Source organism: Pedobacter jaeyakensis, assembly GCF_054461315.1.
The window spans coordinates 2,651,049-2,881,734 of record NZ_CM136921.1; the positions used below are offsets into that span (position 1 = coordinate 2,651,049).

207 protein-coding genes, 4 tRNA genes, 1 other RNA gene, 1 pseudogene and 2 riboswitches (2 of these 215 only partly in view) are annotated in these 230,686 nt (G+C 39.0%); of the genes and pseudogenes, 119 read left to right on the forward strand and 94 right to left on the reverse strand.

Translation table 11 applies throughout. From position 1 onward, the window contains the following. Together purB and ACXZ1K_RS11845 are read right to left on the reverse strand one after the other, a co-directional pair. Positions 1-1,026, reverse strand: partial view of an adenylosuccinate lyase gene (gene purB / locus ACXZ1K_RS11840; RefSeq protein WP_458969877.1) — the 5' portion only. 321 nt of this gene lie to the left of the window's left edge; the window shows 1,026 of its 1,347 coding nt (coding positions 1-1,026); it begins with the start codon at positions 1,024-1,026; its stop codon lies off the left edge, out of view. A 690-nt stretch (positions 1,027-1,716) separates the two neighbouring features. Further along, a complete protein-coding gene (locus ACXZ1K_RS11845; protein ID WP_458969878.1) occupies positions 1,717-1,923 on the reverse strand; it encodes a hypothetical protein in 207 nt (68 codons plus the stop codon). Positions 1,924-2,122: 199 nt separating this feature from the next. On the opposite strand from ACXZ1K_RS11845, the gene ACXZ1K_RS11850 reads away from it, so the two are divergent. The 4 genes from ACXZ1K_RS11850 (at position 2,123) to ACXZ1K_RS11865 (ending at position 5,521) form a co-directional block, all read left to right on the forward strand. Further along, the gene (locus ACXZ1K_RS11850) at positions 2,123-2,689 is read left to right on the forward strand and encodes an RNA polymerase sigma factor (RefSeq protein ID WP_458969879.1); all 567 of its coding nucleotides are present in this window, start codon (positions 2,123-2,125) and stop codon (positions 2,687-2,689) included. Between the two features lie 4 nt (positions 2,690-2,693). Then, a complete protein-coding gene (locus ACXZ1K_RS11855; protein WP_458969880.1) occupies positions 2,694-3,785 on the forward strand; it encodes a S1C family serine protease in 1,092 nt (363 codons plus the stop codon). 86 nt (positions 3,786-3,871) lie between these two features. Further along, entirely contained in the window at positions 3,872-4,813 is a 942-nt protein-coding gene (locus ACXZ1K_RS11860; protein ID WP_458969881.1) for a DUF72 domain-containing protein, read from the forward strand. Positions 4,814-4,885: 72 nt separating this feature from the next. Further along, a complete protein-coding gene (locus ACXZ1K_RS11865) occupies positions 4,886-5,521 on the forward strand; it encodes a peroxiredoxin (RefSeq protein WP_458969882.1) in 636 nt (211 codons plus the stop codon). Between the two features lie 48 nt (positions 5,522-5,569). Here the strand turns inward: ACXZ1K_RS11865 and ACXZ1K_RS11870 are convergent, their stop codons facing one another. The 6 genes from ACXZ1K_RS11870 to ACXZ1K_RS11895 form a co-directional block, all read right to left on the reverse strand. Continuing rightward, positions 5,570-8,569 (reverse strand): glycosyltransferase family 117 protein, encoded by a 3,000-nt coding sequence (locus tag ACXZ1K_RS11870; RefSeq protein ID WP_458969883.1) that lies wholly within the window; start codon positions 8,567-8,569, stop codon positions 5,570-5,572. A gap of 96 nt (positions 8,570-8,665) precedes the next feature. Further along, positions 8,666-9,844, reverse strand: coding sequence for a hypothetical protein (locus tag ACXZ1K_RS11875; protein ID WP_458969884.1), 1,179 nt, complete (start codon positions 9,842-9,844; stop codon positions 8,666-8,668). Then, positions 9,841-11,109 carry an aspartate kinase gene (locus tag ACXZ1K_RS11880; protein WP_458969885.1) on the reverse strand — a complete coding sequence of 423 codons (1,269 nt, stop codon included), beginning with the start codon at positions 11,107-11,109 and terminating at the stop codon, positions 9,841-9,843. Before ACXZ1K_RS11880 ends, ACXZ1K_RS11875 begins: the two co-directional genes overlap by 4 nt. Beyond that, positions 11,109-11,930 carry an RsiV family protein gene (locus tag ACXZ1K_RS11885; RefSeq protein ID WP_458969886.1) on the reverse strand — a complete coding sequence of 274 codons (822 nt, stop codon included), beginning with the start codon at positions 11,928-11,930 and terminating at the stop codon, positions 11,109-11,111. The genes ACXZ1K_RS11880 and ACXZ1K_RS11885 overlap by 1 nt, the downstream gene beginning before the upstream one ends. Beyond that, the gene (locus ACXZ1K_RS11890; RefSeq protein ID WP_458969887.1) at positions 11,927-12,397 is read right to left on the reverse strand and encodes a GNAT family N-acetyltransferase; all 471 of its coding nucleotides are present in this window, start codon (positions 12,395-12,397) and stop codon (positions 11,927-11,929) included. The genes ACXZ1K_RS11885 and ACXZ1K_RS11890 overlap by 4 nt, the downstream gene beginning before the upstream one ends. Then, positions 12,394-13,083 carry a YggS family pyridoxal phosphate-dependent enzyme gene (locus ACXZ1K_RS11895; protein ID WP_458969888.1) on the reverse strand — a complete coding sequence of 230 codons (690 nt, stop codon included), beginning with the start codon at positions 13,081-13,083 and terminating at the stop codon, positions 12,394-12,396. The genes ACXZ1K_RS11890 and ACXZ1K_RS11895 overlap by 4 nt, the downstream gene beginning before the upstream one ends. A 71-nt stretch (positions 13,084-13,154) precedes the next feature. Between ACXZ1K_RS11895 and ACXZ1K_RS11900 the strand changes: the two genes are divergently transcribed. The 4 genes and pseudogenes from ACXZ1K_RS11900 (at position 13,155) to ACXZ1K_RS11915 (ending at position 17,521) form a co-directional block, all read left to right on the forward strand. Further along, positions 13,155-13,727, forward strand: coding sequence for a DUF4296 domain-containing protein (locus tag ACXZ1K_RS11900; RefSeq protein ID WP_458969889.1), 573 nt, complete (start codon positions 13,155-13,157; stop codon positions 13,725-13,727). A gap of 1 nt (position 13,728) precedes the next feature. Next, positions 13,729-16,097, forward strand: a pseudogene (locus ACXZ1K_RS11905) (endonuclease MutS2). Positions 16,098-16,152: 55 nt separating this feature from the next. Then, complete coding sequence (locus tag ACXZ1K_RS11910) at positions 16,153-16,854, forward strand: CoA transferase subunit A (protein WP_458969890.1); 702 nt, start codon at positions 16,153-16,155, stop codon at positions 16,852-16,854. Between the two features lie 7 nt (positions 16,855-16,861). Then, a complete protein-coding gene (locus ACXZ1K_RS11915; RefSeq protein WP_458969891.1) occupies positions 16,862-17,521 on the forward strand; it encodes a 3-oxoacid CoA-transferase subunit B in 660 nt (219 codons plus the stop codon). On the opposite strand, the gene ACXZ1K_RS11920 is transcribed toward ACXZ1K_RS11915, so the two are convergent. Together ACXZ1K_RS11920 and ACXZ1K_RS11925 are read right to left on the reverse strand one after the other, a co-directional pair. After that, positions 17,522-18,169: a uridine kinase family protein gene (locus ACXZ1K_RS11920; protein ID WP_458969892.1), complete on the reverse strand. Its 648-nt coding sequence runs from the start codon at positions 18,167-18,169 to the stop codon at positions 17,522-17,524. Next, positions 18,156-19,307 carry a LysM peptidoglycan-binding domain-containing protein gene (locus ACXZ1K_RS11925; protein ID WP_458969893.1) on the reverse strand — a complete coding sequence of 384 codons (1,152 nt, stop codon included), beginning with the start codon at positions 19,305-19,307 and terminating at the stop codon, positions 18,156-18,158. Before ACXZ1K_RS11925 ends, ACXZ1K_RS11920 begins: the two co-directional genes overlap by 14 nt. A gap of 209 nt (positions 19,308-19,516) precedes the next feature. Here ACXZ1K_RS11925 and ACXZ1K_RS11930 point away from each other — a divergent pair, with 209 nt between their 5' ends. Together ACXZ1K_RS11930 and ACXZ1K_RS11935 are read left to right on the forward strand one after the other, a co-directional pair. After that, on the forward strand, positions 19,517-19,996 hold the full coding sequence (locus ACXZ1K_RS11930) for a Dps family protein (protein WP_458969894.1): 480 nt from the start codon (positions 19,517-19,519) through the stop codon (positions 19,994-19,996). A 200-nt stretch (positions 19,997-20,196) separates the two neighbouring features. Then, a complete protein-coding gene (locus ACXZ1K_RS11935; protein ID WP_458969895.1) occupies positions 20,197-22,017 on the forward strand; it encodes a UbiD family decarboxylase in 1,821 nt (606 codons plus the stop codon). Between the two features lie 31 nt (positions 22,018-22,048). On the opposite strand, the gene ACXZ1K_RS11940 is transcribed toward ACXZ1K_RS11935, so the two are convergent. Both ACXZ1K_RS11940 and ACXZ1K_RS11945 read right to left on the reverse strand, forming a co-directional pair. Beyond that, positions 22,049-23,572, reverse strand: a complete 1,524-nt coding sequence (locus ACXZ1K_RS11940; RefSeq protein ID WP_458969896.1) for an OmpP1/FadL family transporter — start codon at positions 23,570-23,572, stop codon at positions 22,049-22,051. A 21-nt stretch (positions 23,573-23,593) separates the two neighbouring features. After that, the gene (locus ACXZ1K_RS11945; RefSeq protein ID WP_458969897.1) at positions 23,594-24,502 is read right to left on the reverse strand and encodes a hypothetical protein; all 909 of its coding nucleotides are present in this window, start codon (positions 24,500-24,502) and stop codon (positions 23,594-23,596) included. Between the two features lie 103 nt (positions 24,503-24,605). On the opposite strand from ACXZ1K_RS11945, the gene proS reads away from it, so the two are divergent. The 4 genes from proS to ACXZ1K_RS11965 all read left to right on the forward strand — a co-directional run bounded on the left by proS (position 24,606) and on the right by ACXZ1K_RS11965 (position 28,586). Further along, the gene (proS, locus tag ACXZ1K_RS11950) at positions 24,606-26,078 is read left to right on the forward strand and encodes a proline--tRNA ligase (RefSeq protein ID WP_458969898.1); all 1,473 of its coding nucleotides are present in this window, start codon (positions 24,606-24,608) and stop codon (positions 26,076-26,078) included. Between the two features lie 70 nt (positions 26,079-26,148). Continuing rightward, the gene (locus tag ACXZ1K_RS11955) at positions 26,149-27,288 is read left to right on the forward strand and encodes a cystathionine gamma-synthase (RefSeq protein ID WP_458969899.1); all 1,140 of its coding nucleotides are present in this window, start codon (positions 26,149-26,151) and stop codon (positions 27,286-27,288) included. Positions 27,289-27,293: 5 nt separating this feature from the next. Next, positions 27,294-28,061 carry a TIGR02757 family protein gene (locus tag ACXZ1K_RS11960; protein ID WP_458969900.1) on the forward strand — a complete coding sequence of 256 codons (768 nt, stop codon included), beginning with the start codon at positions 27,294-27,296 and terminating at the stop codon, positions 28,059-28,061. 12 nt (positions 28,062-28,073) lie between these two features. Further along, positions 28,074-28,586, forward strand: coding sequence for a YdeI/OmpD-associated family protein (locus ACXZ1K_RS11965; protein ID WP_458969901.1), 513 nt, complete (start codon positions 28,074-28,076; stop codon positions 28,584-28,586). On the opposite strand, the gene ACXZ1K_RS11970 is transcribed toward ACXZ1K_RS11965, so the two are convergent. From ACXZ1K_RS11970 to ACXZ1K_RS12000, 7 genes are all read right to left on the reverse strand, one after another. Next, positions 28,576-29,322 (reverse strand): polyprenol monophosphomannose synthase, encoded by a 747-nt coding sequence (locus ACXZ1K_RS11970; RefSeq protein ID WP_458969902.1) that lies wholly within the window; start codon positions 29,320-29,322, stop codon positions 28,576-28,578. The two genes, ACXZ1K_RS11965 and ACXZ1K_RS11970, sit on opposite strands and share 11 nt — an antisense overlap. A 31-nt stretch (positions 29,323-29,353) precedes the next feature. Continuing rightward, complete coding sequence (locus tag ACXZ1K_RS11975) at positions 29,354-30,907, reverse strand: peptide MFS transporter (RefSeq protein ID WP_458969903.1); 1,554 nt, start codon at positions 30,905-30,907, stop codon at positions 29,354-29,356. Between the two features lie 8 nt (positions 30,908-30,915). Continuing rightward, positions 30,916-32,484 carry a peptide MFS transporter gene (locus ACXZ1K_RS11980; RefSeq protein ID WP_458969904.1) on the reverse strand — a complete coding sequence of 523 codons (1,569 nt, stop codon included), beginning with the start codon at positions 32,482-32,484 and terminating at the stop codon, positions 30,916-30,918. 76 nt (positions 32,485-32,560) lie between these two features. Further along, a complete protein-coding gene (locus tag ACXZ1K_RS11985; RefSeq protein WP_458969905.1) occupies positions 32,561-33,481 on the reverse strand; it encodes a hypothetical protein in 921 nt (306 codons plus the stop codon). Then, positions 33,482-34,660, reverse strand: a complete 1,179-nt coding sequence (locus tag ACXZ1K_RS11990) for an acetyl-CoA C-acyltransferase (RefSeq protein ID WP_458969906.1) — start codon at positions 34,658-34,660, stop codon at positions 33,482-33,484. Between the two features lie 161 nt (positions 34,661-34,821). Beyond that, a complete protein-coding gene (locus ACXZ1K_RS11995) occupies positions 34,822-34,998 on the reverse strand; it encodes a type II toxin-antitoxin system antitoxin (RefSeq protein ID WP_458969907.1) in 177 nt (58 codons plus the stop codon). Positions 34,999-35,017: 19 nt separating this feature from the next. Then, on the reverse strand, positions 35,018-35,875 hold the full coding sequence (locus ACXZ1K_RS12000; RefSeq protein WP_458969908.1) for an SPFH domain-containing protein: 858 nt from the start codon (positions 35,873-35,875) through the stop codon (positions 35,018-35,020). Positions 35,876-36,165: 290 nt separating this feature from the next. Between ACXZ1K_RS12000 and ACXZ1K_RS12005 the strand changes: the two genes are divergently transcribed. From ACXZ1K_RS12005 to ACXZ1K_RS12020, 4 genes are all read left to right on the forward strand, one after another. Then, the gene (locus tag ACXZ1K_RS12005) at positions 36,166-38,244 is read left to right on the forward strand and encodes an HD family phosphohydrolase (RefSeq protein WP_458969909.1); all 2,079 of its coding nucleotides are present in this window, start codon (positions 36,166-36,168) and stop codon (positions 38,242-38,244) included. Positions 38,245-38,307: 63 nt separating this feature from the next. Then, positions 38,308-38,394: transfer RNA gene (locus ACXZ1K_RS12010), tRNA-Ser, on the forward strand. A 117-nt stretch (positions 38,395-38,511) separates the two neighbouring features. After that, positions 38,512-38,585, forward strand: a tRNA-Pro gene (locus tag ACXZ1K_RS12015). 56 nt (positions 38,586-38,641) lie between these two features. Then, positions 38,642-38,715: transfer RNA gene (locus ACXZ1K_RS12020), tRNA-Pro, on the forward strand. A 138-nt stretch (positions 38,716-38,853) separates the two neighbouring features. Here ACXZ1K_RS12020 and ACXZ1K_RS12025 read toward each other — a convergent pair. From ACXZ1K_RS12025 to ACXZ1K_RS12035, 3 genes are all read right to left on the reverse strand, one after another. Beyond that, positions 38,854-40,095, reverse strand: a complete 1,242-nt coding sequence (locus ACXZ1K_RS12025; protein ID WP_458969910.1) for a DUF2264 domain-containing protein — start codon at positions 40,093-40,095, stop codon at positions 38,854-38,856. 73 nt (positions 40,096-40,168) lie between these two features. Beyond that, positions 40,169-42,289 carry a cation:proton antiporter gene (locus ACXZ1K_RS12030; RefSeq protein WP_458969911.1) on the reverse strand — a complete coding sequence of 707 codons (2,121 nt, stop codon included), beginning with the start codon at positions 42,287-42,289 and terminating at the stop codon, positions 40,169-40,171. Between the two features lie 4 nt (positions 42,290-42,293). Beyond that, positions 42,294-42,881 carry a hypothetical protein gene (locus ACXZ1K_RS12035; protein WP_458969912.1) on the reverse strand — a complete coding sequence of 196 codons (588 nt, stop codon included), beginning with the start codon at positions 42,879-42,881 and terminating at the stop codon, positions 42,294-42,296. A 124-nt stretch (positions 42,882-43,005) separates the two neighbouring features. On the opposite strand from ACXZ1K_RS12035, the gene ACXZ1K_RS12040 reads away from it, so the two are divergent. Both ACXZ1K_RS12040 and ACXZ1K_RS12045 read left to right on the forward strand, forming a co-directional pair. Then, complete coding sequence (locus ACXZ1K_RS12040) at positions 43,006-43,737, forward strand: AcvB/VirJ family lysyl-phosphatidylglycerol hydrolase (protein ID WP_458969913.1); 732 nt, start codon at positions 43,006-43,008, stop codon at positions 43,735-43,737. Between the two features lie 269 nt (positions 43,738-44,006). Beyond that, positions 44,007-44,387, forward strand: coding sequence for a PH domain-containing protein (locus tag ACXZ1K_RS12045; protein ID WP_458969914.1), 381 nt, complete (start codon positions 44,007-44,009; stop codon positions 44,385-44,387). A gap of 298 nt (positions 44,388-44,685) precedes the next feature. On the opposite strand, the gene ACXZ1K_RS12050 is transcribed toward ACXZ1K_RS12045, so the two are convergent. Further along, positions 44,686-45,117: a DoxX family protein gene (locus ACXZ1K_RS12050; RefSeq protein ID WP_458969915.1), complete on the reverse strand. Its 432-nt coding sequence runs from the start codon at positions 45,115-45,117 to the stop codon at positions 44,686-44,688. A 56-nt stretch (positions 45,118-45,173) separates the two neighbouring features. Beyond that, positions 45,174-45,326, reverse strand: coding sequence for a hypothetical protein (locus ACXZ1K_RS12055; RefSeq protein ID WP_458969916.1), 153 nt, complete (start codon positions 45,324-45,326; stop codon positions 45,174-45,176). Between the two features lie 318 nt (positions 45,327-45,644). Here ACXZ1K_RS12055 and ACXZ1K_RS12060 point away from each other — a divergent pair, with 318 nt between their 5' ends. From ACXZ1K_RS12060 to ACXZ1K_RS12105, 10 genes are all read left to right on the forward strand, one after another. Beyond that, on the forward strand, positions 45,645-47,705 hold the full coding sequence (locus ACXZ1K_RS12060) for a six-hairpin glycosidase-like protein (protein ID WP_458969917.1): 2,061 nt from the start codon (positions 45,645-45,647) through the stop codon (positions 47,703-47,705). A 37-nt stretch (positions 47,706-47,742) separates the two neighbouring features. Then, positions 47,743-48,150 carry a putative signal transducing protein gene (locus ACXZ1K_RS12065; RefSeq protein WP_458969918.1) on the forward strand — a complete coding sequence of 136 codons (408 nt, stop codon included), beginning with the start codon at positions 47,743-47,745 and terminating at the stop codon, positions 48,148-48,150. Between the two features lie 144 nt (positions 48,151-48,294). Further along, a complete protein-coding gene (locus ACXZ1K_RS12070; RefSeq protein ID WP_458969919.1) occupies positions 48,295-49,338 on the forward strand; it encodes an NAD(P)-dependent alcohol dehydrogenase in 1,044 nt (347 codons plus the stop codon). A 324-nt stretch (positions 49,339-49,662) separates the two neighbouring features. Next, a riboswitch (SAM riboswitch) is annotated at positions 49,663-49,765 on the forward strand. Between the two features lie 52 nt (positions 49,766-49,817). Continuing rightward, entirely contained in the window at positions 49,818-50,975 is a 1,158-nt protein-coding gene (locus tag ACXZ1K_RS12075; protein WP_458969920.1) for a cysteine desulfurase family protein, read from the forward strand. Next, the gene (locus ACXZ1K_RS12080) at positions 50,969-52,192 is read left to right on the forward strand and encodes a sterol desaturase family protein (protein WP_458969921.1); all 1,224 of its coding nucleotides are present in this window, start codon (positions 50,969-50,971) and stop codon (positions 52,190-52,192) included. The genes ACXZ1K_RS12075 and ACXZ1K_RS12080 overlap by 7 nt, the downstream gene beginning before the upstream one ends. A gap of 176 nt (positions 52,193-52,368) precedes the next feature. Further along, positions 52,369-53,271, forward strand: a complete 903-nt coding sequence (locus ACXZ1K_RS12085; protein ID WP_458969922.1) for a prohibitin family protein — start codon at positions 52,369-52,371, stop codon at positions 53,269-53,271. A 16-nt stretch (positions 53,272-53,287) separates the two neighbouring features. After that, complete coding sequence (locus ACXZ1K_RS12090; RefSeq protein WP_458969923.1) at positions 53,288-53,848, forward strand: hypothetical protein; 561 nt, start codon at positions 53,288-53,290, stop codon at positions 53,846-53,848. An 84-nt stretch (positions 53,849-53,932) separates the two neighbouring features. After that, positions 53,933-54,391 (forward strand): MaoC family dehydratase, encoded by a 459-nt coding sequence (locus tag ACXZ1K_RS12095; RefSeq protein ID WP_458969924.1) that lies wholly within the window; start codon positions 53,933-53,935, stop codon positions 54,389-54,391. A gap of 138 nt (positions 54,392-54,529) precedes the next feature. Continuing rightward, the gene (locus ACXZ1K_RS12100; RefSeq protein ID WP_458969925.1) at positions 54,530-55,123 is read left to right on the forward strand and encodes a DUF1543 domain-containing protein; all 594 of its coding nucleotides are present in this window, start codon (positions 54,530-54,532) and stop codon (positions 55,121-55,123) included. Positions 55,124-55,200: 77 nt separating this feature from the next. After that, positions 55,201-56,370 carry an aldose epimerase family protein gene (locus tag ACXZ1K_RS12105; protein WP_458969926.1) on the forward strand — a complete coding sequence of 390 codons (1,170 nt, stop codon included), beginning with the start codon at positions 55,201-55,203 and terminating at the stop codon, positions 56,368-56,370. A 52-nt stretch (positions 56,371-56,422) separates the two neighbouring features. On the opposite strand, the gene ACXZ1K_RS12110 is transcribed toward ACXZ1K_RS12105, so the two are convergent. From ACXZ1K_RS12110 to ACXZ1K_RS12120, 3 genes are all read right to left on the reverse strand, one after another. After that, positions 56,423-56,710 (reverse strand): chaperone modulator CbpM, encoded by a 288-nt coding sequence (locus tag ACXZ1K_RS12110; RefSeq protein WP_458969927.1) that lies wholly within the window; start codon positions 56,708-56,710, stop codon positions 56,423-56,425. A gap of 5 nt (positions 56,711-56,715) precedes the next feature. Then, entirely contained in the window at positions 56,716-57,645 is a 930-nt protein-coding gene (locus ACXZ1K_RS12115; protein WP_458969928.1) for a DnaJ C-terminal domain-containing protein, read from the reverse strand. Between the two features lie 67 nt (positions 57,646-57,712). Next, positions 57,713-58,852 (reverse strand): ROK family protein, encoded by a 1,140-nt coding sequence (locus ACXZ1K_RS12120; protein ID WP_458969929.1) that lies wholly within the window; start codon positions 58,850-58,852, stop codon positions 57,713-57,715. Between the two features lie 317 nt (positions 58,853-59,169). On the opposite strand from ACXZ1K_RS12120, the gene ACXZ1K_RS12125 reads away from it, so the two are divergent. From ACXZ1K_RS12125 to ACXZ1K_RS12150, 6 genes are all read left to right on the forward strand, one after another. Continuing rightward, positions 59,170-60,453 carry a Gfo/Idh/MocA family oxidoreductase gene (locus tag ACXZ1K_RS12125; RefSeq protein WP_458969930.1) on the forward strand — a complete coding sequence of 428 codons (1,284 nt, stop codon included), beginning with the start codon at positions 59,170-59,172 and terminating at the stop codon, positions 60,451-60,453. Positions 60,454-60,516: 63 nt separating this feature from the next. Beyond that, positions 60,517-63,960, forward strand: coding sequence for a family 16 glycoside hydrolase (locus ACXZ1K_RS12130; protein WP_458969931.1), 3,444 nt, complete (start codon positions 60,517-60,519; stop codon positions 63,958-63,960). Positions 63,961-63,992: 32 nt separating this feature from the next. Further along, the gene (locus tag ACXZ1K_RS12135) at positions 63,993-65,447 is read left to right on the forward strand and encodes a Gfo/Idh/MocA family protein (RefSeq protein WP_458969932.1); all 1,455 of its coding nucleotides are present in this window, start codon (positions 63,993-63,995) and stop codon (positions 65,445-65,447) included. Between the two features lie 13 nt (positions 65,448-65,460). Beyond that, on the forward strand, positions 65,461-66,543 hold the full coding sequence (locus ACXZ1K_RS12140; protein ID WP_458969933.1) for a Gfo/Idh/MocA family protein: 1,083 nt from the start codon (positions 65,461-65,463) through the stop codon (positions 66,541-66,543). A gap of 83 nt (positions 66,544-66,626) precedes the next feature. After that, a complete protein-coding gene (locus ACXZ1K_RS12145; RefSeq protein ID WP_458969934.1) occupies positions 66,627-66,986 on the forward strand; it encodes a response regulator transcription factor in 360 nt (119 codons plus the stop codon). Between the two features lie 134 nt (positions 66,987-67,120). Beyond that, positions 67,121-67,645, forward strand: a complete 525-nt coding sequence (locus tag ACXZ1K_RS12150; protein WP_458969935.1) for a sigma-70 family RNA polymerase sigma factor — start codon at positions 67,121-67,123, stop codon at positions 67,643-67,645. Between the two features lie 127 nt (positions 67,646-67,772). Here ACXZ1K_RS12150 and ACXZ1K_RS12155 read toward each other — a convergent pair. Together ACXZ1K_RS12155 and ACXZ1K_RS12160 are read right to left on the reverse strand one after the other, a co-directional pair. Then, positions 67,773-67,846: transfer RNA gene (locus ACXZ1K_RS12155), tRNA-Arg, on the reverse strand. A gap of 54 nt (positions 67,847-67,900) precedes the next feature. Beyond that, positions 67,901-69,271, reverse strand: coding sequence for an exonuclease domain-containing protein (locus tag ACXZ1K_RS12160; RefSeq protein WP_458969936.1), 1,371 nt, complete (start codon positions 69,269-69,271; stop codon positions 67,901-67,903). 130 nt (positions 69,272-69,401) lie between these two features. Here ACXZ1K_RS12160 and ACXZ1K_RS12165 point away from each other — a divergent pair, with 130 nt between their 5' ends. Beyond that, entirely contained in the window at positions 69,402-69,767 is a 366-nt protein-coding gene (locus ACXZ1K_RS12165; RefSeq protein ID WP_458969937.1) for a response regulator, read from the forward strand. Between the two features lie 200 nt (positions 69,768-69,967). Continuing rightward, positions 69,968-70,150 carry a hypothetical protein gene (locus ACXZ1K_RS12170; RefSeq protein WP_458969938.1) on the forward strand — a complete coding sequence of 61 codons (183 nt, stop codon included), beginning with the start codon at positions 69,968-69,970 and terminating at the stop codon, positions 70,148-70,150. Here ACXZ1K_RS12170 and ACXZ1K_RS12175 read toward each other — a convergent pair whose 3' ends face one another. The 9 genes from ACXZ1K_RS12175 to trpS all read right to left on the reverse strand — a co-directional run bounded on the left by ACXZ1K_RS12175 (position 70,151) and on the right by trpS (position 82,544). Continuing rightward, positions 70,151-71,422, reverse strand: a complete 1,272-nt coding sequence (locus ACXZ1K_RS12175; RefSeq protein ID WP_458969939.1) for a nucleoside recognition domain-containing protein — start codon at positions 71,420-71,422, stop codon at positions 70,151-70,153. It lies immediately after the preceding gene. 32 nt (positions 71,423-71,454) lie between these two features. After that, complete coding sequence (locus tag ACXZ1K_RS12180; RefSeq protein ID WP_458969940.1) at positions 71,455-72,618, reverse strand: M14 family zinc carboxypeptidase; 1,164 nt, start codon at positions 72,616-72,618, stop codon at positions 71,455-71,457. A gap of 1 nt (position 72,619) precedes the next feature. Beyond that, positions 72,620-75,463: a S9 family peptidase gene (locus tag ACXZ1K_RS12185; protein ID WP_458969941.1), complete on the reverse strand. Its 2,844-nt coding sequence runs from the start codon at positions 75,461-75,463 to the stop codon at positions 72,620-72,622. Positions 75,464-75,676: 213 nt separating this feature from the next. Continuing rightward, the gene (gene yidC, locus ACXZ1K_RS12190) at positions 75,677-77,476 is read right to left on the reverse strand and encodes a membrane protein insertase YidC (RefSeq protein ID WP_458969942.1); all 1,800 of its coding nucleotides are present in this window, start codon (positions 77,474-77,476) and stop codon (positions 75,677-75,679) included. Between the two features lie 20 nt (positions 77,477-77,496). Next, entirely contained in the window at positions 77,497-79,113 is a 1,617-nt protein-coding gene (locus tag ACXZ1K_RS12195) for a CTP synthase (RefSeq protein ID WP_458969943.1), read from the reverse strand. 453 nt (positions 79,114-79,566) lie between these two features. Next, positions 79,567-80,106: a hypothetical protein gene (locus ACXZ1K_RS12200; protein ID WP_458969944.1), complete on the reverse strand. Its 540-nt coding sequence runs from the start codon at positions 80,104-80,106 to the stop codon at positions 79,567-79,569. Further along, positions 80,103-80,837: a 3-deoxy-manno-octulosonate cytidylyltransferase gene (gene kdsB / locus ACXZ1K_RS12205; protein WP_458973251.1), complete on the reverse strand. Its 735-nt coding sequence runs from the start codon at positions 80,835-80,837 to the stop codon at positions 80,103-80,105. The genes ACXZ1K_RS12200 and kdsB overlap by 4 nt, the downstream gene beginning before the upstream one ends. 1 nt (position 80,838) lies before the next feature. After that, positions 80,839-81,453 (reverse strand): deoxynucleoside kinase, encoded by a 615-nt coding sequence (locus ACXZ1K_RS12210; protein ID WP_458969945.1) that lies wholly within the window; start codon positions 81,451-81,453, stop codon positions 80,839-80,841. A gap of 92 nt (positions 81,454-81,545) precedes the next feature. Beyond that, positions 81,546-82,544, reverse strand: a complete 999-nt coding sequence (trpS, locus tag ACXZ1K_RS12215; protein ID WP_458969946.1) for a tryptophan--tRNA ligase — start codon at positions 82,542-82,544, stop codon at positions 81,546-81,548. Between the two features lie 68 nt (positions 82,545-82,612). Between trpS and ACXZ1K_RS12220 the strand changes: the two genes are divergently transcribed. The 6 genes from ACXZ1K_RS12220 to ACXZ1K_RS12245 all read left to right on the forward strand — a co-directional run bounded on the left by ACXZ1K_RS12220 (position 82,613) and on the right by ACXZ1K_RS12245 (position 85,610). Beyond that, positions 82,613-83,350 (forward strand): lysophospholipid acyltransferase family protein, encoded by a 738-nt coding sequence (locus tag ACXZ1K_RS12220; RefSeq protein WP_458969947.1) that lies wholly within the window; start codon positions 82,613-82,615, stop codon positions 83,348-83,350. Beyond that, the gene (gene gatC / locus ACXZ1K_RS12225; RefSeq protein ID WP_458969948.1) at positions 83,337-83,627 is read left to right on the forward strand and encodes an Asp-tRNA(Asn)/Glu-tRNA(Gln) amidotransferase subunit GatC; all 291 of its coding nucleotides are present in this window, start codon (positions 83,337-83,339) and stop codon (positions 83,625-83,627) included. The genes ACXZ1K_RS12220 and gatC overlap by 14 nt, the downstream gene beginning before the upstream one ends. A gap of 68 nt (positions 83,628-83,695) precedes the next feature. Continuing rightward, entirely contained in the window at positions 83,696-84,454 is a 759-nt protein-coding gene (locus tag ACXZ1K_RS12230; RefSeq protein WP_458969949.1) for an ABC transporter ATP-binding protein, read from the forward strand. 10 nt (positions 84,455-84,464) lie between these two features. Then, on the forward strand, positions 84,465-85,013 hold the full coding sequence (locus tag ACXZ1K_RS12235; protein WP_458969950.1) for a cob(I)yrinic acid a,c-diamide adenosyltransferase: 549 nt from the start codon (positions 84,465-84,467) through the stop codon (positions 85,011-85,013). An 83-nt stretch (positions 85,014-85,096) separates the two neighbouring features. After that, the gene (locus tag ACXZ1K_RS12240; protein ID WP_008240955.1) at positions 85,097-85,318 is read left to right on the forward strand and encodes a DUF2795 domain-containing protein; all 222 of its coding nucleotides are present in this window, start codon (positions 85,097-85,099) and stop codon (positions 85,316-85,318) included. A gap of 130 nt (positions 85,319-85,448) precedes the next feature. Next, positions 85,449-85,610: a lmo0937 family membrane protein gene (locus ACXZ1K_RS12245; RefSeq protein ID WP_316789259.1), complete on the forward strand. Its 162-nt coding sequence runs from the start codon at positions 85,449-85,451 to the stop codon at positions 85,608-85,610. Positions 85,611-85,641: 31 nt separating this feature from the next. Here the strand turns inward: ACXZ1K_RS12245 and ACXZ1K_RS12250 are convergent, their stop codons facing one another. Both ACXZ1K_RS12250 and queA read right to left on the reverse strand, forming a co-directional pair. Further along, positions 85,642-86,322, reverse strand: coding sequence for a 2-C-methyl-D-erythritol 4-phosphate cytidylyltransferase (locus ACXZ1K_RS12250; RefSeq protein ID WP_458969951.1), 681 nt, complete (start codon positions 86,320-86,322; stop codon positions 85,642-85,644). A gap of 8 nt (positions 86,323-86,330) precedes the next feature. Continuing rightward, positions 86,331-87,380 carry a tRNA preQ1(34) S-adenosylmethionine ribosyltransferase-isomerase QueA gene (gene queA / locus ACXZ1K_RS12255; RefSeq protein ID WP_458969952.1) on the reverse strand — a complete coding sequence of 350 codons (1,050 nt, stop codon included), beginning with the start codon at positions 87,378-87,380 and terminating at the stop codon, positions 86,331-86,333. 161 nt (positions 87,381-87,541) lie between these two features. Between queA and ACXZ1K_RS12260 the strand changes: the two genes are divergently transcribed. Continuing rightward, positions 87,542-88,783 (forward strand): ABC transporter permease, encoded by a 1,242-nt coding sequence (locus ACXZ1K_RS12260; protein WP_458969953.1) that lies wholly within the window; start codon positions 87,542-87,544, stop codon positions 88,781-88,783. Positions 88,784-88,845: 62 nt separating this feature from the next. Here ACXZ1K_RS12260 and ACXZ1K_RS12265 read toward each other — a convergent pair whose 3' ends face one another. After that, positions 88,846-90,039 carry a pyridoxal phosphate-dependent aminotransferase gene (locus ACXZ1K_RS12265; RefSeq protein ID WP_458969954.1) on the reverse strand — a complete coding sequence of 398 codons (1,194 nt, stop codon included), beginning with the start codon at positions 90,037-90,039 and terminating at the stop codon, positions 88,846-88,848. A gap of 189 nt (positions 90,040-90,228) precedes the next feature. On the opposite strand from ACXZ1K_RS12265, the gene ACXZ1K_RS12270 reads away from it, so the two are divergent. Genes ACXZ1K_RS12270 through ACXZ1K_RS12285 form a run of 4 tightly spaced genes read left to right on the forward strand, consistent with a single transcriptional unit; the run spans position 90,229 to position 93,464 of the window. After that, positions 90,229-91,152 carry a cation diffusion facilitator family transporter gene (locus ACXZ1K_RS12270; protein WP_458969955.1) on the forward strand — a complete coding sequence of 308 codons (924 nt, stop codon included), beginning with the start codon at positions 90,229-90,231 and terminating at the stop codon, positions 91,150-91,152. Continuing rightward, positions 91,149-91,586 (forward strand): NUDIX domain-containing protein, encoded by a 438-nt coding sequence (locus ACXZ1K_RS12275; RefSeq protein ID WP_458969956.1) that lies wholly within the window; start codon positions 91,149-91,151, stop codon positions 91,584-91,586. The genes ACXZ1K_RS12270 and ACXZ1K_RS12275 overlap by 4 nt, the downstream gene beginning before the upstream one ends. Next, the gene (gene bioA, locus ACXZ1K_RS12280) at positions 91,586-92,854 is read left to right on the forward strand and encodes an adenosylmethionine--8-amino-7-oxononanoate transaminase (RefSeq protein ID WP_458973252.1); all 1,269 of its coding nucleotides are present in this window, start codon (positions 91,586-91,588) and stop codon (positions 92,852-92,854) included. The genes ACXZ1K_RS12275 and bioA overlap by 1 nt, the downstream gene beginning before the upstream one ends. A 1-nt stretch (position 92,855) precedes the next feature. Continuing rightward, positions 92,856-93,464: a hypothetical protein gene (locus tag ACXZ1K_RS12285; protein WP_458969957.1), complete on the forward strand. Its 609-nt coding sequence runs from the start codon at positions 92,856-92,858 to the stop codon at positions 93,462-93,464. On the opposite strand, the gene pdeM is transcribed toward ACXZ1K_RS12285, so the two are convergent. From pdeM to ACXZ1K_RS12305, 4 genes are read right to left on the reverse strand one after another with little or no spacing between them, the layout of a single operon-like run. Then, a complete protein-coding gene (gene pdeM, locus ACXZ1K_RS12290) occupies positions 93,461-94,096 on the reverse strand; it encodes a ligase-associated DNA damage response endonuclease PdeM (RefSeq protein ID WP_458969958.1) in 636 nt (211 codons plus the stop codon). The genes ACXZ1K_RS12285 and pdeM overlap by 4 nt on opposite strands. After that, positions 94,086-96,620, reverse strand: a complete 2,535-nt coding sequence (locus tag ACXZ1K_RS12295; protein ID WP_458969959.1) for a ligase-associated DNA damage response DEXH box helicase — start codon at positions 96,618-96,620, stop codon at positions 94,086-94,088. The genes pdeM and ACXZ1K_RS12295 overlap by 11 nt, the downstream gene beginning before the upstream one ends. A 1-nt stretch (position 96,621) precedes the next feature. After that, positions 96,622-98,223 carry an ATP-dependent DNA ligase gene (locus tag ACXZ1K_RS12300; RefSeq protein WP_458969960.1) on the reverse strand — a complete coding sequence of 534 codons (1,602 nt, stop codon included), beginning with the start codon at positions 98,221-98,223 and terminating at the stop codon, positions 96,622-96,624. Further along, entirely contained in the window at positions 98,220-99,236 is a 1,017-nt protein-coding gene (locus ACXZ1K_RS12305) for a ligase-associated DNA damage response exonuclease (RefSeq protein ID WP_458969961.1), read from the reverse strand. The genes ACXZ1K_RS12300 and ACXZ1K_RS12305 overlap by 4 nt, the downstream gene beginning before the upstream one ends. A gap of 137 nt (positions 99,237-99,373) precedes the next feature. On the opposite strand from ACXZ1K_RS12305, the gene ACXZ1K_RS12310 reads away from it, so the two are divergent. Together ACXZ1K_RS12310 and ACXZ1K_RS12315 are read left to right on the forward strand one after the other, a co-directional pair. Beyond that, entirely contained in the window at positions 99,374-101,662 is a 2,289-nt protein-coding gene (locus tag ACXZ1K_RS12310; protein ID WP_458969962.1) for a TonB-dependent receptor, read from the forward strand. Between the two features lie 3 nt (positions 101,663-101,665). Then, on the forward strand, positions 101,666-102,460 hold the full coding sequence (locus ACXZ1K_RS12315) for a DUF4249 domain-containing protein (protein WP_458969963.1): 795 nt from the start codon (positions 101,666-101,668) through the stop codon (positions 102,458-102,460). Between the two features lie 2 nt (positions 102,461-102,462). On the opposite strand, the gene ACXZ1K_RS12320 is transcribed toward ACXZ1K_RS12315, so the two are convergent. Continuing rightward, the gene (locus tag ACXZ1K_RS12320; RefSeq protein WP_458969964.1) at positions 102,463-103,332 is read right to left on the reverse strand and encodes an aldose 1-epimerase family protein; all 870 of its coding nucleotides are present in this window, start codon (positions 103,330-103,332) and stop codon (positions 102,463-102,465) included. A gap of 94 nt (positions 103,333-103,426) precedes the next feature. Here ACXZ1K_RS12320 and ACXZ1K_RS12325 point away from each other — a divergent pair, with 94 nt between their 5' ends. Continuing rightward, positions 103,427-105,019: an ATP-binding protein gene (locus ACXZ1K_RS12325; RefSeq protein WP_458969965.1), complete on the forward strand. Its 1,593-nt coding sequence runs from the start codon at positions 103,427-103,429 to the stop codon at positions 105,017-105,019. On the opposite strand, the gene ACXZ1K_RS12330 is transcribed toward ACXZ1K_RS12325, so the two are convergent. The 10 genes from ACXZ1K_RS12330 to ACXZ1K_RS12375 form a co-directional block, all read right to left on the reverse strand. After that, entirely contained in the window at positions 105,020-106,003 is a 984-nt protein-coding gene (locus tag ACXZ1K_RS12330) for an MlaD family protein (protein WP_458969966.1), read from the reverse strand. A gap of 5 nt (positions 106,004-106,008) precedes the next feature. Next, positions 106,009-106,779 (reverse strand): ABC transporter ATP-binding protein, encoded by a 771-nt coding sequence (locus ACXZ1K_RS12335; RefSeq protein WP_458969967.1) that lies wholly within the window; start codon positions 106,777-106,779, stop codon positions 106,009-106,011. Between the two features lie 2 nt (positions 106,780-106,781). Further along, positions 106,782-107,561, reverse strand: a complete 780-nt coding sequence (locus tag ACXZ1K_RS12340; RefSeq protein WP_458969968.1) for an MlaE family ABC transporter permease — start codon at positions 107,559-107,561, stop codon at positions 106,782-106,784. Positions 107,562-107,639: 78 nt separating this feature from the next. Continuing rightward, on the reverse strand, positions 107,640-109,802 hold the full coding sequence (locus ACXZ1K_RS12345) for a S9 family peptidase (RefSeq protein WP_458969969.1): 2,163 nt from the start codon (positions 109,800-109,802) through the stop codon (positions 107,640-107,642). Positions 109,803-109,804: 2 nt separating this feature from the next. Then, entirely contained in the window at positions 109,805-111,667 is a 1,863-nt protein-coding gene (locus ACXZ1K_RS12350; protein ID WP_458969970.1) for an LTA synthase family protein, read from the reverse strand. 9 nt (positions 111,668-111,676) lie between these two features. Continuing rightward, complete coding sequence (locus ACXZ1K_RS12355; protein WP_458969971.1) at positions 111,677-112,357, reverse strand: DUF4412 domain-containing protein; 681 nt, start codon at positions 112,355-112,357, stop codon at positions 111,677-111,679. Positions 112,358-112,372: 15 nt separating this feature from the next. Next, a complete protein-coding gene (locus ACXZ1K_RS12360) occupies positions 112,373-113,152 on the reverse strand; it encodes an enoyl-CoA hydratase/isomerase family protein (RefSeq protein WP_458969972.1) in 780 nt (259 codons plus the stop codon). Positions 113,153-113,224: 72 nt separating this feature from the next. Then, positions 113,225-115,135 (reverse strand): ComEC/Rec2 family competence protein, encoded by a 1,911-nt coding sequence (locus ACXZ1K_RS12365; protein WP_458969973.1) that lies wholly within the window; start codon positions 115,133-115,135, stop codon positions 113,225-113,227. Further along, on the reverse strand, positions 115,104-117,140 hold the full coding sequence (locus ACXZ1K_RS12370) for a helix-hairpin-helix domain-containing protein (protein WP_458969974.1): 2,037 nt from the start codon (positions 117,138-117,140) through the stop codon (positions 115,104-115,106). Before ACXZ1K_RS12370 ends, ACXZ1K_RS12365 begins: the two co-directional genes overlap by 32 nt. Before the next feature lie 539 nt (positions 117,141-117,679). Further along, on the reverse strand, positions 117,680-118,417 hold the full coding sequence (locus ACXZ1K_RS12375; RefSeq protein ID WP_458969975.1) for an NUDIX hydrolase: 738 nt from the start codon (positions 118,415-118,417) through the stop codon (positions 117,680-117,682). 104 nt (positions 118,418-118,521) lie between these two features. Between ACXZ1K_RS12375 and ACXZ1K_RS12380 the strand changes: the two genes are divergently transcribed. Next, positions 118,522-119,394: a sugar phosphate isomerase/epimerase family protein gene (locus tag ACXZ1K_RS12380; RefSeq protein WP_458969976.1), complete on the forward strand. Its 873-nt coding sequence runs from the start codon at positions 118,522-118,524 to the stop codon at positions 119,392-119,394. A 123-nt stretch (positions 119,395-119,517) separates the two neighbouring features. Here ACXZ1K_RS12380 and ACXZ1K_RS12385 read toward each other — a convergent pair whose 3' ends face one another. Continuing rightward, positions 119,518-122,025 (reverse strand): glutaminase family protein, encoded by a 2,508-nt coding sequence (locus ACXZ1K_RS12385; RefSeq protein ID WP_458969977.1) that lies wholly within the window; start codon positions 122,023-122,025, stop codon positions 119,518-119,520. A gap of 155 nt (positions 122,026-122,180) precedes the next feature. On the opposite strand from ACXZ1K_RS12385, the gene ACXZ1K_RS12390 reads away from it, so the two are divergent. Continuing rightward, a complete protein-coding gene (locus ACXZ1K_RS12390) occupies positions 122,181-122,729 on the forward strand; it encodes a thioredoxin family protein (protein ID WP_458969978.1) in 549 nt (182 codons plus the stop codon). Here ACXZ1K_RS12390 and ACXZ1K_RS12395 read toward each other — a convergent pair. Further along, positions 122,726-123,061 (reverse strand): MerR family transcriptional regulator, encoded by a 336-nt coding sequence (locus ACXZ1K_RS12395; RefSeq protein WP_458969979.1) that lies wholly within the window; start codon positions 123,059-123,061, stop codon positions 122,726-122,728. The two genes, ACXZ1K_RS12390 and ACXZ1K_RS12395, sit on opposite strands and share 4 nt — an antisense overlap. 191 nt (positions 123,062-123,252) lie before the next feature. On the opposite strand from ACXZ1K_RS12395, the gene alaS reads away from it, so the two are divergent. After that, on the forward strand, positions 123,253-125,961 hold the full coding sequence (gene alaS, locus ACXZ1K_RS12400; RefSeq protein WP_458973253.1) for an alanine--tRNA ligase: 2,709 nt from the start codon (positions 123,253-123,255) through the stop codon (positions 125,959-125,961). On the opposite strand, the gene ACXZ1K_RS12405 is transcribed toward alaS, so the two are convergent. Further along, the gene (locus ACXZ1K_RS12405; RefSeq protein WP_458969980.1) at positions 125,954-126,637 is read right to left on the reverse strand and encodes a 3-keto-disaccharide hydrolase; all 684 of its coding nucleotides are present in this window, start codon (positions 126,635-126,637) and stop codon (positions 125,954-125,956) included. The two genes, alaS and ACXZ1K_RS12405, sit on opposite strands and share 8 nt — an antisense overlap. Before the next feature lie 73 nt (positions 126,638-126,710). After that, complete coding sequence (locus ACXZ1K_RS12410) at positions 126,711-128,555, reverse strand: hypothetical protein (protein ID WP_458969981.1); 1,845 nt, start codon at positions 128,553-128,555, stop codon at positions 126,711-126,713. Positions 128,556-128,747: 192 nt separating this feature from the next. Between ACXZ1K_RS12410 and ACXZ1K_RS12415 the strand changes: the two genes are divergently transcribed. The 9 genes from ACXZ1K_RS12415 to ACXZ1K_RS12455 all read left to right on the forward strand — a co-directional run bounded on the left by ACXZ1K_RS12415 (position 128,748) and on the right by ACXZ1K_RS12455 (position 136,103). After that, positions 128,748-129,932, forward strand: a complete 1,185-nt coding sequence (locus tag ACXZ1K_RS12415) for a PAS domain-containing sensor histidine kinase (RefSeq protein WP_458973254.1) — start codon at positions 128,748-128,750, stop codon at positions 129,930-129,932. Between the two features lie 20 nt (positions 129,933-129,952). Further along, positions 129,953-131,008 carry a response regulator gene (locus tag ACXZ1K_RS12420; RefSeq protein WP_458969982.1) on the forward strand — a complete coding sequence of 352 codons (1,056 nt, stop codon included), beginning with the start codon at positions 129,953-129,955 and terminating at the stop codon, positions 131,006-131,008. Between the two features lie 81 nt (positions 131,009-131,089). Next, positions 131,090-131,530 carry a lactate dehydrogenase gene (locus tag ACXZ1K_RS12425; RefSeq protein ID WP_458969983.1) on the forward strand — a complete coding sequence of 147 codons (441 nt, stop codon included), beginning with the start codon at positions 131,090-131,092 and terminating at the stop codon, positions 131,528-131,530. A 3-nt stretch (positions 131,531-131,533) separates the two neighbouring features. Then, positions 131,534-132,568 (forward strand): alcohol dehydrogenase AdhP, encoded by a 1,035-nt coding sequence (gene adhP / locus ACXZ1K_RS12430; RefSeq protein ID WP_458969984.1) that lies wholly within the window; start codon positions 131,534-131,536, stop codon positions 132,566-132,568. Then, positions 132,565-132,960, forward strand: coding sequence for a hypothetical protein (locus ACXZ1K_RS12435; protein ID WP_458969985.1), 396 nt, complete (start codon positions 132,565-132,567; stop codon positions 132,958-132,960). The genes adhP and ACXZ1K_RS12435 overlap by 4 nt, the downstream gene beginning before the upstream one ends. After that, positions 132,957-133,550, forward strand: a complete 594-nt coding sequence (locus ACXZ1K_RS12440) for a YceI family protein (RefSeq protein ID WP_458969986.1) — start codon at positions 132,957-132,959, stop codon at positions 133,548-133,550. Before ACXZ1K_RS12435 ends, ACXZ1K_RS12440 begins: the two co-directional genes overlap by 4 nt. Positions 133,551-133,555: 5 nt before the next feature. Beyond that, positions 133,556-133,966: a hypothetical protein gene (locus tag ACXZ1K_RS12445; RefSeq protein WP_458969987.1), complete on the forward strand. Its 411-nt coding sequence runs from the start codon at positions 133,556-133,558 to the stop codon at positions 133,964-133,966. A gap of 87 nt (positions 133,967-134,053) precedes the next feature. Continuing rightward, positions 134,054-134,677 carry a YceI family protein gene (locus ACXZ1K_RS12450; protein ID WP_458969988.1) on the forward strand — a complete coding sequence of 208 codons (624 nt, stop codon included), beginning with the start codon at positions 134,054-134,056 and terminating at the stop codon, positions 134,675-134,677. A gap of 25 nt (positions 134,678-134,702) precedes the next feature. Continuing rightward, the gene (locus ACXZ1K_RS12455; protein WP_458969989.1) at positions 134,703-136,103 is read left to right on the forward strand and encodes a hypothetical protein; all 1,401 of its coding nucleotides are present in this window, start codon (positions 134,703-134,705) and stop codon (positions 136,101-136,103) included. On the opposite strand, the gene ACXZ1K_RS12460 is transcribed toward ACXZ1K_RS12455, so the two are convergent. Further along, the gene (locus tag ACXZ1K_RS12460; RefSeq protein WP_458969990.1) at positions 136,100-136,246 is read right to left on the reverse strand and encodes an alanyl-tRNA synthetase; all 147 of its coding nucleotides are present in this window, start codon (positions 136,244-136,246) and stop codon (positions 136,100-136,102) included. The genes ACXZ1K_RS12455 and ACXZ1K_RS12460 overlap by 4 nt on opposite strands. 128 nt (positions 136,247-136,374) lie before the next feature. Here ACXZ1K_RS12460 and ACXZ1K_RS12465 point away from each other — a divergent pair, with 128 nt between their 5' ends. Then, positions 136,375-136,971, forward strand: coding sequence for a biliverdin-producing heme oxygenase (locus ACXZ1K_RS12465; protein WP_458969991.1), 597 nt, complete (start codon positions 136,375-136,377; stop codon positions 136,969-136,971). 43 nt (positions 136,972-137,014) lie between these two features. Here ACXZ1K_RS12465 and ACXZ1K_RS12470 read toward each other — a convergent pair whose 3' ends face one another. Then, the gene (locus tag ACXZ1K_RS12470; protein WP_458969992.1) at positions 137,015-137,359 is read right to left on the reverse strand and encodes a hypothetical protein; all 345 of its coding nucleotides are present in this window, start codon (positions 137,357-137,359) and stop codon (positions 137,015-137,017) included. A gap of 194 nt (positions 137,360-137,553) precedes the next feature. Between ACXZ1K_RS12470 and gatB the strand changes: the two genes are divergently transcribed. The 5 genes from gatB (at position 137,554) to ACXZ1K_RS12495 (ending at position 143,477) form a co-directional block, all read left to right on the forward strand. After that, the gene (gene gatB / locus ACXZ1K_RS12475; protein ID WP_458969993.1) at positions 137,554-139,014 is read left to right on the forward strand and encodes an Asp-tRNA(Asn)/Glu-tRNA(Gln) amidotransferase subunit GatB; all 1,461 of its coding nucleotides are present in this window, start codon (positions 137,554-137,556) and stop codon (positions 139,012-139,014) included. A gap of 4 nt (positions 139,015-139,018) precedes the next feature. Beyond that, complete coding sequence (locus ACXZ1K_RS12480; RefSeq protein WP_458969994.1) at positions 139,019-140,134, forward strand: redoxin domain-containing protein; 1,116 nt, start codon at positions 139,019-139,021, stop codon at positions 140,132-140,134. Between the two features lie 105 nt (positions 140,135-140,239). Next, positions 140,240-140,929, forward strand: a complete 690-nt coding sequence (locus tag ACXZ1K_RS12485; RefSeq protein ID WP_458969995.1) for a response regulator transcription factor — start codon at positions 140,240-140,242, stop codon at positions 140,927-140,929. 30 nt (positions 140,930-140,959) lie between these two features. Beyond that, complete coding sequence (locus tag ACXZ1K_RS12490; protein ID WP_458969996.1) at positions 140,960-141,682, forward strand: RluA family pseudouridine synthase; 723 nt, start codon at positions 140,960-140,962, stop codon at positions 141,680-141,682. A 10-nt stretch (positions 141,683-141,692) separates the two neighbouring features. Continuing rightward, positions 141,693-143,477, forward strand: coding sequence for a chloride channel protein (locus ACXZ1K_RS12495; protein WP_458969997.1), 1,785 nt, complete (start codon positions 141,693-141,695; stop codon positions 143,475-143,477). A gap of 19 nt (positions 143,478-143,496) precedes the next feature. Here the strand turns inward: ACXZ1K_RS12495 and ACXZ1K_RS12500 are convergent, their stop codons facing one another. The 3 genes from ACXZ1K_RS12500 to ACXZ1K_RS12510 all read right to left on the reverse strand — a co-directional run bounded on the left by ACXZ1K_RS12500 (position 143,497) and on the right by ACXZ1K_RS12510 (position 146,038). Next, the gene (locus ACXZ1K_RS12500) at positions 143,497-144,906 is read right to left on the reverse strand and encodes a sigma-54-dependent transcriptional regulator (protein WP_458969998.1); all 1,410 of its coding nucleotides are present in this window, start codon (positions 144,904-144,906) and stop codon (positions 143,497-143,499) included. Between the two features lie 57 nt (positions 144,907-144,963). Next, positions 144,964-145,340, reverse strand: an RNA gene (gene rnpB, locus ACXZ1K_RS12505) — RNase P RNA component class A. 113 nt (positions 145,341-145,453) lie between these two features. After that, on the reverse strand, positions 145,454-146,038 hold the full coding sequence (locus ACXZ1K_RS12510) for a hypothetical protein (protein WP_458969999.1): 585 nt from the start codon (positions 146,036-146,038) through the stop codon (positions 145,454-145,456). 195 nt (positions 146,039-146,233) lie between these two features. Between ACXZ1K_RS12510 and ACXZ1K_RS12515 the strand changes: the two genes are divergently transcribed. Next, positions 146,234-147,232, forward strand: a complete 999-nt coding sequence (locus tag ACXZ1K_RS12515; RefSeq protein ID WP_458970000.1) for a DUF3500 domain-containing protein — start codon at positions 146,234-146,236, stop codon at positions 147,230-147,232. A gap of 20 nt (positions 147,233-147,252) precedes the next feature. Here the strand turns inward: ACXZ1K_RS12515 and ACXZ1K_RS12520 are convergent, their stop codons facing one another. Genes ACXZ1K_RS12520 through folE form a run of 5 tightly spaced genes read right to left on the reverse strand, consistent with a single transcriptional unit; the run spans position 147,253 to position 151,666 of the window. Next, positions 147,253-147,936 (reverse strand): MarR family winged helix-turn-helix transcriptional regulator, encoded by a 684-nt coding sequence (locus tag ACXZ1K_RS12520; RefSeq protein WP_458970001.1) that lies wholly within the window; start codon positions 147,934-147,936, stop codon positions 147,253-147,255. 11 nt (positions 147,937-147,947) lie between these two features. Continuing rightward, complete coding sequence (locus ACXZ1K_RS12525; protein ID WP_458970002.1) at positions 147,948-149,045, reverse strand: oxygenase MpaB family protein; 1,098 nt, start codon at positions 149,043-149,045, stop codon at positions 147,948-147,950. Continuing rightward, complete coding sequence (locus ACXZ1K_RS12530; protein WP_458970003.1) at positions 149,029-150,303, reverse strand: NAD(P)/FAD-dependent oxidoreductase; 1,275 nt, start codon at positions 150,301-150,303, stop codon at positions 149,029-149,031. Before ACXZ1K_RS12530 ends, ACXZ1K_RS12525 begins: the two co-directional genes overlap by 17 nt. A gap of 5 nt (positions 150,304-150,308) precedes the next feature. Further along, positions 150,309-151,022 carry an SDR family NAD(P)-dependent oxidoreductase gene (locus ACXZ1K_RS12535; protein WP_458970004.1) on the reverse strand — a complete coding sequence of 238 codons (714 nt, stop codon included), beginning with the start codon at positions 151,020-151,022 and terminating at the stop codon, positions 150,309-150,311. Continuing rightward, positions 151,022-151,666: a GTP cyclohydrolase I FolE gene (gene folE / locus ACXZ1K_RS12540; protein ID WP_458970005.1), complete on the reverse strand. Its 645-nt coding sequence runs from the start codon at positions 151,664-151,666 to the stop codon at positions 151,022-151,024. Before folE ends, ACXZ1K_RS12535 begins: the two co-directional genes overlap by 1 nt. Positions 151,667-151,911: 245 nt before the next feature. On the opposite strand from folE, the gene ACXZ1K_RS12545 reads away from it, so the two are divergent. Then, on the forward strand, positions 151,912-152,916 hold the full coding sequence (locus tag ACXZ1K_RS12545; protein ID WP_458970006.1) for an aldo/keto reductase: 1,005 nt from the start codon (positions 151,912-151,914) through the stop codon (positions 152,914-152,916). A gap of 23 nt (positions 152,917-152,939) precedes the next feature. Then, positions 152,940-153,836, forward strand: a complete 897-nt coding sequence (locus ACXZ1K_RS12550; protein ID WP_458970007.1) for a helix-turn-helix domain-containing protein — start codon at positions 152,940-152,942, stop codon at positions 153,834-153,836. 38 nt (positions 153,837-153,874) lie between these two features. On the opposite strand, the gene arsB is transcribed toward ACXZ1K_RS12550, so the two are convergent. From arsB to ACXZ1K_RS12575, 5 genes are all read right to left on the reverse strand, one after another. Continuing rightward, a complete protein-coding gene (gene arsB / locus ACXZ1K_RS12555) occupies positions 153,875-154,933 on the reverse strand; it encodes an ACR3 family arsenite efflux transporter (protein ID WP_458970008.1) in 1,059 nt (352 codons plus the stop codon). A 1-nt stretch (position 154,934) separates the two neighbouring features. Then, the gene (locus ACXZ1K_RS12560) at positions 154,935-155,354 is read right to left on the reverse strand and encodes an arsenate reductase ArsC (protein ID WP_458970009.1); all 420 of its coding nucleotides are present in this window, start codon (positions 155,352-155,354) and stop codon (positions 154,935-154,937) included. A gap of 107 nt (positions 155,355-155,461) precedes the next feature. Then, positions 155,462-155,791, reverse strand: coding sequence for an ArsR/SmtB family transcription factor (locus ACXZ1K_RS12565; RefSeq protein ID WP_458970010.1), 330 nt, complete (start codon positions 155,789-155,791; stop codon positions 155,462-155,464). A 180-nt stretch (positions 155,792-155,971) separates the two neighbouring features. After that, positions 155,972-156,391, reverse strand: coding sequence for a c-type cytochrome (locus ACXZ1K_RS12570; protein WP_458970011.1), 420 nt, complete (start codon positions 156,389-156,391; stop codon positions 155,972-155,974). 2 nt (positions 156,392-156,393) lie between these two features. Beyond that, positions 156,394-156,993 carry an SCO family protein gene (locus tag ACXZ1K_RS12575; protein WP_458970012.1) on the reverse strand — a complete coding sequence of 200 codons (600 nt, stop codon included), beginning with the start codon at positions 156,991-156,993 and terminating at the stop codon, positions 156,394-156,396. A gap of 71 nt (positions 156,994-157,064) precedes the next feature. Next, positions 157,065-157,257: riboswitch (cobalamin riboswitch) on the forward strand. A 227-nt stretch (positions 157,258-157,484) separates the two neighbouring features. On the opposite strand from ACXZ1K_RS12575, the gene metE reads away from it, so the two are divergent. From metE to ACXZ1K_RS12645, 14 genes are all read left to right on the forward strand, one after another. Beyond that, positions 157,485-159,803, forward strand: a complete 2,319-nt coding sequence (gene metE, locus ACXZ1K_RS12580; protein ID WP_458970013.1) for a 5-methyltetrahydropteroyltriglutamate--homocysteine S-methyltransferase — start codon at positions 157,485-157,487, stop codon at positions 159,801-159,803. A 55-nt stretch (positions 159,804-159,858) separates the two neighbouring features. Further along, entirely contained in the window at positions 159,859-160,863 is a 1,005-nt protein-coding gene (locus tag ACXZ1K_RS12585; RefSeq protein WP_458970014.1) for a beta-ketoacyl-ACP synthase III, read from the forward strand. Then, positions 160,860-161,246: an acyl-CoA thioesterase gene (locus tag ACXZ1K_RS12590; RefSeq protein ID WP_458970015.1), complete on the forward strand. Its 387-nt coding sequence runs from the start codon at positions 160,860-160,862 to the stop codon at positions 161,244-161,246. Before ACXZ1K_RS12585 ends, ACXZ1K_RS12590 begins: the two co-directional genes overlap by 4 nt. 133 nt (positions 161,247-161,379) lie before the next feature. Then, positions 161,380-161,664 (forward strand): hypothetical protein, encoded by a 285-nt coding sequence (locus tag ACXZ1K_RS12595; protein ID WP_458970016.1) that lies wholly within the window; start codon positions 161,380-161,382, stop codon positions 161,662-161,664. Between the two features lie 190 nt (positions 161,665-161,854). Then, the gene (locus ACXZ1K_RS12600; protein WP_458970017.1) at positions 161,855-164,200 is read left to right on the forward strand and encodes a TonB-dependent receptor domain-containing protein; all 2,346 of its coding nucleotides are present in this window, start codon (positions 161,855-161,857) and stop codon (positions 164,198-164,200) included. 9 nt (positions 164,201-164,209) lie between these two features. Further along, complete coding sequence (locus tag ACXZ1K_RS12605; RefSeq protein ID WP_458970018.1) at positions 164,210-165,493, forward strand: sialidase family protein; 1,284 nt, start codon at positions 164,210-164,212, stop codon at positions 165,491-165,493. A 30-nt stretch (positions 165,494-165,523) separates the two neighbouring features. After that, positions 165,524-165,973 carry a hypothetical protein gene (locus ACXZ1K_RS12610; protein ID WP_458970019.1) on the forward strand — a complete coding sequence of 150 codons (450 nt, stop codon included), beginning with the start codon at positions 165,524-165,526 and terminating at the stop codon, positions 165,971-165,973. Positions 165,974-166,061: 88 nt separating this feature from the next. Then, complete coding sequence (locus tag ACXZ1K_RS12615) at positions 166,062-168,989, forward strand: DEAD/DEAH box helicase (protein ID WP_458970020.1); 2,928 nt, start codon at positions 166,062-166,064, stop codon at positions 168,987-168,989. Positions 168,990-169,031: 42 nt separating this feature from the next. Beyond that, positions 169,032-170,090: a DUF4185 domain-containing protein gene (locus tag ACXZ1K_RS12620; protein ID WP_458970021.1), complete on the forward strand. Its 1,059-nt coding sequence runs from the start codon at positions 169,032-169,034 to the stop codon at positions 170,088-170,090. Positions 170,091-170,136: 46 nt separating this feature from the next. Continuing rightward, positions 170,137-171,336, forward strand: a complete 1,200-nt coding sequence (locus tag ACXZ1K_RS12625) for a Pycsar system effector family protein (protein ID WP_458970022.1) — start codon at positions 170,137-170,139, stop codon at positions 171,334-171,336. Positions 171,337-171,341: 5 nt separating this feature from the next. Then, positions 171,342-173,300 (forward strand): polyphosphate kinase 1, encoded by a 1,959-nt coding sequence (gene ppk1, locus ACXZ1K_RS12630; RefSeq protein ID WP_458970023.1) that lies wholly within the window; start codon positions 171,342-171,344, stop codon positions 173,298-173,300. Beyond that, positions 173,297-174,166, forward strand: a complete 870-nt coding sequence (locus tag ACXZ1K_RS12635; protein ID WP_458970024.1) for an SdiA-regulated domain-containing protein — start codon at positions 173,297-173,299, stop codon at positions 174,164-174,166. Before ppk1 ends, ACXZ1K_RS12635 begins: the two co-directional genes overlap by 4 nt. Before the next feature lie 91 nt (positions 174,167-174,257). Next, positions 174,258-176,636, forward strand: coding sequence for a GAF domain-containing protein (locus ACXZ1K_RS12640; protein ID WP_458970025.1), 2,379 nt, complete (start codon positions 174,258-174,260; stop codon positions 176,634-176,636). Further along, on the forward strand, positions 176,633-179,224 hold the full coding sequence (locus ACXZ1K_RS12645) for a BamA/TamA family outer membrane protein (RefSeq protein WP_458970026.1): 2,592 nt from the start codon (positions 176,633-176,635) through the stop codon (positions 179,222-179,224). The genes ACXZ1K_RS12640 and ACXZ1K_RS12645 overlap by 4 nt, the downstream gene beginning before the upstream one ends. Here the strand turns inward: ACXZ1K_RS12645 and ACXZ1K_RS12650 are convergent, their stop codons facing one another. Further along, complete coding sequence (locus ACXZ1K_RS12650; protein WP_458970027.1) at positions 179,225-180,070, reverse strand: CvfB family protein; 846 nt, start codon at positions 180,068-180,070, stop codon at positions 179,225-179,227. Positions 180,071-180,116: 46 nt separating this feature from the next. Continuing rightward, positions 180,117-180,422 carry a hypothetical protein gene (locus tag ACXZ1K_RS12655; RefSeq protein ID WP_458970028.1) on the reverse strand — a complete coding sequence of 102 codons (306 nt, stop codon included), beginning with the start codon at positions 180,420-180,422 and terminating at the stop codon, positions 180,117-180,119. 141 nt (positions 180,423-180,563) lie between these two features. On the opposite strand from ACXZ1K_RS12655, the gene ACXZ1K_RS12660 reads away from it, so the two are divergent. Next, on the forward strand, positions 180,564-181,694 hold the full coding sequence (locus ACXZ1K_RS12660; protein WP_458970029.1) for an MFS transporter: 1,131 nt from the start codon (positions 180,564-180,566) through the stop codon (positions 181,692-181,694). Here ACXZ1K_RS12660 and ACXZ1K_RS12665 read toward each other — a convergent pair. After that, positions 181,681-182,064: a YtxH domain-containing protein gene (locus tag ACXZ1K_RS12665; protein ID WP_458970030.1), complete on the reverse strand. Its 384-nt coding sequence runs from the start codon at positions 182,062-182,064 to the stop codon at positions 181,681-181,683. The genes ACXZ1K_RS12660 and ACXZ1K_RS12665 overlap by 14 nt on opposite strands. 111 nt (positions 182,065-182,175) lie before the next feature. Here ACXZ1K_RS12665 and ACXZ1K_RS12670 point away from each other — a divergent pair, with 111 nt between their 5' ends. Then, positions 182,176-185,043, forward strand: coding sequence for a tetratricopeptide repeat protein (locus tag ACXZ1K_RS12670; protein WP_458970031.1), 2,868 nt, complete (start codon positions 182,176-182,178; stop codon positions 185,041-185,043). Positions 185,044-185,131: 88 nt separating this feature from the next. Beyond that, positions 185,132-186,304: an MFS transporter gene (locus ACXZ1K_RS12675; RefSeq protein ID WP_458970032.1), complete on the forward strand. Its 1,173-nt coding sequence runs from the start codon at positions 185,132-185,134 to the stop codon at positions 186,302-186,304. A gap of 72 nt (positions 186,305-186,376) precedes the next feature. On the opposite strand, the gene ACXZ1K_RS12680 is transcribed toward ACXZ1K_RS12675, so the two are convergent. Then, entirely contained in the window at positions 186,377-186,859 is a 483-nt protein-coding gene (locus ACXZ1K_RS12680; RefSeq protein ID WP_458970033.1) for a peroxiredoxin family protein, read from the reverse strand. Between the two features lie 125 nt (positions 186,860-186,984). Here ACXZ1K_RS12680 and ACXZ1K_RS12685 point away from each other — a divergent pair, with 125 nt between their 5' ends. The 5 genes from ACXZ1K_RS12685 to hemN all read left to right on the forward strand — a co-directional run bounded on the left by ACXZ1K_RS12685 (position 186,985) and on the right by hemN (position 194,525). After that, positions 186,985-189,279, forward strand: coding sequence for a DUF7133 domain-containing protein (locus ACXZ1K_RS12685; RefSeq protein WP_458970034.1), 2,295 nt, complete (start codon positions 186,985-186,987; stop codon positions 189,277-189,279). A gap of 635 nt (positions 189,280-189,914) precedes the next feature. Next, on the forward strand, positions 189,915-191,264 hold the full coding sequence (locus ACXZ1K_RS12690; protein WP_458970035.1) for a PhoH family protein: 1,350 nt from the start codon (positions 189,915-189,917) through the stop codon (positions 191,262-191,264). A gap of 24 nt (positions 191,265-191,288) precedes the next feature. Next, positions 191,289-192,194 (forward strand): helix-turn-helix domain-containing protein, encoded by a 906-nt coding sequence (locus ACXZ1K_RS12695; protein ID WP_458970036.1) that lies wholly within the window; start codon positions 191,289-191,291, stop codon positions 192,192-192,194. Between the two features lie 122 nt (positions 192,195-192,316). Then, the gene (locus ACXZ1K_RS12700) at positions 192,317-193,081 is read left to right on the forward strand and encodes an SDR family NAD(P)-dependent oxidoreductase (protein WP_458970037.1); all 765 of its coding nucleotides are present in this window, start codon (positions 192,317-192,319) and stop codon (positions 193,079-193,081) included. 76 nt (positions 193,082-193,157) lie between these two features. Then, positions 193,158-194,525 (forward strand): oxygen-independent coproporphyrinogen III oxidase, encoded by a 1,368-nt coding sequence (gene hemN / locus ACXZ1K_RS12705; RefSeq protein WP_458970038.1) that lies wholly within the window; start codon positions 193,158-193,160, stop codon positions 194,523-194,525. Here the strand turns inward: hemN and ACXZ1K_RS12710 are convergent. The 10 genes from ACXZ1K_RS12710 to ACXZ1K_RS12755 form a co-directional block, all read right to left on the reverse strand. After that, complete coding sequence (locus tag ACXZ1K_RS12710; RefSeq protein WP_458970039.1) at positions 194,509-194,883, reverse strand: group III truncated hemoglobin; 375 nt, start codon at positions 194,881-194,883, stop codon at positions 194,509-194,511. The genes hemN and ACXZ1K_RS12710 overlap by 17 nt on opposite strands. A 6-nt stretch (positions 194,884-194,889) precedes the next feature. After that, positions 194,890-195,576 carry a sulfite exporter TauE/SafE family protein gene (locus ACXZ1K_RS12715; RefSeq protein ID WP_458970040.1) on the reverse strand — a complete coding sequence of 229 codons (687 nt, stop codon included), beginning with the start codon at positions 195,574-195,576 and terminating at the stop codon, positions 194,890-194,892. Beyond that, positions 195,573-196,001 carry a FixH family protein gene (locus ACXZ1K_RS12720; RefSeq protein WP_458970041.1) on the reverse strand — a complete coding sequence of 143 codons (429 nt, stop codon included), beginning with the start codon at positions 195,999-196,001 and terminating at the stop codon, positions 195,573-195,575. The genes ACXZ1K_RS12715 and ACXZ1K_RS12720 overlap by 4 nt, the downstream gene beginning before the upstream one ends. Positions 196,002-196,004: 3 nt before the next feature. After that, positions 196,005-197,399, reverse strand: a complete 1,395-nt coding sequence (ccoG, locus tag ACXZ1K_RS12725) for a cytochrome c oxidase accessory protein CcoG (RefSeq protein WP_458970042.1) — start codon at positions 197,397-197,399, stop codon at positions 196,005-196,007. Positions 197,400-197,404: 5 nt separating this feature from the next. After that, positions 197,405-198,199 carry a cbb3-type cytochrome c oxidase N-terminal domain-containing protein gene (locus ACXZ1K_RS12730; RefSeq protein ID WP_458970043.1) on the reverse strand — a complete coding sequence of 265 codons (795 nt, stop codon included), beginning with the start codon at positions 198,197-198,199 and terminating at the stop codon, positions 197,405-197,407. 2 nt (positions 198,200-198,201) lie between these two features. Continuing rightward, a complete protein-coding gene (locus ACXZ1K_RS12735) occupies positions 198,202-198,363 on the reverse strand; it encodes a hypothetical protein (RefSeq protein ID WP_458970044.1) in 162 nt (53 codons plus the stop codon). A gap of 21 nt (positions 198,364-198,384) precedes the next feature. Beyond that, entirely contained in the window at positions 198,385-200,496 is a 2,112-nt protein-coding gene (ccoN, locus tag ACXZ1K_RS12740) for a cytochrome-c oxidase, cbb3-type subunit I (protein WP_458970045.1), read from the reverse strand. A 75-nt stretch (positions 200,497-200,571) separates the two neighbouring features. Continuing rightward, on the reverse strand, positions 200,572-200,754 hold the full coding sequence (gene ccoS / locus ACXZ1K_RS12745) for a cbb3-type cytochrome oxidase assembly protein CcoS (RefSeq protein ID WP_458970046.1): 183 nt from the start codon (positions 200,752-200,754) through the stop codon (positions 200,572-200,574). Continuing rightward, positions 200,751-203,147 carry a heavy metal translocating P-type ATPase gene (locus ACXZ1K_RS12750; protein WP_458970047.1) on the reverse strand — a complete coding sequence of 799 codons (2,397 nt, stop codon included), beginning with the start codon at positions 203,145-203,147 and terminating at the stop codon, positions 200,751-200,753. Before ACXZ1K_RS12750 ends, ccoS begins: the two co-directional genes overlap by 4 nt. A gap of 117 nt (positions 203,148-203,264) precedes the next feature. Beyond that, positions 203,265-203,777, reverse strand: a complete 513-nt coding sequence (locus tag ACXZ1K_RS12755) for a protease (RefSeq protein WP_458970048.1) — start codon at positions 203,775-203,777, stop codon at positions 203,265-203,267. 135 nt (positions 203,778-203,912) lie between these two features. Here ACXZ1K_RS12755 and ACXZ1K_RS12760 point away from each other — a divergent pair, with 135 nt between their 5' ends. Beyond that, the gene (locus tag ACXZ1K_RS12760) at positions 203,913-204,797 is read left to right on the forward strand and encodes a helix-turn-helix transcriptional regulator (RefSeq protein WP_458970049.1); all 885 of its coding nucleotides are present in this window, start codon (positions 203,913-203,915) and stop codon (positions 204,795-204,797) included. Between the two features lie 4 nt (positions 204,798-204,801). On the opposite strand, the gene ACXZ1K_RS12765 is transcribed toward ACXZ1K_RS12760, so the two are convergent. After that, positions 204,802-205,614, reverse strand: coding sequence for a sugar phosphate isomerase/epimerase family protein (locus ACXZ1K_RS12765; RefSeq protein ID WP_458970050.1), 813 nt, complete (start codon positions 205,612-205,614; stop codon positions 204,802-204,804). Between the two features lie 180 nt (positions 205,615-205,794). Here ACXZ1K_RS12765 and ACXZ1K_RS12770 point away from each other — a divergent pair, with 180 nt between their 5' ends. The 3 genes from ACXZ1K_RS12770 to ACXZ1K_RS12780 all read left to right on the forward strand — a co-directional run bounded on the left by ACXZ1K_RS12770 (position 205,795) and on the right by ACXZ1K_RS12780 (position 209,396). Beyond that, complete coding sequence (locus ACXZ1K_RS12770; RefSeq protein ID WP_458970051.1) at positions 205,795-206,619, forward strand: phytanoyl-CoA dioxygenase family protein; 825 nt, start codon at positions 205,795-205,797, stop codon at positions 206,617-206,619. A 120-nt stretch (positions 206,620-206,739) separates the two neighbouring features. Further along, entirely contained in the window at positions 206,740-208,107 is a 1,368-nt protein-coding gene (locus ACXZ1K_RS12775) for a M16 family metallopeptidase (protein ID WP_458970052.1), read from the forward strand. A 5-nt stretch (positions 208,108-208,112) separates the two neighbouring features. Further along, positions 208,113-209,396, forward strand: coding sequence for a M16 family metallopeptidase (locus tag ACXZ1K_RS12780; RefSeq protein ID WP_458970053.1), 1,284 nt, complete (start codon positions 208,113-208,115; stop codon positions 209,394-209,396). Positions 209,397-209,401: 5 nt separating this feature from the next. Here ACXZ1K_RS12780 and ACXZ1K_RS12785 read toward each other — a convergent pair whose 3' ends face one another. Continuing rightward, the gene (locus ACXZ1K_RS12785; protein ID WP_458970054.1) at positions 209,402-210,694 is read right to left on the reverse strand and encodes a sensor histidine kinase; all 1,293 of its coding nucleotides are present in this window, start codon (positions 210,692-210,694) and stop codon (positions 209,402-209,404) included. A 105-nt stretch (positions 210,695-210,799) separates the two neighbouring features. Continuing rightward, positions 210,800-211,867, reverse strand: coding sequence for a DUF5694 domain-containing protein (locus ACXZ1K_RS12790; RefSeq protein ID WP_458970055.1), 1,068 nt, complete (start codon positions 211,865-211,867; stop codon positions 210,800-210,802). Between the two features lie 209 nt (positions 211,868-212,076). Between ACXZ1K_RS12790 and ACXZ1K_RS12795 the strand changes: the two genes are divergently transcribed. The 5 genes from ACXZ1K_RS12795 (at position 212,077) to ACXZ1K_RS12815 (ending at position 215,565) form a co-directional block, all read left to right on the forward strand. Beyond that, positions 212,077-213,054 carry a GlxA family transcriptional regulator gene (locus ACXZ1K_RS12795; RefSeq protein ID WP_458970056.1) on the forward strand — a complete coding sequence of 326 codons (978 nt, stop codon included), beginning with the start codon at positions 212,077-212,079 and terminating at the stop codon, positions 213,052-213,054. Positions 213,055-213,120: 66 nt separating this feature from the next. Beyond that, a complete protein-coding gene (locus ACXZ1K_RS12800; protein ID WP_458970057.1) occupies positions 213,121-213,600 on the forward strand; it encodes an RNA polymerase sigma factor in 480 nt (159 codons plus the stop codon). Further along, complete coding sequence (locus tag ACXZ1K_RS12805; protein ID WP_458970058.1) at positions 213,584-214,168, forward strand: hypothetical protein; 585 nt, start codon at positions 213,584-213,586, stop codon at positions 214,166-214,168. Before ACXZ1K_RS12800 ends, ACXZ1K_RS12805 begins: the two co-directional genes overlap by 17 nt. A gap of 1 nt (position 214,169) precedes the next feature. Beyond that, on the forward strand, positions 214,170-214,379 hold the full coding sequence (locus ACXZ1K_RS12810) for a hypothetical protein (protein ID WP_458970059.1): 210 nt from the start codon (positions 214,170-214,172) through the stop codon (positions 214,377-214,379). A gap of 145 nt (positions 214,380-214,524) precedes the next feature. Further along, the gene (locus ACXZ1K_RS12815; RefSeq protein WP_458970060.1) at positions 214,525-215,565 is read left to right on the forward strand and encodes a hypothetical protein; all 1,041 of its coding nucleotides are present in this window, start codon (positions 214,525-214,527) and stop codon (positions 215,563-215,565) included. 51 nt (positions 215,566-215,616) lie between these two features. On the opposite strand, the gene ACXZ1K_RS12820 is transcribed toward ACXZ1K_RS12815, so the two are convergent. After that, a complete protein-coding gene (locus ACXZ1K_RS12820) occupies positions 215,617-217,029 on the reverse strand; it encodes a S41 family peptidase (protein WP_458970061.1) in 1,413 nt (470 codons plus the stop codon). A gap of 91 nt (positions 217,030-217,120) precedes the next feature. On the opposite strand from ACXZ1K_RS12820, the gene ACXZ1K_RS12825 reads away from it, so the two are divergent. From ACXZ1K_RS12825 to ACXZ1K_RS12860, 8 genes are all read left to right on the forward strand, one after another. Further along, on the forward strand, positions 217,121-217,672 hold the full coding sequence (locus ACXZ1K_RS12825; RefSeq protein ID WP_458970062.1) for a PH domain-containing protein: 552 nt from the start codon (positions 217,121-217,123) through the stop codon (positions 217,670-217,672). Then, complete coding sequence (locus tag ACXZ1K_RS12830; protein WP_458970063.1) at positions 217,665-219,170, forward strand: PH domain-containing protein; 1,506 nt, start codon at positions 217,665-217,667, stop codon at positions 219,168-219,170. The genes ACXZ1K_RS12825 and ACXZ1K_RS12830 overlap by 8 nt, the downstream gene beginning before the upstream one ends. A gap of 729 nt (positions 219,171-219,899) precedes the next feature. Next, positions 219,900-221,093, forward strand: coding sequence for a Fic family protein (locus ACXZ1K_RS12835; protein WP_458970064.1), 1,194 nt, complete (start codon positions 219,900-219,902; stop codon positions 221,091-221,093). A 169-nt stretch (positions 221,094-221,262) separates the two neighbouring features. Next, positions 221,263-221,538: a hypothetical protein gene (locus ACXZ1K_RS12840; RefSeq protein ID WP_458970065.1), complete on the forward strand. Its 276-nt coding sequence runs from the start codon at positions 221,263-221,265 to the stop codon at positions 221,536-221,538. Positions 221,539-221,541: 3 nt separating this feature from the next. Continuing rightward, a complete protein-coding gene (locus ACXZ1K_RS12845; protein WP_458970066.1) occupies positions 221,542-221,811 on the forward strand; it encodes a hypothetical protein in 270 nt (89 codons plus the stop codon). 401 nt (positions 221,812-222,212) lie between these two features. Next, positions 222,213-222,710, forward strand: coding sequence for a hypothetical protein (locus tag ACXZ1K_RS12850; RefSeq protein ID WP_458970067.1), 498 nt, complete (start codon positions 222,213-222,215; stop codon positions 222,708-222,710). A 2-nt stretch (positions 222,711-222,712) separates the two neighbouring features. Further along, positions 222,713-223,069, forward strand: a complete 357-nt coding sequence (locus tag ACXZ1K_RS12855) for a hypothetical protein (RefSeq protein WP_458970068.1) — start codon at positions 222,713-222,715, stop codon at positions 223,067-223,069. Positions 223,070-223,159: 90 nt separating this feature from the next. Further along, on the forward strand, positions 223,160-223,306 hold the full coding sequence (locus ACXZ1K_RS12860; protein WP_458970069.1) for a hypothetical protein: 147 nt from the start codon (positions 223,160-223,162) through the stop codon (positions 223,304-223,306). Between the two features lie 719 nt (positions 223,307-224,025). Here ACXZ1K_RS12860 and ACXZ1K_RS12865 read toward each other — a convergent pair. After that, positions 224,026-224,406 carry a helix-turn-helix domain-containing protein gene (locus ACXZ1K_RS12865; protein WP_458970070.1) on the reverse strand — a complete coding sequence of 127 codons (381 nt, stop codon included), beginning with the start codon at positions 224,404-224,406 and terminating at the stop codon, positions 224,026-224,028. A 128-nt stretch (positions 224,407-224,534) separates the two neighbouring features. Between ACXZ1K_RS12865 and ACXZ1K_RS12870 the strand changes: the two genes are divergently transcribed. The 7 genes from ACXZ1K_RS12870 to ACXZ1K_RS12900 all read left to right on the forward strand — a co-directional run. Further along, on the forward strand, positions 224,535-225,440 hold the full coding sequence (locus tag ACXZ1K_RS12870) for a HEPN domain-containing protein (protein WP_458970071.1): 906 nt from the start codon (positions 224,535-224,537) through the stop codon (positions 225,438-225,440). Positions 225,441-225,602: 162 nt separating this feature from the next. Continuing rightward, positions 225,603-225,971 (forward strand): hypothetical protein, encoded by a 369-nt coding sequence (locus ACXZ1K_RS12875; RefSeq protein WP_458970072.1) that lies wholly within the window; start codon positions 225,603-225,605, stop codon positions 225,969-225,971. A gap of 169 nt (positions 225,972-226,140) precedes the next feature. Then, positions 226,141-228,000, forward strand: a complete 1,860-nt coding sequence (locus ACXZ1K_RS12880; RefSeq protein WP_458970073.1) for a hypothetical protein — start codon at positions 226,141-226,143, stop codon at positions 227,998-228,000. Between the two features lie 10 nt (positions 228,001-228,010). Further along, positions 228,011-228,397, forward strand: coding sequence for an FRG domain-containing protein (locus ACXZ1K_RS12885; protein ID WP_458970074.1), 387 nt, complete (start codon positions 228,011-228,013; stop codon positions 228,395-228,397). Between the two features lie 80 nt (positions 228,398-228,477). Next, positions 228,478-228,837: a hypothetical protein gene (locus ACXZ1K_RS12890; RefSeq protein ID WP_458970075.1), complete on the forward strand. Its 360-nt coding sequence runs from the start codon at positions 228,478-228,480 to the stop codon at positions 228,835-228,837. A 664-nt stretch (positions 228,838-229,501) separates the two neighbouring features. Further along, positions 229,502-230,461 carry a nucleotidyltransferase gene (locus ACXZ1K_RS12895; protein ID WP_458970076.1) on the forward strand — a complete coding sequence of 320 codons (960 nt, stop codon included), beginning with the start codon at positions 229,502-229,504 and terminating at the stop codon, positions 230,459-230,461. Continuing rightward, positions 230,461-230,686: the 5' portion of a ThiF family adenylyltransferase gene (locus ACXZ1K_RS12900; protein WP_458970077.1), read on the forward strand. Its footprint extends 1,421 nt past the window's final position; 226 of the gene's 1,647 nt are visible here — the first part of the coding sequence; the start codon lies at positions 230,461-230,463; its stop codon lies beyond the right edge, outside the window. The genes ACXZ1K_RS12895 and ACXZ1K_RS12900 overlap by 1 nt, the downstream gene beginning before the upstream one ends.

Genomic DNA, 230,686 nt, shown 5'->3' on the forward strand with positions numbered 1-230,686 from the left:
AAGTACAGTAGAATCTGTGAGGTCTCTTTGAAGTCGGCTAATCGGTAGTTTTGCCGCGAAGAATTCAAAGGAAGCATTGGCAATTCCGGCATTTCCTTCAGCGTTTTCAAAATCTATCGGGTTTACCTTATGAGGCATCGCAGAAGAACCTACTTCACCTTCTTTGATCTTTTGCTTAAAATAGTTCTTAGATATATAGGCCCAGATATCGCGGTCCATGTCAATAATGATGTTATTGATACGCTTAAGCGCATCGCACTGCGCTGCAAACTGGTCATAGTGTTCAATTTGGGTAGTGTGCTGCGCACGATCTAAACCTAAAATTGCGTTTACAAAGTGATTAGAGAAATCTATCCAGTTTATAGCAGGGTAGGCAATATGGTGGGCATTGAAATTTCCGGTAGCACCACCAAATTTGGCGCTGTTCGGTATATTTTTAAGGTGGTTGAGTTGAATTTGCAATCGTTCAGCAAAGACCAAGAACTCTTTTCCCAGTTTAGTTGGAGATGCAGGTTGACCGTGAGTATGCGCCAAGAGTGGTACATCTTTCCAATTGGTAGCCAATTCAGTAATTTTGATGATCAGGCTTTCAATTTGAGGATAATAAATATTTTGAAGTGCCAACTTGAAACTGTAGGGAATTGCTGTGTTATTGATGTCCTGTGAGGTCAGTCCGAAATGGATAAACTCCTTGTATTGCTGTAGGCCAAGTACATCGAATTGTTTCTTGATGAAATATTCAACTGCTTTAACATCGTGATTTGTAACCCTTTCAGTATCCTTCACTTCTTGTGCGTCACTGTCACTAAACGATTCATATATTGCTTTTAGTTTTGGATATAAAGAGGTATCAAAATCCGTAAGACCTGGCAATTTAGCTTCGCAAAGTGCGATGAAATATTCGATTTCTACAAATACCCTGTATTTAATTAAAGCGTATTCAGAAAAATATCCTGATAATTCTTGGGTGGTATTTCTGTAACGGCCATCTATTGGAGAAATGGCTTGCAGTGGCGATAAATTCATGAATTGACTGTTTTTACAGGGGCAAATGTAATATTTTTTTAGTGGAATGGCTTGAGTTGATTTATCACCCGCCGTAAAACATTTGTTTTGTGCACATCCAATGATCAGTCCGTCGGACAACGAGGTGTCCCAGCTTTTATACGCCTGGTATACAGAGAACACTGTTTTAGGACTAAAATCGGTCTTTAAGGGCTGTGTTCTCTGTGTTTACACAGAGCCAACACAGAGCAAAGACAAAGCAAACAGCCAGAAATGACAGGTTTCTATAAACGCCATATGCAAGCATTCAGCTTGAGTTGGACATTATTTAAAAACTAAATTAACTGTTATTAAAAATGGATTTTCAATCATCGGTTGTAACTGGATTTAAATATCCTGATTTTTTCAAGTGGCCAATAGTGTATTTAATCTAAATGTCTGGTAATTGTCTTCTAGGTGCAGCAACCGGATACCTCACTTTTGTTTTGACTGAACCCTAGGACATGTTTGTTAAGTAATGCTAGATCACAGGCCGGAAATAACACCTGCGCTAACGGTTCTCTCTTCCTGTTCTTAGTTAAATTTACTAATTAACAACGTTAAAAATTAAAATTATGATTAGCAATACAAGATTTAAAAAACCAGGGCACAAAAAAGAGTGTACCTAACATGTTAAGGTACACTCTTTTAATTAGGCTAATTTAGCTTAAATTAGATTTTTTTAGTTGAATCAGTTGTAGTAGTTACAGTAGTATCTTTTACAGTTGAATCAGTAACTGTAGTATCAACAGTTGTAGTTACAGCTGAAGAATCAGTTAAAGTAGTATCAGTTGATTCACCTTTTTTCTCAGAGTTACAAGCTGCTACTGATAAAGAAATTGCTAAAGCTAAAAAGCCAAATTTAAATGCGTTTTTCATTTTAATTCTATTTTATATAATTAATTAATTTTATAGGTTAATACCGTAAAGTTTAAAAGGTAACCCAGTTGTTTTAAAAAAAAAATAAAATAAATCTTAGGGTTACTGTTCGGTGCAAAGGTGTATTAATAAACGGATGAAAAAAAGTATTTTTTTTTGTTATCATTGGGTTACCATTCACGTTTAAATGTATTAATTGGTGAGTAATAAGTTAAGCAGTTCAGTTCCAACAGATAGAGAGGTAGTTTTAGGGATCTTAAACAACTCGGATGACGCGCTAAATAAATTGTACATTGGCTACTTTCCGATGGTTTTGCAGTTAATATTGAATAACAACGGTGATGAGGATGATGCTAAAGATGTGTATCAGGAAGGAATCATCGTATTATACAATAAAATAAAGAGTGGAGATTTTGAGTTAAGCAGTAAACTAAAAACATACATCTATTCAGTTTGCAGACGTATTTGGTTAAAGAAACTTGCACAGCAAAGTAGAAAGACCAACAATATTGCAGATTTTGAAGATGTGATCTCTACAGATGTTGATGTTGAAGATCATGAGCAAAAGGAAGAGCAATTTAGTAAGATGCAATCGGCCTTAGTCCATTTGGGAGAACCCTGCAAAACAATTATTCAGGATTTTTATATCAATAACCTATCCATGCAGGATATTTCTGAGAAGTTTGGCTATACCAATACGGATAACGCCAAAACTCAAAAATATAAGTGCTTACAGAGGTTAAAAAAATTATTTTTTCAGTCATAAGACGATGAGGAACGAGATGGATTTAGAAAGTATAATTGAAGATTACCTTAACGGTAAACTTAATGAAGCAGAAAAGAAGGCTTTTGAAGAATTGCGCCTTAATGATCCTAGTGTAGATCATAAGGTGGTGGCACATCAGGTTTTTCTTGACTCATTAACGTACTATGCCGAAACTACAACGCTTAAAGCTAAAATGGATGAGGCGCATGCAGAGATCGATGTTGATGCGTTAAGCAGAAAACTTGGTCCGCACCCTTCAGTTATAGTAAACATATGGCGTAAAAATCGTGCTGCCATTGGCGTTGCCGCTTCGTTCATATTTTTGAGCATGGTAATGTTGTACTCCATACAACAAAATACAGAACAGATTGGCAGTGTGGAACTGGTAAAAAGAGATTTAGCCAGAATCAAGAATTCACAGAATAGCCTGATCAGGAAAATCAATTCAACAGCTGTTGCAACTAAAAACTTAAAGCCTGCTAATTTTGGTGGAACTGGTTTTGCCTTGACTACTAACGGATACATTTTAACCAATTTGCATGTTGTAGATGGCGCAGATTCTGTATATGTACAGGACAGACAAGGTAATCAATACCGTGTCAGGGTAGATAAGAGAGATACGCAATATGATTTGGCTATTTTAAAAATAGTTGATGAGTCCTTTAAATTGCCTAGTCTTCCTTACAGGTTAAAACACAGTGGAATTGGCATCGGTGAAGATGTTTATACACTTGGTTTCTCAAAAGATGATGCAGTTTATGCAAGAGGTTATGTAAGTTCGAGAACGGGCTACAGTGGTAGTGATTCAACCCAATATCAGGTTTCTATAGATGCTAACCCTGGAAACAGTGGTGGTCCGTTGCTGGATCAGAACGGAAATGTAGTTGGGGTGATTACTGCAAAACTAAGTCAGGTTGATGGTGCTACGTTTGCGGTTAAATCAAAATACATTCAGGAAATATTAAATATGATACCTAACGATTCACTAGGCAGTCAGGCAAAATATACCAAAAAGAATTCCCTTCAATCTTTACCAAAGACCAAACAAGCCGAAAAAATGCAAGACTTTGTATTTATGGTTAAGGTTTACAAATAGAATTTATTTGCTTAGTCTTAGCGGACAAAATTTTCAAACCCCTAAACTTATTGTAAGTTTAGGGGTTTTATTTTATATCACATTTTATGGATTTTGGAAAAGTACCTGACGAATTATTGCCCGGCGTAGATTTTACACTACCACCTGATGGTGCACAAACTGCTAAAACGCTGACTGGCTTAAAACCCGTCAAAGCAGATTTCTATGTTGGATGCGCGAAATGGGGAAGAAAGGAATGGGTTGACATGATCTATCCACCGAAAACTAAAGAGGCTAATTTTCTGGACGAATATGTAAAACACTTTAATTCCATTGAACTAAATGCAGTTTTTTACAGTATTCCAAAGGCAGATTTGATACAGAAGTGGAAGTTAAAGGCTGATGAAAATGCAGTAAAGGACTTTGTGTTTTGTCCGAAATTTTCCAGAACCATCAGTCATATCAAACGGCTTAAAGATGCAGAGGTTCCAACTGATTTGTATTTGTCAAGCATATATGAATTTGGAAAATACCTTGGACCTTGCTTTTTACAGCTTGGCGATAATTTTTCGCCAGCAAACTTTGAGGTACTGGAGAATTATCTGAAGTTATTGCCTCAAGATTTAAAGGTATTTGTTGAGGTTAGGCATCAGAGTTGGTTCTTGGATGAATCAGTTAGGACTAAATTTTTTGAAATGCTCGCTATGCTAAACAAAGGTGCAATTATTACCGATGCCAGCGGCAGGAGGGACTGCGTTCACATGGAATTGACAATTCCAGAGATTTTTATACGTTTTGTAGGCAATGGAATGGCGCATCAGGCTTCAGATTTCGCACGTGTTGATGAGTGGGTGGCCAGAATAAAGCCTTGGCTGGACAAAGGGCTGGCTAAAGTTTATTTCTTTTTGCACCAACATGATGAAAAGGATACACCAATTCTAGCCAACTACACCATTAAACAATTTAATAAGTATTTGGGTGCAGCAATACCCGAGATTGGATTCTTGGGTGGGCATGAAGATATTACAAATCAACCAGAATTATTTTAGATAGTATACTTAAATTGTAGACATTATTTTTTACTTTGGACAAGTTATTATTTACAACTAAAATATACAATTATGAGTTTAAGAATAGGGGACGCAGCGCCCAATTTTAAAGCACAAACTTCAATTGGTGAAATTGATCTGTACGAATACTTAGGCGATAGCTGGGGTGTTTTGTTTTCACACCCAGCGGATTATACGCCTGTTTGTACAACGGAACTAGGGCGTACGGCCTCTTTAAAGGGAGAATTTGATAAGAGAGATGTAAAGGTATTGGCCTTAAGTGTCGACTCAGCAGAGTCTCATAAAGGCTGGATTAAAGATATCAACGAGACACAGAATACTAATGTTGAGTTCCCGATTATAGCTGATGAAGATAAAAAGATCGCTGATCTGTACGATATGATTCATCCGAACGCATCTGAAACCTTAACCGTTCGCTCCTTATTTGTGATCTCTCCTGACAAAAAAGTAAAGCTGATGTTAACTTATCCTGCTTCTACAGGACGTAATTTTAACGAGGTATTAAGGGTTATTGATTCTTTGCAACTTACTGCAAAATATAGTGTGGCAACACCTGCCGATTGGACCGACGGAGAAGATGTTGTGGTAATGAACAGCATTAAAACGGAAGATATACCTGCTAAATTCCCGAAAGGGCATAAGGTGATTAAGCCTTATCTGAGGACTACACCACAACCTAATAAGTAATTATGTGTTAAAAGGGCCATTTTCTAAATGGCCCTTTTTAATGTTGTATTAGACAAATTTACTTTGTATCCTTTGCAAGGTTTCTTTTAAAGATTTGTTGAGCGCTGTTTGCTTACTATCCGCTGTTATCTTTTCCAGGTTATTGAGGACAGATAAACCCAATTGTATATCTCTACCGTAGTAGTTCCATTCTTTAGGATCCAGACTTGCAATATAACTTAGCTCCTGATCTAAAAAAGTATTGATTTGTGCTGTGATGACATTTGCTCTTGCCGTTTCGTTAACCTGATAAAGGTTGTGGACAGTGTACATCTTGGTTAGGGTATCTTCAATGGAATAGAGTTTTGTTGGAAGCTGATTAACAGCTTTAACCATCAGATTCTTTGCCTTAATTTGCTTGCCAGATGTAATTAGGTTGTCCGCCAGATAATTGATGAATTTAGAAGTACCCGATGCAATTCTTCTGCTTTCTGGATCCAGGTATTTCGCTGTACCAAATCCTGTGAAATCAAACTTGTTCATGATATTGGTATACATCACGTCAGAATTGGTCTGCATCTCTTTATCAAATTCTTTATCAGGCGTGGCCGATGCTTTTAGTGGTAATAGTCTAAATGCATATCCTTCCAGGTATAGATATTTTTCAAGCCCAACATAGCTGTCGGAAGAAATGCTTGTGCCGAAATAAATAGGTCGTTTCCAGTTGTTATGCACCAATATGTCAAATATGGCCAGGTCGGATTTAAGCACTTTATCTTCTCTGTATGTCCATTCCATTAACGGAGTAATCTTATCCTGATCTGCTTTGTTTACCGTGTTGGTTTTTAAAACCTGGTCTTTATTGATACTCAGTTTTAGTTTTTTAGTAGGTAAAAAGTTCTCATAGCTTCCACCCATCATGGCAACTTTGTCCTGTTGGTTATCTGATGTCAGGACGTCTAAAATGTCTGATAGTTCTACGCTGTCTGTAATTCCGTAATCTACATAGGGCGACCAGTCGCGGATTCCTTTTACATATTTTGAAGACGGAACCATAATAGGCAAAGCGTCTGAATTCCCGACCTTCTGCTTCATCTGGTCGATATAATTACCATCAGACAGGTATTGGATATTTACCACTCTAACATCGGTACGGTAATTTTCTACCTCCTGAACATACCACAAAGGGAAGGTGTCATTATCTGCATTGGTAAATAGTATAGCATTAGGTGCACAAGAATTTAGATAGTTTTTAGCCCATTCCAATGCAGTGGTTTTTCCAGATCTATTGTGCTCATCCCAGCCCTCGTGTGCCATAAGCATGGGTACAGCAATTATGGCTACAGACGCCGCTACCGCAAAACTGATCCTTGGAGCATTCAATTTAAAGGATAACTCCTTAATGGCAAGCAAGCCTAAGCCTATAAAAATAGAGAAAGCATAGAATGAGCCCACGTAAGCATAATCTCGTTCCCTGACCTGCAATGGGTCTTGGTTTAGGTATACGATAATGGCTAGGCCAGTAAAAACAAACAGCGCAGAAACGATGATCAAGTCCTTCGGACTTCTTTTATACAGGAGGATTAAACCAGCAATTCCCAAAATTAATGGCAAGCCATAGAATAGGTTATGACCTTCATTTGTTGTGATGCTAGGCGGCAGGTGATCTTGTTTGCCAAGGCGCATGGCATCCAGTGGCTTAATCCCGGTGATCCAGGCGCCATCATTGGAAAGTCCCATACCCTGAACATCACTTTGGCGACCTACAAAGTTCCAGAAAAAATACCTCCAATACATATAGCCTAATTGGTAGGAAGTAAAGAACTTTAAGTTCTGGAAAAAGGTTGGCGTTTGCCCGTCGGCCAGGTGCAACCATTCTTTATAAAAAACATTATGCTGAGGCTTGTGACTATAGGTTCTGGGAAATAATAGATTTTTATCGTATTCTGCTTTGATCAGTTTTCCTGCTTCTTCATACTTAGTCTTTCCCTTTCGATAATCGGTTCCGGTTTCGTCATATTTTGTAGGCTCTGCATCAAAGGTTTGTCCGTATAACAGCGGTGTTTCGCCATAGTTTGTACGTCCCAGATAATTATATAGTGATAACGCATTATCAGGATTGGATAGGTTTAATGTAGTTTTTGCATTGGCTCTGATGATGATTAAGAAATAAGAGCTAAATCCCAGCAACACGAAGGATAGGCAAATAACCGATAGGTTGAGGTAGTATTTCTTTTTTCTGATGGAAAAATACAGCGCGTAAGCTACTGATCCCGCTAAAAGAAATAGAAATGCTGTGGCACCAGAACCGAAGCCCATTCCTAAGGTATTCACGAAAAAGATGTCAAATTTAGCGGCCAGCAGAACGAAATATTGAATGATGACAAATTGGACGGCTATCCAAATTAAACCAGCTACTCCAATTGCCTTAACCACACCGATAACACTGGGTTTCCTGGTTTTTTTAAAGTAATAAACCAGAACGATGGCGGGTATGGCCAATAAACTAAGCAGGTGCACACCAATAGAAAGCCCGACAATAAAGGCGATTAAAACCAACCATCGGTCGTTCATGTTTTCTTCCCATTTCAGCACTGCCCAAAAAACTACAGCTGTGAATAAAATAGATAGGGAATAGACTTCTGCTTCAACCGCAGAGAACCAAAAGGTATCTGAAAACGTGAATGCCAGGGCACCAATAATACCCGCAGTGATTACCCATAAGCCGTCAAGTGTATCTTCTTTGGTCTTTAAAATCTTTGCCGCGATTCTGGTGATGGTCCAGTAAAGGAACATTATAGTTCCGGCGCTGAATAGCACAGAACTAAAATTCATCCAATAGGCTACTTTTCCTGCATTGCCCATGGAGAGCAGAGAGAATAGCTTGCCAATCATTAAAAATAGCGGTGCGCCGGGTTGGTGACCTACCTGTAATTTGAAGGCGGCGGCGATGAATTCTCCGCAATCCCAGAAACTGACGGTGGGCTCCATGGTGAGCCAGTAAATTACTGCGGCAATAGCAAAAAGCAGGCAGCCAACCCAGTTGTTGAGCTTTTGATAGTTGATCATGATTTGGTTATAATTTAGGTTAACCAAAAATAACTAAAAGAGTGAATGTTAACTTTTTAGAAATGTTAAAGAGTGTTAAAGAATGTTAAAATGAGGCTAATAATGCTGGATAATTTCAGCTTCAATAACAATATATCCATTTACTTTACTGGAAGTAAAGATCAGGAATTTGCTCTTGTTGGATTTAATCTTATATTTTTTAACTAATGACTCTGGAGTATCTCTGTAATTTCTAACAATGACATTGCCTATAAGATTTTTCTCTTTTTTAAGATCCCCTGAACTAAGAATTCTGTTGATGGTAAATATCCTACCTGGAAATTCAGTATTGACAATACCGCTTGTATACAGTTGGGTTTGAACATCTAGTTTTTTGATGTTGAACTTTTCTGCGATTAAATTGAAGGCGCCGCTTTTTAACAGGGCAACATCTGGCTCGTATAAGTAGCCGGTAGGTGTGGTTTCTATAAATTGAGTTTGTTGCTGGTCGCCAAGGGTAAAAGAAAATTCTTTTTGAGTTTCATTGAGTGTAATTGCGAAGATTTTTACCGGGCCGGCGTATGCTTCCTGAAGTATCCAAACCAATTCTTTGCATTCGTTTTTAACGCTGACAATGTGTATTTCAACAACATGCTTAAGCTCGTTCAGTCCGGCTGATAGATCTAATAGGGGAGCCGTTTTGATGATTAGCCTTCCTGCGCTTTTTAATAGTAGTTCCAGATTTGTGACCACATCAGGACTGCAGTCCTTCAACATAAATACTTTCCCAAATGTGCTGCGCCTGGCGGGGTCTACATAAATGGTGTCGAAATGCTTTTCCTCATTCTTAAGGAACACTAGTCCATCTACCGATTTGAAAGCGGTATTATTTTGTCCAAGTACCGAGGCATTATGAGCAGCAATTTGAAGCAATTCTTCATTAATCTCACACTGTGTGGTGCTTTCCATCCTCCTGGAAAAGAAATAACCATCCACGCCAAAACCGCCTGTAAGGTCTAAAAGGGTCTTGCCTACGGCCAGACCAGATTTATAATCCGCAGTCGTTTCTGAAGATGTCTGCTCTATAGATAGGGTTGATGGATAATATATGCCTGGAGTGTTAAACCATATAGGCAGTTTTTTAGCCGACTTTTTTTTAGCTGAAATCTGGTTGGCCAGCTCAGGTGATTCAATCCTATTTATCGGGCTTTTTGCCAAAGCAATCTTATTTACATCATCATTAAGATGGTTATTGATGTAATCTTGAGCTGCCTTGGTTAAAAGTTCTTTATTCAACTGTTTTTGTCTTTCATTACAATCTGGCAGGTATTTCTGCTTTTTACCTCCAGCAAAATGCTTTTTGATGCCGTTACCCTGTCTATGGTATGCTGGTTGTAGTAACGGATGGTGACCAGTTCAACGCCTGTGTTGTACTTTACTTTATAATCTTTCGACAGATCTGCTATCAGTTTCTCCATTTTTTTTGCATCATGATCAAAACTCACTGAAAAACTAATTGCCGAATTGAGCATGGTATTGATCTTAATCTTGTGATTGTGAAAAAGGTTAAATATTTCACTCAGATTCTCTTCAATAATGAATGAAAAGTCTTTAGGAAAGATGGAAATCAATACTTGATCTACTTTGAATATAAAAGATGGGATTGGTAAGTGATTTTTAGCCCCTGTAATATCTGTACCTTCATGGTTTGGAGCAAGGAATGACCTGACATACAATGGGATATTCTTATTCTGGATTGGCTTAATTGTTTTCGGGTGAATAATTGTCGCTCCATAGTAAGCTAATTCAATTGCATCGTGATAGGAGAGCTGTGGTATTCGCTCCGTCTCATCAAACCATTTAGGATCTGCATTTAGCACTCCCGGCACGTCTTTCCAGATTGTGAGGCTGTCTGCATTTAGTCCCGCACTGAATATGGCCGCAGAATAGTCTGACCCATCTCTGCCAAGGGTTGTTGTGAAATTCTCGCTGGTGCTTCCGATAAATCCCTGCGTTATACCAATATGGTTCTCAATAACCGGCACCAATTTCTTTTGAATCTCTAGCTCGGTTTTCTCCCAGTTTACTTTTCCTTCTCTGTAACTATTGTCTGTATGGATATAGTTTCTTGCATCCAGCCATTTGGCATTAACACCGGTAAGCTCCAGGTATGCAGCTACAATTTTTGTAGAGATGATTTCGCCAATAGAAACAATTTGGTCATATATGTAATCTGGCGCGTCGGTTGGTTCTTCTTCCAGCAACCATTCTATTTCTACAAAAGAATTGTTAATGTCGTCATATATAGGGTGACCGTGATCAGGAAAAAGATTACCTGCGATATCAAAGTGAAATTGTTTGATTTCAGCTAAGATCTCGTGTGTATTTTCCTGGCCGTATAAATAAGCAAAGGTGAGCTCTTCTAACTTATTGGTGATCTTCCCCATTGCAGAAATCACCACTAAGAGTTTCTGATCAGGGCATTGTTTAATGATTGCGGCAATATTTTTAACACCGGCAGCATCCTTTACAGATGCTCCTCCAAATTTATATATTCTCATTAATTTGTATTGGTAAGTAAAGAACTGGGTTTAGCAACTTCCTTTAAAGCACTGAAAGGAATAAGTAACTCCGTGGTTCCGTAAACATAGGCTTTAATCTCGTAAGGGTTATAAAGAAATAATAAGCCCTTATCTGTTACAGTAAAATTTCTGTTGAGGCTGAACTTGTCATTTTCAAAAAAGTATTTGTTTTTCAAACTTTCCTGTTCACCAAGTTTTTCATTCCTTCTAAAAATTTTCTCAGCAATTGCTTCCAGTTTTTTCTGACCATCAGGTAACAGCAATGAATCCAGATTAATTTCCTGATTTGTTTTCGGATTGTAATTGGCATAAATAAACATACTGTTCGGATGAGCTCCTCCAGAGAAGTTAACATATCTTGTTTTAATAGAGATATAGTTTACTGTAGCTTTGACAACGCTGGTATTGATATCCAGAAACCAGGTTTGGATGCGATCTTTATTTTTTAACTGGAAAGAATCAAACTCGTCTATAAAACCCTGAGCGTAATTTTTATAATCGTTGTACTTAAGCTCATCAGCAGTCGCAAGAATTTTCTTTGAAACGAAAGTATTGATCTTTTCACTGGGAAAAACTGGGTGTGTGATAACTGCTTTGGCCGTGTCAGTAACTCGGGAGTCTTTAGAAACCGGATTCTTACTATATACTTTTACAGAATCGTATTTGAAGTTTATGGAATCTGTTTTATGCACAGCAGATACAGTGACGTTCGATGTAGAATCAGCAAGCTCTTCTTTATTTTCTTCAGCGTTACAGGCAAATAGCAATGTCAGCAATAATAATGCGATTGGTTTTTTCATATCAACTGAGTAATTTTTGCCTTAGAAAATGAGGCATTAAGCCAGCCTTCTTCCAGCTGGGCAGCGTATTTATTATAGAAATTGATGGCAGGGGCATTCCAGTCCAGAACTTGCCATACCATACCATTAAAGTTGCGTTCTTTCGCCTCTTTAATAACGGTCTCAAAAAGTAGTTTTCCAATGCCTTTACCCCGATAATCATCCGTAACAATAAAATCTTCAAGGTAAAGTCGGCAGCCTTTCCAAGTAGAATACCTCACATAATATAGTGCAAAACCAACTATATGGTTGTCTGTTTCGGCAACGAAAGCCTTCCAAACCTTGTCTGCGCCAAAGCCGGCATCAACAAATTCCTGTAACGTAACGGTCACTTCCTCTGGTGCTTTCTCGTATACGGCAAGTTCAATAATTAATTCCAGTAGTCTGGCGCAGTCTTTTTCCTCTGCAACTCTTATATCGATGTTCATTCAGTCTTGTAATGTTTTATAATTCTTTTACCAAAAATAGCACTTCCAACTCTGACCATTGTACTACCAGCCTCAATTGCCAGTTTATAATCACCCGACATCCCCATGGATATTTCTTTAAAGTCAGGATCTTTCCTGAAAAAGCTAACCTTTATGCCGTCGAACAACACTTTTAATTCGGTAAATTCGTCCAAGGTCTGCTTATCAGGCGCATTGTTGCTGGCAATACCCATCAGCCCGGTTATTCTTACATTTTCCATGCTGGCGTATTCCTCAGAGCGTAATAACTCTATTGCTTCATCAAAACCAAGACCAAACTTAGTATCCTCATCGGCAATGTAAATTTGCAGGAGGCAATCGATAACCCTTTTGTTTTTAGATGCTTGTTTGTTGATTTCCGTAAGTAGTTTCAAACTGTCTACAGACTGTATCAATGTTACAAAAGGAGCGATGTATTTAACTTTATTGCTTTGTAGGTGACCTATTAAATGCCATTGGATATCTTTAGGAAGCTCTTCTGCTTTTTCAACCAACTCCTGTACGATGTTTTCACCGAAAATACGATGGCCTGCATTATACGCTTCCATAATTGACGTATTGTCCTGGTATTTGGAAACCGCAATTAATTCAACACCGCTTTGTTCAAGCTCATTTTTATATTTCAATAAGTTATCTGCTATACTCATTTATCAGTATTTTTGGTAAAATTAACAACCTTGGCGAACTTTGCCCAAGAAATCATGATCTTTTAAGTTTAATGAAAAGCTATATATATATTGTTATATTCTTATTATTTGCGTCTAGTTGTAAGCCAGGTATTCCGAGCGACATCATTCAACCTGATGAAATGGCCTTGGTACTAAATGATATACACATTACCGATGGGCTTATTTCCACCTATCAGCCTGATTCAGCAAAGATTCTTGCGGCCGCTTTTTATAATGGTATTTATAAGAAATATAATATTGATTCTGCCAAGTATTATAAGAGCATGGACTATTATTATAAAAATCCAACTGTGATGGATGGGATATATAAAAAGGTCAATGCTGGTCTGCTAAAGCTTAAATTAGGTATTTTAAAAGTTGATTCTTTGAAAAATGCTGACCTGATTAAAAAAGCCGACCGTAAAAAGGCTGCAGATTCCATCAGAAAAATAGATTCTTTAACGAACTTGAAACTAAAAAGGATGGCGGATTCTGTAAATAGCAGAAATACTGTTAAAGGTTTAGATTCCATTAAAAAGGCAGATGCAAAGAGGAAAAAGAGAATTAATAAGAAATTAAAGAAAGCTGTGGTTACCAAAACCAAAAAGGCCGTAAAAGTATAATATGTTATATCCTGAAAATTGTTTAGAACGCCTCGGCTTTAACGAGGTTAGACAGCTTATTCATAAGCATTGTCTAAGTGTAATGGGGCAGGAGATGGTTGCAAAAATGCAAGTCATGACGAAGTTTGATCAGATCAATAAATTTTTAAGGCAAACTCATGAGTTCAAAAGTATTTTAGAGAATCAGGAACCACTGCAAATCAGTGCTTTTTTTGATATTAAATCTCTAGCCGATAAGATCAGAGTGGAAGGCACCTACCTCATAGAGGATGAGCTGCACCAAATATATACCTCACTGCAAACTGTATTTTCTGTGCTTCGTTTTTTTGAAGAACGCAAAGAAATATATCCCAATCTGGAAGCCCTGTTTGAACACATACCAGTTGAAAAGGCTATTCTTAAAAAGATAGAGACCATACTTGATCCTAAAGGAAAAATTAAACCCAATGCTTCGCCTGCTTTGCAGCAAATTACTGCCGACATAGCCAAAGGGGAGCAGGATGTTAGAAAGCGGATGGATTCCATATATAAACAGGCAATTGCCAGCAACTGGGTTGCCGATGGAAGTTTAACAATTAGGGACGGCAGGATGTGTATACCTGTTTTGGCGGAAAATAAAAGAAAGCTAAGAGGGTTCATTCATGATGAATCAGCTAGCGGTCAAACCGTTTATATTGAGCCAGAAGAGGTATTCTCGTTAAATAACAGACTTCGCGATCTTGAATTTGACAAGCGGAGAGAGATCATCAGAATCTTAATTGCCTTGACTACAGAACTTCGACCATATACTCCTTTGCTATTGTCCTATCATGGATTTCTAACAAAGCTCGATTTTGTCCGCGCTAAAGCATTGTTTGCCATAGCCGTTGATGCAGATATGCCGGTTTTAATTAAGGAAGCCAAAACAAAACTGGTTAATGCAACGCATCCGCTGCTTTATCTTTCCTTTAAAGAAGACAAAAAAACAGTTGTTCCTTTGAATATACAAATCAGTGATAGTTTGAGGATTGTTTTAGTATCTGGTCCAAATGCCGGAGGGAAATCTGTGTGCATGAAGACTGTTGGCTTATTACAATTAATGGTGCAGAGCGGTCTCCTCATCCCTGTTCACGAATCTAGCGAAGTCGGTATTTTTGATAATATATTTGCCGACATCGGTGATGACCAGTCTATTGAGAGCGATTTAAGTACTTATAGCGCTCACTTAACTAAAATGAGGTACTTTGTAGCACATGCATCACCAAAATCTCTGGTGCTTATTGATGAGTTTGGAACAGGTACAGATCCACAATTTGGAGGACCAATGGCGGAAGCCGTATTGGAAGTACTTAACAATAAAAGGGTTAGAGGTGTTATTACCACTCACTATTCTAACCTGAAACTATTTGCGGGTAATACTCCAGGTTTGGAAAATGCTTCTATGCTGTTTGATAACGATAAAATGAAGCCAATGTATGTTCTGGAAGTAGGTAAACCAGGTAGTTCATATGCTTTTGAAATTGCACAGAACATCGGTTTGCAAAAGGAAGTATTGGATCTAGCAAGGGCAAAGACTGGGACCAATCAGAACCGTATTGACAGTTTACTGGTTGATTTGGAGCGAGAAAAGAAACAGATCTACGATACTAAACTCCACTTGTCTAACCAACAAAACAAGGTGAAAAATTTGGTTGCGGAGAACGAGAAGCTCAAGTTATTCCTGGACGAAAACAGAAAGGTTTTAATTAAAGAAGCAAAGCTTGAAGCACAAAACATTATAAAGAATGCCAATAAGCTAGTTGAAAATACAATAGCCGAAATAAAGGAAAAGCAAGCTGATAAGACAGTAACCAAACAGTTAAGGCAAAATCTACAGAAGGAATTGGTGCAGAATCAGGTTAAGGAAGAAAAGAAACCTGAGAAGGCAATTCCTGTTAGTACGGCAATTGAAGTTGGCGACTGGGTTCAATTGGTAAACAGTGAAACTACTGGTCAGGTATTGGAAATTAATAGGGATAATTTGGTAATTGCCTTAGGAGACCTTCGCTCCGTTTTGAAGAAAAACCGTGTTTACAAGATTAGCAACAAGCAGGCAAGAAAAGTTGTACAGGCTAATTCTTACACTGGCAGCATGTCTGACGCCATTAGCAGTTTTAGTGCAGAACTAGATTTAAGAGGATTTCGTGGTGATAATGCCGTTCACGAGCTGGAGAAATATCTGGATAAGTCAATCATGCTTGGATTTCCATTCATAAAAATTATTCATGGGAAGGGAGATGGGATTCTCAGGAAATTGATCAGAGAATATTTAAAAAAATATAGCCAGGTAAATCGTATTGAAGATGAGCATGCCGACAGGGGGGAGACGGAATTACTTACGTTTATTTCTAGGAATGTTTGTATCGAATGCGAATTATAGCATACTTTAGCAGTCAAATATTTTATTATGATCAATAAAGTAGTTAAGGATGCAGCTGAAGCAATTGCTGATGTAAAGGATGGGGATACTTTAATGCTAGGTGGTTTCGGCCTTTGTGGAATACCAGAAAATTCGATCACTGCGCTAGTTAAGAAGGGAGTAAATCAACTCACCTGTATATCGAACAATGCTGGAGTGGACGATTTTGGAATAGGGCTTATGCTTCAACAACATCAGGTTAAGAAGATGATCGCATCCTATGTTGGTGAAAATGCTGAATTCGAGCGTCAGTTGTTAAGCGGTGAATTGGAAGTAGAACTTATCCCTCAGGGTACATTAGCTACAAGATGTATGGCTGCCGGTTATGGTATGCCAGCGATATTTACTCCAGCGGGAGTGGGTACAGAAGTTGCGGAGGGCAAAGAATCGCGAATATTTAATGGAAAAGAATACCTGATGGAATATGCTTTCGATGCTGATTTTGCAATAGTGAAGGCATGGAAAGGGGATACCGCAGGTAACTTAATTTTTAGGTCAACCAGTCGTAATTTTAATCCTGTAATGGCTATGGCCGGAAAAATTACCATTGCAGAAGTCGAAGAACTTGTAGAAGTTGGTGAACTTGATCCAGATCATATTCATACGCCTGGTGTATATGTTCATCGAATCTTTCAGGGGTTGAATTATGAAAAGAGAATTGAACAACGCACGGTGATCAAAAAAAGTTAATACGATTATGCTGGATAAAAACGGTATTGCGAGACGAATCGCGAAAGAAATAAAAGATGGATTCTATGTAAATCTTGGAATAGGTATTCCAACATTAGTGGCTAATTACATCCCGGATGGAATAAATGTTGTACTCCAATCTGAAAATGGATTATTGGGTATGGGACCCTTTCCTATCGAAGGAGAGGAGGATGCTGATTTGATAAATGCAGGTAAACAGACCATAACCACCCTGCCAGGTTCTGCGATTTTTGATTCCGCAATGAGCTTCGGTATGATCAGAAGTCAGAAGATTGACTTAACGATTTTAGGCGCGATGGAAGTTTCTGAAAACGGAGATATTGCCAATTGGAAAATACCGGGTAAGATGGTTAAAGGAATGGGTGGTGCCATGGACTTGGTGGCTTCGGCTAAAAACATTATTGTGGCTATGCAGCATGTGAATAAGGCAGGTGAAAGTAAACTGCTTCCTAAGTGTACCCTTCCACTTACTGGAATTAATTGCATTAAAAAGATAGTTACAGAACTTGCAGTACTAGATGTACTACCTGATGGCGGATTTAAACTGATTGAAAGAGCACCCGGTGTTTCTGTAGATTTTATTAAACAATCTACATTAGGTAAGCTTTATGCAGATCATGACGTTCCAGAAATGTTATTGGATTAGCTAGATTTCATTTTCACCAAGACGTTCTTTAAAATCTTCAGAAATCTCGTCTGTGATCCTTATGATATCTTCAGGAGTATCAAAGTTATTGATAACTACTTGATGACAATTTTGTTTATAAGGCGCTAGAAATTCCTTATAAGCTGGAACAACATGATTATGCCATTTGTAGAGTACATCATCTTCTGGATATCCCCTTTCCATTCCGTCTCTTTTTACCCTTCTTGCTAAAGCAACCTCTTCGTCTGCTTCAATAAAGATTTTATGGTCTAGTAAGTTGGCAATTTCCTGGAAATGCAAAATGAAAAGTCCTTCAACAATAATAATAGGAGCAGGTTTAATCTCCAGTATTTTAACAACAGCCAGTGGATTGTTGAAATTGTATTCTTTTTTATAAACTACTTCCCCCTTTACTAATTTCTTAATATCGTGAAGAAATTGTTCATCATCAATCGTGGAAGGAAGGTCAAAGTTGTAGAGTTTATTTTCTTCCTGAGTCATTTCTCCAGCATGAATATAATAATCATCCTGTGAAACAAGTGTTACCTCATCGTTTTTAAAATGGTGTAAAAAGCAGTTTAAAAAAAAAGTTTTCCCAGACCCGCTGCCCCCAGCAATACCTATTATGAAAGGTTTATTTTTGTTCATTATCTTGTCCGCCGTATGTTATGTTGCAATAAAAACGTTTATCTAATGCTCCAAGAGCATCAGCTACTGCTTTTGTCATTACAATAATAACATCTTTTGTGGATTCGTTCTCCGTAAATTTACCAACAACCTTGGCAAAGGCAGTTCTGTTACTCATTGGGTTGGTGATCTTCATGACTGTGCCAATTGCTGCTGAGCGGTGCAGTACCAGCATTTTAGTTGGGTCAAGATCCTGATCTGCTATCCAGACAGCAGTACCTTTTTCGTCGATTTGGTTGAGCCCGTATCTGCTTGCAGGAAGTCTTAACGAAGGATTTTTTAATGAATTGGCAGAATCAACCGCTGTTGTTGCAACAGGTGGAACATATGCAGGTTTAACTGGATACTGGCCTTTAATCAAAAGCTTTTGACCAACCCTTAATGAATTGTCCGTCAGGTTGTTTTTTGCTTTCAGCTGATCCATGGTCAACTTATATCTGGTCGCAATAGAATACATCGTCTCGTTTCCAGCAACGGTATGCTCTATGAAATCTTCTGTATTGCTTACCGTTAGCGGTGCTTTTACTTCCTCTACAGGTTTCTGGTAAGTTTTAGTTACCGTTTCCACTGGCTTCTCTGCTACTACTTCAGAGACAGGCTCAGACTCTTGCGTCGTTCCCGTTGTGGCTGGGATCTTTAAGATCTGTCCAATTTGCAAGTTGATGCTCTTGAGATTATTTATTCTCTTAATCTCGTTCACAGTGGTGCCATATTTTTCTGCCAGCATGTTCAGGTTTTCCTTTTTTTGAACAGCATGTTCTACTATCGTTCCTGAAGGAATATCTGTATTAGCAGGTATCTGATTAGTCGGTTGTGGAGCTTTACCTGAAATTGATTGGCCGCTAAAAGGTACATTAGTAGGCACTTTAATGATCACTCCAATTTGTAGGAACTTGTTGTCATTAAAAGTCATGATGTCTTTAGGAACCACATTATATCTTCTCCCTAAAGAGTAATACGTGTCTTTAGCAACTATTTGGTGTATGATTAGTTTCTTCCCGTTATTGTTTTCAACTCCAATTGAATCCCTCGTTGAAGCTTCAGACGTGTTAATAGTGCAGAAAACTGCGATAACAGGTGCAATAAGATATTTATACATTAATTTTTGGTCAAATGATCAGTCAGCAATAATACGAATAAATACAAAATAACATGGTTTGGTTGCATGTTTATCCCAGATGTAATATTAAACGAACATAGCATCTGACTATTGTATAATGAGTCAGATTTTTCAAACCATTATGGGTTACAACTGTTTTTTAATTAACTTAACCTTCCCAATTGGGACACAAAATAACAAATAATATCATGGACGCAAAAGAAATAAGTTTAAACGAGAAAGAAGTAAAGCCGGTGGTTGATTTACTTAACGAATACTTAGCTAACTATCACATTCATTACCAGAAGCTAAGGGGTTGTCACTGGAATATAAAAGGACAAAATTTCTTCACATTGCATATCAAATTTGAAGAACTATATACTAATGCTCAATTAACTATTGATGAAATCGCTGAACGTGTTTTAACACTTGGGAAGCCACCTCACAGTAGATTCGCTGATTACATAGCTGAAAGTGAAATCAAAGAAATTAACACCATCGGCTTAAACGATCTTGATATGGTCGATGCTGTTTTAGACGATATGGCTATCCTCATTCAAATAGAACGTGACCTGATGGAAGCTTCCGATAAAGCAGGTGATGATGGTACCAACGATATGGTGAATAAGTTTATGCAATTTAAAGAAAAAAACACCTGGATGCTACGCTCATTTGCGGGCAAGAAGTAAATCCTCAACTGACTCCGCAATTCATATTGTTAACTCGTCATTGCAAGGTATAAAGCAATCCCCATTGAGATTGCTTCATACCTCTCAATGACGCTTTTATTTTATCCATGTCGCTCTCATTTAACAATATTGTTTCTAATTAGCAATATGGTTTTTATTTCACAATTAGGGTTTTATTTTATTAATATCTTTGATTCGAAATGGGATATAAAAGTTTAGCCGAATGTGTTAACGACCTTGAAAAACATGGTCACCTGTTAAGGATTAAGGAAGAAGTTGATCCTTATCTGGAAATGGCTGCAATCCACCTCAGGGTATATGAGGAACAAGGCCCTGCGCTTTTTTTTGAAAAAATAAAAGGAAGCAAATTTCCGGCAGTTTCCAATTTATTCGGAACATTGGAAAGATCAAGATTCATGTTTCGTGATAGTTTACCGAAAGTAGAGCAACTGGTTAACTTGAGGTCAGACCCTGTCAAAGCATTAAAGAACCCATTAAAACTACCAGGCCTTGGCTTAACAGCTCTTACCGCTCTCCCACTTAAGCAAAGTCTCTTTAAGCAGGTATTTAAAAAAACAACCATCAGTGAAATACCACAAATTGTAAACTGGCCAATGGACGGGGGACCATTCATTACTATGCCTCAGGTTTACACTGAAGATCCAGGCAAACCGGGAATCTTAAATGCGAATTTGGGAATGTATAGAATTCAACTTGCTGGAAACGATTATATCCTCAATGAAGAAATAGGACTACATTATCAGATTCATCGGGGGATAGGTGTACACCAATCTAAGGCCAATGCCAAGGGACAACCGCTTAAAGTAAGTATTTTTGTTGGTGGGCCACCTTCACATCCACTTGCTGCCGTAATGCCATTGCCAGAAGGCCTTTCAGAAATGACTTTTGCCGGTGCACTAGGAAACAGGAGGTTCCGATACTTTTATGATGAGGAAGGATTCTGTATTTCTGCCGATGCAGATTTTGTCATTACTGGCACGGTTTATCCACAGCAAACAAAACCTGAAGGTCCGTTTGGAGATCATCTCGGTTACTATAGCTTAACGCATCCATTTCCAGTGATGAAAGTGCATAACGTTTACCACAGAGAGGATGCCATATGGTCGTTTACTGTAGTAGGTAGACCCCCACAAGAGGATACAAGTTTTGGTGCGCTGATCCATGAGATTGCTGGCTCTGCACTTCCAAAAGAAATTCACGGCTTAAAAGAGGTTAATGCGGTTGATGCTGCTGGTGTGCACCCTTTGCTATTTGCAATTGGAAGCGAACGCTACACGCCTTATCTGAATGAACGCAGGCCTCAAGAGATATTGACCATATCAAATCACATTCTCGGTAAGAATCAACTCAGTTTAGCCAAGTATTTATTTATTGCAGCACAAGAGGATGATAAGGATCTGAATACACATGATCTTTCCGCCTTCTTACAACATATCTTATCGCGTATTGATCTCAAAAGAGACTTACATTTCCATACCCAGACCACAATAGATACACTGGATTACAGTGGAGAAGGACTTAATAGCGGTTCAAAAGTTGTGTTTGCCGCTGCAGGGGAAGTGAAGCGCAAGCTGGCAACCGAAAGCAACTTTGCTAACCTGTCACATGGTATTACTGGATCAAACTTGGCCATGCCAGGAGTTGTCGCGCTTACTGGTCAATCTTATACGAATACGAAAAATGCCCTTAATGAAATAAAAGAATTAACCATCGCACTTAAGGCTAATGATTTGAGCGGAATAGCGCTTGTTGTCCTTTGCGATGACGCTAAATTTGTCGCCAAAAACATTAATAACTTGGTATGGGTAACATTTACAAGAAGTAATCCAGCGACGGATATTTATGGTGTAGATGAATTTGTAAAGGACAAACATTGGGGATGTGATGGGCCATTGATAATAGATGCCAGGAAGAAACCCCATCATGCACCAGAGCTTATAAAGGATGAAGAAGTAGAGAAGAGGGTGGACGTTATTATGCAAAAGAGGGAAAGCGTTTAAGCAATCCCTCTCCAACAAAAAAAATAATTAATTAAAATTTTACCCCAAATGTTAAAAACACGTTATTCCTTGCAGTTTTGATTTCTGCAACAGGTTCTAATGGATTTTCTGCCGTTCCCAATTCATAGGGAGCAAGGCTAGTATTTGTTTCCAAACGCTGATAAGCAAGGTCCAAATAATAGTTGTTTACTCGGTAACCAAAGCCGCCAGTATAGATTTTAGTATCATAATAGCCGCTATCATCTCCTTTTACTCCGGTACCATTCAATCCGTAACCACCTCTTAAGCTGAAGGCATTATTCACTTTATATTCAGCTCCAACTCTGTAATTGATGGCTTCTTTATAGTTGTTTTTGATGTTATTATTTTCAGCCATGATGCGATTTGGATCGCTGCTGTTTACATCGTTAGAAAAACGAATTGAAGAATAATCAATATAATCTACATCTGCACTAATCAAAGCTTTTCCGCCAATGACATAGCTGGCACCTAAGGAACCTTTAAGTGGCGTACGAAGTTTGTATTGGAAAACGTAATTGGTCGGGTCGCTGGTATAATTTCCTGCATTTGTACCTGTGGCAATTCTTGTGTCGAGCGTAACTGTAGTATTGTCTTCAATCAACAACCAGGTAGGGGTTTGTAAAGTTGCACCGATCCGGAAGGTACTAACTGGTCTAAAAATTAGTCCTAATCTACCATTAATACCAGAACCTGTTGTTTCCTGATTTTGTCTCATGGACAAGCTGTAATTAGAATTCTCTGTCACATTAAAACCTGACTCGGTAAACTCACTGTCGTTAATGTATCTTACATTCACCAGGCCAATACTCGCACCAAGATAAAGTTGATTTGAAATGTTTAATGCACCTGCTGCTGTCAGTTCAGAAGTTGAACCAGATCTGATCTCACTCTTACGCTGTACATTGTTAACGTCAGTTTCCGGGAAGTAGGAACTAAGAGAACCAGGATTGGAATTAATAGGTCCATAACCGATTAGATAACCGTCATACGCCATACGCTCTAAACTACCAGATTCTAACCCATTTGGCGGCACATTAGCGCTATTTGCCAAATCAGAATAATAATCTGCGATTGAGTTGTTTGGATTCGTTCCCTGATAACTGAAGTCAGCATTGAAATCGTTGTTTCTTGTGTAGCCAAAGCCGAAGACTGTGCTCACTAAACCACGTTGTGTGTCTTGCCCCTGTGTTCTCAAAGTCGGACTATAAATTACAACACCCAAATTATTTAAGTTGAGCCGATCTTTAGTCGAGGTGGTATTTGACTTAAGAAAAGTAGCGTTGCCACTCATGCTATTAAATTCTGGCGTTAGGCTGAACTCAGACTTAGTAAATAGCCCCAATCCAGCCGGATTTGCACCAAGGGAACTCATGTCTCCTCCAACACCTATCTGTGCGCCGGCCATTCCCTTGAACCTTGCTGTGCTTCCAAAATTAGTCTGCGAAAACCTGAACGCGTCAGGTGCAAAACTCTGTGCATATGTACTTCCTGTAGCAGCTACTATAGCCACTAAGGACAAAAAGATTTTCTTCATGTGTTTTCTGATGATCAAATACTAACCTCTACCTGCTCTTGCTGGTCTTGCACCGCTACTGCTTCCTGATGAACTACCGCTACCAGAGCTTGATCTTGCAGGAGGACTGTAACTTGGGGCAGGTCTTGGAGCAGGTGCACTTTCAGTACGTGTTGGTCTTGCTTCGGGAGCACTAGAACGGTCTGAACGACTAGGAGCTGCTGGCGCATTATTTGGTGCATAACGTTCGGATCTGCTTCTTTCATAAACGGGATTACCATTTACATCAGATCTCCTTGTGGTAGAAGTTGCGGTTCTGTTCATGCCACGGTTGGTTCCAACACCGTTTTCTCTGCCAATATATGGTCTTGCTTTATATTCTGGTACCATTGTAGTCCTGCCAGTATAATAACCGCCATACCCATATCCACCGCCATAATAACCACCACCTAAGAAGCCTCCACCGTAATAGCCACCGCCATAGTATCCTCCATAATAGTTTCCGTACCCAAAATAATTTCCGTATCCAAAGTTATTATAACCCCAAAACGGAGAAGAAAGGTATCCCCACCCTCCATAACCTGCACCATAGAAATCATTATATCCTAAGTAAATACCACTGTATGGAGAATATAAGCTTCCGTAAAAATATGGGTCATAATATGATCTCCATGGCGATCCATAGGAGAACCTGTTAATCCTTGAAGAATAATCCATGTCATAATAAGGATCGCTGGTTCCATAATAGTCATCCTCCTGGTACTGCTCAGAAGATGGAGTTTGCTGTGACGGTTTTACAGGAACAGGTACATAGGTTTTAGCCTGTGCATTACTGCTGTAAACATCATCATTATCAACACTCTGCTGTTGGGCCAGCCGGGGTGTAGAGCATGACGAAACAGCTATCGCTGTAACGGCAAGAATACTGGTGAAAAAATGATTCGGTTTCATATATACTTGGGTTTTGTGTGTTCGAGTTTTTTTGTAGGTATAAATTTATAAATTTGCGACGTACATTACAAGCTATTTAACACAAAAAACGTTCCAGAGAGCTATGAGCAAAGGCATTACAAGTAAAAACGAAGACTATTCCCAGTGGTATAACGATATTGTTATCAAAGCTGACCTGGCAGAACATTCATCTGTAAAGGGATGTATGGTCATAAAACCGTATGGATACTCCATTTGGGAGAAGATACAGGCGGTTTTAGACCAAAAATTTAAGGATACAGGTCACAGTAATGCCTATTTTCCCTTATTCATTCCTAAGTCATTTTTTTCTAAGGAGGCCTCACATGTTGAAGGATTTGCGACTGAGTGTGCCGTTGTGACACATTACCGTCTTAAAAATGATGGAAATGGAAATATAATTGTTGATGAAACAGCAAAGCTGGAAGAAGAACTAATTGTTCGGCCCACCTCTGAAACTATAATTTGGAACACTTATAAAGGTTGGATTCAGTCATATAGAGATCTGCCGCTCTTGATCAATCAATGGGCCAACGTGGTGCGTTGGGAAATGCGGACCAGGCTGTTTCTTCGTACTACCGAGTTTCTTTGGCAGGAAGGCCACACGGCACATGCAACTGCGGATGAAGCTATTGAAGAAACAAGAAAAATGTTGGATGTTTATGCTGATTTCGCAGAAAACTGGATGGCGGTTCCTGTGGTAAAAGGTGTGAAAACTCCTAACGAGCGTTTTGCCGGTGCATTAGATACTTATTGTATTGAAGCTTTGATGCAGGATGGAAAAGCATTGCAGGCAGGGACATCACACTTCCTTGGTCAAAATTTCGCTAAGGCATTCGACGTAAAGTTCACCAATAAAGAAGGTAAAATAGAACATGTATGGGCAACCTCCTGGGGAGTGTCCACCAGGTTAATGGGGGCGCTAATCATGGCGCATAGTGATGATGCCGGACTTGTACTGCCACCACAACTTGCTCCAATACAAGTGGTTATTGTGCCGATTTATCGTAGTGATGAAGAATTGGAGAAAATATCAGTTTTTGTAAACGAGCTTTCTCCTAAGCTTAAGAAATTAGGTATTTCTGTTAAATACGACAATCGTGATACGCAACGTCCAGGTTTTAAATTTGCAGAGTACGAACTAAAAGGCGTTCCTGTGAGGCTGGCAATAGGCGGTCGTGATATGGAAAACGGTACCGTTGAATTGGCAAGAAGAGATACCAGGGAAAAGCAAACAGTTAACCAGGAAGGCCTGGAAATTTATATCGCCCAGTTATTGGAAGAGATTCAAGCCAACATATTCAACAAAGCATTAAAATTTAGGGAAGAGCACATAACTGAAGCCAATTCTTATGATGAGTTCAAGGAGTTGCTAGATGGTAAGGCTGGATTTATTTCTGCGCATTGGGATGGAACTCCTGAAACTGAACAAAAAATCAAAGAAGAGACTAAAGCGACCATTCGTTGCGTTCCTTTAAATAATCCATTGGAAGATGGCGTTTGTATTTACTCTGGTAAACCATCAACCCAAAGGGTGTTGTTTGCCAGGGCTTATTAAGGGTTTAACGACATGCGGTAGTTTAACTACTGAATACTAACCGCTAACTACTAATGACTAATTACCAGAAATGAAATTCGCAACTAAAGCAATACACGCAGGTCAGGAACCTGATCCTTCTACAGGGGCCGTAATGACACCAATATTTCAAACTTCAACTTATGCTCAGAAGTCCCCGGGTGACCACAAGGGTTTTGAATATTCAAGAGGTACAAATCCAACGAGGAAAGCTTTAGAAGATTGTTTGGCCGCACTCGAGAATGCTAAACACGGTTTGGCCTTTTCCAGTGGAATGGGTGCAACTGATGCAGTTCTTAGGTTGCTAAGTCTTGGTGATGAAGTAATTACAGGTAATGATCTCTACGGAGGCTCCTACAGGATCTTCACCAAAGTATACGAGAAGTACGGGATTAAGTTTCATTTCTTAGACTTGTCTAAGCCTGAAAACATTTTGCCTTTTATTAATGACAAAACAAAGTTGGTTTGGATCGAAACGCCAACTAACCCAACAATGAGAATCATTGATATAGCTGGCGTGGCAAAGATTACGAAGGAACATAAGTTGCTTCTAGCGGTTGATAATACTTTCGCATCGCCCTATCTGCAAAACCCGATGGATCAGGGTGCTGATATTGTGATGCATTCTGTTACCAAATATATTGGTGGGCACTCCGACGTAGTAATGGGTGCGCTATTGGTTAATGACGATCAGCTGTATAAAGACCTCTGGTTTGTATATAACGCATGTGGCGCAACTCCAGGTCCACAAGATGCTTTTTTAGTTTTGAGAGGTATTAAAACCTTGCACCTCAGGATGAAGGCCCATTGTGAGAACGGGGCAAAAGTGGCGCACTTTTTACGGAAACATCCAAAAATTGATAAAATCTATTGGCCTGGTTTTGAAGATCATCCTAATCACAATATCGCTAAAAAGCAGATGCGTGACTTTGGCGGCATGGTTTCCATTACACTTAAGGACGCAGATTTACAGGAAACTTTTAGGATCGCCTCCTCATTTAAAGTATTTACCCTTGCCGAGTCCCTGGGGGGTGTGGAGTCTTTAATTAACCATCCAACAACCATGACACATGGATCCATTCCAAAGGAAGAACGGGAAAAGGTTGGTGTTGTAGATAATCTTTTGCGACTAAGCGTAGGTGTAGAAGACATCGATGACCTGCTTGCAGATCTGGAACAGGCATTAAGCTAGGTGATTTGGAATTTTTAGAACTTAAGGATTTTCTGGATACAAAGGTCGAACAATACAATCAACCTAATTTTATTAATAACGATCCGATATGCATTCCGCACGCTTACAGTAAACCACAAGACATAGAAATTGCCGCATTTTTTGCGGCAATTTTAGCATGGGGACAACGTAAAACGATCATTAATAAATGTAATGAATTGTTCCAGCGCATGGATAACGATCCTCATAACTTTATGTTGGGGCATGAGGACAATGATCTGAAGAGATTGCTCGGCTTTAAACACCGTACATTTAACGATACTGATTTGCTATATTTTGTTGCTTTCTTTAAATACCATTATCAGCAGTATTCCAGTCTTGAGTATGCCTTCCTGCCAACCAATGGCGCAACAGATATCACATCTTCATTAAATCATTTCCGTTCCTATTTTTTCTCCCTGCCGGATTCACCAGGGAGAACGGTAAAGCATGTTTCATCGCCTTTGCAAAAATCTACTTGTAAGCGCTTAAATATGTTTTTAAGGTGGATGGTGCGCAAGGACAATAAAGGAGTTGATTTCGGTTTATGGAGTAACCTGAAGTCTAAGGATCTTATTTGTCCATGCGATGTTCACGTAGATCGTGTAGCCCGCCGACTTGGGTTGATAGAAAGAAAACAGACTGACTGGCAAACCGCTATAGAGCTGACCAAAGAACTCTCCAAATTTGATGCTGCAGATCCGGTTAAGTATGATTTCGCATTATTTGGTCTTGGTGTAGAAGAAAAATTCTAGTAATTTTATTCGATGATCACCTTTAAGGCAGAAATAGAGCGCTTCGCAGAAATGGGCGAAAAGACAGGATGGAGCTACGTTTTCATACCTCAGGGACTAGCCAACCAGATCAAACCAGATTGCAGAAAGAGTTTTAGGGTAAAAGGTAAAATTGATCAAGTTTCAGTAGAAGGCATGGCTACTGTCCCCATGGGAGAAGGTGACTTCATTCTTGCACTCAAGGCCGAACTACGAAAGCAACTTAGAAAAGAAGCTGGGGCTGTACTAAGTCTTGAATTAGAAGAGGATAAGGATTTCAAAATAGAGATTCCTGAAGATCTTGAGCTGTGCTTTTCAGATGAACCGGAATTACTCACCGGTTTTTTAAAGATGCCTAAATCGCACCAAAACTGGTATATTAATTGGTTGAATGCTGCTAAAACAGAAGCTACCCGAACCAAAAGAATAGTGAAAATAGTTTCAGCATTGGATAGGGGACTTGACTTCGGAGAAATGATGAGAGAAGGAAAAGTTCCTAGAAACTAGCTGACGGTTTTCTATCATATTTCCTGAACCAACTCCAGATTTTCATCTGAATCACACCTAAGAAAGCTTCTCTAAAAATACGCGTACTCATCTTAGAAGTACCTTCAGTCCTGTCTGTGAAAATGATAGGTACTTCAATCACTTTAAAGCCGTAGTTCAATGCCGTAAATTTCATTTCGATTTGAAAAGCATAACCCACAAATTTGATTTTATCAAGTGGTATTGTAGCCAATACCTCACGGGTATAGCATTTGAAACCTGCCGTAGCATCCTGAATATTTATACCCGTAACCATCCTTACATACATCGATGCAAAATATGACATCAAAACCCTACTCATTGGCCAGTTGACCACGTTAACTCCTTTCACATAGCGTGATCCGACAGCTATATCGGCACCATCTACACAAGCCTGGCGAAGTCTGATGAGATCGTCAGGATTGTGAGAAAAATCTGCATCCATCTCAAAAATGAAGTCGTACTGTTTTTTTGCCAGTGCCCATCTAAACCCATGAATGTAGGCTGTACCTAAACCAAGCTTTCCTGTTCGCTCTTCAAGATGCAGCGCTGGGTATTCTTGTTGTAAGGTTTTAACAATTTCCGCAGTTCCATCCGGTGATCCATCATCAATAATCAAGATTTCAAAGAAGAAACCGAGAGAAAAAACCTTTCTAATGATCTTTTCAATGTTTTCTTTTTCATTGTAGGTTGGGATGATAACTAAACTGTCTGACACGCTTATAAATTGAAAGGACGAAGTTAAGTATTTACTTTACTTCTTGCATTAGCTTTTTAACCAAAGGTGAAATAATGATCAGTCCAACGCCGGCTATCAAAGAATAAATAGCAAGTTGCTTATAGCCATCAGTATAAGTGATTAACTTTTGAACGGGAGTGTCATTCTCTCCGGCTTCAGATAAATTAGCCCCAAGAATTCCTGCCACATATTGTCCGTAAGCACTTGCTAAAAACCACATGCCCATCATCATACCCTGAAGTTTTGGAGGTGATAGCTTTGTCATAATGGATAAGCCGATAGGGGATAAACAAAGCTCTCCCAAAGTAACTACAAAATAGGCAATTGTAAATACATCTAACGAAGCAACTCCATTTGCATTTGCAAAAAATCTTGTGGCATAAAATACAAAATAAGCTCCGCCAAGGAATAGAAAGCCCATTCCAAATTTAATGATTGTATTGGGCTCTATCTTTCGCTTTGCTAAAGCAATCCATATCAAACTAATCAGGAAGGCGAAAATAATGATGAATAATGAATTTGCAGCGTTGTTAACCCCGTTAGGATCTAAAGTTAAAACGCCAAATAGCCTATTATCCAAGTTTCTCGCTGCAAACAAAGCCAGCGAGCCGCCACTTTGCTCGTAAATACCCCAAAAAATAATTGAAAATAAAATAAATACTAAGGCAGCCAATAACTTTTTACGCTCTGATTTGCCATACCTCGCCATCTCAAAGATCAGGTAAATTAGCGCTGCCGGACCCACGGTATACATAAACCAATCCGTGTACTGTGTTTTTGCAACCATGATCATAATTACCGGGACAATCGCCAAAGATCCTGCGTATACAGCATAGTCGTACCATTTCTTGTTGATTGATTTACGTTTTACAACAACTGATTGCGTTAGTATTTTGTCGTCTATACCGGCAAATGATTCGTCTTTAACATTTTCGTTGTCAGTAGGAGGTAAGCCGATTGGACCGAGGCTCTTTTGTGTAAACAGAAAGGTGATTAAACTAATGGTCATCACAATAGCAGCTAATCCAAAAGCCAGGTGCCAGGAATAATCCTTTCCAATGGCAATACAGGCGTATCCACCTAATAAGGCACCAATATTTATCCCGGCATAAAATACCGAGAAACCTGCATCCCGCCGTGGATCGTCAGAGCGATACAGTTTTCCAACCATTGTAGAGATGTTAGGTTTGAAAAACCCGGTTCCCACAACGGTGAAACTGATCCCTAAAAAGAAAAACTGGTGAGGATCATAGGCGAGTATAGAACTTCCAACGATCATCAACAATCCTCCCCAAAATAGTGACTTTCTAAAGCCGAGTATTTTATCAGCAAATAAACCTCCGATAAAAGTAAAAGCATAAACGAACGCTTGTGTAGCACCATATTGCAGGTTGGCATCTACATCTTTCATTAAGAGCTGCGTAACCATAAAATAGGTAAGCATCCCGCGCATTCCGTAAAAGCAGAAGCGCTCCCACATTTCTGAAAAGAATAAAGACCAGAGCTGCTTAGGATATTTTCCTTTAAAATCCTGGATCTGAGCCAGCGTTATGTTTTCTGCCATTCCTATCGTTATTTAACGCCGTGCATTAATTTCTTAATCAGTGGATGAAGCACCGCGATGATAAATCCGGCTGCGATTGGGATCAAAGTGAAAATCAGGAAAAATGTAGATAAGCTATATTTCTTGGTGATTTCTTCAATCATGCTTCCTGATGCTCCAGCAAGTTTATTACCCATGGCGATAAATAAATAATACACACCAAACATAAATCCAATCCATTTTGCAGGAACGAGCTTACTCACATAAGAAAGGCCTACAGGAGAAATACAAAGTTCTCCAAGTGTATGAAAAAGATACGCCAAAACTAACCAGATCAAACTCACTTTGATGTCAGGAGAAGTAATTGCAGTGGCAGCGTAGGCTAGGAAACCAAATCCTAATCCCAATAATACTAGCCCTAATCCGAATTTGAATGAAGCTGCAAGGTTATATTTGCTCTCCCACCATTTGGAAAATACTGGTGCAAAACAAATAATAAATAGTGAGTTAAGTATATTAAACCACGAAGCTGCAATTTCAGTCGTTTCAGCAGCAAATTCACGCTGTACTTTCCATAGCACAATCACCCAAATGATGATAAAACTAGCAGCAAGGATCATGTTCCCTACTTTATATTTAGCAAAAGTTTGTGTAAATAATTTGAAGAGCACATAAGAAATAATACCAAGCGGAACTATCGTGAGCAGTGCATCCACAATTTTAAATGTCATTCCGGCACTACCAGTTAAGATCCTAACCGTGTTCTCTTTAGCAAAAATAGTCATACTTCCTCCGGCCTGCTCAAATGCCGCCCAAAAGAAAATGGTAAATACAGAAAATATCAGTACCACAATTAACCTGTCCCTCACAACATTACCGGGTACATGTTCTTCTATCACTTCCGGTGTGGTGTTTGATTTTACCTCAGCAGCTTTAAGCTTTCTTTCTTCACCAGGTAAAAGACCAATGTTTCCGAAAATATTTTTTGTGAAATAGAATTGTAACATTCCCAGGAACATAAAAATTCCAGCTAGACCGAAACCCCAGCTCCATGAAATCTTTTCTCCTATGTATCCACAGATCATGATGCCTAAAAATGCTCCCGCATTTACGCCCATATAAAAGATAGAATAGGCTCCGTCTTTTTTTTCCGGGAAATCTATGTACATGTTAGAAACGATAGAAGTCATGTTTGGCTTAAATAAACCATTTCCTACCATTAAACAACCAAGTCCTATGTATAAAAACGCGGGTGTTTCCATGGCCATACTGGCATGCCCCAAGGTCATGATCAGTGCACCTAGTATAACTGCCCAGCGGTATCCCAACAACCTATCGGCAATTAAGCCACCCAGTACAGGGGTTAAATAAACGCCCATGGTGTAAGTTCCATACAATGTTAAGGCATCAGCTTTAGACCATTCCCAGCCACCGGCAGCAATTGTAGATGTTAAAAATAGCACCAGCAGCGCACGCATTCCATAATATGAAAACCGTTCCCACATCTCTGTAAAGAACAAAACGAACAATCCTGCGGGATGTCCGAGCACCTTACTCTCAAAAAAATTATTTGGGGTATCCAAACTCTTTGTACTCATTTTAGTTTTTTAGTAATTATAGTTAGTTTAGTTAGTTCAAAGCGCAAGATAGTGACCTGCAACCATACTTTCAAACTTATAGCTTTTTTATGGCTTTAGTATTTTTATCCTTTGGATCAACATAAAAGTCGTCCATATTGCTTGGTTCATTCTTGAGTTCTACGTTTTCAACCAATTTTAATCTTCCATTAATAATTTTATAGGCATCAAAGCTCAAATCTGAAGCGTAAAACTCAAAATTGCCTACCATGTCCTCAGAAAAAGGCGCTAAATGATCAAATACGATCATGTTTACACTTTTATCCAGTGTCAATGTCATTGAATTGAGCTTATTGTACTCAAAAACTACTCTGTTTCTCGTGGTTCCAGCTCTAACGCCATCAAAAATGGCCTTTCCAAATACAGGCTCTCCCTTTTCGAATGAGATTACATCAATCACCTTTTTAGTCGTCTTACTACTATTTCCTTTCCATCCAAGCAACACAAAATAGGGTGCTTTTCCAGTTACTACAACAGGTATTATCTCGTAATAACGTGCCCCGAACCAGGTTTTATTACTAACTATCTGATTTACATCTGTAATATTATCTGTATTGTCGATCAACGGAAACAACTTTAGCTTTCCATCTTTAGTTGCCATTTGTATCGTACCAAAATAGCGATAGGTACCATCTTCCAATGGAATTTGCCAGGAAAAAATACGGAAGGAGTTATCCGGTGATTTTAGTATAGTTATTTTCTGCAGGGAATCAAACGGATAGCTGAAAGAGGCCTGGGTTTTTAGTGAATTAACCAGGGTCTTAATAAATACAGCATTTTTTGCAAAACGCTCGCCAGTACTTTGTGCAGTCGCGGTCTCATTACTCAGCCTGATCAAAGTATCCTGATATTTGCTCATTACCGGTACATTGTTAAAGTTAAAGCTATGCTGCGCTTTAACGCCGATGGCAAAGCAAACTATGAATAGGACGACTAAAGTACGAAGGCCTTTGTTCATTTAACTTAAATTTTCTATCACTATGGCACTGGCACCTCCACCGCCATTACAAATTCCTGCTACGCCTATTTTGCCCTTTTTTTGTTCCAAAACGGAAATCAGTGTTACCAATATCCTTGCACCAGATGCACCGAGGGGATGCCCCATAGATACGGCACCGCCATTAATATTTACCCTATCTGCATCTAATCCCATCTCTTTATTATTTGCAAGTGAAACTACGGAAAAAGCCTCATTAATTTCAAAAAAATCTACATCAGCTAAACTTTTTCCCGCATTTTTTAATGCTAAGGGTATGGCTTTTGAAGGCGCAGTTGTAAACCATTCTGGTGCCTGTTGTGCATCCGCGTAAGCTAAAATCTTTGCAAGGGGCTTTAATCCTAGTTCAGCTGCCTTTTCCACACTCATCAACACCAATGCCGCGGCGCCGTCATTTAGTGTAGAGGCATTTGCTGCGGTAACTGTACCATTCTTTTTAAATACAGGTTTTAAACCTGGTATCTTGTCAAACTTAACAGCATAAGGTTCTTCATCTTTGTCAATAAGCGTGATGTCGCCCTTTCTGTCTTTTACTTCAACAGCGATGATCTCATGATCAAACTTACCATCTTGCTGTGCTTGTTGCGATTTTTTATAAGAACTGATGGCGAAAGCATCTTGTTCCTCGCGACTAAACCCGCATTCTTCTGCGCACAGTTCTGCTGCCGAACCCATATGATAGTCATTGTAAACATCCCACAAACCATCTTTTACGAGTCCGTCGATAATCTGTCCATGGCCTAAACGGTAGCCATTTCTTGCTTTATCCAGATAATAGGGTACATTACTCATGCTTTCCATTCCGCCGGCCACAATAATATCATTTTGTCCCAGCGCAATACTTTGTGCAGCCAGCATAATGGCTTTAGTACCAGAAGCGCAAACTTTGTTTATTGTAGTGGTAGGAACATCTGGTAAACCCGCAAATTTAGCCGCCTGTGTAGCGGGAGCCTGACCAAGATTTGCTGATAATACATTTCCCATGTACACTTCCTGCACATCCGATGACTTAATACCAGCTCTTTCCACTGCCGCTTTGATGGCAAAGCCACCCAATTGTGTTGCCGAAAATCCAGCTAAAGAACCTCCAAAACTGCCTATCGGCGTTCTAACTGCTGATACAATCACTACTTCTTTCATATCCTTTTGATTTGGTTGAAGGCAAAGTTATGTAATTATTGGAACTGAATAGTAGGAACGAAATGAAATAAAAATCTGGCTTCTATGTATGTTGCATAAGAGTGGTATATGCAATTATGGGACTAGCATTAGGATATTAATTGAAAATAGACCTTGGACTTTTATTCGTCCAGACTTTTCAAGTTTCGCTTTCGTCTTTTAGATTTCAAGGCTTCGTTCAATAAAAATTCAATTTGTCCGTTCGTACTTCTAAACTCATCACCCGCCCACTGCTCAATTTCTTTGAGCAGGGTAGGGTTGATCCTCAATACAAAAGCTTTTTTATCTTTCTCAGACATATTTAGTTATTCGCCGGGTTTAGTTATACAACGTTCCGGTGTTTACAATAGGTTGTACATTACGATCGCCACATAACACTACAAGCAAATTACTTACCATAGCAGCTTTACGTTCCTCGTCCAGTTCAACAATGTTTTTTTCAGAGAGCCTGTCGAGCGCCATTTCCACCATACCCACGGCGCCTTCAACAATTAATTTTCTGGCAGCAATAACCGCGGTGGCCTGTTGGCGCTGTAACATGGCGCTTGCAATTTCCTGAGCGTACGCCAAGTGTGATATTCTGGCTTCAATAACCTGGATGCCGGCTCTGGATAACCGTTCGCTTAATTCTGCTTCCAACAAAGTGCTAACTTTTTCTGCCCCGTCCTTTAACGTAATCGTTGCTTCCTCATCTTCGAAATTATCATAAGGGAATATATTCGCCAGGTGCCTTACCGCTGCTTCACTCTGTATCGTTACATATTGCAGGTAATCTTCAACAGCGAACATAGCTTTAGCAGTTTCCTGTATTTGCCAAACTACAACCGCTGCAATTTCAATAGGATTGCCCAGTTTGTCATTTACTTTAATTTGATGTCCATTTAAGTTCCTGGCCTTTAATGATACTTTCTTTTTCACGGTAAGGGGATTGACCCAGAAAAAGCCATCGGTTTTAACAGTACCTACATATTTTCCAAAAAGAGTCAATACTTTGGATTCGTTTGGATTGTTAATGATTAAACCTGGTAGTACCAACACAAAGTTGATGACCAAAACAATTGGGCCGATAATAAAATGTTGAGTTGCCAATGCAAAAATTCCGGCAGCCATTAGCCCAAGAAATAAGACAAACGTCAGGTAGCCTGATGGTGGAGTGATAATTTTTTCTGTATACATAATGATATTGATTTGATATCATAAAGTAATACAAAATATTCCGTATTTGCAAATATTTTTGATGCATTTAGAAATGTCCTTACACTTACCAGTTCTCCCACATGGTCGATGATTTTCCCGGGATTTCTCCCATCTTTCTTCCGAAAAGAGATGTTTTAATGGGATAACCATGAGAGAAGGATGGGAAAATACGACACATGTCTACAACAGTACCATAACTTGTTATATATTTAATTTGAACCAGAGAAGGAAATTTATGTTATTTTTGATAAAATCAATCTAAAATCGTTTTGGCTAAAATCAAAAAGAATTCGCATAGAGTGCTTTACAGAAAGTACTCATCAAACATTAAGTATGTGATGATGGTAGTTTCTGTTTTCCTGATCACTGCTTTTTTACCCAAGCAACCACGTTTCAGGTATGAATTTGAAAAGGGGGAAATATGGAAGAACAAAGATCTGGTATCGCCTTTCAGCTTTGCCATTTTAAAGACTACACCCCAGGTAGATATCGATAAAAAAGAAGCGCTGAATAATATATTGCCTATTTATACATTCAATACCGCCATGGTTAAGGAAGTTGAGGATGCATACTTGAATGAATTTGATGTAAAATGGAGAAGCAGTGGATTACCAGAGAACGAAAAGGATGGATACAAAAAGTATTCATTTAACCTCCTCAAGTCAATTTACGAAAAAGGTATTATTGGTCTAAATGTTAAACACCAAAAGCTGGGAAAGAATTATGATTTTTCACTGGTTGAAAATAACATCAGTAAAACGTTGAATTCCGGAGATATTTATACTGTTCAATCTGCACTAGAGTACTACGGTAACACATTTAAATCGGTTAACTTGAAGATAAAAGAAACGATCCTCAATTTGGTTGAAGATCACTTGCAGGCAAACATTGTGTTTAATGAAAAATTGACTGCAATGGTGCAGGAAAATGCAGTAAATAGTCTCTCTACCACACGTGGTATGGTTCAAAAAGGTGAGCTGATTATTGCCAAGAACAATGTGATTGACGATGAAGTATATCAGAAGCTACAGTCGTTCAAAGAAATTTACGAGGCGCAAACTAAAACTATTGGAGACAGTAAACTGGTTTATTTCGGCCAGATTTTGCTGGTCGGCTTTATTGTAAGCCTACTAATGGTATTCCTTAAACTATTTAGGAAAGATATTTTTGCAGATAATAGGCAGCTTACCCTAATTTTGCTAGTAACAACAACTATGTTGCTTTCACTAACCTGGGCCATAAAGTTGAACCTGCCGAGTTTATATTACATCCCGTTTTGCATTGTACCTATCATTATCAGGATCTTATTTGATACCCGATTGGCGCTCTATCTGCATCTACTGGTGATTTTGATAGCTGGTTTTTTTGTTCCCAACAGTTTTGAGTTTGTGTTTTTCCAAACCACAGCTGGTATGGTAGCAATTTATAGCATTAGAAACCTAATTAAAAGAGAGCAGTTATTGTTGTCAGCACTCTTTATACTTTCTGCATATTTCATTTCATTCGTAGGTATTGCACTGTTAAGAGAAGGGTCCATAACCACAATTGAATGGGGCAATTTTGTGCCATTTGTGATTAGTGTACTATTATCTCTGCTGGCTTATCCATTGATCTATGCATTTGAGCGATTGTTTGGTATCACCTCAGATATTGCATTGATTGAGCTCACAAACACCAACAACAAGCTCTTGCGTGAATTGGCGTTTAAAGCGCCAGGTACATTTCAGCATTCTTTGCAAGTTGCGAATTTGGCAGAGGCGGCTATTTTTAAAATTGGCGGCAATTCTTTGCTGGTAAGGGCAGGAGCACTGTACCATGATATTGGTAAGATTGAAAACCCGCAATACTTTATTGAGAACCAAAACACGGCAGTTAGTCCGCATGATAAACTCCCTTACGAACAAAGTGCACAGATCATCATTAAGCACGTCCACAAGGGTATAGAAATCACCCGTAAGCATCAGTTGCCGGAAAGTGTGATTGACTTCATTAGAACGCATCATGGAAATACACGTGTAGATTATTTTTACCAGAGTTTTTTAAAGAATTCGCCAGAAAAGTTTGTTGATGAGAACATTTTCCGCTATCCAGGACCTATTCCTTTTTCTAAAGAAACAGGTGTGCTGATGTTGGCGGATTCGGTAGAGGCGGCATCAAGAAGCTTGAAAAACCCAGACGCGCAAAGCATCAATGCACTGGTTGAACGGATCATCGACTACAAATTGGAGCAAGATCAACTAGATAATTGCGATATTACGTTAAAAGATATAGAAACTATAAAGCTGATTTTCAAGACTATGCTTATGAGTATCTATCATGTGCGCATAGATTATCACCAAACACTGTAATTTTTTTTTGCAAACATCAATGAATTGCTATATTTGCAACCTCAAAAGGGAGCTTTTGAGATTGGAGGGATGCCTGAGTGGCCGAAAGGAACAGTTTGCTAAACTGTCGTACTGGCAACGGTACCGAGGGTTCGAATCCCTCTTCCTCCGCAGAAATTATAGAGATATAGCAGATATATTAATATAGTTTGGACAAATTTAGCTTTTACCAGTTTAAAGTCTAACTTTGCAATCCCTTCGAAAAAGGGAATAAAGAAGATACCAGTTCGGGGTGTAGCGTAGCCCGGTATCGCGCCTGCTTTGGGAGCAGGAGGTCGTAGGTTCGAATCCTGCCACCCCGACAAAACTATTTGGAAAAGTAGTTTAATATTGACCAGTAAAAAAGAAGATACCAGTTCGGGGTGTAGCGTAGCCCGGTATCGCGCCTGCTTTGGGAGCAGGAGGTCGTAGGTTCGAATCCTGCCACCCCGACAACTAGAAGTAACGCTTCTATTTAAAAGGCCTTAAATCATAGATTTAAGGCCTTTTTGTTGATAAGTCAAATCATCTTATGTATAATGACGTAAGAAAAAAAAGTATTTGGTATTTTTTATCATCGGCGTTTTATGACTATTTAAGACTCGAAGCATGGTCATTAGGAAAATCCTCACCTGACCAAATCTTTTGTGAACTCCATTTTGCTGGTGGATTTGTCCAGAAAGAATCACTGGCCGGCAATCCCAATGGAAGAAAGATCGCTGTTGCAAGATAAGGGCTTCCCTGATTGTTATATACATCGGCAATGTCTGGTTGGCTACCATACAAACCAAGACTCAGCCAGCCGTTGTGATAAGTACTTTTGCTTTTGAGCGTTTTCTCGATTACCGCAGTTAGAGCGCATCTGACCTGTTCAGGTTTTAGTTCAGATGGAAGTGCTTTTTTTAATGCCATATTCGCCAGGTGATGAAAGACTGCTCCTCTATAGATTATTGAACGTCCTACAACCGGGAACGTACCGTCGATATGAATCAGCCGCTCCAGAATCACTGCATACCGTTCATTTCTTTTTGCGATTTTAGCGAACATATCTGCGTAATCACTTGTGCGGCTTCCGATCACCTCGACCAAGGTTGAAAGATAGGGATGGATCACAAAACTGTTGTAATAATCAAAAGCATAGCTTGTTCCATCTTTATAAAGGCCGTCGCCTATATACCATTGTTCCATTTGTTGTAGTGCGTAATCTACACGCATCACATCCCAAGGATAGCCATATTTTGCAAGAAAAGCTTCATTGACTGCTGAAAAAAGCAACCAGTTTGAAAAGCCGGGTTTAAACTTTCTTGTTGTTTTAATCGACTGTACTAAAAGGTATTGGTATTTGCTGCCCAGGTTTTCCCAGATCCACGGTGCTCTGATTACTGCAAGTGAAATAAAAGATGCGTCTACAAGTTGCTGTCCGTTAAGGTCATAGCGCATGAAGTCTTTGGCGGTTGAGTCTAATGAATTTCTTAGCCCATTTATGACCCAAATCCGGTATTTTTCTCGCAGCCTGACTTCTTCTGGGTTACCGCCTTCTAGTTGTATCCATGGGGCAATACCGCTTAATACCCGGCCCAGCACTTCCAGATATTGTACTTTAATGCGATTTTCTTTGTTATCAACCCGCTGGGAAGTAACTTTTGGCATCATGATGTGTAAGCTGTCTGCAGCAAGGCTGCTCAGTACCGGCGCCACCATTTCGTCCATTTTGGAGAGCCAGATCGCCCGATCAGTCTTCAGCCCTTGTGTCGCTCCTCTTTTCTTCTGGCCCTGAGCATTGTTATAGACGATCAAAAACAAACAGGACAATAATAGCCGCGAATATTTCATAGATTCAAACATCTACCAATATACCTAATAAAGTTATATCTCCAGAATCGCCAAGTATTTGAAGATGCCTTTTCTATCGAAACACCTTCCCAATGATCTGACCGATCTCCGCGAAATCATCGTGGTTGTTGATGGAACGCCTCTCTACGTGTGAATCCTGTAATTCTGAAAAGGGGTAGACCAGTAAGTAATTACTATCTTTCAACTTTTGATTGAGCAGATAAGGCAGATTACCCATCTGAGAGCGGTAAGAATTCATGCCGCGTTTAGCCATCATGACGATCAGTCCCTCATCATTCTTCAAATTAAGCAGTTTATCAACATGGCTCCAGTTTTCCATGATGTGAAATGCCGTTTCGATATTGGATTTTTCTAATATGCGCTTCAATATGGTAATGATACCATTTGTAGTGTGAAATTCAATGACCGCACCAGATCTCCTGCCAATGTTCCAAATGCGTAAGAGCGCGTAAAAGAAGCCTGGCTCTTGGTCTGCCTGGTCAGGGATGATGACAAGGTATTTTTTAACTGTTGCAATAGGTTGGGCTGCGTGATAGACCATAACGTTTACATGGACATTCTTCAAATATCCGTTATAAAGATTTTCCATAAATGTTCCCGAAAATCCTTTTTCATCCTGAAGCCCAATAACCAGATCAGTGATGTTCTGTTCCTTCAGTACATTGGTGATTCCTGAGATGACATCATTGTCGTATCTGGTGAGCGGGATAATAGTAGTATCTGCTGAAGCACCGTTTTGAACTGCCTTCGACAATAGCTTTTCTGCATTTTTTACGGAAGACTCATTCTTATCCTCGTTAATAACATTCAGCGCAAACAGGCGATTGGTATTGGATTCAGCTTTAATTAGCAGGCTAAGGTTAAGCATAGCTTCTACCGTTTCCTCATGGTTCATCGCCAATAGAATATTTTCTTCTTCCGGACTGTTATTAGAAACCGTTTGCTCGTTCTCGGTTTGGGATATCTTTTGTGCGCTGGACATGGATACGAAGGAAGAAATCGTGCAGGATACCAGGATTAACAGGATACTGCCATTCAATACATGTTCATTCAGTAACCGGATGGGTTCACCGTCTGCAGTTTCCGAAATGATGATGTTGTAACCCACCATGACCGAGGCCAGTGTAGCAGCTGCAGAAGCGGAACTCATGCCAAAGACCAGCATCCCTTCATCTTTAGAAAAACTAAATGTTTTCCTGGTGGCCATTGCAGCTAAATACTTTCCGCCGATGGAACAGACCAACATCACTGCGGCAACACCAATCGTTTCCCAGCTCTTAAAGAACACCTTAAAATCAATTAGCATCCCTACACTAATCAAAAAGAAAGGTATAAAAATGGCATTTCCCACAAATTCCACCCGATTCATTAGTGATGAGGAATGCGGTATCAGCCTATTAAGGGCTAGACCTGCAAAAAATGCACCAATGATTGCTTCAACACCCGAAAGTTCTGCTGCCAGTGCTGCGAGGTAAATGACCACGAGTACAAAAATATACTGGGAGATTTTATCTTCTACATTTTTAAAGAACCAGCGGGCAATTATGGGAAACACGACAAGTACGACTATGCTGAATACGATCATGGAAATAGAAAGCTTTATCCAGAAAGCAGTGCCGACTGATCCTTGAGTCATCCCCACTACGACTGCCAAAACCAGTAGTGACAAGACATCTGTGACCATAGTTCCTCCAACCGTTACATTTACAGACAGGTTTTTAGCGATACCCAATTTGCTGACTAGCGGATAGGCAATCAGAGTATGTGAAGAAAATAGACTGGCAAAAAGTACCGAAGTTAATAAGTCAAATCGAAGGATAAAGAGCCCTGACACCAGGCCAAGCAGAAAGGGAAATGCGAAAGTGTACCCTGAAAATCCCAGGCTTTTCCATTTATTCTTTTTAAAATCGCCCATATCAATTTCCAGTCCTGCAAGAAACATGATGTAAAGCAAACCTGTAGTACCAGTTACCACCACGCTACTGTCCCTCGCCAGTAGGTTGTATCCATTGGGTCCAACAATTGCACCTGCAATAATGAGGCCCAGCAAATGGGGTACCTTTATTTTGTTAAGCAGAAGCGGTGCACTTAAGATGATAATCAATTCCAATAAAAACTTGAGCACAGGATCTTCAATAGGAAGCGTCAGGTGCTGGATGTTAAGCAAAATCATAAACCTATAATTTGGCGGTGCGCTCCAGTTCAACAGTAAACTTCGCTTCGCAATTTTCATTAACCAATATGGTCTGGGTACCTTTCATCTGGTTCTTCCCAGATGCATTTAGCAGCACCCTGATGTCGACCTTTCTGGTCGCAGTAGAATCAGATTTATAATGCAAGCTAATCTGCGTAGAGTCCACACTGGCCGTATAAACCCTTATTAATTTTTCTTTATTGATGATCTTGGTGAAAATGCTGGTGGTGTCATTGGCAAAAACCCAGGTATCCGTGCGCTGATCGCCAACTACGTAATCACTACAATCGGACTCATTACATACCGTTTTACCAGTCCAGATGCCTGGGATATCTGCAGGCCAGCGAGTAATGATTGTCGTATCCATTTTTCGTGACATAACGCTGTCTCGCATTTGAATCAGCGACTGGTAATCCGCTTCTTTGGCCGCAAATTCCATTTCCTTAGCCATTAGGCTTTTTTCCCGTTCATCCAGTTGTTGCTTCCTCTGATCGTTCTCACAGGCGGATAAGCAAATCAGGGCTAGGGTATAATAAAGTATATCTCTGAGTTTTATAGGCAATTTTTTCATTTTATTTCAATCTTGATTAGCTATCTAAATAGCCTTAGGAAATAAAAACTCTTTCAAAAACCCGACCATACATTTCTAGCGCGTTAAAATAAATTTATTGGTGTATTTTTTTATATTTTTAACTATGAAATGGATCCTGGGGCTTATCTTGATATTCACTTTTTCAGGATGTGGCATCCTGATGAGAAACAGGTATACCAGTCATCACGGGGTAGAAAAAAACGAGTATGCCCTTCCGGTGATTAGCTATGCTCCTGAGAATGGTTTGTCCAGAAGAATTCTGTTTCTGTTCTCTGGAGATGGGGGATGGACGGATTTCGAAGATCAGTTAGCTATTTCATTTGCCACAAAGGGTTTTCATGTAGTTGGCTTCAATTCAAGAAGCTATTTTTGGGAACAAAGAACACCGGAGCAAACAACTAATGATATTCAATTATTAATGAACAAATACGTTACTGCTGATCGGTACAACCGGATCTATCTCTGTGGATATTCTTTCGGTGCAGATGTTTTACCATTCATTTATAACCGTTTACCAGTTTCCCTGAAAAGTAGAGTGCAGGCGCTGGAGATGCTTTCACCTTTTGCCAGTTCAGATTTCATAGTGCATACTTCAGATTTGCTCAACTTGTCAGGAGACGATTATGCTTATAAAGTACAACCAGAAGTAGAATTGGTACATATCCCGGTATATTGTTTTTACGGAGCTCAAGAAGATCCTAAGCCGTTGGCTGGGATAAAGCTTAACAACTTTGTGTTGAAGGTTATTGCAGGCAGTCATAAGTACGATAAGGGTGAATATGCAAAAATAGTTTCCGCTTTAAAACCGGCTAAACGATTAAATAAACAGCAATGATATCCACGAAACATCATTGTCTGATTACTTGAAAACTAAATAGCAACATCAATTCCAGAGAATTTGCAGGCCTTTTCTGCACGAGTTTAAGTTATTTTAAGCTTAAATGTAGAAATTAAAGGTTAGTACGATTAACGTGGTATGTTTAAACTAGAAATTATGTTCGCAGACGGTGCGCCTATCTATTGGTATTTACCTAAACAATATTCTGTAACTTTTTTAGGTTCGTTATCTCTAATCTCAAGATCAGTTAAATTAATAGATACGTTATGGGATTATTTTCAGCCTTAATGGGCAACGCAGGTACGGTAAGTCAGGATGATTTAAAAAAGAATTACGGCACATTACTTACCGATAATGAAGAAATTGAGTTGGGTTTTAAATTAATAAGAGACACTTTCATTTTCACCAACAAACGGCTAATTATTGTCGATGTTCAAGGTTTGACAGGAAGCAAAACGGAATACGTTTCTATTGCATATAAAGCGATCTCACGATTTAGCGTGGAAACAGCGGGTACTTTTGACCTGGATGCAGAATTAAAGATCTGGGTTTCTAGCGAAACTATTCCTAGTATTCGCAAAAAGTTCAACAAATCGGTGAATGTTTTTGAAGTGCAGAAAGTACTTGCGCACCACGTGCTTGGGTAGCAATTGCTTAGCGGCGTTTAAATTTGAATTTTCACAATTAAAATGCTTTGGTATGCTATAGAGCCATTGGTCTCAGAATCCCCTGAATGTTCCCTTGAACTTGCGGCGAAGAGTAAACTTAGCCTGATCAGGAAAATTGTTATTTTAGAACCCTGAATGATCACAACGCAAGCATCGAGAGCAGGCGCAAAGCACTGGCCACACTATTTGCACAGCAGCGTCCCAAACTAGTAGCTGAACTTCCTGGCTTTTTAGACAATCCTAGCCTTCAGAATCATGCTATTCGGGCGTTTGCTAATTATCTTATTAAGATCTTCTTTAGTGCTCCCGTAGACCAAAGTGACCACAGCATCAGCAAAGGCTGAAAGAAAAGTCTTGCTAGCCTTTTACCGTCGGTATCCAGTCCAAAAGCATCGGTATGATTTATATATTGAGCGATGTTACCAGGGAAAATGAGGAGGTAAAATATGGCAAGTGCAATGCCAATTTTTATGCGTTGTTTCTTATAGAATATCATAGAGAGTCCAAATACGGCTTCAACAATACCTGACAGAATTACTGTTGAATCTTTGTTCAATGGAATCCAATTCGGTACCTGCGCCTGAAATTCCTGCCTTTGAAAACTGAGATGGCCAATGGCTGCAGCTAGCATAAAAATACCAAGTATGATTCTAAATATGTTCTGCGTGGTGGTGGTTTTTCCTTGAATTTGCGCTATTCGGTGTTGCATGAATTTATTCCTTCATATTTCGAGCCAGTATAAACATTCTCAGAAAAATGCTGCTCTTATTTTGTTTTGATCAAGGCTACTTTTGAGGAAGTACCTTGAAGTGATACATTGTTTTGCTTCACCTCTGTATTTGTAAATGAGAATGCCATTAAGATAAATACCGGTAATAATAAAAGGAGGAATGGCGATACGTTGGCTAACTTTTTCATAATCGTTTCTTTTGCTTTGTTTTTCAATCTTAAGTGCTTGCTATTGCCCTGTTTGATGAAACAAATAGAAGGATTAAAATAAAGCAGCTAAAATGTTTTAGACCAAGCACGAAATGTCCTAGATCAACCGTGAAAAACGATTGTTAAGTTATCAAATTGATGATTCGACCAATTCATCGAAAAATATTGGTTGTTTGTAGATAAAAAAGAAGCTGCAATGAACACAAGTAAACTTATTTGGGCGAAACAATAGTGTCAATTCACGAAATTAATTCTAATTTATGCGCTGAAATTAAAATGAATTCGAATTCATTCACAATGAGAATATTAACTATCAGATTCAAATTATCAAATACCGTTAAGTGCATATCGATATTTGCATTATTATTTTTTCTAAATGTTAACGTGCAAAGCCAGGATTTGAGCCAGCAAAACGAGCTATTCTGGCGTACGAATTCCAGCAATGGCATTACGTGGGATATCACGCAAGAAAAGCATTTGCCTCATGCGGATAACATCGAAATGTCTGGCTCCCTGGTTTCAGGAATTATAAGATATAAGGTTGATCAATCGAAACAAGTGCAGATTATAAGGGATGTGATTTTTCCTCAATTGCGGAAATACAGCAAATCCAATGAATCGATGTACAGAGCATATCTGCGTGATGAATACAGCGACAACATACTACCTGTGATTACCCTGGAGGACAAGAAATTTGAAACAGGTGTACTTGACTCAGTAAGAATTGATGGAAAAATCAGCTTTTATTTTAGAGAAAAGGATGGAATAAGTATAGTTCGAACTTTTTTTCCGTCAATGGACAAGCGTTGTTTTGTAGAAAAATGGACAGTGAAAAATACCGGGTCATCGTCAAAAAGCCTTAAAATTGGGGCCACGAGATATGAACAAGAAGAAGCTGGATGGCACGGGAAATATCACAGGAGCATTTTCACCGATGCGCAGGGATTAGTGAACCTGGATCCAGGTGCCAGATATGAATTTGGAGTTTATTATACATCAACATTGAATGATGAGCCGCAACTGAAAAAATCTTTGTCAGAAATAGAGGGTACTCGGGATTTATTCCTGGATAGCATTTCAAAAAGTCTTGTTCTAAAAACGCCTGATAAGATCATTAATTCCTTGTTTTATTTCTCCAAAATAAGGGCTGCGGAGAGCATTTTCCTATCACACCTGGGATTGGTTCATTCACCGGGAGGTGGTAATTATTACGTTGGAATATGGGCTAATGATCAGGCAGAGTATAGCGGGCCGTTTTTTTCATATCTCGGTTATCAGAAAGCAATGCAGGCAGCTATGAATGCCTATAATATATTTCAAAAGAACATACCAAAAGATGGAGGTAAAATGTGGGCATCCTTTGAACTGGATGTCTCCGTTCCGTTTGGAGAGAATGATCGTGGAGATGCTGCCATGATTGCCTATGGTGCTACTCATTTTTTATTGGCTTCGGGAGATAAGGCAAAGGCTGAAGAGCTTTGGCCGTTAATCGACTGGTGCCTTAAATATACTCAAAAAAAAGTAACGGCAGATGGTATTGTTGCTTCTGAGAGCGATGAATTAGAAGGTCGGTTTCCTACTGGAAAGGCAAATTTATCGACCTCTTCGTTATATTATGGTGCGTTGGTACAAGCCTCGCGATTGGTAAAAGCGATGGGTAAGCCTTCTGCTTTAAGTGCCGATTATAACAAACGGGCAAAGGAATTGGCCTTGGCAATCGAAAAGTATTTCGGTGCAAAGATGGAAGGGTTGGATACCTACAAGTATTACAAAGAAAATACAACATTGAGAAGCTGGATCTGCCTGCCTCTCGTAGTTGGATTGAATGATCGTAAACCGGGTACCTTAGATGCATTGTTTGGTAAATTGTGGTCTGATAATGGCGTATTGACGGAATTGAAATCAGGTCAGAATGATGCTAAAGTTTTTTGGGATAGGGGAACACTGTATGCTTTTAGGGGCGCTTTCAAGGCTGGAGCTGCCGATAGGGCGCTAGAGCGCTTAGAATCCTATTCTACCACACGTTTAACTGGTTTTCGCGCGCCGTATGTGGTAGAAGCATGGCCGGAGAACGGCATGGCGCATTTATCTGCTGAGAGCGCTTTATACTGTCGGATTTTCACAGAGGGATTGCTAGGACTGGAGCCGACGGGTTTTAAAGCATTTCATTTAAGGCCAAACTTACCAACTAAATGGAATCATTTGGAATTGAACAACATTCGTGCTTTTGATACTTCCTTAAGTGTCACCATTGATCGTAAGAAAGATAAATTAAAGTTGAAGGTATTTCAAAATGGCAAAATGATCCTAGATAAATTAATGAACAACGATACAGATGTGGCTGTTTCCATTAAGTAATTCAGCTAATGATTATATTTAACCAAATATTACTCCTATGGAAAAGATCATCGTATTTAGCACATTTTATAATCCTATTGAGGCAAACATTGTCAAAACAAGGTTAATAGATGAAGGGATACATTGTTTCCTGTCAGACGAAAATATGATCACTGTTAATCCGCTATATAATCAGGCCTTAGGGGGCGTCAAATTACATATTTTTGAGAAGGATACAGAGCTGGTTAGAAGCATTTTGCAAGATTATGATGTAGCTTTAAATGTAGAAGAACTAGATTATGGCATCGAAATTTGCCCTAAATGCGGGTCAAATAACGTAGGCTATGTACAGTCTGCAGACAATAAACCCGGAATATTGGCAGCTCTTTCTGTACTGTTTGGGATGCTGTTCCCATTCCGCGCTACAAAGGTATACCATTGCTTCAATTGTGAAAATGAGTTTTAGATCTACAACCAGTACATTGTTTTATTCTACCACCGCTTAGTAAAATCTAAGTAAATTATTTATCACGTTCTCATTCTTCAAAACTATTGCACCCCTTTACGTGTACCTTAGCTGTACTCAAAAAAAATATAAAAAACCTTTAATATGATACCAGTAAAAGGATACGCGGCACAGGACGCACAAACAAGTCTGGCACCTTGGGATTTTCAACGTCGTGATGTTGGCCCTAATGATGTGCAATTTGATATTTTATTTTGTGGTGTATGCCACTCTGATCTGCATCAGATTAAAAACGATTGGTTTCCAGGAATTTTCCCAATGGTTCCGGGGCATGAGATTGTTGGTCGTGTTGTTAAAGTAGGAGAAAATGTAAAGAATTTCAAGGTTGGAGATTTAGCAGGAACCGGCTGCATGGTGGATTCTTGCCAAGTTTGCGAAAATTGTAAGAAAGACCTGGAGCAGTATTGTCTTGAAGGTAATACAGGAACCTATAATAGCATGGAGCGTGATGGTTCTTCACCAACTTATGGTGGTTATAGTAATACGATTGTTGTAAGAGAAGAGTTCGTTTTGCATATTTCTGAGAAATTAGATCTTGCAGCCACAGCTCCATTATTATGTGCTGGTATCACCACCTACTCTCCTTTAAGACATTGGAAGGTTGGCAAAGGACATAAGCTTGCAGTACTTGGACTAGGTGGCTTGGGTCATATGGCTGTGAAGTTCGGTGTGGCTTTTGGTGCTGAAGTAACTGTTTTAAGCACTTCGCCAAAAAAAGAAGAAGATGCTAAAAAGTTAGGTGCACATCACTTCGTAGTAACAACTGATGCCGAGCAAGTGAAAGCAGCGAGAGGCACTTTTGATTTTATTCTGGACACAGTTTCTGCAGAGCATGATTTTAACATGTATTTGAGCTTGTTGAGAACAGACGGCACGATGATTTGTGTCGGAGTTCCACCTAAGCCAGCAGAAGTTGCTGCGTTTAGTTTATTAGGCGGTCGTAAAAGCCTTGCCGGATCTGGAATTGGTGGTATAGCGGAAACTCAGGAAATGCTTGATTTTTGTGCAGAACACAATATTGTTTCGGATATAGAAATGATTGATATTAAAGATATTGATGCTGCTTACGATCGTATGCAAAAAGGTGATGTACGCTACAGATTTGTAATTGATATTGCAACATTGTAGTAACACGATATTAAACATTTATGAAAGAGGCTTCTGGCCTCTTTTTTTATGGATTAAAAATATATTATAATTAAATCTACTAATTTGGTAGTCTTTATTATATTTGCATCATGATATGCAAGATTAAAGCTATTCAGCATTCATGTTTTGTTTGTAGCCGGTAGTGCTGGATGGCCATACCGAAGTCAGGTTGTTTACTCATTGCAACCTGAAATGGGGGTCTGCTGTGAAGCATGCTCTAAAAAAACTCGTTAAATTATATTTGGTTTTTAAGGGCTGTCTTTTTGAGGCAGCCCTTAATAAAAAACTAGTTTATTAATTGTTTACTTATCCAGAAAGACTGAGGGAAAGGCCCTTTGACGTCTTAGCAACCTGTTTTTAATAAGGTGCTAACTCCTTCCGCAACATGGTTGCGGTAAGATAAGATTTGTGCCCGTCGGAAACCTGGATGTGTAAGCTTAAAAATTAAAGTTTAAAAGATGAAAATTTACTTAGACAATGCAGCTACCACATCGCTTAGTCGGGATGTATTTAATGCGATGGAGCCTTATTTATTTGAAAGCTACGGAAATCCTTCTTCCTCACATTATGAGGGGAGAGCTGCAAAAGTAGCTATTGAACAATCCAGAAAAACAATTGCAGATTTGCTAAATGCCGATCCTAAATCTATCATATTTACCTCAGGGGGTACAGAGGCTGATAATACTGCTATCGTTTCTGCTATCCGTGCCAACGGTATTAAGGTGGCCATAACTTCCCAACTGGAACACCACGCGGTATTGAATACCTTAAAGCAATTGGAGAAATCTGGAACCATTAAGTTGTTCTTTGTTAAGAATGACGACCAAGGAGCATTATCAATACCTCATCTTCAGGTGTTGCTGGAAAAAAATGAAAGTGCATTTGTTTCTTTGATGCATGCCAATAATGAAATTGGTAACCTTAACGATATTCATCAGATAGCTGAAGTCTGTCAAAGCTTCGGCGCAATTTTCCATACGGATACCGTGCAGTCCATCTGCCAGTATCAATACAATACTAAACTTCTACGCGCAGATTTCCTGGTAGGTTCTGCTCATAAGTTTCACGGTCCTAAAGGTATTGGCTTTTTGTACGCTCGGAACCCTGAAAGGCTAATACCCATGTTAAATGGCGGTGCGCAAGAGCGAGGTTTGCGAAGTGGTACAGAAAACGTAAGCAGCATAGTTGGTTTGGCCAAGGCATTGGAACTGGCTTACACTAATTTAAGTCAACATCATCAGCATTTTATAAACGTCAAAGGAAAAATGATTAACGATTTACTTAGCAAAATACCTGGAATTAAATTTAATGGGCACTCAGCCAGCAAACAGCAAAGCTTGGCAACTGTACTTAGTGTTTCACTACCAAATCCGGAAAATGGGCAATCTGTGCTGAGTTATCTTGACCATCATGGAATTTGTGCCTCTGGAGGAAGTGCTTGCTCAAGTCGATCCAGTTCTCATGTATTGTCTGCGCTTGGATTAGCCAATAAGCAAACCAATATCAGGTTTTCATTTAGCAGATATACGACTGAAGATGAGGTAAGTGAGGCTGTGGACAGGTTAGCTTCATTATATGTGAAGGATGCACTGAGAGAAATTAGTTCCGTATGCTAGCAGTTAATTACCTGGCTTTTGCAATTCCTGCTTTTTTCCTTTTCCTATGGCTGGAATATAGGCTTACTAGTGCGGATAAGCGTAAGGAGGTTTTTAAATATGAAAGTTCAATTAGTAACCTTAGCGTAGGAATTGCAGAACGTTTGCTGAATCTGCTGATCTCAGCAAGTTTTTACAGCCTATATGCCTGGATTTATAGTAATCATGCAATTTTTCAAATCTCTAATGTATGGTGGGTTTGGGTACTGCTGATCCTTTCTACAGACTTTGTTTGGTACTGGTATCATAGGTTGGGACATGAGGTGAATCTATTTTGGGCCGCACACATCGTTCATCATCAAAGTGAAGAGTTTAATTTAACCGTCGCCTCGAGAATTACAGTTTTCCAGGCTCTAATTCGAAATTGCTTTTGGTGTGTTTTGCCATTCGTTGGGTTCCATCCTAATATGGTGATTACTATATTGGTAGTGCACGGCGGGTATTCGTTTTTTACGCACACGCAATTAGGTAAGAATTTACGATATTTGGAATATATTTTTGTAACGCCATCTATCCATGGCATCCATCATGCTAGCGATGAACACTATTTGGATAAAAATTATGGTGATGTATTTGTGTTCTGGGATAAACTTTTTGGTACGTTTCAGCAGGAGTTAACCCCACCCAAGTATGGTCTGACTCACCCAGTGAATAGTTATTCCTTTCTTTGGCAGCATTTTCACTATTTTTTGGAATTAATTGAGGCATGCAAACGCAAGGTATATTTCAAAGATAAACTTAAAATTATATTTGGGAGTCCTTCACGGCTTAATCAGAATATTAGAACACAGCTGGAAAAAAGGTATTTTCCACAAACAAGGGATGAGGTATATCGTTTCAAATTCAGGGGCTACTTAAATTTACAAATGGTTGCGAGTTTATTCATGTTGATTTTTATAACGGCTTTGTATGCATATCTTCAAGTCGACGACAAACTTTTCATAATTGTTTTTGTGCTGCTTACCTTGGTCAATTGTGGTGCATTGCTTGAAAAACGCAGGTGGATTTATTATCTTGAATTTTTAAGAATATCGATATTGACGGTATATGTCTTTTGCAAGCTTGACTTACTCGTATACAGTAGCTTCGCAATCGTAATTTTGATAGTGGTTCAATATGTTTTTAGCTTAAAAACACACTACAAGAAGTATGTTATGAAGTATGAAATTGAACTTTAAGCCACCCTTTCAAAATGATAAAAGCCCTTCCATTTTGGCAGGGTAAATAATTTTGCTGTAAATCTTAATAGGTAGTAATTCGTTGTCTAAATGGGTTTAGACAACGTTTGTCTTTAATTGCGGATGCCGGGCATCCGCTTTGCGGCATTTCATTTGAACAATTAAATATTTAAATTATGTTTCTTATTATTTTAGGCTTACTGATCATTATCGTAAGTTTTTTTATTGCAAGAGGAGATAGTCCTTTAACTAAATTCAGAGTTTTAATTCGCGTTGCAGGCGTAGTTTTAATGCTGCTAGGTGCTACGGTTTCCATGTTTAAAGTTGTGGAAGCCGGACAAGTTGGAGTAAAAACACTTTATGGTAAAGTAGACGATGAGGTATTGTATAGTGGGTTGCACATTGTTAATCCGTTAGTTGAAGTGACGGCGTTTGATACCAAGACACAGAACTATACCATGTCTGCCATCCATGATGAGGGAACGAAGGCAGGGGATGACGCGATACGGATTCTAACATCAGATGGACTAGAAGTAACCATCGATCTTTCCGTGTTATTTAGCGTGAGGCCACAAGCAGCACCTCAGATTTTGAAGGAAATAGGAGAGGATTATTTGGATAAGATAGTACGTCCTATTGCACGGACGGCCATCCGTGATAATGCGGTATCCTATGAGGCTGTAGCCCTGTATTCTACCAAACGACAAGAATTTCAGAATAAGATATTTGCAACTATTAACAAAAGCTTCTCAAAGCGTGGGTTTGAGTTACAACAGTTGCTAATTAGAAATGTGACCCTGCCGGAGTCGGTTAGGAAAACTATTGAATCCAAGATCAACGCAGAGCAGGATGCCCAGAAAATGCAGTTTGTATTACAGAAGGAAAGGCAGATAGCAGAAAAGAAGCGCATTGAGGCTCAAGGTATAGCGGACTATCAAAAGATACTTTCAACGGGATTAAGTGATAAACAACTTCAATACGAATCTATATTGGCTCAAAAAGACATAGCCTTATCACCTAACGCAAAAATTATTATTATGGGCAGTGGAAAAAATCCAATAATTTTAGGAGCAAACTAAATCTTGAATAATCACAATGCCAGAGCCTCTTTCAATTTCCCGCACTTCGTTAAAACATTGGATAAAATTGAGGCATAATGGCCAAAAGATTAGGGCTAGCGGGAAGCCCTATTTTAAGCATTTACTGGCCGTTGCAGAAATGGCGATGCCTGGAGGATCTTTGTGTTATGAGATTGGGCTTTGCCATGATTTAATAGAAGATACCAAAACCAGTCTGAAGCAATTGTATGCAGCGCTTATTGCTTTTGGGTATACAAAGGAACAAACTACTCATATTTCAGAATGTGTTGACCAGCTGACAGACAGGATTACTAAAGGACTTTTTCCTGAGTTGAGCAAGGATCAGAGAAAGAAAATGGAGGCTAAAAGATTATTTACAATCGAACCGGATGCACAGACTGTAAAGTATTGCGATTTAATTTATAACATCCACTGGATGCTAAAATATGATCCAAATGGTGTTGAACAGTATTTGAAAAAGAAAAGTAAACTTCTGATAAGCCTCGATAAAGGCGATATTATGTTGCGGCAAAAAGCTTTAAATTTGATAAAAAAGGCGTCAAATAATTCATTGTAATCAATATTTGAAGATTAGTAATGAAATAGTACTTTTGCGAAGAAGCGCTACTAAACTATTTTTTGAAATCTATAAATACAAATTATGCTGGTCATCAATAATTTTGAAGAATACCAATCGCATTTAGGCAAAGAACTGGGCCTTTCACAGTGGCACACCATAGACCAGAAACAGATCAATCTATTTGCTGATGCAACTATAGACCATCAATGGATTCATGTCGATACTGAAAAGGCACAAAGTGAAGGACCATTCAAATCTACGATAGCACATGGTTATCTAACCTTATCGTTAATCCCATACCTATGGAAGCAGATTGCAGATGTGCGTAATATCAAAATGGAAATCAACTATGGCATTGAAAGCTTCAAGTTTGGACAGCCTGTTCTAGTTGATAATCAAGTGCAATTAAAAGCAAAACTAAATTCAATAGTTAATTTGAGGGGTGTTACTAAAGTTGTCATTGAGGCGACTTTGATTATTAAGGACCAGCCTAAGCCCGCCTATACAGGTAACGTGGTTTTTCTTTATCACTTCATCTAAGCAGTTTCAGGATTTTACATTCTTGATCAGTAGGATCAGCATTTGGTAATTGTAAGAATTCTGGATTAAACTTATGTGAAGCAGCTTCTGGTTCAATAATTGAACTCATTCTTGCTAAAGCTTAAAAAAACCATCATTATGAATACTTCATTGCAGCACAAGAATGAAAACCCAAAACTTTTTATGGTATTACTGGGCTCCAAAGCTCCAAAAAGGAATGTAGAACAACACGATTATTTTTTTGGAGTCGCCTATTCGTTAAAAGAGTTGGTGCCGCAAATGAGGGCTTTTTGGCCAGAGGCAGGTTCCAGTTTGCATATTGATGGTTGGCGGGAGATTCACGTTGTAGATGGTTATTCAGTTAATATTGTATTAAGAGATGTACAGCAAGAGGAGAGTGAAAGTGCAGGAAAATTGTTTTTCATAAATCTTGGTGGATATCAATCTAATAAATTGGAAGAGCAGCATTATACCGTTCTTACTGTTCAAACTGATCGGGCGAAAGCTGTTCAGGAGTCCAAGAAATCTGTGTTTTTTAAAACCAATACTTTGAAAGGTGCCAATTCTCATATTGATGAAAAATACGGTATTGATGTAGATGATGTTTATAAAATAGAGGAAATCTTAAGCGAGCAATCAAAAGAGTTGTATCATATAAGACTTGATGAAGGTTCGACAGACTTACCAGAAGACCAGGTGCATCTTGGTTATTTCAAATTAGATAAAATATAAGTGTATGTAATTTAATCTTAAAATACTAATTTGGCCTCACCAATTAATTTGGTTAACCTTATAAAACCTTTTAATAAATGAAACAATCGTTAAAACCATTTTTGGCAGCGGCACTGTTACTTGCAGTAACTGCGTGTAACCAACCAGCTAAAACTGATGCTACAGGAGCGCAGTCAGATAGCACAGCAACTAGCTTTCAACTAGATAGTACAAAATTCCAGAAAGAAATTGATGGGAAGAAAACAAATCTTTACATCTTAAAGAACAAAAATAATATGCAGGCCGCCTTTACCAATTATGGCGGTAGGTTAGTGAGTTTGCTTGTTCCAGACAGTGCAGGTAAACTTGTAGATGTTGTGGTTGGATTTGACAGCGTAGACGGTTTTGTTAATTCGACTGAACCTTACTTCGGCGCGACCATTGGCCGTTATGGAAATAGAATTGCAAAGGGTAAATTTACGATTGACGGAAAGCAATATTCAGTATTTACCAACAATGGTCAAAATGCATTACATGGTGGTAAAAAGGGGTATCAATATGTAGTTTGGGATGCCAAACAAACTAATGACCATACCCTGGAGTTGTCTTACTTATCAAAAGATATGGAAGAGGGCTTTCCGGGCAATTTAAATGTTAAAGTGATTTATACACTAACAGATGATAATGAGTTAAAAATGGATTATGAAGCAACTACAGATAAAAAAACTGTTGTTAACCTAACTAATCATGCGTTCTTTAACTTGAACGGAGAAGGAAGCGGAACTATATTGAATCACGAATTGAAAATCTATGCTGACCAATTTACACCGGTTGATACTACTTTGATTCCATTAGGTAAAAATATCCCTGTAAAAGGCACTCCATTTGATTTTAATACAGCAACAACAATCGGAAAACGCATTGATACAGCAAACGATCAATTGAAAGCTGGTGGAGGTTATGATCATAACTACGTATTAAGCGGTGTCAAAGGAATGGGAATGATTCACGCTGCTACCGTTAAAGGGGATAAATCAGGTATAGTAATGGACATTTATACCCAGGAGCCTGGCCTACAGTTTTATAGCGGTAATTTTATGAAGAGTAAAAACAAGTTTAAAGGAGGGTCTTTAGATGATTTCAGAACTGCTTTGGCCTTAGAAACCCAACATTTCCCTGATTCTCCCAATCAGCCTGCATTCCCAACTACAATTTTAAACCCTGGACAGGTTTATAAAACGTCTTCAATTTATAAGTTTAGTAAGTAAACTGAATAATTTTAATGAAAGGCCAGTTCGTCTGTTCGAGCTGGCCTTTTTTTTATTCATGGATGTACAACTTATTGGTTAAATCTTCTATTCGTTGCTGCATGCTATTTATTTTATGCAGCAGGTGCCTAATTGCATCAATACCTTCAATATTTATCTCTAAATCGTAGTGCAGATGTTTATAGGTGTCTACTTCTTTAAGCTGATTAACGTGAATATACTTGTTTGTCTCAATCACTATTAAGGTAATAAGACCACTTTCTTCCAATGCGCCTATAAATTCCGGTTCAATCTCGTAATTGCCGCAATACTCTTTTATACTGATCAATTCTGTCTCCATCACAATTATTTTAAGTTTTGTAATTGATTAAATAGTTCGGTTTGCTGGCTGCTCAAATTGGTCGGTATTTTTATCGTGTAGGTAATGTATAAGCTCCCATATTCAGCTTCCTTCTTGTAGATTGGGAATCCTTTACCTTTTAGCCTAACTTTTAGTCCATTTTGGGTCCCTGGCGCAATTTTGAGTTTCACTTTGCCATCAAAGGTTTCTATAGTGGTTTCTCCGCCTAGGACTGCGGTATATAAATCTAATTCATGATTGGCGTAGAGGTCGTCATTTAGTCGTTTAAACTTACTGTCCTCCGTAATTAAAATCGTGATAAATAAATCGCCGTTTGGTCCGCCATTACCTCCGGGAGCTCCCTGACCAGTCAATTTCAACACTTGTCCATTGCCAATTCCAGCAGGGATTGTAATCCTGATCTGCTTTCCGTTGACCGTAAGCATTTGTTTATGAGTAGTGTAAGCGTCTCTTAACGAAAGCTTAAATTCAGCTTGATAGTCCTGACCCTTGAATTTACGGCTACCGCCTTGACTGCGGCCTCCCCCTGCATTTCCAAATAATGATTCGAAGAAGTCTGAATAATCACCACCGTTGCCGCCTCCAAAACCAGCAAAAGGGTCACCACCTGCACCTCCGAAAGGATTTCCGTTGCCACCTCGCTGACCCGGTTGACTACCAGAGCGTTTGGCCTGCTCATACTGGTCGGCATTTCGCCAATGCTCACCGTATTCATCATACTTTTTTCTTTTTTCGGGATCGCTCAGCGCTTCATTCGCTTCATTGAGCTGCTGAAACTTGGCTTGTGCTTGCTTATCTTCCGGGTTGAGGTCAGGATGCAATTTTCTGGCTAATTTTCTATAGGCTTTTTTTACATCATCCTGCGAAGCAGTCTTGTCAATTCCCAGAGTTTTATAGTAATCTATAAATGCCATTTATGTTGTGTTTTAAAATATAACAATTGAAAGTCAAAAAAGGATGAATAAAAAGCACAAACAGCCACTAATTTTTAAGCTTGCTTTTTGATTTCCTTGCCTTACTAATGTACCCATCCAGAAAAAAATTTATACCCGTTGTAGCATAACCGAGTAGTCTGGAATTTTCGCCAAGTTCTGAAGAAACAATTGTAGTCTTATCTCTAATTTGGGTCATACAATATGTGTTAATGGCCTGTTGCATCGGTAAGGTAATATATTGCTTTGCTTCGGCAATTTTACCGCTTAAAATAATCAATTCAGGATTAAATAGTTGGATTAGCATAGCTATGCCTTTCCCCATATAGGTGCCAATATTTGATAATAACTGGATAGCGTATTGGTCGCCTTTATTTGCGGCCTGAATGATTATTGCGGGCTCAATTCTTTCCAGTTCTTCATTACTGAGCTGATTAAGCATCGAGTTCTTACCTGATAAAATTCCTTCTTTAGCCATTGCAGATAGCGCGTTGCCAGAGGCGATGGTTTCCAGGCAACCATGTTTGCCGCAATAACATAGTGCGCCATTTTCTACAAATGGGATATGGCCTAGTTCACCAGAGAAACCGCAGGCGCCCTGTCTTAACTTTCCATCCATTATGATCCCTAAACCCACACCCCAATCCATCAGCAAGATCAATGCATTCTGTTTTCCCCTGGCCATGCCGTGCGTAAACTCAGCCATTGATGAGCCGTTTACGTCGTTTTGAATCACTACAGGAAGTTGCAATATTTCTTCAAAAGCTGACGTTAATGAAACATCTGTATGATCACTTAGAAAATAACTGTAGTTTTCACCTTTAGCTGCATCAGTAAGACCCGGCATACCTACACTGCAACCTATGAGCTGATCGCTACTGAGGTTTTGAGATCTCAAAATATCCTGAACGTGGCCACTTAATATTTTGAAAAAATCAGACCTATTTTTAGAAATGGGTAACGGGATGGTTGTTACTTGGAATAAATAATTGTAGTTGTTGTCAATAATTGCAACTCTTGTGTGGAACAACTCAATGTCTATGCAGATGATCAATATTTTATTATCTTTTAATCCATATAGATCAGGTTTTCTCCCACCCATCGATGCACCGAACCCTTTTTTTTCAATCCAGTCCTCATCGGTCAAACTAACAATTAGTTTTAATATGCTTGGCGAGCTAATGTTCATAACGGAGCATAGGCTAGCTACAGAAGCAGGCCCCGAGTCAAATAGGTGTTTGATAAGTCTATATTTTAGTAATAGCTGTTTATCGCTTCCAGAAGTTGTTATATCATTTAATTGACGAAGATTCATGGCTATAGTGGCGGAATTTTGATAAATGTAAAGAACTTATATTAAAAAATAATAAAAGTATTTTATTTGTCTAAATAAATAGATAATGTTTTGTCTTTTTGATAATTAATTTTTAATATTAGCTATGCAAACATTCAATTCGCCTAGGCATACTAACATGAAATAATCTACAACACACTCAATAACTCCAAATGGAAATCAAAAAAGAACCACAAACATCAAACCCAAGAAGAGAATTTATTAAAAAATCGGCAATTGGCCTTGCTGCTTTTACAATTGTTCCGCGTTATGTACTCGGGGGACCGGGTTATCTTGCGCCGAGTGATAAGCTGACGAAGGCGGTAATAGGTGTAGGCGGCATGGGACGCGGACATTTCGGCTACGAAGGCACGCAGGTTGTTGCAATTTGTGATGTTGACAAGAACCACCTTTCGCAAGCAGCAAGTATGCTTAACAAGGGGGTAAAAACATTTTCCGATTATCGTGAACTAATTGTGTTGCCTGAAGTTGACATTGTGCATATCGCAACACCACCCCATTGGCATGGTATCATGTCAGTAGACGCTGCAAATGCAGGAAAGGACATCTGGTGCGAGAAACCAATGACCCACACTATAGGTGAAGGTAAAAGAGTAGTGGAGGCTGTGAAGCAACATGGTAGAATGTTCAGACTGAATACGTGGTTTCGTTTTAAAGATACTTTTTACGGCATGGGTACCACAGTTAGACCGATCAAGAAGTTGGTTGATAGTGGTATGCTGGGCTGGCCCTTGAAAGTTACAGTGAGCAAGCATACGGGATATGACTGGAAGTTTTATTGGGTGGGTAAAGATAATTTGGAACCTCAACCTGTACCTCCTGAGTTAGACTACGATTCTTGGTTAGGACCTGCGCCATACAAACCATACCACCCACATCGTGTTCACCAAACTTTTAGAGGCTACTGGGACTATGATGGAGGAGGCTTGAGCGATATGGGCCAACATTATATAGATCCAATCCAGTATTTCCTGGGTAAAGATGAGACCAATCCAATATCGGTTGAGATCGATGCACCACAGCAGCATAGTGATGCGGTGGGAACTTGGCGTAGAATTACTTACACCTATGCTGATGGTTGCCAAATTATCCTTGATGGGGAAGGCAAAGACGCTAATGTTCCCTACATCGAAGGACCTAAGGGGAAACTATATCCTGGTTTTAAATCTGACATCCCAGATTTGGAAAGAAAACTAGCGCAGTTTCCAGATCCAGATCCTCAACTTGTGGAGTTCTCGGAATCGGTAAGAACTAGAAAGAAATTTGCATTAAATGAAGAAAATGGTCATCGCTCCTGCAATATTGTAAATATGGGTTTAGCAGCTTTAAGACTAGGAAGATCCTTAAAGTTTGATCCAGTGAAGCAAGAATTTATTGATGATGAGGCAGCTAACAGATTGATAAACCCAGTGATGCGCGCGCCTTTCAATATTTAAATGCGGAGTTATTCGAGTCAATTCATGGAAAAAATATTAAATCGAAGGATACAAAAAATTACGATGATAACTATAACCAAAAAATTAGCATTTGTGCTGATTTCCTTAGCCTTGCTATTTCAGCCAGCTGTAGCTCAGGAAAAAAGCGATAATCGAACCGTGACTACGAAAATAGCAGATTTGCTGTCTCAGTTGCCCGCCAAAGACGCGGTACAGCTAAAGCGAAATATGCAGGAAGTAGCTGATTTGGGAGAAGACGGGTATGTGACATTGATCAGCGGGATGGTCGCGCCGGGAAAAGGAAATAATGCTTTGGTAGAATATGCAGTTAGCGGCTTTACTGCAGCAGCTACAAAAAATGGAGAATGGAAGAAACTGGCAGAATCCGCCTATTGCAAATCGTTGGGCGTCTTAACCAACAAGCAAAACAAAGCTTTTATTATTAGTCAGTTCGATTTAGTAGGTTCCGATGCTGCGGTACCTTGCCTGGCCGCTTATCTAACTGATGGAGATTTGGCTGATGAGGCGTCTAGAGCACTTGCCAAAACTAACACCCAAATGGCGGTAAGTTCCTTGATTGATGGTTTAGCTAAAGCGACTGGCAATTCAAAATTGTCTATTGTAGAAGCACTTGTCCATACAAACTCAAAAGCTGCGGCGGGCGCTATTGGTAACTTGTTAAATTCAGACACCGACAAATATCTAAAGAAAGCTGGACTATATTCCCTTGCACACATTAATGATGATCAATCAGAATCTATTCTGCTAAAAGCAGCAGAAAGCACTGGGTACAAATATGATCAAACCAATGCTGTTGCCGCGTTACTCGTTTACGAACAAAATAAAGCAGCTGCGAACCCAAAGCATGTTGCTGACGTTGCAAAAGAGATTTTAAATAAAATAACATCCTCAGAACAAGTGGACCAGAGGGTTGCCGCATTAACCCTGATTGCTGAAACTTCTACAGACCAACAATTTCTACAATCCGCTTTGAGCGACAAACAATTCGAATACCGTGCGGCCGCGATTAAACTAGCAAAATTAGATGAAAGTGATAGTAAGGTATGGATCGGGAAGCTGGCATCAGCAGAGCCGCATACTAAAGTCTTGATTTTAGATAAGTTTGGTTCAAGTGATGTTATCGGAACATTACCTGCAATTTTGAAACAAGTTCAAGATAAAGATACTTTAGTCCAAAATGCTGCTGCTGGAGCTGCAGTAAAATTGGGTGGAGAGGCCGCTCTGGATAATTTATTAAAAATGGCTTTAACAGCTGATGGTCGAAAATTGGAGATTTTATCTGCAGCCATAATGAGAATGAAAGGTGATGGCGTTACGGCTAAGATTGCAACTTATATCCCAAAAGCCAGGCCCCTTGCACAGGTTGCTCTTATTAATATTTTAGCTAACCGTGCTGCAGGTGGACAGGCAGGAATTATTTACTCCTCTTTAACAAGTAAGAATCCAGATGTGAGGAGGGCTGCTTTTAAAGCCCTTAAGTCAATATCTAACTCGGATAGCAAGTCGAGATTATACGCTTTGCTCATGACCACGTCCGATCCTGCTGATCTTGGAGCAATTCAGGATGCGATTATTGAATCTGTAAAGGGTGCTGAAAATGCAGATGTCCGGTCAGAAGACGTATTAAAGCAGATGGGGCTAACACCAGAAGATAAAAAGCAATTGTTTTATAAAGTACTGGGTAATATTGGAGGAAGTAAAGCATTAAATGCTGTTTCAGAAGCATTTTCAAAAGGAAATGAAGTGTCTAGAATGGCGGCTTTAGATGCCTTAGCATCCTGGGCAGATGTAGGAGCTACCTCATCTTTGATCCAGATTGCCCGTGCCAGTCGTGATGATGCAACTCTTAATCAAGCTTTGAATGGTTTTCTTCGTTTGGTGCGCAATAGTTCATTTCCACCAGAGCAACGTTTGTTGCAGCTTCGTAGCGCCATGGAAATTGCGAAAACTAACGCGCAGCAACTGGTTATTTTAAAAGATTTGGAGCAAGCTAAGTGCTTTAATACAATTATGTATGCCGGACAATTTCTGGATAACCCAGCTTTACAGCAAGTAGCTGCTAACGCAGTAATGAACATTACCCTTTCTGGGGAATACACTGGTGAGATTATAAAAAACTTGCTTAACAAAACGATCGCTGTCATTACAGGTGGGGACGCAGGTTACCAAAAGGAAGGGATGAGAAAATACATTTCTTCAATGAAGGCAGGGGAAGGTTTCGTAAATGTGTTTAATGGTAAAGACCTTACCGGCTGGAAGGGGTTGGTTGCTGATCCAATAAAGCGCTCAAAAATGTCTGCAAAAGAACTGGCAGATGAACAAGTGAAAGCAGACGCGCAAGCAAAGGATAGTTGGAAAGTATTGAATGGGGAATTGGTGTTTCAGAGTCATGGAGATAATTTAGCAACTGTCAAAAAATACGGTGATTTTGAAATGCTGGTAGACTGGAAAATCATTGATGACAAAAAAGGCGAAGGGGACGCAGGGATTTACCTAAGGGGAACGCCCCAGGTACAAATATGGGATTTGGCTCGTACTAATGTTGGTGCTCAAGTGGGTTCTGGTGGTTTGTATAATAACCAAGTCAATCCAAGTAAGCCCCTTGTGGTTGCAGATAACAAGTTAGATGAATGGAATACCTTCCGGATTTTGATGAAAGGAGACCGCGTAACTGTTTGGCTAAATGGTGTATTGGTAACAGATAATGTAGTTCTGGAAAATTATTGGGACAGAAGTTTACCAATCTTCGCAGAAGAACAGATCGAATTGCAGGCGCATGGCTCGCCGGTGGCGTATCGTGATATTTATATCAGGGAAATCCCAAGATCTAAACCTTATGAGTTAACAGCGCAGGAAAAAAAAGAAGGATATAAGATCTTGTTTGATGGTACTAATATGTACAACTGGACAGGCAACCTAACCGATTATGTGATTAAAGATGGAAATATCGCGATAGAGCCAGTTCCTGGCAAAGGTTCCGGTGGTAATTTATATACAAAGGAAGAGTTTAGTGACTTTGTTTACAGGTTTGAATTTCAATTGACTCCGGGAGCAAATAATGGACTAGGTATAAGAGCGCCTTTAGAAGGTGATGCAGCCTACGTTGGAATGGAATTGCAAATACTGGATAATGAAGCGCCTATGTACAAGGACTTGCATGTATATCAATACCATGGCTCGGTTTACGGAACAATACCTGCAAAACGTGGTTTTCTAAAACCGGTTGGTGAATGGAACTATGAAGAAGTGGTTGTTAAAGGCCCTAAAATAAAAGTGATCCTGAATGGTACAGTAATTTTGGATGGAGACATTACTCCTTTTAAGAAAAATGGTACTCCAGACCATCAGCAACACCCCGGCTTGCTAAGAGACAGTGGCCATATCGGTTTTCTTGGTCATGGTTCTCCAGTCCAGTTTCGAAATATCAGGATAAAAGATTTGAGCAAGAAAGATTCTGCAAATGCATCAGAAGCTAAAAAGAAATAATATTTTTATTGATAACCAAAAAATAGATAATAATGACTGAAGATAAAGTGAATTCATCATCAGAGCGATCGAGAAGAAATTTTATAAAAACCACAGCATTGGCCGCGGCAGGGTTTATGATTGTACCAAGGCATGTATTGGGTGGGAAAGGATTTTTGGCGCCTAGTGATCGGCTACTCTTAGCAGGTATAGGAGCAGGAGGAAAAGGCGAGAGTGATATTGCTAATATTGTCAAAGGCGGTAAAACAGACGTTGCTTTTCTCTGTGATGTAGATGATAGAAGAGCAGCAACTTCCATTAGAAATTTCCCGAGAGCAAAGTATTATAAAGATTATCGGGAACTGCTTGACAAGGAAGGTAAGAACATAGATGCGGTAAGTGTATCGACACCAGATCATACACATGCCCAGATTGCCATGGCGGCCATGCAGCTTGGTAAACATGTGTATGTACAAAAGCCATTAACACACGATATATATGAAGCCCGTATGCTAACGGAGGCTGCGCAGCGTTATAAAGTTGTAACGCAGATGGGGAACCAAGGTGCTTCGGGCGACGGCGTAAGAAGATTGCAAGAATGGTATGATGCTGGAAGAATTGGAAAAGTGCATACCGTTTATTGCTGGACCGACCGCCCAGTATGGCCGCAGGGAATTGCCTGGCCAACCGCTAAAGCTGCAGTTCCAAAAGAACTGGATTGGGACCTTTGGTTAGGCTCCGCGCCTTATAAAGACTACATCGATAAGATGATTCCATTTAATTGGCGCGGATGGTGGGATTATGGTACAGGTGCCATTGGAGATATGGGTTGTCACCTTGTGGAACCACCTTTCAGAGTGCTTGGGCTAGATACACCAGTGAGTGTGGAATGCAGCGTTGGTTCTGTTTATGTGGATGAATTTAGACGAGGATATTTTCCGGAAAGTTGTCCTCCGTCAAGCCATGTGATCATGACTTTCAACAAGACAGGTAAGTCGAAAGATGATATACAGATTCATTGGATGGATGGCGGCATTAAGCCGGAGCGGCCGGAAGAGCTTGGAGCAAACGAGAGATTTGGCGACAATGGAGTATTGTTTGTAGGCAGCAAGGGAAAAATGATATGTGAAACTTATGGTAAAAATCCGAAGCTTTTACCACTATCTCGAAATGAAACTGATAAAACAAAAATAACTATCGCCAGAGTACCAGGAGAGGAAGATGGTCACTATGCACAATTTGCTGAAGCTGCTATTGCAGGTTATGGTAAAATGCGTTTAAGTTCGCCTTTTGAAACCGCAGGTCCTCTTACGGAGACTTTGCTTATTGCCAACTTGTCCATTAGAGGAACAGATGTGCAAAGAAGAAATGCCGACGGCGGGATCAGCTACCCTGGGAGAGATATGAAAATGTTATGGGATAAGCAAAGCATGAAAGTAACCAACTTTGATGATGTTAATCAATTTGTAAAACGAGAATATAGAAAAGGCTGGAGCCTTGGTGTTTAACCAACAAGAAAATATGTCTTTAAATAACAATAACCTACGTGTATTAGTAGTTGGGTGCGGAAACATGGGTTCTTCGCACGCAACTGCCTACCATACGCTGCAAGGCTTCGAAATATGCGGACTAGTATCAACCGGTAAAAGTAAAGTTGTATTAAATGAGAAGCTTGGCGGTGGTTATAATTTGTTTGATGATTTTTATGCAGCTTTGGAGCAAACCAAGCCAGACGCAGTTTGTATTTCAACCTACCCAGATACACATGAGCAATATGCCATGAAAGCTTTTCAAGCAGGCTGCCATGTTTTTATCGAAAAGCCATTGGCTGATACCGTAGAGGGTGCCCAACGTGTGGCAGATGCAGCCGATCTTTCTGGTAAAAAACTGCTTATCGGCTATATATTGAGATACCACCCATCATGGGAACGGTTTATTTCCGTTGCACAGGAAATGGGTAAGCCACTTGTGATGCGCATGAATTTAAATCAGCAAAGTAGTGGAGCCAAATGGATAGTACATAAAAATCTAATGAATAGTTTAAGTCCGATCGTGGATTGTGCTGTGCATTATATTGACGTAATGTGCCAGATGACCAGGTCTAAGCCAACCCAGGTTTATGCGATAGGTGCAAAGCTCACAGAAGAAATACCTGAATGGAATTATAATTATGGTCAACTTCAAATTCGTTTTGACGATGGCTCAGTTGGTTGGTACGAAGCCGGGTGGGGGCCAATGGTAAGTGAGACGGCATTTTTTATAAAAGATGTATTTGGTCCGAATGGATCAGTTTCAATCGTTGCTAAAGAAGCCAGCAAAGCTGGGAAATCTGATGAAATTGATGCGCATACAAAAACAGAATCGCTAAAGGTCCATCATGCAGATCTTACCGCGGAAGGGGCATTTGCCAAGAAAGACACCTGGATAGATCTTACAGATGAACCAGATCATCAAGAATTGTGCAACCGGGAACAACGCTTTTTTCTAAAAGCCATCCGTGAGGATATTGACTTATCAAATCCTACTATTGATGCGATTAACAGTCTGAGGATAGCTTTTGCCTGTGATGAATCTGTAAAAAGCGGAGCTGTTGTAGAGCTTTAGGTTAATAACTATCTTGATGTGAATAAATGATTTAAACATCTGGTTATCAAATGGGTTTTCTCAATATATTTAGATATGAGCTTATGAAAAAGTGCATCTATGTAGTAGAAGACAACCCATATATAAGGGATGTTATAGAGTATTTGTTAACTGAGGATTTTTACGAAGTAAAAGCATGTTCCAATACTAAAAACTTTTGGCGGGAAATGGGGATTAGCCTTCCAGACATGATCATTTTGGATATAATGCTTCCAGATGGCAATGGATTAGATATCTGTAACCAGTTAAAGCAAAATGCCAGGACTTATAACATTCCCGTAATGATGATGTCGGCGAATAATCACATCAGTTCTGTAAAGGCCAAATGTAAGGCTGAAGATTTTATAAACAAACCCTTTGATCTGAATGATTTTGCGAGCAGGGTGGAGCAGCATATTTCTTAGTATAACTAACAACCTTTAGGTGTTAATACGTTTCTGAGTCTGTTTAATTACGCATTATTCTTAAGATTTTTGATGTGGTAGGTGATGGTACAGGATTTGATTTGATCAAACCGAACCTCTAACCCTGTAATATCATGAACAACGTTGCATTAAACCGTGAAATCTGCGATCACAAGAGTGCCCTTGATCTGTTCGCTAAAAAGTTTACCAATGACCTCGAAGATGCCAACGACTTGGTGCAGGACACCATGATCAAAGCTATTCGTTACAGTAATTTGTATAAAGAAGGTACTAATTTGAAAGGCTGGCTTTATACAATAATGAGGAATACTTTTATAAATAGCTACAGAAAAGTAAGTAGAAAGAACAGTATTATGGATACCAGTGAAGAACTCAGTTCGGCTCAACTTAAAAACAGTGCTTCTGGCAATCTTGGAGAAAATAAGTTTGTGATGGAAGATATCAATAAAGCTTTGTCTGTACTGGAACCTGTATATGCAATACCTTTTCTAAGATATTTTGAGGGCTATAAATACCATGAAATTGCTGTTGAATTGAATATACCGATTGGCACAGTGAAAACGCGGATACATATGGCAAGACAGGTTTTAAAAGGCAACCTTAAGATGTATGCACAACAGTACAAACATACGGCATAACAAGTTTTGATATTTGATAGAAGGTCTTTAGCTATACTAGAGACCTTTTTTGTTTTCATAATATTCATGGAAACAAAAAAAGCGACGTCTGGAGCAACGTCGCCTTTAGTTTAGAGATAAATCTCTGTACACCCAATAGGATTCGAACCTATGACCTACGGTTTAGAAAACCGGTGCTCTATCCAGCTGAGCTATGGATGCAATTCCTGTTACAGAAGCCGCAAATATAGAATTTACGATGTAAATGCACAAATCTTAAATGGAAATTTTTTTGTCAGGAAACCGTTCCACATATGAACTAATCATGTGTAATATATAATCATTTGACTGATAGGGCTGTAATGATGATTTTAATAAGTTTGACTCTTTCAAATCACTAAAGTTAGAAACGTATCCCATGCCATAGAATATTCCATTTTCTACTAAAAGACAGCTTTGTTCTTCATCATTCCTTCCTTTATCGATCACAGCAAAGGAAGGAAGCATAACTTTCAACGCACTTACCGCATATTTGACCCTTACATTATATGCTGCCGCAGATTCTTTGGATATACAGGCACCACTGCAAGTTCCCATATCGTGCCCGGTACAAGCGCTTCTGTTTGTTTGCACAAAACAAAGCTTTTCGCAAAGCGTATGTTCTTTGATCAGTATTTTTAAAAGATTATGCCCTTCTAAAATTGTATCGAAGCTGTATAATGGCTGAGCATGTTTTTTAAACTTATCAATTCCTAAACGCAAATAGCCATTTTGGTCTTCAAATGAATATAATGCATATTTCTGCTGAAAATTCTTCAATGCACGGTTATTTTCTGGCCACAATCTTCTAATCTCAGAAGCCTCCAATATAAAAGCCATCAATTCCGTGCCGCAAACCTCAAAGTCGATGTTGTGGATATCTTTCAAAAAATTCTGACGTTGTCTTCCGGCATTATTTCCGATAAAATGGGTAGAAACCCTCTTACGTAGGTTTTTAGCCTTTCCAACGTATATGACTTTGCCTTTCTGATTTTTAAAATAGTAAACCCCAGCAGATAATGGAAGTTTGTCAACTTCAGTTTTTTGGAGGTTTGGAGGAAGTACATGCTCTTTAGATAGTTTTCCTAAAGATGTTTGAATATGGTTCTCTGTATCAGCGTTGATAAGGAGCGTTAATAATTGGGCAGTTGCTTGTGCATCTCCACCCGCACGATGTCTGTTACTGATATTTATTTTTAAATCGCCACATAACTTACCTAGACTATACGATCTGTGACCTGGTAATATTTTTCTGCTCAGACGAACTGTACAAAGTTTCTTGCATTGCAATTCATAATTACATTGCTGTAATTGATGTCGTATGAACGAAAAGTCGAAATTAACATTATGAGCGACAAATATCTTATCGTGTAGTGTTTCATAAATATGCGCTGCCACCTCACTAAATAGTGGAGCATTCTCTACCATTTCATTACTAATACCGGTTAATGCTTCAATGTGTTCGGGTATAAATTGCCGTGGATTAATAAGGGTTTCAAACTTTTCAATTACACTCGTGCCATCGTGTACCAGGATAGAGATTTCTGTTATACCGTTTCCTGATGCAAAGCCTCCCGTAGTTTCAATATCTACAACTGCATACAACATATTTGCGCTTTAAATTTGCTTTGTAAATATGCTAATAAATTTAGTATTTAACTAATTTTTTGAAAAATCCTAATTTTGGCATATTTATGGCTGTTATGCCAACTATCATACATACAAAAGCAATGAATAAATGTCGAGAAGGATATTAGCTGTAGACGATGACAACGATATAGTTGACATTATTAAGATAATTTTAGAAGACGAAGGTTACGAAGTTTCAACGCTAACTAACGGTCGTGACGTTCTAAAAACAATATCTTTATCTAGGCCAGACTTAATTCTATTAGACGTAATGCTTGGTGGAATCGATGGCAGAGACATTTGCAAGGCCATAAAAGCGGATAAGTTGCTGAGTGATATTCCAATTGTAATGATATCAGCAAGCCACAACCTGCATAACATTTTGACCGAAAAAGGCTCTCCAAACGATTTTCTAGCAAAGCCTTTTGATATCGATATTCTAATTAAAAAGGTTAATGCCCAATTTGCTGCCTAAAATGCAATTGTACTAATTTGACTATTTTTGAATAAATCTGTATACAATTCAGCCCTGCATCATAATTTATTATACGCTTAACTTTAACAAAACATTTTATATGGAGTTTTGTTAAATCATTACTAACCAAATTTATTATGTTAAGTGACTGCCTAAATTTCCAATTTGATATTCAGGGTAAGCCTATTAAGGGCTTTTGTATGAGAATTCAAGATGATTTCCATGAAACCTATGCTGTTATTGTTGATGGATACCACTCATTCTGTGTTTGGATTGATGCAACATCTACCTGGAGAAGCTCTAGAAATGTAGCGGTAGAACCGACTGTTCTGCAAAGAATAATTAGTGAGCTATCGATTAATAAAGAATCTGCTTTCGGCTAGTTATCCGAAGAACAAATAAGAAAGTGCTATCGCTGTACAAACGCCTACCAGGTCTGCGAGGAGCATTGCCCCAATTGCGTAACGGGTATTCTTGATGTTTACTGCTCCAAAATATACTGCCACAACATAGAATGTAGTGTCGGATGCCCCTTGAAATATTCCAGATAAATTGCTGGCAAATGAATCCTTTCCAGAAGTAATCATAGTGCTAACCATCATGCCCCTAGCTGCACCGCCACTTAAAGGACGGATTAAAGCTGTCGGTAGTGCGTCTACAAATCTGGTATCTGCACCAAACAATTGGAATACATATTTAATGCCCATCATCACTACATCAAAAGTTCCACTGGTTCTCAACATGCATACTGCTACTAAAATACCTACTAAATAGGGAATGATTTTAAGTGCGGTTTCAAATCCACCTTTTGCACCATCAACAAAGGCATCAAACACATCTATTTTTTTATAAAGCGCACCGATCACAATGAGTAAAAAAATGAGCAATATAATTCCGCTACTTAAAATACCAGAAAAAGATTTAATTCCAGTTGCATCTAATTGATGTACATGCCAAACCAACAGAGCGATGATTGCTGATAAGCTGAGTATCCATGTAATGATAACAGGTTGCAGAAGGTTTATTTTCTGTTTAAATGAAACAATAAACATGGCTGCCATAGTACCAACAAAAGTTACGATTAAGCAGGGAATGAAAATATTTGTTGGGTCTGATGCATTTTGCGCAGACCTAATCGCAATTACACTGACAGGAATTAGGCAAAGGCCTGCTGCATGAAGGCACAGGAACATAATTTGAGAATTACTAGCAGTGTCTTTATTTGGGTTCAGCTCTTGTAAGCTCTGCATGGCTTTAATCCCAAAAGGAGTGGCCGCATTATCCAATCCAAGTAAATTAGCCGAAAAATTCATGATCATGTGCCCCATTGATGGATGCCCTTTTGGAATTTCGGGAAATAATTTTGAGAAAAATGGGCCAACTATTCTGGACAATAATCGAATACCGCCCGCTTTTTCGGCAATGCTCATCAAACCCATAAAAAGGGCCAATGTTCCAACTAATTTAATACAAAGATCTACAGCAATCCAGCAGGTTTCAATAATGCCATCTAACTTCAACGGGTTCGCCGGATCATCTGATTTACCGATAACCATCCAGTTGAAAATGTCGGTTTGGCCAAAGAAAAAGCATTTTATGCATGCCACAGCAATGGCAACAATAATAAAGGCCGACCAAATTCTACTTAATGCCATCTGCTTTGTTTTTTTGGTTCAAATTAAAGCTTTTAGGTCAATAATCCGTTGGAGATCGCTAAAATAATTTTATTATCGACAGTTAATTTAAGGTTTGCTTGTTGTTCAAACACAATATTTCCTTCAAAATTCATTTCATCGCAATTATAAGTTTGATAGCCCATACAGTAACTTAAATCGCCTATGTCCTTTACAAAATACTTATGCACTGATCGTTCCATTTCTTGTTGATACGTTATTTCATAATTTAAGCCAACGCTAGTTTTCACACCATCAACTATTACGTTGTTTAGCAGAATATGGAAAATTTGCTTCTCGTTTTTCGGTATGTCAAAATACGAAGCCACAGTTCTATCCTTATAAGAAGCTGTAGCAATGGACCATATTCCCGAAATGACAGATAGAAAATAATACTTTCTAATCGTTTGTTTTTCATAATCTTGTTGAAATCCACCAGCTTCAATTAAGATGGTTGAAGTACCTGCCAATTGAAAATTATCGCCAAAGGCTCTCGGTTCATATTCGTCTTTAAATAAACCAATTTGTCCGGGCAATAAGGGCGCTAAAAATTTATAGATATCTGCTATGACTAACATTGCAGCTAATCGGTTGTCATTGATAGCTAAGCTAGCGTTGTAAGATGGTGCCAAATAGGAGAGCGTAGCTGGTTTAAGCGTTCCGGCTACACTCCACAAAGTATCTTGGTCATGTAAATTAAATCCAAAGTGGGGTTGTAATTTGTCTCTTAACAATTTAAGAACTTTGGCTTCGGCGCTTGAGGTCTGTAAAAAATCACGATTTATATCTATCTGTTTTGCGTTCCTTCGAGTAAATCTTTCCGCACCATCCGGGTTGACCATCGGTAACAAATAGAGTGTGCAATTCTGCTTTATTAATCTTGTGAAATTCTCATATTGCTGGTGTTGTAGAAAATTGAATAAATCCAACAAAGCCATAGTGCCCGTTGCTTCATCACCATGCATTTGACTCCATAAAAATATCTTAGCGGGGCCATTACCCCAGGTTATGAGATTAAGGGTTCTGCCTTCTTCTGATACGCCCACTTGTTCTACATTGAAGCTTCCACGTGGAAGGCGTTCAATAATTTTTAACAGCCTATGATGTTTTAAAAACCTGTTCTTTACCTCAGTTTCTTCAAAATCATAGTAGCTATTAATTAAGGCTGATATTTCCATCTTAAGGCTTTTCGTCTGTCAGCTCAAATCCCCAGGTTCTTCCTTTATCTACTGCTGGAATTCCGCTAACCATCCATACAGGTGCTTTCGCCCCTTTAAGGTAATAGTCAAAAAACTGCTGCTCTCTGATTTGTATATCCTTCCTATTCTGGCGAAGTACTAAGTTGTGCGCTTCATTATTGTAATTTAAAAGCCAAACAGGCTTTCCAAGACGCTTTAAGCCAGTAAACATCTCTATTCCCTGATACCATGGCACGGCTCCATCTGCGTCATTAGACATGATGACTACCGGTGTACTTACTTTAGGCAAAGAGAATAATGGCGAATTTTCTATGTATAATTCTGGCTTATCCCATAACGTAGCCCCAATTCTACTCTGAGTTTTTTCATATTGAAATTGCCTGTTCATGCCAGATTCCCATCGTATTCCGCCGTAGGCTGAAGTCATGTTTACAACTGGCGCACCAGCCCAGGCAGCAGCATACATGTTAGTGCGTGTTATTAGGTGAGCTACCTGGTAACCTCCCCAACTTTGTCCTTGTATGCCAATCTTTGTGCCATCTACCCAGGCATTTTTCTTCAGTGACTCTACTCCGGAATTGATGAACTCTTCAGCAGATCTTCCTGGATATCCAATTTCATAACTGATATCTGGTGCGAAAACCAGATAGCCATTGCTTACGAAATAAGGTATGTTAAGTCGTGATGGTGTAGGGGCAGGAGGTTGATAATTGTATAAACCGTCTGATAGCTTTTCGTAGAAATAAACGATCATTGGGTACTTCTTAGCAGGATCAAAATTTTCAGGTTTGTAAAGGATGCCTTCAGAATTAAAGCCTTTCGGCGTAGTCCACTTTACCAATTCTGCGGTACCCCAATTATAGTTTTGTTGTTGAGGATTGGTATTACTCAATTTAGCTTCTGTTTGCAAATCTACTGAAGCATATACATTTGGTGAGTTTACATAACTAGCTTTTTCATATAGGTATCGCTCAGCATCCTTTGCTTTCGTTAGTCCGGTATATTTGTATTTCCCCATTACCACTAGTTCCGGGCTTTTATTGTCTCCAATATTTTTACGATAGAAGCCAGTTTCTTTAGTTTGGTTATTGAATGCATCTAGCCATACCACTTGCTTTTTATCTAAAAATCTACTTTCAGGATCTAACTGATCGTATCGGAAAGTGATTTTGCTTAACCTGCCAAATCCATTTGTAATATTTTTTGGTGCATTTTTGCCTTCTGGAGAGAACTCCCAAATGTCATACCGATCATACAATAGTACGGTCTTATCATCTTCTGTCCATGCCGCTGAACCATAAGGTGTAGGATTATCTGGCACATCATTTTCTTCATCAACCAATTTGACGGTCATGCCCACATTTAATTGCGTCTTTTTTCCAGATGCAACCGTATATGTAAACCAGTTGCCTGTCCCTTTTTCAAAATAAAGCACATATTTCCCTGAGGGAGATGGCATTGCATCGCCAGCAAGCGACTCCAATATTTTTTTTCTAATACCTGTTTTGGTATCCACCAGATAGTAATCCTTTAAGGTTCCTGCAGTCCACTGCGATGCAATCCTGTTTCCATAATCCGTTGTAGCCAACACAAAATCTGCATTACCTTCATTAACCAATGTCGCCTCTGGTAGTTTTTGGTCGGTTAGAGGAACAATTTTGACGTCACTGTTGAATATTTCTATAGAGGTTAAGTAATTTTTTTTCAATTCTCTTTCGGCATTTTTCAATTGCATAGGCTGCAAGTAATCATCTTTATAACCCCAAACGTCTAATTTTGCATTTTCGAAGTCTACCAAAGTAGTGTCTTTAGGTTTCTTAGTAGGAGCAATGCCGAAAAAAAGCTTTCTACCGTCTTTGCTAAAGGTCAACTTTGCGTCACCACTTACCGACCATTTAGAAGGCATTCCTTTAACTGCGTTGTCTACCAGAATTTGAGCTGTGTCAAGGGAAAGGGAATTGTAATAAATTGCGTATTCTTTGATTTCGGTTTTCTCAGGACTTTGTTCTCCTAAGAACGCAATTGCTTCACTATCGTCGTTAAAAGCAAAAGTTTTATAATTACCTTTAGCACCAACAAGCGTTTTGACTATTCCTTTTTCAGTGTTATATAAGTAAACTCCATTAGGAGCGGCTTTGTCTTTTTTAGATCCGGTACAAGCTAGAGCAAGTTGCTTTCCGTCTTTGCTAAAGGCGTACTCTGAAACAAATTTAAATGCCTTTTCTGTTCCAATTGCCAGATTTTTAACAATAAGATCGGTTCCTTCTTTATTTGAAGTCGCGTTGGCATCATCATCTGCTAATACGTCCGAAGCATCTTTCTTAATGCCGGATGGAGAAGTGGCTGAACTTTTTTTTGCAGTATCTAAGGGTTTTTCTAGTTGGTAGGCAATGAATGATGTTGCGTTTTGAGGGAATTTAAAAGATTTAACCCTCGGTATCTTAGTAACCGCCATGGTTGTGAGGTTTAAAATACCTAAGCTATCTTTGGTCATTTCATCTGCCTTCTTCTTCTTAATTTTTGCAAGCCTCGTTTCGGAATAGATAGGTTTAATGGCGAATGCAAAATATTTTGAATCTGGGCTAAAAAAGAAGCTTTCTCCACGGTTAATCTTTAGTTTGGTATTTGTTACAAGATTGTTGATATAGAGCACACCATCCCCTTCTTGCTGACTGACGGTAAATGCGGACCATACTCCATTATTAGAAAGTTTTTTTGATGAAATCGATTCCCAGGAATCGTAAACGGTATGGTCTATGGGTTTTTTCTGACCGTAAGCAATACCTGTAAATAACAAAAGTGCTAATGTGAATTGTTTTTGCATATGAAGTTCTAAAAACGTGGTGGTTAATCGAGATGTTATAAAAATTGCAAAAAAAAATGGCGGAATATACTTTGTATGGCTTTTTTTACAAAAAGCCTTAAAGGATCATATGGAAAAGTAGGATGGTAGGCCTTGTAAAACAAGCTATTTGTAGACAAGGCAAACTATAAATAAAGATGCAATAAAAAAGGCATCCGAAGGATGCCTTTTTATCTAATTATCTTTTTTCTGTTTTAGCTGATTTTGCTGGCGCATATAATCATCTAGTCTAGCTTGGAATTTGGATTTCTTTTTCTGCTCAACCGGCTTTGTCTTATTCTCTTGCAAAGTTCTGTGGATCTTATCGTCGTCCACCATCGATTTAATTAAAAACTGTTGCGCAAAAGTAAGCATGTTGGCCAGGAAATAATAATAGTTTAGTCCTGATGGATAGCTGTTCAATACCCCGAGGAACACAATTGGCATGATATAACCAATATACTTCATTTGCCCTGTTGCTCCAGAAATCTGATTATTAAAATACGTATAGATCAATGTAGAGATTGTCATGAGAATACACATTAAGCTCAAGTGGTTTCCGATAAACGGAAGCTTAACGCCAAATTTGATAAATTCGTCATACGTAGACAAATCATGCATCCAAAGGAAACTTTGACCCCTAAGCTCAAATAAATTGGGGAAGAAGAAGAAGAATGCCATTACAAAAGGCAATTGAAGTAACATCGGTAAACAGCCACCCAATGGGTTAACCCCAACTTGCTTATAAAGTTTTAGGTATTCTTGTTGTAACAGGGTAGGGTTGTCTTCACCAACCTTAGCTTTAATCACATCCATTTCGGGCTTAAGAATTCTCATCTTGGCCATAGATACATATGATTTATAGGTAAGAGGAGACATAGCAACTTTAAGCGCTACTGTGAGTATTAATATAATTAAACCATATCCCCATCCGAAACTTTCCAACCAGTTAAATACTGGCAATACGACGAATCGGTTAATGTACTTCAGGGGCCAATAACCCATATCAACTTGCTTTTCTATCTCATGACCTTGTGCCTTAAGGGTGGAAAATTTATTGGTGCCAAAATAAAAGTTCATGGCGTAACTCTGTTGTGCAAGTTGGTTAAATTGAAGTTGCATATTTGCAGAGTACCATTTGATTTGACCTGGCTGAGTACTTACTTTTATTTCCAAATCCCCTTTTTCGAAAGGTACAGCCGGTATTAGAACTGCCGAAAAGAAATGCTGTTTGAAGGAGAACCATTCTATTTTTCCTTCTTTTAATTCTTCCTTCTGGTCTTTTGCTACACTTAAATGATCAGGGTTTTTATCTAGATATTTGTAATAAGGTGCAGAATAACGTTGTTCATTTGCCACATCTTTTTCCTGTTGAACTAAAGTAGTTTCCCAGTTTAAATTAATGGTATTGCCCTGAATTACTTGATTTAAACCGTTTAAATTGATATTCATGCCAACATTATTACTGTTGGGTTTCAGATCATAAATAAATTCTATGTATTTGTCTGCTAAATAATTGGCGCGCATACTTATTGTAGAAGGGCTGGAAGTTGCTGTAAAGTACAGGTCATTGGTATTGACAATTTTACCACCAATATTCAGGTTAAGTCCAAATTTATTTTGATCACCAGAAAACAATACTACCGGTTTTCCCTCGAAGGTTTTTTCACCCTTAACTTCAGCTGACAAAATTCTACCACCTTTATTGGTAAACGTCAATTTAAGGTTTTGATTTTCCAATACAGAAATCGCCTCAGTGCCGGAGATGCTTTTACCAAAAGGGCCACTTAGCGTAGCGGAATCCAATGCTGCTACTGGAGCGGCAGCAGTTGGAAGGGGAGTTTGTTTTGCAGCACCTGCAGATTTTTGTATTGAATCTGCAGCGATTCTTTCTTTTTCTTTCTTGATGTCTGCCTCACTAGGCTTAAAAAAGTAGAAGGAACCAGCCAGAACGATCATGATCAGGAATAATCCCGTAAACGTATTTCTATCCATTATTGTTAATTAAACGCGTATTATTTTATTTTTTTCTTCGCAAACTCTACCGCAGCGGCGACAAATTTAACAAAAAGTGGGTGAGGATTAGCAACTGTTGATTTTAATTCCGGATGAAACTGTCCACCAACAAAGAAAGGGTGATTTTTAAGCTCTACAATTTCTACCAGTTTGCTTTCAGGATTAATTCCTGAAGCGATCATGCCCGCTTCTTCATACTGTTTAAGGTAGCTATTGTTAAATTCGTAACGATGCCTGTGTCGTTCCGTGATGTGAGACTTACCATATGCCGCAAATGCTTTGGAACCTTTTTTCAGATCGCAGTCATACGCACCTAAACGCATAGTGCCACCTTTACTGGTAATGCTTTTTTGCTCTTCCATCATGTTGATTACAGGATTCTCGGTTTGATCATCTATCTCAGTTGTATTGGCATTTTTTAATCCAAGTACATTACGCCCATATTCAATAACGGCACATTGCATACCTAAACAGATACCAAAAAATGGTACATTGTTTTCTCTGACATATTTAATGGAGTCAATTTTACCTTCGATACCCCTGCTGCCAAAACCCGGTGCGACCAGTAATGCATCTAGGTGACCTAGTTTTTCCCGGGCGTTATCAGGATAGACACCTTCAGAATGGATATATTCAACTCTTACTTTGCATTCATTCCTTGCTCCTGCATGTACAAATGATTCTGTGATGGACTTGTACGCATCAGGTAATTCTACATATTTACCAACCACACCAATTACAACTTCAGAAATTGGATTTTTTAGTCGACCAAGGAAATCCTTCCAACTTTCCATATCTGGTTCATTCTTCTGCGCAAGTTTTAATTTGCTAAGTACAGTTTTGTCCAACTGTTCTTTCATCATCAACAAAGGCACGTCGTAAATGGTAGATGCATCAATAGACTCGATAACCGCATTCACGTTTACATTACAGAACAGCGCAATCTTCTTTCGGATATCTTGATTGATGTGGTGTTCCGTACGGCAAACAAGGATATCTGGTTGTATTCCGTATTCCAATAATGCTTTTACAGAATGTTGTGTTGGTTTCGTTTTAAGCTCACCCGCGGCGGCCAGATAGGGTACAAGGGTAAGGTGGATAACGATTGCGTTATTTGCACCTTCTTCCCATTTAAACTGCCTAACGGCCTCAATAAATGGTAAAGATTCAATATCACCTACAGTGCCACCTAATTCAGTGATCACGATATCATATTTGCCGCTCTCGCCAAGAATACGCATGTTCCTTTTGATCTCATCAGTAATGTGCGGAACTACCTGTACGGTTTTACCCAGGTATTCGCCCATTCTTTCTTTATTGATCACGTTTTGATAGATGCGGCCAGTGGTGATGTTGTTTGCTTGTGAAGTAGGAACATTTAGGAAACGCTCGTAATGACCAAGATCCAGATCTGTTTCTGCACCATCTTCGGTAACATAGCATTCTCCGTGCTCGTAAGGGTTCAACGTGCCTGGATCGATATTGATATATGGATCGAATTTTTGAATGGTTACACTGTAACCCCGTGCCTGTAAGAGTTTAGCTAATGAAGCGGATATGATGCCCTTTCCTAAAGAGGAAGTAACACCGCCCGTAACAAAAATATACTTAGTCATGTTTGTAAATTTGTGATATTAAAGCAATGTTTTTGGCCTGCTTTAATGTTTTTGTACGGGATACAAAGTTAGTAAATAAAACCAATTACCGGAATTAATAATGATTGTTGCGGCATATGTTGTAAGGGCTTATAGCTTAAAAAGTTATCAAACAGGGGCTGAAATATCTGCAGCTGACTTAACCCAGATTGGATAGGGAAATCAGGTAAGGGCAAAAAAAAATGCCCGGAAAATCCGGGCACTTCTAGAAATATATTTGGTTAGAATATCTAATTTCGGTAAAGGGTGATCAACTAGTAATTTTGAGCGCCTTTCATTATATAAACATAACACAAATATTATAATTATCATAATATTTTTTTCATTTTTTCGTTTTGGCCTTCATTAATACGTTTTAGCAATGCCTTGAACGAATGTTATTTTTGAAAATAGTGATGGCAAATATCTAAGTTTCTACTTTTTGCAGCAATTGTAATAGACCTTAACTTTGTTTTCCTTGGCCGACCAGCCTATATATATCTTTTGTTCCGGGCCAAGTCTGTAAGCAAATCCATTTAAACCAGTCATCTTAAGCTCGTCATAAAAAGCTTGGTCTGGAACATTTTTATCTGCCATTTCAGTTTCTGTTACTGCGGGCTCCATAAAATTCTCTTCGTCCAGAAAGCGCTCCAGTTCGGTATTGATAAATTCTGCCTTTTTCTGTTCTTTCTTAAGATCTACGGTAGCGTGGTAGTTATTGAAAAGGTCTTTGGCATTAATATCAAGATTATAAATTAGTAAGCCCCTTGAATTGGTTATGGTGAAATGGATGAGTTGATCTTTAATCTCTCTTCCTTGCAGGGTAACCTTGAAAGTATCTAGGTTTAGGGAATCACTAAAGTTTTTAACGATTGTCTTAGTAAAACCGGCTGCATGAACATTTACTTGCTTGGCCCGGTTACAGGAAGCAGTTAAAAATAGAAATGCACAAAGTATCAAAGAAGCTGTTCTCACAAAATTTCGTTAATCTTTTTTAAATCTTCAGGGGTATCTATTGCAATGGTTTCTAATTCAGTTATTCTTGTTTGGATATGGTAGCCATTTTCAATCCACCTCAACTGTTCCAGATTTTCAACGCTTTCCAACTTGGATGGGGCCAGTTTTGTGATCTCTTTCAAAGCTTCGACGGTATATCCATATATACCAATATGTTTATAGAAATCTGAGTTAAGGAGCCACTCTTCGGGAGCTAGGTTTCTTAAATAGGGGATAGTTTGGCGACTAAAATAAATGGCCTCCATTTTAGAATTCACAACTACTTTTGGAATATTTGGATTGAAAAGATCCGCTGGTATATTGATTTTCTTGATTAGTGTTGCCAGTTTAACAAATTGATCTTCGAAACAAGATGCAAGTAAATCAATTTGCTCTGGATCGATATAAGGTTCATCACCCTGTATATTAATGACTGCATCAATGCCGCTCATATTGCTGATAACCTCTGCACAACGATCTGTCCCGCTGACGTGATTGGAATTCGTCATCACAAATTTTCCTCCAAAGTGATTTACTTCTTCCGCTATACGTTCATCATCTGTTGCGACTATGACATCTGTTAAAGAGATAGCGGAACTAGCTTGCTCATACACGCGTCTGATCATACTTTTACCATGTATTTTAACCAGAGGTTTTCCGGGAAACCTTGTTGATGCAAATCTGGATGGTATGATGCCAACTATCCTCATATTAGAATAAGCCATTGATTTCTGCTTCTATAGCCTGTATAATTGTACCAAGATCTTCCGGAGAATTGGTGAAGTCTAGTTTATCTTTATCCAGAATAAGAAGATTGCCTAATTTATAGTCCTTTATCCAAGCCTCATATTTTTCATTCAGCTTTGACAGGTAATCAATTCTAATACCGGCTTCGTATTCCCTTCCCCGTCTTTGTATATTATTGACAAGGGTAGGAACTGATGCCCGCAGGTAAACCAAAAGATCCGGCGGTTTAATAAATGATGTAATGTTTGCAAATATTGCTTTGTAATTCTGATGATCTCGGCTGGTCATTAGCCCCATTTCGTGCAGGTTGTCTGCAAAAATATGGGCATCTTCATAGATCGTTCTGTCTTGAATTACATTTCTGTTAAAGTTTTGTATGTCAACAATTTGCTGGAAACGACTGTTTAAAAAGTAGATCTGGAGGTTGAAACTCCACCTTTTCATATCACTGTAAAAATCTTCCAGGTACGGATTATTATCTACCGCTTCATACAAAGCTTCCCAATTGTAATGCTTTGCGAGTAAACCGGTGAGAGTGGTTTTTCCAGCGCCTATGTTTCCAACTATTGCTATATGCATATTAATATGTTACTTTTTTTGATTTATTGCCAATCTATGGCAGATTAAAACCGTTGACGAGGTGTGATAAGATAGTTAAATTACTTTAAATCTTAAAAAGATTTAAAACCTATCAGAGATCTTACTTCTTTGATGGTCTTTTGAGCACTTTCTCTGGCTTTCACTGCGCCTTGTTCAGCAACTTTACGCAAATATCCGCTGTCTTTTGAGAGTTCTTCAATTCGCTCCCGAATTGGCGAGTTAAAAATGATCATATCTTCTGCAATCTGTTTCTTAAAATCGCCATAACGTATGGCAACATTGTTATATAGGTTGTCAAAATGAGCGACGGTATCTGCAGGTGAAACAATCTTCATTAAGTCGAACAAGTTTTGGATCGCCTCTGGTTTTTGTTGGTTCTCTACGGTTGGACCACCATCAGTAACGGCCCTTGCCAATTTTTTACGGATAATTTCAGGACTGTCTGCCAGGTATATGCAGTTTCCATCACCGTCAGATTTGCTCATTTTTCCTTTTCCGTCGAGTCCGGGAACTTTTACAAGATTTTCAGCATAATTGAAAGCAAAAGGTTCAGGGAAATAGTCAGAATTATAAAGCCTGTTGAAGCGGTTTCCAAATGTACGGGTCATTTCCAAGTGTTGTTCCTGATCTTTACCAACTGGTACTTTTACAGCGCGGTGAATCAGAATATCAGCGGCCATTAGGGCTGGATAAGTAAGTAGTCCTGCATTCACATTATCTGGTTGCGATCTGATTTTGTCTTTAAAAGACGTGCTCCTTTCTAATTCACCTAAATACGCATTCATGTTTAGGTAAAGATAGAGTTCTGCAACTTCTGGCACATCCGACTGAATATATATGGTTGTTTCCTCCGGGTTGATCCCGCAAGCGAGATATTCAACCAGGACATGCTTAACATATCCATGTAGATCTTGTGGAGTTGGATGAGTAGTTAGTGAATGGAGATCGGCGATAAAAAAGAAACAATTGTAATCATATTGCATTTTGACAAAATTAGTAACTGCACCAAAATAATTCCCCAGATGCAACTTACCCGTTGGACGAATCCCACTAACTACTGTTTCTTTCATGAGGCCGAAATTAATAAAAAAGCAATAATTTGATCGGTTATAATTGCAATTTTTGTAATATTGGATTCATGATCAAATTTCTAAGACGTGCTCATTGGTTCTATTCCATTATAGTAATATTTACACTTTCTTTTCTCTTTTACCCTTTTTATTATCTGTTTACAAGAACTGAAAGACTTTATTTATTACTCAACTATTCCAGGAAGCTACATAGCTTTATATGTGCATTACTAATTGGAGTTATTTTTAAATTTGAATTTGAAGTACCATTGAAAAAGGGCCAGACATATGTTTTTTGTGGAAATCATACGTCCAACCTGGATATCATGATTTTTTGTGTTCTTGGTAAGGGGAAGTTTCATTTTTTAGGCAAAGATGAGTTGTTGAATAATCCTGTTTTAAAGCTCTTCTTTAAAACGATTGATGTGCCAGTAAACCGAGACAGCAAAATATCGTCATTTCGTGCATTTAAAAAAGTTGCAGAAAATTTAGCGAAAGGTATGAGTTTAATGATTTTCCCTGAAGGTAAAATTGATGATGAGCAATATCCACCACAATTGCTACCTTTTAAAAACGGACCTTTTCGATTGGCTATTGATACGAAGGTTCCCCTGGTAGCAGTGACGTTGACAGACGTCTGGAAAAAAATGTGGGATGATGGTGCTAAATATGGAACACGGCCAGGTATTTGCCATATATATGTCCATGCACCCATTTTAACCTCCAATTTGACGCCAGAGGATTCAGATGTCCTCAAAGACCGTATCTTTGCTATTATAAATAAGAAGTTCCATGATCATAAATAAGCAAACTATTGATAAGGTAGCTAATCTGGCCAGAATTGAGATCAATGATAACGATGCAGATACATTGATTGCCGATATGAATAAAATACTCACCTTTATGGAACAGCTTAATGAGTTGGACACTACAGGTGTAAAACCGCTCGTTTATATGAATGCTGAAGAAAATGTTTGGCGGGAAGATACTGTAAAGCAGGAAATTTCTGTTGAGGATGGGTTAAAGAATGCAAGCAAGCATAACGAGCGCTTTTTCTTAGTTCCGAAAATTATTGAAAAATAGCTAAGCATTGAATAGTTGTTCGCATCTGTAACATTGGGGGTAATAAGTCCGTCTAAAAATAAAAAGCAATGGAAAAAGCACTAATAAATATCAAAGATATAGGCCGTAAATATGTAATTGGTTCAGAAGTAATACATGCGCTAAAATCGGTGTCGTTAGATATTTTTAAAGGTGAATTTGTTGCTTTGATGGGTCCTTCAGGTTCTGGTAAATCGACGCTCATGAACATTTTGGGTTGCCTTGATACACCAAGCAAAGGAGATTATGTGCTGAATGGCATTAACGTGAGCCAAATGACAGATAATGAACTTGCTGAAGTGAGGAACAAAGAAATTGGATTTGTTTTTCAAACATTTAATCTATTGCCAAGGTCAACCTCTTTAGATAATGTTGCCTTACCATTAATATATGCAGGTGCAAACAAAAAGGAACGCGACACAAGAGCTCAAAAAGCTTTGGAAAATGTAGGTCTGGGTAATCGTGTTACACACAAGCCAAATGAGCTTTCAGGCGGACAACGCCAGCGTGTTGCAGTTGCTCGTGCGCTTATCAATAATCCATCAATCATCCTGGCCGATGAGCCCACCGGTAACCTAGATACCAAAACGTCGATCGAGATTATGGGCCTGTTAGAGGAAATTCATAGCAAAGGGAATACTATCATACTTGTGACCCACGAGGAGGACATCGCACAGCACGCACACCGTATTGTTCGTATGCGAGATGGTCTTATAGAGAAGGATTACGTTAATACAGATATAAAAACTGTTTCACCAAGACTTTCTAATTTAGAAAAACGCGGCAGCGATTTTGAGAAAATAGGGTAGCGAATTTTTCATGAAGATTTATACCAAAACAGGAGATAAAGGACTCACTTCATTAATAGGTGGAACAAGAGTTCCAAAATACGATCTTCGTATTGAGTGTTATGGTACAGTTGACGAACTGAATTCTTATATAGGACTTATCACCTGCCAGCCTATCAATTCGCATTACCAGGAGATTTTAAAGGAGATTCAGGATAGGTTATTCACAGTTGGCGCCTACCTAGCTACCGACCAGGAAAAGTCGAGGATGAAAATACCTGACCTTAAAAATGAAGATATTCTCCTGTTAGAGCGAGAAATGGACATAATGAATGAATTATTGCCCGAGCTTAGGCATTTCATCCTGCCGGGAGGAAACACCATTGTATCTTATTGTCATGTAGCCAGATGTGTCTGCCGTCGCGCTGAGCGACTGGTTTTCCATCTTGCATCAGAAAGTGAAATAGATGAAAAAATTACCATCTACCTGAATCGCCTGAGTGACTATTTATTTGTGTTATCCAGAAGTCTAAATTTAGACGCTGGTGTTGCTGAAAATATCTGGTTACCACGGGTTTAAAATAGTGGAAAAAAAAGTTTGTTTTGCTCGCATTTTTTAATATACTTTTGCGGAATTAAATTAGAACTTAATAATATAAAAATATGTATTGGACTTTAGAACTTGCATCGCATTTAGAAGATGCCCCATGGCCTGCAACAAAAGACGAATTGATTGATTATGGCATCAGATCGGGTGCTCCAGTTGAAGTTATTGAGAACCTGCAAGCCCTTGAGGATGATGGTGAACCTTATGAGACTATTGAGGAGATTTGGCCCGATTATCCAACTAAAGATGATTTCTTCTTTAATGAAGATGAATATTAAACTATTTAACTAAGGCCACATATCTTGTGGCCTTTTTAATTTTTGGAACGATGATTGTTTATGAATTGTCATGGAAGTGTTTACTTCCTCAACTATCTAAAAAAGAACAACAATCTAAAAATTAAACGTTATGGGAAATTTACTTTATCTTGTTGCCGTAGTACTTGTTATCCTTTGGATCATCGGCTTTTTCTTCCAGGGCTTCGGACCAAATGTTGGGGGCCTTATTCATATCTTGTTGGTTATTGCAGTAATCGCCATCATCTTAAAGGTGATCAATCGAGCAGCTTAATTACTGTCTGAAATAAAAAAAACGCTTCAGGTTAACTGGAGCGTTTTTTTTTCATAAAGATTGTTGCTATATCAATATCTTCAGGGTAAGTTATTTTAATGTTTTCCCTATCCCCGGGGATCACGTTGATCTTTATGCCTATACTTTCGACCACGCTTGCATCATCTGTATAAGAGTCTACATATGTTGAGTTATACGCTTCCCTTATAATTCTTAAATCAAAAGTTTGTGGAGTTTGTATCAGTATCAACTCGCTTCTGTCCAACGCCTGAGTAACAGATTCATCAATAATTCTTCTTACCGAATCAGTGGGAGTTACGCCAGTTACACAATTTCCTTTTTCTTCTGCTTCCTTAAACGACTGAGTTATTAAGGAAGGAGATATAAGTGGTCTAACTGCGTCATGTATAGCAACTATACCATCTCCGGTAATTTCTGAAAGACCATTTTTGACCGAATAGAAACGTTGCTCGCCTCCGGCTACAACTCTATGAGGGATATCAAATCCAAATTCTTCGCACAAGGACTTCCATTTCTCCTGCATCTCATGATTTAAAACCAAGATGATTTCAGGATTTAGGACACATTGATGAAACGCACATAGGGTATGCATCAAAACAGGTTTGCCTTCCAGAAGTAAAAATTGTTTGGGAATAGCACTATTCATCCTATTCCCAGACCCGCCAGCAACTACAATGGCATAGAAATTCATTACTGGATTTAGATAATCAACATCGCATCGCCGTAGCTATAGAAGCGATATTTTTCTTTCAAAGCTACTTCATAAGCGTTTCTAACATAATCAAAACCACCAAAAGCGCTTACCATCATCAGCAATGTGGATTCTGGAGTATGGAAGTTAGTGATCATTGAATTTGCGATACTAAAATCGTATGGTGGGAATATGAACTTGCTTGTCCAATCATTAGCAGGCTTTAACAATCTGTTAGACGAAACTGCTGATTCTATAGCACGCATTGAAGTAGTACCAACTGCACATATCTTTCTCTTTTCTTCAATAGCTTTATTCACGATATCTGCATCTTTTTGCTCGATGATGAATTGCTCAGAATCCATCTTGTGCTTGGTAAGATCTTCAACTTCTACAGACCTGAAAGTACCTAAACCTACGTGCAAGGTCACTTCAGCAAAGTTAATACCCTTTAACTCCAGGCGTTTCATCAACTCCCTGCTAAAGTGTAAGCCAGCTGTAGGAGCGGCTACAGCACCTTCATGCTTTGCAAAAATGGTTTGATAACGCTCTTTGTCTTGGGCAGTTGCTTTTCTCTTGATGTATTTTGGAAGAGGTGTTTCTCCAAGTATTTCAATGTTCTTTCTGAACTCTTCGTCAGTACCATCAAATAGGAATCGGATAGTTCGGCCACGTGAGGTAGTGTTATCCACTACTTCAGCTACCAGTAGGTCGTCGTCTCCGAAATATAATTTATTACCAACGCGGATTTTACGTGCAGGATCGACAAGAACATCCCATAAGCGGAGCTCTTTATTTAATTCACGTAACAGGAATACTTCTATTGTGGCACCAGTTTTTTCTTTATTGCCATAAAGACGTGCAGGAAAAACTTTCGTGTTGTTCAAAATCATGACGTCTTTATCATCAAAATAACTTAAAACATCCTTGAATATTTTATGTTCGATCTTGCCGCTGTCTTTATGCAGAACCATTAAACGGGCTTCATCTCGTTGTTCTGAAGGAGTGTTGGCAACTAAAGACTCAGGTAAATTAAACTTAAATTGAGATAACTTCATATTTTTCGATGTGATAATTAAGGGCGCAAATTTACTAATTATTATCCTCTTTTTGTATAAATTTATTAGGGTTATCGTTTGGCCGTCTTCAATTGTATCTTTCAGAATATATAATAGCTATTCTGTAACCTTTTTGGGTACTTTTGGTCTAAAGTTTAATTATGATTATTTTCAGACTAATAGGCGAAAGTTTTAGGTTTGCAGCTGATGCACTGCGCCAGAATAAAATGCGTACCATCCTTTCTCTTCTAGGGATTACCATTGGAATTTTTACCATCATTTTTGTATTCTCGGCTGTAGATACACTTAGGAGTAAACTCCAGGAGAGTATAGATAAACTGGGTTCAAAAACTGTTTTTGTACAAAAATGGCCTTGGGGCGGTTTTGGGGATTATCCATGGTGGAAGTATGTGAATAGACCAGAACCCTCGTTAAGAGATTATCAACTTTTAAAAGATAGACTTGAATATGCCCAAGGAGTTTCTTATGAAATATCAGCCAATTCCAGGACAGTTAAGTATAGAAGTAATTCTGTTGAGGGCGTTGGTATCCGGGCTGCATCACAAGACTTTAATAAAACTTGGAATCTTGATTTCCAGGATGGCCGATATTTTACGGAGAATGAAGGCAGAGCAGGGTCTCCAGTTGTGCTTGTAGGTGCTGAAGTTGCTGAAGGTCTTTTTGATGGTAATGATGCCGTAGGTAAAACTATTGTTGTCATGGGCCGAAAGCTGACAGTTGTTGGTGTCTTTAAGAAAGAAGGAGAGGATATGATGGGTATGTCTCAGGATAAAAATATTGTTATGCCGCTTAACTTTGCTAAGGGGATTATGGATGTGGAGAGTGAAAGATACGATCCAACTATCACTGTAAGAGGCTATGAACATATCGATTTGGATGAGATTGAGAGTGAAATACGCGGGTCTATGCGGTCGATCAGGCGTATAAGACCTGGCGCAGAGGAAGATTTTGCGTTGAACAAGAGTACTATTGCCTCAAATCAGCTCGATGTGATGTTTGGCGCAGTGGATATAGCTGGATGGATCATTGGTGGTTTCTCTATTTTGGTAGGTGGTTTTGGAATCGCAAACATCATGTTCGTTTCTGTAAAAGAAAGGACAAATATTATAGGCATTCAAAAATCGCTTGGTGCTAAAAATTATTTTATTTTATTGCAGTTTCTGTTTGAAGCCATCGCTTTGTGTTTAATGGGCGGTGCTTTTGGTCTGTTATTGGTTTATCTATTAACCCTTGGATTAACAGCAGGAGGTTTTGAAATGATATTATTCTTCAAAAATGTAGTATTAGGAGTGAGTATATCCGTGGCAATAGGTACAATCTCAGGCTTCTGGCCTGCATTTTCTGCCTCCAGGTTAGATCCTGTGGAAGCCATTAGATCTTAATAATCTCATTCATAAAAAAAGGGGCTTTTGCAAAAGCCCCCTTTTTTTTATGAATTTATATATTAGCTCAGTTTAGCTAATGCAGCTTTAATTTGCGAAACTGCTTTTCTCAGCTGATCTTCTGAAGCAGCATAGGAAATTCTGATACAATCTTCATTTCCAAATGCTTCACCTGTAACAGTTGAAACATGTGCCTCATTCAACAAGTAAAGAGATAAATCTTCAGCATTACTAATTACGTTTTCTCCGTCTTTTTTGCCGAAGTAAGCTTTGATTTCAGGGAAAAAGTAAAACGCACCATCAGGTAAGTTTACATTTACACCAGGTATTTCAGATAATAAAGCGTAAACAATGTCCCTGCGTTTTTTGAATTCAGCAACCATCTCATTAACGGTTGCTAGACCGCCATGATAGGCTTCAAGTGCTGCACGCTGTGCGATTGATGAGGTGCCTGAGGTGATTTGTCCCTGTAGCTTATCACACGCATTTGCTATTTCCTTATTAGCAGCCATGTAACCCACTCTCCATCCTGTCATCGCGTAGGACTTAGAGAAACCATTAATTAAGATAACCCTGTCTTTAACCGAGGCAAACTCAGCAATAGAGGCATGTTTGCCTACAAAGTTGATGTGCTCATAAATCTCATCAGAAATGATATAAATGTTTGGATGCTTTTCAAAAACAGTTACTAATGCCGCCAGTTCTTCCTTACTGTATACTGATCCAGTTGGATTGCATGGTGAAGAAAACATGAACAACTTAGTTTTAGGAGTTATAGCTGCTTCTAATTCCGCTGCAGTAATTTTAAAGTTATTTTCAACAGTCGCATTGATAAATACCGACTCGCCTTCAGCAAGTTTAATCATTTCAGAGTAAGATACCCAATAAGGAGTGGGTACAATCACCTCATCACCAGGGTTTACCAAACAAAGAACTGCATTAGCAAGAGATTGCTTGGCACCGGTGGAAACAACGATCTGATCAAAGCTGTAAGACAAATTATTTTCTCTTTGAAGTTTTTCTGCAACTGCCTTTCTCAAGTCAGGATATCCTGAAACCGGAGTGTAATAAGAGTAATTTTCGTCTACTGCAGTTTTGGCTGCTTCCTTTACAAATGCCGGTGTAAAGAAGTCTGGTTCACCAAAACTCAGGTTGATAACGTCAATCCCTTTTGCGGATAGCTCTCTACCAAGTTTCGCCATTTTAATGGTCTGCGACTCAGATAGATTGTTGATTCTTTTGGATAAAAATGTCATAATGATAAGTGCTCAGCAAATTTTATTTTGTGCGATCGCAAATATATGAACCTCACGGAATTATAAACTAAAAAAAATACTTTTTAATATAATTCAAGTGTTATAATGTATTTTTGAGAGCTCAAACCGCTAAACTTGCAACCAAAAAAGAAAGCAATACTACTTGCCTTATGCGTTAGCATACTGCTCATGCTTGCAAAATTTGCAGCTTATTTTATTACTCATTCCAATGCTATCCTTACAGATGCTATGGAAAGTATTGTAAACGTGCTTGCCAGCTCATTCGCATTCTACAGCATATACTTAGCAACCTTACCTAAAGATACCAATCATCCGTATGGACATGGTAAAGTGGAATTTTTCTCTGCATTTTTAGAGGGTACGTTAATAAGTATTGCTGGCGTTGTTATTATCTTGAAGTCTTCATACGACCTAATATTTCCAAAGCCTATTTTTCAATTATTTGAAGGCGCTGCAATAATTGGTGCTACTGGTATCATAAACTTAGTGATCGGATATTATCTGATCAATGCGGGCAAAAAATATAGATCAATAACGCTTGAGGCCGATGGGAAACACTTACTTACTGACGCAATAACGAGTGCAGGATTGGTGATTGGGATTATCCTTATCCAGATTACCCATTTATACTGGTTAGACAGCGTTATCTCCATTATACTAGGTGTGTATATTATCTATAATGGATATTTACTCACAAGGCGCTCTATCGGTGGGTTAATGGACGAAAGTAATACTGACATCGTTAAGGATATCATCACAGTTTTACAGGACAACAGACGCGACCCCTGGATTGATGTACACAATTTAAGAGCGCAGCAGTATGGAGCAGACCTTCATGTCGACTGCCATGTTACCTTGCCATACTATTTCGACCTCAACCAAGTGCATCATGAGGTTTCTGATATTGATAAAATGGTAAATGGAAATACTGGGCATCAAACGGAATTATTTATTCATACCGACCCATGCTTACCTGCCTGCTGTAACTATTGTAGGATGAAAGCCTGTCCGGTAAGGTCAGAACCATTTAACAGTGAAATAAAATGGAATATCGAAAATGCCACAAAAAATCAAAAACACTTTGACCAATGAGTTATTTTAACGTAAGGGTTTACGGCATACTTATCAACGAACATAACCAAATCCTGATTAGTGATGAGCAATCGGGTGGAAGAATATTTAGTAAATTTCCTGGAGGTGGTCTTGAGCTGGGTGAGGGGCTAATTGATGCCCTAAAGCGTGAATTTATTGAAGAGTGTGATACAAGAGTTGAAGTTACCCGTCATTTTTACACGACCGATTTCTATGAACAATCTTCCTTCAATGATAGCCAAATCATTAGTATTTATTATTTGGTAAAAGCACTTCATGCGCTCCCAATGAAGTTTAAAATTCAGGCCTTCGACTTTGATGAAGGTAATTCGCAGGCATTTAGGTGGGTAAATTTGAATGAACTCAATACCGACGATGTTACCTTTAAAACGGATAAAACTGTTATAGAATTATTAACAAAACAGCGTGCATGATGAGTTTACAGGAAAGAGACAAAAATGTAATTTGGCATCCCTATACACAGATGAAGAATGCCTTGCCGAACATTCCAATTATTGGTGGAAAGGGAGTTTATTTATACGATGAATCAGGTAAAAAATATATTGATGCAGTCTCAAGTTGGTGGGTTAATATACACGGGCACTCGCATCCACACATTGCAGCACAAGTTTCAAAACAGCTTTTAACGCTTGAACATGTCATATTCGCCGGTTTTACACACGAACCTGCTGTTTTGCTTGCAGAAAGATTATTACCGTTATTACCTGGTAAGCAAGAAAAAGTTTTTTACAGTGATAATGGATCTACAGCAGTAGAAGTTGCGCTTAAAATGTGCCTTCAGTACTGGAGTAACGTTACGAAAATTCCAAGAACCAAAATTTTGGCATTTAAAGAAGCCTACCATGGTGACACTTTTGGCGCAATGTCAGTAAGTGGTCGTAGCATATTTACAGATCCATTCAATTCCTTGTTGTTTGATGTTGAGTTCATTGACCTTCCAAACGAGCAAAATATAGAGCAGTTGAAATCTCGCATAGACTATTTGTCTAACGAGGTGGCTTGCTTTATTTTCGAACCTATGGTACTTGGTGCAGGGGGTATGCTTATGTATCAAGCCAAACATTTAGACCAGCTCCTGGCTACTTGCCAAAAGCATGGAATTTTGACCATCGCAGATGAGGTTATGACTGGATTTGGGCGTACGGGAAAGTTTTTTTCTTGCGAAGCGCTAGAACATCATCCTGATATTTTTTGCCTTTCTAAGGGATTAACAGGCGGTACTATGCCGTTGGGAATCACTACCTGTAATGCCAAAATATTTGAAGCTTTTCTGAGTGATGATCAACTTAAAACACTTTATCATGGACATTCTTTCACCGCGAATCCTGTGAGTATTGCTGCTTCCTTAGCGAGTCTTGATATATTACTTGAACCACAAACCCTCCAAAATATACGGCGCATCAGTAAAAAGCATGCAGCTTTTGCCGAACAAATTATGGGAAATGAAAGGCTAAAGGAAGTGCGGCAAACAGGTACGATATTAGTGATGGAGTGGCACACAACTTCCGGTACATCATACTTGAGTGAATTTAGGAATAAGTTGTACCTGTATTTTTTGGACAAAGGCATAATACTCCGCCCTTTAGGTAATATCATTTATATTTTACCTCCCTATGTCATCACTGATGAAGAACTGGATTATATTTACCAAACTATTTTACAGTCGTTAAACGATTTATAATATGCTAATCAAACCAATTTTAGAAAATATAGTTGCTGATAATATTTTACACGCCAAGTGGTTAAATACGCTATCGTACATGGAAAATGCTGGGGCTAAAAAAATATCTGCTTCGGAGCACAAAGAAAATGTTAACCTCATTATTTTAAAGCATGCGGCTGAGGAACATCGGCATGCTTATTACCTGAAAAAACAACTTGATAAACTTGACGGAGGATTATGCAAGACCTACACTAATGAAGAGCTTCTTACCCCTAATAATACCAAATTTTACTTAAATGCCCTGGATGTATCAGTATGCAGATACTTAAAAAAGCATTTTAACCTGAGGGGGTATGAGCTCAAGTTTGCAGCATATCTTTTCGTAACCTACGCTATCGAAGTTCGTGCGGATGAATTGTATCCCGTTTATCAGGAAGTTCTCAGCGCTGCGCAAAGTAAAGTAACTGTGAAATCTATCATATTGGAAGAAGAAGGTCACCTGGAGGAAATGCTGAATCAGCTGAGATCTTTTTCTCCGGATTGGGAAAAGCACGCAGAGGTGGTGATTAAAATTGAACAAGGCATGTTTAATGATTGGATCGTTAGTCTCAGCAATCAGCTTAACTAGACCTCAATAACTTTCTGTGGGGTAATGGCATAGAACCGATCGCCCCCTTCTGGTTTAATTAAAAAAAGCCCTGTGAACACGCTGAACGCAGGAAGTACAGCGCAAGTTTCATTGAAATAAAAGCAGGGGAATTTTAGTCGCTGTTTCGCTTTTCCATGTAACACCACTCCAGGATGTATATGGCCAGAGATATTAAAAAATTCATCAAAGATTTTAGGCTTATCATGTATAAATCTAAAGGGTTTTACAATTAATTCTTTAGCATGTACTTCGATATTTAAAGCCTCATAATCTTTAGTCTTTAGCTCATCATGATTACCTTTAATTAGTATGATTTTTAGATCGCTCTTGCCATTTCTCCATTCTAGAAAAGCCTCTGCGTCACTATTAATCTTGTTGTGAAACATATCACCAGTAACCAACAATGTAGTAGGATTGAATTCATCTATTAAAGAACTGAGCCTTTGCAAATCCGTTAGCCCAACAGAGCCCGGCACCTGTATTCCTGATTTTCTAAAATGTGCAGACTTACCAATGTGAAGATCACTTATGATCAACATTTGCTTTTTTTCCCAATAAATTGCTTTTTCCTTACTTAAAAATAAATCTTCTCCGCGGCAATTAACGTTCATTCTTTTTTTTCAAGCTTTTTTTGTCTGCTTCAGCAGTCATTCTTTCAATTCTTTGACTTAGTTCTTCCGAGCTCATATTGTCGCGTAAGCTGTCCACCTTTATCGGAAAACAAAGAGGAGTGTAGCTTTCAGTTTTAACGATAACAACCTCACTATCTTGTATACGGTGTAAAGCTGCTGCAAGTCTTGGCTCCTCAATCTGCTGATAAAATGCTTCGTCATAAGCTTGCCGCAATAATAAGTTATGTTTGTCATAATCACTAAAAACGTTGAAAAATAACGCAGCGGAAGATTGGAGATGTTTATTTGCAACATATTTTCCCGGATATCCCTGAAAAACTAATCCAGATATACATGCAATGTCTCTGAATTTTCTTCTTGCCATTTCTGTGGCATTTATACTGGCAATAATGTCGTCTGATAAATTTTCGGGTGTGAAAAGCTGTTTGATATTCTCTTCATCCAAGGGGATGGGCTGTTCGCTCAATAATTCAAAACCATAATCGTTCATAGCAATTGAAAAACTGATTGGTTTTATTTTACCTAATCTATAGGCGATTAATGAAGCCATGATTTCATGAACTTGCCGACCTTCAAAAGGATAAGCAAAAAAATGAAATCCATCTCTTGTGTTGATCAATTCGATCAGAAATTCGTCGTCCTTAGGCACATGTGAAACCTTTGCCTGTCGTTCAAACAAAGGCAAAATGATATCCAGTTCCTCATCGTCATGTTGTTTATAAAGCGTTTCGTTGTATTTTTTTCTTAGGATAACGCCTAAGTTGGCAGTAAGCGAGATTCTGCCACCCATCCAGCTTGGACTCATTGCAGTCTTTTGCTTACTTTTTTTAACAAGTACCATCATGTCTTTGATCATCACAAACTCTAAAACCCTTCCAGCCAGCGTAAAACTAGTTCCTGGTTTCATTCTTGCTACGAAGGATTCTTCTACCATCCCTACAAAGCCACCGCTGATGTACTTCACCTTTACCATCGCATCGCTTACTATGGCCCCGATATGTAGCCGGTGCCGCATTGCAATTTGTCTACTTTCTACTTTCCAAAGGCCATCAATTTTAGTCACTTTGCTAAACTCTGTGTATGCAGTAAGACTTTCTCCTCCCGTGGTTATGAACCTCATGATCCAATCCCATTCTTCCGGTAATAACTCTCTAAACGCATGGGTTTGCTTCACTTCTGAAAAGATTTTTTGGTCGTCAAAACCATCACCTACCGCCAAAGTTACCAGATACTGAATTAAGGTATCGAATGCCATAACTATAGGTTCTCTACTCTCAATATTTTGCGTTTTCGCTGCTTCTTTTATTGCTGCCGCTTCTACAAGTTCAAGGGCATGAGTTGGTAGAAAGTAAATCTTTGAGGTTTCATACGGTGAGTGACCACTCCGTCCGGCACGCTGTAGAAATCTGGCCACCCCTTTAGGCGAGCCAATTTGTACTACTGTATCAACAGGTTTAAAATCGACTCCCAAATCTAGAGACGATGTACTTACAACAGCTTTAAGCACACCAGAATGAATAGCGTCTTCAATCCAATTTCTCAATTCAAAATCAATAGAGCCATGGTGTATGGCCAATTGTCCGGCCAAATTCTCATCCTTTGCTAATAAAGTCTGGTACCACATTTCAGCTTGCCCCCGGGTATTTGTAAATATCAGTGTAGTTTTGCTTTTATAAATGATTGGGAGAAGTTTGTCTGCCAGTTTATGCCCGAGATGGCCTGCCCAGGGTAACATATCAATATGATCTGGCAAGATAGATTTGATTACAATTTTCTTTTCTATATCTGCTTTAATGATGATCTTCAGTAGATCATCGTAAGGAACCAAAACATCAAGTGCCTGATCAATATTTCCGATAGTGGCAGATATTCCCCAAATTCTAAGTAGTCGCTCAGGATTCTGATCATTTATCAAACCCTTAATCCTTGATATGGCCAATTCGGCCATTACACCACGTTTACTTCCGAGTAACTCGTGCCATTCATCTGCAACTATGCATTGCAAGTGCTCAAAATAATTAAATGTGCTTTTTTGGGCTAATAACAAGTGGATGCTTTCGGGCGTAATGATTAGCACTTCGGGCATTTGTTTTTTTTGCTTTAGCTTTTCATTCTGCGAGGTATCGCCATTCCTAACCCCTACATGCCAGTCCAAATTGAGTTCAGTGCAAACCTCAGTCATGGCTCGTGCCAAATCTTTTGCCAGAGATCTTAGCGGTGTTATCCAGATTAGTTTTAAACCCGTATGAACTTTTAACTTTTTTTTTGTTCCCTTGTCTTTTTTTGAAAGCTTTTCTAAGTCCTCCATTTTATTCAACTCATCTATGGCAACCGCCAGAAATAACGAAAATGTTTTACCGAAACCAGTTGGGGCATTTACCAAACCGCTATAACCCTCTGCGTAATATTGCCAGGCATCTGTTTGAAATTTGAAGGGCTTTTTGCGACTGGTTCTCAGCCACTTCATCACCTGTTTGTATCCTTTACTTGTTTCAATTCCCATTTTAAGAAGTAGATAAGGTAGAAGCTAACAATTGACGCAAATCTTCAAGCGTATTGATTTCATCCGCCTTTTTATCCTTTCTCCATCTCGCTATACGGGGAAATCTCAAAGCCAAGCCTGCCTTGTGCCTTTTACTTTCTGCAATTCCTTCAAAAGCAATTTCAAAAACAAGTTCAGGCTTAACCGTCCTGACTGGGCCAAATTTCTCTACAGCATTTTTCAATACAAACGAATTTACTTCTTTTATTTCTTTATCTGTCAAGCCAGAATACGCTTTTGCTACGGTAATTAGCTTGTCTCCATCCCTAACAGCGAATGTATAATCTGTGTAGAAATTTGCCCGGCGACCACTTCCTTTTTGAGCATAGATCATCACGGTATCCACAGTATAGGGGTTAATTTTCCATTTCCACCAATCGCCACGCTTTCTTCCAGAATGGTAAAGTGAATCTATTTTCTTAAGCATTATGCCCTCACTGTTGAGTTCTCTTGCTCCTAACCGTTGTTGGGCAAGCTCCTGCCAAGTATCAAATGTGACTATTGGTGATAACGATACGAGGTCTTTGGTTTTCAAGTTTGACACAACCTGTTCTAATAAAACTCTTCTTTCTTTTAAAGTGCTTTCCCGTAAATCTTCACCTTTTAGCTCTAGTAAATCATAAGTGTAAAAGCCAATTGGAGCATCATTTAGTTGTGCCTTGTTGATTGTTTTGCGATTGAGGCGCTGCTGGAGGATGCTGAATGCCTGAACATTCCCATCTTTTACCGAAAGTATTTCTCCATCTAATACAGTGCCGTCTTCTAGTTCATTTATAAGAAAATGCAGTTCTGGAAATTGATCTGTTACCAATTCTTCGCCCCTTGACCAGATAAAAAGTTCTCCGTTTCTTTTTACAATTTGCCCACGTATTCCATCCCATTTCCATTCGGCCTGCCATTTTTCGGGTTCACCTAATGCTTCGGGCTCAACCTCAAGCGCATAAGCCAAACAAAAAGGGTAGGGCCATGAATTGTCGGTATTCACGTGAAGTCCTCCAACCAAATCCTGGTAAGTAATATCCTTAGGGTGCCATTTCCCCATTATGCTGTGCATGATCTTATTAGCTTCAGTATCGCTTTGTTTAGCAAGAGCATTTACAAGCATTTTATTAGAAACACCAATTCTAAAGTTTCCTGATATCAACTTGTTAAAGACAAATCGTTCTTGTGTATCCAAACTATCCCAGGATCCCAAGATAAATTTCTTTTTAATATCGTCATCTTTTCCGTGAAGTGCGGCAAGGTCATCTATCCACTCATGAAGTTTTCTGTTGGTAATTCTAGAAGGTGGGGGCAACACCAATGCTATAGTTTCGCTCAAATCGCCCACGCTATGGTAACTCTCTGCAAAAAGCCACTCAGGTATTCCACTAAGCTCGGTAGCCCATTGTCTGATTAATGACGTGTTAACAGGACGCTTTGGTCTTTTACCAGTAAACATCGCAATTACAAAAGGCTTATCCAGATCGTCAGCCTCATTAAAATAATCTACAAGTGCGGCGATCTTATCGTTGGTTTTATTGCTCATCTCGAGCTGTTGAATCAATTCAGTAAAGCGCTTCATAATGTTGATGTTTGCTCTTTTTCATCGGAATCGTCTTCGCTTCCGTATTGGGTTTTAACTTCCTCGCTAGCTATTCCTATTTCGTTCAGGTATTTTGAAAATGTAGCCGTAAAGCCATGAGTTACATAAACTTTTTGGGCCTGTGTCTCTTTTATGGCAGAAATTAAGCCTGGCCAATCTGCATGGTCGCTCAATGCAAAACCAGCATCCGCACTTCTCCATCTTCTGCTCGCCCTAACTTGCATCCAGCCGGAACAAACACCTGTTGCCCCGTTGATCAGGTTTTTAATCCATCTTCCTTCTGCAAGTGCGGGGGGTACGATCACTATTCCTTTTTGCAATTCGTCCTTCTTTGTTTCTGCGGTAATTCTAATTGTATCGGGCAAACTAACACCAGCTTTAATAAATCCTTCATTCAAATTTGCTATGGAGTTATGGACATAAATGTCCCCAAATCCACCGAGCCCCTTGATCAATCGTTGTGCTTTGCCTAAACTATAAGCGACAAGTACACTCGTTTTATTTTTATCATGGTTTTCCGATATCCAACTTTTGATCTGATCGAAAATCAGTTCCTGTGGCTGCCATTTATATATTGGCAAGCCAAATGTACTTTCCGATACAAAAGTATGGCATCTAACAGGCTCAAAGGCAGTGCTGATACCATCATATTCTACCTTATAATCCCCAGATATAACACATACCTGGCCTTTGTATTCTAGTCTCACCTGTGAAGAACCTATTACGTGACCCGCGGGAAATAGACTCACCTTAACACCATTAATGGAGATTTCTTTATTATATGGCAGGGTTTCGATATTTAAATCAAATCCTAGCCTTTGGTTTAAAATTGGTTTTGTCAGCTCATGGCATAAATAAGCTTTATTTCCCCATTTTACATGATCAGCATGACCATGGGTTGTAACAGCAAGGTTAACAGGTTGCCACGGGTCAATATAAAAATCTCCTTGCTTGCAATAAATACCTTTGCCAGTAAATTTGATCAGTTCCATCGTTTACTAACATAGTTTGGCTTACAAAGTTTTAACATCAGAGGTTAGATGATAATGATTTTTCTTTTGCTATTTTTGCAACAGATACCCGATACATGCCAAATATACAACGCGTTGCCCTTTTACTAGTTATAGGAATGCTTTTTTCAAAATTTACCTTTGCTCAAGGTAATTATACCATTAGCGGCACTGTTAGCGATGCAGGGAGTGGTGAAACTTTGATCGGTGCCAGTGTACAAGTATCCGGACGCATAAAAACAGGGGTAATTACCAATTCTTATGGCTTCTATGCTATTAATTTACCTGAAGGAGAATACGATATTTCTGTTAGCTTTATCAGCTATAAAACGCAAGTGCAAAATATTACTGTTAAAAAAGATCAAAAGCTCAACTTCGCTTTAGCCGAGAACAATCAGCTAACTGAGGTTGTTATTTCTTCAACCAAGAAGGACGAAAATGTGAGCAGTCCTCAAATGGGTTTACAAAAGCTTGATGTTAAGGAGATCAGCTCAGTTCCAGTCCTTTTAGGGGAACGAGATGTTCTTAAAACGCTTCAGTTGCTACCGGGAATCAAATCTGCCGGCGAGGGGAATAGTGGTTTTTATGTTAGAGGTGGGTCAACGGATCAAAATCTGATACTTTTGGATGAGGCACCTGTTTACAACGCATCGCATTTATTGGGTTTCTTCTCTACTTTTAATTCGGATGCTATAAAGGATTTGAGCGTATATAAGGGTGGAATGCCAGCACAATATGGAGGACGTTTATCTTCAGTTCTGGATATACGAATGGACGAAGGAAACCGAAAGAATTATGGTGTGGAAGGAGGAGTAGGACTGATCTCTTCAAGGTTGAAGGTTGATGGCCCAATCATAAAAGATAAAGGGTCATTTATGATTAGTGCCAGGCGGACCTATCTTGATGCTTTTTTAGCACTCTCTCCTGACAGTTCCATAAGAGGGAATACGCTGTACTTTTATGATGTTAATGCTAAAGCCAATTACCGGCTAAATGAACGGAATACGTTCTACCTATCCGGATACTTTGGGAGAGATAAGCTGGGTATTTCCAAGTCCTTCGGTTTCAATTGGGGAAACGCCACAGTCACCGCAAGATGGAACCACCTTTATGGCAGTAGGCTTTTTTCAAATACTTCATTAATTTACAGCAACTACAATTATGTAATACAAAATAAGAATGATGTCAATAATTTTGAAGTTAATTCCTCTATTAAAGACTATAATTTAAAACAGGACTACGAATATAGCCTCAGCAGTAATAATAGCTTAAAATTCGGTGTCAATGCTATACACCATACCATTTCGCCTGGAAAACTGACGGCAAGTGAATCTTCAAGCATAAACCAGACTACTACAGAAGAACGAAAAGGGATGGAATTGGCAGCCTACGTATCTGATGAATGGAAGGTATCAGACCGTTTTAATGTAGTTTCCGGCTTAAGGTTAAGTTCCTTTTCCCTATTAGGACCAGGTACTTACAGGAATTATGACGGAGATGGGAATACAATAAGTTCTTTAACTTATGGAAAGGGGAAGGTGATCAAAACCTATTTATATTTGGAGCCACGTTTATCTGCCAGTTATCAATTAACCGGTTCATCATCCTTAAAGGCAGCTTACACAAGAAATGTTCAACACATTCACTTGATGTCTAATTCAACTACAACTTCGCCTACAGATGTATATATTTTAAATAGTAACAATGTAAAGCCTGAATTATCTGACCAACTATCAACTGGTTATTTTAAAAATTTTTTAGACAACAGCTACGAGTTTTCTGTTGAATTATATTATAAATCTCTAGAGAATCAGATTGAATATAGAACAGGTACTGATCTGCGGGGCAACAGCAACGTAGAAGCCGACCTGCTTTATGGCAAGGGTAGAGCCTATGGTGTAGAGTTCTTTTTTAAAAAAAGGTATGGGAAATTTAACGGTTGGGTAGGATATACATTATCACGAACCGAGCGAAATTTTGATAAATTGAATGCGGGAAATTGGTTTTATGCAAAACAGGACAGGACGCATGATCTTTCTATAGTTGGAATTTACAAACCTGGAAAGCGATGGAGTTTTTCTTCCGTATTTGTTTATAATACTGGCAATGCGGTTACTTACCCCAGTGGGAAATACCAGATCAATGGTCGTACTGCGTTTTATTACACTGAAAAGAATGGGTACAGGACACCAGCGTATCATCGTATGGATATTTCAGCAACACTAGAAGCCAAGCCGGGTAAAAGGTTACAATCAAGTTGGTCTTTTGGAATATATAATGTTTACAATCGTCAAAATGCTTTCGCTATTGATTTCAAAGATGACCCCGATGATGCCACTAGAACCCAAGTTATTAAGACTACTTTGTTTGGTATCATTCCATCTGTAACTTGGAATTTTAAATTTTAATCAATGAAAAAAAACTATTTTTATCCATTTCCTGTAATCTTGTGCTTGCTTTTACTACTATCTGGCTGTGAAAAGGTAATTACATTAGACCTTAAAGACTCGGAACCAAAAGTTGTTATTTATGGAGATATTAGTGATCAAGTTGACAACCAATATGTCAGGATTTCAAGAAGCTACAATTTTACAGAACCTAATAAATTCAATGCAGCTACTGGTGCCAGGGTTATTGTTACGACTCAACTTGGCAGTGTTATTAACTTTTCGGAAATCACTCCTGGTGTTTATCAAAGCCCTAAATTTCGTGGAAGATCCGGACAAAGCTATACTTTGGATGTAACATTGGATGGACAAAAATATACAGCGGTTTCTTCCATGCCTCAAAAAGTCTTTTTGGACTCTTTAAATTTTAGACAAGTTTCTTTTTTCGGTAAGACTTCTACACATATCGTCGCCAATTTTGAAGATCAAAAAGATATACAAAATCAATATCGTTACCTGCTCACTATCAAAGGAAAAGTTGTAGAAGATGTTGTTAGTGACGATCGTTTTAACGACGGAAATAAGGTGTCAAACACGATTTATCATGAATTAAATGACCTGTTACCCGGTGATCCAATTGAACTCGACTTACAATGTATAGATAGAGGTGTCTATACTTACTTCTTCAGTTTTGGGCAAAATTTAGGAGAAGGCGGGCCTCCAGTCTCACCTGCTAACCCACCGTCAAATTTTAATAATGGCGCATTAGGAGTCTTTAGCGTCCATACGTCAAGTACAAGGATTGCGAAGGTTCTGTAGAGTTAAGATATTGTAACAGACCAGCTTCTTGAGAAGCTTTCATTGGGCTGTAAAGAAATGATCCCTTCCTTGTCCAATAAATTTAGATTGTGATCAACGGCGTCAGCAATTCCACACCAAGGTTCCAAACATATGAAATCTGCGTTTTTCGCAGCCCATATTCCAAAATAAGGAAATCCATCATATCTAAAATCTAGCCTCCTGGAATTTTTATAATTACCCAGGACGATGTGATTGCTTTTTAGAGATTTAAAAACCAAAGCATCTTGGTGAAAAAGCTCATATTTTAAAGGCAATTTTCCATCGACAAGTTGAATGGTATGGGTATCATCCATGATCAAATCTTTATCGATCTTATGATAAGTTAGTTTTTCATCATGGTCGAAGTCTAGATAGTAATCATGATAAGAAATTTCATTATCTGTTTTCACGGAAAATGCTGGATGACCACCAATTGAGAACAGTAAATTAGAACTATTTGAGGGATTATATACCTCAAAATTACAGATAAGGCAATTGTCCTCAAGCTTGTATCTTATTCCAAGGTGGAATTCAAATGGGTATGAAGTTAGAGTTTCAGGAGAATCTTTAAAAGTGAATAAAATTTCTGAATCGCTGACCTTGTAGAAATCAAATTCATTATCTCTAGCGAAACCGTGGCGATTTAAGTGGTAGTTCTTATCCTCAAAAATGAAAGTATCATCTTTCAGTGCGCCAACTATTGGAAATAATATTGGACTAAATTTGCCCCAGAAATTTTTGTCTCCGCTCCAAAGATAATTTTCATTGGTTGGTTTGTAGATTAGTTCCTGAAGTTCTGCTCCTTTAATTGAAAAAGTGGTTTTGACTAATTCGTTTTCTAGTATAATCATTGTAATTCGTTAATATTGCTAAAAGTAATTAAATCATATTAAGCATTCATAGAGTTAAATGAAAATGATTTGAGCAATGGATTAAATAAGAACAATGGCAGGAGATAAAAGATTTTCTAAAATTTCTGAGTGGTTGCTCGATAAGCCTAGGGTTGCCGGCTTATTTGTATTGCTTTTATTGCTGCTTGTCATCTCCCTAATTACTAACCAACGGTATAGAATTATCAAGGAAAATGAACATCATGAAATGCTGAGCATATTGAATGTTGTTAAGCAGAACATAGATCAAGCCTTAAGAAACAGCTACACATCAGCTTTATCTCTCTCATTGACTATAAATGCAAATGGTATTCCAGAAAATTTTGAAAAGATATCTGGGCAGCTATTAGACTCTAATTCTAATTATCAGGCTTTACAACTTGTGCCAAATGGTATAATAAAATATATTTATCCCATTAAAGGGAATGAAGGTGCATTGGGATACAATATATTTAAAGGCTATCCAGCCAATGTTCTTAGAGCATATGCTGCCATCGAATCTAGGAGGATGTATTTTATCGGTCCTGATAAATTATGGCAAGGGGGTGTTGGTGTAGTGGGACGGCTACCCATATATATGAATAATAAATTCTGGGGGTTTTCTGCAATCGTTATTAAGCTCGATAATTTTTTAAAAGATGCGGGCGTCTCAACAGAAACTGAAAGTAGATTTTATTTTCAGTTTTCTAAACAGAATATAACAACAAATAAAGAGGAATTTTTTCTGCACGGACCGGTCAATTTCTCGGATCATGAATATGAGACTGTGGTGTTTCCAGATGGTAATTGGAAACTGTATCTCATTAGCAAAAATAAATTAGACGTGTTTTATCAACTGCTTTATCCAATGCTATTCGGATTGATTTTAGCATTGTTTTGCAGTATGTTAGTAACAGAACTCTTAAAAAAGCCGGCTCAGTTGCAGAAAATGGTTAGCGTGGCACAGAAAGATTTGTTGCAATCTTTTGAAGTAGTCACTGAGCAAAACAACAGGCTTCTTAACTTTTCATACATCGTTTCTCATAACCTTAGATCGCATACTTCCAATATTCAGGCAATAAGCGCCTTAATCGAATTGACAGAAAGCGAGGCTGAACGAAAAGAGCTGATTGGTTTAATGACAACTGTGTCAGGTACGCTTAATGAAACATTGTTAAATTTGAATAAGGTGGTCAACATCCACACAAATATTGATGAGATCAAGGAATATCTCAACTTGAGATCGTACATCGATAGAACTATAAATGTATTAAACGAGCAAATTTCAATTAAAAATACAACTGTTAGAAATCTGGTGCCGGGTGACATCAATATCTACTTTAACCCTGCATATCTTGAAAGTATTTTATTTAATTTCATATTTAATGCGATAAGGTACTGTAGCCCGACGCGCATACCCATTGTGGATATAAGTGTAAATAAAGAAGATGGACAAATTGTACTAAAAATTAGCGACAACGGTATAGGCATAGACCTGGAAAAGTATGGCGACCAACTGTTTGGTATGTATAAAACCTTCACCCAACAGCCCGATTCAAAAGGTCTTGGGCTATTTATTTCTAAGAATCAAATCAATGCAATGGGCGGAAAAGTAACTGTGCAAAGCAAATTAGATGAAGGCACCTGCTTTATGATCTCTTTTCGATAATTATTGCTCCTTTTTGACAGCCTCTTCTTTCGCTCTTTTTTTGAAAAATCCTCTAAGTAAAAAATTGCTTTGCAGTGCTTCTAGATCTTCATCCAACTTTTTGCTACTAGTTTCGAGATTCTTCATTATTGATTTGACTTGTCCCGCAGTCTGCTGATCGTTCAGGAGCAGACCCAAAGCATTATCATTCTGGTTAAGTTTTCCTGACGCTTTATTGAGATTTTCAGTCAGTAATGCTGCTGATCCCGCTGTCTTCTGAAGTTGTTCAACAGAGCTCTGTAACTTCGCGAATACTGCCGTATCTGTTAGTAATTTGTCTGCCAATCCACCCTTTGTATTCAGTGTTTTAGTAAATCTATCCAATTCAATAGCCATTTTATTCGCAGATGCAGTAGTACTCTTTAAGTTTACCACAATGGATTTAAAATCATCAGCAATTTGCTGATCAGTCAGCAACGAACCAACAGTACCTTTGCCTTCAACCAGTCCTCTCGCTAAAAGCTTAAAATCTGACGTTACATCAACCAGGTTCTTGTTATTTACCTGGAATGTTTTCATGATATCATCAGTTGATAGGGTAGTGTTGACCTGCAAATGATCACCATCTTCTACAAATGGGAATTTTGGGCTACCACCAGTTATGACAATTATCTTATTTCCAATTAAACCATCAGAACTAATACTTGCCGTAGCATTTTTGTGGATGTACTTATGAGCCTCTTCTTCGATGTTAAGAAATACCTGAACTTGGGAAGTACCATAAAACTGGATCTTTTTGATCGTTCCGATTTTTACACCGGAAAACCAAACGTTATTACCTGTTTTTAGTCCTTGAATGTCATTAAACACAACGTCCACAGTAAAACTTTTTACAAATGCCTTTTTTTGACTGCCGAGAGTGAAAACACCAACAACAAATATGACTAATCCGAGAAGTATAAAAGCCCCAACTGTAATTCCTCGGCGGTTATCTTTTGCCTGCATAATATCTATTGAATAAAATTGTAATCGTAAAACGGTTTTACCCGTTCATCATTTGTGTTAAATACTTCTTCAAAAGTGCCTTGTCTTTCAAATTTTCCGTCCAGCAACATCGCTACTCTATTCCCAACTGCTTTTGCACAGGTCAAATCATGCGTTATCACGATTGAACTCGTGTGGAAACGTTCCTGCACCTCATTTATTAGACTGTTAATTTCGATACAAGTAATTGGGTCGAGACCAGCTGTCGGTTCGTCATATAACATAATTTCTGGTCTTAATATAAGTGTTCTGGCAATACCAATTCTCTTTCGCTGTCCTCCGGATAATTCGGAAGGCATTTGGTTAATGGTTTGAGACAAACCTACAGCATCTAACATCTCCTCAACCGCGCTATTTACCTCTGGTTTAGTTAAGTGCTTTTGATTTCTCACCAAGGGGAACTCCAAATTTTCTCTAATGGTCATGCTATCATACAACGCACTATTTTGAAAGGAAAATCCAACTTTTAATCTCAAAGCTAATAAGTCCCTGTAAGTAATTGTATCCACCACTTGATTCAATACTTTTACCTCTCCTGAATCGGGCATTAATAATCCAACAATTATCTTTATTAAGACGGATTTTCCGGTTCCAGATTTACCCAAAACCACCAGGTTCTCACCGTTGTATAAGTCTAAGTCAACACCCTTTAAAACATCGTATGACCCAAAGGATTTATAAAGACTTCGGATTTCGATGACTTTCTCAGATGTTGTTGTTTTCGTTTTTTCCTGCATGACTATGTTCTAAATAGGCCAAAAAATTGGACTGAAACAACCTCTTCCAGAAAAATGAGAAACATACCGATTACAACAGCAGAGTTGGCTGCTTTCCCAACACCCTCTGTCCCTTTAGAAGAATTGTATCCTTGATAGCAGCCGACTACACCTATTGTAAATCCAAAAAGAATAGCTTTAACTGTTGAGGCTGTGATATCTAAGAAGGTAATCGATTCCAAGGAGGACTGAAAGAATGCTTTTGCACTAGTTCCTTCACTTAATGATACATTAAGCAAGGCCCCAAGAATGCCAACCATCGCAGTATAGAATGTCAGTATGGGAATGGTTATCGTTGCTGCAAGCACTCGTGTAGTAACCAAAAATTTAAAAGGATTTGTTGCAGAAACTTCCATAGCATCTATTTGTTCAGTAACTCGCATTGATCCCAATTCGGCACCAATACTTGAACCCACTTTACCTGCCGCGATCAATGATGTCAACAGAGGTGCCAAAGTTCTTAATAACGCTATTCCTACCAAAGAGGGTAGCCAGGAAGTAGCCCCAAACTCAGCCAATGAAGGTCTCGACTGTTTGGTAAATACAATGCCCGTAATAAACCCGGTGAGAGAAATTAGTGCAAGAGATTTATAACCAATATCATAACATTGTTTTAAAAGTTCTTTACCTTCATATGGCGGCAAGAAACCTTCTTTAAAAAATCTGCTGATAAATTGAAAAACATCGTACAAGGTTAGGAACATTCTCCCAAGTCTGCTCGGACCTTCTGTCTTACTTGCCATGTATATGTCTAAAAAATGGTAATATTTTGCATGTCATATTGTAATAATAGGGACTAATCAAATTGTGAGCCATTAATCCTATTTGCCGCCCGGCGGACAATATTTTTGCAAAAACTGAGTATATGTCAGTGATAAGTGACGGGATGTCCCTGATCCTTCGTTAATGCTATGTGTACGGTTTGGATAAGCCATCATCTGAAAAACCTTTCCGTTCTTTATTAATTCGTTAACTAAGAGTTCAGCGTTTTGATAGTGAACATTGTCATCCCCGGTTCCATGGATATATAATAGGTTTCCTTGTAAATTTTTGGCGTATGTTATTGGTGAACCGTTAATATAGGCTTCTGTTGTTTTCAATGGTGAACCCATATATCGCTCCTGATAAATATTATCGTAGGTAAGTTGATTTGCTACTGCAGCGATAGCTATCCCAGTCTTAAATATTTCTGGATATTGAAATAGCAAATTTAAGGTGCTTGATCCACCGCCACTCCATCCCCAAACAGCAACCCGAGATTTATCGACATAAGGCCATTCCAATATTTTTTTTGCGGCCATCGCCTGATCGCGTATGTTAAGCGTTCCTATTTTTTGATAAATACTTTTACGCCATTCCCGCCCTTTTGGAGCTGGTGTGCCACGATTATCTAGGGAAATGTAGATATAACCATCCTTTGCCATATCACCATTATAGAGATTGTTCATACCTGCACCGTAAATATCTTTTACCGTCTGCGAAGCTGGTTCGCCATATACATAAAATACGACTGGATATTTTTTAGTTTGATCAAAATTGTCCGGCTTCTTCATCCAACCATCTAATGTTACACCATCCTCGGTGGTTACTTTTATGAATTCAACTTTGTTCTTGATAGTTTTGACTCTTCCTAGCTGATTTGTCAAACTTCCTTCCATGGTAAGAGGGTTTAGCGTTGCGAAATTCATCCATTCAGAAATTAATGGAACCGAGGCATTTTGAAAAGTGTGTCTTGCAAAAAGACCGTTGGGAGAGATATCGTAACTATGTGTGCCAGAAAAAACAGATGAGGTAACCATCTCTAATTTTCCTCCGCCGCTTAATTTAGTTTTATAAAGGTATTTTTGTGTTGCATTTGTGGGAGAGGCCATAAAATATAAATAACCTGCCTTTTCATCTACCAAGGAAGTCTCGATCACATCATAATCTCCTTTTGTAATTAATGATTGTTTTTTTCCATCCTTCGAAACTTTGTAGTAATGGTTCCAGCCATCTTTTTCACTTACCCATAGAAATTCCTTGCCTTCGTTAATCCAGTCCCACTGTTTAATGGGTTCAACCCAAGCTTTATCAGTTTCAGTTAATATATTGGATACCATGTTCGTTGTAGTGTTTGCGACAAATACTTTACTAACATTCTGTTCCCTATTAATTTGCTGCAAAATAAGCTCATTAGTATTCGGTATCCAGTCCATTCTAGGGATATAATTTTGTCTTGCATCACCAGGAACCTTGATCCATTTTGTTATAGCATTACCAATGTTCACAACGCCAATTGTGCATAAGGAAGGATCTTGACCAACTTTAGGATATTCTACGGGTACGGTGTAAGAATAAATAGAATCCGTATTGTTAATCATTAGAAAATTTCTGGTATTGCTCGCATCGATTTGCCAATAGGCAATTGATTGTCCATCAGGACTCCATCTAAACCCATCCTGACAAAAAAATTCTTCTTCATAAGCCCAGTCAAAGGTTCCATTAATCATTCTATCATTTCCGTCAAAGGTCAAAGCCTTTGTAGTTTTATTTTCTAAATCGTCTACAAACAAGTTGTGTTTACTCACGTACGCGATTTTGCTGCCATCGGGAGAGAATTTAGCGAACATCAATGAAGATTCAGGTTTATCTTTTCCAACTTGGATTAGTTTATTTGATTTTAAGTCAGCAACATAGTAGTCACCCCTTGTCTCTTGTCGCCATACCTTTTTACTATTGGTATAGATCAATACTTTAAAACCATCCTCTGATATCTGGAAGTCCTTAATATTGTAGATGGGCTTGCTGCCACTTTCCAAAAGAGAACGGCTAACAATAGTTTTCCTGTCGTTTTTGGGAAGTGTGATGGAGACAATTTCACCATCTGAAGCAAGGTAGTATGAAGTGCCGTCTTTCGCCCATTTAATATCTTGAGCACTCAAATAACCTGGCAGCAAGGCGAAGATTGAAATGCAAAGTGTAATTACTGTCTTCTTGATATTCATTTCTAAAGTTTTAAAAATTGCTCATATGCCATTTGCAAATAGGACTTTGCATTATTTAGCAAATGCTGCGTCTGTAAAGTATTGTCTTTTTTATTATTGTAAAGTACCATCTTGCCAACGTTGTCAAATGTAACACATTGTTGGTTATTGATAAACCCCATACCGTTATCCCAACTAAAAAATGCAAATGGGCTGACATTAGGATTGAATAAGTTTTTGCTCCAGTTAAATTCTTTAGTAGCTAGACCTAGCTGACTAAGCAAAGTGGCAGGTAAGTCGGCTTGACTACCAACCATATCAAAATGCTTACCTCGGTATTCCTTTTTAATTAGTTCCCCATAAAATAATAATGGTATGTGATAACGCTCGGGGACAAATACATCCGTTCTATTCTTTGGATATACGTGTCCGTGGTCTGCTACAAAAATAAACAGCGTGTTTTTATACCATGGATATTTTACCGCGCCTTTCAAATAGGCTTGGATACATGAATCGGTATAGTAGGCCGTACTTTTAAACTTAGCAACATTGTCGGCATTACCAAATTTTGGTTTCCCAGGAACTTTGAAGGGTTCGTGATTGGTTAATGTCAATATTGTAGAGAAAAAAGGTTGCTTTTCACTTGCCATCTCTTTAAGCTGTCTGTTAAAAACAACTCCGTCAAATTGCCCCCAACTGGTCACTTGTCCGCCATGAAAATCATTCCTGTCTATCAGCTTTTCTACGTTGTGGCTTAATAAAAATGCTTTGTAGTTATCGAATTCTGATTCGCCACCATAGAAAAAAGAGTTAGCGTAGCCTTTTTTATATAAAGTACGTGAAATGGAGGGTAATTTTTCAGTCTTTTCTGGCCATTTTACAATATTTACATTTGCAAGGGTTGGAAAACCTGTCAGCGAAGCGATAAACCCCTTGTCAGTGCGATTGCCAGATGAATATATATTGGTGAAAAGTACACCGTCATTAGCTAATGAATCGAAACCAGGTGTGACGTCTTTTAATCCACCCAATGACGAAGTTAAATCCGCAGTAAAACTCTCCATAATGAAGAGTACAATATTAGGTTTTCTATTGTTAAGAATGTTTAAGGTTGTGTCTTTGTTAACCTGATAAAGCGAATCCACGACTTGTCGAGCTGCTGTGGTCGGCAAATATAAATATGGGTTTGACTTAGTCTTCTTAGAAGCAATAACGCTGGATAACAGGTTCCATTCTGTATTTACGGCTGCAATATTTAGCACCTGTTCCTTTGAATAATAAGCCATGCTCTGGTTGATTGGCGATCCAGAAAATCCACCTCTAATGAATAGAAAGGTTATGCCAACGATGATTAAGGATGCAGCAACGCGCAATAATAAGTTTAGCTTTCCAAATTGTAAGTTTCGAATTATAACGTATCGTTGAAGGACAAATCCTGTACTGATGAGTAAAATGACTAGTGCAACAGACAGCCCTATCGGAGAGGAGGCACTTGACGCTAATGCTTCATTCGGTGTGGTAAAGGCAACTTCTAGTGCTTTAGCGTTTATCTTACTTCCCCATTCCCTGTAGATATTAAAATTTACTGCCGATATAATACTAAACAATACAACTAATGTTTTCACATATACACTTAACCATTTCATTTCCACTACTTTCTTGCCCTGTATTAGCCAAAAAATAAAACCTATTGCTGGTATAATGATTAGGTAGGATACCATTGAAATGTCCAGTAACAAAGAATGGTAAAAGACACCAAAAGTCTCCGTAAGCGGAAATGACGAAACTGATTTAAAGTTGATAAATAAAAAACACAGTCGATCAACGGTAAAAAACAAGAGCCAGAATAAGAAATATCTTAAAAAAAACAGGAAGCTCTTGTTCATTACAATAGATTATTGACCTCCTCCACGCATTGCGTTTAGCGCTTCCATAGTAGTAACTTCATAACCTTTAGGAACTTCAAGAGAAAAAGGACCTACCTTTTCTTCCTTAATGCTCTTTAGGGTAAGCGTATTTTTAATTCCATTCTGATTGATGGTATACTTCACCGGAGTACCATTTAACTTGCTAAAGGTAGGGAGAACTGCACCCGATGAAAGTTTAAGCGCAGGGGTAATCCAAACTTCGTAGGCCGCACCGGTATTGTCTGTATAGTTATATTTTTCAGCTTCATAACCCGCGATCTTCTGTTTCTCGCCAGTTGGCTTAAAATCACCAAATGTTAAGTTTCCCGCTTGTTTTGCCAAATCCTCTTTTGTCATTTTCGCTGCATATTGCTTTTGCATAATCGGCACGTCTACCAATACAATAGCATTGCTTGTAGCGGCGTCAGTAAAAACTTTAATCATTGCGGCACCCATGTCTATTTCAACCTTTGAAATATTCCCGTTAAAGCGTACTTTACTTTCACTTGGCAGAACACTAGGGTCAATTACTTTCTTTTGCTCATCGGTTAGCATGTAATCTATTTGATAAGTTAAAGTACCTTGATCAATAACTTTTTGAGCTTTCGCGATGACAGCTGTTCCAATTAAAATAATAGCAATAACGCTGGTTTTGATTGATTTAAACATATTCTTTATTTTTAATTACCAATTGATATTTTCCTTATTTAAAAATGCGGCAACCCCAAGCTTAAAATCTGCACTGTCCCTTACACGCGCATTAATCTGAACAGCAAGAGCTAAGCTTTTTTCCAGCAGCGGATTATTAGTCTGTCCGATAAGTTGCTTTGTTACCATTAACGAGTTTGCGGATGCTTCATTGCACAAACTTAAAGCAAAATTTTTAACCTTTGTGTCTATATCATCTTTGTTTACAACAAAAGTTATTAGGCCAAATTCCATTGCCTGGTTGGCATCAAAAAGTTCGGCAGTCATTAACAGTCTTTTAGCTAGTGTTTCGCCAGTTTTTCTTATCAGAAAACTTGCAACTATTGCCGGGACAAAGCCGAGCTTAACTTCGGTATAACCGTATTTTGCTTCGGGGACGGAAAAAATAATGTCACATACTGTTGCAAGTCCACAACCGCCCGCTATCGCATGCCCTTCTACCTGTGCAATCACAATTTTAGGTAAAAAATAAATTGTCGTAAACAAACGCTTCAGATTTTCAGAGTCTGCCAGGTTTTCTTCGTAAGTGTTGCTTTGAAGCTTTTGCAAGTATGCCAAATCTGCTCCAGCGCTAAAGGTAGTTCCGTTGGCTTTAAGAACAATAATTTTAACTGCGTCATCTTCGGAAGCCGTTAGCATAATTTCGGTTAGTTTGGAAACCAGTTCAGGATTCAATGCATTTCTTTTATCCGGTCTATTAATCGTCACTGTAGCTATACGTTCAGAAACGGAGTAGAGAACAAGATCTGATGTCATGCTTTTCGGATTTAATACCTTGATTTTACTCTTCAAATATAGCTAAAGCTTGTTAATATTATAGTTTGCCGGCTATTCAATATTGGTGATTATTGCTTTTTTGTCCAAGGATCTAGGCTTTATGATCTCAGATTTGTTAATATAGTAATTAAAGAATTTAATCTGTTCTTTGCTGCAATCAAGATGACCTTCTTTAACCTGCTGTTTCGCATTGATAAGTTGCACGTTGTAAGTCCTTCTTTGTTCCAGATATGGCTGGACTTGTCTTTTGTAAATATGATCAGATCTAACTAAATCCGTCAACACTATTGCGGTTCTGCCCTCAATGAATGCGATGGCATAATGGTCTTTAATGACGTAGATCACCAATTGCTTTTGTTTCAGTGCTTGATAATCTTTGTAAGAGGCAATACAACTAAATATAAATGTTGTAAGCAATCCAAAAATCAAATACTTTTTCTGATAATGAAGCAATGCGATGGTCACAAATACAATACTACCAGAAATAAGAATCAACTCTGTTTTATCAATCCAAATACCTTCCAAAGTACTAAATGGGAGCTTTGCAATATGGGTTAATATTGAATTGGTAAAGCCAATAAGCCATTCAAATACGGGTATCAGGAAATGTATCCTGAAAATTAGTATAAAAATTCCAAGATACATCAATACCGAAAGCGGCAACATAGTAACGATATTGGCAAACAAGAAATAAATTGGGAAACGGTGAAAATAGTAAATACTCAACGGATAGGTGGCTAATTGCGCAGCAATAGAAAGGCTCGCAGCATTCCATAGCACCCGAAATAACCTATTCTTAAAATGCCACCAACTAGAAATAGTTCGGTTCAACATGACTAATCCAAGAACAGCCAAAAAGGATAGTTCAAAGCCAACATCCCAGATGATATTAGGGGTGGTGATTAACATTATTAGTGCCGTAAAAGCCAGGATGTTATGGTTGCCGGCGCTTTTATTAAACGCTTTTCCTACAATAAACACCGATAACATAATGGCTGATCTAAGAACGGAAGGCGATAATCCGGTCATTGTCGCGTAAAACCAAATCAGTAGAAAAATCAGGATATACTTCGTCATGCGAAAAAGTTTTCTTCTACTAACTAAATCCAATAGAAAATTTAACAGGAAATAAATTAAGCCCACATGCATTCCTGATACCGAAAGCGCATGAATTGTTCCCGTGTTGGCATAGACAGTTAAAAGGTCCGGATCTAAATCTGTCCGGTAACCTAATATCAAGGCTGCTGCAAATGCTGTTGCGTCGGTGGATTTTAGATGTTCTTTTAGAAAGATTAGCTGTTTAGCTCGTGTTTCTTGTGCAAATTTGATCCAAGGATTCCCATAGTTTCCCTTAAGTTTAATCACTTCACATAGCTTAAAAAATCCCTGATGGTAGATGCCTTGATCTCCAAGCCATTTTTTATAGTCGAAGGTTGCTGGGTTTCTACATTCCTGCACCTCCTCATACCTCGCCGGTAAAATTAATCGATCCCCATAATTGATATTCAGGTTTTCTTTTAAGCGGATTGCGATATTCAGCTTCCCGGAAGCTAATTGTCTCTTATTTAAATTGAACGTTTGTATTACCAGCGTACTTAGATTCAAAATGCTGCCCCGAAGAACTGGTTCCTCAACCACCTGTACGTCGATGAAATCATGTGCCGCATTCGCAAAAAAAGTTGGCTTATATCTGTCATTCGCCTCCATAACATTCCAGCCGCCCAATAAACAAACCTGGAATTGCATCAGCACTCCCAAAATTGTTTTATTCCGATATAATTTAAGTCTCCTGTAAAATATATTTAGCAATACCAGGATGCAAAAAAGTAGGCAACAGCTAATTTTAAGCGTTGAAAAAAACTCAACTGGTAAGGCGTAAAAGCAGGTTATACCAATTAGGTATGTAACCAGTATTTTTGCAAAGAACTGTTCAGAACTCATAGCGGACCTGAAACCGGACATCTGATTTTAAATTACCGTTTATTTCATCCAATCCTGATCCTGTAACTTCTTGATTTTTGTAAAAGTAGGCCGCATACCTTGCCCATATATTTATTGACCTGCTTAATTGGTATCTAAGGTTAACATAAGTTCTAATACCTGTATTAAAATAAAGCCCGGAAGTTGATGCATAAAGTACATCGTCCTCATAGGCATATATCCTGCTGTTGTAGGAAGGAGATGAAAACCATGCAAGCCTCAAATTCCCGGAAACAGGAAACCCGATTTGCTTATAGTTCATATCGGAATAAATTACCTTACCCGTTTCGTAATGCGCATTACCTTTTTTATAACCCGCGAGTTCAAGTCGATGTTGCCAGCTTATTGTAGAAGATAACTTCCAATCGCAGCCTAATCTAAAACTTTGTTTCAATACCTTTTTTAATCCAGGCACTTTATCAGACGCATCAGGATTTTGACTTTTCTGCTCTTGCTTAAGCCTAAGGGTCATTTTCCAGGTTTTCATTGGATTGTATATAACTTGAAACAATTCCTCATGCCCGCTGGATGGTGCATCCACGCGATATTTAAGCCATGGAAATTTAAAAATATCTACATACAGTGAGTAGGTAAATTGTTTTTTAGGAGAAAAGTTTATGCCAGTATAAAGGCCTTTTTCATTGGCAACCTCCGTATTTTCTCCTATGCCACTACTAAAAAAGTTGTGATAGTCTTTTTGATAATCTCTGAAGAGTACAGCGCCAGATAGTTTTGGAGAAATACTGATCAGCAGACCATTGATTATTGCTCTTCCAGAACCAATGCTCTGCGCCATTTCTCCATAACTGTAAATGTTTTTATAAGTGAAACCGTAATGAAATCCAGTATTTATCAGATTTTTTCCAGTAAAACTGTATTTGTTATTCTGAGCATTTCCAGTAACAAATGCGTGTTGATATCCAGAATTATACGCAATAATACCCATTACGAGTGCCGCCGATGAAAATTGAATAACTGCACCGTAGGCACTTTGTCCTACGCTATTCCTATTGTTTAGTTCTGTCTGAGTTCTGTGTAATCCGGTGATATTAAGCGTTTGAAGGCTATAGCTGCTGTCAGCATTTAATTTCAAACTGGCATCTCTTTTCCGGGAGGAAAGAAAGGTAGTAAGAAGCAGATGATTTCCCAGATCAAATGTACCTGCAATTCCCCTAAAAAACGAGCTTTCGTTTGCCGAGGAATAGGGCTTCAAACCAAGGTCTCTGGCAGCTACCCCAGTAACATCTGGACTTTTACCAAAAGAAAAACCCGACCATAAAGTTAACCCCTGACCAAATTGTAAGCTATAATCTCCCAACACCAATCTTTTTACCCGCCCAACATCGTTTAGCGCAATATTTCCCGTTAGATGGTCGGAAAAGGTGGTCTTTGTTACCAAATACTCGCCGGCATCCTTTTCCATTAGCAGGCCGGCGGTGATTGTTCTACTAAAATTATACCGGTATCTAATCAGAATTTTGTCCTTGCTACCCAGGTATCTACTGCCTGATAAATTCCTAAAGCCCTTCTGAGTCTGTAATAATTGTCCATATCTAACTAAAATATCATTTCGACCAGCATGTAGCAATGAATTTTCGTCAACTTTTTTCAGCGGATTTGGAGTTGTCACTTTTGTGAATTTTTTCAACCGCTCAATAGTTAAAAGATCAAGACCATCTATGCCCTGCAACTCCAGCATGTCTATCAGTTTTCCGTTGTCCCTTATATGGCCTAGTAATTTATTGATTTGCAATGGAGACAAAAAGTAAAGCTCATGTAGCTGTTTTTCTGAGGCGTTGTTCAAGTCCAATGGGTGTGAAGCGTATAAATTTAATCGCTCAGTTAACTCTGTAAAATCCACATCATCAGACAGCGTCTCCGTCAGGTTTTCAATTAAATCTCTGACAAAATTGTCCTCCTGGGCTTCCGCTGGGAAATAAAAAAACAAAATGAATAATACAATTGGCAAATATCGATATGGCATCATGTGCCAAAACAGGTTGGATTTATTTTATAAAGCCAAGTTTTTAACAAACTATTACATTAAAATATTTCACTGTTTAGATAAACGACAGTAAATCATCAATCTTAAGAGATATTGAAATAAGAAAGCCATAGGTTAAAATAGCCACCTTATTGTTTGCATACACTAATTGATGGGAGCGGCATAATTGTGGAGGGTAGGAAGAAGTTGTAATTATTTATAAAAGATTATCAAACTACTATATAATTATTGGGTTGGATTATCCTTCATCTATCATTGAATTATATTTAACTTATCATTAGTATATTGTTTATGATAATTCAACTATAGCGCAACCATAAGGCAAACATATCTAAAATTAATACTTATATAGAAGTTATATAATTGTTTTAATATTATTATAATGAATTTTTATCAGACAGTAATACTTACCTTACCAAAGGTTGTCTTATGAAAAGCGCGTTTACGTTATGTTGCAGTCGTAGATATCAATAGGACTTAACTCAAGCAATTGAGCTAGTAAATAAATGTAAAACGCTGTTTTACCAGGGAGATTGAAGGCCTGCTTTCAGGGCAGCGTTGTATTTTTCTTCATCAAAGCGGTACAGATTTGGTGCTTTGTTGGCCGCACCTTTGCGGGGCTCCTCAAGTTTCTCCAGAATGTTAAATGACAGCATTTTTCTGTAGAAATTTCCTCTGTTTAATGTTTTGTTTAATATTGTTTCGTACAATCTTTGCAATTCCGGCATCGTAAATTCGGGGGGAAGTAAATTGAAGCCAACAGGTTTGTAATTTAAATCCATCCTTAAAGCTTCCAGTCCCTTTTGAATGATACTACTATGGTCCATCGCAATTTCCGGAAGATTTCTAAGCGGCTGCCACTCGCATAGATCGGAAAGCTCATCTGGCTTCGGCTTAATCGCTGTATTATCTACCAGGGCGTAATATCCTATGGTAATAAACCTTTGCTTATGCCACATGCTATCGTCCATATCCTTAAAAAACTCCTGAGATCTATTAGGGGCTCCCATGACGCCAAATTGGTGTAGAAATATTTTATCCGCACCACTTCGCTCTTTCAGTACACGATAAGCAGCATCATCAAGCGCTTCTTCTTTCAAAAGATAACCTCCTGGTAACAACCATTTGTCGGCATCCTTCATTTTTAATAACAAAACTTTAATCTCTCCTTCATGAAAACCAAAAACCGCACAATCCACAGAAATGTGTGGTAAAAATCTATTCCAGGCATCTTTATTTAGGTCAATTAAGTATTTCATGGGGTTAAAATTAAATAGATCAACATTAATTTCGCATAAAAGTTGAATTAAATAAAAAAAACTTACTATCATTGCTTCATAATGAAGCATTTAAAAACACACATATGTTATCAAGAAGAAAATTTTTATTTAACAGTAGCGTTGTTGCGGCTGCAGCTTTCTTAGCACCAACTTTCGCATATGCTGCTGATCAAAAAGTAGTAGGTCTACAATTGTACTCACTGCGTGATGAAATTCCTTTAGATGTTAAAGGAACATTAGAAAAAGTTGCAAAAGCAGGCTTCAAAGAAGTCGAACTTTATGGGTTTTCCATTAAGGACCAGTTCTGGGGCTTGAAACCTAGAGAGCTAAAGAAACTCTTAGACGCAAATGGGCTAAAGGCCGTAAGTGGTCATTATACCTTAGGTAGCTACTTTCAAGATGATGACATGGAAGAGTTAATGGCATCAATTGAAGCATGTAAAGAATTAGGTAGTAAATATCTTACCGTTCCATGGCTCGCTCCTGAAGTTAGAACAAGTGCAGAAGATTATGTGAAAATTGCGGCAAAGCTTGAAGAAGCTGGCGCGATCTGCAGGGGTGGAGGAATAAAACTTGCTTACCATAATCACGATTTTGAATTTACAAAATACGGCGACCAAACTGGCTATGACATTCTTTTAAAGAATACTACTAAAAAGTATGTAGACTTCGAACTTGATCTATATTGGGTTGCGCGCTCTGGCCATGATCCTAAAGCATTCTTCACCGCAAATCCTGGTCGTTTTTCCATGTGGCATGTAAAAGACATGGATAAATTAGACCCAGCTTTAAATGCTGAGGTTGGAACAGGATCAATCAATTTTAAATCAATCTTCGCTGAAGCAAAATTATCAGGCATGAAAACTTTCTTCATTGAACATGAAACCAATTACAAGCCAGATCCTATGCATTCAGTAGCCCAAAGCTGCAATTACGTTAAAGCAGAGCTGATATAAGATACTTATTCATAATAAATACCAAGGTCACTTCAAATTAAAGTGGCCTTTTTTAATTAAAAAAGCAGCTACGAGAATCAGAATGTACTCATAGCTGCTTGTGCAATTGGAATATTTCTATTATTATTTATCTGCCAACTTATCTTTCAGCATTTTCATATAAAAGCCACCTACTACGCTACGTGCCTTAAAATTATCTCTGATACCTGTATTAGAATCATAGAAGTCATTCAGCGGTACTCTGGATTCAGTTTCTATTGCATGTTTGTAAACCGGATTTATCAGTGCTTCGAAATCTTTCTGATTGCTGGTAAATGATGCAGTCCATAAAATCCAGTCGTTTTTAGTATAAGCCTTTCTGCTATCTAATGGTAAACCGTATTTGTTCTCTTTAGTTTCGTAATATTTAACTTCAGTATCGTAAACTTTTTGAGGGAACAAATTCAATTTTAGTACTTTATCCCATACCAAATTATATTTCTGACTCCAGGTATTTTTATCGTCAAATGTTAATGCATAGTGATCTCCTGCATCGGCCATCTCTATCCATTTCGGAACCATGCTATCAGCAATGGCCCTGTATTTTTTTGCAATGTCTGTATATCCAAGTGTCTGCGCCATTTGTGCATAGCAGGCAATACCAACAATAGCTTTTACAGATAAGTTCGCATTTCTGGCAAGATGACCAGCAAAATCATCTGTGCAAAGCTGTGTTTTTGGATCAAGTCCCTCTTTGGTTAAATAGTCTGCCCAGGTAGTCAATGTTTTCCAGTGCTTTTTAGCGTAATTCGCATTACCCTCTGTTTTGGCGATTGCGGCAGTAAGGATGATCATATTGCCAGATTCCTCTACTGGCATTGGCTCACCGTAAGTTTGTCCATTAGCTATAGGATAAGTTCCTAAATCATGTGCTGCCCAAGGATGAGGATATTTTCCGCTTTCACTAAAATAAAAAATCCCATTTAACATGCCCTGTAGCAATTGCGGGTTGTAAATGAGGTATAATGGTGCAGATGGATAAGTTACATCAACCGTATTTATAAAACCACCACTGTTATTCTCTTTAGACAACCACAATAGCTCACCTTGCTGACTTTTAACCAGTGTGTGAGCGGCAATACTCTGACGGTAAGCTATTACACATAAATGTGCATATTCTTTACCACCAGATTGTAGTGCATCTTCATACAAGTTAGCATTTAAAGTTTCGCATTTTGCAATTACAGCTTTATACTCATTTGAAGCAGCGGTTAACTGACCTTCTATGGTTTCTTTACCAGAAGTGTTCCACCATGGTCTCAAATTCTTATTAAAATACTGAACTGAATAGATTTCATCATAAGCAAGCTCCAGATATTTCTCAACTGGGGATTTTCCAACTGTACCGAATGGTAAAATGGTATTTAATGCGAGTGATTTACCATTTTTTGCTGTTGATGTTACATTTCCTTTTCTGAAAGCATCGCTTGCCTGTGCTTGCGTGGTAATAAACTGAGCTGCTCCGCTCGTTTTTGGTGCTGCTACATAAAAGTAACCCCAGTCAATGCGCATGTCATCACCTGTCTTTTTAAGAATAGGTTGTTCAACTGTCCCTACTTTTAACATAGAAAGCTTTGCGGTGCTGTATTTTGTTGCGCTAACCTCCTGTGCAGGGTTATAGACTGCAATGTCAGATGAAGCGCTCAGGTAAACCTTAACTTGGTGGTTTTTACCATCATTTGCCTGAACTTTATAAGTGATGTAAGAAACCGGACGTGCAAATATGCCCATATCTTTCATCAAAAGAGGGGAGGTGAAGGTAAGCTTAAGGTCTACCTTTCCGCAAGTAAAATTATATATCGTTTGTGTAGCATTAATATCAACGCTTTTTTGCTTGGCCAATTGTACTGAAGCGGCATTGTCTTTCAGCTTATCTGCAAGCCCGAAATCCAGGTAACGTCCGCCTGCCGTATTAATCAGATGCAAAGCGATGACATTTTTTCCAGCTCTAAGTGCGCCCTTATCGCCACTGCTTAATGGAATATATTGGAAGCTATTTGTCCAGCCTGTTTTAGTATAGATCTTTTTTCCGTTTAGGTAAAGTTCGATGTTATCATCGTGGTTTATCTTCAGAAATAATTCATTTATAGCTGATGGGTTGGCTACGTCAAATGTTCTGCGCACCCAAATATCGTGAGATTTCCACGAGGTTTTAGCAGTTTTGGCATCGTCGCCAATTGGTGCTGTGCCTGTTTCCCAATTGCTAGCTGTGTAATCGGCAGATTTCCAATCGCCTTGCGGTTCTGTTTCGGTATAACTAACTTGGTAAGATTTTTCATCCGAAGCAGGAACAACAGTTTTGAAATTTGGTGTTTCCTTACCTAGAAAACGATAAATGTTGTTGTCTACACTGATCATGCCTAGTAAGGAATGATCAACGCCAGTCCAATGCGAGGTAGAGGAGTCGTACAAGTTATCTGAGTTTGACCAGATGCTGAAATACGTGTTGTGGGTAATTAATGGGTAGGAAGGTGCCTTCCTGTCTTGCGCCTGTAATAGACCGCTGGCAAACGTCAAACCTAGGAAGGTTAAACGTTTTAGCACTCTGAAAGGAGAGATCTTTAATTTTAATCGTACGTTGATTTCGTTCATTAGTGTGTTGTTATTAGCTGTTGAAAGTTATATAGAAAGAAAGGCGTTATTAATTCGCTAAAATATCAATTTTCCTCGTAACTCCCAGTTTTATGGCAATTTGAAGACTTGATAGCGCTACGAAATCATCAGATTTGTACTATAATATTATCGCAATGAACTTTGAAACGTATCTGAATTATTTTGAGGAAATCCTTGATAACCCCAATGCTGCAGCTCCTTACAACAATATTGATTACCTGGACTATACCAAGATGAACCGGGCCAGGCAACAACGCTGGCTTAAGGTGGGTGTTTTGAATCCGCTGTTAGTACAAGCTGTAGCCGCTATAAATAAGTCCCAGAATTGGATCGTCATCACAGAACCATGGTGCGGAGATGCCTCTCATACGCTTCCCTTTATTCATAAACTAAGTTTGCTAAACCCATTGATTACCATCGACTACCAGTTACGGGATAGCGAACCTTTTCTTATAGAACACTATCTTACTGATGGGGGCAAGGCAATCCCTAAATTCATTATCAGGGATGAAGAAGGCAAAGACTTGCTAAATTGGGGACCAAGGCCAACTAAATGCCAGGAGTTGTATCACAGATTAAAATCAGAGGGAGCTGACTTCGGTATTCTTAAAACTGAGTTACAGAAATGGTATAACGAAGATAAGGGAAAAAGTTTTCAGGCCGAACTTTTACCATTTTTTTAGATCTCATCATTTAGCTTGAGTAAAAAATCTTTCAATTTTTCCAGTGAAGATATTATTTTCTGATTTTCTTTTACTTCGCCACCACTACTTTTAAGGTGCTCTTTTGCACCTTTTAGCGTGAAACCTTTTTCATCCACGAGATGAAAAATCATTTTAAGGTTCTCAATATCCTCTGGAGTAAAAAGCCGATTGCCCTTCTTGTTTTTCTTCGGCTGGAGCACGTCAAACTCCTTTTCGTAAAACCTGATTTGGGACGCATTTACGCCAAACATTTCGGTAACCTCACCCATGGTGTAATACATTTTGTTGATTTCCCGTTCTTTGTATGGCATAATTAAGGTTGATTATTAGAGTTTTACAGCATTTATTTAAAGTATTCAAACTTAGATAAAATAGTTTTATTTCCAAACATATTCCAGAAGATTTATAGAATCAATAATGCTTATAAATGCGTGCCGATGCAGGGATAAATATTGCTTTGAACTGCAATTTTATCTAAGTTTGCCGTCTAATCAATCTTATGATGACAGCGAAGGAAATCAGGCAGGCCTATTTAAAGTTTTTTGAATCAAAACAACATCATATTGTTCCATCAGCACCTATAGTAGTTAAAAACGATCCAACACTGATGTTTACCAACGCAGGAATGAATCAGTTTAAAGACTTGTTTCTGGGTGAGGCTCCAATCAAATATTCGCGTGTAACTGATACACAACGATGCCTTCGGGTATCTGGCAAGCATAATGATCTGGAAGAAGTAGGCATTGATACTTATCACCATACCATGTTTGAAATGCTTGGCAATTGGAGTTTCGGAGATTACTTTAAAAAAGAAGCCATTGCATGGAGCTGGGAATTGCTAACCGAAGTTTATAAGATTCCAAAAGATCAACTTTATGTATCTATTTTTGAGGGTGATGCAAAAGAGGGTTTGGAAAGAGATACTGAAGCATACGATTTATGGAAGCAATATGTACCAGAAGATCGCATTATTCTGGGCAATAAAAAAGACAATTTCTGGGAAATGGGAGATATGGGGCCCTGTGGACCATGTTCTGAAATCCATGTAGATTGTCGACCTTTGAATGAACGCAATGAAATCTCTGGTAAAACCTTGGTTAACGCAGACCACCCTCAGGTCATAGAGATATGGAATAATGTTTTCATGCAGTTTAACCGCTTAAAAGACGGTTCTTTACAACCTCTGCCAGCAAGACATGTGGATACTGGTATGGGGTTTGAACGCTTGGTACGTGTTCTTCAACAAAAATCTTCCAACTACGATACAGACGTATTTCAACCGCTTATTCAATATATTGCCCAACATTCTGGTTTTGATTACGGTGCTGATGAAAAAACTGATATAGCAATGCGAGTAATGTCAGATCACATCCGTGCCATTGCTTTTGTAATTGCAGACGGACAGCTACCCTCTAATAATAAAGCAGGGTATGTAATCCGCCGCATTTTACGCCGCGCTGTACGTTATGCCTACACTTTCCTAAATCTTAAAGATCCTTTCCTTAACCAGTTGGTTCCAATTTTAGCAGAACAATTTAAAGGCGTCTTTGAAGAACTGGTATTGCAGCAAGACTTTGTGCAAAAAGTTGTTTTAGAAGAAGAGATATCTTTCTTAAGAACCTTAGCAACAGGCATACAACGCTTCGATAACTATACCAAGAAGCAAGCTGAACATCTGATGGCCGAAAACGCTATTGAGCTTGAAAAGTCGTTTACCGACAGTTGGGTGTATAGCATTTTAAAAGATCAAATGGTAATCTCAGGAGAATTTGCTTTTGAATTGCAAGATACCTACGGTTTCCCAATTGACCTTACAGATTTAATGGCCAGAGAGCAACGTTGGTTGGTAGATATGGAAGGTTATCAGAAAGAGTTATTAAAACAAAAGGAGAGGTCAAGGGCTGCAACAGCCATTGATACAGGAGATTGGATATTGGTTAATCCAAATCTTGAGGTAGAGTTTGTAGGTTATGACGATTTTGAAGCGGAAACCGAAATCATAAAATATCGTAAGGTAATTGCCAAAGGAAAAGAACAATACCAAATTGTATTGAGTAAAACACCATTCTATGCCGAAAGCGGCGGTCAGGTTGGTGATACTGGTCGTTTAGAAGACCATAGCCGTCTTTTCTTTGTAGAAATTACCGATACTAAAAAGGAGAACGGAGTTATTGTTCACTTTACAGATACCCTTCCCGAGGATCTTGACGGTCAGTTTTGGGCAGTTATTGATGAGGACAAGAGAAGCCTATCTGAATCCAACCATACAGCTACCCATCTGTTGCATGCCGCTCTAAAGCGTGTATTAGGCGGTCACGTTAATCAAAAGGGATCACTGGTAAATGCCGATTACCTGCGTTTCGATTTCTCTCACTTTGAGAAAATTAGTGACGATGATCTGGCGAAGATAGAACATCTGGTAAATCAGAAAGTTAGAGAAAATATTCCTTTAAAAGAACAACGCTATGTCCCTTATGATCAGGCAATATCAAGTGGCGTTACTGCGTTGTTTGGTGAAAAATATGGCGATTTGGTCCGGATAATCACATTCGATGATCACTATTCTAAGGAGCTTTGCGGCGGAACTCACGTTCAGGCTACCGGAAATATAGGCTACTTTAAAATTATTTCAGAAAGTGGGGTTGCAGCAGGAGTTAGACGTATTGAAGCCATTACAGCTGATAAGGCCGAGGCATTTATCCTGGATCAAAACCGTGAATTAAATGAGCTAAAGTCGTTATTTAAAGGAACTAAAGACTTGGCCTCAGCAGTTGCGGCATTAATCGAGGAAAACAGCAAGCTTAAAAAGGATGCTGAAAAAGCTGTTGTAGAACAATCAGCCAATTTAAAACATGAGATTGTACACCACGTCAAAACCATCAATGGTATCAATTTAATTGCTACACATGTAGACCTTCCAAATGCAGATGCAGTTAAAAATCTCGCTTTTGCTGTTAAGGATCTTGTAGATGAGCTTTTCCTGGTCTTTACCACACTAATAGAGGACAAACCCGGTATTACGGTAATGTTGTCAGAAAACCTCGTAAAAGACAAGGGCTTAAATGCGTCTAATATTGTTAGAGAACTGGCTAAAGATATCCAGGGTGGCGGGGGCGGTCAGCCATTTTACGCTACCGCCGGCGGTAAAAATAAAGATGGGTTAAAGGTGGTCTTGGAAAAGGCAGAAGAACTAGCTCACAAAACTATTTAAGTTTTGTGAGTGTAACTTTTCTAAATTCGACCTCAGAACCTTCTGATTGCAGGGCGATGTTTCCGCTGCTAGCCGTGCAATTAGCACCATGATTAACGAAAATATCATTTACCCAAACTTTAATCTGGTTTCCTTTGCATTCCACAACCATTTTATTCCATTCTCCAACGGGTTTTTCAACGTCTTGTACCAATCGTTCAATTTTGCGGAGTTTATCGCCATTTACACCCCATCTGTTTTTATCACCCCGGCGACTTTCCATATCCGGCACTGAAATGTCTTCTTGAATGCACCAAAAATCTCCCGCATTGGTATGTTCCATCTGCACCTCTATTGATTTTGGAAACATGTCATATAATGCCCTTGGTGTTGAAGCAAATACCAGTAGACCACAATTGCCGGGTTTCCCCGCGAAGCGGTATTGCACTTCTATTTTGAAGTCTTTGTAAATTGCATCGGTAATCAGGTGCCCACCAGGTGTACCTAAACTCACCAATAATCCGTTCCTGATAATAAAGGGATTAACTGCGTTTGGATTTTTATCTAACTCAGGTACATCAACATGCCATCCTTTCAAATCCTTTCCATTAAAAAGACTTTTCGTTTGGGCAGAAACCGATAGGCAGCAAGCGATTAGCAAATAAGTAAGGATAAGGCCTCTAATTTTAATATTCATGGTACTAAGTTTGGTTAGGGCTTCAATATACTATTTTAAACCAAAGCTAAGAGATTATTGCCATGATTTGAACCTATACCGCTAATATCTCGGTTGGATACAAAGAATTCAAACTACTTGATACCTGTTCCAATTTTTGCAACTGCTCTGAACTCCACATAGACAAAGCCGGGTCTGCGGTCGTAAAAAGTTCTCTGTAATAATTTAATCCGCTATTCAGTTGATCACAAAATCGCTCAAAGTATTTTACCTTTTTACCATTAATTTCGGCTAGCCTTTCTTTCCATCCTTCCAGCTGCGCTGTTTTTTCATTTAGATTGGCAGAAATCTCCTGTCTTAAATATTCCAGGTATAAGCTAAGCTCCTTTATAAATAAATTCGGTCTGGATACGCCCTGTAAAAGATTTATCCTGCCATAAATATGGTCAACCATTTCCCTTAAAGTGTACTTGTTGTTAAAATAAGCCAAATTCGGACCCGGACAAATACTTACAGCCTTGTTTTCTTTGGGTTTCAGGATGCCATTTGCCTGGTATGCAGAGGCGCACAAGCCCTCGCATAAGCATAGCTTTTCTGTAACTGCTAAAATGCTACTATCCAGTTCTTCCTGGGGCAGGGCCGAGGCATGCAGTTGTTTCAACTTTAGATGCTGGTACTCCCTGGAGGCGGTACAAATTGGTTCTGCAGTAAATTCTGTGTTGTTACAAAGGTACTTTTTCGTACACGGACTACCTGGTCTGCCAAGCGCTATACGCTCCAATCGCAATTTATCGGCTGTATTCTTCCTAAAGTTATTGAAACGTACACCTAAGGGTGAGGCATCGCTTATGTAATAGTCGCTCTCTACCGCTTCTGTAAGGTCCTTCAAGGTCTGCGGATCCACACTAGTCGCCTCGGGCACCAGTAAAAACGGACTTCCCCAGCCAGCAGCATCCAATTGGTAAAATTCCATCAAAAAATCGTGCTCTTCTGCAGTACCTATTCCTCCTTGCACGGTTACTTTCTGCACCAGTTTAGGCGGACATACAACGATAGAATCTGCTGCCATTAAGCCTTGTTGATACAATTGGTATAACTCATCATACAACTCACTGCGTTTGTCTTTAAACTCTTGTAATATCGGGCCTAACAAAAATCCCTCAGTGGCAAAAGCATGTCCGCCACAATTTAAGCCAGATTCGATCCTGAATTCAGATACCCACAATCCTTTTTTTGCGAGCACTTTTGCCTGTATCAGTGCAGAGCGATAATCACTCACTTTCAATACTATAGATTTATAAAACCTACCAGTTGGCAATGGGTTAAAAACTGGAAAAGATGCCATGTAAGAGAAAAGCTTAGGGTTTAATCCCGCTGATATGACTACTGAACCATTAATAGTACTTTCTGCAAACCCTCTCAATGCCGCTAGCGCATCTGTATTCTCATCACCCAGGTAAATTCCATCTTTATAGTTCGCCTTGTCTACTTTAGACATGATGTTCACAGAAATCTTACCCGGCATAATTTTTCCTTTTAAATTGGCCTGAACCCTGCTTTTTTTGCATCCTGCCGGTATCTCCAGCATGGCGCGGTACTCTACCGCCAGCTTATCATTTTCTGGCAAAAGTTCAAAATATTTACACAAATCGCCCTTATCCTCAAAGCTTTGAAACTTCATGGCGCTTACCTGCTCAGCTACCAACTTATCCAATAAGTTGAGGTATGCTGTAATACGGAGTGCCCTGCAATTCAGCTCATTTTTCTTGATTAACTGGTAGGGTTCCTTGTGCATTTCTGCAATAAGCTCTCTCATTCTTTCAATAAGGTCATCGTCAACTATGGAAACTACTGAAGATATGCCATATCTGGCAACCCGCAGTGGGGTATCTATGGAATATCCTAAACCTAAAACGGGAATATGAAATGTATGGCTCATGCTCTTTGAATTGAATTGGTGACGGGACAAAATAGATCAGAAAGTTTCTGATAAAATGTGACGGCGGTCACCCTTTTTAGTGATTCAGGTAGTGAAAAGACCTAACCGGCATCACACAGCGGGAAAAACAGCATCCCTATATTTGTAGCTACTGAAGCCGTCAATTTGGCTATATTTGAGAAAATCGACATGATGGAAAGTGCTAAACTCTTAAAGGCAATTATTGAATCGGCCATTGATGGCATCATCACTATTGATGACCGCGGTTTAATTGAAAGCTTAAACCCCGCCGCCCAGAAGCTTTTTGGCTACAGCACAGAAGAAGTTATGGGTCGGAATATTTCCATATTAATGCCAGAGCCTGATAGGAGCGGTCATGATGGTTACATCGCCCGTTATCAGCATACCGGTGAGAAAAGGATCATTGGTACTGGAAGAGAGGTGCATGGCAGAAGAAAAGATGGTAGTACATTTCCTTTTAGGTTGGCGGTTAATGAAGTGAAGTATGATGAACGTACCATTTATACTGGTTTTATCCACGACCTTTCTAAAGAAAAAGAAGCCGAGCAGCGACTGCGCGAATACGCATTAGAATTGGAAGAATTGGTCGAAGAACGTACTACATCTTTAAGGAAAACCGTAACTGCCCTAAGAGAGGCTAAAGAAGAGGTCAGTCTGTCTCTCTTTAAGGAAAAAGAGCTCAACCAAATGAAAAGCCGCTTTGTCTCCATGGCCTCGCATGAGTTCAGAACGCCACTCAGTTCTGTACAGCTATCCTCTGTCCTGATTGAGAAATATGCAGAACCGTTTGATAATGAACACATCCGCAAACACGTAGGTAAAATAAAAAGCGCAGTTGGCAACCTGACCACCATTCTAAACGATTTTCTATCTCTGGAAAAACTGGAAGCCGGTAACATTGAACCCAGCTTTATTCCTTTTAATTTGGTGAAACTTTCAGAAGAGGTTACTGAAGAAATGCAGATGATCGCCAAAGCGGATCAAAACATCATCTACCAGCACACCGGTGTTGAGAGCATGGTTAAAATGGACCAAAACCTGCTTAGAAACTGCATGATCAATCTTATCTCCAACGCTATAAAATATTCAGGTGAGCATACTTTCATTGAATTCAACACCGAGATTAACGAACAGGAATGCACCGTCACCGTAAACGACAATGGGATAGGTATTCCAGAATCTGATCAGCAACACCTCTTTCAGCCGTTTTTTCGTGCCCACAATACCGGTAGCATACCAGGAACTGGGTTAGGGCTCAATATTGTATTGCGCTACGCTAAATTGATGAACGGCGAGCTGCATTTTAAAAGTGAACTGAATAAAGGAGCTAAATTTAGCCTCGCATTTAAAAGATAAACCCTGCTTAAAATCCCGTTATGAAGAAAACATGTATTTTAATTATTGAAGACAATGATGACATCAGGGAAAGTGCAGCAGAAATTCTGGCCCTTGCCGGTTACGAAGTTTTAGAAGCAAACAATGGAAAACTAGGCGTTGAGCTTTCCATAAAGAACCTACCAGATCTTATCCTCTGCGATATCATGATGCCAGAACTGGATGGTTATGGTGTGCTTCATTTATTAAGTAAAAACCCCGAAACAGCAGTAATACCCTTCATCTTTTTAACCGCAAAAACAGAGCGGCAAGACATGCGTAAAGGCATGGAAATGGGTGCAGATGATTACCTCACCAAGCCTTTCGATGACGTGGAGTTGTTCAATGCCATAGAATCCCGTCTTAAAAAGAAAACCCTACAGGCAGAATCTTACAGCAAATCGCTGGACGCTCTCAATTCCATCATCGATGGCAAGGGTATGGAAGAGCTCAAAACCTTTATAGCGGCTCGTAAAATACGCCAGGTTAAAAAGAAACAGATCATCTACTACGAAGGAGATACGGTAAACGGAATTTATTTAGTTACAGCCGGTAAAGTAAAAACCTTTAAAGTGGCAGATGACGGGAGGGAACTATTAACGGGAATGTATGCTGCCGAAGAATACTTTGGTGTTGCTGCTCTCCTTGCAGGAGAAAATTATGCAGATACTGCAGAAGCGATAGAAAACACTTCCATATGCCTGTTACCTAAAGACCTGATGGACCGCCTCCTAAATAAATATCCTGATGTTGCCTCGCGTTTTATTAAAATCCTGGCCAATAACGTACTCGATAAGGAACAGCAATTGCTGCAATTGGCGTATCACTCCGTAAGGAAGCGCATGGCAGAAGTAATTATCCGCCTGGGAAATGCCAACATTGGGTCAACCCAAAACACGCTGGACGTATCACGTGATAATCTGGCAGCAATGGCGGGTATCGCAACTGAAACCGTAAGCAGAATGCTCAGCGATTTTAAAGACGAAGGACTAATTGAACGTAAAGGCAGCTCCATTACCATTCTCAACCACGCCAAGCTGGAAAACATGAAAAACTGATGAACGTCACTATTTCCTGATGATGCCTCTCATTTATTAGGAAGACCATTCCCGCTACATTTGATTGATATAATCAAAGGAATGAGAGTAGTAGCGTATAGTATTAAAGCAGGCGAGAAGGAGGCCCTTGCCATTGCCAATCACAAAAAACACGAGATCACCCTAATCTCTAATTCCCTAACTGCGGAAACGGTTTCGTTTGCCGCCGGCAAAGAGGCAATTCTTGTTTACACCAACGATGATGTATGTGCAGCTGTTGTACACAGATTGGCAGATCTGGGTGTCAAATACATCGCCACCAGATCAACAGATGTTGCTCACATAGATCAACTGGCTGCCAGCTTGCGCAACATTAAAGTCGGCAACGTACCTCATGCTGTCTTAACACCTCTTAATCTCCAAGATTTTCCAATGGCCCTGGCCATGGAAACCATAAATAATCTGGATAAATGGCAGGAAAACCGCTGTCTCGGTAACGCCTGTGTTTGCTCAAAAGCTTGCGATAGTTCACCTAAATCATAAATCATGATCCCTAAAACAATGAAAGCCGCTGTGCTCCGTGAATTCGGAAAACCGCTAACAATAGAACAAGTTCCGGTTAAAGAACCTGGAGAATACCAGGTACTGGTAAAGGTAATCACCAGTGGGGTATGCCATACAGATTTGCATGCCTGTGAAGGCGACTGGCCAGTTAAACCAAAATTACCGCTTATTCCAGGTCACGAGGCTATTGGTTATGTTGTCGCATTGGGTAGAGGGGTTAATAATGTTAAAGAAGGTGATATTGTTGGCGCACCATGGCTTTTCAGCGCTTGCGGTTGCTGCGAGTATTGTATAACCGGTTGGGAAACACTTTGCGAATCTCAGCAAAATGGTGGTTATAGTGTAGATGGTGGTTATGCAGAATATGTTGTTGCTGATGCCAGGTACATCGCCCGCTTTCCTGAAGGAATAAATTTTCTGGAAATGGCTCCAATTACCTGCGCAGGTGTCACTGTGTATAAAGGATTAAAAGAAACTGAAGTCAAGCCTGGCGAATGGGTAGCCATATCAGGAATAGGTGGCTTAGGTCACCTGGCCGTTCAGTATGCCAAAGCAATGGGTATGCATGTTGCCGCAATCGATGTTTCTGATGAAAAACTTGATTTGGCAAAACGCCTCGGTGCAGATATTACCATCAATGCAAAAACACAGGAGCCCGGCGCTTACCTTAAAGAGAAAACTGGTGGTATGCATGGCGTATTGGTAACCGCCGTTTCTCCAATAGCCTTTAAACAGGCATTATCTGCATTAAGACGAAAAGGAACCATCTCGCTTAACGGATTGCCTCCTGGCAGTTTTGACCTGCCGATCTTTGAAACCGTACTCAATCGGTACACCGTTCGCGGTTCTATTGTAGGTACTCGTAAAGACATGCAAGAAGCCATCGGCTTCGCCGTGGAAGGTAAGGTTAAAGCAACCGTCCATGCCGCCAAATTGGAAGACATCAATGAAGTGCTGGATCAAATGAGAAAAGGTGAAATTGAAGGAAGGGTAGTATTAGAAATCGGACAGCGATGACAACAACCATAGAAGACCACCAACTGGAGGTAGAGATTAACGAACTGTATTTGATTGGGCGCGACTGGCTATCCAACCTGGAATTCATGGACGGCGAATACGAGTTTTTAAAAAAGCATTACAATGAAAGTCAGAAATGCGAAATATATCCGGATTTTCCAGAAACCCTTTGTCAGCTCGGACAATCGCTGGCTGAACTTCGACCACAGGTTACCGACTTCCTGGAAAAGTTGGAGCCGCTTACAAACGGTCCTGTCAGGAAAATTGGATTGAGCCTAATGGAAGATCATGTTTATCTTAAACGCAGGCAAGAAGAATTGCTGGCAACTTATCATGCTGCCAAAAGAAGTGTTATTCCTTTAAGCAGCGTAGTATATAATGGCTACAAATGATCAATTTAAAACACGTCCTGATCATCTTGCTGCTATTACTAACAGCGCAAGATAAAGGCAAAGCCGTTAAATGGGCGCTAACTAAAAATTGCTCCCTCAAAGTAAACGGAAGTACAAACATCAATAAATTTAGCTGCGTAATACCTGATTATACAAATCCAGATACCCTGGCTATGTATAGTCATAAAGGTGCAGAAGAGGTCAAGATCTCCGGACAAATGGTCTTGCCTATAAAAAGCTTTGATTGCCACAATGTTATCATGACCAAAGACCTCAGGAAAACCCTTAAGGCAGAAGAGTTTCCAAAACTTACCGTAACCTTTATTAGTCTAAGCAAATATCCTGATCCCTCCAGGGGCGAAAGCATCATTTCCGGCAGCGTCAATATTTCTATTGCCGGGATAACTAAGCGTTTCGATGTGGCCTATCGCTGCACAGCGGATGGATTAAAGAACATTACCCTTATCGGCACAAAAACTATAAATTTTTCAGATTTCAATATCATACCACCTAGAAAAATAGGAGGGATGATTAAAACCAATAATCAGCTGGATGTGGAGTTCACCCTCAAAGCCAATATTTTAAATTAATAACCATGAAAAAAATAATTGTATCTGGATTTATTGCAGGAACAATCTTGTTCATTATATGCTATGGCGGGTTGTTCCTTGCTGTTAGGTTTTTTCCTGCTTTGTTTTTCGAGTATAACAATCCGCTCTTTAACTCAAATGGAAGCAGAGATGTGCTTTTCTACATGCATGCTTTTATCATCAGCTTTGCGTTGTCCTGGTTCTGGGATAGGTTTAAAAGTTTATTTCATGGACATTTTCTGTTGAGGGGTTTGGAGTTTGGACTCGTCTACGCATTGGTGGCCCTGCTTCCTGTCATGTGGATTAGCTTTAGCTCGCTGGACATCACACTAACAATCGTATTCAGCTGGTTTTGCTATGGGTTTATGCAGGCCATCATCGCCGGTATTGTATTTGCAAAATTGAACCCACTGTGATGAAGGTCACTATTTACAATACCGCTTATCATTTATAAGCCAATGGGTTAGCTGTAGGTTTGAGTATTGATAACGAACAATCAGAATATGAAAACCTTTAGCAAATTAACCGGACTTACAGCTATCAAAAGATACCTGGCCCTAACATTACTTATCCCTGCACTGTCCATAACCAGCTTAAGCGGGCAAGCGCTTTATAAATTAAATGGCAAAGATAATTTGGTAAAAATAGCAGGAAAATCAAATGTGCACGACTGGACAATGACTGCTTTGAACCCAGTAGCCGAGGCGGATTTCGGAGTCTTAACCGGAGCGGATAATATCCCAAAAAGCCTCAGTGATTTAAGCTTTACAGTTCTGGCGAAAAGCCTGAAGAGTGAGCATAGTTCGATGGACACGCGTACCTATAAAACCATCAAAGCAGATGATTTTCCTAAAATCACTTTTAAGTTGAGCAATGCAGTCATTTCACCTGTTTCCAAAAACAAGTTTAAAATAAAGGCCACAGGCATACTCACCATAGCAGGTGTTTCTAAGAGCATAGCTATGCAGGTAAGCGGAGAAGTCAAAGCAGATCAAAGTATTACCTGCACAGGTTCTGAATCCATTAAGCAAACAGAATACAATATAGACCCACCTAGTTTTATGCTAGGCGCTATGAAAGTAGCCAACGAACTCCTGGTAACTTACACCTTAAACTTCAAAAAATAACCTCCACAAATTTATACTCAACATTATGAAAACTAATACTTTATATCGCGGAATTACAGCGGTAGCTTTAATGGTCATTGTACCTGCAGTTTCATTTGCACAACAACCTAGAATTCAAAACATCAGACCATATGACAAATCGGGGATCAATGTATTTGAAGATCCTAAAGATTCAGCAAGCACTTTTGACGGACTAAAATTGAAGTTTGGTGCCGGCTTTACGCAACAGTTTCAAAGTCTTAAACATAAGAATCCAGACGCACTCAGGAACAACGTCGGTTCCTTTGCCGGCGGTGTTTCAACTCCGGGTAACAAGCTTAAGGTAATAACACCGGGTTTTCAAACTGCACAAGCCAATTTATTTATGGATGTACAACTTGCAGATGGTATCAGACTAAACATCACCAGCTATTTATCTACCAAACACCATAACGAAACCTGGGTTAAAGGTGGTTTTATTCAATTTGACAAGCTTCCATTTAAAGGCATGTTCTGGGAAGAACTGATGAAAGTGGCCACTGTCAAAATTGGTCACTTTGAAGTGAACTATGGTGATGAGCATTTCCGCAGGTCTGATGGCGGTCAGGCCATATACAATCCTTTTGTAGAAGGTAACATCATGGACGAGTTTGCAACTGAAATAGGTGGAGAGGTTTACTTAAAAAAGAATGGCATGTTTGGAATGCTAAGCGTAACCAACGGTATGATTAAAGGTAACGTAGACTCACTATACGCAGCTTCAAACCCTGATGGAGATTACCATAAATCACCTTCTATTATTTTAAAAGGAGGTTATGATACCCAATTAACACAAGATATTCGTGTTAGGTTAAGTGGTTCTTACTATGGTAACCAAAGTAGCGGCGGTAACACCATATTTGGAGGCGATCGTTCTGGTTCTAACTACCAGTTTATCATGGAGCAGAATTCATTAAACCCTAGCAGCGCAACTGGTGCAGGCACACCATTGGCCTTTTCTGGTCGCTTTAATCCTGGCTTCAGTAAAAAGATCAATTCCTTTATGTTCAACGGATTTCTTAAAGCCAAGGGTCTGGAGATTTTTGGAACTTACGAAACTGCATCTGGTCGTAATGCCAGGGAAACTGACACCAGAGATGCCAAACAATTTGCGATTGACGGTGTGTACAGGTTTGGGAAACAAGAAGACCTATTCATTGGCTTAAAATACAATACCGTATCTGCCAGATTGGTGGATAACGCAGCAGGAACAGGCGCCGGACCAATTGTGTACACCGGCGATGTGAAATTGAACAGGGTAGCTGCAGCTGCGGGTTGGTTCATGACTAAAAACGTATTGCTAAAAGGCGAATATGTAGTTCAGAAATATAAAGATTTCCCAACAGCAGATTACAGGGCAGGTGGTAAATTCAATGGTTATGTAATAGAAGCGGTGGTGGGCTTCTAGCCGAAGGCAGCTTTACCGCCCCAATAGAAGAAGGCAAGCCAAAGCAGGCCTTTCACCAAAAAGAATAGAAAACCCCAAATACCGATACGCTTTAGCCATTTCAAAAGGCCAGCTTTTCTATCGGTATTTGGGGTTTCCTGCATATATAGTATAACGTTTAAAGTATTTTAGATAGTACTGTTCCTCTAGATTATGATAACAGAGCAGCCAAATCTCATCGTTAAAAATTGATTTTATTGCATTATTAAGCACAAATATAATCATATTTGAAATGTTGTTTAGAATCATTAAACACGATCATGAAATTAATAATTCCTATATGTTAAGCGTTGACCTAAAAGAAAAAACAAAAAATGCCCACCTTGAATTAGAGAAAATAGTTGTTCAGCAACTTAGGTTAATAAGGTCTGAAACCGATTATGCTCAATTTTTAAAAGGTTTTTACACATATTTCAGTCAGGTCGAGGCCGAAATAGCTCCCTACATCACTCCAAAATTGCTACCGGATTATGATGACCGCAGGAATTCAGGCTATTTAAAAACCGATATTGAAGAGCTTGGTGGCGATGTTTCTGACGTTAAAACTACTGAAATGCCAAAAATAAGCAATGCTTTACAAGCGTTGGGAGCCCTTTATGTGATGGAAGGCTCTATTATGGGTGGGCGTATCATTGTTCAAATGTTGGAAAAATCTGGAATTAGAAATGGCATATCTTTCTTTTCAGGGTATGGCGCTGATACAGGTGAGAAGTGGGGGGCGTTTATTGAAGTTTTGAATAGTCAAACAAATGATAAAGCACTACAAGATCAAGCCATAGAGGCGGCAAATCAGACTTTCTTACTGTTTGCAAATGTCTTCCAGAAATAGATTAATTGAAAAAAAAGGGCTTACAAAAATGTAAGCCCTTTTTTTACCTGCGACCTTTTCCATGATGGCCACCTTTCACTTTCCAGTTATTTTTAAAATATCCTTTATTTCCTTTGTAATGTATTTTACGATAAACCACTGGGCGTCTTTCTGCTCTTACAGAGTTAACATAATACGGTCTCTTTACCACATTAACATGTCTTACATACACTGGCCTGCGGACTGGAGCGTAATACCGAACTGGCTCAGAATAATAATAACTCGCGGTACTATATCTTAAGGGAACATACTGTGGTTGAGGCCCTATATTGATGTTAACACTTAATTGTGCCTTTGTTGTAAATGTGATTGCGGTTAATAAAGATCCTAATAAAATTAACTTTTTCATAACGGTTATCATTTAAGTTTCCAATAAGATAAAATACCTTTCAGTAGTTTTACCGATTAACTATGTGTGTGTGTGTAACTAGATTCAAAGTCTGTGCCATAAAGCATTTGTACGCTAAATCTGGTATAATAACGCATAAATGGTTATGTTTGTATGTTTAAGAAATAGATAATTAAGCTAAGTATCGCCTATAAATGAGTACGAAAACAACTGTATCTCCATCAGAGTTCGAATTGGTATCTGGTCTCGAGATCCATGTGCAACTCAATACAGCCACAAAAATATTTTCTTCAGATAGTGCTGCTTTTGGAGCAAAACCAAATGAGCACATATCTGCTGTAAGTCTGGCCTTGCCAGGAGCCTTGCCTAAATTAAATAAAGAGGTTGTTGAAAAGGCAATCAGGATGGGCTTAGCGCTAAACTGTACAATAAACCAGTTAAACTACTTCGACCGCAAAAACTACTTTTATGCAGATCTTCCTAAAGGTTATCAGATTACTCAAGATAATAAGCCGATTTGTCAAAATGGATTTATTATCGTAACACTAACCGATGGTAGTGAGAAACGCATAGGTATCAACAGGATTCACCTGGAAGAAGATGCCGGTAAAAGCCTGCATGATCAAAATCCTAAATACTCTTATGTAGACTTGAATCGCGCAGGTGTACCATTAATCGAGATTGTTACAGAACCGGATATTTCCAGTTCGGAAGAAGCATCAGTCTTGCTAACTGAAATGAGGAAACTCGTTAGGCACCTTAATGTAAGTGATGGAAATATGGAGGAGGGTAGTTTGCGTTGTGATGCTAACATTTCAATTCGTCCCGCAGGCACCCAGGTTTTCGGTACCCGATGCGAGGTCAAGAACTTAAACTCCATTAGAAATGTACGAAGGGCGATGGATTTTGAGTTTAACCGCCAAGTTGATGTAATCAATAAAGGTGGCGCAATAATACAAAGTACCTTAAATTTTGATGCTGAACAGGGCACCACTTCGCCTATGCGTACTAAGGAAGAGGCTAATGATTACCGGTACTTTCCCGATCCAGATTTAGCGCCAATCTATATATCGGATGAATGGTTAAATCAAATTAAAGAGGGAATGCCACAGCTTCCTGGCCAAATTGCAAAAGGTTTGATGGCAGATTACGGCATGAATAACGCTGAGGCAACCATGCTTGCAGAAGATGCTGACCTGCTAAACTATTTTAACGCCGCATTATTGTCGGTAAATAATAAAAAGAGTCTGGTTAATTGGCTAACTGGCTCAATAAGGGCTTTATTAAGTGAGCAACAAATCGGCATATCATTATTTAACGTAAGTGCAGATCAGATGTCTGCTGTAATAAATTTGGTGGATTCCAAGAAAATTACACAGCAAATTGCCTTACAACAACTTATTCCTGCGATTAATACAGGCGTCGATGTTAACGCTTTGGCCAGGCAGCTTAATCTGCTTATAGAAGAAAATGCGGATGAACTTGGTAAATTTGTGGATGAAGTATTAGCTAAATTTGATGTACAGGTACAGGCCTTTAAAAAAGGTAAAAAAGGGGTATTGGGACTTTTTGTTGGTGAGGTAATGAAACTAGCCAAAGGAAAGGCCGATCCCCAAAAGATCAATGCGGTATTACAAGAAAAATTAAAATCATAATCCTATGAAATCACTAAAGCAAATCGCTTCTCTTTTAATGTTATGTGTCATATTTGCTGCCTGCAAGGACAGTAGTAAATTTATAATTGAAGGCCAATTTAACAATGTTAAGCCACAGGGTAAAGTGTACCTTTATGGCTTACAAAAAGACAACGCCCAGGCATTGGATTCAACAGTATTTTCAGAAAAGGGAGAGTTTAAATTTGAGCACAGCACACCTGGAGCTGATTTTTTCAGGATTAGTACCGGCTCAAATGAGTACATGATCATTGCTAAAAATGGGGATCACATCAAGATTAGCGCAGACCTTACGGATAAAGGCTTAGCGTATAATATATCCGGCGCAGCCGATGCAGATAAGCTTCATGAACTTAACACCATAAAAAATCAATACATTGGCCGGATCAACGCCATCCAAACCCAGTTTGATCAAAACGTTGCAGCTCAACCCGACAAGCGCGAAATGATAATGGAGCAAATGCGTCCAAAATACATGGTAGAAGTTAATGGTTTAAACCAGGCAATCTTAAAGTTTGCACAAGAAAATACAGAGAGTCTTGCAGGTTTTTATGCAATTAATCTATTAAACCCGGCTGAGTATGAGAAGGAAATGGTTGCTTACGCTGATAAAATTAAGAGTAGTTTTAATGAAAATTCTGCAGTAAGTGAATTCCTAAAGAAAATGGCTGGTTTGAAATTAGTGCAAGTAGGACAACCTGCACCTGAGTTTACCATAAACGGAATTAACGGAAGTCCAATTAAGCTGTCAGACTTCAAGGGAAAATATGTAATGGTAGATTTTTGGGCATCATGGTGTATGCCTTGTCGCCAGGAAAACCCAAACCTTGTTAAAGCCTACAACACTTATAAAGATAAAAATTTTACAGTCTTAGGCATTTCACTTGATAAAGAACCTGCTGCATGGAAGAAAGCAATCGATGCTGATAAATTAACATGGAACCATGCAAGTGAGCTTTCCGACTTCGAAGGTGCAACTGTTAGGTTATATCAAGTAGAAGCGATTCCTAGCTCATTTCTTATTGATCCTAAAGGAGTTATCATTGCTAAAAATCTCAGGGGAGAGGAGCTGGGAACGTTTTTAGGGAAGACTTTACGATAATCCTAAATTCATGTTAAAATACCTGATGTCCTTAACAATTTGTTAACTTTGGTTTAACGCTATATTATAACGCACTACGTATTTTCGTAACAAATAATTAAAGCTATGAGTACCTCAAACCAAAAAATACTTATTATTGATGATGAACCGGATATTTTAGAGTTGATAGAATACAATTTAAAAAAAGAAGGTTACCAGGTTTTTCTAGCAAATAATGGACAAGAAGGAATTAACGTTGCAAAGAAAGTTCATCCTGATTTGATCATCCTTGACATCATGATGCCAAAAATGGACGGAATAGAAGCCTGCCGCATCATGAGAGCAATCCCTGAATTTAAAAACACTTTTATGGTATTTCTCACCGCAAGGAGCGAGGAATATTCTGAAATAGCCGGATTTAATGTTGGTGCAGATGATTACATTGCAAAACCAATTAAGCCTAGAGCATTGGTTAGTAGAATTAATGCGATATTAAGAAGAAACAGCAGTACTGATGAAGTTTCTGAGAATAAAGTAGAAATTGGTGATCTGGTAATAGACCGCGAAGCCTACCTTGTTTATCAAAACGGAAATAAGGTAGTTCTTGCCAAAAAGGAATTTGAGTTACTTTACCTGCTGGCATCAAAACCGGGTAAAGTTTATACCCGTGAATCTATTTTAAAGAACATTTGGGAAGATTCTGTAGTTGTAACGAACCGTACTATAGACGTGCATATTCGTAAGCTGAGAGAGAAACTTGGCGAGACTTATGTGGCTACGGTCAAGGGAGTCGGTTATAAATTCGAACTTTCTTAGTACTTTTGCAGTCACAAGAAAGCAAAGCAATTGAAATACCCTTCCTTTAAAGACCTTATACTTTTCGAAAACGATGATTATATCGTTGTCAATAAACCACCTTTTGTAGCATCACTGGACGAGCGCGGCGGATCAGGCGAAGTAAATATACTACGCCTAGCCAAGCAGTACAGTGATGATGCACAGGTATGTCACCGATTAGATAAAGAAACCTCCGGTGCCATCATCATAGCAAAAACTCCTGAAGCCTACCGCCATGTGGCCATCCAATTTGAAAAGCGCAAGGTTAATAAAGTGTACCATGCAGTGGTAGATGGGCAATTCACTTTTAACGAACTATTCATAGACCTTCCTATTTTAAACGATGGGAACAAGAGTGTTACAATAGATAGAAAAGAAGGTAAACGTGCCGAAACCATCTTTAATACCATAAAACATTACCGCCATTATTCATTGGTTGAATGTAAACCAATCACCGGCCGCATGCATCAGATCAGGATTCACTTGGCAACACAACGTGCTGCTATCGTGGGTGATGAGATGTATAAGGGAAAACCGGTGTTTCTTTCCAGTATGAAAAAAGGCTACAGAATAGCTAAAGATGAAGAGGAGCAGCCCATTATGAAAAGGTTTGCTTTGCATGCCCGGTTTGTGACTTTCAAAGGACTGGACGATCAGGATATAGTAATTGACGCACCTTACCCGAAAGATTTCGCAACGCTCATCAAGCTATTGGATAAATTTGATTCCTAAAATTTAAGATATGTATGTACGGCTGGTAAATTATGTAGACCAAATTAACCAATTCCGGAAAACAAAAATTTCTAATCGTAATTTCCTAATAATTGCTGCGCTAGTAGTTGGGATATTATCTGGATTGGCTGCTGCGCTGCTTAAAACTGTCACCCATCATATAGAAGAATTCCTTCAAGATGGTTTTCAGTGGAAATATAAATATTACCTGTATTTCTTCTTCCCATGTATCGGAATTCTGCTTTCAGTTATGTATGTACGCAGATTTATCAGGAAAGGAAAGTTCGAAACAGGGTTAACACCATTACTACATGCCATCTCCAAGAAATCGAGTCAAATTGAGCCTCATAATATCTATTCCCAAATCATTACAGCTGCATTAACAGTAGGTTTTGGTGGGTCAACTGGTTTAGAAGCCCCGATCGTTACAAGCGGCTCAGGCATCGGGTCAGTTGTTGGAAGATTTCTAGGGTTATCTTACCGGGAAATAACTCTTCTATTGGCCTGTGGTGCCGCCGGAGCTATATCAGCTGCGTTTAACAGCCCAATTGCAGGGATCGTCTTTGCAATAGAGATATTGCTACCGGAATTTACAATACCTGTATTTATTCCGCTGTTATTAGCTTCGGCTACAGCTGCAGTTATAGGAAGGTTGTTCTTTCGGGAACAGTTGTTCTTCCTGGTCACTGAAGGATGGAAAATGAGTGCACTTCCATATTATGTAGTTCTTGCAATTCTAATCGGACTGTTCTCCCTGTATTTTGCGAAGGCAAATTATGTCATCAAGTCTTTCTTTTACACGATCAAAAATCCCTATAAAAAAGTGGTTCTAGGTGGTGTATTGCTGGGGCTTATGGTATTTCTATTTCCTGCACTTTATGGCGAGGGCTACATTACGATTCGAAATTTACTAGCAGGCCATTACAATACCATGTTAACAAATAGTATTTTTTCTGATTATAGCGCCATACCCTGGATTGTTATATTATTCACGTTGGCGACTGTTTTTGCCAAATCTGTAGCTACTTTAGTTACTCTTGGTGCAGGTGGTAATGGTGGCATTTTTGCACCCAGCTTAATCATTGGTGGGTTATTAGGTTTTCTATTAGCATTTACAGCAAATACCCTCGGCATTGCACACTTAAATGTTTCTAATTTTATTGTAGCTGGTATGGCTGCTTCCTTAAGTGCAATTATGCATGCGCCTTTAACAGGCATTTTTCTAATTGCTGAAATTACCGGGGGTTATGTACTAATGGTTCCCTTAATGATCACATCCGCGATTTCGTATGCCATAAACAGAGGAACACATCGCTATTCAATTTATACTAAGCCACTTGCAGAGAAAGGGGAGCTGCTCTCTCATGAAGACAAAGACGCCACGGTACTGAACATGATGAAACTTAAGTATCTAGTTGAAAAAGATTATCTCGTGCTTTATCAAGACGAATACTTGGGTAATAGGAAGTCCGAAATACTGCAATCCAAACGAAGCGTATTTCCAGTTCTTAATCAGGAACAAATGTTTTTAGGCCCTGTTTACCTGGAGGATATACTAAAGAATGGCTCCGGAAATGATCTAAATCCAATTATTAAGGACTTTTTAAAGCCAGCTCCTGATAGCTTAACTATACAAATGAGTGTTAAGTTCGTATTAACGAAAATGGAACAGGAAAATGTATGGATACTTCCGGTTCTTTCAGAAACAGGAAGTTATATTGGATTTGTCTCAAAAACAACCATCTTTAATAAATACAGGAATTTGTTGATAAGGCAAGCCGATTATATGGAATAATTGAGGTAGTCAACCTCAATTATTCTGCTAATCTTTTTAATCCAAACTTCTCTATTTTACTGTAAAGGTGGCTGCGCTGAATATCGATATCATCTGCAGTCTTAGATACGTTCCAGTTGTTTTTCTCTAGCTTAAATTTGATAAACTCCTTCTCGGCATGGTCCTTATAGTCCTGGAAGTTGGCAAATTTCTCATAATCAGAAGTTGAGGATTGATTTGCCATGGAAACAGGAGTGCCATTTCCAACTGCACTACCAATATTGGTACCACCTCCTGGATTAGCAAAGGCAATAACGTCATGTTCGGTAATCACCTTATCACTTAAAATGATCAAACGTTCAATCATATTGTGCAATTCACGCACATTACCGGTCCACGGTAAGCCTTGTAAAGCAACCATACCGCTCTCACTTATCTTTTTGACTGGAATACCATAATCCCTGCAAATGTCTTCTAGAAAATTCTGTGCAATTTCAGGGATGTCTTCAATACGTTCCCGGAGATGTGGAACATGAATATTGATCACATTTAAACGGTGGTATAAATCCATACGGAAATTACCTGCCTCGATTTCTTTCATCAAGTCCTTGTTAGTTGCCGCAAGCACCCTCACATTTACTTCCAATTCTTTTTCACCACCAACGCGACTGATTTTATGCTCCTGGAGCGCTCTTAATACTTTTGCTTGTGCAGAAAGGCTCATGTCGCCAATCTCATCTAAAAATAAAGTCCCACCGTTGGCAAGTTCAAACTTACCGATACGTTGTTTTACTGCCGAAGTAAATGAACCTTTTTCATGACCAAATAACTCACTTTCAATCAGTTCTGATGGAATTGCCGCGCAGTTGACTTCAATAAGTGGACTGTCCGCCCGGTTCGATTTCTCGTGCAACCAACGTGCGACAAGCTCTTTACCACTACCATTAGCTCCGGTAATTAAAACACGGGCTTCAGTAGGAGCGACACGATCAATTGTTTCCTTTATCTTATTGATGTTAACAGAACTTCCAAGTATATCTCTGGTCTTGCTAACTCTTCTTTTTAAAACTTTAGTTTCAGTTACTAAAGTGCCTCTGTCGAGCGCATTTCTAACGGTAATTAATAAGCGGTTAAGGTCTGGTGGTTTAGAGATGAAGTCGAAAGCGCCTTTTTTGCTGGCCTCAATTGCAGTTTCAACTGTACCGTGTCCGGAGATCATGATAAACGGAAGGTCCGGACTAAAAGCTAAAGCTTGTTCCAATACCTCCATGCCGTCCATACGGTTCATTTTAATGTCGCACAATACCAGATCAAATTTCTTTTTCTTGATTAATTCTAAGCCTTCTACTCCATTGTCAATATCTTCAACTTCATAATTTTCGTACTCTAAAATTTCACGAAGAGTACTTCTTATTGCTCTCTCATCATCAATTATTAACAATTTTGCCATAGATACTGGGTATGATTTATTTGTGCGCTAATATATTACTTTTTTTAATGGAATATAAAAAAATGCAAGCCTGTAAGCCGGGTTCTGTATCCTAATAAATCAAGACTTCTACCATTAATCCAGTATAAATGTTGCCATTTATCTCTAACGACCTACCCACTAACATCGGACGAGCAGCCCTACATACGTTAGCCTATTTGGTCTTTCAACTCCCGGGGTTTACAAAGCGGCCGGTCGCCCGACTACCTCGTGAGCTCTTACCTCACGTTTTCAACCTTACCTGTGCCTTTCAGCCATCGGCGGTGCACTTTCTGTGGCACTTTCCATAATTCGGGTGTTCAATCCCAAACCTCTTCCCGTTAGGAAGCGAGATGCTCTACGTTGCCCGGACTTTCCTCTTCGAAATTATTCGCAGCGGTAGAACGGCTTGCATTTTTGCTGTAAAGATACAAAAAAAGTGTTCTCGTTACGAGGCGGGAACCTTTGACCCTGAAAAAGGATTAAATTTCTAGGACTCTTTAGAGAAACTATTTTTCTGTTTGCATTCCTAATACTGCCTGCCTCTGTACTTAGAAACATATACAGATTTTGAATTTCCTTTTATGGATTTGACGCGGCCAAAAAGTTCTTTGTCATCAAAAGAATTGTAGTAGACGACATTAACATTACCAACTGACTTAACCTGTCCATCCGGATCATGGATGTCAAATGCGTTATAATACTTAATGGTAATAGCGCCAATTGATTTTAGTGTTCCATATTTCTCTTGGATGTCGAACGAATTGTTGTACAAGATCTTAATGTTACCGATAGATTTGATTTTTCCTTTTGGATCGTTAATATCAAAATTGTCATAATAATCAATTTGGATATTCCCTACGGATTTAACTTTGCCGGCTTTATCCTTATCAAAACCATCAAAATATTCTACGTCTTTTTCGGTATCAACGTAATTGATTTCACCATCACCAGAAATTCCGATCAGAATATCTCCATTCACCACTAAGTCGACTGAGTTAATGCCTTTCCGTTTATCCGATATTTTAAAATTTGCACTGTTTAGTGTCTGAGTGTAGCTTATAGAGCTTAACGCCATTAATAGGCTAAATAGGATAACTTGTCTGTAATACATTTGTATTTATCTAATAATTAATGCAATATTGGGCACTTTGCTGGTAAACGTAATTGCAGTAGATCCAAAGTAATGATTACATCGGTACTTTCAAACACTTGCCTCCACAAATAGCAGGCATATTATTGCTCAGCACTTGAAATCTGGCCATATTTACTATATTAGTATTAAACCTTATATATACCGGTGTCCAATATGTTTAAAACGCTTGTAAAACTGTCTGTTATAATTTTATTATATACCTCAACAGCGGCTGCCCAAAATAAATCAAAATCTAATATTGAGGAGATACTTAAAGCAACTAACGCTTTCATTAACGCGTTAAGCAAGGAACAGCAAGCAGCAGTTATTGTAGAGTACACCCAGGCCAATGCCGTAAAATGGACCAATTTGCCATGTGGGTTATCTTGTAGGGTTGGAGTATTATTTGGCTCCTTAAATCAAGCGCAATTGAGTTTGGCTAAAGCAGTCGCAAAGGCTGCACTAGGCACTATGCCCACAACTGGCTATACGCAATACGAAGGCATTATGCAAGCTGATGCAGCGCTAGGTAAAAGCAAGGATGGCTATTCGTCAGGTAATTACATTATCGCTTTTTTAGGTAAACCCAGCGCCACGGGTAAATGGCAGCTGCAATTTGGTGGACACCATTTGGCCATCAATCTAACGTTTGAAGCTGGAAAAGTAATTGGCGCTTCGCCTAATTTTATGGGTTTGGAACCACCAGAAAATACAACGTTAAAAAATAATCATGATGCTATGGTTGATATGTTGACTTCTTTAACATCAGATCAACAGATGCAGGCAAAGTTAGCCGAAGGTTTTGATGACGTTTTTTTAGGGCCGGGTAAAGATGGGCAGTTCCCAGCTAAAAAATATGGAGTTAAAGCATCAACTTTAAATAAAAAGCAGAAAGCTTTGATCATCGCGGCCTTAGAAAATTGGGTTCACATTGCAGATAATGAAACAGCAAAATCAATTTTAAGTGGTTATGCGAAGCAACTAGACGATACTTACATTGCTTATTTCGGGAGCCCGACCCTGAAAAATAAAGGCGACTATGTTCGGATTGATGGTCCGCAGGTATGGATAGAATTTATTTGCCAGCAAGGAGCAGTTTATCCTCAAGGGATTCATTACCATACGGTTTACAGAGATCATCTTAAGGATTATGGGGGTAGTTTTAGATTCTGAGGAAACTCCCTCTGTTGCGATTACATCAAGTTATTTTCGGTGAATCCGATAAGATCTGCTTTTGTCGAGATTGTTTTTTTTTGATAATGATTCAGGTGGAAGGTTTCTAGTTTCTGTAGCAGGAATTGCAGGGTAAATTTTTCGGCAACTGTTAGTTCTCCCGTTATCATTTTGCCGACGTGGTTCATGTCTTTAAACACTTTAAAAAGCAACTCCCGTCCCTCATCGGTAATTGCAATGTGCTTGCTTCTTTTGTCCTTTATATCGTCCCATTGTCTGATTAGTCTAGAAGAAATAAGTCGTCTAATAACCTCAGTACCAGAAGTTTTTTCCTGAAGATTATGGTTAATGAGTTCGCCTTTCGACAAGTGGGTATGCGTAAGCAAAATTGCGAGAGCGGTAAAGTCTTCGGGTGCTTGCAAAGGTGTTCCTTCCAGTGCTTTTTTGATGTAATGTTTCGCATACCGGCTCATAAAGACAAACAAGCGGCCAATGTTGTTATCCAGCTGGTAAGCGATGTCGAGCGCATCTTTATCGTTTTGCCCAAATCGAATTTCTTTATTTGCATTGCTGCCGGTATCGCCACCGACTTTACTTAATAAAAAACCAGTAAAATCTTGTATAGAAATGACTTGAGTCGGATTTTCGTGCTCCATTTGTTCCACAAGTGTGATCAACTGATGAATTAAGTCGTATGATTTCATGGGCATTATTTTTAGGATTTTAGCGTCTGCATTTTAGGGTTAATTTCTTCGATGTGCATAGCGCTTTGCTTCTTGAATTTGGAATATCCTAAACGGTAACTGCGCAGCTCATCTTTATTTCGCATAAGGCTTTTTAATGTATTTATTGTTCTGAGGAGAGAAATTTTATAAGCTGGCAGCTCGATTGCCTTTATATCCAGCATGTCCGCTATCTCTTTCCCTAATAGGTAACGCATTAAACCCAATATGTCATCTGCTGTTGCCTTACTCTGATTTACTTTCAGGATATGCTCTGAAAGTGATTTTGTAAGTTCCCTGCCATGTACCGAAACACAGAATTGACGCTTTTTAATGTTCAGGTCTAATTGCTGGGCCATGATGGTGTTTTTCGGAATTAAATCATAATCCAATCCTGTGAGATGACCGATAACAGCCCATATATGCATAAATGCCAATTGGTCTTGCTGACTGACGCTAAAACCTAATAGCCTCAGTCCACGTATAACGATAAGCGAGAAGGAAAGGTTAGTGCCAGCCATATCTTCCTGGTTAATAGGAAGTCCCCAGGAATCATCCCATTTTCCACTACTTATTGTATAATACCTAACTGCGGCGTGCATGATGCGCACTTTTAAGATTTCTTCGTAAGCATTTCCCTGATCGGCAAAGGCATCAGGTGCCAATACCTCCCAAACAAATACCGCAGTATCATATAGGCGTTTAGTGGTTTGCTTCCTGATCAGCTCAGATAAATACAAAACCATGGCTCCATTTGCAGCAGTGTAACAGTAGGGTAGAGATAGTAAACCCAGCAAGCTCATGATCATTTCAGCATTCCTTGCAAAAAAGGCTGCACCAGCTTTCATCAACTTAGGTTCTGCCCATTCGGGTAATGTTGTTGATAGTTGAATAAAAGCATAAGCTGAAAAAGATTTCTTGAATAGCGTTAAATGTTGAGTAGATGTTTGTCCTGACATCCATTGCAGCAGTTGCATCTTGCTATCGGGGTCGGCAAAAACTTGCGCAATAAAGTCATCCGCAGGTCCGTCGCCACGTTGTCTCTTTGCATCTAAAAACTCATCTGTGTATATGCTAGCCTCTGTCATCATTTTCTCTCATTGTACTAATAATAGCTTCTGCGGCAAGTCTACCGCTTTTCATCGCTGCATTTATCGAGCCATTCATCAGGTGATCACCACATACAAAACAGTTTGCATTTAGGCGGATGGCTTTTTCATTTGGTTCGTTGTTTACCCAATCATCATCTGGCAAAGCATACGCAATATGATAGGTTTTAAGGTGTGTCCAGTTAACGGCCTCAGAAAACCAATATTTAAGCTCATCAATCACCAATTCTCGTAAATCGATATCATTTTTATGGCTATGATCACCAATTAGAGATAACGAGATCAGCGCATCCTTATTAGGAGAATAGGCATCAGATACCTGATTCATTACGGCCATGTTGTTTACCAGGTTACCGGGAACTGCATTAAGTGCAATTAATGCTTCCTCAAAAGGATTTGTTTTAGCTGTAAAATACATATTGGTTACCGAATGGTAATCGCCAGGCGGACTATGGTGCGGGCTAGGCGAACCAAGCTGATCAGTTGCAATAAGAATAAAATCTCCAACAAATGTGGCACCATACTCAGTTGTAACATTGTTGCCTTCAATTTTTGAAACCCTTTGATTGAAAACAATTTGTTTAGGGGAGAGGCATTCAGCCAACTGGAGCGGTATCATTCCCATTCCTTTAGCTGGTACGGCAGCATCACCCTTGCTAAACATTTTAAATACAAACTCAAACATCCTGCTTGAAGTGCTAAGTTCTTTTTCAAGGAAAATACCGGCCATAAAAGGTTTGAAAAACTGGCTTATCATTTTCTCGCTAAAGCCTGCATTTTTCAGATAAGATAGGGTTGTCACTTCTTTTGATAAGAAAATATCCTCAACACTTTTGCTGTGCAGTTTTAATTTCAGCCCTAGCATCCGCAATTTGTCCAGCAGGCTCCCTGCCGATGAAAGTAGAGTACCCAGCAGCGAACCAGGATCCCTAAGGGGATCGCCAATTTTAGTAGTGCCGTTCTCTTGTAGGATTAATGCGCCTGGTTTAAAACTACACAAATCAAGCGCTTGATAATCCAGTAGTTGTCTTGCTTCAGGATAAGCAGTCAAAAATACCTGAAAGCCTCGGTCTAGTAAAAAGCCATCAACAAGATCGGTTTTTAAGCGGCCACCAATGCAATCACTAGCCTCAATAAGTAATACTTTTTTACCGGCGTTTTTCAGGATTTTTGCTGCAGTTAAACCAGCCAAGCCAGCACCGATAATGATTACTTCTGCATCTTTTTTTTTCGTCAGCATGGGTGTTATGTTTTTAATTTACCCAATCCACCGTCGATACCGATGACCTGTCCAGTCATCCAGCTACTTTCCTCAGCCAATAAGAAGGTAATCATGTTTGCTATGTCCTCCGGCTGTCCGTACCTTCCAAGCGGATGGCGTTTTGCAGATACTTCCTGCTTTTCTGGAGAATTAAGTAGTTTTAATGCTAATGGAGTATCAGTTAAAGAAGGTGCTACCACATTTACGCGGATTTGCTGAAATGCCAACTCTGCGGCAAGTGTTAGGGCCATTGCTTCCAGCGCCCCTTTCGCAGCTGCAATACTCGCATGAAAAGACATTCCTGTTCTGGCAGCGACAGAGCTGATCAAGACAATGGAAGATCCTTGTGCGTTTTTTAAAGATTTTAATGACTCTTGCACAATTCGCGCTGCCCCCAAAAAATTTAGTTGGAAATCAGCGAGAAAGTCCTCTTCGGTTAATCTATTGAATGGTTTTAACGTTATGCTGCCTACAGCGTAAACCAAGCCATGTAGTTGATCGGGCAAGAATGGGTTAACCGCATCTAAGTTTCCGGTCACGTCAACCTGCAAATAGTTGATGTTTGCTGGCCATTCATCAGACCTGGTCCTACAAATTACGTACAAGTTTGCGTTTTGCAAATGAAGCGACTTAACGAGAGAGAGGCCAATGCCGGAAGTGCCACCCACTAACAATATGTTTTTACCTTCGAAATTCATTATCCGATGTGTTTAAGGAATTCGTTTTTGGTATCTGCATTTAAAAATTGGCCGCTATATTCTGCCGTTAAGGTGCTGCTGCCGGCATCCCTTATTCCACGACTGGAAACACAATGGTGGTGCGCATCAATAATGACTGCCACATCTTCAGTACCTAAGGCTTCTTTAAGCATGTTGGCAATTTGTATTGTTAGTCTTTCCTGAACTTGCGGTCTTTGAGAACAATATTGAACTATTCTGTTCAATTTTGAAAGACCGATAACCTGGCCATTACTAATATATGCAACATGTGCTTTCCCTACTATCGGAACAAAATGATGCTCACAATTGCTAAATACGGCTATATTCCTCTCTACCAGCATCTGGTTGTACTGATAATGATTTTTAAATAGCGTTGGTTCCGGTTTGTTTGCCGGGTTTAAACCGCTAAATATTTCCTTAACATACATTTTGGCTACCCTTCTTGGCGTATCCTTTAAACTATCATCTTCCAGATCCAAGCCCAGAACCTCCATAATTCCGCTGAAGTGCCTGGCAATCAGTTCAATTTTTGTCTCATCATTCAATGCAAATGCATCAGTACGTAACGTGGTATCAAGTAGGGTGCTTTGGAAATTTGGTTCGGATAAATGGTTGTCTATCATAAAATTATTTTTCTTTGAATAAACTAGAGTAAAGCAAATGTAGTACAATATTGTATTGTATTAGTTGATATAATATAAAATTGTACTAATTATTATTAAATATAGAATTAAGAGTATGCGACAGTGATTTGCATACAAGCTTCAGGGGTTTGCTTATAATGTGGAGTTGATACGTCGTTAGCTTTGAACTATCAAAAAAGGTTGCAGAACCATCAGAAATTGAGCTAAAACAATAGATAAAAAGTATGGAAATAGAGAAAATAGCATTAGGAAGCGCGGGTTTAGTGGTTCCTAAGATTGGATTGGGTTGTATGGGTATGACTGGGTTTGGTGATGCCCACATGTACGGGCCGGCAGACGAGAAGGAGGCGGTGGCTACTATACATCGGTCGCTGGAGCTAGGCGGCAAGTTTTTGGATACTGCAGATCTTTATGGGCCGTTTACAAACGAGCGGTTAATTGCAAAAGCAATAGCAGGAAGCCGAGATGAATATATCCTGGCTACCAAATTTGGCTGGGAAATAGATGACAACGACAGTGTAACCTGGGCGATTAATGGCAAAAAGGAATATGTAAAAAAATCGGTAGAACGTTCACTCAAGAACTTGAATACAGATTATATCGACCTGTATTATATGCATCGTTTAGATAAATCTACTCCGATTGAAGAAACAGTAGGAGCGATGGCAGAATTGGTGAAAGAAGGAAAAGTTGGCTTCATTGGTTTATCAGAAGTCTCATCTGAAACTGTAAGAAGAGCAAATGCGGTACATCCCATTACAGCGGTGCAGAGTGAGTATTCTCTGTTTGAGCGGACAGTAGAAGAACGTGGTGTGTTAGATACGTTAACTGAATTGGGTATTGGCTTTGTGGCTTACTCGCCACTAGGTAGGGGCTTTTTGTCGGGACAGATCAGGAGTATTGAAGACTTGCCGGAGCATGATTTTCGCAGGGCGATACCGCGTTTTCAAGAGCAGCACTTTTATAAAAATATAGAATTGGTTAAGGCTATAGAAGCCCTGGCAGAGGAGAAGAATGTTACCTCATCGCAATTGGCGCTGGCCTGGATTATGGCGAAGGGAATTTTACCAATTCCGGGAACGAAGCGCAGGAAATACCTGGAGCAGAATCTTGGAGCTGTGGATATTGTTTTGAGTGGGAAGGATCTTGAAAAATTGGAAAATATTGTTCCATTAGGTACTGATACAGGTAACCCTTATGATGAGTTTAGTATGGGTCTGATTGACTAATTAATTTTCGTTAGCTTAGTAATATGAACGCCATTACATCCGTTTCGCAGTTCCATAGGCTATTGTCGTTGCCAGAACCAAGACATCCGCTGGTGAGCGTGATCAACTTAGCCGAAAGTGTTTTCCTGGAATATGAAGTTTGGAACGGTTTTGTGAACAGATTTTATTGTGTTGCCCTAAAAAGAGAAGCTAAAGGAAAGATTAAATACGGTCAGCAGCACTATGATTATGATAAAGGCGTGTTGAGTTTTACGGCCCCAAACCAAGTGCAGTACTTAGACCTGAATAACATGGAATGTGGTTCTGGCTACCTTTTGATCTTTCATCCAGACTTTCTGTTGAAGCATCCATTAGCAGCAAACATTGGTAACTATGGGTTTTTCTCCTATGCCGTAAATGAAGCACTGCACCTTTCCGCACAGGAAGAAGAAGATTTGATTACCATAATGAATAAGATTGATAAGGAATGCGAGCACATTGATAAGCATACCCAAAAAATTATACTATCACAAATTGAGCTGCTGCTGAATTACTGTAGTCGGTTTTATGAGCGGCAGTTCATTACGCGAAAAAATAACAATTCTGATTTATTGGTAAAGTTTGAGCGTTTTATGGCAGATTATTTTAGCCCAGAAAATGTTGCAGAGCACGGTCTTTTAACTGTACAGCATATTGCATCTGCGATGAACCTGTCGCCAAACTATTTGAGCGATCTATTGCGGGTTTATACCGGGCAGAATACACAGCAACATATTCATGAGAAACTAATTGAAAAGGCAAAAGAAAAATTGTCTACCACCAGTCTATCAATCGCTGAGATTGCCTATGCGCTGGGATTTGAGCATCCGCAATCTTTCAGTACGCTATTTAAGAACAAGACGAATTTTTCTCCACTGGAGTTTAGGAGATCATTTAATTGACTAGGTATAAAGAGTTGATGCTTAACAATAAGGCTAGCTCAATAATACCTCTTCCTGAACCAGAATGCAAGATTTACCAATGCAATTAGGGCTGGGACTTCTACTAAAGGTCCAATAACACCTACGAATGCCTGCCCGGAATTGATTCCGAACACACCAATTGCTACTGCAATTGCCAGTTCAAAATTGTTACCGGCGGCCGTAAAAGCTATTGCTGTGCTCTGAGAATAATCTGCACCCATTTTTTTACCGGCAAAAAAGCTCAGCAAAAACATGATGGCAAAATAAATAATCAATGGAATTGCAATGCGGATAACATCAAAAGGTATTTGCACAATCAGCTCTCCCTTAAGACTAAACATCACCACGATTGTGAACAGCAATGCCATCAAGGTAATGGGTGAAATAAATGGAATAAACGAGTGCTGGAACCAATTTTCACCTTTGAGCTTTAATAATGAATACCGACTGATTACACCTGCGGCAAAAGGAACACCCAGGTACAAACCAACACTTTTAGCAATTTCAATAATGGTAATGTTTACCGATATTCCACCAATACCAAACAGGGGTGGAAGCACCGTAATAAACAGGTACGCATACACGCTGTAAAGCAATACCTGGAAGATGCTGTTGAGGGCTATTAAGCCCGCAGCGTATTCCCTGTTTCCTTCGGCCAATTCATTCCATACTACAACCATGGCAATACAACGGGCAAGTCCAATTAAGATGAGTCCAGTCATGTATTCGGGGTAATTGTGCAGAAAGGTAATTGCCAATACGAACATCAGTATTGGTCCGATAACCCAGTTTAGAAATAGTGAGGTGCCCAGTACTTTAGTATTGCGAAATACTTCGCCCATTTTTTCATACTTGACTTTAGCCAAGGGCGGATACATCATTAGTATCAGACCAATAGCAAGCGGCACATTGGTAGTGCCACATGAAAACGAGTTGATAAAGCCTGCCGAAGAGGGATTAAAGTAGCCGACGCTGACACCAAGGGCCATCCCCAGGAATATCCATAACGTAAGATAGCGGTCTAAAAAGCTGAGATTTCTGCGTTCGCTTGCCGGGGCACAATGGTTTGCCGACATATTAGTTTTTCAGGTTTTCGTTTACAAAGTTCTGCGTATACTTTCTGATCAGTTCTCTAACCTCTCTAAATTGCTCCATAACTTTTTCATCAGTTCCTGTAGCCTTTGCTGGATCAGGAAAATTGTAGTGAAGCTTAATGGCATTTGTTGGGAAGTAGGGACAGCTTTCCTTTGCATTGTCGCAAACTGTTATCACGAAATCGAAGTCGATCCCGCTGTATTCATTGACATTATTTGAGGTATGGCTGGAAATGTCAATACCATCACGTTTCATGATTTCGATGGCTTTAGGATTTACGCCGTGCGTTTCAATCCCTGCACTGTAGATTTCGGCTTCGCTACCAGCAAAATGTCTTAAATAACCTTCTGCAATTTGACTGCGGCAACTATTGCCGGTACATAAAACGAGTATTTTTTTCATATGCTTAAATATTTAGAAGCAGTTTCCATCAGGATTAAAATATAAGACTTCATAATTGTTAATTTCTGTAATATTGCAATATTGCGATGGATGTGGTGAAAAAAAGGTCAGCAGCAAGTAGTTTCGCCTTTGTAAGAGGTTAAAAGTGTGCCTACTTGAGTTTCTAATACTTTCCAGGTTTTAGGGTTTATGCAGTAGCAAATACTTACCCCTTCGATAGTGCCTTGTATAATGCCAGCTGATTTGAGCTCTTTCAAATGTTGCGATATGGTGGCTTGTGCCAAACCCAGTTCACCTACCAGATCCCCACAGATGCAGGTGTTGGACAAGATGATCCTCTGTAGTATGGCGATACGTGCCGGATGTGCAATAGCCTTTAGCAAAGTAGAAAGCTGATTTTGCTCGTCGGTAAATATTTCAGATTTAGTAAGTCCCATAACTATATATCGCAATATTACGATAATTGTTTTGAAATTGCAAGTTTTCCAACAGAAGAAGTTAAATTCTATTAGTTTTGAGTAATGAACTGGATTACACGAGAAAGATCTAAGATAGACTGCATTGCTTGTACTTATTAATTTAGTGTCAATGCCCGCTATCCGAATGACAACGTTTTTTTATTTACAATTCGCTAAGTCTGTTGCAACCTGCTCCTGGGAATAATTGCCTTGTTTATTGCCGAATGTATTGGTTATATAAACCGTGAGCTGGGCGATATCAATATTTGCAAAGTTTTCTGCCGGCATCTTGCCATCGTACTGCATTCCATTTACTGTGATTGTATCTGAAAGTCCATTTTTAATAAAGCAAGCTATTTTAGATTTGTTGGTTTTTAGATAAACAGTATCAGTTAAAGGAGGTGCTAATGCGGCCAATCCTTCGCCTTTGGCACCATGACAGTTTTGGCAGTGCTGTATGTACAAATCCCTGCCGTTGGTGTAGTACATATCATATTGTAGGCGACCCGCATCCTGACAAGATAATGCTGTTGCAGCGATGACTATGGTAAAAGCGAATAAAATAAGGTATTTGCGCATGTTTATTTGTGAGCCTCTTCTGCAACTAGCGTTGCTAAATCTTTTTTGAGCATTGTTACTTGTTCATCTTTGGTGCCATCATATGCGCCACGCATGCGTCTGTTTTTATCGATTAACAATAGGTAGCCTTGATGTACGTAGTTCTCTTTTACTGAACTGTCTGCTATTACCGCTGTAAGATAGCTTTTTTCAGCGATGCTGTAGATGCTTTCTTTGCTTCCGTAGGCGAACTGCCATTTTGGTCCGTCTACACCCAGCTTTTGCGCATACTTTTTCAGTTTTGAAGGGGTATCGTACTTAAAATCAATAGTATGTGATAAGAACATCACATATGGATTCTCTTTATAATCTTCGTATATAGCTTTCAAATTGCGGTGCATGATTGGGCAGATGCTGGTACATGAAGTAAAAAAGAAATCTGCTATATAGATCTTACCTTTGAAGGTATCGTTGTTAATACTTACGCTATCTTGATTTAGGAAAGTAAAGTTTGCTATTGGTTCGTTGCCATAAAAGGGAAGGGGCTTACTCTCCTTACATGATGAAATGAGCAACGTAAAGGCCAGTATCAATGCCGCGAAATAGGTTGTAGTTAGTTTCATGTGCTTACGTTTAATGTTGCAAAGGTAATTGCTTTTGTATAAGTTTGCTGCAATAAGTTCTTTACTTTATTTCTTCATCAACCGGAATAGGTTTTACTTAGCTGTAGATTAATAGGGAATCGTGTGTAAATCACGAACTGTCGCGCAACTGTAAGTAACACAACAAGGTTTTTACCAATAATGTCCACTGTTTCTTTATAAGGGAATGGGAAGGATGGTAAAAATGTTACAAGTCAGGAGACCTGCCTTTACCGAATTGACAATGCTTTCGCGATTTGAAGCAGTGGTTATACTGATGTAAGGTTTTTTGTGCAATAGTTTAAGTATCTTGGATATGCTGATCCGACCTGCTCAAACGGAATCCTAAACTTAATTCAGGATTACGGCTGCCCTACCTTTACATCTTTTTTCTTCTTTTTCGATTCGTTTATTGCATTGTGATTTAAGCAGTAGAGCTTTTAACTGATTTTTTCAATTAATTGCTAAAAACAATGCTAACAAACAATCTAGGCTACCCGCGTATTGGTAGCAACAGAGAACTCAAAAAAGCCTGCGAGAGCTATTGGTCGGGCAAGACAAGCATCCAAAACCTGATACAGGTGGGACGCGACATTAGAAAACAGAACTGGGAGCTGCAAAAGCAAACGGGTATTGACCTGATCCCATCTAACGACTTTTCGTTTTATGATCAGGTGCTCGACTTATCTTTAACAGTAGGTGCCATTCCCGCACGGTTCCATCAGGTGATTACTGAACAAAACAATACCGAGCTAGATCTTTATTTTGCTATGGCCAGGGGTTATCAAAAGGACGGATTGGACATTACTGCAATGGAGATGACCAAATGGTTCGATACCAACTATCATTACCTGGTACCCGAATTTGTAAAAAACCAGCAGTTTAAACTATTTTCTACCAAGGTATTGGATGAATATCAAGAGGCAAAGCGACTAGGCATTACCACAAAGCCGGTGTTGATTGGTCCTGTTACTTACCTGTTGTTGGGAAAGGAAAAGGAGGACGGTTTTGACCGGATGGACTTGATTAAAAATTTGTTGCCGGTATACATGGAAATATTAAATAAACTGGTAGAACAACATGTTGAATGGGTACAATTTGATGAGCCATTTTTAACGATGGACTTAGCAGAAAAAGACAAGGCCGCCTACAGTTTTGTTTACCATGAGATACGAAAGAACTTCCCAAACACTAAAATCTTGTTAGCTACTTATTTTGGTGAATTAGGGGATAACCTGGATTTGACTTTGTCTTTGCCAGTGAGCGGACTACATATTGATCTGGTTAGAAGGCCGGGGCAATTGCCTTTAGTTTTGAAGAAGCTATCTAAAAAAATGTTACTGAGCTTGGGTGTAGTAGATGGAAGGAACATTTGGAAAAACGATTTTAGGTCTTCCATTTCCATTATTAAAGAATCTCTTTCTGTAATGAATGATAATCGTTTGATTATTAGTCCATCTTGCTCCTTAATACACTCGCCATGCGACTTAGATTTAGAAAGTAATGATACTATTTTAACATTGGAAATTAAGGAATGGTTGGCTTTTGCTAAACAGAAGCTACTTGAAGTAGTTAATATCAATAAACTATTTAGCGATGAACTAGTTGAAGCAAGTTATCTGGAGGAAAACATCAGATGCAATGAAAATCGTATAAAATCTGAATTAATCCATAAACCTGAAGTAAAGGACCGGGTAGGCAGCCTTCCGGATGATGCCGATAAGCGGTTAAGTAATTTCGATTTGCGTAAGCTGGCCCAGCGTGGAGCTTTGCAATTGCCCTTGTTCCCCACCACAACTATTGGGTCTTTCCCGCAAACCGCCGAAGTGCGGAGCTGGCGTTTGAAATTGAAAAAAGGAGAGTTAACGTTAGCGGAATATGACGCACTAATTGAAAGAGAAACCGAGGAAACAATCAGGTTTCAGGAAGAGAGTGGTATTGATGTTTTGGTGCATGGTGAGTTCGAGCGCAACGACATGGTTGAATACTTTGGTGAGCAGTTAGCCGGATTCACTTTTACCAGTAATGGATGGGTCCAGAGTTATGGTTCCAGGTGTGTGAAGCCGCCGATTATTTACGGTGACGTTTATCGTCCTGCACCGATGACCGTAAGGTGGTCTTCCTACGCACAGTCGTTAACCAGGAAGTGGGTGAAAGGCATGCTCACGGGTCCGGTTACCATATTGCAGTGGTCCTTTGTGAGGAACGATCAGCCCCGTTCTGAGACCTGTACACAGATTGCTTTGGCGATAAGGGATGAGGTATCAGATCTGGAGGAGGCAGGGATTAAAATAATCCAGATTGATGAGCCGGCAATAAGGGAAGGCTTGCCCCTCCGGAAAGCGGAATGGCAGGCCTACCTATTGTGGGCGGTGAAAGCATTTAGGATTTCGGCAAGCGGAGTAAGAGATGATACGCAGATCCATACGCATATGTGCTATTCAGAATTTAATGATATTATCCAAAATATCGCAGATATGGATGCAGATGTGATTACAATTGAATGCTCAAGATCACAAATGGATTTGCTGGATGCTTTTGCAGATTTCAATTATCCGAATGAGATTGGTCCGGGGGTTTATGATATACATTCGCCTCGTGTACCTACTCTGGGAGAGATGGTTAAGCTGCTTGATAAGGCCAGAAATGTAATTCCGGCGGATCAGCTTTGGGTAAATCCCGACTGTGGTTTGAAGACCCGCCATTGGGACGAAACCAGGAAGGCACTAACGGAAATGGTTGCTGCTGCAAAAGTTCTGCGGAAATCTGTAGAAGAACCCGTAACTTTGTAGAAAATTAAGGGCGGGTACCAGTCCCGCCCTTTTTTACAGAACTACAGGCACACGAATGAGAATAAGGAAAAATGCAGTCATTACTGCGGTTGGAGGTTATGTTCCGGATACTATTTTAAGTAACCATGACCTCGAAAAAATGGTGGATACCAATAATGAATGGATTATTTCCAGAACGGGTATTAAGGAACGAAGAATAGTTAATAATCCAAATATTGCAACTTCAGATATGGCAACTTATGCCTTGAACAGGTTGATCGAGGAAGGTGACGTAAACCCTGATGAAATTGATTGTGTAATTGTATCTACTTCAACTCCCGATTATGTAATGGTATCTACAGGTAGTATGGTTTGTGAAAAGGCCGGTCTTAAGAATGCCTGGGGAATTGATACCAACGCTGCTTGCAGTGGTTTTTTATATGCACTTACTCTAGGTGCCAGTATGATTGAAAGCGGCCGCTGTAAAAAAGTAGTTGTAATTGGTGCTGATAAAAATAGCTCCATCGTGAATTATACGGACCGAAACACATGTATCTTATTTGGCGATGGCGCCGGCGCTGTTTTACTAGAACAAACTGAAGAACCAGTTGGGTTAATGGATAGTTTCTTTAGAACTGATGGTAGTGGCAAAGAAAACCTAATTGTTACTGCAGGAGGATCTAAATTTCCGGCTTCGCAGGCCACCATTGATGAACAATTGCATTATGTGCGCCAAGACGGCAGGGTAGTTTTTAAAGCGGCGATACAAGGGATGACTGACACTTGTAATGAAGTTTTGAAATCTAATGATCTGGTAAGTTCGCAGATTAATTACTTAATTCCACATCAGGCCAATTTAAGGATCATCCAATCCGTTGGCGATTACCTTGGTTTATCTGCAGATCAGGTTAAGGTGAACATAGATCGTTATGGCAATACAACAGCCGCCACTATTCCTTTGTGCCTTTGGGATTTTAAAGACGATTTTCAATACGGTGATAAAATGATCCTGACTGCTTTTGGGGCAGGGTTTTCATGGGGCGCTACTTATTTGAAATGGGGTAAACTAAGGGGTAAATGACATTAGAAGACAAGATTGACGCTTCGGAAACGAGGGTATTTAAAGCAGTGTTTCCAAACACCACCAACCACTACGACACTTTGTTTGGCGGAACAGCTATGATGATGATGGATGAGGTGGCTTTTATTGCGGCCACCCGCTTCAGCCGACAACTAATGGTAACCGTAAGTAGTGATAGGATTGACTTCAACAAGCCGATCCCAGCCGGCACTTTCGTTGAGTTGATTGCCCGGGTAATTCATGTCGGTAATACCAGTATGAAAGTGCGGGTAGAGATATGGATTGAACAAATGTATTCTGAGTTGAGAGAAAAGGCAGTCACTGGTGAATTTTCTTTTGTCGCTATTGATGAAAACAAAAAACCAGTTTCGATTATAAAATAATTACTAGAAGATCTTCAATTCTTCTTTTTTATTACATTTGCCTGCGATGTTGCTTAAACCCATATCCTTTTTGCTTCTATTTAGTTTGCTGATTGCAAACTGCTCCAGCTTTTTGGTTTATAGCGGTTTTGAAATGAATCAAAAATACATCGCAGCGACGCTCTGTGTGAATAAAAACAAGCCTGAAATGCATTGTAATGGCAAGTGTTACCTCATGAAGAAGCTAAAGCAGGCCCAAGAGAAAGAGCAAAGGCAGGAAAGACAGTCGCAAAAAACACAATTACAAGACGCTTTAATTGAAATTCCATTAAGATTTAACCGTTATGCTTTTGCAAAGGTTAAATTCCACATTCCATTTTCTACGGGGATACCGAAGGCTGGTGAGAATTCTGTATTTCATCCGCCACAACAAGCTTAAGTGTTCTCCTTTGAAGCTTGAGTAACCTGTGCCGAATTGCACAAATATTTCAATTTAATTCATGCGTTGTTACATTGGAGAATAGGCTTTTCTGCTTAAATGTGACGGTATTTGTCGTTGCAGTAATTTCTTGTATACCTAATTCCTAAAGAAACAAGGTGTACTTAATCTTTTAATTTTATTGACTTATATGTTATTTAGATACTTGATGTCTATTTGCCTGATTTTCTGTATTGAGCAGACTATGGCACAGACACAGCCTGTTAGAGGGCGTATATACGACTCGCAAACTCAACAGCCTTTAGCAAATGCTACTATTTATGCTGTTGATGCGAATTTGGCTTTGGATAAGCCGATCACAAAATCTGACCTGAAGGGTTATTTTGAGATCAATGCTGACTGGAATGAGAGTTCCAAAAAAAATGGGAATGACAAGGTGTTCCTTGTAAAGGTAGTAATGCCTGGTTACCTAATGCAATTGGTTAAAATATCAACTACCGGTGCTATGTTGAACGTGCAATTGGAAGCCGATGGTGTCAGTTTGAATGAGGTTCGCGTAGCGGGCTTTGCCAGCAGTAGTTCCAACAAAGAAACTGCTGGATCGGTAGCACTTATTACCAATCAAGAAATAAGCCGGGGTAGCGCCGTTTCTTTACAGTCGGCATTGAACGCGGTTCCAGGAGTACGAATGGATCAAAGCACTTTATCTGAGGCCCGGATATCTATTCGCGGTAATGGGGTCCGATCTGCCTTTGGGATTCGAAGTGTAAAGATTTATTTAAATGAAATACCAATTACCGAGGCCGACGGTACGACGAGGATTGAAGCCCTGGATGTGAATAGTATTGGAAGGGCGGAAGTGATTAAAGGTCCTGCCTCCAGTATTTATGGTGCGGGAACAGGTGGCGTGATTAATTTTCAATTGCAACGTTCACCATACCAGGAGCAGAGCATTGAAGGTGCAGGGCTTTTTGGGGCTAATGGCTTATTTCGCCTAGCTACGACTTACCGAAATGGTGGCGACCATGTGAATAGCTATGTTTCTTATGGCTGGCAGCAGTACGATGGTTACAGAGATCATAGTAATGATATGCGCAGATTTTTGACCGGCAATTTTCAGTTGTTTCCTAGTGACAAGCGCATAGTTACTTTGTTGCTGAACAGGACAACTCAATATTCTCAGATTCCAGGCGCGCTGACGGTTGATCAGTTTATGCAGAACCCAAAGCAGGCCAACGCCACTAACCTGGACAAGGCGGCTGGACGATACCAGACCTGGACCAGGATAGGATTGGGTCAACATTACAGGTTTAACGATCAGTTCTCCAACTCGACCAGTGTGTTTACCTATTTCTATGATTTGAACCATCCGTTGCCATACGCATATATTCGTAATTTTTACCAGAGCTATGGCGGTCGCACTAGGTTTTTGTTCGATCCTGAATTTTCGATTTTGCCGACTAAGTTTACCGTTGGCGCAGAATTTAATGAAGGTTTGACTAAAGGCAACCAATACGTAAATAATAAGGGTAATGAGGGAGCGATTAGCTCAAACATTGATTATAGGAATACACAATACTCTATATTTTATCAGTCGGAAACTGCTCTCGGATTGAATACAACCTTAACGCTGGGCTTAAGTTATAATGGTTTAAAATATGATGTTGAGGACTATTTAAAACAGAACCAAAGTGGCGTTAAGAGATTTGACCCACAGGCTACTCCGAGGGTTGCTTTAAGTCATACTTTTAGTGATGCCCTGAGTTTACATGCCAGCCTGAGTACCGGATTTTCTCCACCATCGAGTTCTGAAATAAAGAATATAGATGGCTCAATCAACCCCAATTTACAAGCTGAAAAAGCAAATAACTATGAGCTTAATGCCAAGGGAAACTTGTTGAAATCGAGATTGCAGTACGATGTTGCTTTGTTTAAAATGGACATGAAGGGAGAGCTTATCGCGCAATCTGTGTTACAGGGCATAACCATTTATAACAACTCTGGTAAGACCAGTCACGACGGAGCAGAACTGGCGCTTTCCTATCAGTTGCTGAAAATGGAAGACCAGCATCAGTTTACTGTACTAAGGCCGTTTTTAGCAGTTACCTATTCTGATTTTACGTTTAAGGATTATAAGTTTTTGAACGCGCAAAGCGTGGTTACATCCGATTTTAGCGGAAACAAGCTAACGGGAATATCTCCATGGGTACTCAACGCCGGGATCGATTTGGAAACTAAAGCAGGCGTTTATTTTTACGGGAATTATTTTTATAATGACCGTGCTCCCTTAAATGATGCAAGCACTGCTTATAACCCATCCTACCAGGTGGTGAATGGCAAGATTGGTTATAAAAAATTATTGCTAAAATATCTTGAAGCTAATGTGTACGTCGGTATGGATAACATTTTAAATGAGAATTACAGTTCGATCCTTTCGCTAAATGCAACAGGGTTTAATGGTGCCCAACCAGCGTATTACAACCCATCACCAAAGCGTACAGGGTATGGTGGTTTAAATATTAAATACATCTTTTAATTGATAGTGATGAAGAATAAAATATTAATAATGCTTTGCAGCCTGTTCGTATGGACAGGTTGCAAAAACAAGCAGGAGGTTCCGGTAATAATTGCTATGCCTGCGGAGGGTTTGACTGCTGTTGGTCCGTATTTAACACAGGACAACAAAGGTAATACCGTTTTGTGCTGGACAGAGCAAGGGCAGGATTCATTGTATCGCCTAAAATATGCTGTTTATGATGCCGGAGCCAATAAATTTGCAAAGTCAGTAACAGTTCTGCCATCAGCCGGTTGCAACACTGCTGCGGAGAGTATGGGTAAAATAGCATTCAAAAGTGATGGAACCGTGATGGCTATTTTCGCCAAACGCTTTACCAAGGAGAAAAACCCTTTTGCAGGGGCGATCTACTACTGCAGCTCTATAGATTTAGGAAAGACATGGACTAAAGCGCAGTTCCTGCACAGTGATACAGTGCATTCTTATGGACGTAGCTTTTTTGATGTGGTAAACCTGAAAGATGGAGAATTGGCAGCAGTATGGCTCGACGGAAGATTTGGTAAGGCAATAAAGGGCTCTGCATTGATGTTTAGCAGAACCTATAAAGGCAAAGGATTTGCACAAGATAGTTGTATAGATAAGGGTACCTGTGAATGTTGCAGGACAGATCTTATTAAAGATAAAGAAGGAAATATACACTTGGCTTATAGGAGTATACAGTTTCCATCTCCACTATCTGGTAAGCAGGTTAGGGATATGGTTTACAAGACTTCAGCTGACAATGGAAAGAATTTTAGCGAGTCTAAACCTATTAGTAATGACAACTGGCAGATTGAGGGTTGTCCGCATTCTGGCCCTAGCTTAGCAATTAATGATGGTACTGCAAGTGTAATTTGGTTTACTGCAGGAGGCGGAGCCGGACTGTATTATGCCTCATTGGAGAAAGGGGCAAAAGGTTTTGGTGGCCGACAATTAATTACAGCTAGTGGTAGACACCCGCAGATGATTACTTTGACAAGCGGCAAAAGTTTAATGGTTTGCGAAGAAACCAAAGAAGTGGAATACCATGAAATGAAAATGGACCATTCAAAAGGTGGGATGAGTATGAGCCATGGTCCGGCAGCTCATGCGAAAATTGTGCTGAGATCACTTGTTAAAGGAAAAATAGAGCAAACAATTGCTTTAACTGATGGAAATGAAGCAGATAACCACGCGGTATTAGCTAATGTTGGACACAATAATTTGGTAGCCTGGGTTAGGGAGCATGCAGGTGTTTCCAGGATATATTATGCCAAACTAAACATGGAAAACTAACCGGGAACGCTGAGAATAAGTATTGAAATTATGAAAAGATTAAACTTAGTTTTATTGATCACGGTTGTATTGGTATCATGCGGTGGACAAGAGGATTATAAAAAGGTGAGGGATGAAGTTATCAAGTTTCACGACCTGGTAATGGTTGATCAGGAAAAGATCATTGCAAACCAAATGAAATTGGATACGCTGTTGAAAACGATGCGTATATTTAAGCAGAAGAGCCCGCAATTGGATACAGCAGGTGAAAAAGAGCAAATTAAAAGCCTACTAAGCGACCTTGCAAGTGCAGATGCGCAAATGAACAATTGGATGCAGCAATTTGAACCGGATGTAACTGGTAAATCCAATAATGAAGCAGTCAAGTACTTTAGAACAGAGGAAGTTAAGATAAAGAAGATTGACAGCGTATATAGGCGTGACATAATGATATCTGATGCTTATTTGTCTAAGTTTAGAAAACTGACAGGAACTGATTAACAGGATATCTCATATGCCTGCTAAAATCTGATTGCGAGGGCAGGGATTTGTTCTTAAAAGAGTAATTTTATGGTCAGTTAAGGTATCAATGAAGGAACCACAAGATTATAAGCTACAGCATATTGATTTTACTAAGTTGGGCAATGTTTTGCATTTGGATAAAACGCAGGGATTGCCCAAATTAGTTCCAGACAATGTTAAAACTATTCTTGTTTTTAGCAAGCATCGGTTTTACCGAAATTTAGTGATCGAACTGGCAGAGGTAGGAGTGGCCGCATCAGGTAAATTAAAGAACCCTTTAAAATTTATTGATCCGATTGAGCGAATTTGGAAGACCGCGGACCCGCAAGAATTAAAGTTCTACAGCGGTGTTTCAAAATTTAAGAACAACTACAATGATGTTAAATCAGAATCTGATCTGGAAGCATTAAAGTATTTGATTAATAACCCGTTAAATTTTGATACTTACCTGCATGATGACAAGTTGTCAGCCACAGTTACAGCCGCTTCTTTGTTGCCTGCACAGGTGAAAGTGCTTAAAGTTGACCTAACCTTATATGTAAATAAGAAGGGCGACGACTATGAGCTTTCTGGCAAGATCTTTTTGGAGAACAGGCATTATCCGCTGGAAACAATTAAGCTCAGTTACCACTATTTTATCCAGTTAAATCAAAATTTATATCTGGTAGATAATCCTTATTTTTTGACCATACTGGAGTTCTTTAAACATTATAGCGATATCATCGTGATCCACGAATCGCAATACGAGGAGTTCCAGGAAAACATACTATCTAAAATTGAGGAGAAAATAAAAATCAATTATTCCTATTTGAAACCTGCCAGCAAAAAGCAATTGGTGGAGAAGGGCTTTGACCTGGATAATGAGAAGATTATCTATTTGTCAGAATCTGGTGAATTTGTGTTGATCACGCCGGTGATGAAGTACGGCAGTTTGGAAATTCCAGTGATCTCGCAGAAACAGATCAGGTCTAAGGACAGGTTAGGCAACATGTTTACGCTGGACAGAGATGAGGAGCGGGAATTGCAGTTTATCACTGATATTGCCAGGATGCATCCTTATTTTATGGAGCAGATGAACGAGTTTCCGGAGCAAAAGCACGCTGATTGCTTCTATATGCACAGAAAGCACTTTTTAGAACAAAGCTGGTTTTTGGGGGCTTTTGAATCCTGGAGAAGTAAGGGTATCGGAATTCTGGGTTTTAATGAGTTGAAAAATAATAAATTAAGTGAGTATAAGGCCGACATTTCCATTGTGGTAAATAGTGGTATGGATTGGTTTGACACCGCTATTAAAGTTAAATTTAACAAGCAAACTGTCGCACTTAAGCATTTGCACAAATCTATCCGCAACAAAAGCAAGTTTGTGCAGCTGGATGACGGAACTATGGGCATCTTGCCTGACGAGTGGATAGCAAAATTTGAAGAGTATTTTGGTGCGGGAGAAGTGGTTGAAGACACCATACGCACACCGGCAATTAACTATTATGCGGTCGATCAGTTGTATGAAGACGAGTTGCTGGACCAGAAAGTTAAGGACCAGCTGGTATTTTACAAAGCCAGGTTGTCCAGGTTCGAATCGATACAGGAAATTCCGGTACCTAAAGGCCTTAATGCTGAATTGAGGGACTACCAAAAGCAGGGTTTAAACTGGTTAAACTTCTTAGATGAGTTTAATTTTGGTGCCTGTTTAGCGGATGACATGGGTTTAGGGAAGACTATACAGGTTTTAGCTTTTATGCTTTCTCAGCAGGAAAAAGGTGGGCATAACACCAATTTGGTGGTAGTCCCGGCTTCGCTGATCTTTAACTGGCAGCAGGAAATAGCTAAGTTTGCGCCATCTTTGAAAGTGAAGACACTTTACGGCGCCGCCAGGGCTAAAGAAATGCATGATTTTGACAACTATGAAGTGATCTTGACTTCGTATGGAACTTTGCTTGCAGATATCAGGCATTTAAAAGACTATAGGTTTAATTACATTTTCCTGGATGAATCTCAAACCATAAAAAATCCGGAATCGCAAAGGTATAAGGCAGCCCGGTTGTTGCAGTCGCGCAACAAGGTTGTTCTTACAGGCACGCCGATTGAAAACAATACGTTTGATTTGTATGGACAACTTTCCTTTGCTTGTCCGGGTTTGTTGGGCAGTAAACTTCAATTTAAAGAGCTGTACTCTGTACCTATAGATCAATTTAAAGACAGTAGAGCGGCTAAAGAGTTGCAACGCAAAATAAATCCATTTATACTACGCCGCACCAAGGAGCAAGTTGCTAAAGAGTTGCCGGATAAAACAGAAATGGTGATCTATTGTGAGATGGGTACACAGCAACGGGAAGTTTACGATTCTTGCAGAGAAGAGATAAGGGATTTCCTGATGGGTAAAACTGAAGATGAGTTGACCAAAAGCAGCATGCATGTACTGCAGGGAATTACTAAGCTTAGACAAATCTGTAATTCAACAGCCTTAATTAAGGATGACAAATATTACGGAAACCTATCAGCTAAAATGGATACATTGATGGAGCAAATCGAAAGTAAATCACCTAACCATAAAATACTGGTTTTTTCTCAGTTTGTGACGATGCTGGATTTGATTAGAGCTGAACTGGAACTGAGGGAAATCGGGTTTGAATATTTAACAGGACAAACCACGACGCGAGCTAAAGTGGTAGAGTCATTCCAAACCAACCCCCAGAAAAGGGTATTTTTGATTAGTTTAAAGGCAGGTGGTACAGGTTTGAACCTGACTCAGGCCGATTATGTTTATCTTGTAGACCCATGGTGGAATCCTGCAGTGGAAAATCAGGCCATTGATAGGGCTTACAGGATTGGTCAGCAGAAAAATGTAGTGGCGGTACGTTTGATCTGCCCGGATACGGTAGAAGAAAAAATCATGATGATGCAGAATGCAAAGAAAAACATAGCAAATGATTTGATTAGAACAGACGAATCGATCTTTAAGAGTTTAAAGAAAGCGGATTTGCTGAATTTGATTTAGAGTGTGCTTTATGATGTTGGAATGTGTACTATGAATTTTAGAATGCTATTTTTTTTATTGTTTCTTGTCCAGACCTCATCATACGCCCAGGTAAAGCACATCGTACCTTTTAACTTACAGCGTATAGCCCGCGTTACAGGTAAATCATTGCCCGGAGAACAGTTTCCAAGTCCAAATAGAACTGATGAGCTGTACAATGTAGGCGGTACAGACCTTGGGATTGCCTGGGATATGGGAAATGGAAAAACAGGGTTCTTTTTCGGCGACACTTACGGAAAGGATTGGGTACCGACAAAAGGCGGCGGCCCTGGAAATGCCGTCGACTGGAGATCTAATGTTTTAGGGATTTCCGGGGATCAGAATCTTGCTGATGGTTTACAATTTGATGAAATGATTAGTCGCCAAATTATACCTAGTCCACATCAAACAGATGGCAGGGGTAGTCACACTTCAATTCCAACGGCGGCTATTCATGCAAACGGAGCAGACTACGTTCACTATATGGATGTTAGAAAATGGGGCAAAGCAGGTTCCTGGGCTACAAATTCTTCGTCGTTGTATAAGTCCAGCGACCACGGAAAAACCTGGCACGTTGTTCCAGATTTGAAGTTTTCTGCTTCCAGTAAGTTTGCGCAGGTGGCTTATGCTGAAAAGGATCAGTATGTGTATATGGTTGGTACCAATGCTGGAAGGAGTGGCCCTGCCTGGCTGGCGCGGTTTAAAGAAGAGGATATAGAGCTGCAAGCCAACTACGAATATTGGAATAAAGCTAAAGGATGGTGTAAAGGTGACGAGAGACAGGCGGATCAAATTATTGATGCTTTTGTTGGCGAAGTATCTTTACTTTATTACCCAAGGCTTAAAAGATGGCTAATTACTTATTTAAATGAAAACAGAAATGCACTGGTGATGAGAGATGCTGAAACCTTGACGGGTACCTGGAGCGAAGAAAATCTATTGGTTTCGGGAGCAGAATATCCTGCATTGTATGGGGCATTTATGCTTCCCTCAACTGGTGATGATAAACTTTATTTCACGATGTCTATGTGGCAACCATACAACGTATTTTTAATGCGGACTACTTTAAAGTTTGAAGAGTGAAATTAAACCATCATATTTATAAGATTGACGAAAATCATATTTGATAATGAATTACCGAGAAATATTAGAACAGCTTAGGGCACATGTTACCTGGCTTTTTAAGTCGAGAACAGATGCCAGATTTTTCTACCATAATCTGGAGCATACGGAACAGGTTGTAGAGAACGTAGTAAAAATTGCCAATCATTATCAGCTTTCAGATCAGGATTTCTTTATTGTTGTGGCAGCCAGTTGGTTTCATGATATAGGATATCTTTTTGATAGGTCTCAACATGAATTTAAGGGCGCAGAATTGATGACTGAGTTTCTTTCGGGCAAAACCGTTAGTCAGGATATTATTGACCGGATAAAAGGCTGTATTATGGCCACTAAAATGCCTCAAAGGCCTGAAGGGTTGTTGCAACAGATTGTTTGTGATGGCGACTTATACCATTTGGGTAGTGGTAGTTTTAAGGAAAGAAATAAACTGATGCGAAAAGAAGCGCAGTCATTTGCGGACCATAAAATTGACAAAGGGGAATGGCGGTTAAAGACAATAAGTCTTTTTGAGGTCCACCATTACCATACCGACTATGCACAGCAATTGTTAAATGAAAAAAAGGCGTCGAACCTTGAAGATTTAAAAAGCAAATCGGAGGCTAGCGTGGCAGTTGAAACCTCTTTGCCTGCTGTAGATAAAAATAAGGATATGTCTGGAAAGAAGAAAAAGAATGATAAGCCTGAGAGAGGTGTAGAAACGATGTTTAGGATTACCTCTACCAATCATCAGCGACTGAGTGATATGGCTGATAATAAAGCTCATATCATGATTTCTACCAATTCCATCATTTTATCGGTTATACTGAGTTTGCTGCTTAGAAAGCTGGAAGATAATCCGCATTTGATTATTCCGACCATGTTGCTGCTGATAATTTGCGTGGTAACGATGGTGTTTTCCATATTGGCCACGAGGCCATCCATACCTGAAGGAGTATTCACTCCAGACGACATACAGCAGAAGAAAGTTAACCTTTTATTTTTCGGTAATTTTTATAGAATGAGTTTACCAGACTATGAAATGGGGATGAATAAAATGATGGAGGATAGAGACTTTCTTTATGGTAGTTTAATTAAAGATGTATACGCACAGGGTGTAGTTTTAGGCAGGAAATACAGGTTGTTAAGGATCGCTTACAATGTCTTTATGTTTGGGATAATTGCTGCAGTGCTGGCCTTTACCATCGCGGTAGCAGCAGTTACGCTATAATAAACATGGAGCAGGATATTTACGGGAATAGAGATTTAAGCTGGTTGAGTTTTAATAACCGGGTATTGGAAGAGGCAGGTAAGGAAACCGTTCCTTTACTGGAAAGAATTAAATTTCTGTCTATTTATTCGTCTAACCTGGATGAGTTTTACCGAGTTAGGATTCCTGTACTCATGACCCTTTCCCAAAGAACTGCTAAAGATTTAATTGATGTATATCAGGTAGCTGCAGCTGAGATTAACAGGCAACAGCAGCAATTTGGTAAAATTATACAGGAAGAAATATTGCCTGCTCTGGAGAAACAGAAGGTATTTTGGATTTATAATAAAGAAATACCAGCCTCAATTGAGGATGCTGTTAGTGCACTGTTTTACAATGAGGTGCTGGCTCATATTTATTCTGTAGATATTGACGACGATCTGAGTGCATTTTTTGCAGAAAATAATAAGTTGTACCAGGCAGTTGTTTTAATTGACCCGGGGGGTAATGAGCGGATTAAATTGATCCACACGCCATCAGATGTTATCCAAAGGTTATATTCAATTAAATCCCACGGTTCAAACTATATTCTTTTTTTAGAGGATATTATTGAACGTAATGTAGCCTATCTTTTTCCGAATGATCGCATAATGGATGTTTTCAATTTAAAGATAACACGGGATGCAGCATTAGATATAGATCCTAACTACAAAGGCGACATAACTGATGCAGTTGAGCGGCAGCTGGAGAGGAGAGATCTTGGGTTCGCTACCAGATTTTTAGCTCAACCAGGTATCGCCTTGCGTACATTATATTACATGGTTTACCGTATGGATCTGGAACGGGCCTCTATAGTGGAAGGCGGGCATTACCATAACCTGAAAGATTTGGTAGATTTTCCATTAAGCGGTGTAGATTTTGTTTATCCAAAATGGGAACCGATTGTATCCATAAATTTACAGCCTGATAAAAGCTTGTTTGACACCATATTTCAAGGCGACCTATTGATTAATGTTCCTTATCAAAGTTATGATCCTATCCTCAGGTTTTTTAACGAAGCTGCCAATGATCAATCTGTTACAGAGATATACACCACTTTATACCGGGTAGCTAGTAATTCTCGCATTGTGAGTGCACTGATTACTGCCGCCAGGAATAGGAAAAAGGTGGTGGTTATGGTGGAACTGAAAGCCAGGTTTGACGAGGCAAATAACATCAAGTGGGCAAAGCAGATGAAAAATGCTGGTGTTAATATCGTTTACAGCAGTTTGGACCTGAAAGTTCATGCCAAAGTGGCCCTGGTAAAAAAAGTAACAGGTTCAGGAAAAGTATTTTTAGGTTTATTTGCTACGGGTAATTTAAATGAAAACACTGCCAAATTTTATACAGATCATGTGCTGCTTACGGCGCGCCAATCTATGCTTGAGGAGTTAGATTTACTTTTCTCATTTCTTGCAAAGCCAAAAACAGCAGTTGGTAATGAGGTTGTTTTTAAAGAATTGATGGTTGCACAATTCAATTTGCATCATGCATTTTTAAGTCTTATACAACGGGAGATAGACAATGCCAACGCCGGATTGAATGCGTCAATAACTATTAAACTGAACAATCTGGAAGAGCAGGTATTGATCAATAAGCTTTATGAGGCTTCAGCGGCAGGAGTAAAGGTAACGCTGATTGTGAGAGGTATTTGCTGTCTGATCCCGGGTATGAAAGGGATTAGCGAAAACATTACTGTGAAAAGAATAGTTGACCGGTATTTGGAGCATGGCAGGATTTTTATCTTCCATAACAACAATGATCCACAATATTTTATGGGCTCAGCAGATTGGATGAACCGAAATATTTACAGCAGGATAGAGGTTTGTTTCCCTTTACATGCCAAGCACGTGAAAGATACTATACAGGACATTATAGATTTACAGTTGAAGGAAAACGAACAACAATCTGTTTATTTATACTTGGAAAAATTGAACAGCTTATGAAAAAAACATTGGTAAGCGCTACGGCGCTGAGCATACTCCTTGCATTTGGGCTTTCATCTTGTAAGAATGAAAATAAATACAGCAGTCCACCAGGTTACGATTTTACTAAAGCTGAAAAATTCAATATGCCATCCAGCTTACTGGAGATTTCTGGTATTGCTTTTAAAAATAGCAACAGTGATACCGTGTACAGCATACAAGATGAGGATGGCAAACTGTTTAAGCAGCAATGGCATGTCAAAAAGCAACAGAATGTTAAATTTGCAAGCAAGGGCGACTTTGAGGACTTGGCTATTGTAAAAGACCAGGTTATCGCATTAAAAAGCAATGGAAATTTTTATACTTTTCCTGTATCAGAAATCAAGAACAAAGAAACCAAAAACGTAAAGGACGCTAAAAAATTACTTCCAAAGGGGGAATACGAGGGTATTTATGCTGATGAAAGCAACAACGATATTTATGTTCTATGTAAAAACTGTCCTGTAGATAAGAAGAATAAGCAGGTAACAGGATACATTTTAAAGTTTGCTGCTGATAGTAGTAATTTTGCATTGACAGATAGCTTTAAAGTAGACCTTAAAAAAATCCCTTTGTTAAATGACAAGCTAAAGCCCAACCTGAATCCATCGGCCATTGCTAAAAATAGATTGACTAACGAATGGTTTATTCTTTCTACGATGAATAAGTTGTTGGTGGTTACAGATACTGCATGGAATATAAAAGCAGTACATAAGCTAAATTCGTCAGTGTTTAATCAACCCGAAGGCATCGCTTTTGACAAGCAAAACAATTTATTTATATCTAATGAAGGAGATGAAATAACTGATGGTAATGTCCTTAAATTCAAATATCTTAAATCTAAATAGATAATTACTTTGAGCCCCTTAATAATAATTACTTAAGATTTACTTATTATGCGAAAACAGATGGTAAATTTGGGCAGGTATTTTAAAATCAATGCAAACCATAACGCTAAACTTTAACAACAGTGCAGATCTTGCACCAGTAAAAAAACTGGTGGGTGCTGATATTAAACTCTCTTTAAATCCATTTATACAGTATATTTCCAAGAAGGCAGAGACAGAGAAGACAACAAAAGTTAATTTCTATAAATATATTATACAGCAATTTAGAAATTTCCCGGAGTTAAAAAATCCAATTTCCATAGAGAATGCTGGTAAATATACCGAACTCTATGAATTAATCTACACTGCGCTTTCGCCTATTATAAATGATGAAAATCAACAGTTTTGGGCGTTAGGAACTCCACTATCAGGATGTTTTCATTACGGTACCGATGCGTTCTACAATGTATTGATGGACCATAGCAACTGCAGTTTGAGAACTGACTTAAGTTTGCCTTCTAAAAGGGAAATGGAGAAAAACATGCTTGCGGCTTTCTACAATATCGTTCTGGAGCGTTTCTACAACATTTCTATGTCTGGTAATCACGTCGTTGTCAATTCGATTATCGACCAGCACACCCATCTATTAAAATACTACCGTTTAAACGTTGATACGAGGTTTCTGGACATTAAGGCCAATGTGGAGTTGCCGGATTATAAGTTAAGCGACGTTAAAGATTATATTAAAGACGAAAGAAATACCTTAAAGATACTTTCTAAACTGATTCCTCCTGAAATATTCTCTATAGAGGGCATATCGATCATAACGTTGACAGACGTGACCAGCGAATACGCATTGGAAAGTATCAAAAACATTGTTATTGAGCATAGCGATTCTCAAAAAGGTCAGTATCCAAAAGATATTGCCATGGCACTGAAAACATTGGTAGGAACCGATCAGGTGGAGTTTGGGTTGGTGCCTTATTTAAAATTGAACGGAAAACTTCAGATCAACGAACTTTCTGGCTTTACCAGTATTTTGATTCAGCTGGCAAAAGAGCAACCTATTGATGATGATAATCACGAGGAGTTGATTGAAGATTACCTCATCAATCCAAGAACGCTTATTTTTCCTGAGATTTCTGACGAGGAGTATGCCAATTACCCAATGCTAAAGCTTTTGGGCCAGATTGATGTGAAGTCTTACGCCTTGTTTCCATTATATTATAATGGAAAACTAGTGGGCTGCCTTGAGTTGTACACGAAAGATACTACTCAATTTAATGGCGGGACATTAACTAAAATCGAGGCTGCTTTTCCATTGCTTGCACAACTTTTCCAGAACATCATTATAGATTTTAATAATGATATCCAGGATGTGATTACAGATAAATTTACTGCATTGCAGCCTTCCATACAATGGCGTTTTAACGAGGCGGCATACAATTACATGCAATCTGGCGCAAGGGAGCGCAACCTGCCCATAGAGCCGGTTTTCTTTAAAGCGGTATATCCTTTTTATGGAGCTGTGGACATTAGAAATTCGAGTATACAACGTAATGCAGCGATACGGAGAGACCTTTATACCCACTTCGAAGTATTGGAAAATACCATATCTTCCATAAAAAATACTATAGCGCTTTGTAAGGAAAATGAAATACCACATGAGGAGGCCATTTGGAATTACAAAGATTTGGACGAGCTTTCCGACCGGGAGATTCTGAAAACCGAGGACTATCTGCAAAGGCAAATACCTGCATCCTTGGATCACCTGAGAACTGTTCATCCGGAGCTAAATGGTATTGTTAGTGAATATTTTAAACTCACAGGACCGAATGGCAAGGTTTTCCTGAACCGCGAGCGTTATGAGAAAAGTATGCAAATGATCAATGTGGCAGTTACCAGGCATCTTGATGATTTTAATGCCGAGTTACAGCAAATCTTTCCGGCCTATTTTGAGAAATTTAGGACTGATGGGGTGGAGTTTGATATTTATCTTGGTCAGTCTATAGCGCCAAAACGCCCCTTCTATAATGAGTTATTAGGCACTTTTAGATTGAAACAACTTCGTGTATTGGCTGAGATAGCGCAAACTACCAATAACTTGGGGCCATATTTTTCTTTACCTTTAGAAACCACACAGTTAATTTTTGTTTACGATAAGCCTATTGATGTCAGCTTTAGGATTGATGAACAACGATTTGATGTGGAGGGAAGTTATAACATCAGGTATCAAATGGTTAAGAAGCGTATTGATAAAGCCCACATCAAGGGTTCTGAAGAAAGGTTAACTCAACCAGGTAAAATTGCTATCGTTTATTTTAACGGGGCTGAAGCAAAGGAATATCTGGGATATATTAAGAAACTTCAAAAACAGGGTCTTTTAAACAATGATTTAGAATACCTGGAAATAGAAGAATTGCAAGGTGTGGAAGGACTTAAGGCTTTAAGGATTGGAGTAAGTTTGAAACGGGCTATATCGTTTATATGATCATATTCAGAAAGATTTTATTAGCTGCTTTTCTTGTAATTTCCTGTGGAGGCTCGTTTGCACAGAGCCTTAATCATGCTGGTGATTCTATCACCGTTGCCATTGCACCAGAATACAATGATGTAAGCAAATTTCACCGGTTCTTTCTCGGCGAAAGCTACCGTAAGTTATGGGCTACTCCTGTTAAAATACGTATAATTGATCTTCAAACAGAAAAAGGCGGGTTAAAAATGGTAAAACTGGGTGGCGGTATGCAGACCAGATCATTGCGCTTCGTTGATAATTCTGGAAAAGAGTGGGCTTTGAGAACCATCCAGAAGTATCCAGAGCAAGGTTTGCCCGAAAGTTTAAAACCTACTATTGCTAAAGATATCGTTCAGGACCAGGTTTCCACGAATCATCCTTTTGCAGCGTTAATTGTTCCGAAGCTGGCAGAGGCGCTTGGCTTGGCTTATGCAACGCCAGAAATGGTATATGTTAAAGACGATCCGGCCTTGGGCGAATACAGGAAAGATTTTGCCAACGCTGCCTATCTTTTAGAGCCGCGTTCGCCTTTTGAGGAAGATACAGACAATACCATTAAAGTTCAGCGGAAGATACAGGAAGATAACGATACACATGCCGACCAAAAACTGATGTTACGCGCCCGTTTGCTCGATTTTGTACTAGGCGATTGGGATAGGCATGAAGACAACTGGCGATGGTTGGAAAAGAAAGACAAGGGCGAAACGAATTATATCCCTGTTCCACGCGACAGGGACAAAGTTTTTTATAAAACTTCTGGTATTTTCCCCTGGGTATTGAATCATCAATGGCTAAAATCGCACTTGCAGCCTTATAGCGAAAGTATTAGAGATGTAGATCACTGGAACTTTAATGAGCGGTTTTTGGACCGTTACTTCTTAAATGAACTGGATGAGAAGGACTGGAAAGAAACAGTAAGCTATGTTCAGGCGCAATTGACTACTGATGTCATCAACAATGCCTTTAGGCAAATGCCGGACACAATATATAAATTGAGTGGTAAAGAATTGGTCAAAAACTTCATCTCGAGAAGAAATCAACTGGATAGCCTAGCACTTCATTATTACCGTTTCCTGTCTATAAATGTTGATGTTCCTGCATCTGATAAGAAAGAACATTTTGAGATTCAAAATAATAAGGATGGTTCAGTTTTAATAAAGGTCAACAACATAAATAAGGAAGGGAAGGTTGGCCGGTCAGTTTTCAAGAGAACTTTTGATCCTGCTATTACTAAGGAAGTCAGGTTATTTGGAATAGGGGGAGATGATATTTTCGAAGTTAAAGGAAATTCTGTTTCAACAATAAAGATCCGCACCATTGGCGGTGCAGGCAATGACAAATTTATTGTATCTGAAAATGTAGTCAATAAGCCATACATCTATGACAGGTCTGATGAAGAAAATACGTTTCCAAGCCGCGCTGTCGCAAGATTGCGTTTGGATAAGGATACCAGCGTAAATACTTTTGACAAAATGAGCTTTTTATATGATCGTTACGGACCTCTGGTTAGCCTGAATTACAATATAGATCAGGGTTTACAGCTTGGTTTAGGCTATGTGATAGAAAAGCAAGGTTTTAGAAAAGAGCCATTCGCTTCTAAGCATGAGTTTTGGGTGAACTACTCTACTGGAAGACAGTCTTTCATCATAGATTATTTAGGCGATTTCAAAAAGGCGGTAGGTAAAAATGATTTGGTTGTTCATGCCAATCTGCTTGGCCCGAACAACTTAAGCAACTTCTTCGGCATTGGGAACGATACGAAATACATCGATGCTGATGACATATTTGGAGATGATGTTCGTGAGGATGGAATTTCCTATTACCGAAACCATTACGATTATCTGAATGCCGACGTAAGACTAAGCAGAAAATTAAATCGTAATCTGCGGTTAGAAGCTGGCGTAATTGGTTCTTTTTACACCAGCAGTTTCTCAGGAAATGAAGAGCGTTTCTTTAACGACTACAATGCAGCAAATCCAGGTCAGGAGATATTCTCAACAAAATACTATGGTGGTTTGGTAGCTGGTGGGGCTTTTGATACCAGGGATAATGTAGCGATTCCGAAAAAGGGTGTTTATTGGAAAACTACACTTTTAGCACAACGGCGTTTGGATAAAACTGGGGATAGTTATGGCGCTGTTTCTTCTGAATTCAGATTCTTCTTAAATCCCGGTAAATCTGGTTTGGTTATCGCCAATAGGGTTGGGGCAGGTACCGTAATTGGGCAGCCATCTTTTTTCCAAATGATGCAGATTGGTGGTGTGAATAGCTTAAGGGGCTTTAATACTAAACGTTTCACTGGGACGGCTATGTTGTACCATAACCTGGACCTCAGGGTTAAACTGTTCAATTTCACATCCTATCTTGTGCCAGGTACAGTTGGCTTAATTGGCTTTAACGATGTTGGACGTGTTTGGACAAAGAACGATAACTCCAATACCTGGCATCAGGGGTATGGAGGAGGTTTATATGTAATCCCAGGAGAGGTTATTCTTGTACAAGCTGCCGTTGGCTTCTCAAAAGAGGCAACAATGCCCTACGTATCAATTGGGTTTAGCTTCTAACTATTCCGCCTCCTCGTCTACTAAAATCTTAATTTCATGATCAGAAATGGTAATTAGCCTATCTTTATATAAGCCTCCAATTACTTTTTTGAAAGCATTCTTGCTTATTTTAAAGCGCTCATAGATATCTTCTGGAGAACTTTTGTCGCCCAGCGCAATGACCCCACCAGATTCCCTAAGTTCCATTAGGACATCATCTTTGGTGTCCAAAATGTGACCGTAACCCATTGGTTGCAGACTCAAATCAATCTTTCCTTCCACACGGATTTTTTTAATCCATCCTTTTCTTAATTCACCAGGATTTAAAGTGTCAAACAATTCATTATCATACAATAAGCCAATGTATTTGTTATCTATGATCGCATTGTAGCCCAGATCAGATTTATCTACAATTAACAAACTCACTTCATCGCCTTCTTCAAGGTCTATATCATCCTCTTCTACAAAATTGAGCAATTTTGAGGACGCCACCATACGACTGTTACCTTCATCAACGAATAAATAGACAACGTGACTTTCACCCTTAAACATTGGCCTTTTCTGTTCTCGTGCGGGAACAAAAATATCCTTCTCAAGTCCCAGATCCATAAAAGCACCATCCTCGTTGTCATCAACCACAGTTAGATAAGCAAAATCTCCAACACAGGCCAGGGGCTTTTTAGTGGTCGCAGTAAGCCTGCCATCCTTTTGAACATAAACAAATACATTGATGTTCTCACCTATTTCGATATTCTTTGGAACCTGAGTGTAAGGCAACAGTACTTCACTGTTGCCTTCCGTTAGAATAAGTCCCTGATCAGTTTTACTGATTATTCTTAAGTCGTTGTATTGACCGATTGCTACCATTGCTATTTATTTAGAGGATAATTAGCCCTCTTCTTGAAATGCAAAGTTAATCCTTTTTCTTGATCCACTCATTGAACAGTTCTTTATAATGTACGTTGTCTATTTTTACGTTACTAAATTCTCCGGGTTCAATACCAAAGAAGCGTTCTAATTTTATACCAATGGTATAAGGTATTTCTTCCTTTGAATCTAATAAAATGTTAGCGTAGTTGTTTAGGGTGTTGTTGCATTTGCCTATAATCTTTGGTAATACACTTCTTGCAAACCGGTACTCATGATAAGTCAACTGGTTTAGGCTTTCTTCTAGTTTGTACTTTTTTTCCTCACCAAGAGCGGAAACTTCAATTTTCATCTTCTAAAAAAATTAAATTTTAAATAAATAATTAGTGCAAGTCTCTATCATTGGGAATTCATAGTGGTAAAAAAAAGTAAAAAATTTTTAAGAATTTCAAATTATCAATAATGTCGGGTAACGTTGCTTACTTTTGTAACAATGATTTCGAAGTTAAAACACAGGTTCTTTTTAAGTTTATTTTTTTTTATGTCGGGTTTCAGTTTTTCAACATGGGCATCCAGAATACCGACAATTAAAGAACAATTTGACTTTAACGAAGCAGAATTAGGCTCAATTCTTTTGGCGATGCCATTGGGCTCATTAATAGGTCTTCCCATTTCAGGTTGGCTTGTTTCTAAATACAACAGTCGTGTTCCCTTATCAATAGGATACGGCCTAAATGCATTATCCCTTGCAGGAATAGCGTTTGCAAATAGTACCATTACTTTACTGCTGGCAATCAGCATATTTGCGTTCACAACAAGAATTTTCAATATCTCTGTAAACACACAAGCATTAACACTTCAAAAGCAGTTTGATAAAAAAATTATTGGCTCTTTCCATGGATTCTGGAGTTTGGGTGGCATAGGTGGCATCATATTATCTACTTTTCTTTTAATGAGCAACGTGTCTATCGATCTGCATTTCCTGATCGTGGCGATCATCATGTTAAGCGTAACCATTTACTCTTTTCGCTATCTTTTAAAGGGCGACAGGTCGAGTACCGGCAATAAGTTGATATTAAGTAAACCTGACCCATACATACTGCATTTAGGCTTAGTGGTTTTCTTATGCGCTATTTGTGAGGGGGGGATGTTTGATTGGAGTGGAATCTATTTCCAGGAAGTCATTAATGTAAATGTATTTACTTACGGATACCTCATCTTTATGACATTTATGGCGATCTCCAGGTTTCTGTCGGATCTCCTCATTGCTAAGTTTGGTATGCATAAAATCTATATCGCCAGTGGAATTTGCATTTCCAACGGAATATTCATTGCTACTGTTTTTCCAACATTTTGGACAGCGATGGCCGGATTCTCGCTTGTTGGCTTTGGCACAGCTTCGATAATACCTATGTCTTACGCGCTGGCCGGACTTTCAAAAAAGTACTCACCTGGTATGGCAATTTCTATTATAGCCACTTATTCAATTACAGGTATGTTGCTTGGGCCGCCAATAATTGGCTATATAGCCCATGCATTTAACCTGAAAATATCTTTTGTTATTTTTGCTATTTGCGGTATGGCATTAATACCAATTACCAACTCTTTTTTTAAACGTTGGTAATTTCCTCCGCAGGAGCTCCGTTTGCTTTAGCAATTTCTTCATCTCTAAAATCTTTAAACTCTTGGGTAGCTGCATCAACCTTTGTTTTTACGGTTTCAACAACACGGTCCTTTAAGTTCACCAAGCTATCTTTTCCATAAGATATTTTATCTTTTATGGAATGAATGCTGTCTTTGGCATTGTCTGCAAGATCGAGTGCTTTATCAGAGATTTTTTCCCTTGTTTTTTTTCCACTTTCTGGAGCGAATAAAACTCCTATAACTGCTCCCACTGCTAAGCCAGCTAACAGTGCAACTAATGCGCCTGATTTATCGCTTGATCTGTCAGTCAAATCTGATATACGTCCAGATATTAATTTCTTGTAATTCATAATAGATGTCTTTTCCGTATAGTCTAACACATTCCGTACCAATGTGTTTAAAATAATTATATTTGTTTTAAGCGATCAATCCAGCCAGCATTTCAAATTCCGTATTCTTACATGAAAAAATTATCTTTATTATGCTTTTTCGTCTTATTTCTTCAAATTCCTAATGCTATTGGTCAAATTATGCATCCTGATAGTACAGTGCATGCAATGAATGAACTGTTAGCCCATCAAAAAGTGGCCGCACAATTTACAAATCCGTCAAAAGCACAGCTCCATGAACTTTTAAAATTCGGTTTATGGGATAAAGCTTTAGTTTTAATAGAAAAAAGTAAATTAAAACAATCTGAAAAGGACCTTTTAACTGCTTCCTATTATTTTTATAATAACATGTTCTCCAGAGCGCAGACGTTGGTTGACAACGTTTTAAAATCTGAGCCAAATAATGCTGAGGCTTTAGTTGCAAATGCTAATTTGGAAGTACAAGCCTGGCGTTTATCATCTGCAGAACAGTTCGCGAAGAAAGCTATCGAGAGTAACGCGGGTAATGTCTCAGCTCAAATTATGCTTGGAAGGATTAAATTACTTCAGAAAAAGTATGAGGAGGCTTTGGCCATAGCAAAATCAGTCGAAATCATCGCACCCACAAATGCCGAGGCCTATCTTTTAGAGGCAGATGTTTACTTTTGGAACCAACATCCTGAAAAAGCGGAAGCACCTTTAATCAGGTCTTTAGAACTAGATCCGTTTAATCCAGATGCACGTTTTAGCTATGGTTATGCCATATGGCGAAGGGTTGATGCTACACAGCTCAATGCCATGGCAGCCCAATGGGATCTGGCCCTGGCACTTAACCCGCTCCACTATCAAACCAATTGGCATTGGGGCAATGGCCACACCAACCTGACTTATGCCGATTACGCGGAAGTTGATGATGAGCAGATACGCAAAGAACTTTCGTCTGCAGATGATTTTGTCAGAAATAATCAACTGGAGCAAGCCGTTCAAATCACCTACAAAGTGCAGGCAAAATATCCCAACTCTGTGCTTCCCAGAATGCAAAGGGCCTCTATTTACTACAGCGATTTTAGTAGTAAACGCACGCAAAATCTGGATTCAGCAGAGCAGCTATTTAGGGAACTACTCCATCAGAAAAAACACTACGGACCAGCACATAATGGGCTTTCAGCAATCATCAAATCAAAACGAATCCCGTTTCTTGCAGCTTATGATAGTATTTCAAATTCACTAAAGAATACGAAGATCACAGATCCAGATAATTTTCTCAAGGTGTTTCCAGATGTTGCATATTATCCTGGTCAAACTGCAAAAGCTATGGTATGGAATCAGATGTATACATCCATAGTTTATTTTCCATTTCTTTCTAAGGAAGGAAACAGCTTCCGCATACCACCATTACATCAAGATTTGGCCATTACGATGAAATCGCCCTCCTTCAGATTTATGACAACGTTTGACAACCGCCAATGGATGGATATAAGAGGAGTGGGGAGTGGCGCAGCGGCAATTGAATATGTGGAACGCGGCGCCTTTATGGAACGTAATGTGATCCTTCATGAATATGTTCATTTATTTCATGGCAGCGTTTTAACAGATCAGGAAAACCGCAAAATAAGGGCATTGTACTACAACGCCATGAAAGAGCACCGCACACTGGACTATTACTCCCAAAATAATGAGAGTGAATATTTTGCGCAAACCTATCCCGCGTATTTCGAACCTGTCAAAGTACACCCATTGGATTTTAAGTCCATGAACACCACCAGTGATCTTAAGGCAAAAGATCCTGAGATGTACAACTTTATAGACAGCTTGGTAAAAAAGGAACGTGCATATCTTTCAGGAGATAAGAAAGCTATGGCAAGTAATTGGGCAGAAGTCTATCTTAACTTGAGCAATGATTCAGGCTATTCGGGTAAAGCAATAGCCTACCTGGATACGGCATTAACCTATGATGCTAAATATTTGCCAGTATACCTGCGTATGGCAGAAATCTATCAATATAAACGCGATTTTGCAGCCGCAAGTCGATGGCTGGATAGCGCAAAATCGATAGACCCAAAATATCCTCCAATTTATGCTTCTTATTCCCTTTTAGCAGCTGCAAAATATGCCGACAAACAAATAGATCAAGAAACCGCAGTGAAACAACAAGCTGCTTACCTAAAACAATCGTTGTCGCTAGAATCAGACTATCAGGAAATTGCCAGGGTTAGCTTGATGCTTCGCGAGATGTACCGCAGAAATGCATTATATATAGAAGCAATTCAAGTAGCAGATGAATATGGTAAAAATGGGGCAACCGTTTCTACCTACTTGAGAGACAGGAGGGATGAAGCATTGGCTTATTCAGCCACATTACGCTCAGCAATGGGCGATCAAACTCAATCTGAAGTGCTAAAAAAGCTGGTGGAGCAAAAACCTCAAAACTTTGAGTTTAGAAATCAATATGCTGATATCCTGGCTCAGGAACATAATTTCACAGCGGCAATAAATACCATTAAAGAAGCGCAGCGCATTCTTTCAGCTTCAGGAAATGCAAGGTCTGATTATAAACTGAGGTTGGCGGAATACTATCAAATGCGCAATCAACCCGATAGTGCAGCAGAATATGTCAAGCAGCTGGCTACAGATAAAACACAGCTAAGGACTTCCGATCAGCTTCGTTACGTCAGGCTACTTATCCAAGCAAAAAACATAGAAATTGCAGAGGCCATTTTCAAAAACTTTAAGCCATCGGGCGATAAAACGATGATGGCCGAATACCGCTATACTCAGGCCAAGCTCTACCAGGCCGAAAAAAAACTACTAGAATATGTATTGGCTTTGAATAAAACGATTCAGGAAAACCCTTACTATTTGCCAGCTTACCTGGACCTTAAAGAACATGCCTCATCAGGTAAAGATGCTACGCAATTAAAAAAAATAGAAACGCTAATGAAAACCAATTCATTAAAATAGCCTGGCTTTTATTACGGAATAAAGACGATAATAAGTGTTTTTATACCTACTTTTGCTTCGTGTATTTAATACACTAACTATGGCAATTATGAAGAAGAGCTTACTTACCCTAACCCTAGGCGGCCTCGGCATCGGAATCACAGAGTTCGTGATGATGGGCCTCCTTCCAGATATCGCTAAAGACCTTTCCATTACCATACCGCAAGCGGGACATTTAATTTCGGCGTACGCCCTGGGCGTAGTTATTGGCGCGCCTTTATTGGTGGTTATTGCCGGTAGTTATCCTCCAAAAAAAATCCTGATGGTCCTGATGTTAATGTTTACAGTGTTCAATGCGTTATCTGCATTTGCACCAGGCTACATCACCATGTTTGCTGCAAGGTTACTTGCGGGTTTACCGCACGGCGCATTTTTTGGTGTTGGGTCAGTAGTAGCCAGTCGCATTGCTGATAAGGGCAAAGAGGCACAATCTGTATCGCTTATGTTTGCCGGATTAACCATAGCAAACGTAATCGGTGTTCCATTAGGTACTTACATTGGCCACAATTACTCATGGAGATATACTTTCGTCATCATCGTTATTGTAGGCCTGATCACGATGTTAAGCCTGAAAGTCTGGATGCCGAATTTGCCTGCTACTAAAAATAGGAACTTATCTCAGGAGTTGAATTTTTTCAAACAACCCGAATCTTGGTTAATCATTTTAATGATTGCTGTGGGTACTGGCGGTCTGTTTTCCTGGTATTCCTATATTGCACCGTTACTAACTGAGGTTTCTGGTTTTTCAGCCAATTCGATCACTTATATTTTGGTAATCGCGGGTTTTGGAATGATGGTTGGAAACTTTATTGGAGGCAGGTTAGCAGACAAGGTATCGCCCGCAACTGCTACGCTGGCATTGTTGGTAACCATGTCTATCACCCTGTTTATTGTGCATTATGTGTCAATAAATCAGACCATGTCGCTGATCATGACTTTTGTTACCGGCGCGGTTGCTTTTGCTGCTGCTTCACCAATACAGATGCTGATGATCAATACGGCAAAAGGTTCAGAAATGCTTGCAGCTTCGGTTAGTCAGGCCAGCTTTAATATTGGGAATGCTCTGGGTGCTTTCCTTGGTGGATTGCCACTGGCTGCTGGATATGATTATACTTCACCAGTATGGGTAGGTTCTCTCATGGCATTAATTGGTGCCTCATTTGCCTGGATGTTGATTGCAAGAACAAAAAGAGCTAAGGTTACCATTGCTCCCGCTATTTAATTCTCACTCGTAAGAAAATACTTGCTTTTGGTGCTTCGTTCCGCCCATCTGCACCGCGCTGCACGCTTGTTTTTACTTCATTAGCGGAAAAAACTTAGGCACATCTTTTTCAGCGCTAGAAAAGTAGATAAGCTTTTTGTCTTTCCCATACAAATAAAGAGAAGGGTACTGCTTAGGATGAAACAAGGGAATGAATACCATATCCTTATCCCTTAACAAGGTAACATTCTTCATTGCAGGTAGTCCTTTAGCAAAATTATTCATGAAATAATTAATGGATTCAACCTCATCAAGGCTGATCATATACACGTTTATGCCAGCCAGTTCTTTACTTCTTTTAGAAAGAACGGTGCCCACACGCTGACAATGCTCGCAAGTGGCGTCATAAAACATGATCAATGATTTCCTGTCTTTTGGTAACGCACTGGTTGAAAAACTTTTGCCATCTAATTTATAGAATACCGCATTTGGTATCACTGAACCTGGAATGGGATCTTGTGCGAATACAAATAGACCCAATAGAGATAATGAAATAGTTAGCAAAAAGTGTTTCATAAAGCTTTCGTAATTCAATTGTATGTTAAAACAAAGGTATGTAAACGGAGATAAGGTAACAACACTGATATTAAAAACACTACCATATTATGATATAACTTTTTAGATTTGTTTACACGACACCAATGAAACGATACAAATATATCCTGATTGCGGCACTGATATTTACACTTTATCAATGTCAAAGCTATAAGAAAACAGCTTCTAATACAGTCATATCTGCCAAAGACATAGACTTTAGTCGCTCCCCTGTAATTCCTGCTGATCAAACTATCAGTAAGATGAAGTTAGAAGAAGGCTTTGATATCCAGTTAATCGCTGCAGAGCCTTTAGTGAATACGCCTGTGGCGATGTCTTTTGATACCAAAGGTCGGATGTGGGTGGTAGAAATGGTAGGTTATATGCCTGATACTTTGGGCCGTGGCGAGGAAGTTCCGAACGGAAAAATAGTGATCCTTAGCGACGACAATATGGATGGGGTATTTGATAACCGTAAGGTATTTTTAGATTCTTTAGTCTTACCGCGGGCCATCTGTTTGGTGGATGGTGGCATTCTCGTTGCAGAATCGCCGAACCTGTGGTACTATGATATTGAAAATGAAAAGCCTGTACATAAAACACTTGTGGACGCAAAGTACGCTGTTGATGGCAATGTGGAACACCAGCCCAATGGTTTAATGAGAGGATTAGACAATTGGATCTATAATGCTAAATCAAGCAAGCGGTATCGTAAACTGGGAGGTAATTGGGTAATAGAAAATACTCATTTTAGAGGTCAGTGGGGTATCAGTCAGGATAATTATGGCCGATTGTACTATAACGGTAACTCATCAAATGTAGAAGGTGATTATTTTAGTCCTGGTTTCGGATTTACCAATAGCAACCAAAAAGGTGTTAGCGGATATAATGAGCGCCCGGTGCCGAATAATCGAGTTTATCCTGCCAGGCCAACACCTGGTGTAAATAGGGGATATATGCCTGGTACATTAGACGATAGTTTGAGATTATTGAATTTTACAGCAGCATGCAGTCCGCTGGTTTATCGTGGTGACTTGTTTGGCGATGCCTATAATTTTAACGCCTTTGTCGCAGAACCGTCGGCCAATCTGATCAAAAGAAATATCCTTAACGAAGATGGTTTTATGGTCAAGGGAAAACAGGCTTATGCAGGTAAAGAGTTTTTAACAAGTGTTGATGAACGATTCAGGCCAGTTGGATTATATAATGGTCCTGATGGGGCGATGTACGTATTAGACATGTATAGAGGAATAATCCAGCACAAAACTTATGAAACACCCTATTTGATTGATCAAATTAAAAAAAGAGACCTTTCTGCGCCAATTACTTGCGGTAGGATTTACAAAATTGTGCCGAAAGGCAAGAAAGCCGTTAACACTGTCATCGCTCAGGGCCCTGAAGAATTAGTTGCTCAATTGAGCAGCGCAAATGGTTTTATTAGGGATATGGCTCAGCAATCCATAATTGACAAGCATTTGTCGGCAGCTATTCCATTTCTTAAACTGGCATTGACTGAAGAAAGCAATTCGCTAAAAGTTATCCATGCCATGTGGACATTAGAAGGGTTAAATGCATTGACAACCAATGAGGTAGTCTCTGTACTTAATCAAAAAGACTGGCATGTAAAAGCTCAGGCTTTGACGGTTTTGCCCTCAGTCATCAATAATAGTTCGTACGGTCGTTTTAGTCAGGCTTTATTATCCGTTTTTGATGATGGCGATGAGCGCCTTATGCCATATGTAGCTTATTGCGCATACTATTTGAAGCCATTTGATCCTAAGACATCAGAAAGGCTATTGATGATGCTTGCTGAAAAGTATAAAGGCAATAACTATGTGGCTGATGCAATAATTAGTAACCTTGCTTATCGGGAAGAGGCTTTCAAATCTAACTTAGCTAAAACATTGCCCGATACCAACTTGCGAATACACAAGCAATTGCAAAAAGTAATTAACAGTATCAATGCCTCACAGAAAAACAGGGATCCCGAAGTATTGGCTAAATTGTATCCTAAGGGATTGGATGTATTTCTATCTACCTGTCAAACCTGTCACGGACCGGATGGTAATGGTATTAAATCTCTTGCACCACCTTTAAACAAGTCAGAATGGGTAAATGGAGATCGCGATAAGTTGATATCTATCGTGTTATTTGGTTTAACCGGTCCGGTAAAAGTAAACGGCAAAGTTTACGAGGCGCCGGAAATTTCAGGTGATATGCCTGCTATTGCACATAGTGAAGAAATCACCGATGAGGACATCGGACAGTTGCTAAGTTTCATCAGGAGTTCCTGGCAAAATAATGCAACTAAAGTCGAAACCAAGGATGTTTCTGCTATCCGCGCTAAATTAAAGGGTAGGCAAAAGGCGTTTACTCAAGCTGAGTTAAATACCATTAAGTAGCCATCTTGTTCATAATATCGAAAATGCTGTGCATAATGTCGGCTTAAATGTTAACAACCAAGGCTTGGGTTGTTAGTAAACTATCCTCTGCTTGTGTATAATATGTGCACAACTATTGTAACATTTACTTGGTAAAAATCACAAATCGCTGTATATTAGTGCTATCAAATACGGAGTACATTGACAGTCTGAAAGTAATTCTAAAAAAGAACGCGAGTCTAAGGACAACAAGTTCTGGAATTTACTGGTCGATTTAGCAGATTGCTTAAAGCCTTTGGAAACGAAGATTAAGCATCATTAGAACACCCTCAGGGGAAGGTCCAATAGTCTAATCGGAGCAGACGTTACTAAAGGTGATGCACTCTATGGAGAAAGTCACACGGCGGTGATCATCAGCAGTTGCGAAGTTTGAAAGAACGGAAAGCCTGTGGAAATGTCAATACAACAAAGTATAAGAGAACTTCTACTAACTATGGTTACGGAAGTTGAAAACGGAGATCCAAATCGAAAGAAGAGGGCTCCGTTTTCTGTTTTAGGCTATTTTTTCCAAGTTCAATTAGGAAATACGTTTGAAGACTCAAAATTAAGACGCCAGTTTTGGTGCCTTTATTATTAAATAGCTATTTTTAGCTAACATGAGTAAAGCGAAAAAGTCAACCTCTGCCCAAAAAAAGATCTTTGTTCTGGACACCTCGGTCATCTTGTATGACCACAATGCCTTCACCAACTTCCAGGAACACGATGTTGCAGTTCCTATTCAGGTATTAGAGGAACTGGACAACATGAAGAGCGGAAATGAAACCCGAAATGCCGAAGCAAGAAGCTTTATCAGATTGATAGACCGCATGTCGTCCGACCAGATTATCAACGATTGGATTCCATTGACTGGTAGTAAAAATGGGCGTTTCAAGGTAGTGATGGATGATCAATCCAATCATCTGGATGCTGAAGCTATCTTTGGAACTAGCAAAATAGACCACAGGATATTAAATGCAGCACTTAGTTTAAAGCAAGAGTTTCCAACTGCCAAAGTTGTCCTGGTCTCTAAAGACATCTGTTTGCGTTTGAAAGCAAAATCGCTTGATTTGCACGCCGAGGATTATGAGACAGGTAAGGTTAAAAATGTAGATGAGTTGTACACTGGTAAATCGATCATAAATCGTGTTCCGGAAAAATACATCGCAGATCTTAAAGAAAATGGAGTTGCAGACACTGCCGTTTTAAATCTGCCTGAAGAATCAGCTAACCTTTTTTACATCTTGAAAAGCGGTCGGAAATCTACACCAGCCTGGTTTGAATCAAAAACTAAGCAACTATATCCCATAGATCGGAAATCTGTATTTGGTATTTCACCAAGAAACCATGAACAGGCATTTGCAGTACACGCTTTGTTAAATTCGGATGTTAAATTAGTTACTATTCAAGGTAAAGCCGGTACTGGCAAAACACTCCTCGCCCTAGCCAGCGCACTGGAGCAACGAAAAAACTACCGCCAAATCTTTGTAACCAGACCAATTGTGGCATTGAGCAACAAGGACCTTGGATACTTGCCAGGCGATATCAAGTCAAAGATAGATCCTTACATGGCGCCAATCTGGGACAACCTCAAGTTCATTAAAGATCAATATCAAAACGATCCAAAGGCACAATCACGTATTGATGAATTTGTTAGCTCAGAAAAAATTGTCATTACGCCATTAGCCTACATCCGTGGTCGTACCCTTACTAAGATCTTCTTCATCGTAGATGAGGCACAGAATCTGACCCCTCATGAGGTGAAGACCATTATTTCCAGAGCAGGTGAGGACACTAAGATCGTTTTCACAGGTGACATTTATCAAATTGATACGCCATATCTGGATGCGGAAAGTAACGGCTTATCGTACCTGATTGAAAATGCCCGCAACCATCCGTTATATGCGCACATTACCTTGGACAAAGGTGAACGCAGTGAGCTTGCTAATTTAGCCAATGATCTTTTGTAGATTTGATTTTTGCAAATCAACATCATGAAAGCAACTACGGTAGAAGAATTTTATAAGGAAACCAGCGAACTCATTCCTGAGGGCATTAGTAAAGAAATAGGACACTTCAATATTTTTAGCATCAAAGACTTGATGATCAAAATTAAGGAGAAGCCGGGAATGCCCTATAATAGGAGGGCGTATTATAAAATTAGTTGTATCAAAGGCCACAACAAAGCTGAATATGCAGATAAGGTAATAGAAATAGAGAAGCAGGCGCTGTTATTTGCTACCCCAAAAATACCTTATAACTATGTGCCGTACGATGCCGACCAATCTGGGTTTTTCTGCATTTTCACAGAAGAGTTTTTGATGAAACCTAAGAGCGGTGTATTGTTGGATGAACTCCCAATATTTAAACCGGGTGGGTATCCTGTGTTTGATATTACGGATGAGGAGAGCGCTGAAATTGAGTCCATCTTCAAGAAAATGCAACGCGAGCTGTCATCAGATTATGCGTTTAAGTATGACTTATTACGTAATTATCTTTTGGAACTTATCCATTTCGGGCAGAAGCTACAGCCCGTTACCGCACTTTACCCTTCCCATACGGCATCAGCCAGGGTGTCCTCTTTATTTGCCGAATTGTTAGAAAGACAATTCCCTATTGAGTCGCCGCACCAAAAGCTCAGGTTAAGGACAGCCAAGGATTATGCCGATACCTTGTCCGTTCACGTTAACCATTTAAACAAGGTATTAAAAGAACACACCGGTAAGACCACAACTGCTATTATTTCCGGCAGGTTAATTAGAGAAGCCAAAATACTACTCAAACAGACGGATTGGAATATTTCTGAAATTGCCTATTGCCTTGGTTTTGAAGAAGTAGCGCATTTTTCAAATTTCTTTAGGAAGCAAACTTCTTATTCACCTGCATCCTTCAGGTCCTAATGATATTTTTAACAATGGATTGAAATTTGCAAATTAAAGATTGATGTTTGCAAACCTTAAAACTTTTTGGATGCGAACTTTGTGTTATTAAATAATTCAAAAATTCTAATTATAACAATAACATGGAAGCAAGAAATAAAATAGCATTAGTAACTGGTGGTAGTCGCGGTTTAGGCAGAAACATGGCCATCAGCATTGCCAAAAAAGGAATTGATTTGGTGCTGACTTACAACACCAATAAAGAGGAGGCAGACAAAGTGGTAGCTGAGATTAAGTCCCTGGGTCAAAACGCCGTAGCATTTCAGTTAGATGCTGGAGATGTGAAATCTTTTGACAACTTCTTTAAGGAAGTTACAGCTTACTTAAAACAGACTACTGGAAAGGAAGCGTTTGATTTCTTGATCAATAATGCAGGAACGGCTTTATATGCTGCCTTTGCAGAAACTACTGAAGAACAATTTGATACCGCCTTGAACATCCATTTTAAAGGTGTATTTTTCCTTACTCAAAAGGCTTTACCATTTCTAAATGATGGTGGAAGAATTGTAAATATATCTTCCGGGTTAGCACGCTTTTCATTTCCAGGATCATCGGCTTACGGCTCAATGAAAGGAGCTATCGAAGTGTTGACCAGGTATCTTGCGAAAGAGTTAGGCTCAAGAGGTATCGCAGCGAATGTTGTAGCTCCAGGTGCTATTGAAACCGATTTCGGCGGAGGTCACGTGAGAGACGATGAGAAAATGAACGCCCAAATAGCTGGATTTACCGCATTAGGTCGTGTAGGCTTACCTGATGATATAGGTGGAGTTGTCGCATTTTTATGTACAGAGGATGCCAAATGGATCAATGGTCAGCGCATAGAAGTATCTGGTGGAATGAGTCTGTAAATCATTTAAAAACGTGATGTAAATCATATCATGCTGATTTGGCAACACCGAAATTGGTGCCGTCAAATCAGCATTCATGAAAGCATATCAAAGCAATAGCCTGTCAGAAAAATACCGTACACCGGCACCCAGATATACCAGCTATCCGACTGTACCTTTTTGGGATAACGAAAAGTTTACGCTTCAAAAATACCTGGAGAATCTGCATGTCTCTTACCAGGAAAATGAAGAGGAAATAAGTCTGTATATTCATCTCCCTTTCTGCGAAGATCTTTGTACATATTGCGGTTGTAATACGCGTATCACAAAAAATCATAGTGTAGAGCTACCTTACATTAATGCCGTTTTAAAAGAGTGGCAAATGTATCAGGAAAAATTGGTCACCAAGCCAACCATAAAGGAGATACACCTTGGTGGCGGTACCCCAACTTTTTTTAGTCCTGAAAACCTGGAATTGCTAATTAAAGGTATTCTATCGAATGCGAATGTCCATCAAGATGCCGTATTCAGCTTTGAAGGCCATCCTAAAAACACCAGTGTTGCTCACTTGTCAACTTTACATAAGCTCGGTTTCAATCGCATTAGCTTAGGCATACAGGATTTTGATCCAAAAGTTCAAGCCATCATCAATAGGGTTCAGTCTTTCGAATCAGTAGAGATGACCACGCTTATGGCCAGAGAAATGGGATACGATTCTATAAACTATGATCTTATTTATGGTTTGCCACTGCAATCAATTGACGGTTTAGCCCATACAATCGATCAAGTTATTAAGTTAAAGCCAGATAGAATCGCTTTTTACAGTTATGCACATGTGCCATGGATTAAGCCTGGCCAACGTCGGTACAATGAAACACACCTGCCATCTGCAGTTTTAAAAAGGGAGCTGTATGAAATTGGCAGGAGTAAATTATTGGAAGCCGGTTATGCAGAAATAGGAATGGATCACTTCATTCTTCCTGCTGATAGTCTTTACTCAGCAGCCAGGGAAGGTAAGTTGCATAGAAATTTTATGGGGTATACGGAGCAAAAATGCAAAGTAATGATCGGACTAGGGGTTTCCTCAATCAGCGATTGCTGGAATGCCTTTGCCCAGAATGTAAAAACTGTAGAAGAATATTTGTCCTGCATTGATCAGCACCGTTTTCCAATTGTTAAAGGACATATCCTTACTAAAACTGACCTCATTTTTCGCCAGCACATATTAAACTTAATGTGTAAAGACTCAACAACCTGGCTGGCTCAGGATGCCCAAGATGAAGATTTAATGATGTGCTTAGAAAGGGCATCAGAATTGGAGCGAGATGGTCTTATTCAAATTTCAGCGCAAACCCTTAACGTAACAAAAAAAGGCAAAAGGTTTTTAAGGAATATTTGCATGACGTTCGACTTACGCCTTTGGGAAGCTGTTCCTTCAACCCAACTTTTTAGTTTAGCTGATTGAGCTTGTTCATCATAATTTGAGCAATGTTATCGGCGCGCTTTATAGCATTATCGGCCACTGTTCCACTGAAGTTTTTTAAGACAGTTTCCCTCCAAATCTCCAGCCAGCGTTTAAAGTGTTCTCCCTTTAATGGAACAAGCCTATTGAGTTCTATGTGTTTAACCATAGGGTTTCCATGGTAATGGTGTTCATTTAGTAAAATACCCTGCCAAAAAGAAACCATTACTGGTATATGTGTTTCCAAGTTAAAATTGGCTTTAACAAAAATGTCTCCGATTGATTCGTCTGTTAAAACTGTACTGTAGAAATCCTCTACCAGCAATATGATATCTGCTTTCTCTATAATGTCTTTTCTCATAACGGTTTATTTACATTCATTGGTGTCAGTTTGAGGTCGTTGCGGACTCAGATATGGAATATTTAACTCCAATCCTCTAAATATAAACCAGAGACCTATTAACAACATTGCAAAGGGAATTATTTTATTCAGCTTTCTTCTAAATGGCATCCCTGTAAAGCCAACTATTACTGTAGCTGCAAACATCAAAGGCAAGGTTCCGGCGCCAAACCAAAACATATAGCTTACTGCATGCACTACACTTCCAATATTAATGGCTCCTGCAAGTGCAAGATATACAAAACCACAAGGCAACAATCCATTGAGCGCGCCAATAATCAGGTGATTTGCCTTATGTTTAAAAGCGAAATCAAACAGCTTATAAAAAGGCACCATGAATTTAGCGCGCTGTTTTGTAAATAAATTAACGCTTAGCAGCCTGGTAGATGCAGCCAATAGAATTAATATACCAGTTAGTATACTAATGCCTTGCTGGAAACCCGACTGCCAGATCTGTCTGCCAAGCAAACCTGCAACAACACCTAATACGCAATAGGAGATGATTCTTCCAATTTGATAAACAAATTTGTTTCCAATTAATGCCAACCAGCCCGGTTGGTTTACGGGCACAGCAAAAGCCAATGGCCCGCACATGCCTATGCAATGTAACGAACCAAGTAATCCTATAAAAAAGGCCAGTTCGTTGTTGTTCATCGTACCGCTATTTTTTGTTCGTTTAGATAAGATGTTCCCATCTCATTCTTCCAATTAATGATCACGCGCCAACTGCCTTTTGCTAAATTTTCCGTGTTGATTTTCAAGATATTAGAGGAATCAGTGTTAAAATCCATACTGATATCAAGTTTCTTGTTGGAGGTGCGCATTAACTTTATTTTTCCCATTGAATGGGTAACGAACTTTATGTCCAATCCGCCATCACTAATCGTAATTTTTGGCAATACTTTGTCTTTGATTGCCTGCTCTTTAAATCGGTAATCTTGGTTGTAGTTCAAACCTTTTTCATAATAGTTAGTTTCTACCAGTGCGTCATTCTCGCTGCGTACCATAAGTACACCCAGTACAACGATGAAGGTCATAAACAGACCCATTCCAATCATAATTTTTGTGCCCCAGTTCATAAACTATTCGTTAGGAGGTGCTATAAATGTTGTTTCAAAGCGCTCAATACTTTTTCCAGCGCTGATAATTTTAAAGCCTATTTCAGTCTTGTATTGATGAATTGCTTCTAGCGGTAGCAGTACGAAAAAAGTAATTTTAACACTACCACCATAGGCGATGTTGCCTGCAGATTGTATGTATTGGATCTTCGCGCGAGAGTCCTCTGGTATTATTGAATATTTAATTGATGTATTGGTTTTGTTGACCAGTTCTGCTGTGTAAAGATTGCTTACAGAGTCTTTGCCTCTCAATTGGTATAGTGTCCCGCTTGCGCGAAGTATGGTCGTATCTACGTCTGTTCTTCTTACCAGTAGTATGGTTAAGACTGTCATTAGGAATAGCAATACTGCCGCATAGCCATAAATCTTTTTACTGATCCTGAAGCTTGCTTTATATTTGATTTCTGATTCCGATTTAAAGCCAATGAGTCGGACTGGCCGATTTATCTTCTCCATCACCATATCACACGCATCGATGCAAGCCGTGCAATTAATACATTCCAGTTGGGTACCGTTCCTGATGTCAATGCCGGTAGGGCACACTTGCACGCATAATTTGCAATCAATGCAATCTCCATGTAAGTTATCAATGCCCCTGCTTATCTTATTCCGAGGCTCGCCGCGGTTATAATCATAAGCAACTATGATGCTTTGGTCATCTAGTAAAACGCCCTGCAAGCGCCCGTAAGGACAAACAACGGTGCATACCAGCTCCCTGATCCTGGAAAACACCAGGTAAAATAGGAATGCAAATATCCAAATTGAAATAAAACCTGAAACATGCCCGCTTACTGGTTCGGTGATAATTTTAACCAATGTATCCTTACCGATGATAAATGCGAGGAATACATTTGAAATAATAAAAGATATCAGAAAGAATAGGCTATGCTTTAAAGTTTTCTTGTAAAGTTTTTCCCAGTTCAGCGGACCATTATCCAGCTTCTTTTTTTGGATGTGGTCACCCTCAATCCAAGTTTCAATCTTTCTGAAAACAACCTCCATAAATATGGTTTGCGGGCATACCCAACCGCAAAATACCCTACCAAATACAACAGTGAACAATACAATGAAGACAATAAAGGATAATAATGCCAATACAAACAGGTAAAAGTCCTGTGGCCAGAAAATGATACCGAAGAAGACAAATTTACGCTCCAACACATTCAAAAGAATCAGCTGTTCTCCATTTAGTTTTATGAACGGAGCAGAAAACAGGAGGGCAAGGAAAACTAAACCAACTAATGTGCGGTATTTATATAACTTGCCCTTTATTAGGCTGGGATATAGCCATTTCCTGCTATTCCCATCGTCTGTTAGCGTTGAAATCTGGTCTCTAAAATGTGCAGGAGCTTGCGACATGCCGGTTATAATTTATTGCCTTGCGGCGCTTTTGCACCAGGAGGATTCGAACCCTGAAGCGTTAAAATGTAGCTTGCCAGTTCTGCAATTTGTTTTGGTCTAATTGTTTTCTCCCATGCGATCATGCCCTTATCCGGAACGCCATACTTGATGGTCTTAAAGATTTCTTTAACCGTTCCTCCATGTAACCAATACGCATCTGTAAGGTTTGGACCTACAATGCCCTGCGCATTTTCGCCGTGGCATGGCGCACAGGTTGATTTAAAGAGTATGCCTGCAGTTTTCAATTCAGAAGCATCCTTGATTATTTCTACGTTATTCTCATTAATTTTATTCGCTGCATTTCCCGGTTTTAACAACATGGCGGTTTTTGCTTCTTCTGCTTGCCTAAGTTCTATAGCATATTCCTCGTCCTGCAATGGTGCCCAACCGAAAACATGATAGCTCAACAGATAAACGATAGCGAACGTAATCGTACCATAAAACAGCACCATAAACCAGGCAGGCGTAGGGTTGTCCAATTCTGCGATCCCGTCAAACGTATGCTCCATGATCAATTCCTTTTCATCGGATATGGGTTTTAATCCCATTATTTTTTCCAGGATTGATGGCTTAGCCGGTAGGCTTGCCTTAGCTTGCTCCAAAGCAAGTCGTAACAACTCCTTTTCCGCTTCCGTGGCAAAGGGTGTTGGATGAAGCACTTCATTTGCGTAGACTTTAATTACTTTCAGAATCAGCAATGACACTGCAAGTAGAATGATGGCGATGGCCAGCAGTATGCCTATAAATAAATCGGTCATAACTAATCTTCTTTTAAAGGGAGTTCGCTCATGTAGGTTATTTTGTCTTTTTTCATGGTCAACATCAACAGGGCTACCAATATGAAAAACAGCATAAATATTCCCATGGACGTAATTAGATACCCCTGATTACCATTTACTTCAGTTAAAAATTGCTTAAACATTTTGCTTTGTTTTAGTGGTTTCTATTTTGCTTTAATATCAATTCCCAATCGTTGCAAATAGGCAATAATGGCAATGATCTCACGGTCGCTTTTTACATTGTTCTTATTTTGCTTCAGGTCGGCAGCGATCACCTTCGCCTGCTGATCTAAATCTAGGTTCGCTCGATTTTCGTAGCCATCTTCGTAAGGAACACCCAGTCTTCTCATGGCACTAATCTTTGATCTGGTTGTGGTGGTGTCCAGTTTCTGATTGATCAACCATTCATATGGAGGCATAATGCTGCCTGGCGACATGGTCTGCGGATCCAGCAAGTGGTTAAAATGCCAGCTGTTACCATATTTGCCGCCCTCACGCTGTAAATCTGGTCCGGTTCTTTTTGATCCCCATAAAAAAGGATGGTCATATACAAATTCTCCGGCCTTACTGTATTCTCCAAAGCGCTCTGTTTCTGACCTAAAAGGCCTGATCATTTGCGAGTGACAGTTAACACAACCCTCTCTGATGTACAGATCGCGACCTTGTAATTCCAATGGAGAATAGGGTTTAACGCTGCTAATGGTGGGGATATTAGATTTTATAGTAAATGTTGGCATCATTTCAATCATCCCTCCAATAAGAATTACAATTAGAGAAAGCACCAGGAATATCATTGGTTTACGTTCCAGGAAACGATGTGCTTTTTTGTCTGAGCCGATAGGTTGATAATTTGTGGGCAATGGTAAGGCCTCTGCAGGTTCATTGGCCAATAACTTACCTGTTTGTACAGTTTTAATTAGGTTGTATGTCATTACCAATACCCCGGTAAGGTACATCGCACCACCAATAGCCCTTAAAACGTACATCGGAATAATTTGAATCACGGTTTCCAAAAAGTTGGGATATTTCAGCATACCGTCATCATTAAATTGTTTCCACATTAATCCTTGCGTAAAGCCAGCAAAATACAAAGGGACTGCATAGAAAATAATACCCAACGTGCCTATCCAGAAATGGAACGAAGCTAACTTTTTCGAGTAGAGTTCAGTTTTATAGATTCTTGGAATCAGCCAGTACAGTATAGCGAATGTTAAAAAGCCATTCCAACCTAATGCACCAACATGAACATGTGCAACGATCCAGTCGGTATAATGGGCAATGGCATTGATCTGTTTCAAAGCCAGCATCGGGCCTTCAAACGTAGCCATTCCGTAGGCGGTTATTCCAACAACCATAAACTTTAGGGTTGGATCGGTTCTTACTTTGTCCCAGGCACCACGAAGGGTAAGCAATCCGTTAATCATCCCTCCCCAACTTGGCGCAATAAGCATGATGGAGAACGCTACTCCCAACGATTGTGCCCAGGATGGGAGTGAGGTGTATAAAAGATGGTGTGGCCCGGCCCAGATGTAAATAAATATCAGCGACCAAAAATGCAGTATACTCAGTTTGTAAGAGTAAACCGGTCTGTTGGCCATTTTAGGTAAGAAATAATACATCATCCCCAGGTAAGGAGTAGTCAGGAAAAATGCCACCGCATTGTGTCCGTACCACCACTGTACCAATGCATCTTGTACACCCGCATACACGTAATAGCTTTTAAACGCTGAGATTGGTAATTCAAAAGAATTGACAATATGCAGTACGGCAACTGTAACAAACGTCGCAATATAGAACCAGATGGCCACATACATATGTTGCTCTCTTCGTTTAATAATAGTGCCGAACATGTTGATCCCAAATACTACCCATATCAAAGTGATGGCAATATCAATAGGCCACTCCAGTTCGGCATACTCATGCGATGTTGTGAGCCCCAAAGGAAGCGTGATCACAGCAGAAACGATGATCAGCTGCCAGCCCCAGAAATGGATTTTACTCAAAACATCACTAAACATCCTGGCTTTAAGCAGCCTTTGCAGGGAATAGTAAACGCCCATGAAGATGGCATTTCCAACAAATGCAAATATGACGGCATTGGTGTGCAACGGGCGGATCCGGCCAAAGGTGGTGTATTGCGAACCCATGTTCAAGGCTGGCTTAAAGAGTTGCATGGCAACTAATAAACCTACTGTCATGCCTATGATGCCCCAAACAATAGTGGCTATGGCAAAGTTCCTAACGATCTTATTGTCGTAGTAAAATTTTTCAGTCATGTTAATATCTGTATGATGGTTACTGGGAGTAAAATTAATGGCCTTTAGTTTGCCTTCCTGTGATGGATATTTGGCTTAAATGTGATCTTGATCACCTATTTTATCGACAGGCTCAATGACATCATCATCAAATAATATCCTGACAGATGGAGTATAAGTATCATCGTTTTGACCAGACCTCATCGCCCAGAAAAAAGCGGCAAGGAATAACAATGCCAACAGAATACTGCAACCAATTAAGAAAAACAGGATATTCATATAAGTTTGTTTTTTCTTGCAAAAATCCTAACAGCCAGCGTGGTAAAAAGAATAATGGTGATGGTACTCACAGGCATTAATATCGCGGCAATTAGCGGAGATAGCAAGCCCTGAACTGCGAAAAACAGTCCCACTGTATTATATAAAAGGGAAATAGCGAAGGAAAGATGAATGACCTTAACCGCATCTTTGGCCTGCTGTATAAACTGTGGAATCTTTTGAAAACCCTCACCGTCCAAAACCGCATCGCAACCTGGGGTAAAATTGTTGATGTTGTCTGTGATGGCTACTCCTAAATCACTTTGCTTCAATGCACCAGAGTCGTTTAATCCGTCCCCAAACATCAACACCTTACCACCTGCCTTTTGCAGGTCCATGATGTAATCTAACTTGTCTTGCGGCGACTGCTCAAAATGCATCTTCGAACTACTGGTGAAAAATGGGATTAGGGCCCGTTTGTCATGATCACGATCACCCGATAACAGGTGGAGCTCCGCTTTATTGTTTAATCTTTGGACAATGTCTTTAAAGCCTTTCCGCCATGCTTGCTTAAAACTAAAACAGCCAAGATAATTATTGTCGATCATGGCATGTATGCTGCTGTCCTCAAGGGAGTCTTTCAGTGGAAGGCCCAGGAATGCAGAACTTCCCAATTTTACATGATTTCCGTCGACCATTCCACTGATTCCTCTCCCAATTTTTTCTGTATAGCAGTCTGCCGCAAATTTTTCTGGCAGGTTTAAATATTTTGTTAATTCCCTGCTTAATGGGTGACCAGAGTTTCTGGCCAGATCAGCTACTTGCTGCCTTTGGGCATTGGTAATTTCTCCATTGAAGGAAACTGATGCAGCATCCGGACTGGTTATCGTTCCGGTTTTGTCAAAAACATAGGTATTAATTCTTGCCAATTCTTCAATTACCGCATTATTCTTCAGGTAGAATCCGTTTCTGTCGAAGATACTGATGACTGCGGCCATCGTGAATGGCGAACTCAACGCCAGTGCGCAAGGGCAGGCAATAATCAGCACTGCGGTAAAAGATGCCATTGCCTTGTTGGTATCATGAAATAGCCAGTAGGCGCCGGACATAAGGGCAATACTCAAGAGTACAACACTAAAATATTTACTTGCTGTATCACTGAATGTTTTGATGCCGTTCTTGGGCTTAATGAAAGCATCATTATTCCACAGTTGTGTGAGGTAACTTTGAGAAACAGGCTTTAGCACTTCCATTTCTATTGCACCAGTAGTTTGCCTGCCACCTGCATAAACAATCTCTCCAAGAGATTTAATAACTGGCTCAGATTCTCCGGTTACAAAACTGAAATCAATCTCTGCCGTTCCTTTTAACAATATGGCATCTGCTGGAATGATCTCCATACTCCGAACCAATATCCTGTCGCCAATTTTAAGTGAGGCCAGTGGAACAGATTTTCTTATTTCATCTAAAATAATGGTGACGGCAACCGGGAAATAGGAGCGGTAATCACGCTCAAAGGAGATGTGATGAAATGTGCGCTGTTGCATCCATTTCCCTATTTGGAGAAAGAAGATCAGTCCGCATAAGGTATCCACAAATCCAGCACCCGTATGTGTACCAATTTCGTAAAGAGAACGGAAAAACATGACTGCAATACCTAGCGCAAGTGGAAAATCGAGATTTAACCTTCCAACTTTTAGGTTATTCCAAGCTGATGTAAAATAATCCCTGCCACTATAAAGCACCACCGGAACAGAAAACGCCAGATTAAGCCAGCCAAAGAAATGCGCATAGACCTTCTCGAAATTCCCAAGGCCAAAGTAATCCGGGAAACTCAGCAACATCACATTGCCGAAGCAAAAACCAGCAACGGCTATTTTGCTCACTAAATCTCTATCTGTAGAATTGGAGATCTCGTCTTTAACGACATCCTGTAAGCTAATGAGCGGTTCGTAGCCAATAGATCCCAATAATTCAACTACCTCTTTTAAGGTAGTCTCCTCATTTTTAAATGTGATGTTGACCTGTCTTTTTAAAAAATCTACTCTTGACTTTAAAACTGCAGGTTGCAGCTCATGAAGATTTTCCAGCAACCATATGCAGGAACTGCAATGGATTGCTGGAATAAACAATGTGATTATCGTAATTTGATCATCCTGGTAATCTACCAGTTGGGCTGCAATTTCTTGAACATCAAGGTAATCCAGATTTTGCTTAACACCTTTTTGCGTTCGCCCGGGAACATCGTTATAAACGTAATAACTAGATAGATTATGTTTTGATAAAATGGTATAAACTGTCTGGCATCCCACACAGCAGAAAGCCTTTTGATCGGCTTGAAATAACGCTGAAACGATATCTTCTCCACAATGGAAACACACCGACTCTATTGCTGCTGATTGCTCTCTAAGCATAAAATTCCTTTATGCTTCAAAAGTGTTGATTCTTTTAAACCAGAGACGTGACTAGGGTTGCGCTAAATAGTGATGCTCGTCACAAATCAAGCACTAGACATCGATATCGCCGATCAATTATTTTTCCAGGTTGACGGAAATAGAATCTGTTATGTTGACTCCACTGATCGCAGATGAATTGTATAAAATCTTATATTTTCCAGGTGAATTAAAGGTATAAGCTTTTAGCAGGTCAGTTTTAACTGAAAGACTATCACCCGGGGCTATGCTAATGTAGCTATCAGCTGGAGGCGGCATAATTCTTTTTGCCATTGGGCCTTTGTATGCAGCTTCTTCACCACTTTCAGCAACGATATCCAAATATTTAATCATCAATGGTTCAAACGGAGTATGCCATTTACAGAATTTTCTTGCACTATCGGTGTGATTGTAAACGGTAAAGGTGAGCTCTAAAGGAGTACCAATTTTTTGTGTTGGATTGGCAGATAATTTACCGGTGAGTACGGTATCTGAGTGGATAGCGGTAGAATCAGAATGGTTGGCGGTAGTTTCCGTACTGCGTGAGGACTGACTGCAGGCTGCAAAAGCAAAAACTATAGAAGCGGCTAATAAAAATTTTATTTTGTTCATACTTCAACAACGAAGATCACATCTATTTGTTTGAGTCGGTTGATTTTTTACTGATGATTTAATCTCAAAACTGGCATAAATATATTATCTTGAATTAAGCTGATCAGCATCTCAACTGTTACTGGGTAATTAATAATGAACCAAAACTATTTTAAATATTTAAGCGTGACCCCATTTGAATACCAATGGGGCATTTATGTTACTTCCATTGGTTGTTCAAAAGTGGAACCAAATGACCATTACCCAAATCAGGATCATCCGGCAAGTCACCAGCTAACCTGGGATAGGGGGCGGACATTAAACGACTATTATATTGTTTTTATATCCAGAGGCAAGGGAACATATGGTTCGGCGCTAAATGATCCATTTGAAGTAGTTGCAGGCAACTGTTTCATGCTTTATCCTGAAGTTTGGCACAGGTACAAGCCGGATAAAAGACATGGTTGGGAAGAATATTGGGTCGGTTTTAACGGCACTTATGTTAAACAGCTAATGAACGAGGGACTGTTTGATCCTAAAAACCCTGTTATTGACTTAGGTTTTAATACAGATGTGCTCATTCTTTACAAAAAACTAATCGACATGGTTAAAGTTTCTCTGGTTGGTTATCCCCAGCAGGTTGCAGGTCTTGTTATGCAAATACTCGGCTTAGTGAATCAAGCCACAAAGTATAACGACCGGGGAAGCGATCCGATCGCAAAACTTATCGCCAAAGCAAAATTTATCATTCAGGAATCTTTCGAAAATTCATTGGATATGGAGCAACTTGCTGCTGCCATCCCAATGGGATATTCAGCCTTTAGAAAATCTTTCAAAAAAATCACAGGGCAGTCACCAAATCAATACCATCTTAACCTAAGACTGGAACGAGCCAGGAATTTATTAGCTACCACGGCACTGAATGTCAATGAGGTAGCGCAGCAGACAGGTTTTGAATCGGTCTTTTATTTTTCAAAGCTTTTCAAGAAAAAGCATGGCATATCGCCAAAAAATTACAGGTTAACAGGAAATACAGAATAACAGGTTATTGATATCGCTCACGCAGCAGATCTTTCATATAACAATTCAATTCAAACTGATCGGCGACCGGAGTACCAGTAAATGGAACAGTAGGCATGTAGGGTGCCGGACCAAACTCGGTAGTTATTGGAAGTATTTTAGTTTCCAGCAATCGATTTATACTGACAATTTCATCCCACCAGCCTAAAAATTTATCCATGGCATACTGCCATTCAGGGGCTCTCGGATCGGAAACTTGCGCACCTTGCTCGAAACCAACCCTTGCATGAATATGCCTGCTGCGCTTAATAGCTTCTTTTAACACTAAAGGGAAATTCTCCAGCATGCTTTCCGTAACACATGTCCAGTGCGAAAAATCTGCCGTAAGTTGTAATTCTTTATTTTCATCAAACAATGCTTCCATATTTTGAGGTGAATAGCCCAGGCGGCCCCGGTGGGTTTCATGAGTAACTAAAATGCCGGTTCGTTCTGAAAACTCCTGTGCAATATCCACAAGTTCCAATTGTTGCTGAACAGAAAAATAATCCCTGGCCGTGTGAGAATTGATCAGTAGCGGTTCCAGTGCAGCGCATCTCAAAAGATTGGCAGCGAAAGACTCCTTAAAGGCTTCGAAGGTATTGCCATTGGCTTCATGCTGATGTACAATCAAATGCATTTGGTGTCTTTGAATGTGGTTGAGTAAGGTTTTTTGATCAGGTGTCTCCTTTGGAATCCAGGTTTCAATGCCATCATACCCTGCGTCGGTAACTTTATCAAGAAACGATGCAATTGGCAGGTGCTCGTGGCCCCACAATGGGCTTAGAATTTTTATCTCCATATTTTTCTGGGATTATATAATTGGCTAATCGAAACAAGATAGACTTAACGATTTATTGTAGGGGATCATCATTCCAAAATAAGATAGAAATATCAGAAAATATAAATAATTGCAGCTTTTGTAATAAGGAAACGGTGCTCTGGATGGCTAAGTTTGTTCAGCTACCAAATATTAAACATCATGAACACAACGATCACGACAGCACAAGTTGAATTTTATCAGGAAAATGGGTACCTGGTTATCGAAGACTTTCTAAACACTCGGGAACTGGAATATTGGAGAACTGCAGTCAGCGAAGCGATAACGGAACGTAAAGGTCAGAAGATCCCGGGAAGAGCTGGTAAAATTGGAGATGATGACGGAATCAACGAGGATGCGGAATACCATAGTAAAGTTTTTGACCAGTTAATTAACCTTTGGCAAACCAACGATAAAGTGAAAGAAATCATGTTGGATGCCCGCATTGGAGAGATGGCAGCCACGCTTGCAAAAGTAGACGGTATACGGATCTGGCATGATCAGGCACTATTTAAAAAGCCATGGGCAAACCCAACCTCCTGGCATCTGGACACCCCATTTTGGTCGTTTTCAGATCGAAAAGCATTGTCTATTTGGGTAGCGCTGGATGATGCCACTCTCGAAAACGGATGCCTCTTCTTTATTCCTGGAAGTCACAAGGGAACAGGCTTTGAAAACCCTGGTATTGGTAAAAATATGGATTCAATATTTACCTATTATCCTGCATTTATAAAGTCGAATACTATTGCTGCACCCATGAAAGCTGGTAGCTGCTCTTTCCATAACGGCCTCACCATACATGGCGCTCATGCCAATATGACGCCAGGCTCAAGACGTGCAATGACTTGTGCGTATATGCCTGACGGGAATACCTATAACGGAATTCAAAATGTGCTCCCTGATGAGGAAGTTTTCAGATTAGAAATAGGTGACCTGCTGAAAAATGAGTCCCATAACCCCTTAATATTTACTAAGGCAACACCATAATCAAATTAGCACATTCAGTTAGTAGCGCATAAGGGCATAAATAACACCTGAACTATTTGGTTAATTAAAAAATAATATACTTATTTGAGTACATAAACCAACAACTCAAATAATAGCCCTATGCTCTCCAGAAATGCCTTTGTATTTGCACTGACATTATGCACCACTGCAGTGTTTTCTCAACGTAAAGTTGCAGAGAACATGTATCAGCATAAATTAAAAAACGGACTTGAAGTCCTTGTAATTGTAGACAGCACAGTGCCCTTGGCTACGATAGAAATAGCCTGCAGAAATGGTTCTTTTACAGAGCCTAACGAATACAATGGTTTAAGCCATTTATATGAGCATCTTTTCTTTTCAGCAAATAAGGACTATCCAACACGTTCCAGTTTTGTGCAACGAAGTAATGAATTGGAAATCAACTCTAATGCCACTACCAGAGAAGAAGTAGTTAATTATTATTTTACATTGCCCTCAGCAAACCTTAAAGGTGGTTTAAAATTCATGAATTCTGCTATCCGGAATCCGCTGTTCTTAGCAGAGGAAATGAAGAATGAAAATGAAGTGGTCAATGCAGAATTTACCAGGCATGAATCAAGTCCGATGTTTGATTTTATTGAGGAAGATAGCAGGCGACTATGGGGAGCCAATTATTCCAGGAAAAATGTGGGAGGTAATCACGAAATTATCCTTTCTGCAACTCCTGCAAAAATGGATTCCATAAGAAACAAATACTATTGGCCCAACAATTCCGTCTTGGTGATAGCGGGCGATGTTAAAAGTGAGGAAGCATTTACAGCAGCTGAAAGCATCTTTGGAAGTTGGAAGCCATCAGAGTTTGATCCATTTAAAAAGTGGCCAATCCCGGAAGTGCAGCCGTTGACTAAAAGCGACTACTACATTTTAAAAACGGACAAGGTACTAGATCCTGAAATACAATTTAGCTGGCATGGTCCAGATACCAGAAACGACGTTTTAGGAACCTACGTTGCCGATGTGTTTTCTTATTTAGTAAATCAAAACGGCTCAAAGCTCAAAACAGCCCTGGTAAATTCAGGCCTGGCTCAGGACGTTAATGTTGGCTATTACACTCAAAAGTACACAGGACCAATCAGGTTAGGAGTTAGCCCTAACCCTGGAAAAATCAAAGAATGTTACGAAGAGATTCTTAAACAACTCGCACTTTGGGATGATGAAGATTACCTTACCGATGCTCAGATAGAACGTGCCAAGCGGCTGCTTGCCATAGAGCAGGTAAAGCGTAGAGAGGTAACTTCAGAGTATTCACACTTAATATCATTTTGGTGGGCATCTGCCTCTATCGATTATTATTTACATTATGAGGAGAATGTTAATAAGATTACCAGAAAGGATCTAATTGATTATGTGCGTAAGTACATAAAGGATAAGCCCCATACAGCAGGCCTGCTCATTCACTCTAGTCTTGTAGATACCGTTAAGCCAGAAGAATTCTTCAAATCCAAATAACGCTCATGAAAAAATATTTAATCAGTTGCGTATTCATTGCATTGGCTTGTACAGCCGCAGCGCAAATTCCAGCCGTTTCTTTTGATGTAAATGGTTTAAAAGTAATTTTCCGGCCTACACAAAAGGAAACAGTCAGCATAGCCATGTACTTTAGGGGTGGGGTCATGAACTACAAACCGGAGCAGGCTGGTATTGAAAATTTAGCATTGGCAACCGCTACAACTTGCGGCACTAAGAACTACAAAGTATATGACTATCAGGAATTAGCGGATGAATATGGCATAGACATTACCGGCGCATCAACTACTGACTACGGCGTTATTAGCATGGATTGTATTTCCAAATACCTGAATCAAGGCTGGAAATTGTTTTCGGACGCTATCGTTAATCCAGCTTTTGATGCCACAGAATTTAGCAACCAAAAAGAACGGATCATATCAGTAACACATGCCAGAGAGGCTAGTCCGGAAGCAATGGTTGATCAGATGACTTTTACCACCATGTTTAAAAATACGCGGTATGCAGTGCTACCGTTTGGAAGTGAAAGTACATTGCGAAATTTAAGCCCAGATAGTGCCAGAAATTATTATTTCAATACGCTATTGAACAAGAACAGAATGTTTTTGGTAGTGGCAGGGAAAATTAGCAGGGAGGAATTAGAGCAAAAAATTAAACAAGCTTTTGCATCAATACCTTCCAGGCCATATACTTTGCCTGTTTACAATGATGTTCCGCTCAAGGGCGATCGCCTGGTTACCATGCAGCGTAATATTGCAACAAATTACATCAGCAGGGTGATGAATGCTCCTTCAATGAGTAATCCTGATTATCCGGCTTTCAGACTTGCAGTATCCGTATTGAGCAGTTATCTGCATTACAAATTAAGAACAGAGCAGGCACTTTCCTATGCCCCTGGCGCCACTGTAAAACTGTTGCAGCTACCGTACACGTCGCTCTATGTAAGTACCACCCAACCTAAAAAATCTATCCAGGGAATGATGGAAGCGTTTAACGACATCAAACAGGGCAATTACAATACCAACGTTCTTAAGGATATAAAAAAGAGTTACAAATTAGATAATTACAATGATCAGGAAAGCGCCGTATCGATAGTCAATAATCTTGGTAAAGCCGAAATACTGGGCGATTATAAACTTGAAGAGAATTTACTCGATAAAATTAGCGCAGTTGATGCCGCGGAGGTAAACAGGGTGTTCACTAAATACCTTACTGGCGCAATATGGGTTTATCTGGGTGATGAACAGCTAGGTAAAGATGCTTTTAAATAACCGGGTTAATGCGAATATAAATCCAGGCTAACAAAAAAAGTTGTCCCATTGGCACCGCTTTCAAACCAGATCTTACCATTTTGTAGTTCTGTATAAGTTTTAGTGAGCTTTAGACCAAGTCCAACACCTTTTTCTTTTTTGGTGCCGTAAGTACCGTTACTCTTAAGTGAAAATATGGTCGGTATTTGTTCTTCAGCTATTCCTATACCCTCATCCTTGATAGATAAAATGCATTTATCAAATTCCTTAAAAATATTTATTGTGATCGTGCTTCCCGACCGGGAAAACTTAATCGCATTGTTTAGGAGATTTCTTGCGATGAGCTGCAACATGTCCGGATCAGCAATTATTTTGAAGTCTTCATTTTCCAGAAATACCAGGCTAATGTTTTTTTCGCTTGCTATTCTTTCCTGGAAGGCGATGGTAGGTATCAGTGCTTCTCTAACAAAAATGGGACTAAGTTTAACCGTATTGCCTTCCATCTGATCTTTTGCCCAGGTCAGAATGTTTTGAAGCATGGAAGATGTTTGTTGTGTGGCTGATAACAATTGCTTTTCAATCTCAGCTCTTTCTTCGTTGCTCAAGTCTAGCTGGCTAAGCAGTGAAAGATAATCTTCGATAGATGACAAAGGTGCTCTTAAATCATGCGCAACGATTGAGAACAGCTTATCTTTGGTTTCGTTGCTATTCTCTAAAGATATTAACCTGCTTTCTGCCAGTTCTTTTTCTCTGTTATAACTCTTTTTCATGAACATGGTGATCACAGTTATCAAAATAATCACTTCAAAAAAAGTTTGTGCTAGGTCCAGAAGTTTATGTTGTTTGTTTACATAAATCGTTTTTACCAATTCTGGATGCAGGTATTCTATACTTAACAATACGGCCAAAAAAACAAAGTTTAGCGGTATCCATATCCAAAATTGCTTTTTAGGAGTAACGATAGCTAAAATGAAAATAACGATCACAAAGGTAAACAGGTTAACCCCGCCAGATCCGTCGGCCTGAAAATACGTACCACCACAAAGCAGGTTAAATGATATCGCAAAAATTCCAACCGCGATACCTAACTTTCCCTTACAACGCGATAAATAATATCCAAATAACATTACCGCAATTAAGGGTAATATCAGATAACCATATAGGTCTAAACCAATCGCAAAATTGATAACCGCATTTATAGAAGCCCCAATGGTTGAAAAAATACAGACTGCATTAAATATCCTGCTTTCCATCGAGTAATGGAATTCATTTCCGATGATTAAAGACCAATACTGTTTAAGTTGGGTTGAGGATTCCAAAATGATTAAGCGGCTAAACTCAAATATATAAATTAAGAGTTAATAGTGCCCAATCAAGTTTATGCACAAACCACGTATTTTTTAACAATAATCGTAAGTCGGTATCTATAAGTCGTTATAGTTAACAATCTTCACTTCCTTGTTTTTGGCTAAAATATTTTCCATCCATTTTCTATGGGATGCACCTACGGCTACAACAATACGCTTAGCCTTTTTTGCCTTTGCCTGCTCAATGATGTTTTTACACATTCCTTCATTTCTAAGCATCCACTGCGCTATCATGTCCTTCACCTCAGCAGTAGGGAAGCCCGGGTAACCATAAAACTTACTGCCGCCATAAAAATTCCAGGCTTCATCCAGTTCGCCATATTTAGCGGTATTCATCCCGGCATATGGATCAGCGTTGAAAACTTTGCTCTCCTCAGCCGAGTAATTCATATAAGCTTCACGCTGGTTGACTGTGTTGGCCTCTGCTGATAGCGGATCTGCTTTTGCCTTTGCGGAAAGTATTTTGTCCAATGAGTCCACTTTTCCCCAGGCTTCACTCCATGGTTTATCGTAGGTTTGGCAATCCATGTTATAAATTTGGTCCTGTTTCAATTGGTAGATCAGTGGAAAATAGATGTTGCTATACTCACTTCCAGGTCGATATAAGCCAGCCCTCTTCAGCGAATCCTGACTACCAAACATCTTGGCATAAACCGCTAGTTCTTCTTTAGAAAAAGCCTTTTTCATATAATTTTCCAATATAAAAATTTGATATTCCGTATTGCCACGATCCCATTGAGTAGCAGATGCAAGTGCGAGATTCATCCTGAGCTTGTGATAGTAAGCAAAGGAAGAAAGTGCTTTTCTGCTTTTCTTTACATTAGCTTTTAGCGATTTGAACTCCACGGGATTTCTTTTGGCTAGGTAGTCATATCCTTTTTGAAATGCTTGCTTGGCCCAGTTATCTGCGTCCAGTTTATTATAGTCAGAACCCGGGAGATATTCTCCAAAAACCATGTCTGGTTTAAAGTTTTTGAACTTATCAATAATGGGTTGGTAACCCTGCGCAGAAGCCGCATTGTTATGGCTTGAACCCACAATTACGATTTCAATTTGAGCGTTTGAATTAAACGTGAAAGCGATTAACAGCAAAATGATGTGGCTGAGGCTGTGTGATAATTTCATAATGATTCTTTTTTTGTTTGCTGATTCAAATATGAGTAGCCCGCATTGGCTTAACTATTTATTTATCCCAATCGGCTTTATTATTATCCCAACATGGAACAAATAGTTGGTTTAACGTTATCTGTACACAGGAACTATGGGTGTAAAATGGACATTTCCGAGGGTTGATATGGACAACTACATTGTTTAACTTTATCAAAAAAAGCATCATGAAACACCTGACTGTCCTGGTTCCTAATGGCGAGAATAATTTGAGCAGCATTGTTGGCGCATATAAAATATTGAGCAGGGCCAACGACTACTGGCAAGGCTTGGGCAAACCATCTGTATTCAAAATACAAGTAGCAGGGACTGCCCCGGAAGTGGGGTTTTACAACAATCTATTCTCAGTAAAGCCGCATGCGCATATTGACGATATCAGCAAGACCGATCTAATTATCATTCCTTCGCTTAACCACAATTACGAACAGGCGATCAAAGAAAATGAGAAACTAATAGATTGGATTGAGCAACAATATAAAAATGGGGCAGAGGTAGCCAGTGTTTGTACGGGAGCTTACCTGCTGGCATCAACCGGATTGTTGGATGGCAAAAGTTGCTCAACACATTGGATAGCTGCCGACCATTTTAGACAGCGTTTCCCTAAAGTGAACTTACAGGAAGACAAATTGATAACAGATGAAAATGGGATCTATACCAACGGAGGAGCTTATTCCTTCTTAAACCTGATCATCTACCTGGTGGAAAAATACTACGACAGGCAAACTGCCATCTATTGCGCTAAGGTTTTCCAAATTGAAATGGACAGGCATACGCAACAGGAATTTATCATTTTTAAAGGGCAGAAACAGCATGCCGACGAGATGGTCAAAGAGGCACAGCGATATATAGAGAGTAACCCTCATGAAAAAATTGCTGTAGATTTTCTGTCGACAAAGTTCGCAGTAGGTCGGAGAAATTTCGACAGGAGATTTATTAAAGCTACCGGTAACACGCCATTAGAATATCTGCAGCGGGTAAAAATAGAGTGGGCTAAGCGTGCATTTGAAGTCAATCATAAGACGATCAATGAAGTCATGTATGCAGTTGGCTATTCAGATGTAAAGGCCTTCCGGGAGGTTTTTAGAAAAATTACCGGTATTAGTCCACTGGAATATAAGAATAAGTACAACAAAAATCTGTTGTAACATTTGCCAACCGACCGTATCTAACCCGGCATAAATAAATAATTATCTCGAAATAGCCTGGTCGGAATGATGGATTTTGAAGAAATTTACAAGCGTTATGCTCCGCAAATATTTAGAGTTTGCAGGGGGTATACCAATGACGAGGAATTTGCAAAGGATATTTTACAGGATACGTTTATAGCAGTTTGGAAGGGTTTGCCCAACTTCCGCAATCAATCACACATTAGTACCTGGATTTTCAGGATCGCAACAAATAAATGCCTCCGTGCTATGGAGGTCGCCAAACGCATGCCTTTTGCAGAACTGCCATTTAATCTGGCTGAAACAGCGGAAGATTCCTCAGAAGAAAAGCTTGCTTTTCTTTATCAATGCATATCCGAGCTCGAGGAGACAGAGCGCATCATCATTTCTTTAGAATTGGAAGGTTTGCCACAGGCTCAAATTGCAGATGTAGTAGGCTTAAGCAATGGGAATGTCAGGGTAAAAATACATCGGATAAAGGAAAAGTTAACCCAAAAATTTAAAGCAAATGGAAGATTTAGATAGCTTAAGGAAAATCTGGCATACTGCGAATACAGATGTTCTGCCAAGTTCAAAAGAGATGATCTCTTTTGTTAAAAATTTTAGAAATCAAAAGCTCAGAAAAAAGTGGACTGTGATCATATCGTCGTCATTATTGGTAATCCTGATTTTGCTTGTCCTATTTCTAATTGATTTTCAGCTCATAACAACATATATAGGTGGTGGCATCATGGCAATCTCCATTGCGCTGCTTGCTGCGACAAACATTCAATCGCTAAAGCGCTTTTATCAACTTAAAGACTATAGTAATATAGATTTCCTGGCCTTTATTGAACAAACACGAATTAATCAGATCAGATATTACAAAAGAACACAGGTAATCATCATGTTTCTTAGTTCAGTTGGTTTGGTACTCTATTTATATGAGCTTTCTCTTAAGCATAAATTGTGGTTTCTGGGTGGATGCGTCCTTTGGTTCACGTATCTTATTTTGATGTGGTTTTTGGTTAGGAAAAGAAACTTTCAAAAAGATGCTGAAGAGCTTTTAGCTACGCGTGAACAATTAGAAAAAATATTAAAACAACTAAAATAATATGAAACGTAAAAATATGTCTAAATCTGCCCTGACCTTGCTGGTCACAGGTCTAATGATGGTTACGATAGTACCTGCTGTTGGACGGTATGTGTTAATTTCAGATCCTCTGAAAGGTTTTTTAACCGGTTTAGGTTTGGCTTTTGAATTTATTTCGCTAGTCAAAATTCAACGTGATCAAAAAAATGCAAATTGTACTAATGGATCATAATCCGTACTGAACAACCAAGACACCTGTATGGTTGTTAACAATTTAATACACTATACTAAAATGGTTTAGACTGGTGATTTTAAAAAATCAAACAAACGAACTTTTAAAATGTAGTGATCTTAAATATCAGGTCAATTTCCGCTACATGAAAAAAAGAGGTTTAATAAAGTGCACAGCAGCGTTATTTTTAATTTGTTTCACAATTACCGCCTGCAAAAAGAAAGATGGTGATAAACCTGCTGACCAACCTACCGAAGTGCTTAAAGCTGATGTGTACGCAGCAGGCCGCATTGATTACACAGCAACCTATTGGAAAAATGGCGCAGCTACAAAATTAGGTACTGCTGGCTCTGATGCTACTGGACTTGCGCTATTGGGTAATGATGTCTATGTATGTGGAAATCAAAGCACTGGTAATGGAAATTCTAAGGCAAAATATTGGAAGAATGGTGTTTCGGTCGACCTTACTGACGGGACTAACTATTCAGTGGCGAATGACATTTTTATAACAGGTAGTGACGTGTATATCGCCGGGGCCGTTGCCTACAAAGCTACCTACTGGAAAAACGGAGTTCCCGTTACGCTGCCTGGTAGCACAGTAAGTGCTGTTGCGAGTGGAATAGCCGTAGTCGGCACCGATGTTTATGTAATTGGTAAAAGATCTCTCGATGTTTCCTCTCCAATTGTTTGCTATTGGAAAAATGGTCAGCTAACGGACTTAACCGATCGCAGCACCTATGCTACTGACCAGGCGATCACCGTTTCTGGAAGCGATGTTTACATGACCTGGTCCGCAACATACAATACGGCAGCAAATCTGCAGACAAGCTATTCGAAGAACATGGGTACGCCTACAATGATTGACGATGGGACAAAGGATGTAAGAGGTAACTCAATAGCGGTTTCCGGAATTGATGTTTACGTTGCAGGGTTCGGGCCAGCTGGTAATGGTCTATCAATTGCCGCCAGGTACTGGAAAAATGGCCAGGCAGTTTCCCTTACAAATGATAGCGATGGTGCATTTGCGCTAAGCATTGCTTTGTTAGACAACGATGTATATGTTGCAGGATATGCCCAAACCAAAACCGGTGCTAAAGCTACCTATTGGCTAAATGGTAAAGCGGTTTCATTAACAGATGGAACAAGTGATGCGCTAATTAGAAAGATAGTAGCCGTAAAAAAATAATCGGCATCATCGATTAAGAAACGGCGATGTTATTTCATGACCTGCAACAACTTATTGACTTCTGCCGTTTTTTTCAATGTCCTTTAATACCGAATCCAGTTCCAGATCTTTACCAGCCAAAAAATCTTCAATCCGGTAAGTAATTGGAACATCTGGCATGACGCCCCTGCCGTCGATATTTGTAATGTCGCCAAAAAACGCAGGAAGAGTTCCATAGCGCATCAACAATTGACTTGCAGGCAATGTAATTGTTTTCAATATCATAGCCGTCCATACATTTTTACTACCGCCTGTCTCTTCACCCACAAGCGTTACATTTTTTAATTCTTTTAAATTCGCTGCAAGTAAACTGCCGGCAGAAAAGGACCCTCCATCAATCAATACATATATTTTACCTTTAAAATTAAAATGATGAGGCTGGATCATCTCGAAGTCTGACATTGACGACTTATCAACCCATGCCCGTATTTTGTCATTGTCGTACAGTCTTTTCTGTTTTTTTATTTCTTCAGGAAGTCTGTAAAAATATCTCGGAGAATCTATCAGGTGACTATAAAACCTCGCTGTCCAAATTAAATTTCCGCCGGTATTTCCCCTTAAATCGACGATCAACGTCTTTAGCTTACGCTTTTCTATGTCTGCAAACATATCTTGATAACCCCCATACTCAGGTCCGATATTAAAATTGCGTAATTTAATATAGGCAATATTGCTATCAACAGATAACCTCCTATAGTCTGCACTAGCCGGTGTTACACCGCCAACGCTGTCAAAGCCCTTCTTGAGTTGTGGATCTAACTTAATTTCCCTAAGGTTGCCTGATGACCGGATTGAAATGTTGAGCGCATCTTTTTCCGGAAACAAGAACCGGTAACGCTCAGCAAATAAACCATGGTTCATCAGATTTTTTTTAAACGTGGTATTGTAACCGTCTGAAGTAATGTAGCCATATAAGCTATCAATCAGTCTTGCAGCGGGAATATTATTGATGCTCAAGATCTCTGAACCTTTGACGATGGTGGAATCAGCATATATATTCCTGGCAATAAATAGCCTGTTCCCGGTCACATAGTAGTCGAACTGATAAATAGGGTGCTGCAATGATGGCTTTTTCAAAAAAGCAATGTCCTGGGGAGTTAATTTCGAATAATCTATCGCTACTGTCAAATGCCCATCGCCGATACTACTGATCACCCGTTGTAATTTTATATACAGCGCAATCGGGGTGATCGGTTTGTCTATTGTCTTTCTTAAGCTGTCAAATTTGTAGTCAAGCGCCTTTTTAGAGATGTATAGATATAAATTCGGATGTTCTTTTTCCAGTGTAGTTTGTACGAGATCAATGTCTTTTTTAAGATCAGATGGTTGAAACAGTTGTTTGGACATCTGATCCAAATACTGCGCATTTAAACTGAGTGTTGTACAAAAAAATAGTACAAAAAAAACGGGAACTGAAAATTTCATGTCACCAAGATAAAACGAATGGATGTAATTATTGGTAACAAAAGATTCAAACATTAGTCTATCGATAGCAATATGTTTTATACCTTTAGTTATGACCACGGAGACCTTTTTCAGCAATGAAGTTATTGATCCCGATTTACTTCCAAAACACGAAGATGTTCAGTTAAGCCGACCACATCCCGATTACTGGAAAATCATTTGTATTAATCTATCGATCATTTTTTTCCTTTTTGGAATAATAATCGGTATTCTGCTGTTCTTTGATGAAACAAGACCAAATGCCAAATGGATTATTCCAGTATATTCAGCTTTTTTAGGCATTTTCTTTCTAGTTTTTCGCATTAGCTTTAAAAAACGGGGATATGCTATCCGCACGCATGACGTGATCTATAAAAGTGGAGTTATCGTAGAATCGACTATGATTGTTCCTTTAAACAGGGTTCAGCACATCGAATTAAATGAAGGACTTTTTTCCAGAATATACAAATTGGGATCACTACAACTTTTTACCGCAGGCGGCCAGACAGGCCATATCCATATTTCGGGCATTCCAATTGATGAAGCCAAGCGCATCAGAGATTTGTTATTGAAAAAGCTAGACCTGCTTGAAAATCCAACACCAGAAATGAAGCCTAATGAATAACGATTTTAGCAAACCGCAGCGTGAATCGGCCTTTGGCATTGTTATAATGGGCGCTCATACCATGCTAAGGATTGGCAAAGCTACTTTTTTCTTATTCATTCTTGCTTTTGTAAAGATGTCGAGCACATCTTTCACTTATCTTATATTAGGCATTTTAACAATTATCATATTCAGTTTTATATTCGCATACTTACGGTATTTAAAATTCACATTCTTTTTGGATAAAGAAAAGCAGGAGTTTGTGGTGAATAAGGGGATCTTCAATCGTGATCAGGTAATTATTCCACTCGATAAGATACAGCAGGTTAACATCAACCAGAATATTCTGCAGAAAATTATCGGCGTTTATGGGTTAAAAATCGATACAGCCGGTGCTCATGGTGAAGAAGTAAGTATAAAAGCCATTGATGAAACTTCAGCCTATAACCTTAAAGAACATCTGTTAAACAAAAAAACTGTAATAGATCCGCATTCGGAAATTGAAGAAAAAAATGAAAAGACAGAAGAAGCACCTTTCTTAAAAATAAGCGCATGGACTTTGTTTAAAGTTGGATTAACATCTAATTACGGACAAAGCTTAGCTTTACTTGCCGCTTTTTTTTATACTGTTATTTACGAAGGAAGACAACTGCTTGATAATTTTCAAGTTGATAAACATGAAATTCAGAGTGCGGTAACAGGTATGTTAAGCATTGTTACTGTTTTTATCTTAATTGCCTGCCTTTTAATTGTATTGTTGATTGTTAACCTGGTCAGAACATTTTACAAGTATTTCGAGCTGGAAATCAGTGAACATACAAACACACTTTTGATCTCGTCAGGACTAATCGCTAAGAAAAACACCTTAGTCAGCCCAGGCAAAGTTCAGATTACAAAATATAGCCAGAACTACTTTCAAAAAAAGATGAACATGTTGAATATGAGTTTAAGACAAGCTCATTTTGGTCAAAGTAAAAAAGGACATGAAATGCAGGGCAGCACTTTAGAAATTCCGGGGTGTAATGCTGGTGAACGGGATGAATTGTTAAAAATGATACTGGGTAAGGCACCAATTAAGGGAAAAACCTTTGTTCCAGACTGGCGATTTTTAAACCTGCCAATTTTCTTCAAACTGATATTACCCGTTTCCATCTTTTTGCTCCTGGCTTTTAATGTCCCAGAGCTGAAACCTTTTATTTATTTCGCAATTGCATACTTCGTTATAGGTATGCTTATGATTTATATCAGCTACCGATGGCACCGTATTTCGGTAAGTGATGATTTCATCATCAAAACCAGTGGCATTTGGGATATTTCGGACCAAATTATAGTACCGAATAAGATTCAGGCGATTACAACTTTTCAATACCCCTGGCACAAAGCAGTGGATGTTGGACATCTTACTTTACATACCGCTGCAGGTCAGATTCATTTTAAATACGGCAATTATACCGAAATTAAGCAATTGGTAAATTATTGGTTGTACCAGGTAGAGTGTAAAAATGAGAATTGGATGTAAATCTAACAGCTTAAATAAATACCTGCATTCAATTTAAAAGCCCTTTAGGAATCTCCTATATTGCTCCTATATGGCATAATAAAAATAGGACTATGATAGGAGTTGTATAGGAGTTTAATAGCTATTGAGTTCGTGTTTTACACATATGACAGTCCTTTGTGAGTCGTATACAACCCTTTTATTTATAAAACTCATATCGAACGCTCTCAAATGCCTCCAGCAAGCCTTAATAGTTAATGGCTTTATTTCAGACAATTCAACAAGGATATAATTAATTTAAACGTAGAAACATGAAGACTCAGCACACCTTTCATTGGATCTTGTCCTTGTCTTTGTATTACTTTAACAACAGCTCTGTAGTACCTCCCTCGCAAAACTAGTACATTTTAGCGAAGGAGGGAATACTCAGTTTCGAGCGAGGTATGATTGAGGTCGGGCCGAGACCACTTCATGCAGAGAAAGAAGCGCTATGTGGGCGCCTATGAAAAGCACAGGATAAGGATAATAAATAGAAACTAGACAAGGACAGTTTATTTTAGAAGAGCCATTGTATTGGGAGGTTCAACGACATTCATTGTAATATACAATACGATTGTTTGAGCACTAAAAAGTAAGAATTTTAGAATGTGTAAACTTCCTCATATATTAGAAAAATAGAGTGCTTGGGAGAAATTTTCTGAAGTAGAAAATCCGATATATATAAGTTATGCCTCATTTTAAGACGACAGTATGGACACAGAAATAAAACTTTTACATTGGAGAGAAGGACAACCAAAAGCCGAAAGACTTGCTGCAAATCTTTTAGACTTAGACGGGTTTACTTCCATTGATCCACAATGTCCTCTTGGTGGACCTGACGGAATAAAAGATGTTATTTGTGAAAAAAATGGATGGAAATATGTTGGAGCAGCTTATTTCCCGACAACAATAAAAGAATTTAAAGATATTAAGAAAAAATTTATTGATGACTTAAAAGGTGTTGCAAAAAACAAGGTTGACGGTATTGTATTCGTTACTAATCAGAAATTGACGCCTTCAGAAAGAGAAACGTTAATCAAAGAAGCAAAAAGCAAAAAATCAATAGCATTAATTTATCATATTGAGAAAATAAGGGTCTTGTTGGACAGTCCACAAGGGTTTGCATTACGCTTAACAATCCTTGGCATCGAAATGACAAAGGAAGAACAACTGAGTTTCTTCTCCGACCAAAGAAATTATTTAAAAAAATTACTTAGTGAACAGAGTGAACATATAATAACTTCTATTGGTAAAAAATTAGACGGCTGGAAAGCTCCATCCGAAAAAGTGTTCTCATTTATGCAGAATTTGTATGAGACAACACAAAGCACAATGGCGAACTTTCAACAAGCAATTCCGAAGACAGACAAAAGAAATTTACTATTTCCAAAAGTTAGCATAGTTACAAGTGAATTAAATAAAGACTTACTTTGCCTTTTGCACAAGGCAATTCTCTTTGAAACCAATAATGGACTTTTAGGACAGTTAAGAAAAAATAAAGTTTGGATTGGTTCGCCAAATTCTACTCTTAACGATGCAACTTATATACCACCAGACCCTGACCAAGTTGACCCACTAACAGAAAAATTATTACTTGAGTGGAGAAATATTTACCCTGACTTACTAAAATCAAAAGATAAAAATTACATACTTGAAGAACTTACCAAGTTCCATTCTAAGTTTTTAGCCATACATCCTTTTCTTGACGGTAATGGACGAATAGCAAGATTTTTACTTACACAACAAGCAAGTGAATTACTTGAAAGCAATAAGCAAATCATCCTCGAAGACAAAACGCCATATTTTTTAGCATTGGACAAAGCTAACAAAGGGGAAATGGAACCGCTGAAACAAATTATAACACAAGCAATTTACGGGACGGATGAAATTAAAAACGAGGCATAACAGCAGCTACCCAAAAGGCGGGGTTTCGTGCTTTGTAGACGCATTTATGCAAGCCTAAAGTTCAGTTCTCCGAATGAAGTTCAGTAGTAAAAAGCTCGCCCTTTAGGTAGCTGCCAAACGTTACTTGCAATTTTAAAAGACAGTAGTATAAACCAAAAAATAGACTTTTATGTTTGAACATTATTCAATTGACGGAAGCGTTACCAAATTATCAAAAGAAGACGCAATAAAAAAAATGGACGAAATATCCGAACAGTGGGAAGATGAAATTACGAGCTTCGGAAAATTATTAATGGGTGTTTTTGACTGGGCTTACGAAGAAACGACAAATGGGATTGAACTGAAAATTCCAAATTTAACTGACGGTGGCTCTGTTCCTAAAAATGATGTTGCTACTAAAAAATTTGGATTTGATATTTACGGTGATTGTTTTTTAAAATTGTAATTTATGATAAACACAAACAATAAGTTTTCGGACGACAATGCAATGAGCTACGAATATTTGATAAGAAGAGCTCATCAATGTGGGAGATATGGCGTAGCTGGTGCAGACGCAGACACATATAGAAGTTTAGTGCGTAACGCAAGCACCTATTATTCCGAAATGGAAGCAATAAAAAACAAAACAGAGCGCAAATGGCTGAGAAATGAACAAGAAATGTTAGCTGACTATATGCGTTCTTGTGGCGAATTGAAAGGATATATGAAACCGCAATAGAAAAAGTAAGAAAAGACTTCGACAATCTTAGTAGCGTTAAATTGAAAATTCGATCTCGTATCAACTTTGTGCAAGGTTTAGTTAGTTTAGCGCTTTGAAATCAGATTCATTGCAAAGCAACGTGAGGTCAAATATGATTTTGGTTTTAACAGATTATAAAGCTTAGAAAATATCTGCGACACATTATCAAAATCTCAGCATTATTTTAGAGTTTGCAGTTTACACTAAAATAGTTACTCAGCAACCTTAGTTTGCTTAATTAACGAAGATTATTTTAAATTTGATTTCTGAAGGTATCTAAACTTATTAATGCTATGCCCCGATTTGTATGGCTAGGTTAGACAATATTAGACCAATCCGTAGTTATAATTGACTTAAATGAAACGACAGAACATAAGAATATGGACAAATTTATAAGTGAGGGTGCAGATTGGTTCACATTTATTGGCTTTATAATAACAATACTTACATTTTTGGGAGTTCTTTTTAACAAAAGTCTTCTTAAAAAGATTAATCGAAAGAGCTTTTCTATCAATAGAATGCCAGAAAATTTGAGTGATTTAAAAACAATTAGTAGAAATATTTCAGTATTTAACGCTCAATTTGATTATAAAAAATCAGAGATATTAACCGAAATAAATAAAATTTCGCCAATATTAAAGTCCTTGAAAAAATCTTTAAATAAGGCAGATTTGGAACATTATAATTCACTTAACTCTGAAATTAAAAAAATAAACAAAGTGTATTATGAAGAAAGTAAAGTGAAACGTATAAGAAGATTAATCGGGAATTACATTGTTCTAGATGAAGACTTTGTTGATAAAATATACAGACTTTTAACTGTTCTAATAACCGACATTGAAAATATATCGAATGATAACAAACAAAATTTAATGTAACTATGAGTAAAGAAAATGATTTCATATTGAAGTTGACTAAAGAAACTTTGAGGAACAATATTAAATGGACTGACAAACAAAGTAAGAGCCTTGTACTTCCTCACGAAGAAAGAGCAACAAGTAAATTATATATAACAACCATTGACGACAAAAAATTCAGGATTTACGAGTTTCAATATAAGCATTATATTGATGAAGATGAGTGGCTTTGGAATCAAAGAATTAGATTTGAAATGATAGATGCGAATGAAGAAAAGATCTATGAATTTGCATATAACTATTCTCTAAATGATTTATTTAATGCGGTGACAAAGTCTACCTCTGGTGTTGATGAATTTTTAGATAAATTCTTAAACTAACATCTGATTGCAAAGTGAAGTTTTTTGCCTCGATTTGCGCTACTTTCACCGTTAAATGAATGAAATAATGATTGTTAAATCAACGCAAATATGTCAAACATTCTTACAAGGACTTCTCATTTTCAATATCCAACAAGAGAAGAGTTGAAAGATGTATATAAGAGCACTCCAGACCTTCACAGTTTTGGTTTTCCTTCCGATGGCTCTATGGAATCAATGTTTTCTATAGCAGTATAACAGATACTTACAGAGATAATAATTTGAATTATTGGGACGGTGTGCTATTAAATAGGATGGGGCATTGTAACTTACATTTCAAATGCAGTAGTAAATTTAAAGCGGCGATTTCCTGAAGACTTAGCGCTTTTTGAGCACAATCACTATGTCAACCGACTAAATTTTGATTATTATGCTGAAATAGTTTACTATCATTTTTCCACGGTTAAAGATATTATAGCTCGGATTTTTAACATCGACTATAGTTTTAACATTTCCACTAAAAAAATTATTTTAATGAAGTATTTATAAAAAAAAAATACCTAATGAACCTTTTACGGAGGTAATTGAGAATTTTTTAAATAAAACAACCCTAGAAAAGGAATATCGCGACAGCTTCACAAACCGCACTCCAATAAACTATCCAGACATTAGATGTTCTGTTGACTCGAAAACCAGTGAAATCACCTATTATTCAGCAATAGACAGCTACGTGAAATCACCAATTATAAAGGCTAATATGGATGTCACGTTATTAGCTGACATGCTAAATGAACTTAAAGGCCTAATGCCATTAACCTTTATCATTATTTCCTCAATTATTAAGAATTTAAGTCACAAGCCTCAGTTTTGACTAATAGTTTTCAATGATTTAAAGGAAGAAAAACAGCTGGCTAACACCTAGCGAAAAAAAAGTTAGTTTACAATAGACGACTTAACAACACAGCGTGATATGTGAATTACTTATTTTTTAATAGCTCATTTTTTTCCCTCTCGCTAGCAAGTAGGCGCTCATAAAGCTCAACTACTTTATCTAAAGGATTGTAATGACATTGATAATTGTACTGGTATGCTGATGCGTTATCATGCATATTTTGAATGTGGAATATAAGAACCTCTTCACTGAAATTCTTTATCGCTTCGGCGCTCACACCAAGTACACCTGCAATCTTTTCCAAAGTCGAATCCTCTACCTCTTCGCTTTGCTCAATTTTAGAAATAGTCTGTTGGCTTACGCCAAGTTCGATAGCAAGAAAATCTTGTTTTATACCACGTATTTCTCTGATGCGGCTGATCTTTCTGCCGATGTGCACTTTGTTAGATTTTGTAGGCGTTTCCATAAACCAAATGTAATAAATTCTTAAGATAGTAATGAACCAATGAATTGTAGTAAGATACCAGCTTTAGTGGTAGGTTACGGCAATGCCATACCGCATTTTTGGCCTCAGAAATCAAAAATAACACGATCATGGAAACACAATTATTGCAATCTGGTCAGTTCCAGAAAGAAAACTTTTCAGCCTTTATCAAAGAGCTGGTTCAAAAATTCAAGCCCGAGCAGATCTATTGCTTTGGTAAAAACATCGATTTTAAAGTAAATGATGGTTGTTTTACAGAGAAAAGCATTACGGAAAGTTACCACTATTTTTTGCTGATGGTGACCGAAAGCGTTACCAGGATTGAACACGAAGTACAAGACTATGCTAATCATCATTGCTCTTTCGGAAAGATCACCATATTGGCTCATGGGCAAGAAACCATTAGCGAGGCAATAAAGGCAAATAACAGGTTCTTCATCACTATTTATAATGAGGGTAAAATGCTTTATAGTCGGGATGGTATGATACAACCTTTTCAGGCTATAAATTTTATACCTACACATGAAGCAGTAAAAGCCCAAAAACATTATAACCACCGCTTTCCATTGGCAACAGGTTTTTTAAAAAGCGCAAAAGAATGCCTGACAAACCAACATTACAATTTAAGTGTATTTATGGCCCATCAAGTGGTAGAACAATGTTGTATTGTTTTGATCAGGGTTTATCTGTCATACCGTTCTGATATACACAACCTATATAGACAGCTTCGGTTGTGCGAAAGCTTTTCTTCGGCACCGTCAAAGTTATTTTTATCAGGAGGGGAGGATGATAAACGGCTTTTTGACATCATGGTAAAGAGCTATTCTGCTGCACGTTACAAGGATGACTTTAAGGTTGAACAAAACGATGCAGAGCAAATATTTATTCGAGTTTCCACCTTCTTAAAGCTTACTGAAATCATGTGCGCTGATAAGATAGAATCCCTCGCAAAAGTGGCGGAATGTTACACACAATTAAATAAAGAAAGTGAAGTGGATTTTATTGCATTAAATTGATTTGGTGAGTGGGGTTAGCGTAAAAAAGACTATACCTAACTTTCATGCTTAGAGTTAATGAAGTGGCAAAATGTTAGTCAGTTGGCTGTACATCTTAATTTCTTTGAGTATCCATTCTTAAATTGGTACTCTTAAATAGTGTATATTGCTTAAACCTAAAATATGACACACGCTTTCCTCAAATTCAAATATCTGTTGTTGTTTTGTTACTTACCATTCATTGCGACATCCGTTAGCAGTCAAACAAAAGATGGTTTAAAATTGGGGAAGGTTCCACTTGCGTTACTTCAGACAAACATTGTTACCATTAAAGGAAATATTAAAACGTTAATATATCCTTTAAAAGGAGCGGGTAAGTATGTGTTTAGATATACCGACATGCTATCTGGAAAGGTTAAAGAACTAGTAGCAAGTATCGAAGCAGATGCAGAAAAATTTTATAACGCCGGTAACAATGCTGCTGGAAAAAGGTTCCGTAAAGGTATATTAGAACTAAAAGGTTTAGCTCAGACTATCCGAACAGAAGTATAGGAAGCCAAGAACACTAAATAGGCATAATATAAATCTTTTGGGAATTATAGAATCCCGTCCGCTTTAGGGCGGAATTTTTTGATCGTTGATATTACCAACTAAGCGTTTACCCATTGGTTGTTATTGTCAGATTTACTTAGCTTAGTACCTGATTAACTAGTTTATTACAATGAGCCAAAATATCTCTCCAATTAATTTAAAGGCCCAATTGCTTAAGGTCAGTGATCAGGATTTTGAAAACCAGCAGTTTGAAGAGATCGCGCTGAATCAAGAAGATTACAAAGCCACCTTTACAAATTTTGTAAATGTAGATTTTGTGGCTGCGTTTACAATGGATGGGGTTAACCTCTCGTACGGTCTACAGTTCACAAAATGCCGTTTTCATGACATCGTGGTGTTTAAGGATGTGGTGGTTGATAAATATGATCAGCTGAAGGCTACGGATTCAGTTAGTATTGTTTTTAAGAATTGTACTTTCAGCAAACGGGTGAAGCTATATGGTAGAGGAACCAGTATCGACCGCGGTGTTGTTTTCGACAATTGTGTTTTCGAGGACGGGATCGAGATCGACGGTATAGCTATAGTACGTGAAGGTTTGGTATTCAGGCGTTGTACCGTTAAAGAGAAATTGGATGTTTTCCGCTCAGGCTTTAATCGGGATCTACATTTTGAAGCCAATACCATTGAATCCTATGCAAGGCTAAGTAACTTAAAATGTAGCGGCATTAGTTTTACAAAAGAAAATGTCTTTTCCGGCAACCTCCATATCCATTCATGTAAACTCGTACAGGGAATTATCTTTAATGATGGCACATTTAAAGACAGTGTAGACTTTTCCTTAAACCGTACACAAAATTCTGGCCTTACTGTCTTTAGGTCTACCTTTGAAAAGGATTTTAACATAGGTTTCCATCATGGCACAGTTAGGCCAGACAGGGGTATTGACAAGTTTTATATCGACAGTGCCAAATTTAGTAATGGGTTCAACGTTTCAGGGATACAAGATTTGTTAACTGAGCGGCCAAAAGTAACTGAAATTAATATCAGCTTTTCATCTTTACTTACCGGTAATCTGCAATTTCGCAATCTTGATGTGGGAACGGTGATTATTAGCGGCTACAACACCTCTGCTAAACTGACACTAAAAAGCTTACATGTTAATCAGATCAAAATTCAGGGTTTCATCAACGAGGGTGGTTTGATATTTTCTAACTTCAAGGCTTCAAGAACTGATTGGCCTGATCCGATAAATAATGCCAACAACAGGAATACTGGATTTTATATCGACGACGCGAATTTTGGCAAGGCGCAGTTTTTTCAGACTGATTTCGATTCTTTTGATAAAATCGTTTTCCATAACCTGATTATGACGGAAATATCTACTTCACTGGTTACTTGGTTTACTAAAGAGAAGCTTGATGACGGCGAAATCGCGTTGGCGATTAAGGATTTTTCGAACAAAAAGGCGTTAAAAAAAGATATACAATTACAAAATGCAAGAAGAAGCCTGCTTGCCAAGCTTCGTTCAAAAAGGGAAATTTTCCGACAGTTAAAATTCGCTGCTCAAAAGCAGGGTGATATTCCATTATCATTTGAATTTCAGCGATGGGAAATGGAATATTACCATCAGATCGTTGACTATGAGAAGCCTAGGCGATGGAGTGAGTTTCTGATCTTATGGAGTAACCAAAGCAATAATTTTGGACAAAGCTGGGTACGGGCATTTTGGGGTTTAGTCCTTTTTTCATTCATCAGTTACATACCTATCGGGTTTTTAACCTCTACGGAATTGGACTATTCTAAATTTGCAAGGTCTTGTTCGGACGTATTGCTAAACTGCCGGGTGATAGTTTATGATAATATAAAATCATGGGTTGTAGTCTTAAATCCGGCACATCGCATTAATGATTTTGCCGAAGACATTACTAAATACTCCAATTGGTTATACTTGTGGGATATATTGAGCCGAATTGTTGTGGCATATTTTATCTTTCAGATGGTCAGTGCTTTCCGGAAATTCAGCAAGTAAATAAGCTCAAATGGATATATCAGAATTTATACAACAGATTGAAGAAGTAGGATTAAAAGATGGGTTTGAAAATTACTTTCGTGGACATGCGAAGCTGTCATTTGAACTTAAGCCATCAATTTTTCGTGATGACTTAATTTATAATGAAGACAAGATCTTTAAAGAAGCAATTATCAGAACCCCTCATGAATTTCAACATCATCGTTCAACCTGCGAGAAACTGGTAAAGATGAAACACTATGGTATACCAACAAGACTATTAGACATAACTTCAAACCCTCTGGTCGCATTATATTTTGCTTGCTGTGAGCATGAAGCTGACGATGGCGAGGTGATATTTTTCCAGGTGCCATTAAATCATATAAAATATTATGATATTGACTCTGTAGCGCCTTAAGTAATATAGCCAGACAGAAGCGCATATTTGAATGTGATTTTAGTGATCGAAATGTAACGGTATTTAATGACCAGCATCATATGCACTACCTTCACCATTCTATAAAGGAAGAAAAACCATACTACAAGGAAATCATTGACTCTTATGATTTGGAGAGTGTTTTTGTAGTTAAAGCGATGTTGGATAACGCAAGGATTTTAAAACAACAAGGGCTATTTATGATTTTTGGAATGTATGCGAATAAATTAAGCCCTGCCTCGATCCCATTGGAATGGGTATTAAACAAGATAAAAACGGGACTAAAGCTTACCATAAAAGCGTCCGATAAACAAAATATTATCCGCCAACTAGAAATAAATGGCATTAGTAAAAGTACGCTTTTTCCGGAAATTGAACATCAAGGCTCTCATCTGAAAAATACGTACAGTTTCAAGAAGTAATTGCTATTTGTTAAATTCTTTCGAGTTCCTTTTTGGTTGCTTACCGGCAATTAAAATATTTTTTAGATTTTGCTCATTAATAATGTCTGATAGCTAAGGGTTTAGTGTAATTCACACACCAACTGACAAAAAATCAGCGATTGTCACGATTTTGTGAGGAATACTGACAGTATTCACCTTGAAGAAAAAAGCTGATTTCGAATTTTCCACATTTTGTTATACATCTTTTATAGCCTTAAATGGTAAAAAAATTAGCAATAAATCGATAAACAAGCGCCTTTTGTTTGATTGTTGGCTATAAATGTTAGTAATTCCGGTGCGTGTCAGTTCCCTGGGATATTTGGGATGGCATTAGGATTGACTGCCTTATTGTGAAGTCTGCAAAAATTTTAGCGGATCAGTGCAGGCTTCAAGGCCAAGATGTTACGCATCTAAGGGATATTTAAAATCTGAGCAAAGTTAGAATTTGTTTTTACTTCTGCTCCTGCTTTTTTGAGTGTGCCAGCCACTATTAGTCAACCCGAAACTTAAGGTTATCGGAATTATTTACTAAATGCTATGATTATGGTATTTTCTACAAAAAGAAATTGGGTGTTAAACCTCTCTGAGCGAGTAAAAACTCATGCTTCTGTCCAGGCTCTAACCTTTAACAAGGAGGTGCAAAATGGCGACCGATAGAAGTAAGCACTTAAATGATGTGCTGACCACGCACAAGATCAATAAGGAACAGGCTTTGTTTGATAGGCACAAGGTCAAACGTGATGACATCATTGCTGCTTTAAACAGCAACTATGGTTCTGATCTCTACTCGCCTTTTAACTCGGGTTCTTATGCTAAGAATACGGCCGTTAATAAGAAGTTTGACTTCGATCTAATGGCACCTTTCAAGCGTAATGCGTTTAGTACATTGAAAGATATGTATGAGAGCGTTTTTAATTTCCTTAATGAGAAATATGGAGGTGAAGCTTACGTACGGCAGCAAAAGGTTTCCATTGGTATTGAGTTCTATGCCGACAAGGATGGTCACGTCGTTAAAATTGATGTCGTTCCGGGACGGGAATTAAATAAGGATCAATACCCGGATGATAAAAAGCTTAACCTTTATGTTTATAACCAGTTTGGTAAAATCCAAAGTGGTAGTGATTACATTAAAACTAATGTAAATGCTCAAATCTCAAACATAAAGGGAAATGCGGATCGCTCAGACCTGAGAAAGATCATCCGCCTGCTTAAAGTTTGGAAGATTCATCTTGTCAAAACACCAAAATCATTCTTTATCGAATTGATTACCATAAAGGCTTTTGATAAAAAAGAAGTTACAGGCAGCCTGTGGGACAAGTTAAAGGTTGTTTTAGAATACATAAGAGACAATGTTAAAACAGTTTCGCTACCTGATCCCGGTAACGGTGGCAATGAGGTTGCTGATTCCCTGAGTGATTGGGATAAATCACTTATGAGTGATGACATGGCAAACATCATTCTGCGTGTTGATGAAAATAGTGATAATATCAAGCTCTATTTTCCACTCAATGATAAATTTCCGATTGAGGAAGATAAAGGTAACAATAGCTACGGTTCAGGTAACGGTGGCTATTCAGTCCCTCCGCCAACCAGATTTGGATAATGCAGGATCGGTTACAACAAATTGTAGCGGTTATTGAGTCTATTGATAATGTTATAATTACCGTGCCTTTTATAGAGGATCAAGGCGCTATAAAAGGCACGGTTAAAATCAATGTGGGTGATCGTTCAGAATCTTTTGAAACAATCATAGGTCAGCAATACCCTTTTCAGTTTCACAATGTAGAAACTATCAAATTTTTGAATAGGGATTTGATAGTAAATAACC

Coding starts and splice junctions, on each gene's coding strand:
- ACXZ1K_RS11845 (WP_458969878.1), bottom strand. CDS start 1,923: ATGAAAAACGCATTTAAATTTGGCTTTTTAGCTTTAGCAATTTCTTTA.
- ACXZ1K_RS11855 (WP_458969880.1), top strand. CDS start 2,694: ATGAGGAACGAGATGGATTTAGAAAGTATAATTGAAGATTACCTTAAC.
- ACXZ1K_RS11860 (WP_458969881.1), top strand. CDS start 3,872: ATGGATTTTGGAAAAGTACCTGACGAATTATTGCCCGGCGTAGATTTT.
- ACXZ1K_RS11865 (WP_458969882.1), top strand. CDS start 4,886: ATGAGTTTAAGAATAGGGGACGCAGCGCCCAATTTTAAAGCACAAACT.
- ACXZ1K_RS11870 (WP_458969883.1), bottom strand. CDS start 8,569: ATGATCAACTATCAAAAGCTCAACAACTGGGTTGGCTGCCTGCTTTTT.
- ACXZ1K_RS11880 (WP_458969885.1), bottom strand. CDS start 11,109: ATGAGAATATATAAATTTGGAGGAGCATCTGTAAAGGATGCTGCCGGT.
- ACXZ1K_RS11885 (WP_458969886.1), bottom strand. CDS start 11,930: ATGAAAAAACCAATCGCATTATTATTGCTGACATTGCTATTTGCCTGT.
- ACXZ1K_RS11890 (WP_458969887.1), bottom strand. CDS start 12,397: ATGAACATCGATATAAGAGTTGCAGAGGAAAAAGACTGCGCCAGACTA.
- ACXZ1K_RS11895 (WP_458969888.1), bottom strand. CDS start 13,083: ATGAGTATAGCAGATAACTTATTGAAATATAAAAATGAGCTTGAACAA.
- ACXZ1K_RS11900 (WP_458969889.1), top strand. CDS start 13,155: ATGAAAAGCTATATATATATTGTTATATTCTTATTATTTGCGTCTAGT.
- ACXZ1K_RS11910 (WP_458969890.1), top strand. CDS start 16,153: ATGATCAATAAAGTAGTTAAGGATGCAGCTGAAGCAATTGCTGATGTA.
- ACXZ1K_RS11915 (WP_458969891.1), top strand. CDS start 16,862: ATGCTGGATAAAAACGGTATTGCGAGACGAATCGCGAAAGAAATAAAA.
- ACXZ1K_RS11920 (WP_458969892.1), bottom strand. CDS start 18,169: ATGAACAAAAATAAACCTTTCATAATAGGTATTGCTGGGGGCAGCGGG.
- ACXZ1K_RS11925 (WP_458969893.1), bottom strand. CDS start 19,307: ATGTATAAATATCTTATTGCACCTGTTATCGCAGTTTTCTGCACTATT.
- ACXZ1K_RS11930 (WP_458969894.1), top strand. CDS start 19,517: ATGGACGCAAAAGAAATAAGTTTAAACGAGAAAGAAGTAAAGCCGGTG.
- ACXZ1K_RS11935 (WP_458969895.1), top strand. CDS start 20,197: ATGGGATATAAAAGTTTAGCCGAATGTGTTAACGACCTTGAAAAACAT.
- ACXZ1K_RS11940 (WP_458969896.1), bottom strand. CDS start 23,572: ATGAAGAAAATCTTTTTGTCCTTAGTGGCTATAGTAGCTGCTACAGGA.
- ACXZ1K_RS11945 (WP_458969897.1), bottom strand. CDS start 24,502: ATGAAACCGAATCATTTTTTCACCAGTATTCTTGCCGTTACAGCGATA.
- proS (WP_458969898.1), top strand. CDS start 24,606: ATGAGCAAAGGCATTACAAGTAAAAACGAAGACTATTCCCAGTGGTAT.
- ACXZ1K_RS11955 (WP_458969899.1), top strand. CDS start 26,149: ATGAAATTCGCAACTAAAGCAATACACGCAGGTCAGGAACCTGATCCT.
- ACXZ1K_RS11965 (WP_458969901.1), top strand. CDS start 28,074: ATGATCACCTTTAAGGCAGAAATAGAGCGCTTCGCAGAAATGGGCGAA.
- ACXZ1K_RS11975 (WP_458969903.1), bottom strand. CDS start 30,907: ATGGCAGAAAACATAACGCTGGCTCAGATCCAGGATTTTAAAGGAAAA.
- ACXZ1K_RS11980 (WP_458969904.1), bottom strand. CDS start 32,484: ATGAGTACAAAGAGTTTGGATACCCCAAATAATTTTTTTGAGAGTAAG.
- ACXZ1K_RS11985 (WP_458969905.1), bottom strand. CDS start 33,481: ATGAACAAAGGCCTTCGTACTTTAGTCGTCCTATTCATAGTTTGCTTT.
- ACXZ1K_RS11990 (WP_458969906.1), bottom strand. CDS start 34,660: ATGAAAGAAGTAGTGATTGTATCAGCAGTTAGAACGCCGATAGGCAGT.
- ACXZ1K_RS11995 (WP_458969907.1), bottom strand. CDS start 34,998: ATGTCTGAGAAAGATAAAAAAGCTTTTGTATTGAGGATCAACCCTACC.
- ACXZ1K_RS12000 (WP_458969908.1), bottom strand. CDS start 35,875: ATGTATACAGAAAAAATTATCACTCCACCATCAGGCTACCTGACGTTT.
- ACXZ1K_RS12025 (WP_458969910.1), bottom strand. CDS start 40,095: ATGAAATATTCGCGGCTATTATTGTCCTGTTTGTTTTTGATCGTCTAT.
- ACXZ1K_RS12030 (WP_458969911.1), bottom strand. CDS start 42,289: ATGATTTTGCTTAACATCCAGCACCTGACGCTTCCTATTGAAGATCCT.
- ACXZ1K_RS12035 (WP_458969912.1), bottom strand. CDS start 42,881: ATGAAAAAATTGCCTATAAAACTCAGAGATATACTTTATTATACCCTA.
- ACXZ1K_RS12040 (WP_458969913.1), top strand. CDS start 43,006: ATGAAATGGATCCTGGGGCTTATCTTGATATTCACTTTTTCAGGATGT.
- ACXZ1K_RS12045 (WP_458969914.1), top strand. CDS start 44,007: ATGGGATTATTTTCAGCCTTAATGGGCAACGCAGGTACGGTAAGTCAG.
- ACXZ1K_RS12050 (WP_458969915.1), bottom strand. CDS start 45,117: ATGCAACACCGAATAGCGCAAATTCAAGGAAAAACCACCACCACGCAG.
- ACXZ1K_RS12055 (WP_458969916.1), bottom strand. CDS start 45,326: ATGAAAAAGTTAGCCAACGTATCGCCATTCCTCCTTTTATTATTACCG.
- ACXZ1K_RS12060 (WP_458969917.1), top strand. CDS start 45,645: ATGAGAATATTAACTATCAGATTCAAATTATCAAATACCGTTAAGTGC.
- ACXZ1K_RS12065 (WP_458969918.1), top strand. CDS start 47,743: ATGGAAAAGATCATCGTATTTAGCACATTTTATAATCCTATTGAGGCA.
- ACXZ1K_RS12070 (WP_458969919.1), top strand. CDS start 48,295: ATGATACCAGTAAAAGGATACGCGGCACAGGACGCACAAACAAGTCTG.
- ACXZ1K_RS12075 (WP_458969920.1), top strand. CDS start 49,818: ATGAAAATTTACTTAGACAATGCAGCTACCACATCGCTTAGTCGGGAT.
- ACXZ1K_RS12080 (WP_458969921.1), top strand. CDS start 50,969: ATGCTAGCAGTTAATTACCTGGCTTTTGCAATTCCTGCTTTTTTCCTT.
- ACXZ1K_RS12085 (WP_458969922.1), top strand. CDS start 52,369: ATGTTTCTTATTATTTTAGGCTTACTGATCATTATCGTAAGTTTTTTT.
- ACXZ1K_RS12090 (WP_458969923.1), top strand. CDS start 53,288: ATGCCAGAGCCTCTTTCAATTTCCCGCACTTCGTTAAAACATTGGATA.
- ACXZ1K_RS12095 (WP_458969924.1), top strand. CDS start 53,933: ATGCTGGTCATCAATAATTTTGAAGAATACCAATCGCATTTAGGCAAA.
- ACXZ1K_RS12100 (WP_458969925.1), top strand. CDS start 54,530: ATGAATACTTCATTGCAGCACAAGAATGAAAACCCAAAACTTTTTATG.
- ACXZ1K_RS12105 (WP_458969926.1), top strand. CDS start 55,201: ATGAAACAATCGTTAAAACCATTTTTGGCAGCGGCACTGTTACTTGCA.
- ACXZ1K_RS12110 (WP_458969927.1), bottom strand. CDS start 56,710: ATGGAGACAGAATTGATCAGTATAAAAGAGTATTGCGGCAATTACGAG.
- ACXZ1K_RS12115 (WP_458969928.1), bottom strand. CDS start 57,645: ATGGCATTTATAGATTACTATAAAACTCTGGGAATTGACAAGACTGCT.
- ACXZ1K_RS12120 (WP_458969929.1), bottom strand. CDS start 58,852: ATGAACATTAGCTCGCCAAGCATATTAAAACTAATTGTTAGTTTGACC.
- ACXZ1K_RS12125 (WP_458969930.1), top strand. CDS start 59,170: ATGGAAATCAAAAAAGAACCACAAACATCAAACCCAAGAAGAGAATTT.
- ACXZ1K_RS12130 (WP_458969931.1), top strand. CDS start 60,517: ATGATAACTATAACCAAAAAATTAGCATTTGTGCTGATTTCCTTAGCC.
- ACXZ1K_RS12135 (WP_458969932.1), top strand. CDS start 63,993: ATGACTGAAGATAAAGTGAATTCATCATCAGAGCGATCGAGAAGAAAT.
- ACXZ1K_RS12140 (WP_458969933.1), top strand. CDS start 65,461: ATGTCTTTAAATAACAATAACCTACGTGTATTAGTAGTTGGGTGCGGA.
- ACXZ1K_RS12145 (WP_458969934.1), top strand. CDS start 66,627: ATGAAAAAGTGCATCTATGTAGTAGAAGACAACCCATATATAAGGGAT.
- ACXZ1K_RS12150 (WP_458969935.1), top strand. CDS start 67,121: ATGAACAACGTTGCATTAAACCGTGAAATCTGCGATCACAAGAGTGCC.
- ACXZ1K_RS12160 (WP_458969936.1), bottom strand. CDS start 69,271: ATGTTGTATGCAGTTGTAGATATTGAAACTACGGGAGGCTTTGCATCA.
- ACXZ1K_RS12165 (WP_458969937.1), top strand. CDS start 69,402: ATGTCGAGAAGGATATTAGCTGTAGACGATGACAACGATATAGTTGAC.
- ACXZ1K_RS12170 (WP_458969938.1), top strand. CDS start 69,968: ATGAGAATTCAAGATGATTTCCATGAAACCTATGCTGTTATTGTTGAT.
- ACXZ1K_RS12175 (WP_458969939.1), bottom strand. CDS start 71,422: ATGGCATTAAGTAGAATTTGGTCGGCCTTTATTATTGTTGCCATTGCT.
- ACXZ1K_RS12180 (WP_458969940.1), bottom strand. CDS start 72,618: ATGGAAATATCAGCCTTAATTAATAGCTACTATGATTTTGAAGAAACT.
- ACXZ1K_RS12185 (WP_458969941.1), bottom strand. CDS start 75,463: ATGCAAAAACAATTCACATTAGCACTTTTGTTATTTACAGGTATTGCT.
- yidC (WP_458969942.1), bottom strand. CDS start 77,476: ATGGATAGAAATACGTTTACGGGATTATTCCTGATCATGATCGTTCTG.
- ACXZ1K_RS12195 (WP_458969943.1), bottom strand. CDS start 79,113: ATGACTAAGTATATTTTTGTTACGGGCGGTGTTACTTCCTCTTTAGGA.
- kdsB (WP_458973251.1), bottom strand. CDS start 80,837: ATGAGGATAGTTGGCATCATACCATCCAGATTTGCATCAACAAGGTTT.
- ACXZ1K_RS12210 (WP_458969945.1), bottom strand. CDS start 81,453: ATGCATATAGCAATAGTTGGAAACATAGGCGCTGGAAAAACCACTCTC.
- trpS (WP_458969946.1), bottom strand. CDS start 82,544: ATGAAAGAAACAGTAGTTAGTGGGATTCGTCCAACGGGTAAGTTGCAT.
- ACXZ1K_RS12220 (WP_458969947.1), top strand. CDS start 82,613: ATGATCAAATTTCTAAGACGTGCTCATTGGTTCTATTCCATTATAGTA.
- gatC (WP_458969948.1), top strand. CDS start 83,337: ATGATCATAAATAAGCAAACTATTGATAAGGTAGCTAATCTGGCCAGA.
- ACXZ1K_RS12230 (WP_458969949.1), top strand. CDS start 83,696: ATGGAAAAAGCACTAATAAATATCAAAGATATAGGCCGTAAATATGTA.
- ACXZ1K_RS12235 (WP_458969950.1), top strand. CDS start 84,465: ATGAAGATTTATACCAAAACAGGAGATAAAGGACTCACTTCATTAATA.
- ACXZ1K_RS12240 (WP_008240955.1), top strand. CDS start 85,097: ATGTATTGGACTTTAGAACTTGCATCGCATTTAGAAGATGCCCCATGG.
- ACXZ1K_RS12245 (WP_316789259.1), top strand. CDS start 85,449: ATGGGAAATTTACTTTATCTTGTTGCCGTAGTACTTGTTATCCTTTGG.
- ACXZ1K_RS12250 (WP_458969951.1), bottom strand. CDS start 86,322: ATGAATTTCTATGCCATTGTAGTTGCTGGCGGGTCTGGGAATAGGATG.
- queA (WP_458969952.1), bottom strand. CDS start 87,380: ATGAAGTTATCTCAATTTAAGTTTAATTTACCTGAGTCTTTAGTTGCC.
- ACXZ1K_RS12260 (WP_458969953.1), top strand. CDS start 87,542: ATGATTATTTTCAGACTAATAGGCGAAAGTTTTAGGTTTGCAGCTGAT.
- ACXZ1K_RS12265 (WP_458969954.1), bottom strand. CDS start 90,039: ATGACATTTTTATCCAAAAGAATCAACAATCTATCTGAGTCGCAGACC.
- ACXZ1K_RS12270 (WP_458969955.1), top strand. CDS start 90,229: ATGCTTGCAAAATTTGCAGCTTATTTTATTACTCATTCCAATGCTATC.
- ACXZ1K_RS12275 (WP_458969956.1), top strand. CDS start 91,149: ATGAGTTATTTTAACGTAAGGGTTTACGGCATACTTATCAACGAACAT.
- bioA (WP_458973252.1), top strand. CDS start 91,586: ATGAGTTTACAGGAAAGAGACAAAAATGTAATTTGGCATCCCTATACA.
- ACXZ1K_RS12285 (WP_458969957.1), top strand. CDS start 92,856: ATGCTAATCAAACCAATTTTAGAAAATATAGTTGCTGATAATATTTTA.
- pdeM (WP_458969958.1), bottom strand. CDS start 94,096: ATGAACGTTAATTGCCGCGGAGAAGATTTATTTTTAAGTAAGGAAAAA.
- ACXZ1K_RS12295 (WP_458969959.1), bottom strand. CDS start 96,620: ATGGGAATTGAAACAAGTAAAGGATACAAACAGGTGATGAAGTGGCTG.
- ACXZ1K_RS12300 (WP_458969960.1), bottom strand. CDS start 98,223: ATGAAGCGCTTTACTGAATTGATTCAACAGCTCGAGATGAGCAATAAA.
- ACXZ1K_RS12305 (WP_458969961.1), bottom strand. CDS start 99,236: ATGGAACTGATCAAATTTACTGGCAAAGGTATTTATTGCAAGCAAGGA.
- ACXZ1K_RS12310 (WP_458969962.1), top strand. CDS start 99,374: ATGCTTTTTTCAAAATTTACCTTTGCTCAAGGTAATTATACCATTAGC.
- ACXZ1K_RS12315 (WP_458969963.1), top strand. CDS start 101,666: ATGAAAAAAAACTATTTTTATCCATTTCCTGTAATCTTGTGCTTGCTT.
- ACXZ1K_RS12320 (WP_458969964.1), bottom strand. CDS start 103,332: ATGATTATACTAGAAAACGAATTAGTCAAAACCACTTTTTCAATTAAA.
- ACXZ1K_RS12325 (WP_458969965.1), top strand. CDS start 103,427: ATGGCAGGAGATAAAAGATTTTCTAAAATTTCTGAGTGGTTGCTCGAT.
- ACXZ1K_RS12330 (WP_458969966.1), bottom strand. CDS start 106,003: ATGCAGGCAAAAGATAACCGCCGAGGAATTACAGTTGGGGCTTTTATA.
- ACXZ1K_RS12335 (WP_458969967.1), bottom strand. CDS start 106,779: ATGCAGGAAAAAACGAAAACAACAACATCTGAGAAAGTCATCGAAATC.
- ACXZ1K_RS12340 (WP_458969968.1), bottom strand. CDS start 107,561: ATGGCAAGTAAGACAGAAGGTCCGAGCAGACTTGGGAGAATGTTCCTA.
- ACXZ1K_RS12345 (WP_458969969.1), bottom strand. CDS start 109,802: ATGAATATCAAGAAGACAGTAATTACACTTTGCATTTCAATCTTCGCC.
- ACXZ1K_RS12350 (WP_458969970.1), bottom strand. CDS start 111,667: ATGAACAAGAGCTTCCTGTTTTTTTTAAGATATTTCTTATTCTGGCTC.
- ACXZ1K_RS12355 (WP_458969971.1), bottom strand. CDS start 112,357: ATGTTTAAATCAATCAAAACCAGCGTTATTGCTATTATTTTAATTGGA.
- ACXZ1K_RS12360 (WP_458969972.1), bottom strand. CDS start 113,152: ATGACATCAGATCTTGTTCTCTACTCCGTTTCTGAACGTATAGCTACA.
- ACXZ1K_RS12365 (WP_458969973.1), bottom strand. CDS start 115,135: ATGTCCGGTTTCAGGTCCGCTATGAGTTCTGAACAGTTCTTTGCAAAA.
- ACXZ1K_RS12370 (WP_458969974.1), bottom strand. CDS start 117,140: ATGATGCCATATCGATATTTGCCAATTGTATTATTCATTTTGTTTTTT.
- ACXZ1K_RS12375 (WP_458969975.1), bottom strand. CDS start 118,417: ATGAAATACTTAATTGACCTAAATAAAGATGCCTGGAATAGATTTTTA.
- ACXZ1K_RS12380 (WP_458969976.1), top strand. CDS start 118,522: ATGTTATCAAGAAGAAAATTTTTATTTAACAGTAGCGTTGTTGCGGCT.
- ACXZ1K_RS12385 (WP_458969977.1), bottom strand. CDS start 122,025: ATGAACGAAATCAACGTACGATTAAAATTAAAGATCTCTCCTTTCAGA.
- ACXZ1K_RS12390 (WP_458969978.1), top strand. CDS start 122,181: ATGAACTTTGAAACGTATCTGAATTATTTTGAGGAAATCCTTGATAAC.
- ACXZ1K_RS12395 (WP_458969979.1), bottom strand. CDS start 123,061: ATGCCATACAAAGAACGGGAAATCAACAAAATGTATTACACCATGGGT.
- alaS (WP_458973253.1), top strand. CDS start 123,253: ATGACAGCGAAGGAAATCAGGCAGGCCTATTTAAAGTTTTTTGAATCA.
- ACXZ1K_RS12405 (WP_458969980.1), bottom strand. CDS start 126,637: ATGAATATTAAAATTAGAGGCCTTATCCTTACTTATTTGCTAATCGCT.
- ACXZ1K_RS12410 (WP_458969981.1), bottom strand. CDS start 128,555: ATGAGCCATACATTTCATATTCCCGTTTTAGGTTTAGGATATTCCATA.
- ACXZ1K_RS12415 (WP_458973254.1), top strand. CDS start 128,748: ATGGAAAGTGCTAAACTCTTAAAGGCAATTATTGAATCGGCCATTGAT.
- ACXZ1K_RS12420 (WP_458969982.1), top strand. CDS start 129,953: ATGAAGAAAACATGTATTTTAATTATTGAAGACAATGATGACATCAGG.
- ACXZ1K_RS12425 (WP_458969983.1), top strand. CDS start 131,090: ATGAGAGTAGTAGCGTATAGTATTAAAGCAGGCGAGAAGGAGGCCCTT.
- adhP (WP_458969984.1), top strand. CDS start 131,534: ATGATCCCTAAAACAATGAAAGCCGCTGTGCTCCGTGAATTCGGAAAA.
- ACXZ1K_RS12435 (WP_458969985.1), top strand. CDS start 132,565: ATGACAACAACCATAGAAGACCACCAACTGGAGGTAGAGATTAACGAA.
- ACXZ1K_RS12440 (WP_458969986.1), top strand. CDS start 132,957: ATGATCAATTTAAAACACGTCCTGATCATCTTGCTGCTATTACTAACA.
- ACXZ1K_RS12445 (WP_458969987.1), top strand. CDS start 133,556: ATGAAAAAAATAATTGTATCTGGATTTATTGCAGGAACAATCTTGTTC.
- ACXZ1K_RS12450 (WP_458969988.1), top strand. CDS start 134,054: ATGAAAACCTTTAGCAAATTAACCGGACTTACAGCTATCAAAAGATAC.
- ACXZ1K_RS12455 (WP_458969989.1), top strand. CDS start 134,703: ATGAAAACTAATACTTTATATCGCGGAATTACAGCGGTAGCTTTAATG.
- ACXZ1K_RS12460 (WP_458969990.1), bottom strand. CDS start 136,246: ATGCAGGAAACCCCAAATACCGATAGAAAAGCTGGCCTTTTGAAATGG.
- ACXZ1K_RS12465 (WP_458969991.1), top strand. CDS start 136,375: ATGTTGTTTAGAATCATTAAACACGATCATGAAATTAATAATTCCTAT.
- ACXZ1K_RS12470 (WP_458969992.1), bottom strand. CDS start 137,359: ATGAAAAAGTTAATTTTATTAGGATCTTTATTAACCGCAATCACATTT.
- gatB (WP_458969993.1), top strand. CDS start 137,554: ATGAGTACGAAAACAACTGTATCTCCATCAGAGTTCGAATTGGTATCT.
- ACXZ1K_RS12480 (WP_458969994.1), top strand. CDS start 139,019: ATGAAATCACTAAAGCAAATCGCTTCTCTTTTAATGTTATGTGTCATA.
- ACXZ1K_RS12485 (WP_458969995.1), top strand. CDS start 140,240: ATGAGTACCTCAAACCAAAAAATACTTATTATTGATGATGAACCGGAT.
- ACXZ1K_RS12495 (WP_458969997.1), top strand. CDS start 141,693: ATGTATGTACGGCTGGTAAATTATGTAGACCAAATTAACCAATTCCGG.
- ACXZ1K_RS12500 (WP_458969998.1), bottom strand. CDS start 144,906: ATGGCAAAATTGTTAATAATTGATGATGAGAGAGCAATAAGAAGTACT.
- ACXZ1K_RS12510 (WP_458969999.1), bottom strand. CDS start 146,038: ATGTATTACAGACAAGTTATCCTATTTAGCCTATTAATGGCGTTAAGC.
- ACXZ1K_RS12515 (WP_458970000.1), top strand. CDS start 146,234: ATGTTTAAAACGCTTGTAAAACTGTCTGTTATAATTTTATTATATACC.
- ACXZ1K_RS12520 (WP_458970001.1), bottom strand. CDS start 147,936: ATGAAATCATACGACTTAATTCATCAGTTGATCACACTTGTGGAACAA.
- ACXZ1K_RS12525 (WP_458970002.1), bottom strand. CDS start 149,045: ATGATGACAGAGGCTAGCATATACACAGATGAGTTTTTAGATGCAAAG.
- ACXZ1K_RS12530 (WP_458970003.1), bottom strand. CDS start 150,303: ATGCTGACGAAAAAAAAAGATGCAGAAGTAATCATTATCGGTGCTGGC.
- ACXZ1K_RS12535 (WP_458970004.1), bottom strand. CDS start 151,022: ATGAATTTCGAAGGTAAAAACATATTGTTAGTGGGTGGCACTTCCGGC.
- folE (WP_458970005.1), bottom strand. CDS start 151,666: ATGATAGACAACCATTTATCCGAACCAAATTTCCAAAGCACCCTACTT.
- ACXZ1K_RS12545 (WP_458970006.1), top strand. CDS start 151,912: ATGGAAATAGAGAAAATAGCATTAGGAAGCGCGGGTTTAGTGGTTCCT.
- ACXZ1K_RS12550 (WP_458970007.1), top strand. CDS start 152,940: ATGAACGCCATTACATCCGTTTCGCAGTTCCATAGGCTATTGTCGTTG.
- arsB (WP_458970008.1), bottom strand. CDS start 154,933: ATGTCGGCAAACCATTGTGCCCCGGCAAGCGAACGCAGAAATCTCAGC.
- ACXZ1K_RS12560 (WP_458970009.1), bottom strand. CDS start 155,354: ATGAAAAAAATACTCGTTTTATGTACCGGCAATAGTTGCCGCAGTCAA.
- ACXZ1K_RS12565 (WP_458970010.1), bottom strand. CDS start 155,791: ATGGGACTTACTAAATCTGAAATATTTACCGACGAGCAAAATCAGCTT.
- ACXZ1K_RS12570 (WP_458970011.1), bottom strand. CDS start 156,391: ATGCGCAAATACCTTATTTTATTCGCTTTTACCATAGTCATCGCTGCA.
- ACXZ1K_RS12575 (WP_458970012.1), bottom strand. CDS start 156,993: ATGAAACTAACTACAACCTATTTCGCGGCATTGATACTGGCCTTTACG.
- metE (WP_458970013.1), top strand. CDS start 157,485: ATGCTAACAAACAATCTAGGCTACCCGCGTATTGGTAGCAACAGAGAA.
- ACXZ1K_RS12585 (WP_458970014.1), top strand. CDS start 159,859: ATGAGAATAAGGAAAAATGCAGTCATTACTGCGGTTGGAGGTTATGTT.
- ACXZ1K_RS12590 (WP_458970015.1), top strand. CDS start 160,860: ATGACATTAGAAGACAAGATTGACGCTTCGGAAACGAGGGTATTTAAA.
- ACXZ1K_RS12595 (WP_458970016.1), top strand. CDS start 161,380: ATGAATCAAAAATACATCGCAGCGACGCTCTGTGTGAATAAAAACAAG.
- ACXZ1K_RS12600 (WP_458970017.1), top strand. CDS start 161,855: ATGTTATTTAGATACTTGATGTCTATTTGCCTGATTTTCTGTATTGAG.
- ACXZ1K_RS12605 (WP_458970018.1), top strand. CDS start 164,210: ATGAAGAATAAAATATTAATAATGCTTTGCAGCCTGTTCGTATGGACA.
- ACXZ1K_RS12610 (WP_458970019.1), top strand. CDS start 165,524: ATGAAAAGATTAAACTTAGTTTTATTGATCACGGTTGTATTGGTATCA.
- ACXZ1K_RS12615 (WP_458970020.1), top strand. CDS start 166,062: ATGAAGGAACCACAAGATTATAAGCTACAGCATATTGATTTTACTAAG.
- ACXZ1K_RS12620 (WP_458970021.1), top strand. CDS start 169,032: ATGCTATTTTTTTTATTGTTTCTTGTCCAGACCTCATCATACGCCCAG.
- ACXZ1K_RS12625 (WP_458970022.1), top strand. CDS start 170,137: ATGAATTACCGAGAAATATTAGAACAGCTTAGGGCACATGTTACCTGG.
- ppk1 (WP_458970023.1), top strand. CDS start 171,342: ATGGAGCAGGATATTTACGGGAATAGAGATTTAAGCTGGTTGAGTTTT.
- ACXZ1K_RS12635 (WP_458970024.1), top strand. CDS start 173,297: ATGAAAAAAACATTGGTAAGCGCTACGGCGCTGAGCATACTCCTTGCA.
- ACXZ1K_RS12640 (WP_458970025.1), top strand. CDS start 174,258: ATGCAAACCATAACGCTAAACTTTAACAACAGTGCAGATCTTGCACCA.
- ACXZ1K_RS12645 (WP_458970026.1), top strand. CDS start 176,633: ATGATCATATTCAGAAAGATTTTATTAGCTGCTTTTCTTGTAATTTCC.
- ACXZ1K_RS12650 (WP_458970027.1), bottom strand. CDS start 180,070: ATGGTAGCAATCGGTCAATACAACGACTTAAGAATAATCAGTAAAACT.
- ACXZ1K_RS12655 (WP_458970028.1), bottom strand. CDS start 180,422: ATGAAAATTGAAGTTTCCGCTCTTGGTGAGGAAAAAAAGTACAAACTA.
- ACXZ1K_RS12660 (WP_458970029.1), top strand. CDS start 180,564: ATGATTTCGAAGTTAAAACACAGGTTCTTTTTAAGTTTATTTTTTTTT.
- ACXZ1K_RS12665 (WP_458970030.1), bottom strand. CDS start 182,064: ATGAATTACAAGAAATTAATATCTGGACGTATATCAGATTTGACTGAC.
- ACXZ1K_RS12670 (WP_458970031.1), top strand. CDS start 182,176: ATGAAAAAATTATCTTTATTATGCTTTTTCGTCTTATTTCTTCAAATT.
- ACXZ1K_RS12675 (WP_458970032.1), top strand. CDS start 185,132: ATGAAGAAGAGCTTACTTACCCTAACCCTAGGCGGCCTCGGCATCGGA.
- ACXZ1K_RS12680 (WP_458970033.1), bottom strand. CDS start 186,859: ATGAAACACTTTTTGCTAACTATTTCATTATCTCTATTGGGTCTATTT.
- ACXZ1K_RS12685 (WP_458970034.1), top strand. CDS start 186,985: ATGAAACGATACAAATATATCCTGATTGCGGCACTGATATTTACACTT.
- ACXZ1K_RS12690 (WP_458970035.1), top strand. CDS start 189,915: ATGAGTAAAGCGAAAAAGTCAACCTCTGCCCAAAAAAAGATCTTTGTT.
- ACXZ1K_RS12695 (WP_458970036.1), top strand. CDS start 191,289: ATGAAAGCAACTACGGTAGAAGAATTTTATAAGGAAACCAGCGAACTC.
- ACXZ1K_RS12700 (WP_458970037.1), top strand. CDS start 192,317: ATGGAAGCAAGAAATAAAATAGCATTAGTAACTGGTGGTAGTCGCGGT.
- hemN (WP_458970038.1), top strand. CDS start 193,158: ATGAAAGCATATCAAAGCAATAGCCTGTCAGAAAAATACCGTACACCG.
- ACXZ1K_RS12710 (WP_458970039.1), bottom strand. CDS start 194,883: ATGAGAAAAGACATTATAGAGAAAGCAGATATCATATTGCTGGTAGAG.
- ACXZ1K_RS12715 (WP_458970040.1), bottom strand. CDS start 195,576: ATGAACAACAACGAACTGGCCTTTTTTATAGGATTACTTGGTTCGTTA.
- ACXZ1K_RS12720 (WP_458970041.1), bottom strand. CDS start 196,001: ATGAACTGGGGCACAAAAATTATGATTGGAATGGGTCTGTTTATGACC.
- ccoG (WP_458970042.1), bottom strand. CDS start 197,399: ATGTCGCAAGCTCCTGCACATTTTAGAGACCAGATTTCAACGCTAACA.
- ACXZ1K_RS12730 (WP_458970043.1), bottom strand. CDS start 198,199: ATGACCGATTTATTTATAGGCATACTGCTGGCCATCGCCATCATTCTA.
- ACXZ1K_RS12735 (WP_458970044.1), bottom strand. CDS start 198,363: ATGTTTAAGCAATTTTTAACTGAAGTAAATGGTAATCAGGGGTATCTA.
- ccoN (WP_458970045.1), bottom strand. CDS start 200,496: ATGACTGAAAAATTTTACTACGACAATAAGATCGTTAGGAACTTTGCC.
- ccoS (WP_458970046.1), bottom strand. CDS start 200,754: ATGAATATCCTGTTTTTCTTAATTGGTTGCAGTATTCTGTTGGCATTG.
- ACXZ1K_RS12750 (WP_458970047.1), bottom strand. CDS start 203,147: ATGCTTAGAGAGCAATCAGCAGCAATAGAGTCGGTGTGTTTCCATTGT.
- ACXZ1K_RS12755 (WP_458970048.1), bottom strand. CDS start 203,777: ATGAACAAAATAAAATTTTTATTAGCCGCTTCTATAGTTTTTGCTTTT.
- ACXZ1K_RS12760 (WP_458970049.1), top strand. CDS start 203,913: ATGAACCAAAACTATTTTAAATATTTAAGCGTGACCCCATTTGAATAC.
- ACXZ1K_RS12765 (WP_458970050.1), bottom strand. CDS start 205,614: ATGGAGATAAAAATTCTAAGCCCATTGTGGGGCCACGAGCACCTGCCA.
- ACXZ1K_RS12770 (WP_458970051.1), top strand. CDS start 205,795: ATGAACACAACGATCACGACAGCACAAGTTGAATTTTATCAGGAAAAT.
- ACXZ1K_RS12775 (WP_458970052.1), top strand. CDS start 206,740: ATGCTCTCCAGAAATGCCTTTGTATTTGCACTGACATTATGCACCACT.
- ACXZ1K_RS12780 (WP_458970053.1), top strand. CDS start 208,113: ATGAAAAAATATTTAATCAGTTGCGTATTCATTGCATTGGCTTGTACA.
- ACXZ1K_RS12790 (WP_458970055.1), bottom strand. CDS start 211,867: ATGAAATTATCACACAGCCTCAGCCACATCATTTTGCTGTTAATCGCT.
- ACXZ1K_RS12795 (WP_458970056.1), top strand. CDS start 212,077: ATGAAACACCTGACTGTCCTGGTTCCTAATGGCGAGAATAATTTGAGC.
- ACXZ1K_RS12800 (WP_458970057.1), top strand. CDS start 213,121: ATGATGGATTTTGAAGAAATTTACAAGCGTTATGCTCCGCAAATATTT.
- ACXZ1K_RS12805 (WP_458970058.1), top strand. CDS start 213,584: ATGGAAGATTTAGATAGCTTAAGGAAAATCTGGCATACTGCGAATACA.
- ACXZ1K_RS12810 (WP_458970059.1), top strand. CDS start 214,170: ATGAAACGTAAAAATATGTCTAAATCTGCCCTGACCTTGCTGGTCACA.
- ACXZ1K_RS12815 (WP_458970060.1), top strand. CDS start 214,525: ATGAAAAAAAGAGGTTTAATAAAGTGCACAGCAGCGTTATTTTTAATT.
- ACXZ1K_RS12820 (WP_458970061.1), bottom strand. CDS start 217,029: ATGAAATTTTCAGTTCCCGTTTTTTTTGTACTATTTTTTTGTACAACA.
- ACXZ1K_RS12825 (WP_458970062.1), top strand. CDS start 217,121: ATGACCACGGAGACCTTTTTCAGCAATGAAGTTATTGATCCCGATTTA.
- ACXZ1K_RS12830 (WP_458970063.1), top strand. CDS start 217,665: ATGAATAACGATTTTAGCAAACCGCAGCGTGAATCGGCCTTTGGCATT.
- ACXZ1K_RS12835 (WP_458970064.1), top strand. CDS start 219,900: ATGGACACAGAAATAAAACTTTTACATTGGAGAGAAGGACAACCAAAA.
- ACXZ1K_RS12840 (WP_458970065.1), top strand. CDS start 221,263: ATGTTTGAACATTATTCAATTGACGGAAGCGTTACCAAATTATCAAAA.
- ACXZ1K_RS12845 (WP_458970066.1), top strand. CDS start 221,542: ATGATAAACACAAACAATAAGTTTTCGGACGACAATGCAATGAGCTAC.
- ACXZ1K_RS12850 (WP_458970067.1), top strand. CDS start 222,213: ATGGACAAATTTATAAGTGAGGGTGCAGATTGGTTCACATTTATTGGC.
- ACXZ1K_RS12855 (WP_458970068.1), top strand. CDS start 222,713: ATGAGTAAAGAAAATGATTTCATATTGAAGTTGACTAAAGAAACTTTG.
- ACXZ1K_RS12860 (WP_458970069.1), top strand. CDS start 223,160: ATGTCAAACATTCTTACAAGGACTTCTCATTTTCAATATCCAACAAGA.
- ACXZ1K_RS12865 (WP_458970070.1), bottom strand. CDS start 224,406: ATGGAAACGCCTACAAAATCTAACAAAGTGCACATCGGCAGAAAGATC.
- ACXZ1K_RS12870 (WP_458970071.1), top strand. CDS start 224,535: ATGGAAACACAATTATTGCAATCTGGTCAGTTCCAGAAAGAAAACTTT.
- ACXZ1K_RS12875 (WP_458970072.1), top strand. CDS start 225,603: ATGACACACGCTTTCCTCAAATTCAAATATCTGTTGTTGTTTTGTTAC.
- ACXZ1K_RS12880 (WP_458970073.1), top strand. CDS start 226,141: ATGAGCCAAAATATCTCTCCAATTAATTTAAAGGCCCAATTGCTTAAG.
- ACXZ1K_RS12885 (WP_458970074.1), top strand. CDS start 228,011: ATGGATATATCAGAATTTATACAACAGATTGAAGAAGTAGGATTAAAA.
- ACXZ1K_RS12890 (WP_458970075.1), top strand. CDS start 228,478: ATGCACTACCTTCACCATTCTATAAAGGAAGAAAAACCATACTACAAG.
- ACXZ1K_RS12895 (WP_458970076.1), top strand. CDS start 229,502: ATGGCGACCGATAGAAGTAAGCACTTAAATGATGTGCTGACCACGCAC.